Below are 216,531 nucleotides of genomic sequence, written 5' to 3' on the forward strand. Positions count from 1 at the left end.
ATCGCATGCCTCCTCGCCAACACACTAACCGCAGCATGCCGCGCAAACAAACTACCAGAACCCGAAGGACTAACGGCGTGAGTGCCGCTGCCGCCGCCCAATTCACTGGCGGCAGCATGTTTTCTCATCCTGCGGTATCACGGTATTGGCATATTGCAGGCCGCAACACACGCATGGTGATCGTTTCGATTGGGTCTTCAAAATCCAATGCTATCCGATCCCGCGCTTTGGTGCTGCGCGCAACGCGTCTGGGAATGCCTGTAGATCAGCAGGTTTGGGGGCAGGGCATGGCAATTGAGGACTGCTACGCCAACATGAAAGAGCTTGACGCTGCTGCCGATGTGTTTGCCGTTCTTTTGCTTCCGGACGCACCGGTGCATATAAATGTGCGGAGTATTCGGCGGCAGCTACAATCGTACAAGGATCTCATTCGTCCCGGAGCATGGCATGGTGTTGGACCAGTGCGTCCGGGTGAGATTGAGTTCTTGTTAAACAGTGCGATTTCGGCCCACCAAACACATGGGAAAGTGATATGCAGATGCGATGCTCACATCGCGAGATAGCCAATTCCCGCAAAAGCAACGCCACACCCAAGCCATTGGCGTGGAGCCATGTTTTCCTTCAGAACCGCCCATGCAAGAACGACGGTAAGTAAGCCAAAAACCGAGGCTGCGACAGAAGCGTACTGGGCATTTGGCAATCCACCGGCAGCTACAACACTGAGAATGGCGACCGCGTCTAACAGGCCCATCAAACATAGCAGAGGCAACGCCTGCACCCCGGGCCAGATCGACTTGCCTGAGATGAGCGCGATCGTGGTCAGAACGAAGATTGCCGTCAGCCGCCCGATCAGTGAAACGGTATATTCATCGCTGATCTCTGTTGCATATTGACCCAAGGCAAAAGCCGCAGCGAACCCGACTGCTGCAAGCAATGACAGGGCAATCGTAGGGCCGGGCGCAGGGTAGGTCGTGTCTGTGTCGTCGGACTGCGCGGCGACGATGGACACACCGACACCGATCGCAATCACGGCTAGCCAATGCCAGACACTGACCGTCGATCCGCGCCATATTGCAAGCGTGACCGACAAGACCGGGTAGCTTGCAACAAGCGGAGCTACCAAACGTACCGGTCCACGCTGAAACGCGGCATACATGCTGAGGCCGGCCAGAAGATAAAACCCACCCGTTGCGATCGCAAAAGAGACCGCAACGCCGGACATTGGGCCGAAGTCACCCCAAGCTGCTACCAGAGCGAACTGCAGAATCGCACCGAAAACCAAAACGGCCATGAGCGATGCAATGACGCTGACGGACTGGCTGATATATCGGACCGACAGATCGTGAATCCCCCAGCACAATGCTGCCAGCAACCCAAGTAAAAGAGCGCTCATGCGGTCATCGCACGTGGTAGTTTCGAACCGATCAACCTGTTGCCGATCAATGATATCAGTCGCGCCAACATGTCACTGTTGATAAACTTATTTTCCTGTTATGCAACATAATTGACGGTAAAGACTTGGAGAAGCTGGATATGTCATCAGCTTTGGAACAACTGGGCGGCGAAGGCCAACTGCGGGTTCTTGTCGAGCGATTTTATGATCGGATGGAGACTGACCCGGCGGTGCAGTCTTTGCATAGGCTTCACTTTCGCGGTCACGGGCTAAATCATACCAGACCGGCACAGTTTGAATTTCTCAGCGGGTTTCTGGGCGGCCGCGCCTATTACCGCGAACGGTTCGGCCACATGGACCTGCGCGAGATTCATGCGCATGTGCCCATTCGGGAAGCGGATGCAGAGCTTTGGCTTGAAACCTTTGATGCTGCCTTAGCGGATTGTGGTTTGGACGGGCCAGTTGTCGAGAGAATACGCGCCACGCTGCGTCGTGCTGCATTAATGTTGATCAACGATGTACCTGATTGGCGGGTTGAGGTCGACGAAGGACAAAGGTCCGGGATTCTCTGATTAAGATAGGTCGAAAGAAAAATCGCCTTTGCGAAGCCAAGAGGGCTTGGTCAGATCTGTCGCAAAACTTAGAAGTGATCTTTGGTGGCATCGTCGTTTGCTAATGCTTTTGTCAGCACAGCGACTGCAGACCCCACTCAACTGACAAATCTGGTCTCGGGGTGCCTAAGGTGCGCAATTGCATTGCGCATCGGAGAAATCCAAACTCCACTAATATCGAGATATGACGCTCGACAGTCCGAACGCTGATGTTGTTTCGCTTGGAAACCGCTGCATAGGAGGCGAAGCAGATGTGGGGACTATACTGGCTGGTGCGCATCCACTACCTAGTTTGTACCTTCGTAGTGTAGATCCGCCAGCCACAAAGAAGCACCTCTTCTGACAGTGAACTTGAAGTCCGTCTGACCGTCACGCGATCCTGCTCGCAAAAGATCGGCAATCGTGTCTTGTCCATCGATACTTTCATCTGTTGGAAAATAGGCTGTCAGCTGATCATCTGGTTTCAGAGTTGTGCCCGGGCCGACATCATCTGGGACGTGAACCACGCTTGTAACCCACTTACCGTTTTCAGCATATTGGGATTGAAACATAACACCATTCGACAAGATCGTGTCTTGTACGACACCCAGGATAACTTCCCGCACTTCGACACCGTCTCGAGGATTAGAAAGCCCCAAGGTAACACCCAAGGTGCCTTCCTGCGAAGGGGTAGCCCCTGATTGAAGCAGAATGTCACTAATGGAATTTAGATCATTGATTTTGGTCCCATTGACCGCGTCAACACGTAGCCCCGCGTAAACCCATGCCGGGGCCTCGGCGGTTACGTATTCCACGGTATTGGGATTATCCGCTGATGCCACGAAAGGCAGAAGAACCTTCCATTCCGATTCTATCGAGGTTGGTTCTAAATCCTGAAGGGGTTGTGTGGTTGTATCAACTTCGGCTTCGACATTCGCCTGAGCTATGTTTTCGGCTTCCACTTTGGCGGCCGCTTCGAGCTCGGCTTGTAGGCGGGCTTCAGCCTCAGCCTCTGCCGCTGCCTTTGCGGCCGCTTCGACCTCTGCCTGCGCTCGGGCTTGCGCCTCTGCCGCCGCTTTAGACGCGGCCTCCACTTCGGCCTGCGCACGGGCTTGTGCTTCGACCGCCGCTTTGGCGCGGGCTTCTGCTTCGGCTTGGGCCGCCGCCTGAGCGGCCGCTTCGGCCTCTGCCTGCGCACGGGCTTCGGCTTCGGTTGCTGCTTTGGCGCGGGCTTCTGCTTCGGCTTGGGCCGCCGCCTGGGCGGCCGCTTCGGCCTGCGCGCGTGCCGTGGTCTCTGCCTGCGCGCGCGCTTCTGCTTGGGCCAGACGCGCTTCGGCTTCTGCGGCGCGCGCAGTGGCATCTGCTATTGCTTCTGCCGCTGCCGCTGCTTCGACCTCAGCTTGGGCCCGGGCTTCGGCTTCAGCAGCCAATATGTCCTCTTGTGTGATCTGTGGTTCGGGGGCTGACGAAAACACTCCGCTGGCCAGAACCCCGACTACGGCGCCGACAACTCCAAGAGCAAGCAGTCCGCCGCCTATCGCAACGCGCTTGTTTCCCCCGGATGAAGAGACCGCAACCTTAACATCTTGCTCTACCGCTGGGGGTTCAGCCAAGTGGTCTATCGCCTCAAGCCATTCATCAGCGGTTTGAAAGCGATCCTTTGGCATGGCCGACATGGCCTTGTCGAGCGCCTCGAGAAAAACGTCATCATATTTGTCAAAGCGCCCCTGAAGGAGTTTGCAGGGATCGGGCTTCCGCTCGGCAATCGCAGAGACCCGGGTCTGGCTATCTGGTGCTCGCTCTCCGGTGATCACATGATAGAATGATGCCGCCAAGGCATAGAGGTCGCTAAACGGTCCCTGAACGCCGTCAGTTACGTAAAATTCCTGTGGTGAATAGCCGTCCTTGACTGCGCGCAGGGCGGACAGAACACGGTTTGTTTTTCTGGCCTGCTCACGTGCGGCACCGAAATCAATCAAGACAGGTATCTTGTCCGGTCCGATCAGGATGTTGTCTGGCGAGATGTCCCGATGCAGCATCCCCTGCTTGTGCATATATGCTACCGCATCCAGAATTTGCCGTAGGATTGACATAACGTCGGCTTCGTCCAGCCGTGTGCCGGTGTCTTCGATTGCGTCTAGAAGATCCGGGCCTTCGATGAAATCTAGTGCCATATAGGCAGTGTCGTTGTCTTCAAAGACCTGGTGTACGCCAACGATATTGGGATGATCCATACTTGCAAGGCGCTGCGCCTCTTGGATGAAATGTCGTACAATCTGGCGAAGATCTTCCTTGTGCTTTTGAACACGTGCCTGCACCAACACGTTTTGCCGGCGGGCGAACATGGCCGGAAAGCACTCTTTGATCACCACCTTGCGGTTGAGACTGTCAGAGGCCAGATAAGTGATACCGAAGCCGCCGCTGTTCAGATAGTGATCAATCTTATACTGGCCATGCAACAGCTCGGTACCTGCAGGGAGATCATCTGCGGGAGAGGCTCCGGTCATCTGACCGGTATCTTCATGACCAGTGGTTACAAGTTTCATTACGTTGCCCATGCCTCGTCCCGTCCGTTTTTCATCCTTTATCGCATCAGGAATTACTCAAATTCCGATCACAAGAAAGCTTCTCTGTTAAACACAATCTTTAAGCGAATCTGTTCAAACCATGATTTCCAGAAGACACTTTGTTGGATCCAAGTTGGTCAGCGTAGAGATGTCAGGACATACAAACGTTTAACTCCTAATTTACCGGATCCGGAACCATTGCACGGATGAGTTGATCAGGCAAAGGTTCCCGGTGTCTGCGAACATATGATGACCCGAACAAGCCTTGTCGTTTCAGCAGCCTGCTACAGTTTGGCTTTTAGATTGGCGGCGATACAGGATGACCGAATGTCGCGAGAGTAATAGCGGCGCATATTGTTCACCAACTGCGAGAAGATTTCGACCGGGCGTTTAGAATTCATGAATGTGGCCTGATCAATCGAGGTCTCAACAGGGGTGCGGATCGACATCAAAGTCTTATAGCCTCCTGCAATTTCCAAAGCCTGCACCACGCAATCGTAGTCAACGGTGTCCCCTTCACAGGACTCACAGTAGCGCTTGACGATATTCAGGTAACTATCGGTTTCACTGATGCGGGAAATGTTTTCGTTCAAGCGAACCAAATTGACACTTTCCGGCAAATCCGAGCCGCGGCCAAGCATAACCGTCGTGAACTGGTTTGCTTCGTCGGAAAAATGCTGATTGAGATTCAGCAGCCGCGCCAGCCGTTTCAGACCCAACAACCCTGAGACCCGCTTGGGATTGGCCTCTTCCACAAAGGCGCGCATCGTGATTGCCTTGTTTTCCCGCGCCATATACGCTTCGATCCACTTGAGAAAACCAGCTTCGGACAGGCCGTAGTTTTCTGCAGGCATGGAATTGATCAAGTCAAAACGGCCGTTGTTCAGTGTATTCCACAATACATACTCAGCACCTTCAACCTCACCATGAGATTGCAACGCTATCGCGTTGCTTATCGGCTGGCGACCAACCCGATACCCAAAGACGGCCTCACCGTTTGCTTTCAGGGCAGGGTCGCTCAGAGCAAGCAACCAGTTTACGGTTCCCTTGTCGGGATCCGGCGCGCGCAGAAGTTGGTCGCGTCCCGGATGGTCAATCAAATAGTCGGAAAACCCACCCGGTACCGTGTCGCGATCAATCTGACCGAGGATCATCTGCGCCGAACTGTTACCCTGACTGGCCGCTTCCGACAAACCCTGCAGGCCTTCGGCCTCGCTGCCGTTTAACCAACTTTCTACAGCGGTATTATACGGCTCTTCCTGTGCGACAGCCGTCCCTGACAGGTGCAGTAGGAAAACATTGGCCAAAATTGCGAGCATTCTCATACTACGTTACTCCATTGAATTATCGTCTTGGTCACTGACCGTTCTATCCCGGTGCCGAAGCTGAGTTGGCGCCTCGCTACTGGGATGTCGCGACGATGTCCCGTAGCCAAACTTCCACACGGCGATTGATACGGCGGCCATTCTCGGTGTCATTGCAGCTTAGCGGCGAGATCTCGCCATAACCCAGAGTGCGGATCGTTAGCCCATCCAGGCTGTTGGCAGGCGCTGCTTGCAACAAGGCGTCGTTGACCTGTTTGGCACGCTGCTGGCTGAGCGAACGGTTGGATTTACCCGCTCCGACAGAGTCCGTGTACCCGATCAGCAGAAGCTCCTTGTTTGTGGTTTCTTCCTTGGCAAGCAAAGAAGCAAGACGCGTTATGTCGTCCTGTGCACGGGAATCCAGACGGGAAGATCCGAATGCAAAACGAAAGGTGATTGAGCTACGATCGGCACCGGACAGCTCAGCCGACATTTCCCGCAACTGCTTCAGAGTGACCTCTGCATCAGTTGGCATAACTGCGCCAAGATACCGTAACCCCTGTTCATTCGGGCCTTGCAGGGATTCACCAAGCGACACAAACCCTGAAGCATCAATTGTCTCTTGCGCTTTTTCGCTTTCGAGGAATTGCATGAAACGGCTCAGCTGTGCTGGCACCGTGTCGCCGGTATAAGCATACAAGCGCCGGCTTAGAGGGTATTCTTCTGTTTTGATGGTGAATGGGGTCGCAGGAACCTGGATGCCACAAACACCGCGAATTGCGAGAACCTTGGCTTCATCGGCACTTGCTAGGCTGGTAATCCCTATGCCAAGTGGATCAGCGGCAACCGCCGCTGCCAATTCTGTGTCTGTTTCAAAGAGGCTCATCTCGTTCGAGTAGGTTGCCCCGGCGGGATTCATGATCAGGTCACTGAAAACCAACCCAGTTCCGCTGTCAGGCGCGCGCATGTATAGCTGGATCGGGGCATCGGGCCCACCAATCTGCTTCCAATTTGAAATGGCTCCGGAGAATATCCGCGCTAAATCCTGCTCGGCGATTGCCCGCAAAGGGTTACTTTGTGATGTAATGACAACCAAGCCATCCAGCGCAAAAATCTTCTGGTTTTCAGTTGTGGTCATATCCCCAAGCCCGGCCTGCGATGCGCTCGCAAGCTCGTCGGGTTGAGCAGGGCGTGTGGCCACAGCCAGTGCTGAGTTTCCATCGACCAGCTGCTTAATACCGTCGGTGGAATCACCACCCATCAAGGAGACTTCGGCCAAAAACTCGCCTAGTTCGTTGCGAAGCAGAAGTTTATCGACGCCTTCTTCCTGAGAACGCAAAGCCGCGCCGCCGATTTCCTCTCCGAATTGCACGGTGAGATCGGCAAAAAGAACGTCCACCAAGCGAGAAGAGCCAGAAATACCATATTCCACCGGACCTTCGTTCCGGTCGGGGCAAGCCTCGCCGATGCATTCGACTTTGAAGGCGTCGACTGAAATTGTACCTACCACTGTTCGGAGCTCGTAGTTGGCACCATCGAAGTCAATAAGCTCTCCGGTTAGCGTCATTCCACCATCCAAACTGTTCAACTGAACAGTTTCAGCATTTGCCATGGTCGCAACGGAAAACATCAACGCACCAGAAGCATTTTTCAGGACCTGATTAAACATTTTCCTACCCTCAAACTCTAGATTATTGTTCTTCATTTCACTGAGAGGAATTTCAAAAAACTGAAGCAACCCTCATGATTTGTTAATCACGTAGCTGTTTACTGGAAGTTCAGTCAAGGCCGCTGGGGAAGTACTTAAAATTGCCTTATTTCCCCCCATTTATGGACATGTTTGAGGCGGATTCTGACCACAGTTGCCGCTCTTTCTTAACTTGTGCTTGGGGGTGACGCGATTCAACGTCAGATTGCATCTTGCTTTTGTGCTTAGTTCTTTCCGTTGGATCGCCCGGAACGTATCTCATGCCAGTGTCGCCAAGCATTAGCAGCCTTTGAATCAGGTGATTCTCATCTCAATCGGATGCCTGAAAAGCCAAGCTGGGCCTATTGGTCAGGTGTATCGCAAACTTCACGCTTGGGCTAACCTGAGTCCTGCGTGCGTGTTGACCGCGCCGATCCGTTTTGAGTCGCGTTAGAATTCTGAATTCCTCACCAGCTGATCCTGATTGGCGACATCGCCCAAACCATTGTCGCCTCCTTCTTGGTACGGTTTCGAAACCGATGCGCGATCATGGAAGGGTAGGAAAAGCTGTCGCCTTCGCGCAGGACTATGATCTCTTCGCCAAGGCGCAGTTCGACTTCTCCGGTCAAAACAATTGCATGTTGCTCGCCCTCGAATGTGTAGCCCTCCAGGGGGTCAGGTGGTGTGCCTGCGCCTGGGCGAAAACGAGACAGGATCAGATAGCATTGACCTGACAATGTGCTTGAAAGCAGTTCATCTTCGAAGCCGAGTTCTTCGGCGGTCCGTGTATACATCCCCGACAATGCCCGACGGTTTTCGGCGCGGACGACGTGCTTTCGCTCGAGTGGACCGTTTCCCGATTGTTTGGGAAAGAACCAGTTGGGGTCAACCGAAAGGGCCGCACTGATTTCTTGCAAAAGATCTGATGATACCTTCGCAGAGCCAAGCTCGATCCGACTGAGGTAGGCCGTGGAACATGACACAGCGGCCGAAAGATCATTCAGTGTAAGCCCGCGTGCTTTGCGCACTTCCCGGATTTCGCTGCCAAGCTGCCCGGCATCCGTCTGTGAAAGGTCTGTATCCATATTGTCGGTATAGAAGATTCAGGTTGATTTTTCGAGCAAAATTCAATCTAGTTTAAAACTGAGAAAATATTCAACCGATCGCGACTGTTTGGGAGGACGTCATGCGCTTTGATTTGATCGCGAATTTCAGCCCCGGAGAGACGATTCCTTGGACTCGCACACTGGAAATGATCATCGAACAATGCGCACTGGCCGAGCAGGCCGGGTTTACGACCGCATGGTTCACCGAACATCACTTTGCCCACAACGGCTATATGAATGCCCCGCCCAATCCGATCCAGATGTGCACCCATGTTGCGGCGCATTGCAAAAAACTGCGGGTGGGGACGGCTCCGATTGTTTTACCCGACTGGCATCCGCTGCGCGTGGCGGAAGATGTGGCGATGCTGGACAACATGACCCTCGGCCGCGTGGATTTTGGCGTGGCGAAGGGCATAAACGAACGCGCGACCCTGCAGTTCAACAAGGATGCGGATCGCCGGGACAATGACAAGGTGATGCGTCTGTATCAGGAAAGCCTTGAGGTTATTCTGAAGGCCTGGACGAATGAAGCGTTTACTCACAAGGGCGAATTCTATCAGTTTCCGGTCCCCGGCTGGACAGAGACCAACCGCTTTTTTGAACCGCTTGATCCGCGCTATCACACGGACGATGGCGAATACAAAGCGATGTATTTGCATCCGCGACCCTATCAGAACGGCCACCCGCCAGTTTGGCTGATGTCCAACGCGCCACCCACCTTCAAACTTGCCGGAGAGAAAGGCTGGGGCGTGATTTCCATGTCCTCTGGGCCCAAACGCACACTCGCTTGCTGGGAGCCTTACCGCGAAGCCTTGTCACAGCGCGAAGGGCGCGACGTGAAACTGGGTGAGGGTGTGGGCGTATGCACAGCATTCTATGTGGGAGAGAGCAGGGACGAAGCAGTTGAAACGATCCGTCCCGCTATAAATGCCTATTATGAATTCCTCGGTGGCTCGCGCCCGGCAGGAGAATGGACCAAACATGGCTATCTTGATGTCGGTGAAGAGATGACACCCGAGGATGAGGCGATGGACTGGTTCGACTTCCTTAACAAGCGTGGGATCATCGTTGTTGGCGATGCAGCCTATGTGGCAGAGCGTTTTGCCGAGAAGCAGGAGACCATCGGCCTTGATCATCTGATGTTGATGCAGCAGTACACCGGCGTGCCCTACGAGAAGATCCTCGCAAGCTGGGACCGTCTGTTCGAGCATGTCGTGCCGAAGTTCGGCACACAGTCGATCGCAGAAAAACGGGTGCTGCAACATGCTTGAAATCTGGGGACGCCCGTATTCGTCCAACGTGATCCCGGTGATCTGGACCGCAAACGAACTGGGGTTGGACTACACCCTTCAATTGGCCGGCGGGAGCTTTGGCAAACTAGATACCGAGGCCTATGCGAAACTCAATCCCAATCGCATGATCCCCGCGATCCGCGATGGCGACTTTCCTTTGTGGGAGAGCCTCTCGATCGTGCGCTACCTGTGTGACCGTTACGGTGCTGGCACGCTCAGCCCGTCCGACCTCCGGACCCGTGCGCTTGCTGATCAATGGATGGAGTGGTCGGCGAGCCGTGCGTTCTCGCCCGTGATTTACCTCTTCTTTGCCACTGTGCGCACGCAACCCGATCAGCGAGACATCGCAAAAATCGCCGAACTGCGTGATCAGGCGCACGAGGCTCTGACCATTCTGGACGGGCATCTGGCCAACCAGCCGTTTGTGTGTGGTGACGCATTTACCATGGGCGACATCCCTCTTGGCTGCATTGCTTATCGCTACTTCAACGTGGACGTTGAACGCCCTGCGCTACCAAACGTGTATGCGTGGTACCAGCGATTGGCGGAACGCCCTTCTTATCAGGATCATGTAATGCGCCGTTTTGGAACGAATCCGGATGAGTGGGCGGCTTTGGAAAAAGCCTGCGCAAGTGAAGGAGTGGTCTAATGGATATCCGCGACTATCGACGCGCGCTTGGGTCTTTTCCGACGGGTGTCACCATTGTGACAGCCTTTGATGCCGATGATCAGCCCTGGGGCCTGACCGCCAATTCCTTTACGTCGGTGTCACTCGAGCCACCGGTGATTTCAGTCTGTATTGCGAAATCCGGTCGCGTGTTCCCAACCCTGTCAGGGTCCAACCACTTTGCAGTGAACATCTTATCCGCGGAACAACAGATTCTGGCACTGCATTTCGCCAGCGATGTGGAGAATCGGTTTACCGACACCGACTGGACCACGGGTCATGCGGCCCCGATCCTGCCGGGCGCTTCGGCGCATCTGGATTGTGAGGTGCACGGCCGCATGGATGCGGGTGATCACGAAATCCTTTTGGGCCGCGTCACAAGCTACACACATACGCCTGTTCCACCTCTTGTCTATTGCCGCGGCAGCTTTTTCGGTGCGTCACAACCGGAGGCTTTGGGATGAGCGATCATCTGACTTATCACACCCGGTTCACGCCTGCTGAGTTCGATGAGCAATACAACCTGCGCGCCGGTCGGCCGGATTATGAAGAGACGGTCATTCCGGGGTGGAGTGCCGATAGTGAAGCCGCGCGCAACATGCTCGATTGCAGCCTGGACATCCACTACGGCGATGGTGCCAACCAGAAACTGGATGTGTTCCGTTGTGGCAACGCGTCGGCCCCGACACTGGTCTATTTTCATGGCGGGTATTGGCAACGCGGCGACAAATCCATCTACAGCTTCATTGCAACGCCATTCGTCGCCGCCGATGTCAATGTCGTGATCGTGGGCTATGATCTGTGTCCTTCCGTCACAATCACACGGATCTCGCAAGAAGCACGTGAGGCGATGGCGTTTATCTGGCAGAACGCAAGCGACCTGGGGATCAACCGCCACCGCATAACCGTGATGGGGCATTCTGCGGGGGGCCATATCACCCAGATGATGATGGCGACCGATTGGCCTGCCTTTGGGGCGAATTTGCCAAGCGACCTGATCAAGGCGGGCATCCCTGTCTCACCCCTCAGTTACCTGGAACCTGTGCGCCTGACCGAAGCCCTGAATGCGGGCATTCGGATGGACCCGGCCGAGGCTGAGGCTGAGAGCCCGATGGTCAACCATCCACCGGTCACCAACGCACCACAGCTGGTTGTGGTCGGCGGCGCCGAGACGGATGAATTTCACCGTCAGGCATGTATGTATGTGCAGGCCTATGGGGGCGCGAAGCGATCCGTTGGCCTTTATACGGTGCCCGATGTCGATCATTTCGACGAATTGAACGTGCTCGTCGATCCGACAAGCCCGTTCTTTAGTTATGCCTGTCACATGCTTCAGGGAAAAGGACCAAACCTATGACTGCTCTGACCCGAGACCTCGTTGACTCCGTGGGCGACGCTTTCAACGCAAATGACATCGACGCTGTAATGAAGCATTTCGCCGATGATGCGACTTTCGATCACGCGGTCGGCACAGAACCGCACGGTGTGCGATTTGAGGGCGCCGAGACAATCCGCAGCGTGTTCGCGGGACTTTTTGAGAAAGTCGAGAATGTGCATTGGGAGACGCTGGATTGCGCTCTGGCGGGCAACAAGGCGTACTGCGAGTATCGGCGCACGGCCACGCATAAAGATGGATCCAAGGAAGAGTTTTTGAGTGTAGATATCCTGACCTACCGCGACGGGCTGATCGTTCACAAAGACACCTATTATAAACAGCGAACGGGTTGAGCCGGTCGGTTTGACGACGTCAGGCTACAAGACCGGCAACCGAGCTGATCAAGCCTATGCCGACTGTGTCGTGTCTCTCTCGTTTGTTGCAGTCAGCAACTTGAAGACCACGGTCAGCTAGCTAGCCGACAGCCAGGAATCCAAGCTCCGATAATTTGTCTGTCAGCATGATTATTTTACTATCAGGAAAAACTGGTGCTAAGATAAATCGAATTGGCAAGGGGAATGCCTTGCACCTGCTTGCAGAACCAGTTCGGACACGTGTAGCAATGCATTGGACCTATGAAATTGAAAAAACGCGATACAGAAGTGGTGGCAAATCTGACGCAGGACCCTCATTCCGTTCGGACAGGCGAACGTGAAAAAGTACTCGAAGTTGCCATCGGTCGCGAAGTACGTGCCTTTCGTAAGCAGCAAAACATCACCGTCGCGGATTTGGCCCAACTGACCGGATTGTCGATTGGTATGCTGTCAAAGATCGAAAACGGCAATACGTCGCCGTCGTTAACCACACTGCAATTGCTAGCCGATGCCTTGTCGGTGCCGCTGACAAGCTTTTTTCGGCAGTTCGAAGAACGCAGGGAAGCCGTTCACACAAAAGCCGGTGAGGGTGTGGAACTGGAACGTGAAGGCACGCGTGCCAACCACCAATACAACCTGTTGGGCCATATTGGCGCCAATGGATCTGGAGTGATCGTCGAACCCTACTTGATCACGTTGACAGCCGAGTCCGACGTTTTCCCGACGTTCCAACATGGCGGTATCGAAACGATCTATATGTTGGAAGGCGAGGTTGATTATCGCCACGGGGATCAGATTTATCCACTTAGGCCTGGCGATACGCTGTTTTTTGACGCCGACGCACCGCACGGGCCGGAACGTTTGGTTAGTTTGCCCGCGCGCTACATCTCCGTGATCAGTTATCCGCAGGCAAACTGATAGGCTTGCGTAAAACAAACTCCGTGGGTTGATCAAATCCGGCGTGCGTACCCGTAGCTACGATCGTAAACCCAAACCTTGAAAATACCCGGTGGTTCTCGGTCAGCTCCACGCGTGTTTCCAACTCCAATGCTGGAAGCCCAAGAGAAAGCGCCCGACGTTCTGCATGATCGACCAGGGCCCGGCCAACGCCTTGTCCACGCATCCCGTCTTGCACTGCAAGCTTGCTCAAATACAGGCTCTCGCCTCTGGGTTTCAGGAACATGCACCCAAATAACGGTCGGCCGACAGCCCAAATTTCCCCACCATCCCGGCAATGCTCTTGCATCCCTTCCACCGTCAGATGGTGGATTGATGATGGTGGGTTGATGCGCGCGTTCATATAGTGAAAAGACGCCCGCACCAGAGCAAGCGCGTCATACATAGCAGAGTCGTCCTCTGCTACGCTCCAGAGGGCCTTATCCAGAGTTTCAACACTAGCCATGACACCCGCTACTTCGCCAGTGGCGGTTCTGTTTCCAGATCCGGCCAGATTCCGGGTGAGGTCGAAAGCCCGTCGTCAAACCGGCTGAGGTAATCCAGCATCATCGGTCTGTTATCAATGAACCCTTTGTAGGTTGCCAGTTCTTCGGGCAGGTCACGAATAACCCGGTGCAGGCGGCGACCCCATTTCGGCACCGTCATCAGATCCTGAAAACTGCACAGATAGCAGCGGATCGGGAACACCAGCGCATTGGAGCGCGGCAGACGGAAGAACGTCTGCAACTCAACCCGCAGATGCTGCTTGTGGGCGATGTTTTCGGGCGTCAGCGTGGTCTTTTGGATGCCCCACTTGTGGTAGTTTTCAGGGCTGGTATCCAGCAGCGGGTTCACCGTCATGGTCCAATTCAGACGCCGCGCGGGGGCGCCCTGCTGGATGTTCAGCAGGAACTTCAGGGCCCGCTGGAAAATACCCATTTCATGGGCTTTCGGAACTGGCGCATGCCATTCGAAAAAGTTCATTCCAATGTCGAAATCCAGGCTCCAGTCGGCCTGTGTGGTTACCATGCCGGCGTCCATCCACAGCATCTCGTCGCGCTGATCCAGCACGGCGAAATCACCTTGCGCCTGCCGGGTGATGTACTCCATCGGGCCATAAGGCAGCGTGGTTTCATCCATGAAGGTAAAACTGTGATCAATACCCATTGGCTTATTGATCCAGCGCCACTGGTTGCCGTTGCGATGCAGCTCGAACAAATCCGGGTAATCCTCGGATTTGCTGACCATGATCAGTTCCAGTAGGTCCCAGCCCGCCAAGGTCATATGCGGCAGCGACTGACAACGCAGCGGGTCCTGATCCAGAACCATAGCGCGGTCTTTCATTTCCGCGACGTAGTGCTCGTCCACATCGAACCGCTTCTCATAGACTGATCCCTCGGGACCGCCCCGATGCTGCTCCATGTTGACAGAATACATGTAGCTGTCTTCGTGAAACGGGAACGGAAACCGTTTGATCGCCCAGTCCGAGTTGTGGAACGTATAATCGTCGCGGAAGGATTCGTCGTTGAATTGAATGGTCATGTCGGGCTTCCTCTCAGCGGTCCAGCTCGAGGGACTTGCCCTCGAAACGCGATACGCAGGGCATGATTTTCTTGCCCGAAGCTTTTTCTTCAGCGGTCAACCAGTGGTCACGATGCACGAAGTTGCCATCGTGATCCAACACCATGGTTTCGCATTGGCCACAGGCGCCGCCGCGGCACAGATAAGGTGCGTCGACGCCTTCGCGTTCAATGGCTTCCAGCAGGCTTTCATTCTCACCTACATGGACAACCTTATCCGACTTCGCCAACCGAACCTCGAAAGGTTTGCCAGGTTGCGGTGCCAGAAATTCTTCGTAGTGGATGCAGTCAACAGGCCACCCCTCAGCGGCAGCGGTATTGCGCACCCAATCGATCATGCCTTTGGGACCACAGACGTAGACATGAGTGCCCAGAGGCTGGCCGCTTAAAAGGTTTTTAAGATCAATCGCCTGGCTCTGGTCGTCGTAATAAAGTCGCGTCTCGTTTGGGTATCTGTCTGTAAGTTGGTCGGCATATGAAGCGAGCGCATGGTTACGGCAGGCATAGTGCAATTCCCAATGGCCATGCAGCACGTCCAGCTGTTTGATTTGTGCCAGAAAAGGCGTGATCCCAATGCCACCGGCCAGAAACAGATGTTTGCGCGCCCGCAAGTCCAGCGAGAACAGGTTGACTGGGTAGCTAATGGTCATTTCATCGCCCAGCTTGACCTGACGATGCATGAACAGCGATCCGCCCCGACCCTCATCATCGCGTCGCACCGAGATGGTGTAGGACGACTGATCGAACGGATCCGACATAAGCGAATACGGATTTAGCCGCGTGATGCCACCATCCTGCATTTCGACCACTGTATGCGCCCCGCCCGAAAAAGTTGGCAATTGCCCTCCGTCGACGCGTTCAAACCGGAACCGCGTCACCAGCTCGTTTAGCGGGGTGATTTCGGTCACTTTGACCTGAATTTTCTCGGCACCGCTCATTCGTAAATCCCCTTCGGCTCGGGCACGTTACCATGATCTTCGGCGTCGACACGAACCCCTTGATAGGCGGCAAGGCGGCGGGAATAGTGGTCGCGCACGAACAGGTTCAATCCGCAATGCGCGCAGACATAGGGGTCAATCTCGACGTCTTCGGTAATGCCCTTGCAGTGCACGCATTGCATGCGGCGCGCGACTGAACCGCGGTGTTCGGTCTGGATTGCGGCGTGCGGCAGGCCAACAGCCATCACTTCGTTCATGGCCTGCCCCATCATACCTTCGGTGCCGGTCAGATAAACCTGCAATCCCATATGCGCGTCTTCCAACACACGGCGAATGCGCTGCAGCGAGGCCTCGTAGGACGGACCTTCGTAGAACTGCGCGGGATTCAGTGCTTGCAGTCGCTCAACGTAATCCGTTCCCTTGGGAATGTAGATCAGATGGGTTTTGGCCATCAGGTCGGGTGTTGCGATGGCAAGAATGGCTTCGGCCCCTTCGGCCTCGGCGATCATGAGATGATGTTCGCCCTGGCGAACCTCTAGCGTGCCCCAGACCGGGCGGCTTGCGATTGACTTGGGAAATTCGAACTTTGACATTGTGCCCTCAAATAGGAGAAGGGCGCCACGGTATGTCCGTCGCGCCCCCTGAAACTCAGCCCTTTGCGGTTCTGATCGATTTGTCCTGATCGTAGAACGGCATCTCTTCCGCAGTCGCTGCTATTTCTGTCCCATCACCGTTGCGCACTGTCAGCTTGGTGCCGGGTGAAGCACAGGCGACCGGCATCCGCGCGATGCCGACATTGTGCCCGTTGATTTCGGAATACATGCCGAAGGTCACGACGCCGACCTTTTCGCCGTTTTGAAGCAGGTCCGCGCCTTCATCCGCCGGCGTAGTGCCGTCAAGCTTGACGCCGTAGATCTTGAACCGCTCCTTGCCTTGCGAGGCATAGTGGTTCTCGGCCCCGATAAAGCCGGTTTTCCCGGGTGAAACGGTGAATTCCAGGCCCAGCTCCCACAGCGTATCACCGCAGGTTTCGCCGTCGAACGGGTAGGTTTCCGAATTGTCGCCCGGATAGAACAGCAGGTAGCTTTCGGTGCGCAGCAGATCGAGCGTCGAAAACTGGACCGGGACGATGCCCATATCCTTACCCTCGGCCAGAATGCTATCCCACAGATGCACCGCGTGTTTAGCTTGGCAGAAGATCTCATACCCGCGCTCACCGGTGTAACCGGTCCGCGATATCATAACCGGGCAGCCATAGAGTTTGGTCTGCATGATTCCGAAATACGCCAGATCGCGAATACCGGGAATGTGTTTGGCCAGGAAATCAACGGCCACTGGTCCCTGCAGCGACATGTCATGCATGTCGTCGTCAAAAATGATCGAGCAGTTCTTGCCTGCCGCCACCGATGTCAACTGCTCCATGCCCGTTCCTGTGCCGTGCACCACAAGCCACGTGTTCACCGACAGGCGATAAATGATGCAGTCATCAACAAACTTGCCTTCGGCATTCAGGATTGACGCATAGGTCGACCGACCCGGCATGATCTTTTCCACATTACGCGTGGTGACTCGGTCAATGACATAGGCCGCATCTTCGCCCACGACATGAACCTTTTTCAGGCCCGAGACATCCATCAGACCGGCTTTGGTGCGGATGGCTTCGTAATCGGCTTTGGCACGTTCCGGGCTGTCGTCGTAGAACCATGCGGTCCCCATTCCATTCCAGTCTTCAAGCTCACCGCCGATTTCGGCGTGGCGCTGCGCAAGGGCCGACGTCCTCCAAAGAATGGCCATGGTTCAGGTCTCCCGTTGGTTGCTTTTGTTGGCCATATTGAGGCCGATGTCAGATCGAAAATCAACACCTCAGTGCAGATTTTTTTCCTGATGGGAATATTTGCCTTCAAATTTTGTACCCTGATAAGGGAGTGTCGCGAACTTGAAATCTGTTACTTAGCAAGGGGTTACGGCTAAATTCAACCCTCTGGAACACCGATGCGACACCACTCTAAAAGATGTTTGCCCCACATATCTATTGACAGGTGATCAATGAAATTGTCCCCTGAGTGGATAATATTTCCCAGCAGGAAAGTGTCCGCAGAGATGCCTTCTGCTGCAACAATAGGGAGACTGAGAAGTGGATGGTAATCTAAACGCGCTCACGACCGTGTTTACCGAGTTCTATTACTGGGTAACGGTCGTTTTCATGTTCCTCATCCATGTGGGCTTTTGCATGTACGAAGTCGGCGCCAGCCGTGCTCGTAACCATATGCACACATTGATGAAAAACATCATGATCATTCCGTTGGTGACGGTCACGTTCTTCTTGTTCGGATGGTGGATCTACTGGGCCTTTCCGAACTTTCCGTTCTGGGGCGGTTTGGACGCTGAAGCAGGTGCTGCGAATTTGCCTTGGGCCGATACGATGGCCACAAATCTGGGTGATAGAATCACGGGCGTTTTCTGGGCCGCATTCCTGCTGTTCTCGTGGACCGCTGCCTCGATTGTTTCGGGGTCTGTGATCGAGCGGATCAGATCTTCGGCCCTTTGGGTGCACGCAGTTCTGATTGGATCGGTTTTTTGGATCATCGATGCGGCTTGGGGTTGGCATTATGGCGGCTGGATGGTGCGCGTACTGGGATATCACGATGCTTATGCATCGGGAGTTATTCACGCGATTGCAGGTGGTTACGCGTTGGGCGTCATAATGGTGCTTGGTCCACGCCTGGGCAAATTCGCCAAGGATGGCACGCCCCGTGATATCCCCCCCCACAATCCATGGCTGCTGACCATCGGAATTTTTCTGATTTACACCGGGTTCTGGGGCTTCTACGCCGCATGTAACGTCCCTGTAATTTCGCCCGAAGTAATCGACGGTCAAATTACCGGAGCGACCTGGACTGCGACCAACATCTATCTAGCACCCACGACGCTTTCGGCGATCACTTTCAATTTCCTGATGTCGCTGTCTGGCGGGTTGATGGCGGCTTATGTGATCTCGAAAGGTGATGCGTTCTGGACCTTCTCTGGTGGACTTGCTGGCATTATCACCGCTTCGGCAGGAAATGATCTGTACCACCCGATTCAGGCGATGATCATTGCCGCAATTGGTGTCGTGATTGTGTACAAACTGCACTATTGGGTCGAACGCCGGTTCAAACTGGACGACGCGGTTGGAGCTGTTGCGGTGCATGGTTATGCAGGGGTAGTCGGATTGGTGATTTCTGGCTTTGTCCTGTGGGGCGTGCCGTCTTCGCCGTATGAAGGCTATGCAGCAATCAATCCGATCGGCCAGATCACGGGCGCAATCATCATGTTCTTCGTTCTGGGCTTCCTGCCTGGTTGGATCGTGGCAAAGATGCAGGCCGCAGCAGGCGTTCTGCGCATCCCTGAAGAAGTCGAACTGCAGGGCCTCGATTATGCTGAACATCATGCCTACGAGGACGCCAAAGCAGCAATTATCGAGGCTGACAAACAAGAGCTTGCAGCCCGTGGCGTGGCGGCGAAGTAAGGGAGAACACTATGTCTACGAATGGATACTCAGACTGGGCCGTTGACCTGGCCGAAGTTGGACCAATCTATCCCTTTCAGGGTTACGAGGTTCTGATGGTCATCATCGGTGTGATCTTTTGGATCGGCTGGCATCGCATCCAGTTTGTCCGGGAAGCCGAGCACCTCGAAAAGGCGCGCCACACTGGCGATGAAGAGAAGGTGAAGGCGCAGTTAGAGCGATACTGACCTCGATTTGAAAACCAGCAATGGGCGGAAAATCGACAGTCCGCCCATTGCCTCTCAGGAAAATTATTTTCCTATGATTATTGATGTCCCCCGATTTTGTTGGTAGCGTCGAATCATAACGAAACACACAAGGAGATCTGCCAGCCATGTGCGGAATTGTTGGATTATTCCTCAAAGACCAGTCTCTTGCGCCCCAACTGGGCAATATGCTTACAGACATGCTGATCACGATGACAGATCGGGGGCCAGACAGCGCCGGAATTGCCATCTATGGTGAAGATTCCATTGGAAAAACCAAGATCACCGTCCAATCCCCCAATGCCGATAGTGACTTTGTCGGGTTAGCCGAAGAGCTGGGCAAAGGCTTGGGCGTGGCAGTGACGCAGACGGATAACGACACGCATACGGTGTTGGACATCCCCGCCGGGCAATTTGAAGCCGCACGCTCCATCCTGGCCGAAATTCGGCCTTCTGTGCGCATTATGAGCCGGGGCGAGAATCTCGAGATCTACAAAGAGGTAGGCCTGCCCAAAGATGTTGCAGACCGCTTCAACCTGAGCGGCATGACCGGAACTCATGGGATCGGGCACACTCGCATGGCGACAGAGTCCGCCGTGACAACAATGGGTGCGCATCCGTTCAACACAGGATCAGACCAGTGTTTGGTTCATAACGGGTCGCTGTCCAACCATAACTCTTTGCGTCGCAAGTTGCGCCGCGAGGGTGTGACCATCCAGACCGAGAACGACACCGAGGTCGGTGCTGCCTATCTGACATGGAAAATGATGAACGGCGCCACTTTGGGTGAAGCACTGCAATCGAGCCTGGATGATCTGGACGGTTTTTTCACCTTTGTTGTGGGCACCAAAGATGGCTTTGGCGTTGTTCGCGATCCGATTGCCTGCAAGCCGGCCGTTATGGCTGAGACAGATCAATATGTAGCCTTTGGCAGCGAGTATCGCGCGTTGGTGAATTTGCCCGGTATCGAAGATGCACGTGTTTGGGAACCCGAACCGGCGACGGTCTATTTCTGGTCCCATAATGACAGCCCTACATCCCAAGAGAAGGCGGCCTGAAATGCAGACCTATGACCTTGAAGCAGAAGGGCTGCGGGGCCTGAACTCGACCCTGCAAAAGCAGAGCGGCGAGACAAACCAGACAAATTGGCAAGTGATAAACCCCAAGGGAAGCCACGCCATTGCAGTCGGGCTGGACGCGCCGATTGAGGTGACTGTCAAAGGTTCCACTGGATACTATTGTGCAGGCATGAACCAACAGGCGACCATAAAGGTCGAAGGATCAGTAGGGCCCGGCGTCGCCGAAAACATGATGTCCGGTCAGGTGATCATTGATGGCGATGCCAGCCAATATGCCGGGGCTACGGGCCACGGTGGGTTGCTGGTGATTAAGGGGAATGCAAGCTCGCGCTGCGGTATTTCGATGAAGGGCATCGACATCGTCGTTCACGGCGATATCGGGCACATGTCTGCCTTCATGGCGCAGGCCGGAAATCTGGTTGTGTGCGGCGATGCAGGCGACGCGTTGGGAGATTCACTGTACGAAGCCCGCCTGTTTGTCAGGGGTTCGGTCAAAAGTCTGGGCGCGGATTGCATCGAAAAGGAATTGCGGCCCGAGCATTATGAGATTTTGAAGGACCTGTTGGATCGCGCAGGCTCTGATGCCAAACCTGAAGAGTTCAAACGCTATGGCTCAGCTCGTCAGCTTTATAATTTTGATGTCGACAAATCAGCCGCCTACTGAGGAAGAAGGGTATGAAAGATATGGACGATCAAATCCCCCGCACCCTGCCGATCCAGTCGGCGACATTTTCAAACCCGATCAATGCAGAAATCCGTCGTGCTGCGGCTACGGGCATCTATGACATCCGCGGTGGTGGGGCGAAACGGAAGGTGCCGCATTTTGACGACCTGCTATTTCTGGGCGCGTCAGTCTCCCGCTACCCGTTAGAGGGGTATCGAGAGCGCTGCGATACATCCGTCACTTTGGGCACGCGTTTTGCCAAAAAACCGATCGTGCTGGATATTCCTGTCACGATTGCCGGTATGAGCTTTGGTGCCTTGTCCGGCCCCGCTAAAGAAGCGCTTGGTCGGGGCGCCTCGGCCGCTGGTACCTCAACCACAACCGGCGACGGCGGCATGACTCCAGAAGAGCGCGGCCATTCCAACAAACTGGTCTATCAGTATCTCCCCTCGCGGTATGGCATGAACCCAAATGACCTGCGCAAGGCGGATGCGATCGAAATTGTCGTCGGTCAAGGTGCCAAGCCAGGTGGCGGCGGCATGCTGCTGGGTCAGAAAATCTCTGACCGTGTCGCCGACATGCGGACCCTGCCCAAGGGCATTGACCAGCGCTCGGCCTGTCGCCACCCGGATTGGACTGGTCCGGACGATCTGGAGATTAAGATCCTCGAACTGCGGGAAATCACCGATTGGCAGGTGCCAATCTACGTCAAGGTTGGCGCCACGCGGCCGTATTACGACACCGCTTTGGCGGTGAAGGCAGGGGCTGATGTGGTGGTGATGGACGGGATGCAGGGCGGTACCGCTGCTACACAGGATGTTTTCATCGAACATGTCGGATTGCCTACGCTCTCTTGCATCCGCCCCGCCGTTCAGGCCTTACAGGATCTGGGGGTGCATCGTGAAGTGCAGTTGGTGATTTCGGGCGGTATTCGTACCGGGGCCGATGTAGCCAAAGCGTTAGCCTTGGGTGCAGATGCAGTGGCCATCGGGACCGCCGCATTGGTGGCCCTTGGCGACAACGACCCGAAGTGGGAAACAGAATATCAAAAACTGGGCACAACCACCGGTGCTTATGACGATTGGCACGAAGGTCAGGATCCGGCTGGCATCACCACACAGGATCCAGATCTGGCAGCGCGTCTGGACCCGGTTGAGGCCGGGCGGAGGCTGCGCAACTACCTGAAGGTGATGACACTGGAGGCACAAACCATCGCGCGTGCCTGCGGACATAATCACTTGCACAACCTCGAACCGGAAGACCTGTGCGCGTTGACAATGGAGGCGGCCGCGATGGCGCGCGTGCCACTTGCGGGAACCAGTTGGTACCCCGGCAAGGAAGGGTTCTGAATTGATGCTGCGCGGCTCCCTCATGGGGGCCGCGTTTTGCTTTGAAAATCGAAAAACAACAGGGAAAGGAAAGCAATCGTGACGACAGATCTCGCAGCTTTCGCAAAAGAAAAAGGCGTCAAATACTTCATGATTTCGTTCACCGACCTGTTCGGTGGGCAGAGGGCTAAACTGGTTCCTGCGCAGGCGATTGCTGACATGCAGGAAGACGGCGCTGGGTTTGCCGGGTTCGCCACCTGGCTGGATATGACCCCGGCCCATCCCGACATGCTGGCGGTGCCGGATCCATCTTCGGTCATTCAACTGCCTTGGAAACCCGAGGTGGCCTGGGTTGCGGGCAACTGCGTCATGGAAGACAAGGACGTCGCTCAGGCGCCGCGTAACGTGTTGCGCCGACTGATCGACGAAGCGGCAAGCGAAGGCCTGCATGTCAAAACCGGGATCGAGGCAGAATTCTTTTTGCTGACCCCGGATGGAGAGCAGATCAGCGATCCGTTCGATACCGCCGAGAAACCCTGCTATGATCAACAGGCGGTGATGCGCCGTTATGATGTTGTGCGCGAGATCTGCGACTACATGCTGGAACTGGGCTGGGGCCCGTATCAAAACGACCACGAAGACGCCAATGGCCAGTTCGAGATGAACTGGGAGTTTGACGATGTCTTGCGTACCGCTGACAAGCACTCGTTCTTCAAGTTCATGACCAAATCCGTGGCTGAAAAGCACGGTTTGCGCGCCACGTTTATGCCAAAACCGGTCGAAGGTCTGACCGGCAACGGCTGTCATGCCCATATCTCGGTCTGGGATGCGCCGGGTGATGCCGCAAAAATCAATGTCTTTGCGGGTGACGGCGATGGCCCAACTGGTGAAGTTGGCCTGGGCGAACAGGGCAAGCACTTTTTGGGTGGGATCATGAAGCACGCCAGCGCATTGGCGGCCATCACCAACCCGACCGTGAACTCTTACAAGCGCATCAATGCTCCGCGTACCATGTCGGGCGCGACTTGGGCTCCGAACACGGTGACCTGGACAGGCAATAACCGTACCCACATGGTCCGGGTGCCAGGGCCTGGCCGTTTCGAGTTGCGCCTGCCTGATGGGGCAACCAACCCCTATTTGCTGCAGGCGGTCATTATTGCCGCTGGCTTGTCCGGCATTCGCAGCAAGGCAGACCCGGGGCGGCGGTATGATATCGACATGTATGCTGAGGGCCACACCGTGACCGACGCGCCGAAGCTGCCGCTTAATATGCTCGACGCCCTGCGTGACTATGACAAGGACACCGAGCTGAAGGCGATGATGGGTCAGGAGTTCTCGAGCGCATTCCTGAAGATGAAGCATCAGGAGTGGAACTCGTTCGTGTCACATTTTTCACGTTGGGAAAAAGAACACACGCTGGATATCTGATCAAATGCAGGTGGCGGAATTGGGGCCGCGGGTTGAGCTGCGGCCCTGTTCTCTGCGATCAATCCACATCGGTTGCTCGATGAGTGTTTTGAATTTCCGGCATATGCCGGGTGAAACGCCGTTGCGCTTCTTCAGTGTATTCCAACGCGTGGCGACATTACCTGCATCGTGTATCGTTACCCGTCGTGAAATTGAACGACGCGTTTATTTTTTGGAAACGTAAAACAGTAGATCTTTGCTAGGTCCAATTGGGCAAAGCCAAATGACACAAGAAACTGCGCGCTTTCTACGGTTGCCAGACTACCTTCTGCAACAATCCAGCCGCCCAAATTCGGCCCGACCGTAGTCAATGTCGTAGTGACCAATGCGCCGTCCAGGCTGTCGTACAGCCCCTCTTTGAGCAACTCGTCGCGCAGGTTGCTGTAGAAGCTCTCGATTCAGGCGTATGTCGCGGTTAGCCCGGATCGGTATAGAGCCATTCAACATCACGCCGCCGCGCATCGCTGAGACGTCCGCGCTTGTGGGTCCAAATCTGGAGATGCAGCCGTTCATGGCTCGGGTGATCTCGAGTTAGCGTCGGATCAGTGGCTTAGACTAGCGGCTATGAAAACTGCTACGCGCCAGCTGTCGGCTTCAAGACCGTGCTGCCAGGAATGAGCCTAAACCCGACGTCTTTGGCGGATTTCACGGGCTCTCCGTTTATCTGCGCTAAAACCATCTCGGCGGCGATTTGACCGATTTTCAGATGTGGCACAGCGATAGATGTCAACCGGTATGGCTGAATTGCCGAGATAGGCAAGTCGCCCCATCCTGCAATACCGATGTCATCCGGCACGCGAAGACCAATCTTCTGGGTGTATTGCAGGCCGCCAATGGCCATGTTGTCGTTCTGATAGAAAATGGCTTCGATGTCGCGATGGGCCGCCAAAAGCTGCTCGGTCCCATAAAAACCAGTGTAGAAGCCAGGGGTATCCTTGAGCAAAAGTTGTTTTTCAAGCCGCCCATTTGCGTCTTCAATTGCCTTGGAGAACCCGTTCAGCCGCGCTGTCGCGGCATTGGCGACGTCATGCGACGTGCCAACATATCCAAACTTTCGGTACTCCATCCCGGCAAGGTAGCGCCCCATGCTGTAACCGCTATCAAAGTGATTCAGGCCAACGCACATATCCAATGGGCTGGAATTGAAGTCCCAGATTTCCACCAAGGGAATGCCTGCACCGCGCAGCATTTGAATGGCTTTGGGGCTGTGTGAGCGTCCGGTGACGATCAACCCGGCAGGTTGCCAGGACAGAACGGTTTCGATCCACTTTTCCTCGTGGTCGATTTCGTGCTCGGTCAGGCCCAGAACCGTCTGATGGCCAAATGCCCCCAGTTTGCGGTCAATGCCCTCGAGCACCTGAGCGAAGATTTCATTGCCCAATTCCGGGATGCTGACGCCGACAAACGTCGATTTCTTGCCACCCGCAAACACGGTCGCCAAGCGATTCGGCAGGTATCCCAAGCGATCGACTTCTACCATGACCTTGGCACGTGTCTTTTCCGAAAAACCTCCTTCGTCCCGCAAGACTCGACTTGCAGTCATCTTGGAGACGCCTGCTGCCTTGGCCACTTCGGCCAGACTTATTTTATTGTTTTTATTTGATTTATCCGGATCGTCGCTCATTTACGTTACGGGTAACTCTTTTTTGTTGACAACCAAGTGGGCTGCGAGAATGCTAACGTAACGTTACGGGTAACTCAACACGTTGTTGAGGAGCAACAGGGTTACCGCGATCTGGGAGGAGGCCACAGTGCCCGGCACTGCACAAAGCAATCTGTTCTTTGATGGGATAAAGAAGCATTTCGGAGGCACCTATGCCTTGCGCGATGTATCCCTGAACATTGAACGCGGCGAGATCGTTGCTTTGTTGGGTGAAAACGGGGCCGGGAAATCCACTCTCATCAAGATCCTTGGTGGCATTCACAAAGCTGACGAAGGTCGGGTTCTGATCGATGGTCACCCATACGAACACAGCCCTGGCGATTTTGGAGAGCGTCAGTCAGTTGCGTTCATTCACCAAGATTTGGGGATGATCGAATGGATGACGGTCGCCGAGAACATTGCATTGGCGCTCGGCTACTCTCGGAAGAACGGTCTTATCAACTGGAAGACAGTGAATGAGTTTGCCCAACAAGCGCTGGATAAGGTTGGATGCGAATTTGATCCAACAACTCGTGTTCAGGATCTTTCGCGCACCGAGAAATCGCTTGTCGCCATTGCCCGCGCCTTGGCGGTGGATTGCGACTATCTTGTACTGGACGAACCCACCGCGTCGCTGCCCGCAGACGAGGTTGAGCGCTTGTTCGAAGCTCTGCGCCCACTGAAAGAGCAGGGCGTGGGCATGATCTATGTATCGCACAGGCTGGACGAGATTTTTCAGATCGCCGACCGCGTGGCGGTTTTGCGCGATGGTGAGTTGGTTGGGTTGCGCAGCATTGATCATACAACGCCGGAAGAGCTTGTTTACATGATCGTCGGGCGAAAGACACGCCAGGTGATCAAGCCCGACAACCCGCCGGGCGAGACCATCCTGGAGGTCAGCGGCCTGAATATGGACGCGGCTCACAATGTAAGTTTCCAGCTGCAATCGAATGAGATCGTGGGGCTGGTCGGCCTGCGCGGGGCAGGGCACGAAAACGTCTCGCGTGCATTGTTTGGTGCTGAAATGTTCGATGGGCAGATCACCCTGCGTGGCGAAGCGCCTAATCTATCCTCTCCCCAAGCAGCTATGGCGTCTGGGATCGGGCTGGTTGCCCGGGACAGGACCGAGGAGTCCGTGGCGATGTCGCTGACCATCCGGGAGAACACATTCCTGAACCCCGCGGCCTTCGGGCGAACGCTGCTATCGTTCATGAGCCACCGTACAGAAACCGAAAACGCCGCCCGCGTGGGCGCGGATGTCGCGTTGTCGCCAAATGATCAAACCATGGCCATCGAAAGCCTTTCCGGTGGAAACCAGCAAAAGGTTGTGATCGGCAGATGGTTGGAAACAAAACGCAATTTGTTGATCTGCGAGGATCCTACTGCTGGCGTCGATGTCGGCGCCAAGGCGGAAATCTATGCGTTATTGAATCGGGCAATGGAAGATGGCGTCGGCATCATCGTGGTCTCGACCGATTTTGAAGAAGTTGCAGCCATCTGTCACCGCGCCATTGTCTTCAGCCAAGGTCAGATCGTGCGTGAATTGATGGGTACTGAGCTGACCACAGAAAATCTCATACAAGCCGCCTCGGCCTCGAACGCCGTTGCGAGTTAAGGACTACGAATATGCAATCGCTTGAATCCAATGCGCTGGAACCTACCAAGGCCGAGTTGAAGAACGCTTCGCTCAGAACACGGATACTGCGCTTTCTTCCGGTCTATGGGCTGGTGCTGCTGACCGGATTCCTGATCATTCTGTTTTCGGTCCTATTGCCCAATACCTTTCCCACACTCCTGAATTTGCGGGCAATCATTTCGGACAAGGCCATTATTGCGCTGTTGTCGCTTGGGGCCATGATCCCGATGGCGGCCGGACGTATCGACCTGACGGTGGGGTATGGGATCGTACTGTGGCACATTTTGGCGATCTCATTGCAGACGACGTTTGGTATCCCTTGGCCAATTGCAGTTGCGATCGTTCTCTCATTGGGTTTGTTCACCGGTTTCCTGAACGGTTTGCTTGTCGAAGTCGCAAAGATCGACAGCTTTATTGCCACGCTTGGCACGGGCACTGTGCTGTACGCGCTGGCGCTGTGGCATACGGGCGGTCGTCAGATGGTCGGTGCGTTGCCGGATAGTTTCTACGCCATCAACGGCACCTTTGTGTTCGGCCTGCCGATCACCGGCTTTTATGTGCTGGGCATCACCGTCGCGATGTGGCTGATTCTGGAATACACGCCCATCGGCCGATATCTGTATGCAATCGGTGCCAACCAGCGCGCTGCACAGCTGAACGGTATTCCAACGCGAAAGTTTGTCATTGGCGCGTTTATGTCATCGGGCCTGATCACCGCATTCGCCGGGGTGTTGCTGGCATCGAAACTACGGATCGGGCAAGCCTCGGTCGGTCTTGAATTCCTGTTACCTGCTTTGGTCGGGGCCTTCTTGGGGTCCACCACCATCAAGCCGGGACGCGTGAATGTTTGGGGAACAGTTGTGGGTGTCGCGATCCTGGCTGTCGGTATCTCGGGTATTCAGCAATTCGGTGGATCCTTCTGGGTCGAGCCGATGTTCAACGGTGTCACGCTGCTGATTGCGATCGGGATTGCCGGTTACGCTCAGCGCCGCAAAGGCGCCAACAAATAAAAAGCATAAGGGAGGAGATTATGCTGAAACGGACTTTTATGGCGGTATCCGCCGCCGCCCTGCTGACGGGGCTGGGTGTACCGGTCATGGCCGAGACCGCCTTTGACGGACCTACAAGCGGCCCCAAAGCTGCCGAGGGCAAGTCGATTGTCGTCGTTGCAGGGGATCTGAAAAACGGCGGTATTCTGGGCGTCACCAATGGTGTCGAGGAAGCGGTCGGAGCCATCGGCTGGGAAGTCCGCGTGCTGGACGGCGCCGGTTCCATTCAGGGCCGCACAGGTGCCATCGGTCAGGCAATGGCCTTGCAACCGGACGGGATCATCATCAATGGCTTCGACGCCGTCGAACAGCAGGCTGCGCTTGAAGGCGTTGTGAATGCGAACATTCCGATGGTCGCATGGCACTCAGGCCCCAAGATCGGCTGCGACGCACCGGGCGGTATCTTTGCCAATGTCTCAACCGATGCGATGACCGTGTCCGAAGTTGCTGCGGAATGGGCGATGAATGATGGTGGGGATGCGGTCGGGGCCATCATCTTTACGGACTCCACCTATCAGATTGCCATCGACAAGGCCGATCGCATCAAAGAAACCATCGAGGCCGCAGGTGGCACGGTATTGGAATATGTCGACACGCCCATTGCTGATACGTCAGCCCGGATGGGGCCGCTGACCACCAGCCTTCTGCAGAAATACGGAGATCAGTGGACGCACGCTTTGGCGATCAATGACCTGTATTTCGACTTCATGGGGCCTGCACTGGCGGCCGCAGGAATTTCGTCGGATGACGGCCCACAGGCCGGCTCGGCCGGCGATGGGTCCGAGGCTGCGTTCCAGCGTATTCGCAGTGGCAGTTATCAGACCATCACCGTGGCCGAACCGCTAAACCTGCAGGGCTGGCAGCTTGTGGATGAGCTGAACCGCGCCATTCAGGGCGAGCCGTGCTCGGGCTATGTGACGTCGCCCGCGCTGGTGACCGAGGAAGGTCTGGCCAAGCTGGGTGATAGCAACCAGTTCGACCCCGACAGCCCATATCGCGACGCTTACGTGACGATCTGGGGCAAGTAACCACTTTGGCAGCCTCTGCCTTTCACGGGCGGGGCTGCCTTCCAAAGAGATGACACAGCGCAAAGCCATCAAACCGGTCTTTTGACCGCCATGGTGAAGCTTTGCGCAAAGGAGGAAGCCATGAGCGATCAGCCATTGGTTCAAATGCAGGGAATAACCAAACGCTTTGGCGGCGTCACGGCGCTGCAGGATGTTGATCTGACCGCGTATGCCGGTGAAGTTTTGGCCATCGTTGGTGACAACGGGGCGGGAAAATCGACGTTGATCAAGATCCTGACCGGTGTTCACCAGCCGACCGAAGGGCGGATCTTGATGGACGGTCAGCCGTTGGAGATGTCCAGCCACTCGGACGCAATCGCTAACGGGATTGACGCGGTTTACCAGACACTTGCGCTGGCGGATCATCTGTCGCCTGCCGCCAATATGTTCCTGGGAAACGAACTGACCAAGAACGTCCTGGGCATGGCGTTTCTGGACAATAAACGCATGAAGACCGAGGCTGCCCGGGTTCTGGAAGAACGTTTAGGCGTGCGTTTGAGGTCAATGGACGTGATGACGGAAAGCCTGTCTGGCGGACAACGTCAGGCCGTCGCGATTTCGCGCGCGGTGTACCACGAAGACCTGCGCCTGCTGGTGATGGATGAGCCCACTGCCGCGTTGGGTCCGCAGGAAACAGCCCGAACCCTGAAGCTGATCAAGTCGCTTCGAGAACAGGGGCTGGCGGTTATCCTGATTTCGCACTCGCTGGATGATGTCTTCGAAGTATCCGACCGCATTCACGTGCAACGCCGGGGCCGCGCTGTTGGCGTTGTCAAAACCGCGGATAGTTCCGTTCAAGACGTCCTGGGCCTGATCGTCGGCGCTCAGGATGCGGCCGCGTGAAGGAGAGCAAGATGTCCGCGACCACCACCACCCCCGAACATAAAACCATCATGGACCGGCTCGAGCCGTATCTGGCCTTCATCGGTCCAATGGTGATGATCCTGGCAATCCTTATCTTCATGGGTATCGCCGAACCTGCACGGTATTTCCGCGCCACAAACCTGAACCTGATCCTACTGGACGCGGCGCTGTATATGCCAATGGCTATGGCGATGACCTTTGTTATCACCCAGCGCGGGATTGATCTCTCGATTGGATCCATTGCAGCGTTCTCAGCCATTCTTATGGCCTTTTTGATCAAGCAGTACGGCTTTCCCGCATGGGTGGCAGTGCCATTGGCTATCGTCATGGGGGCGATCATGGGTCTGATCAACGGCCTCGTGATTACTCGGTTCAAGGTACCGGACCTGATCGGCACCTTGGCTATGGACCTGGTGTATCGTGGCCTCGCGCTCGTCATCGCAAAAGGTCTGGTGCTTGCTCGGTTCCCCGACTTGATTACGGATATTGGGCGTGGACAAATCCCCGGATTTATCCCGATCCCAGTGATTTTGGGCTTACTCACCATGGCTGTCGGCTATGTGGTTTTGACCCGCACCTATTTCGGGCGTTACACCATCGCCATTGGTTCAAACCCCGAAGCCAGTGAAATGACTGGTGTCGCGGTCGATCGCCACAAAATCTATGCATATGTGCTGATGGGTGCGGCGGCGGCGATGGCGGGTGTGATGCTGACCGGAAAACTGAACGCCATCCAGGCAACTTCAGCGCCGTATTTCAACCTACACGTCATCGCAGCGGTTGTTGTGGGCGGCACCTCTCTGTTCGGCGGACGGGCGTCAATGCTGGGTTCGCTAGCCGGTGTGCTTCTGCTGTCGATGATGATCAACGCATTGGTAACGCTGCGGATCGAGTTCTTCTGGCAATCCGTCGCTTCGGGTGTGGTCATCGTCAGCTCGGTCGCTCTGTACACGTGGATGCAAAAGAAAGACCGGGACGGTGCACATGGCTTGATGGCCGCACTGCGCAGCAAAGAGGCGCAGAAGCTGCTGCGGTTCTCGGCTGCGCTGATCGGTGCACTGATCCTGTTGTTGGCCCTTGGGGCGGGCCTGGCAACCGAGCCTGCGCCAAGCGGCTAAGGCAGACAAAAGTGGTGCGCCGGGAGGTAGGAGTCCCGACGCACCTGCAAGACCCCACAATGTTCGCGAAAGGGAGGACTTACCGTGAAACAATTGAACAAAGCCTTACTGACGACAAGCGCATTTTGCCTGTGTGCTGCTGCTGCCTTGGCGGAAGGCAACCTGCCATTGAAAGAGCTGCCCGGTATCGCAGATCGGGACTACTGGGTTCCGGGCGAGGTAAATGCCGACGGCAAGCTGGAAGCGCTGCAAGCCACGACCGGGGCTGAAGCAGTAAAGTATTCAGGCACGCAGGACGGGCCGTTGCAGATCGCCTTGATCTACCCTTCGGCGGATACATCAGATTTCTGGGCGCGCAACTATCTCGCGATGATCAAACGCCTGGACGAGTTGGGGATCGAATACGAGACCACAGAATTTGCCAGCCGTCAGATCGAACACAGCCTGCAGTCAACTTATGCCAATCAGGTGGTTCAAGATGCGGATCTATATGATTTCGTCATTTTTGGCCCATCGGAATTGGCCATTCAGGCAGACAACATCGACAAGATGTCGGCTAGCGACGGCTTTGCCACCTTCGTCTGGGCCTTTCACACGCCGCCCAAGGATCTGGAAAACCAGCCGGATGCATGGTTCGATTTCAGCTCGGCCGCGGGTGCGCTGACCATGTGCGACTACATGCTGGAACGCTTGGGCAATGACGTGACCATGGCGATGAACCGGGGTATTCCGGGGATCACTGACGATCAGCGCTCGGGTGATTTCAAGGCCTGTGTTGAGGATAAGGGCAACTGGACTACCGTTTATGAACACTATGGTGAGTACCAGCGCGAAGGTGGTTTTGAGGGCACTAGCCTGATCCTGCAGGCGTATCCTGAGGCCACGATCATCCACAACGCAAACACGGCGATGGCGATGGGTTCGGTCGAGGCACAGGTTGCAGCTGGCAAAGAGAAAGAAGTCTTCTCGACCGGTTGGGGCGGTACAGGTCTTGAGCTGGACGCCATCCGTCGCGGCGAACTGGATGCAACCCCGATGCGCATGGGCGACGATGTTGGTGCCGCCACGGCTGAGGCCATCAAGGCGCATATGGAAGGCCGTCAGGACGAGCTGCCTTTTGTTTTTCTGGGCCGGATTACGGTCGCACATGACCAGATGAACCCAGACGAATTGGATGCGCTGGAACAGGAAGCGTTTCGGTTCTCAGGCGTGGGCGCTCTGGAGCGTTGACCTAGGGCTGGGCGGGGACATCCCCGCCCAAACTGAATTTGGGATTGACGATGTACGGCGCGACACATAACGATGTGACCGGTCACATAGAATAGATTTGATGACTCGGAAAGGGGTTCAAAATGGCGCAATCCATGATGCTGATTGAAAAGTGCAGCCATTGCGTAAGCTGGTATGACATTCAAACGGGTGCCCGTCAGGGTCGTTTGGACCTGCCACATTTCCCCCATGAGTTCGTGGTCGACGATGATTACCAGTACGCTTATGTCGGTCACTACGGGGTGCAGAATTCCGGTATCGAGGGTACCGAGGGTCGGTCGGTCATCGTGATTGATATCCGCAAACAGGAAATCGTGCACAGCTACGATTTGGGCGAACATGCCCGCCCACATGGGATCGGACTGGACGGGCAGGGGCGGTTATACGTGCTGTCGGAATGGACAGGTCATCTGTTAGTCAAGGAAAACCCGCGCGCCTTCGATCAGGGATGGGATCATGTCACGCCGACGGGCGGCACCAAGTGTCATCTGTTTGCCCTCACCAAAGATGGGCACACGGCTTATTCCATGAATTTGACCTCTGGCGATGTGACTGTTTTCAACCCCTACGATGTGTCAGTATCGCCGATCTCAATCAAGACCGGGCAGAAACCTGAGGGGAGATGTCTGCGGGAAGAAGCACACACGCTTTATACCTCGCAACGGATTTCCAACACCGTAGCCGTCATCAACACCGAAACGCTGGAAGTCGAGCGTACGTTCCCAACACCGGATGACCCCTGCCGAATTTACTATGACGAAAAGCGCAATCGCCTTGTGACGATGAACCATTTTGGCGGCTCGTTTTCCGTTTTTGACGAAGCGACGGGTGAGATGCTGCACGAACAGAAAACGCCTGCAAATCCGCTGGCCCTGTGTATCGATGACGAGGCTGGCTTCGCCTATATCGCGATTGATTGCGAGCAGGTGCAGCGGTTCAACCTTGATACATTCGAGGTGGTGCAGACCTTTGACACGGGCAAGGAGCCAGACGTGATGGTCATCCTGCCCGACGGATTTTCAAAATACTGGGAGGGTGTGGCATGATCAAACCTCGCATCGCAATTGTTCCTGGCGATCCGTCCGGGATCGGGCCAGAACTCATCGCCAAGCTGCTAAGTCAGGATGGCGTTCAGGATGCTGCCGATATCGTGCTGGTCGGCGACAGCCATTTGTGGCAACGCGGCGCAGAACAAGCTGATCTTGACGTCCCTTTGAACACGGTGTGTGAGGTGACGGATCAACATGGGCTTTCCCATCTGGAGCTGGACACAATTGCACCCGAGGACGTGAAAATCGCCAAGGTGACGGTTGAAAGCGGCACCACATCCCTGCGCTGTCTCGACAAGGCGATGGATCTGGCGATGGCGGGACAGGTGGACGGCATCCTTTTTGGCCCGTTCAACAAGGCGGCGATGACGGGCGCCGGGCTGAACGCCGAGGATGAGCATCGCTATATGGCGCGGTATCTGGGTCATGAGGGGTATCACTCGGAACTTAATGTTCTGGATGAGCTGATGACCACGCGCGTGACCTCTCATATCGGGCTAAAAGACGTCGCGGCCAATATCACCGAAGACGGGATACTAAAGGCCGTCAATCTGGCCGATGACACCCTGCGCAAGGCGGGCAAGGTTCGTCCCAACATCGCGGTAGCGGCGTTGAATCCGCACGCAGGCGATAACGGCAAATTTGGTCGGGAAGAGATCGACATTCTTGAACCTGCCGTCCGCAAGGCGCAGCAAAAACAGATGAACGTGACGGGGCCATGGCCGTCGGACACGGTGTTTTTAAAGGCCCAGCGGGGTGAGGTCGATGCGGTCGTGACCATGTATCACGACCAGGGCCAGATCGCGATCAAGCTGATGGGGTTTGAACGTGGTGTGACCGTTGCAGGCGGGCTTCCCATTCCGGTGGCCACGCCAGCGCATGGCACTGCATTCGATATCGCCGGTCAGAACAAGGCCAACCCGGGAGCGACCCGGCAAGCATTTGATCTGCTGGTGCGGATGGCCAAGACACATCGCGCTGAACGCAGCGCGGATTGAGGAGAGCAAGATGACAAAGATCAAATCCGTGCGCACCCGCGTCTGGAACTGGTCCGGGCCCACCGTTCCGCCCACCGGCAATTTCTGTACCAATGCGTCGGATACGCTTTGGGACAAGGGCGATGCAATGTCCTCCTTCCGGTTTCACCAATGGCTGACCTGCGAAATTGAAACCGAGGACGGCACTGTGGGCATCGGCAATGCAGCACTTGCTCCGACCGTGGTCAAGACGGCCATCGATGATTGGTTTGCACCCATGGTGATTGGGGAAGATCCGTTCGATTATGCTTATCTGTGGGAAAAAATGTACCGCCGCAGCCACGCCTGGGGGCGCAAGGGCATCGGGATGACAGCGATCTCGGCGGTGGATTTGGCGATTTGGGATCTGATGGGCAAGCTTGTGGGCAAGCCTGTTTTCAAATTGCTTGGCGGGCGGACCAAGGAAAAGATCCCGGTCTATTACTCCAAGCTTTATTCCGGCCCGGTCGAGTCCATGCAGGCTGAGGCTGAAGAGGCTAAAAAGCACGGCTATTCCGCCTACAAAATGCGCTTTGGATGGGGGCCCAAGGATGGAATGCCTGGCATGCGCGAAAACCTGAAGCGGGTAGAGGCGGTGCGCGAAGTCATTGGATATGACGCGGATCTGATGCTGGAATGTTATCAGGGTTGGAACCTCGACTACACCAAACGTATGCTTCCGAAGCTGACCAAATACGAACCTCGGTGGCTGGAAGAACCGGTGATTGCAGACGATGTCGAAGGTTACCGCGATCTGAACGCAATGAATATCGTGCCTATCTCGGGCGGGGAGCATGAGTTTTCGGTTATCGGTTGCAAGGATCTGATCGAGAAAAAAGCCGTCTCGGTCCTGCAATACGACACCAACCGCGTAGGGGGCATCACAGCAGCGCAAAAGATCAACGCTATCGCCGAGGCGTTCCAAGTGCCGGTCATCCCTCATGCCGGACAGATGCACAATTACCACCTGACCATGGCAAATGCGAATTGTATGATCAGCGAATACTTCCCCGTCTTTGATGTCGAGGTTGGGAATGAGCTGTTCTATTACATCTTCGAAGGTGATCCAGATGCGGTCGAAGGGTTCATTGATCTGGATGACGACAAGCCAGGCCTAGGGATTGAGATCACCGATAAGCATCTGAAACATTTCGAGATAACGGAGTAGCTCATGACATACACTGGCATCTGGCCCGTCGCTCCAACGCCGTTCAATGATGACGGTACACTTGATCTTGATGGGATGAAGCGTGTTTTGGATTGCCTGATCGATCAGGGCGCAGACGGGATCTGTGTTTTGGCGAATTTTTCGGAACAGTTTCTGATCTCAGACGAAGAACGTGCAACCTTAACCCGGCTAAGCTTGGAACATGTCGCCGGGCGCGTGCCGATGATTGTGACGATCAGTCATTTTGCCACGCAGATCGCTGTCGAACGCGCTAAGTTTGCGAAAGACCTTGGCGCGGACATTGTCATGATGATGCCGCCTTATCACGGGGCGCTTTTGAAAGGGAACGCGCAGCAGACCTTTGATCAGTTCGCGGCTGTGGGTGAAGTCGGTATCCCAATTATGGTACAGGATGCGCCGCTCTCAGGTGTTGATCTACCCGTGTCGTTGTTGGTGCAGATGGCCCGGGAAATTGACATGGTGAAGCTGTTCAAGATCGAGTGTCCTCGCGCGGCCAATAAGCTACGGGCATTGATTGCCTCAGGTGGTGATGTAATTGAAGCGCCGTTTGACGGCGAAGAGGGCATCACTTTGCTGGCTGATCTGGATGCCGGTGCAACCGGTTCCATGACATCCGGAATGATCGTTGATCAGATCAAACCCGTGATTATCCATCACCACGCTGGCCGCATTGATGAGGCGACTGACGCTTATGGGCGCGTGGCGATGGTGATCAACCACGAAAACCGGCAATGCGGTTGGCAGTCCTGCAAGGCCGCGATGGTCGAAGGTGGCGTGATCCGATCCGAATTTTGTCGCCACCCGATTGATCCGCTGCAACCGGCCATTCGTGACCGGCTGATAGACCTTCTGAAACCGCTGGACCCACTGGTCCTGAAATGGGGAAAATAAGATGATCCTTGGAAAAAACCTGATCGACGGCACATGGGTCGGGTCCGACAATCTGCGCGCGTCTGATGATCTGGGCGGGCAAAGCTTTGCACAGGCGACCGCAGCGCAGGTCGACGAAGCTTGCCAGGCCGCCCGCCGTGGCTTTCGTGCCTATTCCGGAAAATCACGTACCGAACGCGCCACATTCCTGCGCGCAATAGCGGATCAAATGGATGCTCTCGGCGATGAGATCACCGAGACCGGTATGGCAGAAACCGGCCTGCCCGAGGCGCGGCTCATCGGCGAGCGCGGCCGTACGACCGGCCAGTTGCGTATGTTTGCCGATCTGATTGAAGAGACAGGATATCTTGATATCCGCAAAGACGGCGCACTTCCTGATCGGACGCCACTCCCCCGTCCTGATCTGCGCCTGACGCACAAAGCAATCGGCCCCGTGGCCGTGTTTGGTGCGTCGAATTTTCCGCTCGCCTTTTCGACAGCAGGTGGCGACACCGCATCGGCACTGGCCGCTGGTTGTCCCGTTATCGTCAAGGGTCACAGCGCACATGCTGGCACCGCCGAACTGGTGGCGCAAGCTATCGCGAAGGCAGGCGAACTATGTGATATGCCTGCGGGCACGTTTCAAATCGTTCAAGGCTCTGGCCGTGAAGTTGGTTCGGCACTTGTTCAGCATCCTGAAATCCGGGCGGTCGGCTTTACCGGATCCTTGGCCGGGGGGCGGGCACTTTATGATCTGTGCCATGCCCGAGCCCAGCCCATCCCGTTTTATGGCGAGCTGGGTTCGGTCAATCCGATGTTCTGCCTGCCCGAGGCGATGGCCGCACGTGCAGCAGAGATTGGCGCGGGCTGGGCGGCGTCGCTGACGATGGGGGCAGGGCAATTCTGCACCAATCCAGGTGTAGCGGTTATGCTAAAGGGATCAGATGCAGATGCTCTGGAATCGGCTTGTGTCAACGCGCTGAACGAAACCGCCGAGCAGAAGATGCTGACAGACGGCATTCACGATGCTTATGAAAAGGGTGTCCGTGAATTTCGCGAGCTTATGGTCGAGGTCACCTCTTGCGGCGCTGTAACTGACAGTCGCTCGGCTGTTCCGGCCTTGTTCAAGGTCAACGCCAAGGAGTGGATGGCAAACCCTAAGCTGCAACACGAGGTATTTGGCGCAGCGGGCATTATCGTTCGGTGCGAGACCCCTGATGAAATGCGGGCGCTTGCCGAGTGCCTGGAGGGACAACTGACCCTGACCTTGCACATGGATGAAGCTGATGAAGCGTTGGCCCGTGAATTGATGCCGGTGCTGGAAGAGAAGGCGGGCCGTTTGCTGGCCAACGGTTTCCCGACAGGTGTCGAAGTGTGTTCATCCATGATGCATGGCGGGCCGTACCCGGCCAGCACCGATGTCCGCGCGACCTCGGTCGGCACTTTGGGCATCGCGCGCTGGTTGCGGCCAGTAAGCTATCAGAACATGCCAGCGGCTCTATTACCCAACGAGTTGCAGGGCTGAAGTTCTGAGATTGTGACCGGGAACAAGGTGGTCTAGTTTCTGCCCAAAGGTGGTGGTTGCATGACGAACAAGAATCCCGGTCGCACACATGTCACGATGCGAGACGTTGCAAAAGCGGCAGGTGTATCGCGGATGACTGTCAGCCGCGCGCTGAAGAAAAACAGCCCAATTTCCAAGGAAACACGCGACCACATCCTGCAAGTCGTCAAGCAAATGAACTATGTCCCAGACCAAATGGCAGGTTCTTTGACGACCAAGAAGTCCGGCTTTGTCGCAGTGCTTTTGCCCTCGCTGAACAATTTACACTTTGCGTTGACCGTCCAAAGCTTGACCGAAGAGCTGGAAAAAGTTGGGCTGCAATTGCTGCTTGGACACACGGACTATTCTGCCGAGCGGGAAGAACAGCTCGTGGAAACTATGCTGCGCCGCCGTCCAGAGGCTATAGTCTTATCTTATGACGGTCACACACAGCGCACTCTTGACCTGTTGGCTGACGTATCCGTGCCCATCGTTGAAATTTGGGAGAAACCGCAAAATCCAATTGCGCATACGGTTGGGTTCTCGAATTCAAAAGCTGCTTATGACATGACACAGGCGTTGATCGAACGTGGCTTTGAGAACATCGTTTTTCTTGGTGAAGGTCAGGATGATTGGACCCGAGGCGCGGCGCGGCGCGAAGGTTTTGAGCAGGCTATGAGCAGCGCCGGGCTAGATGCCAAGGCGCAGATCATGCTGGGCACTCCACCGCTGACCATCGAGAATGGTGCCGCCGCCGTCGCTCACATTCTGGACAGGTATCCCAATGTCGATTGCGTGTTTTGCGTGTCAGACATGGCGGCCTTTGGCGTTCAGAGTCGTCTTTTGCAAATCGGCAAGGCTGTTCCAGACGAAATCTCTGTCGTCGGTTTCGGTAACTTTGAGGTCTCGAGGTTCAGCTCCCCCTCGATTTCCACCGTTGTTGTTGACCCGACTGAGATTGGGCGGCAAACCGGGAAGCTTATTTCACAACTTCTTGCTGACGAGGAAACTCGCACAGATTCGCCCTGTCATGTGACGCTTACACCGCGCATCGAGTTTCGCGAAAGCTGCAGATTCCCCTAGGCTGATTAACCTCCTGATTTAAATCGTAATATTTTACTATGTGACCGGTCACATAGATGTTATTGTGACCGGTAACAAGGGGTGGAGGGATAATGCCCAGAATACGATTAGAGGGCCTCGTCAAACGTTACGGGGACTTTGAAGTCCTGCACGGAATCGACCTCGAGATGGAAGAGAACGAGTTCACCGTGTTTGTTGGCCCGTCTGGATGTGGCAAGTCGACGACGTTGCGTATGATTGCCGGGCTTGAGACGGTATCGGAAGGTGAGATTTTCATTGATGATCGCCCGGTCAGTCATCTTGAACCCAAGGCTCGCGATCTGGCGATGGTGTTTCAGGATTATGCGCTCTATCCGCATCTTGATGTGGCGCGAAACATGTCTTTCGCACTGAGACTGCAAAAGGTCCCCAAAGCTGAGATCGACAAAAAGGTAGGCGACGTCGCCCGGATGCTGGGCTTAACCGATTACCTGCATCGCAAACCGGCAGAATTATCGGGGGGACAGCGTCAGCGGGTTGCCATGGGCCGGGCGCTGACGCGCGACAGCAGTACGTTTCTGTTTGACGAACCCCTGTCCAACCTTGACGCCAAATTGCGTGGTCAGATGCGTGCCGAGTTGGCTCTGATGCGTCAGCAGGTACAGAAAAACATGATCTACGTCACTCACGACCAGATCGAAGCCATGACACTGGCGGATCGGATCGTTGTTATGCATGGCGGGTACATTCAGCAACAAGGCACACCGGAAGAACTGTACAAAAATCCGGCTAACAAGTTTGTCGCTGGCTTTCTTGGTTCGCCACCGATGAACTTTCTGGACGCAAGTGTTGAAGATCGTGGTGGTGAGCTGTTTGTGACGGGCGCCGGATTTTCTATCAGCTTAACTCAGAAGCGTCAGCAAAATATACAGAAAGCCGACCTGCGCAATGTCACGCTTGGCATTCGACCGTCTGATCTGCGCTTTAATCCTAACGCCCCCGAGGATGCCAGTCTGGACCTGAAGGTCGTGGTCTCGGAATACATCGGCGCACAGTCCGTACTGATCTGCGATTGCGCAGGTCAGAAAATCGAGGTCGAACTGAAGTCGGATACGCCCATCGCCTTGGGTGAGACCCTTCGGTTTGAGGTCAACGCCGACGCAATTCATCTATTTGATCGCGAAAGGGAGGTCGCCCTCTAAGAGCGGCCCAAAACAGCATGGGAGGAGCAAATGCTGAACTTACTCAAACAGACCGGTGCGGGCGTCGCGGCCCTAACACTGACTGCAGGGTTGGCAACCGCCAATCCGTATGAGCCCTATGAGGGCTCAACACTTGTCGTGAATTTCCCGGCACATCCTCACTTTGACGCGGTGATGCAGGTGCTACCACAATTCACCGAAGAAACCGGCATTCGGGTTGAGGTCGACCAACTTCAATACCTGAAGATGCGTGAAAAACAGACACTGGAACTGACAAAGAACAAAGGCGACTACGATCTGATCGCCTATGTGGTGTTTTCCAAAGCCGATTACGTCTATGCGGATCAGCTGGAAAACCTGGCCAAGTACTTCATGAATCCCGCGCTGGCAGACCCGAACTACGACGCAGAGGATCTGATCGACGGATATGTTGGTAACATTGGCGTTTCTGGTGGCGCTAAGGGATACCTGCCCGGACCTACCGGATCGTTGTTCGGCATTCCTTTCGGGTCCGAGACTTCGATCTTGGGATATCGCAAGGATATCTTTGACAAGCACGGCCTTGAGGTGCCGAAAACCTATGACGACCTATTGGAATTGGCGTGTAGAATTCCCGAGCTGGAACCCGGCATGGGTGGTCTGGCATCGCGCGCCGCTTCAGGACATCATGCGTCGCACGCATACCTTCTGCACCTCGCGCCGTTGGGTGGTCGCATTTTCGATGACAACTGGAACCCGATTATGAACAACGAAGAGGGGGTCAAAGCCGCCGAAGCGTTGAAAACAATTGTTGAGTGCGGTGCCGAGGGCGCGGAAACTTTCGGCTTTGCCGAGGCGGGTGCATCGTTTCTGCAAGGCAATTCAGCGATGTTCCTCGACTCCACCGTCTTTGCTGGCCAGGTCAATAACCCGGAGAAATCCAAGGTCGTAGGCAAAATCGGTTGGGCACCACACCCAGAAGGCACACGCCGAGGGAGTCAGACCGGTGGGTTTGGTATTGGCATTCCGACAAATGCCCAAAATAAGGATGCCGCCTTCCTGCTGATGCAATGGCTGACTTCGAAAGAGGCGGACAAAGCTATAGCGGTTGCCGGCGGTAACCCCTCGCGCTTCTCGACCCATAGCGATCCTGATGTTTTGGCTGAACAGCCGCATCTTGAAGTTTTTGGTGAGGCACTAAAACATGCCGATCCCGATTGGCGCCCTATCATCCCGGTCTGGGGTAAAATCAATGCCGACCTGGGTACAACGCTCAGTCAGGTTCTGACCGAAGACCTGGACATTCAGACTGCGCTGGACGGTGTTGCGGAACGTAGCAAGGCGATTATGGACGACGCTGGCTACTACACCTGGCAGCAATAAGTTCACTCCCCGAGGTGGCGCCTGGAATAATGTTCGGGCGCCGCCTCTCAAGACGAAATTCAAAAATCAAAGGGCCGCTGTTATGAGTGCTGTAGCACGGGCCAATCGGCTCACCCCATATCTGTTCTTGGCGCCCGCAGCGGTTGTTCTGATCTTTGCGCTGCTCTACCCGATCGGGTACATGATCTATGCCAGTTTTCTTGATTGGAGCCCCAGCCAGCGCATCGGTCAGGCCGAGTTTGTTGGTCTAAAGAACTACGCCAATCTGCTGCATGACAGAGCGTTCCACGAAAGCTTCTGGGTCACGATCAAATTTGCGTTCGTTGTAGTGACTTTGGAGATGGTTCTGGGTGTAGGTCTGGCTTTACTGTTGGATCGGAACATTCGCGGCATGTCCGTCTTGCGGACGGTGTTCATCCTGCCGATGATGATTGCCCCGATCGTAGTCGGCCTGATGTGGCGCTACATGTACCATCCGACCGTCGGCATTTTTAACCGTACAATCAAAAGTTGGGGTTTTGATGAGGGCATTCCTTGGCTGTCGGATAGTACCTGGTCTTTTGTTGCCGTTGTGATCGCCGACGTCTGGCAGTGGACACCGTTCATTTTCATCCTTGCCTTGGCTGCCATGCAGTCTTTGCCGCGTTCAGCGTTGGAAGCAGCCGAGATTGATGGCGCCAGCGAGTGGCAGAAAATCACTCTGATCAAGATACCCCTCATGATGCCGGTTTTGGTCGTGACTTTGCTTTTGCGGCTTATCGATGCGTTCAAAGTGCTTGAGGTCATTTTGGTCCTGACGAATGGCGGCCCTGGCTTGTCCACCGAGATAATTGCCTTGCGAATTTTCCGAACGGCCCAGGAGTTTCAGGAGCTGGGCGAGGCGGCCGCGATGTCCAACGTCCTATTGCTGATGCTGATGGCACTGACCATCGGGATGTTCATGTACACCAAGATTCAAGAAGCCCGGGCCGCCAGGATGCGAGCAGCTGCCGAGCAAACAGAAAGCTGAAAATCATGGCAACGCAAATCGAAAAACAAAACCCGGCCTTCTATGCTTTGCTCGCTGCATTGGTCGTCATGTCAGTGGGGCCGATCCTTTTGATGCTGGCGACGTCGTTCAAAATGAACGTCGACATCTATGATGAAAGCGTTTCAGCCTTTTTCTTCACGCCGACGATCAGAAATTATGAAACGGTTTTGTGCGACGTGCTGTGGTACGATCCTGACCATGTGCAATACTGCGATCCAACTTTCGGGCGGGCTCTTCGCAACTCGTTGATCGTGGCGACAATCTCGACGGGGATCACCTTACTGATTGGTTGCATGGCCGCTTATGCTTTGGTTCGGTTTCGCTTCATGGGTCGCGGAGCGGTGTCCATCACAACGCTGATGATGCGCATGGTGCCGCCGGCTGTGCTGTTGGTTCCGGTTTTTGGCATCTGGACGTTTCAGTACCATCTTGATCAATCCTACACAGGGATCATTCTGGTCTATACGGCCATGAACCTGCCGTTTGTCATCTGGATCTTGCAGAGCTTTATCGTGCAGGTTCCAATCCAGCTGGAAGAGGCGGCGCGAATGGATGGTGCCAACCCGCTTCAGGTATTCTTTCTGGTTGTTTTGCCGATCATCAAACCCGGGCTTGCGGCTGCGGCGATATTTACATTCCGTATTGCCTGGAACGAGTTCCTCCTGGCCAACGCGCTGCTGGGAAGGTCGACGCGAACGGTACCTGTGACAATCGTTAACTCGATCACCGAATATGACATCGACTGGGGCGTGATCATGGCCACAGGAATGTTGCTGGCAGTACCGCCCATTATTTTCACATTTGTTGCATCGCGACAGATCATTACTGGAATGACAGCGGGGGCCGTGAAAGGCTGATGATCGAGTGGTTGCTTTCACCGATTGATCCAACGCGAGGGCATGATGTCGGTTTCTTTTTGTCCTGGCATGCTCGGTGCATGGTGATTGCCTGGGGCGTGATATGCCCGGCAGCAATCTTAGCAGCACGCTATTTTAAGATACTCCCGGGTCAGAACTGGCCTCAGGAACTGGACAACCGGGTGTGGTGGTTGTGTCACTGGAAAGGCCAGACACTCGCGTATGCGCTGTCACTTGTTGGGCTTGGACTTGTGCTTAGTAGCTCCGGTGGGCGACCCGACGCATGGTTGCATCGTATCTTGGGGTATATCGTGCTTGCTCTGGGCACGTTGCAAGTTGTATTGGGCGTTTTCCGGGGCACCAAAGGTGGCCCGACCGCGCCGGCAGAGGACGGCAGCCTTTCTGGCGATCACTATGATATGACGCCTTGGCGAGTGGCGTTCGAGCACATTCATAGAACTTTGGGTTATCTAGCGCTGGTTCTCGGGGCAATAACGATCCTAAGCGGGTTATGGTCGTCGAATGCGCCACGCTGGATGTGGGTCATGATCAATGGTTATTGGTTGGGCTTGATCGCGATTGCCGTTTTTTTGCAACTTTCTGGCAGGGCGCATGATACATATCAAGCCATTTGGGGGCCGGGTCCCGACCTGCCGGGCAATCGAAGGCACAAAATGGGTTGGGGCACCGTAAGGCCCGGAGATCAAATGATTTCCCCCTCAGAGGAAGGAACAGAGTGATGTTTGGTGTTTTGGAAGGCACTGGCTTTGAGGTCATCGAAAAAGAGTTCGAGGCATGTTTCATCGGGCATGCCCGCGTCGAGCGGTTATGGACCGGGGCACGTTGGACCGAAGGACCTGCTTGGTTTGCGGCTGGTCGCTATCTGATCTGGTCCGACATACCCAACAACCGGATGATGCGTTGGGATGAGACGGATGGTTCGGTTTCAGTATTTCGCGAACCGGCCAACAACACCAACGGTCACACGGTTGACGGCGAAGGACGTCTCGTCTCGTGCGAGCATCTGACCCGTAGGGTCACCCGCACGGAGCATGATGGCTCGATGACAGTTCTGGCTGACGCTTGGCAGGGCAAACGGCTCAACTCTCCAAACGATGTTGTCGTTAGATCTGATGGCTCAATCTGGTTCACAGATCCGTCCTACGGGATCATGATGGACTATGAAGGCGAGCGCGCCGAAAGCGAGATTGGGGCTTGCCACGTCTATCGGATCGACTCTGATACGGGCGAGGTGACTGCGGTCGCAACAGATTTTGTCAAACCAAACGGATTGGCTTTTTCGCAGGACGGAAATACGCTCTTTGTGTCGGATACTGGTGGTACACACATGCCAGATGGACCATCACACATCCGCAAATTCTCGGTCCGTGGCGATGGGAAGTCTTTGTCTGGCGGCGGTGTTATCGCGGAATGCACCAATGGTTTCTTTGATGGTTTTCGGTTGGACCACGGCGGCAGAATCTGGAGCTCGGCCGCTGATGGCGTGCATTGCCTGAACGCCGAAGGGGATTTGATCGGGAAAATCCACATACCTGAAATCGTTTCAAATGTCTGTTTCGGTGGCGCCAAGCTGAACAGATTGTTTGTTACCGCGACCAGTTCGCTTTACTCGATTTACTTGAATGTGAACGGGATCAGGCACTACTAGGCTCAGGACTCATACCCAATAGGTGACGAGAGCGGTAAGCGCGATTGCTGACAGGAAGACCTTCGGGCATCAGTGGTAGCGGGTCGCAACCCTCCGCCAATCCTTGGGCCTGCCGAACATTATCTTGATCCTGTCGCGTTTTTAATAGCTCCGCTTGTCGTATCGGATAGTCGATTTGCGTTGCTTCCGGCTGGGGATACAGGCACGTATCCCTTTGTCTTTCAACGCTTCTCTGAACAAGTCGGCGTCGTAACCGCGGTCCCCAATAAGCGATCCGACCTTCTGCAGGCTGCCAACCAGAAAAACAGACACGTTCACCGCCTGTTTTTGCGGCGGTGAACCATGCAGAACAACGGAAATCAATCGATCACGAGCCTAATACAAGGGCTTCTGGTGTCAGTCTCTGCGCTTCAGTGGCAGTCAGTCCCGAAATAACGTTGCGGTTTCATTGCGCACGTTCCTGGCTTCAATCTGAACAAACACGATCCAAAAGGTGCCGCGTCTCCGGCATACGCCCCAACGTGGCGTCTATCCGCGCTCGCCACTTAGGCCCGCGGGACCGGGCATCTTCATAGGCTTCACGCAATTCGTCCGGACGATCCTCGGCCAGCACCTCAATCAGAAAGGCGGCTTGGCGCCGGTCTTTTTCCGACTTTAGTGCATTCTCCCCGCCGCGCCGGCGATCCGCGACGATCAGCTTGTGGATGGCATAGCGCTCGGGTTGCGGGATCTGCACCATGACGCCGCTGCGATAGGTCACAGCCGCCTTGATCGGGTCGGCGATGAGGTAGTTCAGATGGTGCAGACCTTGCGCATCTACGCCGAGCGCGGGCAATTCGCGCACGCCTTCTTTTTCGCCAAAGGACGGTGTCAGGAACTCGACCAGGGTATCGCTGCGTGTTTGTTTCCAGCGCCAAGTCTTGTCAGCCTGCAGGCTGGGCTGAGGCACAAATGAAAAGTCCCGGAAGACCTGTTCGAGCGGCGGTGTGGCGGCGTCCTCAAGGGCGAGGGAGAGGCGGGAGAAGCTAGCGATGTCGATGTCATCGGTATGCGCCATCAGATCTAGGCCGTATCGGACACCCAATTCTCCCTCGTAGAGACGAAAGGCATGGGTGCCTACGATGGTGCCTCCAAGGCGAAATACGCCAGACGCTGCCATCGCCGACATGAGGCTGCCTGTTGCAGCGTCCAGGTTTAGGAAGCCTTCTGCCCGGAGAAGGCGCACAAGCCGGGTTCGGTTCTTCCTGCGCTCATCGGCTTCGGCTTTGAGTTGCTGATGTTGCTCAAGCCTGGCCCGGAGTTCCTCGCTGTCCTCGCCGATATAGCGCTTCTTGACGTCAGAGCCGACCCGGTATGTGTCATACCAGTAGACTTTCCCATTGCGTGAGACATGTGTTGGTGTGCCTCGGATATCCGAAACAGCGTCGTCTTTAAGCGATCGCAGCAGGTCGTGATAAGCGGCTTGGGCGATGGATGAATGTCGCTTGAACGTCATGTTGGCGTCGTGTTCTACAAAAGGTTACTTTGTTGAACATACTACGTGTTCAACAAAAAAGAAAGGTGTTGAACATATCAGGCGTTTCCCGCCACATTCCCAAACGGACCATCGCTATAACTAAGATATTCAGCGTGTGTTGCGTCATTTCCGAGAGGATAGAGATGACCAAGAAGCCGGATGAAAACAACCGATTGTGCCTTTTCCCCCAAAACTGGGCCACTACTTTGGCTTAGAAAGGGGAAGAGGAGGTGGCTCGAAAGCAATACTCGGACGAAGATATTCTGAAGCTGCAGCGTGAGATTGAACGGAAGCTGGCCGATGGCGACGATGTTCGCATGGCTTGCCGCGGTGTCGGCGTCAGTGATGCGACTTAGTACAACTGGCAGCGACGGTTCGGAGGTATGGGTAGATCGCAGCTTTCGGAGTTGCGTAGTCTGGAGAAGGGAACGCCCGGCTCAAGAAGATCGTGGCCCAGCTTGAACTGGACAAGCCGATCCTCAAGGAAAGCCTGAACTACCTTAAACCGAGGGCCTGACGACGAGCCAACTTTGTCAGGCCGTCATTCATGCTCGCCAGAAGCTCGTCACATCAGAGCGGCGCACCCACAAGGTGGTCGGCCTTGCGCTCATTTCCATGCAATGCCAGACCGTCGAGAAGGACGATGATGCTCTTCGACTGGCGGATGTTTCACCGCGCGTTATGCGGCACATCGCGGCAGTTCATATGGCATAGGCAGGTATCTCGATCGAGGAGATTGGACAGTTTCTCGGCCATTCAGATTCGTGGATCACCGCGTCCATTAATGCGCGCTACAGCCCGGAGCACCTGCGTAAGGCTGCTAGCGTCCTAGAGTTCGACTGATGCTCAGGTTTAACAACCTCGGATCACTGTCCTGAAAACACTAAAGGCGCGATCGGGCAACTTGAAAACTTGGTCGGAGTGAGAGGATTCGAACCTCCGACCCCTGCCTCCCGAAGACAGTGCTCTACCAGGCTGAGCTACACTCCGACCGTGGCGGGTGATCTATACCCGGCAATTGGGATGCGCAAGTCGATTTCCGGGCCTGAGATTTTGCAAACCTCCGCCAGAGTTCATTTGTCAGTTCGGCCTATGACAGTGCGCAATCACGGCAACGCGCTGGTTCTGTGCAGTTTTATTTTTGTGCCTCCGTGATCAACAACCGGCCCGGTTGGGAGTAACGGAAGGCGCGTCGATCGGGCGAGGGACGGGTTGCTGGTTACGATGCCGACGCGCCAACCGGAAAACCGTGACATAAGGACTTTGCCCAGACTGCCATACAAAGACCGCAGGCGCTTTTCATCCCCGATCCGTGCGCCATAGGGTGGGTTAACGATCACCAGACCGGCCTTGCCTTCCGGGGGTTTAATGTCGCTGATGGCGCGTTGGGCAAATTGTGTCACATGGGAGACCCCCGCCTGAGCGGCATTAGCGCTGGCGGCTTCGATGGCGCCTGAGTTTCGGTCCGAGCCGTAGAAACGAAGGGTCATCTCAGGGGGCGGGGTGTCCTGACGCAATGATTGCCAGACTTGTGCGTCAAAGCTGGCCAGATCCTCGAATGCGAACTGGCGCGAGCGTCCGGGTCGCAGACCCAACGCGATTTCGGCCGCTTCAATCACAAATGTGCCCGAGCCGCACATAGGGTCCACCACCGGTTCAGTGCCGTCAAACCCGCATTCTCGTAGGAACATGGCAGCCATGGTCTCACGCATAGGGGCCTTGGCTATGGCCGGTTTGTGGCCCCGTTTGTGCAGCGGTTCACCTGAGGTATCGATGGAAAAGGTGCACAGGTCTTTCTCGATACGTAGCAGGACGCGTAGCTTGGCGTCAGAAGAAATTGGGGCACTAAGGGTCTCGGATATAGCGTTTTCAATTCGCTGCCGGGCCGCGCCTGCATGATAAATGCGGGATTTGCGGCTCGTGGCCTCGACTTTGATCGGTATGTCAGGGCGTAGAAAGTCTGACCATGGAAATTTGCGCGCCCGTTTGTCCAACTGCGCTAGGTGCACGGCCGGAAAACTTCCTATGCGTACCAATACCTTATTCGCTCCGCGAAGGCACAGGTTGGCACGCCAGGCTTCGGGCCAATCCCCGCGGCAACTGACGCCTCCGGCGACCTTATGGGCCTCGGCGAATCCGTTTTGGCTAGCCTCTTCACACAAAGGCGCTTCGAGACCGGGTGTGGCCACCAAAAAGATTTCAAAACTGTCTGAAGTGTTCATCCCCGTTGCTTACACCGGAAGTAAATCAGGCGCGACACGCTTTTTTTGTGCTATTTTGGTCGCGTCGCTGCGAGTTCAGGATAAAGTGACTTTGTTGTGCTGATTTGCGCGGTAACAGGTTTGCGTTTTAGGACGTCCGCGCGTAAAGGGTCCGTGATTGGAACAACGCGAGCGGATATCGGCAGGTTTGTGACGCTTTCACGGACCGGATGGCGAGACAATTCGCACTATTTGATGCCCAAGACTGAAAGGCGACAAATAGCGGACGCAGGAACGAGGCTTGGAAGACCGTAGCGACATGCAAACTTTCAAACTGAAAAAAGGGTTGGAGCTGCCGATTCAGGGTGCCCCTGAGCAGACTATCCGGCCGGGGCCGGAGTTTTCCAGCATCGCTGCGCTTGGGTCGGATTATTTGGGCCTGAAGCCGCGCATGCTGGTACAGGAAGGTGATGAGGTTCGGCGGGGAACACCATTGTTCTGCCACAAGGACGCACCACAGGCGATGATGGTCGCGCCGCTGAGCGGCAAGGTCGTTGCAATAAACCGTGGCGCACGCCGGGTTCTTCAAAGCGTCGTTGTTGAGGTCTCTGACCCGAATGATGCGGGTGTCGATTTTTCTGACGTAGGCGATGCAGGCACAGCCGAGGGCGTGACCAAAAAACTCTGTGCGGCCGGGTTGTGGACCGCTTTCCGCACACGGCCGTATTCCAAGATGCCTGAACCGGGGACAAAACCAACCGCGATTTTTGTGACTGCAATGGACAGCGAACCTTTGTCCGCTGATGCCGCAGTCATCATCGCGGATGCCGGGGATGACTTTGCCGCCGGGCTTGGTGCAATTGCCAAACTGACCGAGGGCACGACCTATTTGTGTCACAAGGACGGCGATACCATTCCGGGGGCCGACGTTGCGGGTGTCGAAGCCGCAGCTTTCTCGGGCCCGCATCCGGCAGGGCTGGCCGGGACGCATATCCATTTCCTCCGGCCACTGGCCGGTAACACCCAGGTCTGGACCATTGGGTATCAGGATGTAATTGCAGTTGGTCGTCTGGTTCAGACAGGTCATCTGGATCCGAATATCGTGATCGCATTGACGGGGTCGGGGGCACGTCAGCCACGTTTGATCCGCACTGTTCTGGGCGCCTCGACCGAGGATCTGACCCGTGATGAGATCGATGTTGACGGATCGGCGCGCATCATCTCGGGCTCGATCTTGTCCGGACGCCATGCGGATGGACCAACCGCCTATCTGGGACGGTTTGCGCGTCAGATTACCATTATCCGCGAAGATCACGATCAGATCCCAATGGGCTGGATTCGTCCCATGCCGTCGAAGTTTGCCGTGCAGCCTGTTTTGGGCTCGGCTTTTGCCAAGAAACTGTATGCGCTCACCTCGAACCTGAATGGTGGGCGTCGTGCGATGGTGCCAACGGGGACGTTTGAGCAGTTGATGCCGCAGGACTACCTGCCGACGCAATTGCTGCGTGCGATGCTGGTGATGGACACCGATAGTGCTCAGGCCCTGGGCGCGTTGGAGCTGGACGAAGAGGATCTGGGCCTCGTGGGCTTTGCCTGTCCGGCAAAATATGAATACGGGTTGGCGCTGCGCGACTGCCTGACCAAGATTGAAAAGGAGGGCTGATCCAAATGGGTTTGCGCAGCTTCTTTGACCGGATCGAGCCGAACTTTACCAAGGGCGGCAAGTACGAGAAGTATTTCCCCATCTACGAGATGGTCGAAAGTTTCATCTACACTCCGAAAACAGTAACCACCGTCGCGCCACATGCGCGGTCATACATCGATATGAAGCGGATCATGACCTATGTCGTGATCGCGACGATCCCATGTATCCTGTGGGGGATGTACAATACGGGTTACCAGGCGAACTCGGCTATTGCAGCGCTGGGGCCTGACGCGGCAACCGGTTGGCGAATTGCGATCCTGCAGGCCTTTGGTGTGTCATTGGACCCGGGCAGCATCATTGCCAATGTGTTGCACGGAATGATGTATTTCCTGCCGATCTACATCGTCACACTGGTCGCTGGTGGTATTTTCGAGGTGATTTTTGCCACCGTGCGCGGCCACGAGGTGAACGAAGGGTTTCTTGTCACTTCGATGCTTTACACGCTGATCATGCCGGCAACTGCACCCCTGTGGCAGGTGGCGCTGGGGATCATCTTTGGCGTTGTGATTGGTAAGGAAGTCTTTGGCGGCACCGGCAAGAATTTCCTCAACCCCGCGCTTGTGGGTCGGGCGTTCCTGTATTTCGCTTATCCGGCCAACATGTCCGGCGATGCTGTTTGGACACCGGTTGACGGGTTCTCGGGCGCGACGGCTTTGGCTATGTCCGCAGCCGATGGCGTGCAGGCCCTGGCCGCAGATGGGATCACCTGGTCGAGTGCTTTCTTCGGGCAGATACAAGGCAGCTTTGGTGAGACATCGACATTGGCTTGTATGGTTGGGCTGGCCTTCCTGCTGATGACGAGGATCGCCAACTTTCGTCTGATCGTGGGCTGTTTGGCCGGAACCATCGGCTTCACCTTGCTGCTGAACCTGATCGGATCTGACACTAATCCGATGTTCGCGATGCCGTGGTACTGGCACGTGGTTCTGGGTGGGTATGCTTTTGGGCTGGCCTTCATGGTGACCGAGCCGGTTTCGGCGAGCCATACCAATCTGGGACGCTATATCTATGGTGGGTTGATTGGTGTCATGGTGGTAATGATCCGGGTGATCAACCCGGCCTTCCCGGAAGGCATGATGCTGGCAATCCTGTTCGGCAACGTCTTTGCGCCGCTGATCGACTATTTCGTTGTGCAGGCAAACATCAAACGGAGGGCGCGTCGCCATGTCTGATACGCAATCCCCTGAACCAAGGGGCGCGATCGCCCGGTTTCTGGCGGCCTCGCCGGATTCTGTTGGCAAGACGATCTTTGTTGCCGTTGCAGTCTGCCTTGTTGCGTCGATGGTCGTATCGGCTGCCGCCGTTAGCTTGCGCCCGGTGCAAGAGGCCAACCGGCTGAAAGACAAACAAGTCAACGTCCTGCAAGTCGCGGGCGTCTATGAACCCGGGATTGATGTGACCGAAGCCTTTGCCGCCTTCGAACCACATGTTCTGGAACTGTCGACCGGCGATTTCGTCGATGACCAATTTGACCCGGCTACATTTGACGATATTGCTGCCGCAAGCGATCCTGAACTGAGCGTCGCTCTGGATGACGATCCGGCGGGGATTGGGCGCAAGGCCAAATACCGCGTGGTCTATCTGCTGCGTGACGACGCTGGCGGTTTGGATAAGGTGATCCTGCCGATACAAGGATATGGTCTTTGGTCAACGCTTTATGGTTTTATTGCGTTGGAAAACAACGGCAACGACATATATGGCCTTCAGTTCTATCAGCACGGTGAAACGCCCGGCCTTGGGGCCGAGGTCGATAATCCGCGTTGGAAAGCGTTGTGGAACGGCAAAAAGCTGCGGGATGACGCGGGCGACTTGCAGATCACTGTCGCCAAGTCACAACCCGCCGCCGGCCCCGATTTCTACATCGACGCGCTGGCCGGGGCGACGCTGACCTCGGTCGGTGTCGACAACCTTGTGAAATTCTGGATGGGCGATGCCGGTTACGGCCCCTTCCTTGGCAAATTGCAAGCAGGAGAGTTCTGATGTCCCAGACAAGGAAAGAGCTTCTGGTCGACCCGCTTGTCGACAACAACCCGATCACCTTGCAGGTGCTGGGCATTTGTTCGGCATTGGCGGTCACCTCGTCATTGCAGGTGTCGGCAGTGATGGCACTGGCGGTGATCTTCGTGACATCCTTCTCGTCTTTCTTCATCTCATGCCTGCGCAATCAGATCCCCGGATCAATCCGGATCATCGTTCAGATGGTGATTATCGCCTCTCTGGTGATCCTGGTTGACCAGATCCTTAAGGCCTATGCGTTTGAGATCTCAAAAACCCTGTCCGTCTTTGTAGGCCTGATCATCACCAACTGCATCGTGATGGGCCGTGCCGAGGCGTTTGCGATGAAGAACCCGCCCGTCGCATCCTTCATCGACGGGGCGGGCAACGGAATGGGCTATGGTCTGATCCTGCTGCTTGTGGGTTTCATCCGCGAGCTGTTCGGAGCCGGGTCGCTGTTCGGTGTGACCATTCTTGAGACCGTGAACAATGGTGGCTGGTACGTGCCAAACGGCATGCTTCTGCTGCCACCCTCGGCATTCTTCATCATCGGGCTGATCATCTGGGCCTTCCGCACATGGAAACCAAACCAGGTCGAAGAACGTGAATACAAAATCCAGCAGGTAGAGGCGCACTGATGGAAGGTCTACTGTCCCTGGCCGTAAAGGCCATCTTTGTTGAAAACCTTGCGCTCAGCTTCTTTCTTGGCATGTGTACCTTCATCGCCGTGTCCAAGAAGATTTCCACGGCGCTTGGTCTGGGCATTTCGGTGATGGTGGTGCAGGCAATCACCGTCCCTGCGAACAATCTTCTGTTGAATTACCTGTTGAAACCGGGTGCGCTGTCCTGGGCTGGGTTCCCGGATGTGGATCTGACATTTCTTGGCTTGATCTCGTATATCGGTGTGATCGCAGCGATGGTTCAGATCCTCGAGATGATCCTCGATAAATACTTCCCACCTCTCTACAACGCACTGGGGATCTTTCTGCCGTTGATCACGGTGAATTGCGCCATCCTGGGCGGCTCGCTGTTCATGGTCGAACGTGACTACAACTTTGCCGAAGCGACGACCTATGGTCTGTCCTCGGGCTTTGGTTGGGCGCTTGCGATCACCGCGATGGCGGGGGTTCGAGAAAAGCTGAAGTACTCTGACATTCCGGATGGCTTGCAGGGTCTGGGCATTACTTTCATCACGGCGGGATTGATGGCGATGGCCTTCATGTCCTTCTCGGGCGTGAAACTGTAAGGAGGGGCCAATGGAAACTTTTAGCTTAGGCGTCATCCTTTTCACTCTTATCGTTCTGGGGCTGGTGACCATCATCATGGCCGCGCGCTCGCGGTTGGTGTCGACGGGTAATGTCAATATCACTATCAATGGCGAGAAGACGGTTTCGGTTCCCGCTGGCGGCAAACTTCTGCAGACACTGGCGGCCGAAAAGCTGTTCGTTCCGTCCGCCTGCGGCGGCGGTGGCACCTGCGCGCAGTGCCGCGTGCGCATCCACTCTGGCGGTGGGTCTATCCTGCCAACCGAGGAGGGCCATATCACCAAGCGCGAGGCCGCCTGCGGCGACCGCTTGTCCTGTCAGGTCGCCGTCAAGCAGGACATGGACATCGAAGTTCCTGAAGAGGTTTTTGGCGTCAAGAAGTGGGAATGCACGGTTCGGTCGAACGAGAATGTGGCGACCTTCATCAAGGCGCTGACTTTGGACCTGCCCGAAGGCGAAGACGTTAATTTTCGCGCGGGTGGCTATATCCAGATCGAAGCACCCGTACACCAGTTGAAATACACCGATTTCGACGTCGAAGAGGAATACCGCGAAGACTGGGATCGGTTCAATCTGTGGCAGTATGACTCGGTCGTGTCAGAGCCAATTGAACGCGCTTATTCGATGGCCAATTACCCGGATGAAAAAGGCATGATCATGCTGAACGTCCGGGTGGCGTCGCCGCCTCCGGGGTCAGAAGGTATTCCGGCGGGTCAGATGTCGTCCTACATCTTCAACCTTAAACCGGGTGACAAGGTCACCATCTCGGGGCCGTTTGGCGAGTTCTTTGCCCGCGAAACGGAAAAGGAAATGGTGTTCATTGGTGGTGGTGCCGGTATGGCCCCCATGCGCAGCCATATCTTTGATCAGCTCAAGCGCCTGAAGAACAAAGATCGCAAGATCACATTCTGGTACGGCGCTAGATCGAAGAAAGAGATGTTCTTTGTCGAGGATTTCGACCAGCTTGCTGCGGAATTCCCGAATTTTGAGTGGCATGTAGCCTTGTCTGATGCGCAGCCCGAGGATGACTGGAAAGGTTATACTGGCTTCATCCACAATGTTCTGTTCGATGAATACCTCAAAAACCATCCAGCGCCCGAGGATTGCGAGTATTACATGTGTGGCCCGCCGATCATGAACCAATCGGTCATCAACATGCTTCTTGATATGGGCGTTGACCGCGAAGATATCATGCTCGACGATTTCGGCGGGTAAACGAAAAAACCGGCGCATTTAGCGCCGGTTTTATTGCTTTGGGGCCTGTGCCCTACAATCTCAGGTCGCTGGCATCGCGCGGCAGGCAAGATTTGATGTCGAAAACCACACTGACTGGTTTGCCATAAGATCGAAACTGCTCTGGGTCGAGTGCTTGGTATTCCTGATGTGCCACCGCAAGAACTACGCCGTCATAGGCCCCTTCATGAGGTTGGTCTAACAGAGATAAGCCGTATTCAGCTTCCGCCGCTTTCGGATCGGCATGCGGGTCGTGCACATCCACCGAGACGCCGTAGCTTTGTAGTTCCTCGATGATATCGATCACCCGAGTGTTGCGAAGGTCGGGACAGTTTTCCTTGAAGGTCAGGCCCATGACCAGAACCCGCGCCGCGCCGACATTAATCCCGTTGCGCGCCATTTGTTTGACCAGTTGCGAAACGACGTAGCTGCCCATTCTGTCATTCAGACGCCGTCCGGCCAGAATGATCTGAGGGTGATGCCCGACAGCCTCGGCCTTGTATGTCAGGTAGTAGGGGTCAACGCCGATGCAGTGCCCGCCAACCAGACCAGGCCGGAAAGGCAGAAAGTTCCATTTGGTACCCGCCGCCCGCAACACTGCATCGGTGTCTATGTCCATACGACCAAAAATCATCGCCAGCTCATTGACCAAAGCGATATTCAGATCGCGCTGGGTGTTTTCGATGACTTTTGCGGCCTCGGCCACGCGGATGCTTTCGGCCTTGTGGGTTCCGGCAGAAATGATCTGCGCATACAGCGCGTCCACCAGATCGGCTACTTCTGGTGTTGAGCCAGAGGTCACTTTGCAGATATCCGAAATCCGGTGTGTCTTGTCGCCGGGGTTGATCCGTTCCGGGCTGTAGCCCGCGAAGAAATCCCTATTGAACATTAAATCAGAGACCTGCTCCAGCACCGGGACACAATCCTCTTCGGTCGCTCCGGGATAGACGGTGGATTCGTAGATCACCAAATCGCCGGGCTTCAACACGCGGCCCACCGTGTCCGACGCGCTGAGCAATGGTGTGAGGTCAGGCTGTTTGCCAGCAGTGATCGGGGTTGGGACCGTGACAATATAGGTGTCACACTCGGCCAGATCGGTGGCTTTGGTCGAAAACGTCAAGCCTGTAGCTGCGGTCAAGTCCTCTGGCTCGACCTCCAGCGTCGCGTCTTCGCCCGCGCGCAGGGCGTCGATCCTAGAGGCGTTGACGTCGAACCCCACTACAGGACCGATCTTGCCAAAAGCCACGGCCAAGGGCAGACCAACATAGCCCAGCCCTATGACTGCGATCTTCCGCGACTTGGGGTTTGTGTCCAGCATTCAGCTCTCTTTGGTCATTTATCGTGATAGTCGCGGAACCATTCGACGAACCGCGCGATCCCGTCTTTGAAATCGGTCTGCGGACGATAGCCAGTCAGGCGTTGCAGCAGGTCTGTATTCGCCCAAGTTGCCGGAACATCGCCCATTTGCATCGGCATGTAGTTTCGGATTGCTTCCTTGCCGACCGCTTCTTCGATGGCTTCGACAAAGTCCATCAAGCGCACCTTGTCACCATTGCCGATGTTGACGACGCGATACGGCGCGACCGGGGACAGGCTGTCGCCTTCTTCGATCTGATCGGCGCTTGCGGGCCGAACCGGCGGTGTATCGATCAACAATCTGATCCCGCGAACCAGATCTTCCACGTTGGTGAAGTCACGATACATGTCGCCATGGTTGTAAATGTCGATTGGGCGGCCATCCAGAATCGCATCAACAAACTTGTAGAGCGCCAGATCAGGTCGGCCCCAGGTACCGTAAACGGTAAAGAACCGGAACATGGTTGTTGGTAAATCCCAGAGATGCGCATAGGAGTGGCCCATCGATTCATTCGCCTTTTTTGTGGCGGAATAGATGGTCAGTTGCGTGTCGGCTTTTTCAACCTCGGTAAAGGGCATGTCCTCATTCGCGCCGTAAACGGATGAGGTCGAGGCCATCAGCAGGTGGTCGACCTTGTGCGTTCGGGCAACCTCCATCACGTTGAATGTGCCCACGATATTTGAATCGATATAGCTACGAGGTTCTTCCAGGCTGTAGCGCACGCCAGCCTGCCCGGCTAGGTGAACGATGATCTCTGGTTCAAACTCATCACCGATCTGTATCAGGCGTTCATGGTTTTCCAGAAGGTCTTCAGTCGCGGAAAAATTTGGTGTCTGCAGCAGCATCTGATGGCGCCTTTGCTTCAGTGCGACATCGTAATAATCTGTCATTCCATCATAGCCATGCAAGCGGAAGCCTTCTGCCAGCAGCAGTTTTGCCAGATGGAACCCGATAAAGCCGGCAGTGCCTGTAACCAATACTCGTTTCATAAAACCCTCAAACCCAAATCAAACCATATGCACATCAGGGATACTTTCCCCAAGACAAGGTCAAGAGTATTTTCCCTTCTGCCTTGCCATATCAGACGCGTGTATGCTTTGGTCAACCGGTTTACGCGATCGAAAATTTGCCGATTGTGGCCCGGGATTGGGCCGGGTAGGGATGAAGCCGCATGGTTAAGAATTGGATCAATGGGCTGTTTGGGCAGAACACGTCGCATGGCGTGGACGCGGTAGTGTCTGAAATCGCGCCAGACGAACGGTTTGTCGTCATTGGTGACATCCATGGTCGGCTTGATCTGTTGCAATCCCTGTTGCCCAGGCTGGATGACGATATCCCTCTGATATTTGTCGGCGATTACATCGATCGTGGCGATTACAGCGCGCAGGTCTTACGCCAATTGCATCACCTGAGCAAATCCTCGCATGGGCGGGTTATCTGTCTGCTTGGTAATCACGAAGAGATGTTGCTGCGGTTTGTCGAAGACCCCAAGCGCGTCGGCGGACTTTGGTTGCAAAACGGGGGCGTAAAGACACTGGCTTCTTTCGGCATTACGGGTATCGCCGAAGCCACGGTCGGAGATCGGGCTATTGTGGTCGCTGATCAGCTGCGGCAGGCGATGGGCCAGGATCTACTAAGTTGGCTTGCCGACCGCCCGCTGACCTGGACCAGTGGAAATGTGACCGTTGTACATGCAGCGCTGGATCCGTTGCAGCCGGTTACAAACCAACCGCGCCAGATTTGTTTGTGGGGCCATTCCCTGTTTCCAAACCAACCCCGACAGGATGGGCAGTGGGTGGTGCATGGGCATACGATTGTCGATCATGCCCGCGCCCGCAACGGGATCGTGTCTGTGGATACCGGCGCATTTGTGACGGGCCGCTTGACGGCGGCCGAGATTTTCAAAGGCGGCGTGCGGTTCACCTCAACCGGGTGATGCAGATTTAGGAGGCTGCGTACATAGGCGGAAGGTTGGCTTTAACCGACAATCATCTGCTTCATGCGAAGGGCTTCGTATTCCAGTTCCTTCAAACGGAAATGCACGACGTCGCCAATCGTGATGACACCGCACAGATTGCCATCGCGTAGAACCGGCATATGGCGAAAACGGCCTTCGGTCATAGTCTTCAGCACATCATTCAGCAGATCGTCTGGCGTGCAGGACCGAACGTCCTTTGTCATCAGGTCTTCCACGGATTGCGGCAAGGTTTGCCCCGGGGTGTCCGCCATGCGTCGCACGATGTCACGCTCTGACAGGATGCCTTGCAGGGTCCCGTTCTGATCGGTCACAACAACCGCGCCGATCCGTCTTTCCTTAAGGGTGTTGACCACCGAGTGAATTGTCTCATTGGGGCGCACGGAAAACACCGCATCCCCTTTGCCTTCCAGTAGCTTGGACACGGTTGTCTGGGTGTGCGACAGGTTGGAATCAGTGGATTGGCTGTAAGTGCCAGCACCCGCCTTGTCGCCTCGGGTCGGGGGCCGATAAGAGCTTGGGGCCATGGGCAATCTCCTCCTGTACGTGCAATGTCTTTCCCTTGTACCTTAGCGCAGCTAAATGACCTGTATAGGGTGGAATTACCCTGATCGGCGAAATCCGTTGCTAAAAAAGGAAACGTAAGTCTTTGACCGACCTGTATCTTACGCCCGCGCTGGCCGTGGTGATTTTCTTTGCGGTGGTGGTTTGCGGCCACAACTTCCGGATGGCGTGGAAACAGCAACCACCCGGGTGGCAAAAGCGGGCATGGCTGTTTGGAATACCGGCGGGGATTGGTTTACTGGTGCTTGGCTTCGTGCCGCTCAAGCTCTGATCGCAGTTTGACTCCGACGGGGGGCGCTGGCATACGCCGAGCACGGATTTTCCAGGAGACCGCCAAATGCGTCTGATGCCTGTGCTGGCCCTTGTAACACTTGTGTCGGGTTGCCTGTTCGACAAGGAACCCGACGCGGTGCGCCTGTCCGGTGAAACCATGGGCACCACGTTCAATGTGACAGCAATCGGCGAAGACCTGGACGAAACCGCGCTGGCCATTGCCGTCGAGGAGACGCTGGCAGAGGTTAATGCCAAGATGTCCAACTGGGACCCAAATTCCGAGGTTTCGACCTTTTCAGCCTCGGACAGCACGGACCCGATGCCAATCTCATTGGAATTTGCTCTGGTGATGGCTGCCGCCAATGACGTGCATCAGAAAACCGATGGCACTTTCGATGTAACGCTGGGGCCATTGATCGAGCTTTGGGGTTTTGGCCCCCGCACGCCGGAAGATCCGGTGCCATTGGATGCCGATATTCAGACCGCGCTAAGCGGTGTCGGTCAGGGCAAACTGCTTACGTTGGATCCAGAGGCGAAGACCCTGGCAAAATCCGACGCCAGCGTCGGGATCAATCTGTCTGCCATCGCAAAGGGTTATGGCATCGACGCAGTCGCCGAAACGCTACGTGACGCTGGTATCGATGACTACCTTGTTGAGATTGGTGGTGATCTTGTCGCCAAGGGTCAGAATGACAAGGGTGAAGACTGGCGGATCGGCATTGAAAAGCCCGAGGCGGGAGCGCAGAGCCTGCAACTGATTGTCTCTCTGGATGATCAAGGCATGGCAAGTTCGGGCGATTACAAGAATTTCTTCGAAGAGGACGGTGTGCGCTATTCGCATATTCTCGACCCGAAAACCGGGCGCCCGATCACCCATCATACGACATCGGTCACCGTTTTGGCCGACAATGCGATGATGGCCGATGCCTGGGCTACGGCAATGCTTGCCCTGGGGCAGGAAAAAGGGCTGGAACTTGCCGAACAGCATAAACTTGCTGTGTATTTCATCTCGCGGGATGTGACAGGCGGCAAAGATGCCTATATCACAGTACACAGCACCGCGTTCAAAGACGCTTTGGGAACCAACTGACAGGTAGGAACCGAGATGAGCACCTTTATTCTGGCCTTTGTCCTGTTGATGATCATCATGGTCGGCATGTCATTGGGCGTCTTGTTGATGGGCAAAACCATCAAAGGCAGCTGCGGTGGATTGAACGCGATCTCGGGCGCTGACAAATGCGTCGTATGCCAAAAGGATGTCGACCCTGACAGCCCGCTGCGGGATCAGCTGCAATGCAAGCGCGCCAAGAAGATGCTGCAACAGATGGAACGGCAGGCCTGAGATCAGTTTGCGCTTCGTTCTGAGAGCGAAACTGGCTAAGTAAGTCCCTGACACTATTCAGGGGGACGCAGAATTGGCCGAAGCCAAAAACATCCTGTTCATCATGTTCGACCAGCTGCGCTGGGACTACCTGAGTTGTTACGGCCATCCTCATCTGCAGACCCCCAACATTGACCGCTTGGCGGCTAAAGGCGTTCGGTTCAATCGCGCCTACATCCAGTCGCCGATCTGCGGTAGCTCGCGCATGTCCACATATACCGGGCGCTATGTGCATTCACATGGCGCGTCATGGAATGGTATCCCGCTGAAAGTGGGCGAGATAACAATGGGCGATCACCTGCGTCAGGCCGGTATGGATTGCTGGCTGGTCGGCAAGACCCATATGCGCGCTGACGCCGAAGGCATGGCGCGGCTGGGCCTGGAACCGGACAGTCTGATCGGCGCGCGGGTTGCTGAATGTGGGTTTGATGTTTTCGAACGGGATGACGGTATGCTGCCTGAGGGGCCGGATGGCTACTACGACCCGGATGGTGCGAAGGAATACAACAAATTCCTCAAGTCCAAGGGGTATCAAAGCGACAACCCCTGGCACGACTTTGCAAATTCAGGATTGGATGCTGACGGGAATGTTCTGTCCGGGTGGTTTCTGAAAAATTCAGCCGAGCCCGCCAATATCGCCGAAGAAGACAGTGAAACGCCCTATCTGACCGGCCGTGGCATGGAGTTTATGGAAACTCACAAAGGCCCATGGTGTTGCCACCTGAGCTTTATCAAGCCGCATTGGCCTTATGTGGTGCCAGAGCCCTATGCCTCGATGTACGGGGCAGGGGATGTCCTGCCGGTGGTTCGATCTGAGGGTGAACGCCAGAACGCCCATCCGGTTCTCAAGGCTTTCATGGACACCAAAGTGGGGCAGGCTTTCTCTCGGCAGGACGTGCGCGATGCGGTGATCCCAGCCTATATGGGTCTGATCAAACAGGCCGATGACCAAATGGGCCGCTTGTTTGACTGGATGGAACAAACCGGGCGGATGGACGACACAATGATCGTGCTTACGTCGGACCATGGCGATTTCCTGGGTGATCACTGGATGGGGGAAAAGACCTTCTTCCATGACGCATCCACCAAGATGCCCTTGATCATCTATGACCCGTCGTCCGAGGCGGATGCGACACGCGGCTCGGTCAGCGATGCGCTGGTCGAATCCATCGATCTGGCGCCCACTTTCGTCGATGTCGCTGGGGGCGAGGTTGCTGGGCACATCCTGGAAGGGCACTCTTTGACACCCATCTTGCGAGGGCGGGCGACTGAGACCCCTCGGGATGTCGTGATCTGCGAATACGACTATTCGGCCTCGCCGGTTGCGGATTTGCTGAATGCCTCGGTCCGGGATGCGGTGATGTTCATGGTTGCTAGCAAGAAATGGAAGTTGATCCATTGTGAAGGCGGCCACCGTCCGATCCTGTTTGATCTGGAAAATGACCCCGATGAATTGAATGATCTGGGCGATAGCTCGGATCATGCCGAGGTGATTTCAGAGATGTACGATCACCTGTTTACCTGGACGCGCAGGGCGTCACAGCGCACCACTCGATCCGAGCAGCAACTGATCGAGATGCGGACGAAAAGCCGGGGCAGGGGCGTGATCGTTGGGATTTACGACGAAAACGACGCGCCGTTGGATCTGACAGTCAAATACCGCAACCGGACAGCGCACCCCTACAGAACCTACCTCAAGGATTAACTGCGCCGGGCCTTCCATTGCACGTAACGGGCCATGCCGCGTTCCAACAGGTTTGGGGATTTACTGTTGTCCAGTCGCAAGGAACCACCGCCGGCCCGATACATCTCTGCAAATACATCCAGTACCTTGGATTTGACCATCCCGCGCAGCGGGACATGTGCCATCATGCCATAGGTCGCGGCACCACCGGTCTTTGCCAGCTCGGGATGTGCCCGAACCGTGGTGACGGCCTGTGCCAGATCTGCCAGATACGCGTCGGCGACGTGTAGGTGTTTTGCGGTCACCATACAGTGAATGCCGTCGGGGTTTTGCACCCTGTTGATGCTCCAACCGGCTTGTTCCAACTGATCCGCTACGGCGTAGATGTTCAGCTTTGGATCGGTCGAGCCGTAGGCCAGCAAAGGGCCCTGAGGCTGGCCCAGAATGCGAAGCCCGTCGATCGCGGTAATGCCCGCCTTCAGATTTTCAACGGCCTTGGACGTGTCCTGCGCCAAGCGGCGGTATCCATCAACCCCTAGCTTTTGCATGACGGCCCATGCCGCCGCATAGGCGCCGCCGGGGCGTGTGCCCAGCAATGCCGGTGAGGCAAAAACGCCGCCGGGCCAGTCCTGACAGACAAACATCTGGTGCTTTAGTAACTCGAGGTTGCGGTACAGGATCGTCGAAGCCCCTTTGGCCGCATAGCCGTACTTGTGCAGATCAGCTGAAATCGATGTGACACCCGGCACACTGAAATCCCAATCGGGCAGGTCAATGCCGTTGCGCTCCATGAATGGTAGGATCAGTCCCCCGACGCAGGCATCAACATGCAGCGGAATGCCCTTGGACTGCGCAAATGCGCCCATGTCGGCAATTGGATCGATTGTGCCATGCGGATACTCCGGAGCGGATCCAAGGATCATCACCGTACCCGCGTTGATCATGCGTTTTAGCTTTGAGATATCGGTCGCATAGTCTGACGTCATCGGCAGCAGCCGCGCTTTGACCCCGAAATACTCTGCCGCTTTGAACCAAGCGACATGTGCGGTTTTGGGCAGGATCATGTTGGGTCGGGTCACCTTGCGCTGCTTGCGCGCCATGTCGCGGTACGTTTTCACTGCCATCAGGCAGCTTTCGGTGCCGCCTGCGGTGACGACGCCGCATGTGTCCGGGCCGCCATGCAGCAGACCGGCCATTGTCGAAATGATTTCGCTTTCCATTCGCTTCAGACTCTGGAAAGCAGCCGGGTTGAGGCCGTTGGCCGAGGAAAACGCACTGTAGGCTTTGGCCGTGAAGGCGTCATGGTCATCATCCAGATGGTAAACAAGGCTCCATGTGCGTCCGTCACGGTAATTCGGGTCGTTCTCAGCGAAGGATTTGAGTTGGTCTAAGACTTCATCTTCGGACCGGCCTGTTTCGGGCAGTGTCAGATGATCCATGTTCTATCCTTTCCCAGCCAGTAGCAGAGCCAGCGAAATGCCCAGATAGTTCCCTATGGCAAAGCCCAGAATGCCGGTCGCCATTCCGGACATCAAGATCGCAGGGTTGCGCAGGCTGCGCGATACCATCGGCACAAAAGCGGGTGACATGACCGCGGCCACTGATGTGATCAGGAATGTGTCGCGGTCGATGCCCGCCAGCCGCGCCAATACCGCATGCAGCGTGAAGCTGCCGAAGGTCGCGATCAGCACAAAGCCCAGCACTGACAGGTTCACGGTGCTCACGGTGGCCAGATCCATCGAGGCGGCAACGCTGAACGAAAACACATACAGCAGATACATTCCGATATGCGGTGCAGCTGCGTTTTGGCGCAATGTAGGCGTCAGGGATCCTAGAATGCCAAATGAGGTCAACAGCACGATGATCATAATCTGAGGTTCAGCGAATGGCATCATCGGAGCGAGCGCTGATGACGCGCCAACACAAAGCGCGGCACCGGCGATGGCGATCAGACCCTGAGCGCCCCAATTTCGTTTTGCCGGGTTGGCAGTTTCTGACGCAACGGGCTCTCCTTCGCGCGACCCATTAAAGGGCAACAGAAAACGGCTCATGACGACAGGTGCGAGTGTCAAAACAAACAGCAGATACCCGGCGCCAACAACCGTATCCATTGTGGCAAACAGCAGGTATCGACCCTCAGGGATATCCAGGGCCAGTTTGATCGCCCCCATATTCGCCAGACCGCCGGTATACATGCCCACCGCCATACCAGACAGCTGTTCAGTTTCTTCCGTGCCGCCAGCACTGAAGAGGAGAAACAGGACCGTCGCAATCACACCCACAGAAACGATGGCCAACCCCATGGACAGCAATGCGGATCCGGCGATGCGTCCCCAAGCGCGCAAATCTACGGCAAATAGCAATAGAGGTAAGGCCAGTCCAAGGCTGGCCTCGATGATCGTGTCCCGGATCGGTGAAACGCTTTCGGGCTGAGCTCCGGACAATCCCAACAGCAGCCCGGCGATGTAACACAGGACAATGGGTCCCAATCGCGCGGCGAAACCCGACCGATGTGCCAGCCACATCAACGCCGCTGGTGTTAACAAATAGATCAGCGCAAAGCCCATGGCATCTGATTGCATTAATTCGATCTCCCTTACGCCGAGACTAGGCAGCAGTTATGGGCTGGCACAAGCCGGTCTGACGTAAGGTTCACACGGTATCCGGGCAAAACCGCGGCATTCCTGTGAGGGCGTCGAGGACGTGTTCTTTGTGGTTTTGATTAAATCTGCATCAATCTCTGCAAAGATGGTTCACCCTCCGGCAGCCAGACGCTAGAAGATGACGCAAGAGCAGTTACCGGAGAATTTCAATGGCCGCCCAAAAACCCGTTGTCCTGTGCATTCTTGATGGCTGGGGGTTGTCCGAAGAAACCGAGGCCAATGCGCCCCTCCTTGCCAACACACCGACCTTCGACGCGATCATGGACAAGTGTCCCAACGCAACACTGATCACCCATGGGCCGGATGTTGGCCTGCCTAGCGGCCAGATGGGAAACTCGGAAGTTGGGCATACAAACATTGGTGCGGGCCGGATTGTCGCCATGGATCTTGGGCAGATTGATCTGGCGATTGAAGATGGTTCGTTCTTTGAAAACGCATCTCTGCAAGAGTTTATTGCCAAGGTCAAAGCCGCGGGCGGGACAGCGCATCTGATGGGGTTGATCTCGGATGGCGGGGTGCATGGGCATCTGAACCACATTGTTGCGGCCGCCAAAGCGATTACCATCGCCGGTGTACCGGTGGCGCTTCACGCGGTTACGGACGGGCGCGACGTGGCACCGAAATCGGCCTTCACCTATATAGCTGAGCTTGAAGACCGCCTGCCTGATGGCGCGCGCATTGTTACAGTTTGTGGCCGTTACTACGCAATGGACCGCGACAACCGTTGGGAGCGTGTCGCCGAGGCTTACAAGGCGATGATCAAAGGCGAGGGGTGCGTGGCCAGCTCCGCGCATTCTGCCGTGGATCAGGCCTATAACCGGTCCGAAACAGATGAATTTGTCACTTCAACGGTGCTGGACGGGTTTGAAGGCGTCCAAGATGGGGATGGATTTTTCTGTCTGAATTTCCGCGCGGACCGCGCGCGTGAGATTTTGCGTGCCATTGGTGAGCCGGGGTTCTCTCACTTCGACACAGGACCAAGGCCAAAGCTGTCGGCGCTTTTGGGGATGGTGGAGTATTCTGATGGTCACAACGCCTATATGGAAACGGTTTTCCCCAAGCGGGCGCTTGTGAACACCCTAGGCGAATGGGTCGCCAATCAGGGTCTGCGTCAGTTCCGGTTGGCCGAGACCGAAAAGTACCCGCACGTGACCTTCTTCCTCAATGGCGGCAAGGAAACCCCCGAAATCGGCGAAGATCGGTTCATGCCGAAATCGCCCAAAGTAGCTACGTATGATCTGCAACCCGAAATGTCTGCCGCCGAGGTCACTGCGAAATTCGTTGAGGCCATTGAAGAAGGCTATGATCTGATCGCCACCAACTATGCCAACCCTGATATGGTTGGACATACCGGCGACCTGCAAGCGGCGATGAAAGCCTGCGAGGCGGTTGATCAGGGGTTGGGTCAGGTCGTGTCTGCTTTGGAAAAAGCAGGTGGCGCTATGATTGTCACGGCTGATCATGGCAATTGCGAAATGATGGTCGACCCGGAAACAGGTGGCCCCCATACGGCGCATACACTCAACCCGGTGCCGGTTGCTCTGGTTGGTGGTCCCGAAGGCGCGAAACTGCGCTGCGGGCGTTTGTCGGATCTGGCTCCAACACTGCTGGAGTTGATGGGTCTGCCCAAACCGCCCGAGATGACCGGGAAGAGCCTGCTTTCATGAGGCTTGCCGCAATTGTCATATGTCTGCTTGTTGCAGCGCAGGGGCATGCTCAGACCGGGCCATCACAAGCAGCGTTAGAGGCGGCGCAAATGCTGGAGCAGGCGTCGATATCTCTGACCCAAGCCGATAGCGCCCGTGACCGGGTGCGCGCCCTAACTGAGACGATACAAGCCTACGAAGCCGGGCTTGCTGCGATGCGGGATGGGTTGCGCAAGGCGGCAACCCGAGAGGCGCAATTGACAGCCGAGCTTCGCGCGCGGGAAAAGGATGTGGCGCAATTGCTGGGTGTGTTGCAAACGATCGAGACCACGGCACCGCCGGTTTTAATGTTGCATCCGTCCGGGCCATTGGGAGCCGCACGCACCGGTATGATGCTGTCTGAGGTTACTCCGGGGTTGAACGCAAAGGCCGAAGTTTTGGCAAAGGACCTTCGAGAGGTTCAGACATTACGGGCTCTGCAGCAGAACGCCTCTGAAACCCTGACAGATGGTTTAAGCGGCGTACAGGACGCCCGCACACGGTTGAGCGAGGCCATCGCTGATCGTACTGATCTGCCGCGCCGGTTTGTCGAAGATCCCGTTCGTACAGCCATTCTGATCTCGTCGACCGAGACATTGGACGGATTTGCAAGCGGGCTTTCTGAGATATCCGAGGGCGAAATTGCCCAGACTGATGCCAGCATCTCGGACAGAAAGGGTAATGTGCCACTGCCGGTTCAGGGTATCCTGCTGCACGGTGCAGGTGAAACTGACGCAGCCGGGGTAACGCGACCGGGCTTGGTGCTGGGCACGCGCCCGCGCGCTTTGGTCACTTCACCGACCGCCGCCACAATCCGCTATCGCGGACCCCTGTTGGATTTGGGGAATCTGGTGATCCTTGAACCTCAGCCTGGGCTTTTATTCGTGTTTTCGGGCTTGCAAGAGGTCTATGGCGCGCCGGGTCAGGTTATCCCCGAAGGCACTCCAGTGGGCTTAATGCCCGGTGAAATGCCTGAAATCGGCGCAATATTGTCAACAAGCAGTGATGGCACTGGAACTGACCGTTCAGAAACGCTCTATATAGAGGTAAGACAAGAAAACAGCCCCGTGGACCCGGAATCATGGTTTCGGACCGACAAGGATGGATAAACGAGTATGAAGAAATTTGTGATGGCCGGAGTGGCCGGAACCGTTGCAGGCATTATTGCAACCACTCAGATCGCAGGACCCCTGTTGGCGCAGGAAGCCGAGAACAAAGCCAGCGTCTATCAGCAACTGGACCTGTTCGGTGATATTTTTGAACGTATCCGCGCCCAATACGTGGAAGAGGTTGAGCCCGAGGAACTGATCGAAGCGGCCATTGATGGCATGCTGACGTCTCTGGATCCACATTCCAGCTATCTGTCGCCGGATGATGCGGAACAGATGCGCGTGCAAACCCGTGGTGAGTTTGGCGGTCTGGGCATCGAGGTGACGCAGGAGGAAGGCTTTGTCAAAGTTGTCTCTCCGATTGATGATACACCAGCGGCCGCAGCCGGGATCGAAGCCGGTGATTTCATCACACATGTGGATGGGGAAAGCATTTTGGGTCTGACCCTGGACAAGGCGGTTGATTTGATGCGCGGTCCGGTCGGGTCCGAGATCGCCATCACCGTTGTGCGCGAAGGTGAGTCCGAACCGTTTGACGTCACGATCATTCGCGACACGATCAAACTGACTGCGGTTCGTGCGCGTACCGAGGGCACAAGTGTCATCCTGCGCGTGACTACATTTAACGATCAGACCTACCCAAACCTGCAGGAAGGCCTTCAAGAGCAAATTACCGAAGCCGGTGGTATCGACAAGGTCAATGGGGTCGTGCTGGATTTGCGTAACAATCCTGGCGGCTTGCTGACACAGGCTATCAAAGTGTCGGATGCGTTTCTGGACGAAGGTGAAATCGTGTCGACCCGAGGCCGTGACCCGGAAGAAGGCGAGCGATTCAACGCAACCATTGGTGACCTCGCCGAAGGGAAGCCAATCGTCGTTCTGATCAACGGCGGGTCAGCTTCTGCATCCGAGATTGTGGCAGGTGCGCTGCAGGATCATCGCCGCGCCATCGTTGTTGGCACGAAAAGCTTTGGTAAAGGGTCGGTCCAGACGGTCATGCCGCTTCGAGGTGATGGGGCGATGCGTTTGACCACCTCGCGATACTACACGCCATCGGGACGCTCGATCCAGGCCCTGGGCGTCAGCCCCGACATTATTGTTGAACAACCGCGTTCGGAACCTGAGGTGGAGGAGGAGGAAGACAATCCCTTTACCCGCTCAGAGGCCGACCTGCGCGGCAGTCTCAACAATGACAGCCTGAGCGAGGATGAAATCCGCCAGATCGAGGAAGATCGGGCCAAGGCCGAAGCTACGGCTGAGTTGCGCGAAGAGGATTATCAACTGGCCTACGCCATCGATATCCTCAAAGGGTTGTCCGCCTTCAATCCAAGCGGACCATCCCAGTAAGGTAGACAGGGCCGCGAATTTCGCGGCCCTTTTTCTTTGACGGAGTGCACAGTGTCAGCTTTCGATTTTGTGCAGCTTTTTCTCGTCCAGCATCAAGGCAAGTAGGATTCCGATCGAAACGGAAACCGTCGAAAAGATGAACGCCGAGCTCATGCCACTGTCAAAGGCGGCTGCAAGTGCATTCTGAACTTTTTCGATCTCACCTTGGCCAAGTTTTTGCATGACGGCCTTGGCTGAGTCGGTGTTGAGAGTTCCTCCATTGATCGCCCTCTGATCAGCCTCTGACAGGTTGACGCCCAAAGAAGCCAGACGATCGCGTAGGCTGGATAGGGAAACCATGTACATGATCGCCGTTGCACAAGCGACGGATACCGCCCCATAGACCAGATGGGTCATAAAGCTCAGCCCGCCCACCAGCCCGGCGCGTTCAGGTTTCACCGCACAGACCGCCGCCGTACCTGACGGACCAACCGTCAGCGTTGCACCCAGCCCGATCATCGCCATTCCCGGTAAGATCCGGAAATAGCCCAACCCGCTGGGCAGCAAAACAATGCTCGCCGAACCGATCGTGGCAATCAGATAGCCCCAAAACAACAGACGCTTGGGACCAAAATCGTTGTAAAGCGTCCCGGACAAGACCGAACCCACTGCAAGCAGAACTGTCAAAGGAGCCAATCCCAGCGCAGACTCAAATGCAGACCAACCCAACACCTTTTGCATGTATTGCGGGAAATACATCAAAGCGACGAAGGCGGCGGACACGTTGAACATGTTAAGGCCGAGGGTGATGCGAAACTCCCGGTTTTGCATCATTTGTGGCAAAAGCAGCGGTTCTTTCACCCGTTTTTCAACTTTTGGGAACAGCAGGAACAGAAATGCGCTCACAAAAAACAGCAGCAATAGAGGTGCTGAAGTCCACCCCCAATCAGCGCCGACATCCAGTCCGTAAAGCAACAAGAGCACCGCAAACGACAAAAGGCCCATTCCGGCAAAATCGATATGCTCACCAGTCTTGTGCTCGGTTTCGCGTTCCATCAGTATTAGCGCCGTAGCCATCGAGATGCAGGAAAACACGACGTTGGCCAGGAAGAAATAACGCCACTCTCCGATGTTCACTACAAACCCACTGATCATTGGACCAAAGACGTTGCCGCTGGTGACGCCTGCCAGGATCAAACCCATCACTAGCGCCCGATGTTCGGGTTTGGACACTTTGGTTGCACCAAAAGCCAAGGTGCAGGGCCAGACGCAACCGGCGCCGATACCTTGCAACGCGCGCGCGCCAATCAGATAGTCCAGACTGGGCGCGAAAAAGCACATGACCGACGAAAACAGAAAGATCGTCAGACCGATGATCATTATCCTGCGATGCCCGTACATATCGCCAAGACGGCCTCCGGCGACCATGGTCATGGCAAAAAACAGCGCGTAGATATTCAGGACCCATTGGGTGCTGGTGATATCTGTGTCGAAACTGTTTTCAATGGCTGGAATCAGCATCAGGGCACCGGTAAAATCGATTCCGATACCAAAAGCCGTCACCATCAGAGCGATGACTTTAATAATGCTGCTGCGATCCATTGAGGCACCCAAATTGCTTCGAATGCCTCATTGATGCATGAAAATGCGCTAGATGACAGAAAAACCTAAACTTTCAGGTCAATTGGCGTCGTGGCAAATCCGCCTGAACGCCCGCTTCAACATGTCAAGCTCGGCGCGCAGCAACTCAACTTCTGCCCGTAGATCATCCGCGGCGGGTGATCCGGCGATTATTGTGAAGTCAGCCAGTTTTTGCGTGGTATCAATGTCCACAATGACAAAGCTATGCACCCCTTCGGACAGGGCGGTCACGGGTACGGGTACGTTCAGGTTCCAGCCGCCTTCGGCGGGGGACATTTCGACCCCACTTAGCGCAGCGCCTAAGTAACGAACCTCGATGCCTGGTTCGCTTTCGGCCTGAATGTGCCCTTGCCAGATGCCGTTTTCGAACTTGATGAGTGTCAATGTTGGCTGCGTCATGTTTGGGCGTCTCACAAATCGGCGCGATGATGGCGACAGAAGGTCAGGTCGCGCAGAACGATCCGGTTCATACGCGGGTTTTTGAAGATCAGGTCCATCCAGATTTTCTCGATCCGCCGTTCGTTCAAAGGCAGATGTGCCAGATCAAAATCAATTGCGATGGACCGGCCGGACAGGTCCAGCTGCCTCAGTACCTGTTCAGAATTCGGCCCATGTTGGATATTGAGACGGGCGAAGACTTCGATGGCCTTTTCGCTGTCGATCAAAGAATCGACGCGCATCAGATGCTGACGGGTCAGGTCTTGGGCGGCGTCGGCCGGCAACTCGACTGACAGAGACAGGAACGAGCCTTCAAAGCTGAAGACCTCGAGTGCCAGGCTGAAAGGTGCGAGATCGCTTTCGTGCCTGTTTCTGATCTGTCGTGCGGAAATCTCTGAATGACGGCAATCGTGAAACAGCGTGACCTGCGGATCAATCATCGATTTTCGCGGCGCTGATGCAACCCCGGGGCGGGCCAAGGGGCCGCGCCAAAGATCGGGTCGCCAGCTCCAGTCTGTTCCGATAGGCTTGGGAAACCGCTCGGACCCGATCTGCGGTCTGGCCAGCCGCCCATCTGCAATATGGATTATCCGGTCCAGATGCGTGCGTAGACTGCGCGCCTGATCGCGTTGGTGGCGCAGAAGTGATTGCGGTGCATCCGACGATTGTTGCGCAGCCTTGCGCCAGCGCCCCAAAACCTTGCGATGAATATAGAGATCCAGAATCCTGCCCATGGCCCCAACGTCCAAAGTTGCACCTCTTTAGTCAAAGACTTGGTGAGGGACAAACCCGGAATACCACTATCAGCAATCAATATTCATGACTAATGAATCGCGGTCACATAAGTTGTGCCCCGCATCGCAAGAAAGAGTTTGTCCATTCTTGCAATAGGCAGGGCCAGTGCGTACCGTCTGTCACCTGACTAAAGTGGGTCACCCCCGGTACCGCCGCGTAGCAATTTCAATCAAGACAAGGTCAGGGTATGGAATCCACTCTGTTCGCGTTCATCTGGAAGCATTCAAAGAAACAACAGCTTGTCCTGCTGTTTCTGACGATTTTGTCGTTCCCGTTTCTGTATGCCTCGCTCGAATTGCCAAAGCAGATCATCAACGATGCAATCGGTGCGCCCGGTGACACCGTGGCGATCTGGGGCTTTACGGTGACCCAGGTGCAGTACCTGTTGATACTGTGCGTTGCGTTTTTGGCGACGGTGATCGTCAGCGGCTTAATGAAGATGCGCATCAACACGATGAAAGGTGTTTTGGCCGAGCGCATGCTACGCCGGTTGCGATTCACATTGATCCACCGTGCAATGCGCTTTCCAAGATCCTATTTCGCGACTACCAGTCAGGGTGAGTTGGTATCAATGATCACGTCCGAGGCCGAACCGATGGGCGGTCTGATGGGCGATGCCATTGCTCAACCGGTGTTCCAGTTCGGGCAGATGATGACAATCGTCACATTTCTGTTCATGCAAAGTGTGTGGTTCGGTCTTGCCAGTATTGCCCTCATCCCGTTGCAGGCCTGGTTGATCCCGAAACTACAGCGCCAGATCAACCTGTTGAACAAGGATCGTATACAAGAGGTCCGGCATCTGAGTTCTGAGATCGGCGAAAGCGCGGCGGGGATCAGCGACCTGCGCACCAATGGCGGCTGGCGCTATCGTCTGGCGCAGTTCAGCCATCGCCTTGGAACCTTGTTCGAGATCCGGTTCAAAATCTACAACAAGAAATTCTTCATGAAGTTTCTTAACAACCTGATCACTCAGATGACACCGTTCCTGTTCTATTCGGTCGGCGGCTATCTGGCGATCACGGGTGAGGTAACCGTCGGGGCTCTGGTTGCCGCATTGGGCGCATACAAAGACCTGAGCGGCCCGTGGAAGGATTTGTTGACCTATTACAACCAGGTACAGGATATGTCGCTGCGTTGGGAAATCGTCACCGAACGCTTTGACCCGGAAAACATGGTTCCCAAGGAGCTTTTTGATGGCGAGCCTGAAACAATCCCACATCTGAATGGTGACATCGAACTCAGGAACGTGACGGTGCGTGACAGTGATGGCAAAACCATATTGGAAGATCTGGACTTGGTCATTCCCAAGGGCGCGCGGGTGGCGATCCAGTCGACGCACGCCTCGGAACGCAACGCTTTAGGTCAATTGCTGACGCGAGAGGTTCTGCCGGTTCAGGGAGAGGTGATCATGGCCGGTCATAATTTGCGAGGGTTACATCAATCGGTGATCGCCGCGCGGATCGGGTACGCCTATTCACGGCCCTATCTGTTCGATGGGACATTGGGTGACAATCTGATGATGCCGCTGCGCACCCATCCTCAGCACGAAGCGGACGCGGCAAAGGCCCCCACGCGCAGGCAGATTGAGGCAGTACGGGCTGGCAACCCGCCGGATTCGTTGTCAGATGAATGGATTGATCCCGGATTGGCCGGGTTGGACGATATCGATGGGATTCGGGACTGGTGGTTCCAGCTGGTCGAAGCGATGGGCATTGATGAATTCATGTTCCGTCGCACGTTGCGGTCCCAGTTCGACCCCGAGTTGCATCCCATTCTTGCGCGTGAAATCATTGCACTGCGCGAGATTGTGGCGGAACGATTGCGTGAAAAAGAACTGGATCGATATGTTTATCGCTTTGATCCGGAGCGCTTTAACCCAGCCGTGCCGTTGGGTGGCAATCTTCTGTTTGCGTCGCCGTCGCGAGATATCTCACCGGATATTCTGGCGGGCGATGGTCGGTTTCTTTCGATGCTCAGCGCGCATGATCTGGCCGACGAAGCCATGAGCATCTCAAACGCGGTGCTCGAGACACTGAACCAGACATTTGGTCGGGACGGCACCGACCATCCTTTGTTTTTGCGTCTCGGCATGTCGAAGGACATGTATCACCGATTGCTGGACATCGAAGAGCGGCGCAAATCCAAAGGTCATGCGGACTTAACTGACGAAGAGCGGGCTCTGCTGTTGACAGTGCCCTTCCTGCTGACGGCCGAGCAGATCGGCTCTGATTTTCCGGACGAGTACAAGGACAAGATCTTATCGATCCGAAAGGGGCAGGCCAAACGGTTGCGCGGCGCGATGAACGGTATGTTTATCCCGGTGTCCCCGGACATCTATATCCCCCGCCTTTCGGTGATAGAAAACGCGATCTACGGGCGGATTTCGTTGATGGCCGGGGCCCACGCGGATGATATCGAAGATGTTGTCGCCCAAGCCATGAATGAGGCTGGCTTGCGCCGTCGGGCCGCGGCAATCATCTATGACCTGCCGTCGGGCTTGGGCGGAAACAACCTGCCAACAGTGTTTCAGGAACGCGTTGCATTTTCGCGCGCCGGGATAAAACGCCCGGATATCCTGATCCTCGACAAGGCTTTGGCCAGCCACGATTCCGAAAGCCGGTTGCGCACGCGACTGAAACTGCGAGAGTTGTTGCCCGACTCGATCATGATCTTCATGGAAGATCATTTTGCGCACCCCGAAGCCTATGATTTGTTTGTCGAAATCAAAGACGGTCGCATCGATGGCGTGTCGAGAACCAAGCTTGTGCACGAAGAAGGCGCATCCGCCGATCTTAGTCGAAAGCTGGAGGTCATTTCCGCGAACGAGCTGTTCTCGGGTCTTGATGGCCGAAATCAACGTTTGTTGGCCTTCTCCGCGCAATGGTACGAAGCCGCTGCGGGACAGGTCATATTCTCGCGCGGTCAAGGGCCGGACGCTGCCTATTTGTGCATCTCCGGTCAGGCGAGATTGGACTGGTCCGACGATGATGGCCAAAAAAGACCTATTTCCATCATTGAGCCGGGAAGGCTGATCGGTGACCTGTCCATCATTACCGGTGAAGCCCGACAGTTAGATCTGGTAGCCGTCAATCAGTGTTTGTTCTTGCGGATTGGCGCAGAAGAATTACGCGCAGTGATCGAAAGCGATGCTTCGGTCGCCATGCAGTTGCTGCAGACTGTGGCCGGATATCTGACCACATTGTCCGACAGGATCAACGCGGCCCAAACTCCATCGGATGTTTTCCCGGAAGTTTCACAAGCGATTGCGGGAGAAGGCAAGGGTGGACATGCTGAGTAACCCACCCTTGGCATACTCTGCCCATGAACATCTGGTAAAGGATGCGCGTTCTCGGCCTGAATTGTGGCGCCTGATTTTAGGCCTGGGGTTGATTGGTGTTTTGGTCACGGCGCTGAACCTGGGATTGTTCGCGGTGGTCGCGGGGATGGCCCCGCATGATTGGACCCTAGAGCTTTTACAAGGTGCCTCGCCATTAGCCATGCTTATTCTGCTAGGCAGTTTCGGGTTTATCACCTTCGGCGTCGCCGTTGTAGCCAAACGGCTTCAGCACAGGTCTCTGCATTCGATATTAGGCCAGTATCAACTGGGTTTGCGTCAGTTCTGGCGGGTTTTGGGCGCGCTGACGGTTCTGGGCGTGATTGTGGCTGTACTTCCGCCGTATGGCGTAGGAGAGCCATTGGTTCGGAACTTGGATGTTTCCACATGGCTGGTTCTGTTGCCGTTTTCGGTGGTGGCTGTGCTGATTCAAACCAGTGCCGAAGAAGTTTTGTTTCGCGGCTATATCCAGCAATCCCTGGCCGCCAGATTTCGGTCACCGATCATCTGGATGGGACTGCCAGCTGTTTTGTTCGCCGCCGGTCACTATGCGCCCGCTGTGGCCGGAGACAACGCCATGCTGATTGCGGTGTGGTCTTGTATTTTTGGTCTTCTGGCCTCGGACCTGACAGCCAGATCTGGAACGCTTGGTCCAGCAATTGCACTGCATTTCTTCAACAACATCATCGCACTTGTGCTTATTTCATTGCCTGACAACCTCAGTGGTTTGTCACTGTTCCTGTTGCCCTATGATATGTCGGACACAGGAATGCTGCGACAGTGGCTATACGTGGATTTCGTGATGATGTTTGTTTGCTGGCTGGCAGCGAGACTTGCCATCATGCGTTGATTGCAATTCCTGCCGTAGCGTCTTATTTGACGTCAACGCCGCATCAGCAAGGTTCCGACATGAACTGGATCACAAACTACGTCCGCCCCCGGATCAACTCGATCTTCTCGCGCCGCGAAGTGCCCGAAAATCTTTGGCAAAAGTGCGATGAATGCGGAACAATGCTGTTTCATCGCGAGTTGGCAGATAATCAGAATGTCTGCACACAGTGCGATCATCACATGGCAATCACGCCGCGCGACCGGTTCAGCCATCTGTTTGACGGCGGTATTTTTACCGATGTCGAGGTTCCCGCGCCCAAAGACGACCCGCTGCAGTTCCGCGATCAGAAGAAATATCCTGATCGTATGAAAGCGGCCCAGAAGAAAACTGGCGAGAAAGAGGCGATGCTGGTCGCCAAGGGTGAGATCGGGCGCACGCCAATCGTGGCCGCCGCGCAGGATTTTTCCTTTATGGGCGGCTCAATGGGCATGTATGTCGGAAACGCCATCATTGCCGCTGCGCAAGAGGCGGTGAAACTGCGTCGCCCGTTGATCCTGTTTTCTGCGGCGGGTGGTGCACGTATGCAGGAAGGTATCCTCAGCCTGATGCAGATGCCGCGTACAACCGTGGCGGTTGAGATGCTGAAAGAGGCAAACCTGCCTTACATCGTTGTGCTGACTCATCCGACCACGGGCGGCGTCACAGCCTCTTACGCAATGCTGGGGGATGTTCATATCTCGGAACCAAACGCCTTGATCTGCTTTGCCGGACCGCGCGTGATCGAGCAGACCATTCGGGAAAAGCTTCCCGAAGGGTTCCAGCGGGCTGAGTATCTGTTGGATCATGGGATGCTGGACCGGGTAACCAAACGGACCGAGATGCGGGACGAGCTGATCACCATCATCCGCATGTTGATGGACCTTCCGCCTGCGGTCAAAGGTGATCTTCCAGCGCCGGAACCCGAAGAACCGGCTGAGGAAACCCCGGCCGAGGACGCAGACAAGGAATGACAGCGCCCAAGTCCGACCTGATCCTTGACCGGATGATGGCGCTGCACCCCAAGATTATCGACCTGACTCTGGATCGAGTATGGCGCCTGCTGGCTGCGCTGGGTAATCCGCAAACCAAGCTGCCGCCGGTGATCCACATCGCGGGAACCAATGGCAAAGGCTCGACGCAGGCAATGATCCGGGCTGGTCTGGAGGGCGCTGGCCTGAGCGCCCATGCTTATACCTCGCCACATCTCGCCCGCTTTCACGAGCGCATTCGTTTGGCCGGAGATCTGATTTCCGAAGACGACCTGACCGCGGTTCTGGATGAATGCTATGCGGCCAATGGTGGTGAAAACATCACCTACTTTGAGATCACGACCTGTGCTGCTTTGCTGGCCTTTGCCCGGTCACAAGCGGACTACACGCTGCTTGAAGTTGGGCTTGGTGGTCGTCTGGACGCGACCAATGTCATCGAACGGCCCGCAGTGACAGTCATCACACCGGTTTCGATCGATCATGAGCAATTTCTTGGTGATACCTTGGGCAAAATCGCGGCAGAAAAGGCCGGCATCATCAAGCCGGGCGTGCCTTGCATCGTTGGCCCGCAACAGGACGAAGCGCTGGAAGTGATTGAATACACGGCGGCCCGACTTGGCGCTCATCTGTTCGTTCATGGTCAGCATTGGCACGTGCACGAAGAAAACGGGCGTTTGGTTTATCAGGATGAGACTGGGTTGCGGGATGTGCCCCTGCCCAACTTATTGGGCGCTCATCAGATTCAAAACGCAGGTGCGGCGCTGGCTGTGTTGCGGCATCTGAAAATGGGCGATGCTGCCTACGAAGCGGCTGTAACCAAGGCCGAATGGCCCGCCCGCATGCAGCGCCTAAAAGCCGGGCCGCTGGTGGAATTGGCTCCAGAGGCTGAGCTGTGGCTAGATGGTGGTCACAACGCCGCCGCTGGGATCGCTGTGGCGGATGTGCTGGCCAAACTGCCCGAACGCCCAACCCATATGATTTGTGGGATGCTCAAAACCAAGGATGTGACCGGTTATCTCGCCCCGTTGGCCGAACAGGCCCAAAGCCTGACCGCCGTTTCAATCCCGGGCGAGACGAATACCCTAAGTGCCGATGCTACGGCGGCGGCCGCCGCCAAGGTCAACCTTCCAGCGTCCACTGCGGACAGCGTGGCTGACGCGCTGAAAGCAATTGTCGCGCGGGATTCGCAGGCGCGCGTATTGATTTGTGGGTCGCTCTATCTTGCCGGCAATGTCTTGCGTGAAAACGGCTAAACTTCATCTTGCGACAAATATCTGCGGGCCCACCTATGGCGGTGAGGGCAGAGTCCCTATTTCCCCCAGCCCTGATCCTGCATTTCCCGCAAGCGCGAGGCGGTTCTTTCAAATTCAAACGTTCCTTCGCCTTCGACATAGAGCATTTCTGGCTCGGCGGCGGCGGAACAGATCAGGCGAACTTTCCCTTCGTAAAGCGCATCAATCAGTGTGACGAACCGTTTGGCCTCGTTAAAATTGTTGCGGGACAGTCGTGGGATATCCTCGAGGACCAGAACCTTCACCTCTTCAGCGATGGCGAGGTAATCGGCTGGCCCCAGCATACGTCCGCACAGATCATAGAACGAGGCGCGTGCCACTCCGTTGCGGAACTGGGGCAATTCAACGGCACGCCCCTTGACCTGCAGCACCAGCGGATCAGCTGGACCACCCGCAAGATCCGTCCACACACTACGAATACTCTGACGCGCCTCTGGGCCGATCGGAGTAAAATAGACCGGTGCGCCTTCCAGCCGATTCTGTCGATAATCGGTGGGTGACACCAGTTCCCAAACCTGAAGTTGTTCCTTGATATGAGCAATGAATGGCAGGAACAGTTGTCGGTTCAGGCCGTCCTTGTACAAGCCGTCCGGATGGCGGTTGGACGTTGTGACTATCACCACGCCGCCCTTGTGCAACATATCGAACAAGCGCCCGACAATCATCGCATCAGTGATATCGGTGATTTGCATTTCATCAAAAGCGAGCAAACGCACGGATTTCACGACATCCTGCGCCACGGGTCCCAAAGCGTCCTCGACCCCGTCCTGTCGCGCCTTGTGCATTCCGGCGTGGATTTCCTGCATAAACGCATGGAAATGAACGCGTCTTGCCGGAATGTCTGTCAAATTGTCGACGAACATATCCATCAACATGGATTTCCCACGCCCAACACCGCCCCACAGATACAATCCTTCGGGTGCAGGCGGAGCCTTGCGAAAGAGACTGCGTTTGACCGGTTCGGCCAATGCTTTTCGAATGCGCTCGAAATGCGGCAGAACGGCCTCCTGTGCATCATCTCGGGTCAATGATCCGTCGGCGATGCGGGCCTCATAAAGCGAAATCAGATCCGTCATAGGTCTGAGCCTTAGCGTTGGACTTTCCACTTGAAAAGCAGCCAAATCTCCCAAGGCATCAAATTTACTTATCCGTGACCGCAAATCTGCTGATTTGACGCCTTCACCAAAACCAGTAACTTCCGTCATACGAATGCCCCGAGGGTCAAATGCCGCAATCCGTTCGCCTGCTGAATCCAATCCTGATTGTTGCCTGCATCATCATCACGGTGAACTTTGCTGTGCGTGGCTCATTCGGCGTGTTCCAGATCCCGATCGCGGAGGAATTCGGCTGGCTGCGTACCGATTTCTCGATGGCCATCGCGATTCAGAATCTGGCTTGGGGGATTGGACAGCCGATCTTTGCGGCAATCGCTGAAAAGGTGGGCGATCGCCGCGCGATCGTTCTGGGCGCGTTGGTCTATGCCGCAGGGATGGTGCTTTCGGCGTGGTCCGTTACGCCGTTTGAACACCACATGTACGCCTGGCTCGTCGGATTTGGTATCGCCGGGACCGGGTTTGGTGTGGTTCTGGCTGTGGTGGGCCGAGCATCGTCTGACGAAAACCGGTCCATGTCGCTTGCCATTGTCACCGCAGCCGGCAGCTTTGGTCAGGTTCTCGGTGCTCCGATTGCGGAATGGTTGCTGACATTCCTGCCTTGGCAACAAGTCTTCATTGTCTTTGCAATTGCGGTTTTGGCACTCGTCCTGACACTGCCGTTCATGCGTGCACCGCAGCCTGTCAGCAAGGCCGAGCTGGAACAAAGCATGGCCCAGATTTTGGGCAAAGCAATTCGTGATCCGTCCTATGCGTTGATCTTCGTGGGGTTTTTCAGTTGCGGGTATCAGCTAGGCTTTATCACCGCGCATTTTCCTGCTTTCGTGACCGAGATGTGTGGTCCGATCCAACCGGGGGGCGTTCTGCATTCGATCGGTATAACCTCGACATCCGCTTTGGGTGCCGTCTCGATTTCATTGATTGGATTGGCCAATATTGGCGGCACTTTACTGGCAGGTTGGGCAGGAAATCATTTCCCAAAGAAGTACCTGCTGGCGGCCGTCTACACCGGGCGCACAATTGCGGCGGCGTTGTTCATCGTGTTTCCGATTACACCACTTTCGGTGATTGCTTTCTCGCTGGTCATGGGGTCGCTTTGGTTGGCAACCGTTCCTCTGACATCTGGTCTGGTCGCGCATCTCTACGGTCTGCGTTACATGGGAACACTGTACGGCATTATCTTCTTCAGCCATCAGGTTGGCAGTTTTTTGGGCGTCTGGTTGGGTGGCCGCATGTATGACCAATATGGCGACTACACCACGGTGTGGTGGATCGGTGTTGCCATCGGTGCGTTCAGTGCGATCGTTCACCTGCCAATCCGCGAGAACCGCGGCGCAACGGTGCCGGCCTAAACCGTCAGCGTTGGTTAACCCGCCCGGTCGGGAAACAGCGCGGACAGTCCCTCTGCCGAGGCGTCGCACACGCCGCGTTCGGTAATTAGGCCCGTAACAAGCCGGTTCGGGGTGACATCAAAGGCAGGATTGCCGCCCTCGGTCCTGTCTGGCGCAACGCGCACATCTTCGACAGTTCCCTGATCGTCAACGCCCATCACATGAGTCACCTCGCGCTGATCGCGTTCCTCGATCGGGATTTCGGCCACGCCGTCCCGTACGGTCCAGTCGATTGTTGGCGATGGTAGGGCGACGTAAAACGGTACCCCGTTGTCGTGGGCCGCAAGTGCTTTCAGATATGTGCCGATTTTGTTGCACACATCCCCTTGCGCTGTGGTTCTGTCGGTGCCGGTGATTACTGCATCGACTTGCCCGTGCTGCATCAGATGCCCGCCCGCATTGTCCACGATATATCGATGCGGAATGCCGTGCTCGCCCAGTTCCCATGAGGTCAGCGCCCCCTGATTGCGGGGCCGAGTTTCATCGACCCAGATATGGACCGGAATACCTGCCTCATGCGCGTGATACATAGGGCTGGTTGCTGTACCCCAGTCCACCGTTGCTAGCCAGCCCGCGTTGCAGTGGGTCAGCAGGCGGACTGGTTCGCCCCTGGGTTTGCGCGCTGCAATCTCCTTGATCAGCTCTAAACCGTGCCGGCCAATCGATGCATTGATCTCGACATCTTCATCAGCGATGTGCTGTGCTAGGGTCCAGGCCTGATCGACACGGTCACTGACGGCCAGAGGCATCAGTGCCGCGCGGCACCTGTCCAGCGCCCATCGGAGGTTGATGGCTGTGGGTCGCGTGGCGTGCAGGACGTCGTAAGCGGCTTCAAACGCGGCGTCCGAGCTGTCTCGCGACATTTGTTCGGCAATTCCGAAGGCAGCGGTCGCACCGATCAACGGCGCGCCCCTGACCCACATGTCGCGGATTGCCGTCGCGAATTCGTCGAGGGATTTCAGGGTCACAATTCGAAACTGATGCGGTAGCCATCGCTGGTCGATAATCCGAACCTCACCAGCCGTTTTGTCCCACCAGATCGACCGATAGTGATCGTTTTTCACCTTCATAGTCTACGCTCCGTGCTCAAACCCGCTGTGTTGTCCCGGGCGAGTGTTGAGGTTGCTGCGATCAGACGCAAGCGAAAGCCGCCAGCAATTCCGGTATTTGGCGATTTTGCAGGGTCGCTACTGGCGCTGCGAGGCTCGCAATTCCCTTTCCAATGCGTCTAGAAAGCGGGACCGGTCAGCCTTGCCAAAGGGTTTGCCGCCGCCGCCAGCGCCCAGCGGATTGGCTGCGCGCAGGTCGGCCATAAGGTCCCGCATCGCCAGCTGCTGGCCAATATTCGCCTGTGTGAACGCCTCACCATTCGGGCGCAGGACACGCGCGCCGGATTCAACACATTTTGCCGCCAGAGGGATGTCTGATGTGACCACTACATCACCTGTGCCGCAGCGGTCCGCGATCCATTTATCTGCCTCATCTGCGCCTTCCGCGACAATTACGACTTGTACCAACGGATTGGCCGAAGGCCGCAGCCCACCGTTTGAGACCAGCGCAATTGGCACTTTGTGCCTTGTGGCCACCCGCTCGGCCTCGGCCTTTACGGGACAGGCATCTCCGTCGATGTAGAGCGTGGTCACGCTTTCTTGGCCTCTTTCTTGGCGGGTTCGTCGGCTTTCTTGCGCACCTTGAATTCTTCGGGGATCGGCATGCGATTGAACGCGTCTAGGCCGGCGATCTTATAGGCTTCTGCGAGGGTCGGATAGTTGAACGTGTTCTGCACGAAGTAATCCACAGTGCCTTTCAGGTTCAACACCGCCTGCGCAATATGGATCAGCTCGGTCGCGCCCTCACCCACGATCTGCACACCCAGAACCCGTCGGGTTTTCAACGAGAACAGCATTTTCAACATGCCATGTTCCAACCCCATGATATGCCCGCGCGAGGTTTCGCGAAATCGTGCCACGCCGACTTCGTAGGGGATGCCACGTTCCTGTAGTTCTTCTTCGGACATACCGCAGGTGGAAATTTCAGGCACCGAATAAATCCCATAGGGGTACCATGGGCTTTCCGGCAATGTCGGGGTGTCCAGCGCATGGCAAGCTGCCACACGACCTTGCTGCAATGATGTTGACGCAAGCGACGGGTGCCCGATCACATCACCGGTTGCATAGATATGCGGCACCGTTGTCTGATAGGTTTTGCGGTTCACACTGATGCGGTTGCGGTGATCGGTTTCCAGCTCAACGGAATCCAGATTGAGAGCTGACGTAGCCCCCATGCGCCCGGCTGCAAACAGCAGCATTTCGCCCCGAACGTGCCGCCCATTGTCCAATGTGACTTCAACATGGCTGCCAGCGTCTTCAATCTTTTCGACGGCCGATCCCAATCGCAGATCTACGCCGTTTTCGCGGATTTGGTGGGTGAAATCATGGATCAACCGGCTATCGATAAAATCGAGGAAGGTATCACGTGGTTCGATCAACGTGACCCGCACATCCAAGGCAGAGAACATGGTAGCATATTCAACGCCGATCACCCCGGCTCCGATCACCACGAGAGAGCGGGGGATTTCTGCCATTTCCAGAAAAGTGTCGCCGTCAACAATGGTCTTGCCGTTGAAGGGCACGTAATCCGGCCGATAGGTCTTTGTGCCGGTCGCGATCAGAAACTTGGCCGCTGTCAGGCGCGTTGATTCACCGGCGTCTGTTGCCACCTCGACCTCGTGCGGTCCAATGAATTTAGCAAAGCCATTCAGGGTTTCGACATGGTTTCGATTGAATTGATGTTCTAACACGTCGACCTCGTGGTCGAGTGTCATATGCAGCCTGGCCTTCAGGTCTTCGGCGCGGATTTGATCTTTGACCCGGTAAGAACGGCCATAAAAACTGCGCTCGCGCCAACCCGACAGGTTCAGGACAGTTTCGCGAAGTGTTTTGGACGGGATCGTGCCCGTGTGGACGGAAACGCCCCCCAACCGATCCTGACGATCAATGACCAGAACACGCCGTTGCAGCTTGCCGGCCTGAATTGCCGCGGCTCGCCCCGAAGGGCCGGAGCCGATGATGATCAGGTCATAGTCATACTCGCTCATCTCTTAGTCTCCGTATAGCGCCTCGGCATGGAAGGTGACGTGGTCTTCCATGAACGTGGACACAAAGAAATACGAGTGATCGTAGCCGGGTTGCAGACGATAGATCGCTTGCTGGCGACGTTCGGCAATGGCGTTGGCGAGCGCTTCGGGACGCAACAGATCGATAAACTGGTCATTGGCCCCTGTGTCGATCAGGACCGGGCCGTCAAAACCGGTCTGTTTCATCATCACCGACGCGTCGTGTTTGGCCCAAAGTGCTTCATCCCCACCCAGGTAGGCGTTTAGCTGCTTGCGCCCCCAATCAGCGCCGGTGGGGTTGGAAATCGGCGCAAAGGCCGAGACCGAGCGGAACCGTCCCGGCAGATTCATCGCCAGCGTAAGCGCCCCGTGGCCGCCCATGGAGTGCCCGGTAATGGCCTGACGGTCCGCGTCGATGGCAAAGTTTTCGGTCAGCAATGCGGGCAGTTCCTCGGCCACGTAAGCCCACATCCGGAAATGCGGTGCCCAGGGGCCTTGTGTGGCGTTGACATAGAATCCAGCGCCCTGACCCAGATCGTAATCCTCGTGATCCGCAACGCCTTCGCCGCGCGGCGATGTGTCTGGAAAGACAACGGCGATACCTTGCTCGGCCGCCCAGGCCTGCGCCCCGGCTTTGGTCATGGCGTTTTCATGGGTGCAAGTTAGGCCCGACAGATACCAAAGGATTGGAACCGGCCCATCCTTGGCCTCGACTGGCAGAAACAGACCAAAGGTCATGTCGCACTGGCAGGCAGCTGAGGCATGGCGGTATACGCCTTGCACGCCACCGAAACAGGCATTTTCCGATAGGGTTTCCATCAGGCATCGTCCTTACATTAGTGTCGCGATATGGCTAACGATCCAACGTCCTCGCGTAAAGTCCGCGCGTCTTGGGCGGCGGGCTTTTTTCGCAATGACGTCGATCAGGGTGTTCCAACCCAAGCGATAACCAGCGGAATTGTCAAAATACTGGCGATGGTCGACAACAATATCGCTGCTGATGCACGGTGTGGTGCGATCCCGTAATGCGCCGCCAGCATGTAGACATTGCCTGCAACAGGCAATGCAGCCGCTGCGATGGCAACCGCTGCCGGGAAGGGATCGATAGGGATCAACCAGATCAAAACAACAGCAACGCAGGCCGGATGGATGACCAGTTTGCAAAAGCTAAGCCAGGCAGCGACTTGGACCCGTTCCGCTGACTTGCCGGCAAGCGAGGCACCGATCGCGAACAATGCGCCGGGCGTCGCAGCGCCACCAAGGATAGTCAGGAAGTTATTCAGATGTCCCGGAACGGGCACCTGAAATGCAGACCAGATGAGGCCTGCGGAAATAGATACTATCATCGGGTTTTTTAGCAGGCCCAACCCGATCAGTCGAAACGTGGCAGGTGTCAGCTTTCCATCTCGACCTCCATTGATCAGGATGACGATAAGCGATGAAAAGACCACCAGATCCACTGTTAACACCAGCATGACGGGCCCTATCGCAGCCTCGGTAAACAGCAGCGCCAGCATGGGTAGGCCTAGAAAGCCGACATTTCCAATCGCCGCACATTGGGCCTCGACCGCAGTGGTGGGTATGTCGAGACCCCGCATCCAGGCCACGAAGGTTGCCAAGGCGTAAACCGCAGCGGTCCCGATCAGGTACCCCAGCATCAATCGGCCATTGAATATCTCGGCAAATGGTAGCGTGGAAGCAAAGCGAAACAGCATCGCCGAGAGAGCAAAATAGAAAACGAATTTTGTGAGATATGCTGTGGCTTCTGCGGTAAAAAACCGGGTTCGCCCGGCCCAATATCCCAGGCCGATGATCGCAAAGAAAGGAAGTGTGCGTAAAAAGATATCGACCATGCGAAACGTCCTAACACGGATTGTGCTTGGCGCAACCGCCGCGGATCGGATGTGCCATATATTTGGTGGGCTTAGTGCAAAGGTGCAATTGGGCCACCAAAATAATGAACTCTACGTGAGCCGCCCGAATTTCGCTGAGAATCCTTGTGTCTGAACTGATCGGTTTATAAACTCAATCCATTCGAAATCTGAGGAGATGACATGACCCAGACCGCCGCCATCCTGCGCACCGGCCGAAAATTCGACCAGGTTCTGCGCGGGGCCCGAGAGGTTTTCATGGCGGATGGGTTTGAAGGCGCAAGCGTGGATGACATCGCGCGTGCGGCGGGAGTCTCCAAAGCGACGCTCTACAGTTATTTCCCCGACAAACGCTTGTTGTTCATGGAAGTAGCGCAAACCGAATGCAGCCGCATGGCGGATCGGGTCATCTCGATGATCGACGAAACCAAACCCGCGCGTGAGGTTTTGTCGATCGCTGCGACGCAATTAACCAGTTTTCTTGTGTCCGATTTTGCCCAGCAGGTGTTTCGTATCTGCGTCGCCGAGCGCGACAGATTCCCGGAATTGGGACGAGCGTTTTATGAGGCGGGTCCTCAGAACGGCCAGCGCCAGATGGCAGAGTATCTGGAAAAGGCCGTGGCCAAGGGCGAATTGGCGGTCGAGGATGTTCATATTGCGGCGGAACAATTCTCGGAGCTTTGCAAAGTGCGGATTTGGACACGCGCGGCCTTTGGAATCCAGAACAGCTTTACCGAAGCTGAGATAGGTGAGGTCGCGTTGCAGGCGGTCGACATGTTCATGGCGCGCTACGGGGTTTGACTATAGTGGGTAACGCGCATTGGCTCGGGTAGCAATTTTCTTGTTGAAAAGCACGGCCATCTGATCATTTTTGTCCCGGCACACAAAGCCAATAAACGCTTTCGATCTCGAACAGCCGTTGGTTTTATAGGTAAGGACATACGCGCAATGACGGCCGAAATTCGTAACGAAGGTATGCGCATTGGCGGGAAGGTTGTTTTCACCGAAGACACCATTCCTGTTCACTATCCCTATACCAACGAAGTGATTGGCACAGTTCCCGCGGGCAAGGCTGAACATGCACAACAGGCGTTTGAAATTGCTGCCAACTACACCTCTGGTCTGAGCCGGTTCGAACGCAGCCAGATATTGCAGCGGACAGCCGAACTGATCGGAGAGAGGCGCGCGTATCTGGCCAAGTGGCTGACGTTAGAGCTGGGCATCTGCCACCAACATGCCGTCTATGAGACAAAGCGCGCGGAAGATGTTTTTCAGTTTGCCGCGTCGCAAGCGCTTGTTGACGATGGCCAGGTTTATTCCTGCGACCTGACCCAAAACGGCAAGACCCGAAAGATCTTTACCAAACGCGAACCGGTTAAGGCCATCAGCGCCATTACCCCCTTCAATCACCCATTGAACATGGTTAGCCATAAGATTGCGCCGTCGATTGCCACGAACAATTGTATGGTCTGCAAGCCCACCGAGTTGACGCCTCTGACGGCGCTGGCACTGGCCGATATCCTATACGAGGCGGGCTTACCGCCCGAGATGTTCCAGGTGGTTACTGGTTGGCCAGATGACATTGGTGACGAGATGACTGCAAATGATTACATCGATATCATCACTTTCACTGGCGGTGTTCCTGTCGGTAAACTGATCGCTTCAAAAGCTGGCTACAAGCGGCAGGCCCTGGAATTGGGCGGAAACGATCCATTGATCGTGCTGAATGATCTTGATGATGCAGACTTGGAACGGGCTGCTGCCATCGCAGTGGCGGGGGCAACCGGCAACTCAGGTCAACGCTGTACCGCGATCAAACGTATTTTGGTTCAGGAAAGTGTCGCTGACAGGTTTGCGCCGATGGTTTTGGAGAAAGCCAAAGCCATCCGTTTTGGCGATCCACAAGACCCCGAAACTCAGCTGGGATGTGTGATCCACGCCGAAGCTGCCGCGTTGTTCGACAAGCGCGTGACTGATGCGGCTGCGCGGGGGGCTGAAATCCTGTACCATCCGGGTCGTCAGGGCGCGCTGTTGCCCCCGGTTGTTGTCGATAAAGTTCCTCATGACAGTGAGTTAGTGATGGAAGAGACATTTGGTCCGGTAATTCCGATTGTCCGCGTCCCCGACAATGATCAGGAGGTGATGGCGATTTCAAACGGGACGGCATTTGGCTTGTCATCCGGCGTTTGTACCAACGACCTGAACCGCGCGATCGCTTTTATCAATGGTCTCGACGTTGGCACCTGCAACATCTGGGAACAACCCGGATACCGCACCGAGATGTCTCCGTTCGGCGGCATCAAGGACAGCGGCAATGGTGTCAAGGAAGGCGTCGTCGAGGCGATGAAGTTCTTCACCAACGTTAAATGCTACTCACTTCCCTGGCCAGAGTAAGGTTACGGGTCCGGCCAGATCAAATGCCGTGAGGTTGATGCCGCTTCGACAAAATCAATACGTTGTCCGCATCCGATATCCCTGGTGAAAGGTCATGCGCACAAATGTCACGGGATCGTTTCGGAACCATGTTGTGCGTTCCAACTGAAACAAAGGCGTTCCTGATGGGACCGACAAAAAATCTTGCAGCTGCCCTTCGGCGGGAACAGCGGAAAATGAGATTTCCGCGTTTGAAAAGGGCACTTCGGCCAACAACCATTCATTTGGACCAACGGTCAGAAAATCCTCAGCCACCACATGTGGAACCGCGCTGACGTTGATCCAGCGTTCTTCGAACTGAAAAGGGCGGTTGTCGGCGTGATGCATGCATTGCAGACGCAGCACCTTTGCCCCTTCGGGGATTCCAAGCTTTGCCTGCAACCAGGCCGGGCAGTCAATCAGCGTCCGGCTCACAAGAGCGTAACGGTATTGCGCGTTCATGTCTTCGATGGTTTGACGCACAACAGTGATGGGCAACTTGGCCTGTTTCACCGGCGTCGTAACAACCCGTGTCCCGCCTTTGCGTTTGCGGGTCACGATACCTTGTTCAGCCAGTTCGCGTAGCGCCCGGTTTACGGTTGCCCTGGCACAACCAAACTCGGCGGCCAGTTCTAACTCGGTCGGAAGCAGGCTGCCTTGCGGCCACACCCGTGTCTGGATGCGCTCGATGACTTCGTCACGGATACCCTGGAATCCGATACTCTTTGGCTCTGTCACGTGTGGCTCTTGCTTATAATAGTAGACATATTATTAATATGTCGGGAAATAGGGCGTATGCAAAGGATTGATTGCACCATTTAGAGGCAAGCCATCAGATGGGTCATCACCGTCCTGTATCGGGCAACGATCCTGTCTCGGTCAACATGCCGGCCCTCTTTGACACGATGACGGCCGGCCGACCACAGGTCCGTTACCACGTGATCCCTTGCGGCAAAGACAAAACCATCCAGAAGCTGTTCGGGTTTTAGGCAACACAAGGATTGATCCCGACTGTCGATAGCAACCAGATCAGCCAGCATGCCTTCTGCGATCTGTCCTGCGGACCGACCCAAAGCCTGCGCGCCTCCAATAGCTGCCCCGCAATAGAGCGAGTGCCCGACAGATCCTTCGCCACGAACCATTACGTTTCGCGACAGATCCCGCAGCCGCTGCGAATATTCAAGCATGCGCAGTTCTTCGGTCAATGAGATCAGAACATTAGAATCAGACCCGATGCCAAACGCCCCGCCTGACATAAGATAGTTTGCACCGTTAAAGGGACCGTCGCCAAGATTTGCCTCGGTGATCGGGCACAACCCGGCGACCGCACCGCTGGCAGCCATGTTTTGAGTTTCACGGTCGGTCATGTGGGTAGCGTGGATCAGGCACCACTTAGAATTGACGGGGGCATTGCTCAGCAGCCATTCGACGGGTCGCGCACCCAGCTCTGCTTCAATTTCCGCAACTTCTTTAGGTTGCTCAGCAATATGGATATGAATGGGCCCCGCCGAATGGGTCTTTAAGACGGCAGCCAGGTCGTGCGGCGAGGTGGCTCGCAAGGAATGGGGTGCAATCCCAAGCCGACAATCCTTGGGCAGGGATGAGAGAGCATCTTTGGCCTGGTCGACCAGCACACAAAAACGGGTGACGTTGTTGCCAAAGCGTTTCTGAGCAGCTTCCAGTGGTTTTTCGTGCGCGCCCGAATAGGTGTAGAGAACGGGCAAATGAGTCAGGCCAATCCCGGTCTCGGCTGCGGCGGCCATGATCCGGTCCGACAACTCGCCCAACCGATCATAAGGTGTGCCGTCGGGTTGGTGATGGAGGTAGTGAAACTCGCCGACCGATGCAAACCCAGCCTCCTGCATTTCCATGTAGACCAGCGCCGCAATCGTCTGGATCTGATCGGGGTTCAGGTGAGCGGTAAAGCGATACATCAGCTCTCGCCAGGTCCAGAAACTGTCGCGCCCGACCATGCGGTGTTCCGTCATCCCGGCCATTGCCCGTTGAAACGCGTGGCTATGAAGATTGGCCATTGCCGGTAACAACGTGTCCGCCGTGATATCGCCGGGTTGCGCCACGCTGTCTTTTTGCAGGGACGAAATGTGCCCAGCATCGATTTCTAACCGCAGGTTGGTCACCCAGCCCGTATCCAGCAGGGCGTGCTTTGCGAAGATGGCAGACATTTTTACCTCATTTTATGCATAGACATATTACATAATGATTTGTACTAGAAAAGAGAGAATTGCAGAGGGGCTCTGAGTCGAATGCAGACGCAAGTTCGCGTATTTTCAGATCTGAACGCCGCGACGATGATCGGCGGGTCGGTGCCCTACGGGCTGATTGAGCGTGCGGCGATAGCGGTTGAGAATGAGCGTATCGTCTGGGTTGGGCCCCAAGAAGACCTACCGGACAAATATGCGGATCGACCCCGAACCGCGCTGGAAGGGCGTTTGGTGACGCCTGCGCTGATCGACTGTCACACACACGTGGTCCACGGCGGCCACCGCGCCGTTGAGTTCGAGATGCGCCTGAACGGGGCCAGTTACGAAGAGGTGGCGCGCGCTGGCGGTGGTATCATCTCGACCGTGAAAGCCACGCGCGCAGCCAGTGTAGACGACCTGATCGCGCAGGCCCTGCCGCGCGTCGATGCGATGCTGGCCGAAGGTGTGTCGGTCATAGAGGTCAAATCCGGCTATGGTTTGGACCGGGATACCGAGTTGAACACGCTTCGCGCCGCACGGGCCTTGCCGAGCCATCGTCCCATCCGTGTCGTGACCAGCTTTCTTGGCGCGCATGCTGTGCCCGACGAATTCAATGGCAGGGCAGAGGCGTATATCGCTGAGGTGTGCATCCCGACACTGAAAGAGGCTCATGCGCAGGGGTTAGTGGATGCCGTGGACGCGTTCTGCGAAGGCATCGCGTTCTTGCCCGAGCAATTGGTGCCGCTGTTCGAGGTTGCCAAAGAACTGGAACTACCTGTCAAACTGCACGCCGAGCAACTATCGAACCTGGGTGGGGCGAAACTGGCAGCGAACTACGGCGCATTGTCAGCGGATCACATCGAATACCTCGATCAGGACGGCGTTGACGCCATGGCCAAAGCAGGCACCGTTGCCGTGATCCTTCCGGGTGCTTTCTACACGTTGCGCGAAACACAGGCACCGCCAATTGATCTGCTGCGAGCAGCAGGCGTGCCCATGGCGTTGGCCACGGATTGCAACCCGGGATCGGCTCCGATGACCTCATTGCTTTTGGCTATGAATATGGGATGCACGCTGTTTCGTATGACGCCCGAAGAAGCCCTGCAAGGAGTCACGGCCCACGCGGCTCGCGCCTTGGGTCTGTCAGATTGCGGTCAGATCGCCCCGGGTTTGCGCGCCGATCTGGCGGTTTGGAACGTAACCCACCCGGCCGAACTGTCGTATCGCATTAGCTTTAATCCGTTGCATACCCGAATTACCGGAGGTGATCTGTGAAAAGGCTGACGCTGACCCCCGGCACTGTTTCTTTACAGCAACTTGAACAGGTGTTCCGCAAAGAATGCGCCGTGCGTTTGGATGCGACTTGCCGCCCTGCGATTGAGGCTGCGCACCAAAGCATCGCCGCCGCCGCAGCTGGCGATGCGGCGGTCTACGGTGTCAATACTGGCTTTGGCAAACTGGCCAGCGTCAAGATCGCACCCGAGGATACTGCGACCCTGCAGCGCAACCTGATCCTCAGCCATTGCTGTGGTGTTGGGCCAGCGATCCCGCGTGCACATGCGCGATTGATGATGGTGTTAAAGCTGCTCAGCCTTGGGCGTGGTGCATCAGGTGTACGGTTGGAATTGATTGACCTTCTAGAGGCAATGCTAGCCAAAGGCGTTACGCCCGTGATCCCGGCGCAGGGCTCGGTTGGGGCTTCGGGTGATCTCGCGCCCCTTTCGCATATGGCTGCTGTCATGATGGGTGCTGGAGAGGCCGAATTCAAAGGTAACGTGATGCCCGGCGACGCGGCCCTGGCGGCAGCTGGTTTGAACCCGGTTGAACTGGGCCCCAAGGAAGGGCTGGCGCTGATCAATGGTACGCAGTTCTCCACTGCTTTTGCGTTGGCCGGTCTGTTTGGAGCCTGGCAGGCGGCGCAAAGCGCTCTGGTCACCTCGGCCCTGACCACCGATGCGATTATGGGCTCAACTGCTCCGCTGCAGCCCGAAATTCACAGCTTGCGCGGTCATCGCGGTCAGATCGAAGCCGGGGCAACCATGCGTGCCCTCCTGGCCGGATCTGTTATCCGTGAAAGCCATCGGGACGGCGATACACGCGTGCAGGATCCCTATTGCATTCGCTGCCAGCCTCAGGTCGTCGGTGCAGCGATGGATGTTTTGCGTCAAGCGGCGACAACGCTTGAGATTGAAGCCAATGCGGCCACGGACAATCCTCTGGTCTTGTCCAAAGCGGGGCTGATCGTATCGGGCGGGAACTTCCACGCCGAGCCGGTGGGTTTTGCCGCCGATATGATCGCGCTGGCCCTGGCAGAAATCGGAGCTATTGCGCAGCGGCGCATTGCCCTGATCGTTGATCCGGTGCTGAGCTTTGATCTGCCGCCTTTCCTGACCCCCAACCCCGGGTTGAATTCAGGCTATATGATCGCCGAGGTGACCACTGCCGCGCTGATGAGCGAGAACAAGCATCTGGCCAATCCCTGCGTCACTGACAGTACGCCAACCTCGGCCAATCAAGAGGACCATGTTTCCATGGCTGCCCATGGTGCCCGCCGGTTGGGGCAGATGGTGACCAATTTAGAACGCATTCTGGGGGTCGAGCTGCTTTGCGCCACACAAGGTGTCGAATTTCGCTCACCTTTGCCAACCAGCGACGCGCTGCAGGGCGTTATGGCTCGCCTGCGCGCGGTTGTTCCAGTTCTGGAAGATGACCGTTATGTCGCCCCGGATATCGAGGCCGCCGCGACCCTGATTGGCAGCGGCGAGATTGCCCAAGGCACGGGGATCACCATGCCGGATCTTGGCGCATGACGAACCCCGTCGAAATCACACGGGGCACCGGCCCAGTGGTTCTTGGCCTGCCGCACACCGGTACATATGTGCCGTCTGTGATCGAGGCTAGGATGAACGCCCGTGGTAAGGAGCTGACGGATACGGATTGGCATATTCACAGCCTTTACGATGGGCTTTTGCCGGATATGACGACGGTCAGGGCGACGTTCCACCGCTATGTGATCGACGCGAACCGTGACCCCTTGGGTGTGTCGCTTTATCCGGGACAGAACACGACGACGCTGGTGCCCTTGACCGATTTTGACGGGCGGGACATCTGGGATGTTCCTCCTTCGGAGCAGGATATCTCGGACCGGCGCGATACGTTCCACAGCCCGTATCACACAGCACTTGAAGCAGAGCTCGCGCGTGTGAGAGCGATCCATGGGATTGCGGTGCTTTATGACTGTCATTCAATCCGCAGCCGCATTCCCTTCCTGTTCGACGGTAAACTGCCAGATATGAATATTGGCACAGACGGCGGTGCCACTTGCGGGCCGGACATCGAGACCATTGCCCATGAATTTGCTGCCTCATCGCCCTACAGCACGGTCTTGAACGGGCGTTTTCGAGGGGGCTGGACCACGCGACACTATGGTCGCCCATCCGAGGGTATCCACGCTATTCAGATGGAGCTGGCCCAATCCACTTATCTGACCGCAGAGGTCCCGCCATGGACTTATGATCCCGAAAAAGCCACCCGCCTGCGCCGCTGGCTCACCGACATTCTGGACGCCATCCAAGATACAGCATTGGAGCTTGCCCCATGACCGATCCTCGCAAAAACACCCGTGACGTTTATCCACCCACTGGACCGGAACTGAATGCCAAAAGCTGGATGACCGAAGCGCCGATGCGGATGCTGATGAACAACCTTCATCCTGATGTGGCCGAGAACCCGCATGAGCTGGTGGTCTATGGTGGCATTGGTCGCGCTGCGCGGACGTGGAAGGATTTTGATACGATTGTCGCCAGTTTGAAAGAGTTGGAAGACGACGAAACGCTGGTGGTTCAGTCCGGCAAGCCCGTCGCCATTGTCCGAACCCACACAGACGCGCCCCGGGTGCTGATTGCGAATTCCAACCTTGTGCCGCATTGGGCCAACTGGGACCACTTCAATGAGCTCGATAAGAAGGGCCTGATGATGTACGGCCAGATGACGGCGGGTTCTTGGATCTATATCGGAACGCAAGGCATCGTGCAGGGCACTTATGAGACTTTTGCCGAAGCCGGACGACAGCATTATGACGGTGACCTGACTGGGAAATGGATCCTGACCGGCGGCCTGGGCGGCATGGGTGGCGCGCAACCGCTGGCCGCCGTATTCGCCGGGGCCTGCTGTCTGGCTGTTGAGTGCAACCCCGACAGCATCGATTTCCGGCTGCGCACCAAGTACCTTGATGAAAAAGCCGAAACGCTGGACGAAGCCCTTGAGTTGATCGACCGTTGGACCAAGGCGGGCGAGGCAAAGTCGGTGGGTCTGCTGGGCAACGCGGCTGAAATTTTCCCGGAAATCTATAACCGGATGCAGGCGGGCGGGATGCGGCCCGATATCGTTACCGACCAAACCTCGGCCCATGATCCGGTGAACGGGTATCTTCCGTTGGGTTGGACCATGGCGCAATGGAAAGACAAGCGCGAAAGCGATCCGAAATCGGTTGAAAAAGCCGCGCGCGCCTCGATGAAACAGCATGTTTCTGCGATGGTGGACTTCTGGAACGCGGGTGTGCCGACGTTGGATTATGGCAACAATATCCGACAGGTGGCGCAGGATGAGGGACTGGAGAATGCCTTTGCCTTCCCCGGCTTTGTGCCCGCCTATATCCGCCCGCTGTTTTGTAGAGGTGTTGGCCCGTTCCGCTGGTGCGCCCTTTCAGGCGACCCAGAAGATATCTACAAGACCGACGCCAAAATGAAGGTGTTATTCCCCGAGAACGCTCACCTGCATAACTGGTTGGACATGGCGCGGGACCGCATCGCGTTTCAGGGTCTGCCCGCGCGGATCTGCTGGATCGGGTTGGGTGACCGCCACAAAGCGGGGTTGGCGTTCAATGAAATGGTGCGCACTGGCGAGTTGAAAGCCCCCGTTGTCATCGGGCGGGATCATCTGGACAGTGGCTCGGTCGCCTCGCCCAATCGCGAGACCGAAGCGATGAAAGATGGCTCGGATGCTGTTTCCGACTGGCCGCTGTTAAACGCCTTGGTCAATACAGCCTCTGGCGCAACCTGGGTGTCGCTGCATCATGGCGGTGGCGTTGGCATGGGGTTCAGCCAACATGCGGGCGTGGTGATCTGTGCAGACGGATCCGACGCCGCCGCCAAACGGTTGGAGCGGGTCTTGTGGAACGATCCCGCCTCAGGTGTTTGGCGCCATGCGGACGCAGGTTACGACATCGCCAAAGACTGCGCCCGGGAACACGGTTTGCGCCTGCCGGGCATCCTTGGGTGACCAAATCGCCTGGAATGTCTGATGCACCCCGGGCGTTTCCTGCCAGCTATGGATTTGCCAGCTTAACTTAGCGCTAACGTCGAAATTTCCGGTTTCGGATTTAAACTCTATCGGATACGCCTATGTTTTTATGTAGCCCGCCAGGCACACGACAACTAAAAGGTGGTTCGTCCGTTGCTCGATATTACACATGTTCGGTCCGTTCTGACGGACGTCTATGATCTTGCCCCTTCGGCCACGCTAGCCGCAGAGATGCAGGATATCTATACGCGCATGGACCGGGTGATCAGCCCGCCGGATTGGGCAGTCTATGCGCCCTATGTCCGTGCAATCAATACGCTAAAGAAAGAGCGTAACGCAGTGATCCTTGGGCATAATTACATGACACCCGAGATCTTCCACGGCGTGTCCGACTTTGTTGGCGATAGCCTGCAGCTGGCCATGAAAGCCAGCGACGTCAAAGAGGACGTGATCGTTCAGGCCGGTGTGCATTTCATGGCTGAGACGTCGAAGATCCTGAGCCCGCAAAAGACCGTGCTGATGCCAGACATGGCCGCCGGTTGCTCGCTAGCAGAATCGATCACGGCCGATGGGGTTGAAGAGATGCGCGCCAAATACCCAGGCGCACCCGTTGTTTCTTATGTAAACACTACGGCCGAGGTCAAAGCCGCCTCGGACATCTGTTGCACGTCGTCCAACGCAGTTCAGATCGTGAATGCGATGGACAGCGATACGGTCATCATGACGCCTGACCAGTATCTGGCGCAAAACGTCGCCAATGAAAGCCACAAGAACGTTGTATATTGGCCCGGCTCTTGCATTGTGCACGAGCAATACACGGCAAAAGATCTGCGCGATTTCAGAGAGTGGAACCCCGGCACGCAATTGATTGCCCACCCGGAATGTACGCCGGATGTTGTGGCCGAGGCCGATTTTTCGGGATCCACCAGCGGTATTATCAAGTACGTTCACGACAAAAAGCCCGAGCGCGCGATGCTGATCACAGAATGTTCGATGGCGTCGAACATTGCCGATGAGTTGCCAGAGGTCGAATTTGTCGGACCCTGCAACATGTGCCCCTACATGAAGAAGATCACGCTGGAAAAGATTCTCTACGTTTTGCACACGATGGAAGGTCAGGTCGAGGTCGATGAAGATGTCGCTGACAAGGCACGTAAGTCGGTGCAAGCGATGATTGATCTGTCACGCAAGCTTGGTCTCTGATCGAAAATGACCGAAATCACGACGGACCGGGTTGTTATCGTAGGGGCCGGGCTTGGTGCGCTCTATGCCGCGCTGAAACTGGCGCCGCGACCCGTTGCTGTGATCTCACCTGATCCGTTGGGCGAAGGGGCCAGTTCCGCATGGGCCCAAGGTGGCGTGGCCGCAGCTATGGACAGTGCGGACAGTCCGGAAAGCCACGCAGAAGACACTGTAAAAGCCGGGGCAGGAACCGTCGTGCCCGATGTTGCAGATCTGGTGACCCGCGAAGCACGCGACTACATTCTCGACTTGACGACGATGGGCACACCTTTCGATCGCTCGGAAGATGGCGGCTATGTTCTGTCCCGTGAAGCCGCCCATAGTTTCGCCCGTGTTGCGCGGGTCAAGGGCGATCAAGCTGGCAGTGAGATCATGGCTGCCTTGATTGATCGTGTCCGGGAAACGCCGTCTATTCAGGTTCTCGAGGGCACAATTGCCGTTGGATTGGCCGTGTCGGACGGGCATGTGACGGGCGTCGCTGTTCAGGACGCTTCTGAGGATGGTTCGCAGACCGTGACATTGCGGGCCCCGGCGGTGTTGTTGGCCGGCGGCGGATCCGGTGGTCTTTATGCACTAACAACCAATCCCCCACGTATTCGCGGGCAGGTTATTGGCATGGCCGCGCGGGCCGGTGCGTTGATTGCCGACGCCGAATTTGTCCAATTCCACCCCACCGCGATGGACGTGGGCGAAGATCCTGCACCCTTGGCGACCGAAGCTCTGCGCGGGGAAGGCGCTGTTCTTATCAACAAACACGGCGCGCGTTTTATGCAGGCCATGCACCCAGACGCAGAACTTGCCCCACGGGACGTTGTTGCCCGCGCCATCTTTGCGGAGGTTCAGGCCGGGAACCGGCCCATGCTTGACACGCGCGCAGCCTTGGGCGAGCGGGTCAAAGACCTGTTTCCGTCTGTTGCTAGCTACTGTGCTCGCAATAACATCGACCCCGCAACAGACCCAATCCCTGTAGCGCCGGCCGCGCATTACCACATGGGCGGGATTGCGACCGACACTGAAGGTCGGGCCAGTCTTAGTGGCTTGTGGGTGTGTGGCGAGGCCTCATCAACGGGATTGCACGGGGCAAACAGATTAGCGTCGAATGGCCTGTTAGAAGCGTTGGTCTACGCCCGCATCTGTGCTGACGGCATAGCGGACACTTTGCCACCCGTTGCAGATGCGGATTTAATCGAAATTCAATTTGCCGACGGTAAGTCGCCCAACAAGGCCAAAGCGGTTGAAGACCTGCGCAAGACCATGACGCAAGATGTCGGGGTGGTCCGAGACCGCGCAGGGTTGACGCGGGCGTTGCAAGTAATCGAAGCGCTTGAGGCGGAACATGGCGATTGCCAGCAATTCCGCAATATGTGCGCCACCGCGACCTTGATTGCCGCAGGTGCCTTGGTCCGCGAAGAAAGCCGCGGCGCCCACGAGCGATCCGATTTTCCGGAAACGACCCAAGGGCCCGGCAAACGGTCTCGGATGTACCTGTCCGATGCACTCACCATTCGGGCCCAGGCCTGCAAGGAGCTAACATGAGTTTCTCAAACCTGCCTGATCTTGTCCTCGAACCGATGATCAAGGCTGCGTTGATGGAAGACCTCGGCAGCTATGGCGATGTGACGACACGCGCTGTTATTCCCGATGGCGTAACCTACCAAGCACGGCTGAACGCACGCGAGGATGCGGTTGTTTCCGGTATGCAAGTGGCGGAGATTGCCTTTCGGTTGGTTGATCCTTCGCTTGAAGTAAGTGCACATGCTCAGGATGGGGCTGCATGCCGTAAAGGCGATAACCTTATGACTATCTCGGGATCTGCCGCGTCCATCCTGTCGGGTGAGCGGGTCGCCTTGAACTTCGCCGGTCGGCTGACCGGAATTGCAACGCAGACGGCAGCATTCGTTGAACAAACCAAAGGTACTTCGGCCCGCGTGACTTGCACCCGCAAGACAACGCCGGGGCTTCGGATGGTTGAAAAGCTGGCAGTGCTGCATGGCGGTGGCTTCAATCATCGCTACTCGCTATCCGATGCAATTTTGATAAAGGACAACCACATCGCCGCAGCGGGTGGCATCCGCCAAGTATTGGATGCCGCGAAGGCGCAAGCCAGTCACATGATGGCTGTGGAGATCGAGGTGGACCGGCTGGACCAACTGGCAGAAGTGCTTGAAGTAGGTGGTGCCTCGGTGGTGTTGCTGGACAATATGGACAATGACACGCTGCGCGAGGCGGTTTCCATGGTGGACGGACGTATCAGGACCGAGGCCAGCGGCAATGTGACACTCGACCGAATCGCATCCATTGCTGCGACCGGGGTGGACTATATCTCATCCGGTGCGCTGACGCATTCTGTGCGGACAGTCGATCTGGGCCTGGATTTCTAAAAGGCATTGTTCTGACTTTTTCGCGCTCCGCTGTGTGAAGTTGGCCCGGGGACGCGTCGGGACCAACCAACTGGCACAACTATTCTGCGGCTATAGTTTGATGTTCCTCAGCACTGCTTGTCATCGGGACCCATTCCAGGTCGCGATGATAGCGCCATGCCAGATCGCCGTTCTCATCCATTGCAATCAAGTGTAGCCAGCGATTATCAAACAGAGCCTTAACACCCGAATGCCGTTCCAGGATGCCATTCATAGCTTCAATCGGGGCTTCGATGATAACGGACAGGCGCAGCGGCTCATGCTGCAGGTTTTCGCCATCATGAACCGACTGCCATGGCAGCCCGGGCCGCAATGACCCGCCATTTCCTTCAACCACGCCGATACCACCGACAACGTTGTGCAACAGCTTGTTGCCGCCACCAGACAGTTTGGGTGCGACGGTCGAACCGTAATATTGCAAGCTGATCCAGCTGGCGACCACGACTGGCGCGGTCATAATCAGTTCCAAAACTCCAAAACCTTCGTCTGCGCGCCAGTCGTAACTATGAAGGAATGATTGCCCAGCGAGGCCGACCCCGTCGGTCCGATTGCGCGGGGCCGCGATGAAGGCCCGGCATCCGGCCAATCCCCATTCCGGCCGCAACTCGGCCCAATCCACGGCGCGGCGCGCGATGTCGTCCGATTTGGTCGCACGCGGCAGTCGGTCGGCGCGTTCGGCCCGCGCCAAACGTCCGGCTGACTGTAACCAACCTTTCAGATTTTGAATTTCCTCTGCCTGCGCACCCTTACCGATATCCTGATCGAATAGAGTCACCTCATCGGTTGTCGTATGATGCAACGCTGGCAGGAACAGCGTATCCGTCGGAATATCGATGCCTGCCGCACGCAACCCGTCACGCACCGCGCCGTCATTTAACAAGCCAGCCAAAAGGCGCGCACTGACATCCCCTGCATGCCCTCCGCAGGCGCCGCATTGCAACGCACTTTCGTGCGGGTTGTTTGTGACATCCGCACCATGGCCAGTCAGCATGACAATTGGCGCGAAATTATCGGTCAGTGACATCGCTGTCAGTATGGATTTGGCCATATCAACACGCGTTGCCAGATCAATTGACGGGTCCAATTGCGGGGCGGGATCGATCCGGCCAGTCCCATTCTTCGGACCCATCGCATCGCGCAATAGTTTTCCAGCATAAACGGGGCCGGTGGCTTCGACAAAGGCGAACGATGATACTGCTGCCAGTTTGAACCGACCCCAAGCACGCTTGGCCCGCGCAGTGTACCGACGTTTGAGATCAGCGTGCTGATCCTCCGCCGCAGTTGAGGTGACATTTGGGTTCAACAGGACCGGTCCGCGCAGCTCGGTCACATCTGATCCGGCGGCCTTATGAGCACTGGCCAGCCCAAAAAATCCGGCAAAGCCAATTGTCTCAATACCGGCGCCCTGTGCTTCAAGCGCACGGCGGAACACTTCAGACCGTACGTCGATACAAAACACAGCCTGAACCAATGGGCGTCCTTCAGTTTTGCGAGGGTGATGCGCCGTCAGAGCTTCGCTAAGCTTCCTTTGCTGCGCCCGTTCTGTAGCGTCTTGCCAGATCGCGTCGACAGCCAAGTCTCGGGTCGGGGTAATAGGTGCTTCGTGCTGAGCGATTGTTTCGACCCAACGGGCCGAGATTTGATCCCGATATTGATTGAACAACGCCTCTTCAAACACCAGCCGAATGGCCAGTAGTTCCGTCGTTGTCGTTTCGGTCTGCCCTGCAAGCTCGGCTTGCCACAAGAGGTGGCGCGCATACTGCGCCCAACCGCCCAGCGTGATGAGCCAGCGATGAAAGGCTGTGCCTGCCGAGCCCGGCGTCACACCAAGGGTTTCACAGGCCCGGCCAATGGCGCGCCATTGTGATCTGTTGGTCCCGGCCACGAAGGCGCCGAATCCTTTTAGCCCATGAATTTCAAGTGTCAGATCACGCGAGGCAAAGTCACGCCACGCACTGAACGCCCAGCCTGTCCGGGCGGGCTGCCACAGCGCTTGCCCTTGATCAAAGTGACTGGCCGCCCAAGCGCCAATCCGTTCCTCAATCAATCCCGACCAATCGACGCCCGATACTTCGGTGGCAAGTTCAGCAACTGTAGGCAACGCTGCCATAGGTGCAGGTTCTGCGCCCAATGCAGCCTTCAGGTCCTCAAGGCTGGGAATATCAAACGGAGTGTCGATGGCCGTGCGCGCCTCGACCAGATCAGCATCCAACAGTTCACCTGTCCTGAGCTTTTGTGCCCAAACTGACCGATCTGGCGTGATACGTGTGCCAGCGACCCGCTCAAGGCGGGCCGCGGTCACGGCGAAACTCTCGTCTTGGTGTCCAAGGAACGGGTTCACGGCAACGCTTGACGCAAGTGGGAACAGTGGCGGTACCTGCCGGACAGCATCATTGGCAATTGCGACCAGTTCCAAAAGAGCGGCGGGATAGCTTTCGTGTTTCATATGCATCTCAAGTGGTCCTTTCACGCGGCCCGGTGCCTGGACCATCCGTCCAGCAGCCGATCAAAAATTGCGTTTGCGTACAGCCCGTTCGAAAGATGGACCCGTAAACCGGCGGCAGCCGGATGCGATGCCCAAAGCGGGAAGGTGGATTGTGCTAGCGCAACAGCGCCAAAGCTGACCAAGGCGAGAATGATCAGGGCCCATTCCAAGGGACCGGGGGCAGGGGTTGTTGGCAGAGTTCCTGCAGTCAGGTGTTGCGCGGCCATTTGGAGCACGAAGTAACTAACCGAGGTGACACTTGCATAGATCACAGTGCGGCGCGTCAGTGCGCCAGGTGCGGCATCGGCAAAGCCCTGCGCCAGCAAATACGCGACGCCAAAGATCAAGATCACACCCAGAGCGATCGCCTGAATTGACTTTCCGTCGATGCCAAAGATCGCGGCAACCACGCCGTATATGAGAATTCCAATCACAAATGCCTGCAGGACATTTCTTGGGCTTGGCACTGCAACCGGGCCGGGTTTGCGCGTTGCGGCCACATTGCGCACAGCCTCACCAGCGCTGAGGAAGGCGTGCGCCTTGTAGAGGGAATGTGCCACGATATGCAGCAGCGCCAGTGGAAACAGGGCCAACCCGCATTGCATGATCATGAACGCCATCTGCGCAATGGTGGACCAGGCTAGTGATGTTTTGACGGCAGGTTGTGTCAGCATCACGAGACCGCCGAACAGCGCGGTGAACCCGCCTAACATAACCAATAACGCCATGATCCCCGGCGCCACCAGCATGACATCGGCAAACCGGATCAACAGGAACCCGCCAGCATTGATGACGCCAGCGTGTAACAGGGCGGAAACCGGCGTAGGGGCCTCCATAACTTCCGTTAACCAGCCATGACTTGGGAATTGCGCTGACGCCAGGACAGCCGCGACGGCAATCAGCAGCGCGGCGGCTATGGTCAGTGCCGTGGGCTGCGCCGAGGACAAGATCGTGGTGATGTCCGAGGTGCCATAGACCAAAACCAGCAGTAGTACAGCACCCGCCAATGAGAGTTCACTGATCCGGGCGACGACTGCCTTTTTGCGGGCGGCGCGTTGCGCCGTGGTGCGGTCTGGATAGAACAGCAAGAGCTTGTGCAACGTCAGGCTTGTCACAACCCAGGTCGCTAGCAATTGGCTTAGATTGCCCGACATCACCAGCAGCAAAACCGCTGCCAGCGTGGCCGACATCCAGCCCATAAAGGCGCCCTGACGGGATTCTCCGTCCATGTAGGTTGCGGAATACCGAAGGACAATCCAGCCGATGAAACTGACTAGAACCAGCATTATGGCGCTGACCGCGTCCAGACGTACAGACAGGCCGATTCCCCACAATCCGATCAAGCTGGATGTCCCTGCGCCTTGGGTGATCAACAACAAAGCCGCCAAGGCCGACACTGCAAACGCTGCCAAGGCCGACCATTCTGACAGCTTTGGGACTATGCCGGGGCGCAAACCCGGATGTTTGCTGGCATACCAGGCTGAGGCCAGTAAGAACAAAGGGCTCAGCAATGGAAGAAACAAGTGGCTCATGATGTAGGTCCCTCAAGGTTTCGGGCTGCATCAGCCCGCCTAGCAGGACATATTTCGTAAGTATGATTATTAAAAATTCATTGTTTGGTTGATATCATTCTATTAGATGGAACGATATGCCACTGAATTATCATCACCTGAGGTATTTTTGGGCCGTCGCACATGACGGGAACCTGACCCGTACAGCACAACGTTTGAACCTGTCGCAATCTGCTTTGTCAGTTCAGATCAAGGATCTTGAAGAACGTCTGGGGCACCCTCTGTTCGAACGCCGGGGTCGCAAGCTGCACCTGACCGAAGCGGGCCGCATTGCGCTGGACCATGCGGACGCAATTTTCGCAACCGGCCAAGAACTTGTGGCCACTTTGCAAGACGCAGGAAACACAAGGCAAGCGCTGCGTGTCGGGGCTCAGGCGACCTTGTCACGGAACTTTCAGATCGGGTTTCTGCGGCCTATTTTAGGGCGAACCGATGTTGAGGTCATCTTGCGGTCAGGCAGCCCAAGCGAATTGCTCGAAGGGTTGGAAACGCTGAATTTCGATCTGGTTTTGATGAATCATGAACCCGCAAGCGACAGCTTGACCAAATTCGAAACCCATCATCTAGCAGAACAACCCGTAAGTATTGTGGGTACTCCGGCCCGGCTGGACCCGAAGCGGGCGATCAAAGATTTGCTGGCGGAACACCCTTTCATTCTGCCGACCACCAACAACAGTGTCCGCACGGCATTTGACGCAATGGCCAGCCGTCTTGCGGTTCGCCCGCAGATCGCGGCCGAGGTTGATGACATGGCGATGATGCGTCTTTTGGCCCGAGAAGATATCGGGCTGGCCCTGGTCGCGCCGATTGTGGTTCAGGATGAGCTGTCCTCGGGCCGGCTGGTTGAGGCGCAAGAGCATCCGCGCATCAAAGAAAACTTTCATGCGGTGACATTTCGGCGGCGTTTTCCAAACCCGTTGATCCAGCTGTTGTTGGCCAACAATTTGTCCTGATCGAGTTGTTTCTGGCCGGGTTCGAACCGAGATCTTCAATCGGTACGTGCTGATTTGAACAAGTACAAAAACACAAACAGCGATCCGATGGATGTCGTCACGATCCCCACGGGCAGTTCCTGTGGAGCCAGCAAAAGGCGCGACAGAATATCGGAGAGGGTAAGCAAGATCGCCCCAACAATTGCGGATGCAATCAGAAGGTTACTGTGCAGGGTTCCGGCGATCCCACGTGCGATATGAGGCACCATGAGGCCAACGAACCCGATTACCCCGGCAACCGAAACGAAACTTGCCGTTGCCAAAGCCGCCACGAAGAACATGCGAAAGCGCAAACCCTGAACCGGAATGCCCAGTGTGGCGGCCGTGAAATCTCCGGTCAGCAGCGCATCCAGCCAGCGGCTGCGGTACAATGCGTAGCCAAGGATCAGCCCAAGCCCGATGAGTACCAGCGGAAACGTCTCCCACCGGGCCAACCCCAGTCCGCCAAGCATCCAGAAGATCACCGAATGTGCAGCGCGGCTGTCGCCCGCAAAGATCAGGTAGTTTGTGATTGCCGAAAACAGGAACGAAACGGCCAGGCCAGCTAGGATCAGCTTTTCTGGCGCGCTGGTGCGCAGCCCCTGAACCAGTGCAAGCACGATAGCGGATGCAATCAAACCGCCGCAAAATGCAGCAAGGGGCAAGGTCCAGATGCCCAGTACATCACCAGTGACGGTGATGACCAAAACAGCCCCAGCCGCCGCGCCCGAAGACAGTCCAAAAAGGAACGGGTCCGCCAGATCATTGCGTGTCGTGGTTTGCAACACCACGCCGACAACGCCCAAACCTGCGCCAATCACGGCCGCAAACAAGGCGCGCGGCAAGCGCAGGTCGAAGACTATTCGGTGCAGGGGCGACATTTCACCTTCGGTCAGGCCGGTTCCCAATCCAATAGCTGCCAACACGTCCGAAACTGGGATCGGTGTGGTGCCATAGATAGTGGACAACAGCAAAAGGGCGGTCAGAACGACCGCCCCCAGCCCTACTATCCGGCCTGTATGGCCCATGTCAGTTGATTTCCGGGTGCATCGCCCGCACCATTTTCTCGATGGCTTCGATATTCGCCGGCCCGGGCGTCAGTTCTTCGTATCGCAACCCGATCCAGCGCTCGTTCTTGACCGCATCGGTTTGCGACATCACTGGATGGTCCTGAAGAAATTTGAACGTATCCGCCGCCCCATTGCCGGTTTGGTAGTCCAACAACACCAGAAACTCGGGGTTTGATGCGGCAACAGCTTCCCACGAGGTGCGGCCCCAGCTGGTGTCCAGATCGTGGGTGACGTTTTCGCCACCGGCGGCAGCGATCATCGCGTCAGGTATGGCAAACTTGCCTGCCGTAAAGGGCGCGTCCGCCGGACCGTCCAACAGGAAGACGCGAGGCTTTGCCAGATCAGCGGTCCGTGTTTCGATGTCCGATAGCTGATCTTTCCATTCGGTGACCAGCGCTTCGGCCTTGTCTTCAACATGCATGACCTTGCCCAGGCGCAATACATCGTCAAACAGAAGGTTCATGCTGGCGTCGGGGCGATCCTTGTCCAGATGCACGCAGCTTTCTGTCAGGATCATGGTTTTGATGCCAAAGGGCGCCAACGTGTCGGGCGTCACGTCGCCACCTGGCTTCATGCCATAGTACCAACCGGCGAAGAACAGATCCGGCTCGACAGCCACCAAATTCTCGATCGTGGGGTATTTTGGGGCAAGTTCAGGGATTTCGCCACGCAGCGCATCAAAATCTGGGCTGGTTTTGTACCAACCCGTGATCCCGGTCAGACCAACAATCTTGTCTTGCAGACCCAACGCAAAGGCCATGTCGGTCATATTCATATCGTGCACAACCAACCGCTCGGGCATTGTGTCAAACACCAATGGCTCACCGCAGTTGTCCACGGACATTTCGTGCGCCGCTGCACCGTTGGCCAGGCCGGTGATCAACGCCACAGGCCAGAGTTTCTGCATCATGATAAACTCCTGTTATGATGTCAGTTTTCGTTTTCGGATGTCGAGTGCCGGGATCAAGCGGCCTTCATGCTGGAAGCACAAATAGTCCACTCCAAAGGTGTCCCGGACGCGATCCGGGGTCAGCACTTCAGTCACAGGCCCGAACCCTGTCAGACGGGTGGTTTTCATCAACGCAACATGGGTGGCAAACTCGGGGATCATGACCAGATCGTGGACAATCATGACCACTGTCACACCCAAATTTGCGACCAATGAGAGCATATGCCCCTTGGCGTCCGGATCCAGGTGATTGGTTGGTTCGTCCAGGAACAGCAGCGACGGGTTTTGCGCCAGGGCACGCGCAATATGCGCGCGCTGCCGTTCGCCGCCTGACAGCATCCGCATTGATTTACCGGCCAAATGGGTCAGCTCGGTTATCGCAAGAACCCGGTCCAGATCTGCTTTGTGGTCAGCCGCTGACCGGTCAGCCTGAATGGGTATTTGGCCCAGTGCAACGTAGTCCCGCAGCCTCAAGCGGCCGTCCGGCAATTCCTGTTGGCCGACCACGGCAATGGTCCGCGCCCTTTGCTGCGCTGACAAGCTACGTAGGCTTTGGTTGCGGATACGCACATCGCCCAGGGCAAGCCGTTCAACACCGCATAACAGGTTCAAGAGGGTGGTTTTCCCGGCACCGTTTGGTCCGGCGATGGCCAGAACCGCGCCCTCGTCGAGATTGAAGGACACGTCCTTAAGCAGGACGTCGCCATTCAATGCATAATATCCAAGGCCTTCGGCGGTCAAAAAGCTCATGACCCGTTCTCGGCAGGCAAACATGGCAACCGCGAGAGTGTTTTGGTGAGCAGGGCAGGCGGGCGCTCGGACGCGCTGGTCCAACCGTCCTCACTGTCGAGATACTGATGGGCAAACTCGGCCACTGCGGTCAGATCCTTTAGGCTTGTGATTTCACCGAAAAGATACTGCGCTTTCTGCTTCGCCTGTAGGCCAACAGTCATGGGCCGTTCACACCCTGCCATGCATGCGATCAGTCGCGTCGCAAATCCGGTTGGCAGCTGCTCATCCAGCAGTTTTTGCGCTGTTTCAGCCGCCACTGGTCCCTGGCAGGTTGAGCAGATTAGTACAAAGTGGTCAGGAGTATCGGACATAGCAGTCCCCGCCACTCAAAAAATGCGGACAGAAAGTGCAAGTCTTGTGAACACGCAGACGCGCCATCATAGCCTCCTTCCAGGACGCCCCGCCCCGGGTTGGTTGAACATCTGATGGCAGGTCTCCTGACTTGCGGGTCGTCGCTTGGCCAACCTTCCCGACCCTCTGGGCCAGTGGTGATTTGGCGTCGCTCACCGCCTACAGTTGCGGGGGCAGTCACGGAATTGGCCCGATTGTCGTGGGCCGCACCGCATTCCCATTTTCATCCCCAAGGAAAACCTAAGGGAACCATCCCGGCCAGCTAGTCTGGTGTCGCATCGATTGTCAAGCGTCAGGTCATGGCCAGCGCGGCGTCACTGAACCACACGTAGAGAAGGGCGTCGTGTCGATTGCCTTTGGTGATCGCCGCTGATGGGAAACCGGCTGGCCAATGTCAGCCCGGCTTGAAGCAGATGTGCATCGGGATACCCACCGGTAACCTGACCAACGGCGTCTCGCGCAGCGGGTGTTTCATCGCGTCGCATGTGATGTAGCATTTTCAGCAACGCTCTCTCATCACAAGTGACTTCCCGCCGGTCTTCCAGGCTCAGAGGATCTTTGAAAGCCAGCCCGTCAGTTCGGCAATGCAAGGCGGCCTTGATGACTTTGAAAACAAGGTGCGCAAGATTGAGGCCCTGATCGTGCCCCCACTTTTCGATTGCGACCGAGTATGCATGTTGCCAGGCTTGGGTTGTGGGCTCCGAAAAGCTGAGGATGAAATGCCGCATGACGGGAAGAAGGCCCCGTTCGAAATCATCGAAATCCCGCGATGCATTGGGTGCGCGCGCTTCGCTTTGTCCGGAGGTGGAGAAACTCATGCGCGCCGCCTTTCCGTTTTTACTGAATGGTTGGACAGGCTTTGAACGTTTTCGGGCAGATCGCATTCGGCGATTGGGGTTTCCCGCCGCGGTGATGCTGCGTGGGCTGGGAATCTGAGGGCGGCCTCAATTGCCTGCGGCAACTTTGGCTTCAGCGCACATCCGTGGCGGCTGGCGATAGTATCCATGGCCAATAGGTCGGTGAGTGTTTTTGTCATTATCGTCTCTCGGTCTCTGGTCCTTGACCGGGCGTGATTCCGAGGGATCTGACTGGGTCACACGTTATCTGACAAAAAGAGTCGGAAATGACAAGAGGAGTTGCGTCGCAAATTTACCCAGCTTCAGGCTTGGGTCAGTAGTCGGCGACCAGCAGGAAATCGGGATCAGTATCTTCCTCGATCGTCGCAAAGCGGGGGATTGGCTCTTCGAAAACGTTGTCCGTGCGATCATCGTTAACGGTAGAAACCTCTCCGATGAGGCAATCGCCGTGTTCCGCCCAGAAAGCATGCCAAATGCCGGGCATCAGCGTCACGCTTGCGCCGGGTTTCAAACGCAGGAGTTCGCCCGGCTGAATTGTCACCGGGCAGCCATCGCTTGGGACGGTCACGGGGTTGTCACGATCGACACCCCCATCTGGGTTCGATGGATAGACTTCCATGACCAGATCACCGCCACCGCGATTGATAATATCCTCGGCCTTGATGACATGACGGTGCATCGGTGACAGCTGTTTATCACGTGAAATCAAAAGCTTTTCAGCGTATAGCATACCACGACCTTGGTTCAGGTCGCCAACGTCTCCGTTGCGCAGGGTGAACAGGAATAGACCGAGGTCATCAAATTTTCCCTGACCATAGTCGGTGATGTCCCAGCCCAACCCGCGTTCGCGGATATTTTCCGCCTTGGGGCCGCGCATTTGTTTCGGAGACCAGTCCGCGAACGGTGGTAGAGCAAAACCAAAAGACTGGATGAAGCTATGGGCCTCAGCTTTGATGCGGTTGATGTCGGATCTTTTCATTGTGCTTGCCTCACCAGATCAAAGCTCATGAGCCCACGGTGGGTTTGCCCCGGCACGGGATACGGTTACCCCGGCAATTTTGGTGCCCAACGCAAGGGCTGCGCGCAAACTGTCGGCGGTCAGACCAAGTAAGCCGGATTTGCTCAGGTGGCCCGATCGGTGTAGTTCTGCAACAACCCCAGCATTGAACGTATCGCCTGCGCCAACTGTGTCCACGACCTGCACGGGTTTGACTGGAACAGAGGTCTCAGTGCCATCCGCCAGATAACCCGTTGCCCCGTCGCCGCCCCGTGTGACAATGACCACCGAAGGCCCAGCCTGAAGCAACAGTGGTACCTTTTCAGCGTGGCTTTCGGGGCCTGGGATAATCCAGTCCAAATCCTCGTCAGATACTTTGATCATGTCGGCCTGCGCCACCATGCGGTTCAGGCGCGTGCGATACCGGGTCTGGTCCTTGATGAACCCAGGCCGAATATTCGGGTCCAGCATAACCGCACTTTCTGATCCATGGCGATGCAACAGGGCAGCATAGGCGTCGGCGCAAGGCTCGCAAGCCAGGCTGATTCCGCCGAAATATAGCGCGGACACAGACGAAAGCTGGGTCGGCATATCTTCGGCTTGCAGCATCCGACCTGCGGTGTTTTCGTCAACAAAATTGTACGAGGCTTGCCCGTCCTGCAGTTGGACAAAGGCCAGGGTTGTGGGGCGGTCTGAGGTGATGACATGCGATGCATCCACGTGGCTGGCCTGTAACGAATCTGCCAATTGTTGTCCGAACATGTCCGAAGACAGCCCCGTCAGCATTCCCACCGGCGCACCCAACCGTCCCAACGCAATGGCCGTATTGAAGATCGCCCCACCGGAATGCGGAACAAAACCGTTTGCGCCCGAAACCGTTGGTTCGGCGATCATGTCGATCAGGGCTTCACCGCAGCACAGGATCATCCCGGGGTCCTCTTCTGAAATATGTATGAGGCGGCAAGCTTACCGCATAAGCGCATTTTTGCAGAAGTTGTTAGCGCCAACAATGCCAAATTCAGGTTGCTCTGAAACATAAAGGTTCATTGACTGACGCAGCTCACTAAAACGGCCACCGCCGTTAAACGCCTCGCGAAACTCACGGCCAAACAACCAGCGGTTTTTTTCCGCGACGCCACCGACCAGAAATACGCCCCCTGTAGGCATCAGAGTGACAGCCATGTCACCCATCAAAGCACCAAGATGCGTCGTGAAGATCTGGGCCGCTTGCACCGCCACTGCATCAGCCCCGCTGCGCGCATCTTGCAAGATTTCTTTTGCGGACCTGAGCGGTGTATCGCATTGACCGGCCGCCATACCTGTGGCCTGGTATAAGATCGGCAACCCAGTGCCACTTAGAAACATCTCGGCTTCCAGCGCCAGACTGTCACCAAAAAAGCTATTTGGCGCGATGCAACGGGCTGCATCAAAAATTTCAACTTCTTCGCGATGACGAGGCGACAGACCGACATGCCCGCCTTCGCCGGACACGGTATGATAATGACCTTCTGAATAGAGCAGCGCCCCAACGCCAAGCCCGGTCCCGGGCCCGACAACCAGTCGTGTGCCAGCCGGGGGGGTGGCTTCCCCTTGCAAAACGGCGACCTCTGCGCTGGTCACTTCGGCGACCGACCATGCGGCCGCCGTGAAATCGTTGATCACATAGGTATGTTTGGCGCCGGTCGCTTCGTGCAGTTCTGCTTCGGACAGATCCAGATTCGCGTTGGTCAGGCGAATAGTTCCGCTCCTGACCGGGCCTGCTCCGGCGGCGACAACGGCCTGAGGATCGGTCCCAATCTCGTCGCGCAAACTGTGCAGGGCATCCAGGAGATCCGGCAATGTGCCGGTGGGGTGTCTGCGAAGATCGGTCAATAGACCGTTTGAGACAACACCTAGGCGGGTGTTCGTGCCACCAACATCCGCCACCAGATTCCAGTGTTCATGAACCGAACCAGCAGGTTGTGCCAGAGCCAACGCGACGCGATCCGTTGTTTTGAGTGCGGACTTCAGCGCTTGGAAAGACGCTTTGGGTGTTCTTTCAAGAGTTTCAAAATCCACATCCACCAACCCAAAACGCTTTTCGTACCCGTAGGCCCATTCGTAGTTGTCGAGCAATGACCAGATAAAATAACCGTCGATCGGGACACCCTGGTCCAATGCGTCCTGAACGGCCGAAAAGTGCTGGTTTAGATAGTCGATACGGTCATCATCCTGCCGACGTTCCGGGCTGGCCATACCGTTTTCGGTAACGTAAATTGGCAGGTCGCCCGTGTATTCCTTCTGCGTCCGCGTCAGGAACCTGGTCAGAGCGGCTGGGTCGATTTCCCATCCCATTTGCGTTTTAGGCAGCGGACCCGGGACCTCTTTCAAGTTTGGCCAGGCCGTGTTTGCAGGGGCAATGAGTTTGCGGGTGTAGTAGTTCAACCCACACCAGTCGACGGGCGCACCAATGGTTTCAAAATCATTTTGCCAGCCAGAGGGCAGGTAAGGCGCCAGACCTTCCAGAACATTTTCGGGATAGGCTTTGTTGAACACGCCACCAAGGAAGAATCGATTGTAAATGCCGTCGTAGAGGTCTGCGGCGCGTCGTGCCTCAGCGCTGTTGTCCGCAGGTTCGGACCATTCAAGATTGAACACGGCGCCCAGATTTCCCATCCCAAGACCACGCATTGCCTGAATAGCGCTGCCATGGGCGAGCAATACATGGTGCATCGCGCGGGCTGCGGCCCGGATATCGCGCAGGCCGGGGGCGTGGTGCCCTTCAAAATGGCTCAGCCAGCTGACGCACCACGGCTCGTTGATCGGGGCAACGCTGTACATGCGATCGCCGATACGGCCCATTATGACTTCGGTGAAATCGGCAAACCAACCTGCAATATCCCGATTGCGCCAACCGCCAAGATCGGCGAGCGGAGAGGGGAGTTCCCAGTGGTAGAGGGTCGCACAGGGGCGGATGCCGCGCTCTAACAGCGCGTCAGCCAGGCGATCATAATAGTCCAGACCGGCCTGATTGACTTGACCGCGCCCCTCGGGCAGCACCCGCGCCCAACTTGTCGAAAACCGATAACAATCGAACCCGGCCTCGCGCACCAGATCAAAGTCTTCGGCAAACCGGTTCAGGTGGTCGCAGGCCAGATCGCCGTTTTCCCCTCGCACCACGTTGCCGGGCGATGCTGCAAACGTGTCCCAATGGGTCTGTCCGGCACCGCCTTGGGCATGCCCTTCAATCTGGTACGCAGAAGTTGCCACGCCAAAGAGGAAATCTTTGGGAAAGTCAGCGCGTGAGTATTTCATGTTCAGATCCTGTTGGGCGCGGGGCCAGTTGATCTGCCAACTACCAGTTCGGCTTCCAGCAATCTAGTTTTCGTAGGGTCGTCCGGAGATTGGATGCGCTCTATCAACATTTCGGCGGCCATTTCACCTGCATTGCGCACGGATGAGCGCGTTGCTGTAAAGATCGGAACATCCTGTCCATTCTTGAGATAAGACAGGTCATCGTCATGGGCGATCACCGACACATCCTTACCCATTTCCAGCCCACTTTCATCTAGTGCCCTCCGGACGCCGATGGCTGAAATCATTGAAGAACACAAAATAGCCGTGGGCGGGTTATCCAGCCCAAGCATGTCCCGGGTTTCATGGTGGCCATAAACCTCTGTCATCTCGGCGCTGCGCATCAGTTCAGGGTTGGGCGACAATCCGGCCTGACGCAAAGCTTCGAGAAACCCATCGCGGCGACGTTGTGCAAAATCCATGTCTTCAAGCCCGTTGATCAGAGCAATCCGGCGATGGCCAAGATCGATCAGGAACCGGGTCGCACGCAAAAACGAGCTTTTGTTGTTCACATCGATCCAGTCATACTGGCCGACTACTCCGGTCGAGCGGCCATGGACAATGAAGGGCACTGCCATACGCGTCAGAACCTCGATCCGGGGTTCATCTACCTTTGGGCCCTGCAGAACAACGCCGTCTACCGCGCCGCGCTGGAACAGGCTGCGATACGCTTCTTCAATCGACGTATCATCGGCATTGGTAAACATCATGTCATACCCATGCTCTGAGTATTTTTTTACGGCGCCGGCGACAAAATCTCCGAAGATCGGGTTAACCATTTCGTGCCTGGACGAGCTGGGAATCACATGACCGATCACCATGGATCGGCCAGTCGCCAAACCCTTGGCGCGGCTGTTTGGGCGATAACCGTGTTTTTGCGCTGCAGCCTGAACCCGCACCCGGGTATCCTCACTAACCTCAGGGTACCCGTTCAGCGCGCGGCTGACCGTTGTCTGCGAGAGGCCAAGAATTTCAGACAGCTGCTTTAGGTTCATCTTAGTATTCAAAGCGCCTTCAAATAGGGTTCAATTCTGTTTTGTGAGCAATTCTGTCGTGCGTCAACCTGTTTTGCCACCTTATCCTGAATTATTAATAGTTATGAGTTTTTCAAACAGATTGTTGACAGGAGCAAAATGTTAGCGGATAAAATCGCCAATCCAAAGCGCTTTGAATATTGAGTCTCATCAAGCGCAGGGTAACGTTGGGAGGAAGATTTATGAAACACGCGCTTTACGCAGGTGCGGCGACGCTCGCCTTGATGGCTGGGGCGGCTCAGGCAGAAGGCGAACTGCTTCATGCCGTCGGCGAAGGCAACTTTGATTGGGATGGATACAGTGCGTTTGCCGAGGCAAATGATCTGTCCGGCGAAAGTCTGACCATTTTCGGGCCATGGCTGGCGGGTGAAGGCAAGTCCTTTGAGAACCTGGTGGCCTATTTCGACGAAGCGACCGGCTCGAACTCCAGCTATGTCGGCTCGGACTCACTGGAGCAGCAGATCCTGATTGATGCTGCTGCCGGTTCCGCGCCGAACCTCACGGTGTTTCCACAGCCTGGTCTGGCTGCGAACATGGCGAGGAACGGTTATCTGACGCCACTGGCGGATGGTTCGGCTGATTGGATCAAAGACAATTTTGCTGCCGGCCAATCCTGGGTCGACCTGGGTACTTTTGAAAATGCCGAAGGAGCGGATGGCTTCTATGGGTTTTTCTTCAATGTGAACGTCAAATCTCTGGTCTGGTACAGCCCCGAGAATTTTGAAGATTTTGGGTATGAAGTGCCCGAAACGATGGAAGAATTCAAAGCGCTGATGGATCAGATGGTTGCGGACGGCGAAACGCCTTTGTGTGTTGGTCTTGCTTCGGGCGGCGCGACTGGGTGGCCAGCAACTGACTGGGTCGAGGACCTGATGCTGCGCACACAGCCACCAGAAGTTTACGACGATTGGGTGTCGAATGAGATGAAGTTCGACGATCCGCGTGTGATCGCTGTGATCGAGGAATATGGCACCTTCACACGCAACGATGATTACGTTGTTGGCGATGCGGATGATACTGCGGCCATCGACTTCCGTGACAGCCCCAAAGGTCTGTTCGACAGCCCGCCGGCATGTATGATGCACCGTCAGGCATCGTTCATTCCGGCATACTTCCCAGAAGGGACGGAATTGGGTGCGGATGCCGATTTCTTCTATTTCCCGGCATTTGCCGAAAAGGATCTGGGAACACCGGTTCTGGGGGCGGGGACGTTGTTTACGGTCACAAACCCCAATCCAGCGGCCGAGGCGTTCATGGAATTCCTGAAAACCCCCTTCGCGCATGAAATCATGATGGCGCAGGATGGTTTCCTGACACCACATCTCGGTGCAAATCCAGATAACTATTCGAACGACACGCAGCGCGGGCAGGGGGAAATCCTGACCAACGCGACGACGTTCCGGTTTGACGGCTCTGACCTGATGCCGGGCGCCGTGGGTGCAGGTACGTTCTGGACAGGAATGGTCGACTACTCCTCGGGTGCCAAAGATGCGGCAACCGTAGCCGGCGAAATCCAGTCTTCCTGGGACGCGGCGAAGTAAGCGCAGTTTGGGGGCAGCCGTTGGGCTGCCCTTCACCTCAAAACGGATGAGAGCGTCATGACACCGGCACTTCAGGGCCTGCTGACCATCGCCATTGGCGTGTCGGGTTGCGTGGGCTACTTCTACCTATCCAATCAGTTCATAGACAAAGTCTTGTTTCCGCCACACGGTCCTAACGCAGGTCGCAATATCAATCGCGCGAACATTATCCGCCCCTGGCTGTTCCTGTTCCCCGCGATGGCGGCCCTTGGCCTCTATCTGGCCTACCCGGTGGTCGAGACATTGCGCTTGTCCCTGACCGAGCGTGTTCCGGGTGGCAGCTATCGCTGGGTCGGCCTGGACAACTATGTTCAAATGGCAGCTGAGCCGAAGTTTTGGGAAGCGATGCGCAACAATATGTTGTGGCTGATCGTGGTGCCCGCGATGTCGACAGCATTCGGATTGCTGGTGGCGCAGCTGACCGACCGGATCAGGTGGGGCAATTTTGCAAAATCGCTGATCTTTATGCCGATGGCGATCTCTTTTGTCGGAGCATCAGTAATCTGGAAACTGGTTTATGACTCGCGACCTGCTGAGCAGGACCAGATTGGGATTTTGAACGCGCTCTACATCTTTTTCGGTGGAACCGACCCGCAGACGTGGTTGACCGTACCGTTCTGGAACAGCTTGTTTCTGATGGTTGTTTTGATCTGGATTCAAACCGGGTTTGCCATGGTTATCCTGTCGGCGGCATTGCGCGGTATCCCTGAGGAAACGATTGAAGCCGCGATCCTGGATGGCGCCAACCCGTTTCAGATCTTCTTCAAGATCAAGGTGCCGCAGATCAAGACGACCATTCTGGTGGTCTGGACGACGATCACGATCACCGTTCTCAAGGTTTTCGACATCGTCTTTGCCATGACCAATGGTCAGTGGGAGACGCAGGTGCTGGCCAACTACATGTATGACAAATTGTTCCGGGCCAACGATTGGGGTGTGGGTTCGGCCTCGGCCATGGTGATCATGTTGCTGGTGGCCCCAATCCTTGTCTGGAACGTGCGCAATGCGCGCAAGGAAATGGAGTAGGGGCATGAGCGATATTGCAGGAACCAAACCGGCGCTCAGGTGGGTTGTCCACGTCTCGGTCATCTTTTTGGTGGTGCTGTGGGTCGTGCCAACATTGGGGCTGTTGATCTCATCCTTCCGAACAGCGGATCAGATCGCAACCAGTGGTTGGTGGCGCTCGCTATTTCCGTCCGAGCAAAACCTGACCCTACGCAGTGCCGCGCCGGAAACGCAGGTGCTGGAAAACGGGGTTTATTTGATTGAAGGCCAGCTGTTTGGAGACGACCAGCAGGCCACAATCTCGAAATGGGGTATCAGCTCGCGCGATGTTGGCGCTTTTGAGCCGGGCCAAACGGCCGAGCTGCGCCGGGGTGGGACCATCACCGTGTCTGCCGACGGTGAATACCGCATGGAAAACACTGAGGAGTTCACGGGCAATCGCGGTCCGCGGATTTTCGTTACCGCTGAACTGCCACCCGAATTTACCTTCGATAACTACCAAAAGGTTCTTCTGGATCAGAGCAGTACGGACAGTATGGGCAAGGCGTTCTTCAATACGCTGACGGTGACGATCCCGGCGACGATTATCCCAATCCTCGTCGCGGCGTTTGCCGCCTATGCGCTTGCCTGGATGGATTTCCCTGGTCGGGCCTTGCTGATCGCAGCGGTCGTCGGATTGTTGGTCGTCCCACTTCAACTGGCGCTTATCCCTTTGCTGAAATTCCACCTGAATATCGGCATTGGCAAAGGCTATCTTGGTGTCTGGCTTGCCCATACCGGGTTTGGAATGCCCTTGGCGATCTATCTGTTACGCAATTACATGGCTGGATTGCCGCGTGATCTGATCGAAAACGCCCGCGTCGACGGTGCAACCGAGTTTCAGATTTTCACCAAACTCATCCTGCCCCTTAGCTTTCCAGCGCTCGCTTCATTCGCGATCTTCCAGTTCCTGTGGACTTGGAATGACCTGCTGGTGGCCAAAGTGTTCCTGATCGATGCGACGGGCCAGACCACAGTTATGACGAACCGCATTGTCGAGCTGTTGGGCACACGAGGCGGGAATTGGGAAATTCTGGCGACGGCGGCCTTTGTGTCGATCTTTGTGCCGCTGGTGGTCTTTTTCGCAATGCAAAAATACCTGGTCCGAGGCCTGTTGGCCGGATCTGTAAAGTAGAGGCGTCTGATGAACGTGCAGAACAACCTGAGTCAAACCAAAGCGACCAAACTGTCCTCTGATTGGTGGCATGGCGGGGTGATCTATCAGATCTATCCGCGCAGCTTTCAGGACAGTAATGGCGACGGGATTGGAGACCTGAAAGGCATCACTGAAAGGCTAGGCTACATCGCGTCACTGGGCGTCGATGCGATCTGGATTTCACCCTTTTTCAAGTCTCCGATGAAGGATTTCGGATACGATGTCAGCGATTACCGCGATGTTGACCCGATGTTCGGAACCCTTGATGATTTTCGCGATCTTCTGGACAAGGCGCACGCGCAGGGTTTGAAGGTTATGACCGATCTGGTGCTGTCACACACGTCGGATCAACACCCTTGGTTTAGCGAAAGCCGCAGCAGTCGAGAAAATCCAAAATCTGACTGGTTTGTCTGGGCTGATCCCAAACCAGATGGTACGCCGCCGAACAACTGGCTGTCCATCTTTGGCGGTTCGGCCTGGCAATGGGATTCCCGCAGACTGCAGTATTACCTTCACAACTTTCTGGCCTCGCAGCCTGATTTGAATTTTCACTGCACAGACGTGCAGGATGCATTGCTGGATGTCGCTCGGTTTTGGCTTGATATGGGTGTGGATGGGTTCCGACTGGATACCATCAATTTCTATTTTCACGACAAGTCGTTGCGCGACAATCCAGCGCTGCCTTTGGATCAGCGCAATGCGTCGATTGCCCCCGCCGTGAACCCATACAACCATCAGGATCACTTGTTCTCAAAGAGCCAACCTGAGAATATTGCCTTTCTCGAGCGGTTGCGCGCATTGACGGATGAATACGAAGGCCGGGCCTGTCTGGGTGAGGTCGGGGACGCACAGCGTGGTCTTGAGATCATGGGGGAATACACCACCGGCGACAAGCGCATGCATATGTGCTATGCCTTTGAATTTCTTGAAAAACGGGCACTAACCGCAAGCTACGCAAAGCAGGTTTTTGATCAGCTTGAGGCCAAAGCTGGTGATGCATGGCCATGCTGGGCCTTCTCTAACCACGATGTGCAGCGCCACGCCTCGCGGTGGAACCTGGATGATGCAGCCACCCGTCAATACCCAGTTTTGATGATGTGCCTGCGCGGGTCCGCATGCCTCTATCAAGGTGAGGAGCTTGGGTTGGGCGAAGCAGACGTTCCCTTCGAAAAACTGCAGGATCCCTACGGAATAGAATTCTGGCCCGAGTATAAAGGCCGCGATGGTTGTCGTACTCCTATGGTTTGGGCTGCGCAAGACGAGCAATCCGGGTTCAGCGTCGCAGAGCCCTGGCTGCCAGTCAGCGCTGTACAAGCCGAGAATGCGGTGGATCGGTTGGAAACAAATCCACACTCGATGTTGCACCACTATCGGCGCGCGATTGCACTGCGCCACGCGCATTCTGCGTTGGCGTCCGGAGCGCAGAAGGAAATGGCCCAGAACGGGCCTGTTCTAACCTTCTTGCGCGAGGACGCATTCGAGCAGATCTTTTGCGCATTCAACCTGGGCGGTGATCTAACAAACGTGGAGCTGCCCGATGGCAAATGGCGCGCCATAGGCCGGGATTTGGGTTCCGTCGAGGGCGCCAGCAACGTGATGCTGAATGCATCGCAGTTTTGCCTGATGGTCAGGGATAAGGGGTAAAGAATGTCTGAACTCAAACTCACAGATGTCGCCAAGTCCTATGGCCCGGTCGATGTTCTGAAACACATCAACCTCGATATTGATCAGGGCGAATTGATCGTCTTTGTGGGACCATCCGGCTGTGGCAAGTCCACATTGTTGCGGATGATCGCAGGATTGGAAAAGATTACCGGCGGATCGCTGGAAATCGAAGGTCAGGTCATGAACGATGTCCCGCCCGCACAGCGGGGCATCGCGATGGTGTTTCAAAGCTATGCCTTGTACCCGCACATGACCGTCCGGGAAAACATGGCGTTTGCACTGAAGATAGCCAACATGCCTACGTCCGAAATTGATGCAGGCGTTGATCGCGCCGCCCGCATTTTGCAACTTGAACCGTTTCTGGATCGCCTGCCCAAAGCACTGTCGGGCGGACAGCGGCAACGCGTTGCCATCGGACGCGCTATCGTGAGGGACCCGAAAGTTTATCTTTTTGACGAGCCGCTATCAAACCTCGACGCAGCCTTGCGCGTGGCAACGCGGATCGAGATTGCGCGCCTGAAGGAAGCAATGCCTGACAGCACCATGATCTACGTGACCCACGATCAGGTCGAGGCGATGACGCTGGCCAGCCGCATTGTCGTGCTCGCCAACAAGGGCATCGCTCAGGTGGGTACGCCGTTGGAACTGTACGAGACGCCAGACAACGAATTTGTTGCGCAGTTCATCGGGTCGCCTTCCATGAACCTGTTGCCGGGTCAGATCACTGAGACAGGGCAATTGACAACGGTGGCGCTGGAGAGCGGTGGGGTTGCGGTTTCCGCGGTCCCGACTGAGGCGAATGATCAAGGCAAACATGTCAATATCGGTGTCCGGCCCGAAGATCTCGTTATGACAGACAACAGTGCGATTCTTTCTGGGATGGTAGATTTTACCGAAGCCCTGGGAGAGGTCACCTTGTTGTATTTCGACAAAACCGAAGGTGCAGAATCTGTCATCGCCAAGTTGCCAGGGGTGCAAAGGGACCTGCGCGGGCAGACTGTTTCGGTCACGGCTGCGCCAGAAAAAGTCCATCTGTTTCACGATGGCTTGTCGATGCGGAAGTAGGAATTCGCAGATTTCACGTGGTGCTTGACAGCGCCGCCCTTGGTGTTTCACCATATTTGAAACGTTTCAATGGTGAATAATGCGAGTTTCAGCGCAGCTTTATACAGTTCGGCAATGCGGTGATCTTGCGCAGCAGTTGAAAATGGTAGCCGATGCCGGGTTTACCGATGTCGAAACCACGGGACTGCATCGTTTGTCGCCACCTCATATGGCTGACATTGTCCAAAAGTCTGGTCTTCGCGTCCGTTCCGCGCATTTTGATTGGGAAGAATTAGAAGACCGTTTCGACGATATCATCGAGGTAATGAACCTTCTGAATTGCGAGGTTGCCGTAATGCCCTGGCTTGCGCCTGAGGCGCGGCCCAGCACCGTCGAAGGATGGAGCGCGGTGTCCGGCCAGTTGTCCGAATGGGCGGATCAGTTGGCGGTTCACGACGTCAAGTTGGCCTACCACAATCACGATTTCGATCTGGTCGGGTGCCCCGGCCATTCTCCATTGGATCTGATTTTGGCGCAGGGAAACATTTATTTGCAGCCCGACATAGGCTGGCTTGTGGCGGCCGGGTTCGACCCTGTCAGTTTCATTCAATGCTATTCCGACCTTATTTTGTCGGTCCACGCCAAGGATGTTGATCCGACTCGTGTGGGTGATGAACGATGGCGTGACCTAGGCGATGGTGTGGTGGAATGGGCCGAGGTTCTGGCGGCGTTGGACGAGACAAATTGTTCCGATTTATTCGTGGAACATGACGAAACACCCGATCACCGGCGAACGCTGGAAACAGGCAAGTGGTTTCTGGAATCTCAATTGGTTAGAGCCGCTTGATGGCGCGGGCGACAATCAAATCGATTGCCGCCCGTACGGGTTATTCTGTTGGTACCGTTTCCAGCGCGCTGCGCGGGGCCAAATCCGTCAGGCGAGAGACTCGTGAGAAAATACAGAAAGTCGCTAACGAACTTGGATACCGGGTTAATCTGGACGGGTTGAAGCTCCGCACCAATAAATCTTATCACATCGCTGTTCTGGTTGGCGTTTCGATGGATGCGTCCGAAGAATGGGAAGGCGTGGAGTTTACCCGAATTCTATCCGGGATCTCCATCGCACTGCAAGGGTCACGATACCAGCTAAGCGTGTTTTCTGTGTCGGATATAGAAAGCGCGATTGTGACCCTACAGAGCATTGTTCACGAAGGGTTGGCGGATGGTGTCATTTTTTCAGGCACCCGGCGAAACGATCCTCGGATCGCGTATCTGCAGAAGCATGGTTTCCCCTTTGTTACTTACGGGATGAGCGATAGCCCCAAACCCCATCCCTTTGTGGATTTTGACAGTCAGGCAGCGGCATATGATGCCACCACACGACTGATCGATCTGGGGCACCGTCGTATTGCACTGATCAACCCGCCGGGCGATCTGATTTATGCAGCGCAACGAGAGAAAGGCTATTTAGATGCGCTGGCCGTAGGTGGCGTCAGCTTTGATTCTGAATTGATCTGCAATGGCCCGACCACTGCGCTTTTCGGGCGACAGGCTTTTCAAGCGCTGATGCAGGCACCAAACCGTGCAAGTGCCATCATTTGTGCAAACGAAGCAATGACATTGGGCGTGCTTTCAGCTGCAGCTGAAACAGGTGTTCAGGTCGGGCGTGATGTCGTTGTTATCTCGACTGACGACCTGCACCTCAGTCAGTATTTTGTGCCTCCGCCCAGCACGTACTACCTGCCGATTGTCGAAACCAGTCGTTTGCTGGGAGAGTTTATGTTGAAATCCTTGGACGGGGCGGATCCGTCCGAGACCCAGAAAAAGATCAGGGCCACCTTTATCGAGCGTCAACCTGACACGCCTGCGCCGCAAATGGCGCGAGCCAACTGATCCAACAAAGGAGAAACCGAATATGTTCAAGAAACTGCTAGCCGCCGCAACACTGGCCGCGATGACGGCTCCCGTGGCATATGCCGCCGATCTGGAAGGGCGCGTGCTGAAGATTGGCACAGATGCGACTTATCCCCCGATGGAAACTGTCGATGAAACCACTGGAGAGATCGTGGGCTTCGACGTGGATGTGATGAACGCCATCTGCGAGAAGGTGAATTGCGTTCCGAACTTCGTAAACACCGCCTGGGATGGGATATTTGCAGCCCTTCAGCAGGGCGAGTTTGATCTGGTGATCTCGGGCGTGTCGATCACGTCGGAACGCGAAGAGACCATGGATTTCTCGGAACCCTATATCATCGTCAGCCAGGCGATCCTACTGCAGGTCGATAACGGCGACATGACGCTGGATGACTTCAAAGCTGGTGGCCAAAAGCTGGCTGCCCAAACTGGCACCACCAACGCGCAGCTGGCAGAGGAAGTGGTCGGTCGCGAGAACGTAAGCCTGTACGACAACTTCTCGGCGGCCATTCTGGCGCTTCAGAACGCGGACGTACAGGGTGTGATCATCGATGGTACGTCCGCCGCTGCCTATGAACAGGAATTCGCAGGGGAGTTGACGGTCGGGATCACTGGCCTTCAATCCGATCCGCTTGGCATCGTTTTTCAGGAAGGTGACGCGACCGTTGATGCTATCAACGCTGGCCTGGCGGCGATCCAGGAAGACGGCACTCTGGATGCGCTGAAAGCCAAATACTGGGGCACCAACTGATCCTTTGATGCACTTACTGGCCTCGGCGGTAGATACTGCCGGGGTCTTGTCCCAGCGGAGATCCCCATGTCGCGCCTAAGCTCGATCCGCCCGAGCAACCTTGTGTTGCTCGCTGCTGCCCCGTTCATCATTTACCTGTTTGCCACGTCGTCCAAATATTTGCGGTCTCTGATTGCCATACTCGGTATCGGCAACAACGCTGGGCCTATCTTTATCGGTTTCTTGTTGATTCTGGCAGCCGCTATCCTGGGCTATCTCTGTGCCCGGTACGCGCGGTTTCAAACACATGCGCCTGCTTGGTTACGCCTGTCTGCGCTGGCCGCATTTCCTGCAGCGGTCGCATTGTCGATATTGGGTTTTGTCCAACCGCAGGTGCTGATGCCCTTTGCTGAGTCAGTGTTTTTCCATTCACTCAGCGAGAACACGTCAACCTTGATTGATCGGTCCAATCAGACCTGGGTTCTGTTGCCTGACGTGGTCGCACAGGTGCAAACCGGTTTGCAGATTCTATTGGCGGCGTATGCAGTGGTCATTGCACTTTGTCTGGTTTCAGCGCGCCTGATGGTCCCGTTTCGCGGATACATACGGCTAGGGTTCGAAGTTTTGACCGGCGGGCTTTTATTCTATTTAATGTTCATGGCCCATTGGCAATTTGCCACTGGCGTCGCAATCACATTCCGCGCGGCGATTTTCGCCTACATCTTTGCGGCCATCCTTGGTCTGATCTGGGTCGGGCTACAATCCTTCAAGCCTAAGGCGCGGACGACAGTCACTTATGGCTCGATTAGTCTGGCTTTGTTGGCGATCTCAGCGTTTTTTTTCATGCAGCCTCAGGTTAACTACGCGCTGGTCGGCAGCACTGAAGCGCGTATTGCCATTGTGCGGGGCACTCCGCAAGCGCAAGCGGATTTGATCCGCTTCGGCGAATTCGACGGCGGCGGTGAACGACAATACAAAATCCGCAGCGCGACCGATGCGGCAAGCGCTCTAGAACAGATCGAGACCGTTGACAGCGTGTCGGGTGCCTTTGTCCCGGTCGAAGCCAATACCCAGGGGTATCCGGTTCTGTGGCAAACAAGCTTTCTGCCGGACAAGTATCGCAATCCTGCTTTAGCATTTGCTGTCTTTGGATTTCTCCTGCTCACTTTGACCATCGGGGGTGCTCAGCACAAATTGCACCCCTTGGCCGTTGGGGCCGAGTTTTTCGTGGACACGATACGCGGCATTCCGATGCTGGTGATTATCCTCTATATCGGTTTGCCGCTGGCGGGTGCGGTCAAGGATGCGACCGGTGGCGGCATCGACATGACCAACATGACCCGTGGGATCATCGCCATCTCCGTGGGCTATTCGGCTTATATGGCCGAGATCTTTCGATCCGGTATCGAGGCCATCCCAAAAGGCCAGCTTGAGGCGGGCAGTTCGCTGGGTCTATCCCGCTGGCAAACTGCGCGTCTGATTGTGCTGCCGCAAGCGCTGCGGATTGTTACGCCACCCTTGGGCAATGAATTCATTGCGATGATCAAAGACACCTCGCTGTTGTCCATCCTGTCGGTGCGCGACATGACCCAACGAATGCGCGAATTTCAGGCCGCTAGCTTTCTGCCTTTCGCGCCCTTCAATACCGCGGCGATCTTGTATGTCGTGATCACACTCGCCTGTGCCAGCTTTCTGAAATGGATCGAACGGCGCGCGGCAAAGGACGACCGATGAGCAAGCTTGAGCTGGGGGTTTGCTACTACCCCGAACAATGGGACCCATCGCGGTGGAGGGACGACGCTGCGCGGATGGTGGACATGGGTCTGGATTGGGTACGGATTGCCGAATTCACCTGGGGTCTGATCGAACCTGAACGCGGGCGTTTTGAATGGGGATGGCTGGATAAGGTGATCGGGATCCTGGGTGAGGCTGGTCTGCGGGTCATGATGTCGACCCCAACGGCCGCGCCGCCCAAATGGCTGGTCGATGAACATCCCGAAATTCTGCCCGTTGGTCCGGACGGGCAGGTGCGGGGGTTTGGCTCTCGCCGGCATTATTGTTTTTCAAGTGACGTCTATCTGGCCGAGGCGTGCCGGATAGCTACTGAATATGCCCGTCGCTACGGTCAAAACCCATATGTGAAAGCTTGGCAGATCGACAACGAATACAACGATCACGAAACGGTGCTCAGTTATTCCGATGTGGCAAGGCAGGGTTTTCGCCGCTGGCTGGCTGATCGCTACCGCTCGATCGATGTTCTGAACGAGACGTGGGGAACAGTGTTCTGGGGCTCGAGCTATTCAGGCTTCGATCAAATTGAGTTGCCCAATGGATTGGTTGCGTCGCCGAACCCGACCCAATCGCTCGATTTCAGGCGATATTCTTCGGACCGGGTCCGACTGTTCAGTAAAGCGCAGGCTGATATCCTGCGTGACCACTCGCCGGGTCGCGATATCACTCATAACTTCATGGCGGGCAGTTTCGAGTTTGATCACCATGATGTCGCCACCGATCTGGATGTTGTGGGGTTTGATAGCTACCCGTTGGGAAATCTGCTGGGCTCTGGGTTGAGTGATCAGAAAAAACACCGCTATCTGCGAACAGGCGCACCGGATTATCAGGGGTTTCACTGTGATCTTTATCGGTCACAAGGGCGCGGGCGTATGTGGGTTCTGGAACAGCAGCCGGGGCCGGTGGATTGGGCCGAGAAAAACCCATCACCGGCAGAAGGTATGGTGCGGCTTTGGACCTGGGCGGCCTATGCGCATGGCGCAGAGGCGGTGATGTTCTTCCGCTGGCGGCAGGCAAAATCTGCGCAAGAGCAATTTCACACCGCATTGTTCCGCTCAGACGATAGCCCGGATCAGGCGGCCACAGAACTGAAGCAGATTGTGCTAGACCGGGCTGCTTTGCCGCCGACCAAGCGGGGCAAAGCGGCAGTCGCAATGCTGCTGGACTATGCTTCTATCTGGGCGGCGGACGTCCTGCCGCATGATGACAGTTTTCCAAATGCTCAGATCGTTCGTGACTGGTATGCGGCGCTGCGCGAGATGGGTGTCGATCTGGATTTTGTTGGTCCCGAGGATGACTTGAGCGGGTATGCTCTGATCGTTCTACCTCAAAGCATGATTGTCACGCAGCAACTCGCTTCTCGTTTGACTGCGACGCAGGCGAAACTTCTGATTGGTGCGCGATCCGGCAGTATGACATCCGACATGCACACGCCTCCCAATCTGGCACCGGGCACGTTAGCGGATCTGACCGGAGTTCGCGTGTTACGGGTCGAATCACTGCCCGAACTGGCGAATGAAACTGTGCTTTTTTTGGGGAACACGCCACTTGGGTTCACAGGCTGGCGCGAAGTTGTAGACACGGATCAGGACGTAATCGGCCGTTTCATCAGTGATTATTGCGATGGCAGCCCTGCTGTGATCCGTTCCAAAAAGGCAACGTATCTGGCCATGGTGCCGGGGCAGGACCTGTTGCGACAGGTGCTACGAAACGCATTGGAATGGGCGGGTATCAGCCCTGCGGACCATGGGCCCGATCTGCGTATTACGCGGCGTGGTGGCTTAGGTTTCGCCTTCAATTTTGGGACAAGTGCCCTGCTCCTTCCGAGCAATGGCGGGCGCAAGATATTGGTTGGATCAGACCCTGTTATGCCCCGGGATGTAACGGTCTGGAAAGAAGATGTAAGGCCGGATCAAACCGCTGCAAAATAAACGCAAAACAAAAACTGGACCTAAGAATTCTACAATCTGTCACTTTCGGGCTGACGAACTCGTGCAGAAAGTCCTACAATCAAAACATAACAAAAAACTTCAGTCCAATATCGGGAGAAAACAAATGGCTGACAGAAAAACACTTTCCAGACGATCTGTCCTAAAAAGTGCAGGTGCCGCCGCCTTGGCAGCACCGCTCTACAGCAAGAGCGCTTTGGCATCGTCGGGTGAAATCAACATCTTGATGTGGTCGGATTATCTTCCGCCCGCGTTCATCCAAGAGTTTGAAACCCTGACCGGAATCAAGGTGAACTACACCGGTATCGGTTCGAACGAAGAAATCATCAACAAGATGAAGGCCACCAAGGGCCAGGGCTTTGACATTGTCTCGCCCACCAACAACCGCTCGCTTCAGTGGGGGCCGTTGGAGCTGCTCCAGCCATTCGACATGAACAAGGTTCCGATCGATCTGGTGAACCCGGCGATGGCCAAAATCGGTACGGATGCTTGGAACTTTGGCGATAGCGGCGCACATTGGTTGCCGCATATCTGGGGAACCGAAGGCATCGCATACCGCACCGACCTGTGGCTGCCGGAAGGCGACGCGCCGTCTTATGGCGACGTTTGGGCCGAAGCGAACGCAGGAAAAACCATGGGTCGCGCGCATTCGATGATGCTGGGCGCGGGTCTGTACATGGAAAGCGCGGGCGAGATGGAGCCTGGTTCTGTCTGGGCGGCCTACGGTGACGAAGACACCATGCGTAAGGTCTGGGGTCAGATCACTGACTGGTGTGTTGAGCGCAAAAACCGGATCAAGTTGATCTGGAATGATGCTGACACACAGAAAAACGGCTTGCTGAACGAGGGCGTGATTGTCGGCCAGACATGGGATGGCCCACCGCTGGCTCTGAAATCTGCTGGTGAGCCGGTGCACTATCAGGCCCCGGTCGAAGGTGCGATGGCTTGGGTTGACGGTATTTCGATGCCCACCGGCGCGACCAATATCGATCAGGTCTATGCCTTTATCGACTTTGCCTATCAGGCCAAACCGGCCGGTGTCGCGATCGACAGCCACGGCTACAACTCACCTGTTCTGGGTGCCGATCAGTATTCCGGCGATACCTACAAGAAGAACTTTGCCGAAGCCTATCCGGGCGACTCGCTGGCGAACCTGAACCCATGGCCCGCCGAGGCGCCTTGGTACGCTGAAACCCGGACCGAGTTCGTCAACAAGTTCAAAAGCGCCTGATCGCTTAGAACCTAAGCCCCTCGCCATGGCGCGAGGGGCAATTCACCCGCACGCCGCCCAGGCGTGACGGCAAATGTTATGGTGCGGCCTAGAACCGTGCCTCAGGGGGATGCCAAAATGAGTGCAGGGGTCGGCGTAGATCTGGAAAACCTTTGGATCCGTTTCGGTGACTTTGTCGCTGTGCGCGATGCAAATGTGAACGTAAACGGTGGCGAGTTCTTTTCGTTCCTTGGTCCTTCGGGCTGCGGTAAGACAACGATCCTGCGCGCAGTGTCCGGCTTTCTTGATCCCAGTGAGGGCAACGTCCTGATCGGCGGCAAGAACATGAAAGGGATTGGACCAAACAAACGTCCGACAGCGCTGATCTTCCAGAACCTTGCTTTGTTCCCGCTGATGAAAATCTGGGAAAACATTACCTTCTCGATGGAAATCAACGGGGCCAGCGCCGCGCAACGTCGAAAACGTGCGGATGAGTTGTTGGATATGATTGCGCTGCCGGGGCAGGGTGACAAGTTGCCCAGCGAATTGTCAGGCGGTCAACGTCAGCGGGTCGCAATTGCGCGTGCGCTTTGCGCCGAACCTGATGTTTTGCTGCTGGATGAGCCGCTGTCGGCACTGGATCTGAAGCTGCGTCAGCATATGCGGACCGAACTGCGCGAAATCCAACAGCGGGTCGGCATTACGTTCATTTACATCACGCACGATCAGGGTGAGGCCCTGACCATGTCCGACAGTATTGCGGTCATGCGGGCGGGGGTGATCGACCAGATCGCCGACGGAAAAACGATATACAACGACCCCAACACTGCATTTGCGGCTTCATTTGTGGGCGAAAACAACGTCTTCCGAGGTAAGGTCAAAAAGGTCATGGACAACGAGGTCCTGATTTCGACCAACCGCTCTGGCGATTTGGTGGCTCGGGTGTCCACCGCCAATCAGGGCAAGATGAGCGAAGGCGACGCCGCCATGATGTTTATCCGCCCCGAGGCGTTCACAATCGCGCCGACCGGAGCAGCCGGCGACCATTTCGTCACCGCCCGCGTCAACCATGAAGAATTCGAAGGCAACGCCTTCAATATTTTCACCGAAGGTGAAGGCGGCAAAGAGATCAAGGTCTCGATCCCGAACCACGGTCAATCCTTTGAAGATCACACCGGTCAGAACATCACGCTGGAATACGAAACCCGCAATGCGGTGGCCGTTCCTGCGGGTGAGCTGGCAGCAGAATAGGGAGGCCAAAGATATGCCCGGCTTCCTAAAGGAGTTTTTCAACCGCAACGGCATTGGTATGGGGGCGGCGATCCTGGGTTTCGTCCTGTTCTGGACGATTGGCCTGATCATCCTGCCACAGCTGTCGATGCTCGACTTTTCTTTCCGCCCAAACTTGCCGCCCCCTGAGATTGGCGGGCCGAAGGACGTCTATACGCTCGAAAACTACAAGTATCTGGTCTTTGGCCCTGAAGGCGGTAGTCAGGACTACAACACCGTCGATCTTCGAGTGTTTTTCCGTACATTGGTTGCTGCGGTCTGCGTCACGATCTTCAACCTGATCATCTGTTATCCGATCGCCTATTATCTTGGTCAGACCGAAGGCAGCCATATCCGCATTTTTGCGATCATGCTGATCATCCCGTATTGGATCAACGAGATCCTGCGTGCCTTTGCCTTGCGGATCATCTTTGGCGAAACGGGTGTTCTCAACACGCTGTTTGTGGGGCTTGGGGTCTGGGATGTGCCGTTTGATTTCATCCGCAACGACATCGCGCTATATGCGGGGTTGGGCTATGCCTACATCCTGCTGATGATTTTCCCGATGTATAACGTGATTGAAAGTCTGGATAGAAACCAGATCGAAGCCGCACGGGATTTGGGTGCACCATGGTGGCGGATCCATTGGCGCGTGGTCATTCCTTATGCCAAACCGGGCATCAGTTCGGGCTGTACGATGGTCTTCATGCTCAGCGCGGGTGCGCTTGCTGCCCCCCAAATTCTGGGCGGGCCCTCAAGTCTGTGGTTCACACAACTGATCTATCAACAGTTCAACGACAACAATGATTGGCCACAAGGCGCCGCCTACGCCATCGTGCTGCTGGTGACCTGTATCCTGTTCGTGCTGGCCGTCATGCGCCTGTTCAAGGTGAACATGGGGGATATCGGGAAATGAATAATTCCTTCCTCCGTATAAGCATATGGGTCTATCTGGCGATCTTCTTCGCCTACCTGCTGGGCCCGCTGGTCATCATGTCGGTCACGGCCTTCAACTCTTCGGGCTTCCCAAGGATGAGCCCCTGGGAATGTCTGACCTTCCAGTGGTTCGGAGAGTTGTTTCAGGATCAGCGTATTTTGAACGGCATCAAGAACTCGCTGATTATTGGGGCTGGTACGGTGGTTCTGTCCGTCGCGATGGGCCTGGCCGGGGCTCTGATGCTGACGCAGATATGGCCGAAGCTGCGTGCCACGTACTACACAATCATCATCGCGCCGATCCTGATCCCGGGTGTTGTTCTGGGTATCTCGACCCTGGTCTTTTGGGATCGGATCAATCGGATGCTCGGGCTGGGTGCTGACAGTTTCCTGTCAAACGGCATCTTTCTGACGGTGATTGGCCAGTCCACCTTTATCGCCAGCTATTGCATGCTGGTGTTGGTGGCCCGTTTGCAGCGGTATGACATGGCGCTGACCGAGGCCGCATTGGACCTTGGCGCGACCCATGCGCAAGCGTTCCGCAAGATCATGCTGCCGTTTATGCGCCCTGCCATCGCGTCAGCCGCAGTGCTGGCATTTCTCGCATCGTTTGAGAACTACAACACCACCACCTTCACCTTTGGGGAATACCCGACGCTGACGATCGAACTGGCGCAGAAGGTTCGCTATGGCATCACGCCTGCGATTTCAGCGCTGGCTTTCATCATTGTGGCATTGACGGTATTCTTTGCCTTGCTGAACGAAGCCAAGTTGAAACGTCAGGAACTGGTCGCCGCGGCGCGCAAAGAGGCTACGGTCGAAGAACTCGCTGGAAAGATCAGACTGCCCAGCTTTTTCGCGGGGAACATGGCCGCAGTTCTGTTGGTTGTGTTTGCTGTGGCGACGATCACAGTGGTTGGTACGGCAACCGCATACAACCCGGCGCAGTGTATCGCAGATGTGCGCGAGCAAAAGCAGCTTGAAGCTGAACAGCGCATTCAGGAGCTGCGCAAGCAGCGCGAAGAACGGCGCAAGCAGCAAGAGGCCCAGGAAGCTGAACAGGGCGAGGCGCAATCTGCTCCGAAACCATCCAACAATAGCGGCTTTGGCAACGTGTTTGCACCGAATTCGTTGGGTGGTGATGGCGACGACGGTGCATCCGATAGTGAAAGCGAACCCTCTAACAACGGCGGTTTCGGAGGGGTCTTTGACCCCAACAGCCTGCAAAGTGATCAGTAGCTTTTAGCTACTCAAGCTTCTGCGTCTGCCCGGTAAGAACTCAGGTTTTACCGGGCAGATTGCGCTGTAAGATAGCGACATCACAGCCTTGGATCACGCGCCCGTTCCAATCGACGGGATGCGCATTGTAATTGATCAGAAAGTCATGGTCCGCAGTTTCGCGTCGACGCAGACCCGCTGGCATCGCATTAACGGTCAATTCGGTTGCCTTTGCGGCCATGGCAATAATACGATCCCAAAGCGCCTCGTTCGGGGACCCCGCCAGATACCAGATACCATCCGTGCCTTTCAGTGCGGCGGTTGAATCTGCGAAGGACAGCAGGTTTGGGGCATCGCCTGACAGCCGGTCAATCCAGTGCTCGGCCGCACCACCGCCATCGACCGGGCGCGTTACATTTGGCGGTAGAGTTTCTACCAGATCAACATGGCAATCCAACCCCGACAGGCCGGGGCGTCCCGGTTCGGGAATTTGAAAGTCATGGGTTATTGCTCCGGCTCTTGGCCCGAGAATTGCCAGGTCGCAGCCTTCCATCAGCCTCTGCTCGAAATCGCGGTCCACCGTCGCCAGGCCGGGTGCAAAGATCACGGCGTAACCGCTTTTGGGAATGTCCGTGGTCGAAAGGAAGTCCACTGAGAACCCAGCGCGCCGCAGCGCTCGGTAGGTCGAGAGAACCAGTTCGAAATAGTCGAAGCCGGCCCCTTGCGGTTGGGTTGCCCAGGCCCAGTCCGAGGCATAGTCGAACACGATTGCCACCTTTGCCCGTGCCTGCTCGACGGTGCCAAGTTTCGCCAAGTCATCAGCGGTCTGGCGTGCTTCGGCCAGCGCTGGGGCAGGGCGGTTGTCTGGCGCCAACAGTCCCGCATGCATCTGCTCTTGTGCAAATGGCGCCTGCCGCCAGCGAAAATAGCTGACCACTTCAGCCCCGTGCGCAACCGCTTCAAGTGACCAAAGGCGTACTATCCCAGGCAGGGGCGCAGGGTTGTAAGGGGCCCAGTTAACCGGCCCGGGTTGCTGTTCCATCACCCACCAACGGCCACGCCCGACAGCGCGGTACAGATCATGGTGAAACGCCTGCATGTCCGGGTCACCCTGTTGTAGAAACGCTGTTTTATGCGCCTCATCTGCCTGCAGTCGATCAGACAGGAACCCAATCGGATAGCTGTCCCATGTGGCGATATCCAGATCGGCGCCAACCTCGAAATGGTCGAATTCCAGCGTACGACCCATGTAGTTGTGTAGTAGCGGGGCATCTGTCAAAGGGCGCAGAACATCCACCTGCGCCTTGTTAAACGCCACCACCTGATCCGAGCTAAAGCGGCGGAAGGCCAGCACATGTGCCGGGTTGGGATCGGTCACAGTGAAGTTGGGAAGATCAATCTGATCGAAACTGTTGTACTCCATCGACCAGAAGACATTGCCCCATGCTTCGTTCAGGGCTGCAATGGTTTGGTATTGAGTTGCCAACCAGCTTTGAAACGCCTGCAGGGCTGAGGGGCTGTAACTGATGGTGGTGTCGTGGCAGCCATATTCGTTGTCAATCTGCCAGGCGGCAACATGCGGATTTCGCCCATAGCGTTCGCCCATGATCCGCGCAATCCGCGCGCATTCATCGATGTAACCCTGATGGCTAAAGCAATAGTGGCGTCGCGATCCAAATTTACGCGCGTTCCCCTGTTCATCCACCGCCAACATATCCGGATGCTTGTCCAGAACCCATCTGGGTGGCGTCGCCGTGGGTGTGCCCAGCACAACCTTCAATCCAGCTGCGCCAAGCGTTTCGATGGCGCGGTCCAGCCAGTCAAATTGCAGATCGCCGGGGCGCGGTTCCATCCGGCTCCAGCTGAATTCACCAATCCGGACCCATGACAGGCCGGTTTCGACCATGCGTGCGGCATCTTCCGACCACATCGCCTCTGGCCAATGTTCGGGGTAGTAGCAAACGCCAAGTTCTGGCTTCATAAGATGACTCTGTGTTCTGCCCGACCCCGCCCTGCATTTTCGTGGGCAAAGGTCATTCCGTTGGTAGGTTGTGTTTCAATCTCATTTGCACTTAGCCCTTCACGCGCGGTCGTACAAAAGAGTGTTGTCAAATCTGCGCCGCCAAATGCCGGGCACGAAGTATGGGATGCTTCAAAGGTAACAGCGCGAAGGAAGTACCCTTCGGGGCTGTAGATCGCAACCCGCCCCACGCCCCATTGCGCGATCCAGATGTTGCCCTGTGCGTCGATCACAGCGCCATCGGGATTCAGGCCTTCATCACGTAAGTCGAGAAAGACGGTGCTGTCCCCGTCAGGCCATCCTGTTTCCGCGTTCAAATCCCAGCGCATGACTAACCGGGTGCGCGTATCACAGAAATAGGCGCAAGAACGATCCGGCGCGAAGCAAATTGCATTTGAGATAGTCACATCGGGTACCAGACGACGCAACTCACCCCGCCAGTACCGATAAATTGAGCCAGCGCCGGGTTCTGCCTGTTTGCCCATGGTTCCAATCCAGAACCCCCCCCACGGATCAGCGCGCCCGTCATTGGACCGGGTCACCGGGTTATCAGCCTCAAGCGGGGTAACCGATACCTTCTTTCCCGTTGGCAGTTCAAACTGCCAAAGCCCGGTTTCCGAGGCGACCAGAAGCGTGTCGCGATCAATCCAACCTGCGGCTGAGACATGTTCAGGAAAGTCCCAGCTTTGTTGCTCGTCGCTCGTGCGGGTCATCAGGCGCTTGCCAACAATGTCGAACCAGAACAGCTGCTGCCTTTCGGGGTGCCATAGCGGCCCTTCGCCCAACTGACAGGGGCGGTCGTCAAAGACCGTGCTCATTTTGCGGCCTCATCATAGGCCGCTACAATCTTTGCAGCCCGGTCTGCGATCTCAGCGACCTGCATGCCTGGTTTATAAAGCGCGGATCCAATACCAAAGCCATCGGCACCAGCCTTGATCCATTGACCAAAGTTCTCTGGTCCGGCGCCACCCACGGCAAACACAAGCGCACCAGTCGGCAATACCGGGCGCAGCGCCGCCAAGCCCGAAGGGCCAGCCATAACACCAGGGAACAGTTTCAATCCTGTGGCACCAGCTTTCAGCGCGGCAAGCGCTTCGGTGGGTGTGTAGATACCCGGCCAACTTTGCATGTTCAGCGCGACGGTACGGCCGATCACATCCGCATCATAGTTTGGTGAGACGATCAGCTTGCCGCCAACACTCGAAACGGCCTCGACCTGTTCGGGTATCAGCACAGTGCCCGCGCCGATCAGTGAACGATCTCCAAACGCCTCTGCCAGCAAACCAATACTTGTCAGCGGGTCGGGTGAGTTCAAGGGTACTTCGATCCGGTCGATTCCGGCGTCAATCACGGCGCGTCCAACAGCTTCGGCTTCGGATGGTTGCAATCCGCGCAGGATGGCGATGATAGGACGGCTCATGCGGTTTGCCTCGTCAGGTTCCGGGCCAGTGAGAGGCCTGCCAGAGTGGTTTGTGTGGCGTTCGCGGTTTCGACAACAGCGCCTTGTTGTTGCAGGGCCTTCGCATAGATGTGTGACACCTCGTCCGCGCCAATTGTGGCCAGTTGCTGTCCCAGCCAATAGGGTCGGGTGGCGGCCAGCTCCGCACCGATCAACAGGCCAGACAGCTTTGCGCGTGCGACGCCTGCGTCCTGACCCTGCAACAGATCGGCGGCGCGTAAGCCAAATAACCGGGCAGCCAGTTGTTCGGGCTTGGATAAGGTGTTCGCAACTGCATCTGCAAAAGCGTCCTCGTCCCAGCCGTCTGCGACCGAATGCTTCAGGACGGACTGACCGCGCAACAGTTCGAACAATTCACCTGTCATGAAGGTGCGGAAACTTATGACTTCTCCAGCGCTGATCTGCACCCATTTGGTATGCGTTCCCGGCAGGCAGAGAACGCCATCCCAGTTCGGCCGCGTGGCCAAAAAACCCGCAATCTGGGTTTCTTCACCACGCATGACATCGGGCGGGTTGTTCTGTTTGAGGCCGGGCACAACAAACGCACGAATGCGCGAGTCCGTATTGGGAACGCGGATGGGGACTGTTGGAACCGGGGTCGAAGGAACGGCAGAGTAGGGTGCTTCGACCCATCCCTGCCGCGCGCCAACCATCCCGCATGCCATCACGTCAACGGGGCCAGAACCCAACCAGCCACCTATGAGGTCCAACAGGGCCGTTTGGAAATCCCCTCCGGCCAATCGTGCCATACCGCGGTCTGATTTCGCCTGATCCAATACGGCTTCGCCCTGCATGGCCCAGACCCGTAGGTGCGACGTTCCCCAATCGGCGGCGATCCATTCTGTGTTCATGACATCATCCAGACACTACCACGCCGCCGTCAACCGCCATGCATTGACCTGTCATCGCGCGGCTAGCCTCGGAGGCCAAGAACAAGGTCGGGGCTATCATGTCCTCGGGCGTCAGGTGCTCTTTCAAGCATTGACGATCCAAATGTGCCGCCAGATCCTTAGGCGTGGCCCACATATCCAATTGTTTCTGCGTCAACACCCATCCGGGTGCCAAGGCATTCACGCGGATTTTGTGTGGACCCAATTCCCGCGCCAACGATCGGGTCATGCCGGTGATCCCGGCGTTCGAGGTCGTGTAGATAGGATAGCCGGAATTGCCCATCATATAACTGATCGAGCTGAAATTGATGATCGATCCGCCCTTGTCCTGCATCTGACGTGCGGCCTCCTGGCAAGCGAAGTAGTAGGCCTTGAGATTGACCTCGATCATCCAGTCCCAAAACTCAGGCGTGGTTTCGTCGAGCGAATGACGTTTGTCATTTGCGGCGTTGTTCACCAAAACACTCAGCGGCCCATGTGCCTCGGAAGCCTTGGTCATCGTTGCGTGTAACAACTCGGTATCCGTCATGTCGCCCTGCATGAACAAGGGCGCACGGCCGTGCTTGTCGCGCATTTCATCCACAAAGGCAGTCGCATCCGAGCGACCAATAAAGGCGACGTTTGCACCCTGCGCAAGGAACCCATCCGTCAACGCGGCACCAACACCGGATCCGCCCCCGGTGATGTATACGGATGCACCATTGAGGTCGTGGAATGTGGTTGATTGATCCATTAGTGGCTCTCTCTCGTCACGAGACGGGTATCTTTGCCGACAAGGAAATCAAGGTCCGCGCCCTGATCGGCTTGTAGGACGTGATCTACATACAGTTTCGCATAGCCGCGTGTGTAATGCGGCGCGTCCGGTTGCCATGAGGCCCGTCGGGCGTCCAGCTCTTTTTCATCTACAAGCAACTCTAACTCGCCTTTGCTGGCAGAAACGCGAATGCGGTCGCCGGTTTTGACCAGCGCCAAAGGACCTCCGGCCTGCGCTTCGGGGCTGACATGCAGGATCACGGTACCGAATGCGGTGCCGGACATGCGCGCATCCGAGATGCGGATCATGTCGCGTACACCCTCCTTCACCAGCTTGGCGGGGATCGGCATATTGCCGACCTCGGGCATGCCCGGATAGCCCTTGGGGCCGCAGCCTTTGAGAACCAGAATAGTCTCGGGTGTGACCGGCAGGTCGTCGCGGTCAATGTTGGTTTTCAGGTCTTCGATGCTTTCAAAAACATAGGCCTCGGCCTCGGTTTCGAGCAGTTCATCCGTTGCGGCCGAAGGTTTCACAATTGCTCCATTTGGCGCCAGATTGCCACGCAGAACACGCAAGCCCGCGGCGGGTTTCACCGGATCATCAAAGGTTTGGATCACATCGCGGTTAAAGCATTCCGCGCCTTCGTAATGGGCAGAAATATCTTTATTCAGAACCGTCCTGGCTGGGCGTAGAAAGGGTTTGAGTTCTGACAGAACCACCGGCACACCGCCAGCATAGCAGAAATCTTCCATAAGATACTTGCCCGAAGGCATGCAATTGACCAACAAGGGAATTTCGGACCCGAGTTCGAAGTCTTTCAGGGTCAGATCAATACCAACACGACCGGCCAAAGCAAGCAGGTGCACAACCGCATTTGTTGAGCCACCAACAGCGGCATTGGCCAGAATGGCGTTTTCAAACGCCTCTTTGGTCAGGATGTCGGATGGCTTCAGATCTTCGTCCACCATCTCGACTATCCGCTTGCCGGTCAGATGTGCCAGCGCCATTCGACGGGCGTCAACGGCGGGCAGTGCGGCGTTGGTGGGTAGGCTCATGCCCATTGCCTCGACCAGCGACGCCATGGTTGAGGCAGTACCCATGGTCATGCAGACCCCGGCGCTGCGCGACATACCGGATTCGGCGTTCATGAAGTCTTTCAGGGTCATTTCTCCGGCGCGTACGGCCTCGGAGAATTTCCAGACATCTGTACCGGATCCAATGTCCTGCCCGCGATACTTACCATTCAGCATCGGTCCGGAGCTGACAACGATGGAGGGGAGATCTACAGACGCCGCGCCCATCAACTGACCGGGTGTGGTCTTGTCACATCCGCCCAGCAGGACAACGCCGTCGATGCCATAGGCGCGGATCGATTCCTCGACATCCATCGCCAGCAGGTTGCGGAACAGCATGGCCGTCGGCTTCATCTGGGTCTCGCCAAGCGACATCACCGGAAACTCGACCGGAAAACCACCGGCTTCCCATACGCCGCGTTTTACGCCTTCGGCCAGATCGCGCAGACCTGAGTTGCACGGGGTCAGTTCGGACCATGTGTTACAGATGCCGATGATAGGCCGCCCATCAAAGGCATGATCGGGAAAGCCTTGGTTCTTCATCCACGACCGGTGGATGAATCCATCCTTGTCCAGCTTGCCATACCAGTGCTGTGAACGGCGTTTTTTTGTCATTGTTTTTCAGCCTTGCGAAAATAGGGTCAGGCAGCCTTGGCGGGTTTGCACCACTCTGGCAGCCAATCGGCGTGCGCAGCGAGAAGATCACTCACCAGATTGCGAATCTGGCGCAAGTCCAGCTCAGCTGCGGTATGTGGGTCCAGCATGGCCGCGTGATAGATGTGTTCGGGGTTCTGCTCAACCAATGCCCGCACGGTCAGTTCCTGCACATTGATCTGCGTGCGCATCAGAGCAACCAACTGCGGTGGGATATCCGTGACGACTGAGGGCTGAACGCCATTTGCATCCACGAGGCACGGCGTTTCAACGACTGCACCCAAGGGCAGTTGCGGGATCTGGCCGGTATTGGGCAGGTTGCCATACGTGGCGTAAGCGGTGTTAGTGACGATTGCGTTCATCAGGTCTGCCGCAAATTCGTGACTGCGGGTGACTTCAATGTCGCGGCCATCCGTCAAGGTCTTGGCTTGTTCCTTCCAGTTGGCGACCTGCTCGACACAGCGCGTCGGGTACTCATCGAGTGGAATGCCGAACTGTTCGATCAGGTCCTTGCGACCATTTTTGATGAACCACGGAACATATTCCGCGAAATGCTCAGAGCTTTCGGTACAGAAATAGCCCAGATGATTCATCACCTCGTACCGTACCTTGTTCGGGCAGCGGGGCATCAACAGCGGCGGCTTCGGCAGGCGACCGCTTTGATAGCCCTGACGCAAGGTCGGGTAGAGATCGCGACCGTCATGTTCCAATTTCAAGAAAAAGGCGACGTGATTGATACCGGCAACCTTGTAACGAAACTCGTCCTTGGGCAGATCCAGATCGTGGGCCAGTTCTTCAACTGTGTTTTGCACCGAATGGCACAGGCCCACATGATTCAAGCTAGGGAAACGCTCGGCCAGCGCCCATGTGTTGATTGCCATCGGGTTTACGTATTGCAGCAACGTGGCATTCGGACAGAGCTGCATCATGTCCTGCGCGACGTCCCACAGAACGGGAACCGTGCGCAGACCCCGCATGATCCCGCCTACGCCCATCGTGTCGGCAATCGTCTGACGCAGGCCATACTGCTTGGGGATCTCGAAATCCGTCACCGTGCAGGGCTGGTATCCGCCGATCTGAAACGCGGTGATGACGAAATCCGCGCCGTCGAGCGCAGCACGTCGGTCGGCGTGCGTTGAGACGGTCGCGCCGGTCCCAACCGAGCGGATCATGGCCTGGGCCACGGTCTCGCTTTCGGCGAGGCGCACCGGATCAATATCCATCAGTGCAAAATGACTGTCAGCTAGCGCAGGGGTCAGCAGTGCGTCGCCCACGATGTTTTGCATGAAAATCGTGGAACCCGCACCAATAAAGGTGATTCTGGTCATGTAGCGAACTCCGGTTCGAAGTTATTTTACGGCACCGAGGGTCAAACCCGCGATGAAGTGTTTCTGCATCAGGAAGAACATGGCCACCGGCGGCAATGCCGCAACGATGGAACCGGCACTCATTAATTGATAAGCCGCCCTGAATTGCGCGTTAAAGCTGGTAATCCCTGCCGTCACCGGCTGACTTTCAGCGCCTTGGGTCAAAACAACGGCCCAGAAATAGTCGTTCCAGATGAAGGTAAAAATCAGCACACTAAGTGCGGCAATCGCGGGCTTCATCAGCGGCAGGACCACGTACCAGAAGATACGCCATTCGCTAATCCCTTCGACCCGGGCGGCCTCGATCAGTTCAAATGGAAGTGCGCGGATGAAGTTTCGCATGAACAGCGTGCAGAACCCGGTTTGGAAGGCGATATGAAACAGGACCAGGCCGGTTTTGGTATTGTAAAGGCCCAGCTCCAGCGTCAAATCGCGCACGGGCACCATCAGGATCTGGAAGGGCACGAAGTTACCCGCCACAAACATGAAAAAGATCCACAGGTTCGATTTGAACTTGTAAATACCCAACGCGAACCCGGTCATGCTGCTGAGTGCGACACATCCGATGACGGTGGGGACCGTGATCAGAAACGAGTTCATCAAATAGCGCGGCATGTCCGAGTTGAAGAACACCTGGCCGTAGTTGAACGCGCCCTCAAAGCTGGACGGCATGCCCCAATAGTTGGCGTTGGTGAAATCCGCCTCGGGTTTGACCGAGAACAGGGCGACGGCCAACAGGGGTCCAAGCCAAAGCAGCAACGCCAGCGGCAACATTGCCTGATAGGTAATCTGCGTCGCGCGGGGTTGTTTTTCGATAGGTTTCGGAAACATCTCAGTACCCCTTTTCTTCGCGGTACATCGACCAAAGGAAATAGGCGATGAAACACAGCATGATAAGGAACAGGATCACCGCGATGGCGGCACCGTATCCCATACGGAATCCATATTCAGACAGGGCGACTTCGAACATGTAGTAGGCCAGCACGCGGGACGACCCAAACGGCCCGCCCTGCGTCATGATCGAGATCAGGTCAAAGGATCGCAGCGCGCCGATGATGGTGACGACAAAGGCGATGAACGTGGCAGGGCGCAGCTGTGGCAGAATGATGTGCCACAACATCCGCCCACCTTTTGCTCCGTCCAGACGTCCGGCTTCGATCTGTTCCGGGTCCACAGCGTTCAGGCCAGTTAGATAAAGGATCATGCAATAGGCCGTCTGCGGCCAGAGACCCGCAAAGATGATGCCATACGTCACGAACCGTTCGTCGCCCAGCACGTTCAACGGACCCATACCAAACATGCCGAGGAATTCGTTTAGCAGGCCGAATGTCGGGTCGTAAAACCATGTGAAAACAAGGCCCACCACCACCTGAGAGATAACGAATGGAAAGAAAAACAGCGATTTATACAGGCGTATGCCCCAGACCGTCTGGTTAAGGAACAGTGCGATGAACAGTCCTGCGGGAATTGCCAGAAGATACAGTAGAAGCCAGATCAGGTTGTTCTTGAGCGAGATGTAGAAGGCATCTCGGTCGGACCACTCCCAATACAGATCTTCATAGTTGCGAAACCCGACATATTCAGCAGCCCCGAGCCCGTCCCATTCATACAGTGACAGGTTGAATGACTGGAACACCGGGATGATCACATAGACCATAAAAAACAGCAGGCCCGGGGCCAAAAAAAGCCAGGGCGCGATACGCTGTTGATTCCTGTGGAACCAGCTTTCTTGTTCAGGGACGTCGGCTGCAGTGGTCATGGCGATTTTCCCGATTGTGGCGGTGGGCTGAAACCCACCCTAAATCTGGTGTCGGCATAGGCCGGGCCTGAGCCCGGCCTATCCAATTTCTTAGTTGTCGTAGATCCGCTGGCGTGCGCGTTCCAGCTTGGACAGGATCTTGTCTGCGTTGTCAGGCTTGACCATGAATTCCTGGAAACCTTCCATCGACGCTTTGGCCATTTCAGCCGGCGCATCACGGTCCCAGAACTGGGCTACGCCACCGGGGCTGTTCGCCGACAACATCTGGAATCCTTGCTGCAGGAACTTGTCCTCATCAACTGACGATTGTGCATTGACCGGAAGCTGGCCGAGGTTTGCGCCATTGTTAATCTCGGTCTGTTCGTCAGGAGATACGGCAAAGCGCAGGAACTCGCGCGCGGCTTCCTTGTTGGCAGCGTTGGCCGGGATGTGGAACGTATCGGTTGGCGCGTCTTCGGCCAGTTCAACATCCGGATTGATGGCAACGAACTGATAGAAGTCCAGTTGATCATCGGTCAGACCCGCTTCGCGCAGCGGTGCCACAGCAAAGTTGCCCATCAGGTATGCGGTCGCATCGCCTTTGACCATGAAGGGCAGGGCTTCCTGCCAGCTGTAGGTCTGGTGGTTGTCGATGAACGCACCCATGTCGATCAGCTGTTTCCAGTTGGCAAAGGTCTGCTTGACCCGGTCGTCTTCCCAGCTGATTTCGCCATTGGCCAATTGCTGGTGGAAGTCGAACCCGTTGGTACGCATGTTCAGATAGTCGAACCAGCCCCCGGCGGTCCAAAGGAACTTGGTGCCGATTGTGTAACAGGCGCGGCCCGACTCCACGATTTTCTGACAGTTGGCCAGTTCTTCTTCCCAAGTGGTCGGTTCGCTCAGCCCCAGCTCATCAAAGATGTCTTTGCGATAGTAAACACCCCACTGGTAGTAGGTATAGGGCACGCCCCATTGCTTGCCATCAATGGTCATCGCGCCTTTGGTCGACGCCAGGTTGTCGGCAATTGCAGGTTCGGCCCACAAGTCCGACACGTCTTCAAAAAGTCCGGCCTCAACATAAGGCTTCATCCGGTTCGCCGCGTACCATGTGGCAACGTCCGGCGTGTCCGCCGTCAGGAAGTTGCGGATCTGAGTTTTATACGCCTCACGGTCGATGACCGTGGTTTCGATCTCCAGCCCGGGGTGTTGCGCCGCGAATCGCTCGATCATCGCTTCCATCGTCGCGCGGGGCGCGGGGTTCGATGTGTCCAAGAAGATTCGCAGCTCGCCTGTCAGTTCAGCTGATGCCGGAGCGGCTATTGCCACACTGGTCGCCAACGCCGCGGCCGTGCGCTTGAAAATGGAATGCATGGTTTCCTCCCTTAGCTTCCATCATGTTCCATATAGTGGAACTTAGTTTTATATATTGAAAACTACACATCAAATCGGTTAGTCTTGTCAAGACCCTCGTGCCAGTGGCCCGCGGGTAAGTGGAGGAGATAAGGCACCCGTGGCTGGTGACGGAACAATAGGTAAAGCATGTGATGTGCTTGATCAGGTGGCGGCTTTTGAACGGCCGGTCCGATTCGCTGAATTGCTGGACAATAGTGATTTCCCAAAGGCGACTCTGTATCGGTTCCTGCAATCGCTAACCAATCAGGGCATGTTGTCTTACGATCCGGACCGTCAGACTTACACGCCGGGGATGCGGTTGGTCAGGCTGGCACACGCGGCGTGGACCCAAAGCTCACTGGCGCCAATCGCTCGGCCATTTCTGGATGCCCTCAGCCGGGAAACCGGCGAAACGGTGCATCTGGCGCAGCTCGATTCCAGCCAAGTTCTGTATGTCGATAAACGCAACGCGGCGAAGCCGGTTGAGATGTTTTCGCAGGCAGGTAAGGTGGGGCCAGCCTATTGCACGGGCGTCGGCAAGGCGATGATGGCATATCTTGACGATGATGCGCTGAACAAAGCGGTATCTCAGCAAAGCTACCACCGGTTCACCGACAAGACCCTGACCTCAGAACAAGCGCTTCGGGCCGATCTCATCCGGATTCGACAACGCGGTTACGCGATTGATGATGAAGAGCATGAGCCCGGCATCATCTGCATCGCCTGCCCAATTCTGACCTCGGGTGGCCGATTGCTGGGTGCAATCTCGGTAACGGGTTCAACAAACCGGATGGATTTCAATCAACTCGAGGCCTGGGTTCCCCGTGTTCGCCGTGTGGCCGACCAAATCGGAACCGAAGCTCAGGCGTGGCGGTTTCCCGACACGCGCCAGAACGTAAGCAATGACAGGATGCAAGCAACATGACCGGAGTAACTCTGAACGGAGCGATCAAGCGCTATGGCCAGACACAGGTCATTCACGGAATTGATCTGCAGATCGAAGACGGAGAGTTTTGCGTCTTTGTTGGCCCTTCGGGCTGTGGCAAGTCCACTCTTCTCAGGATGATTGCGGGGCTCGAAGAGACCTCGGAGGGGGAAATTCACATCGGCGCGCGCGAGGTTACCCATGTCGACCCCGCCAAACGCGGGGTAGCGATGGTTTTTCAGACCTACGCGCTTTATCCGCACATGACGGTTGCCGAGAATATGGGGTTTGGCCTGCGTATGAACGGCGTCGACAAAGCCCAGATCGAACAGAAAGTTCAGGAAGCCTCGGGCATTCTGAAGTTGGATCAATATCTTAAACGCAAGCCCAAGGCACTGTCCGGCGGACAGAGGCAGCGTGTTGCCATCGGTCGGGCCATTGTCCGCGGTCCCGAAGTGTTTTTGTTCGACGAACCGCTTTCCAATCTGGACGCAGAACTGCGGGTCGAGATGCGTGTTGAAATCGCGCGCCTGCATCAGGAAATCGGGGCGACCATGATCTATGTGACCCATGATCAGGTCGAGGCGATGACCATGGCTGACAAGATCGTTGTGCTGCGCGATGGTCGCATTGAACAGGTGGGTGCGCCCATGGATCTGTATCGTGATCCGGACAATCGGTTTGTCGCCGGTTTCATCGGCTCCCCCGCGATGAACTTCCTGGAATGCGACTTTGCAGATGGCCAGGTGACTCACCCTGCGCTCAGCCAACCGCTGCCCATTTCGGCAAACGTGCCCGTGGGCCTGAACAAAGTGACGCTGGGCATGCGGCCTGAACATATCCACATCGACCGCTCGGCTGATTCCTGCACGGTGGATCTGACCGAAGCGCTCGGCGGCGTGTCTTATACATACCTGCTGACGCCGAGTGGCGATAAGCTGATCATTGAGGAACGTGACGACCAACGCAGCGCAACCGGTGAGCGTATCGGCATTTTGGTCCAACCCGAACGCGCAATGGTGTTCGATCCTGAAACAGGGCAGCGTTTTAGGTAGGTTGCAGGCAAGGCAGCTGGCTAGCCAGCAGGTCGCAACTACATTCTGCTACCTGCAAACGTTCAATTTCATACCGGTGGTCTTTTTTAGCCAACCCGTGGCAAAACGCGCGCCCAGTTGCGATTGATTCCAAGACAAACGTGATTTAAGGGAGGCCCTGTCAAAACAGAGTCACCCAGGGGCAGTACCAACAACGCGCCCCTCCCGCGCCGCGCAGATGTGGCACAAACTCTTGGATCGCACGCCCCTGAAGGCTAAAAAAGGTAAAAGAATATGGCAGATAACTCACACTTCGACATATTGTATACCATTGTAGACGAAGCGCCCGAACTGGCCAGCGCCTCGTTCCTGCCCATCATTCGCAAGTTCGCATCGGCCGCGGGTGTCAGTGTTGGGACCAAGGACATTTCACTGGCCGGGCGCATCCTGGCCACGTTCCCGGAGAACCTGAGCGAACACCAGCGCATCACCGATGATCTGGCCGCCTTGGGCGAGCTGGTGAAAACGCCTGATGCCAACGTCATCAAACTGCCCAACATTTCGGCCTCGGTCCCGCAACTGGTTGCGGCTGTTGAAGAGCTGCAGGCGCAGGGCTACGACATCCCGACCTACCCTGAAGAGCCGTCGACCAACGAAGAAAAGGCAATTCGCGCGCTTTATGACGCCATCAAGGGGTCGGCTGTGAACCCGGTACTGCGTGAGGGCAACAGTGATCGTCGCGCGGCACGTGCGGTCAAGAATTATGCGCAGAAAAACCCGCATTCGATGGGGGAATGGGCGTCCGACAGCAAAACCAAAGTGTCTTCGATGCCCGGCAACGACTTCTATGCGAATGAAAAGTCGGCCACTATCACCGCCGCTCAGGCTGGTGATGCAAAGATTGAATTTGTTGGGAATGACGGCGGCGTAACCGTGCTTAAGGACGGCTGGCCGCTGGCAGAAGGTACCGTTGCCGATGCGACCTTCATGTCGGTCAAAGCCTTGTCAGCATTTCTGGCAGGTGCCATCGAGGACACCAAGAAAGACGGCACCATGTTCTCACTGCACATGAAGGCCACGATGATGAAGGTCAGTGACCCGATCATCTTTGGCTATGCCGTTAAAGCGTGGCTGGCCCCGGTGTTCGACAAATTCAGCGCGGAACTGGACGCGCTGGGTGTGAATCCGAACTCGGGTCTGGGAGATTTATTGGAGCGGGTTCAAGGCAATGCCGACATCATGGCCGCCATCGACGCGATCAAGACTGACCGGCCGTCCATGTATATGGTGGACAGTGACAAAGGCATTACCAACCTGCACGTGCCGTCAGACGTAATCATCGACGCCTCGATGCCCGCTGTAATTCGCGCTGGCGGCAAAGGCTGGGATGAGGCAGGCGCAAAGGGCGACACCAATTGTGTGATCCCCGACCGCTGCTATGCCACCGTTTATGACGAGTCGATCAACTTCTTCAAAGCCAATGGCGCGTTGAACCCTGCCACTGCAGGTGCGGTCGCCAACGTGGGGTTGATGGCGCAGAAGGCAGAGGAATACGGTTCGCATCCAACAACGTTTGAAGCGCCTGCAAACGGTATCATTCGTATCGTTCTGGCCAGTGGCGAAACGCTGTATTCGCACAATGTGGAGAAGGGCGACATCTGGCGCGCCTGCACCGTTAAGAAAGCGCCGATTGAAAACTGGATCCAGCTGGCCCTAGACCGTCAGCGCCTGACCGGGTCCGAAGCGATCTTCTGGCTGGACGCAAACCGCGCCCACGACGCCGAGTTAATCAAGTACGTTAAGCCTGCACTTGAAGCTGCTGGCGTTGCTGACAAATTCATGATTATGGCGCCGCGTGAAGCAACGCGGCAATCGTTGGAGACGATAACCGCGGGCAAAGACTCGATTGCCATTACCGGCAACGTTCTGCGGGACTACCTGACTGATCTATTCCCAATCCTTGAATTGGGCACCTCGGCCAAGATGTTGTCCATCGTCAAACTGATGAATGGCGGGGGCCTGTTCGAAACAGGTGCGGGTGGTTCGGCACCGAAACACGTGCAGCAATTGGTCGAGGAAAACCACCTGCGTTGGGATTCGATGGGTGAGTTCTGTGCGCTCGGGGAATCGTTGAATTTCCTCGCTGACAGCAAAGGTAACGCCAAGGCGGGTGTTCTTGGGGCCGCAGCCGAAACGGCCACGCAGGGCATTCTGGACAACAACAAGTCACCAAGCCGTAAAGTTGGTCAGCCCGATAACCGTGACAGCCACTATTGGTTTGCACGGTACTGGGCCGATGCGTTGGCAGCCCAGTCTGATGATGCTGATATGGCAGCCGAATTCGCACCTGTCGCGAAACAGTTGGCCGACCATGAAGACCAAATCTTGTCGGAGATGGCTGCAGCACAAGGCGCCGCCGCTGATCTGGGCGGGTACTATCATACCGATCCTTCCAAAGCAGCGGCCGTGATGCGCCCCAGCTCTACGCTAAACTCGATCATCGACTAAGTCCTCAGGGCCTGCGTTAAGGCGCAGGTCCTTTATGCCCCGATGGAAACGCTAGAGCACAAATTTCTTGTGTGCCATAGTCTGTTGAATGCGCTTTAATCCTAAGTGCATGCACCGATGATTTGAACGAGTGATCTTGATGACAAATGGCATTGATCCGGCGAAACAGGAAGACCGTCCGACCGTACTATTTTTTGGTCGGGAAAACTGTGATGGAACGCAAAAGGCGCTACAGTTTCTGAATTTTGCGGGCTTTGATGTCAGTTACGTCGAATCTCAGGGGCTGGGCCAGGCGCTGCCGGATTGGGTGCGCAACTGGCGCGGGGACTACATTTTTTGTTTTCGCAGCTACTTCATTTTGGATCAGGGCTTGATCGATGCGGCATCCATTGCGGCGATCAATTTTCACCCGGGCCCGCCAGAGTATCCAGGCAGCGGGTGCATTAACTTTGCGCTCTATGAAGGGGCCGAAACCTACGGCGTGACCGCGCATATCATAAATGCCAAGGTCGACAATGGCACCATCATCAAGGCGCTCCGCTTTCCAATCCTAAAACACGATGGTCTACGCTCGGTGCTCGCGCGAACGCATCTGTACTTGTTTCATCTGCTTCAGGAGGTTGTTGGCGGCATCGCAACCGGTGGCGAGAACTATCTGAACCATCAGGTTGCGACCTCATCCGCCGAAGCCTGGCGCGGCGAAGCACGCCGGATGAAAGAGCTGTCCACCTTGCAGAAACTGCCGTTGGATATCGATGTAACCGAGTTCCACAAGCGCCTGCATTCGATGCATCTGCCAGAGTATCCGCTGCATATCTCATTGCATGGGCGCAAATTTGTTCTTTTGGGTGAAGCAGACGAGGACTGATTGCCAACCTTAGGGGCAGGCGACATTAGAGGGATCGAACCGCGTCCGATCAACAAATTCAACGTCCGGGTCGAAAACGGAAACACCTTCGTCTTGCAACAGCTGAGCGACTGTAGACGCCACAGCGAAGTTGCCAAGCTCCTGCAGGTGATGGTCGGGGCTGCCGAAAAGACTGCTGGTGGGAATACCCAAATCCTCTGAGAACTGTACGAGAACGGGCTTCAGGTTCACGTAGGTGTAGCCGTACTCGTCGGCCCCTTGCGCGATGAGGGCACGCGTCGCATCGGCGTAGCCAATCGGGTCGTCCCGAAATGTCACTGTATCTTCCCCAATGAATTCGGAGATATCAGGCAGGGACAACACAATCAGACGGGCACCCTGATCTTTGATCGATTGCGTCAGGTCGCGAAGCGATTCAAAGAACAGTGCCTGTTCTGTTTCCGTGGGAACCGACGGATAGAGTTCTCGATCAAACAGCGCTTGTTTGAACTGCAGAATCAGCTTGCCAACATACAGTTTTCCGACCGCGCGCTTGACCCGTTGAACGAAGGTTGGGTTTTGTGATCGTGTGCTGGGGTTGTCCTGCCATTTGCGAAACCTGACATTGTCGACCAGATCGTTTCGGTTGAAGACGAACATCAGAACTATGTCGTGTGGAATCTGATCTTTGAATTCTTCATAGGTAAGGGCGTGCTGCAGCGTCCCATGACCGCCGGTTCCCAGATTCACAAAATGGGAATCGTCAGACCACATGGACAAAAGGGCTGGAATGGTTTCGGTCTCATCCGCAAGCGTTCCGCGGGTGAACGAGTCGCCCAGAACGATAATCTGGGCTTTGTCGTCATCTGACGAAAAATCCCCACGGAATCCATGTTCGTTGATTTCAATAAATGTGACGGTCGCGTTGCGAAACTCGAAATAGGATTGGTTGGGGGTTTCCCGTGAATACACGATGTCATGGGGGGAGCGTCGGTTTGGTCCACCCACGCAGAAGAAATTTTCACTGTTAACCAAAGGCACATTTGCTTGTTTTCGGCTGATATGTGGCTCGAAATTCAGAGGGTCAAACAATCGTAGTCCAATCTCTACGACCCCCAAACTGACTAGTGCACTGATGGCTATCAAAAAAAAGTTCTTAAACACGAAAGGGTTTTCCCCAACTAGTTAACATCGTCTTAAATCGAACAATGCCCTCAGAGTACTTACAGCACTTCTTTGAAGCAATAATTGAGTTTCGCTTAATAAGTATTCCTATTTCTTTAATATCCGTCGCGAAACCATAAAGTTGATGACCATCCCGGCAAGCGTTGCGATCGCCAAGGCGATAACAGGATAGGCTTTGGCAATATCTGATAGATAAAGCACAACAAAGAACGTGCTGAAATTGGTCAGCAATCCGATCTGCATGCCACCCACGTAGCTGAGAAACTCAACGAAGCTCGCCGGTTTGGTGGTTCGAAAGGTGAAGGTGCGGTTCAGGTACCAAGTGAATGTGAACGAAGCCAAAATCGAAACGCACCGTGATGCCAACGTTCCCGCACCAAGTGTGTTCAACGTTGTAAAAACCCCGGCGTCCACGAAGAATGCTAGTGATCCGACGACAGCGAATGCCAGCACGTTCCGATATGTTTCATTTGAAAGCACTCAAAGGCTCCTGCGTTTTCACGATTGCACCATGCAACGATCCCTCTCCGAAGGGGAAGCCCGGATATCGGCAAACGCGCTGTTGGAAGCGTGTTTGTGATCTGACAAAGGTCACCGGCGCCCAACTTTATGTGCGCAATCAAAACTTTGCCAGATTTTGACTCTGCTTATCGTTTGGGGTGTCAAACCTGATTGCATCAGCTAGGCTCTGTTCCGGGGATTGAGACAATCTCCGGAGTTTCGTTTTTTGGTTTCGGCAACACTTGGTTCCAACATGCGCTTTTCAAGTTCTCTTTGTCTGACTCTTATTCAATCCGCTGCATTGACGTTTTCGCTTGCAACAGGTGGTCTCACTGATGGCGCGAATAGCGCGAATGTCGCTTTTCCGGGCGCGGAGGGGTACGGCAAACACGCGACCGGGTGGCGTGGCGGCAGTGTGTTTTACGTTACCACCCTTGCGGACTCTGGACGTGGCAGCTTGCGCGAATGCCTGCAGCACCCGGGTGTCGGTCGGGTGTGCCTGTTTGCTGTTTCGGGCACGATTGTCGTCGACAAGCAACTTCGCGTATCTCCCAACACCTATATTGCGGGGCAAACCGCGCCGGGGCAGGGCATTCAGTTGCGGGTTGGGAATGTTCAGAAATCGCCGCTGATGATCTACGAATCTAGTGACATTCTGTTGCGCTATCTCAAGTTCCGACCCGGCCCCAGCAAGGAAAAATCCCCGAGCGTCGATGGGTTGATTATCGAAAGCAGCTCGAACATTTATATTGACCATGTTTCAATTGCATTTGGTGTCGACGAAAATCTCAGCATCGGTACCGAACGAAAAGCCAGCCACGACATCACCATCGCCAACACCATTGCGGCTTATGGTTTGGACAAATCTTCGCACAACGAACGACGCCACTCGAAAGGCGCGTTGATCTGCGCCAAGGATGGGGCAGTTTCCGATTGTGGGCGGATCACGCTGTTTGGCAATCTGTTCGCGCATAATCGGGACAGAAACCCGGATATCTCATCATCCCCTTTGGGGCCGGTCGATATCGTCAATAACGTGTTCTACGACGCAACTTCGCAATTTGGTGAGTTCCGAAACCTCTATGGTGACACCTGGATCAACTATGTGGGCAATGTGATTCTGCCCGGACCTAGCACGCGGGACCGCAATCGCCCTGCAGCGATCGAGGTTTTCCCAGTCGAGCCCGACAACAAGCTGGAAGTGTTTGAGGAAGACAACCTGTACATGGACAACCGGCTGGATGTTTTATGTGACCGATCGAAACAGGGTCGGATCGTAGATGAGGCGGCTGTTCCAAATGTCGTGGAACAGCCCGCGTTCCCACTCTCGGTCACGCCGCAACCGGTTGGCGGCGTCTTGGATCATGTCGCGGCGCATGTTGGCGCACGGTTCGGGCCCGATCGACAATTGGACAGTCTGGACGCGTCTATCGTCGAAAACATGCTTGGATGTGATGGGCATAGGATCGATCACCCGGACGAAGTGGGTGGTTGGCCGGATTTGCCCGAGGTCAATGTGTTGGACGACAGGGACCTGGACGGCTTGCCCGATGAATGGGAAGAAACGCATGAGGGGCTTGACCCGAATGATCGCGAAGACACCTGGAAAGACCGCGATGGCGACGGATGGTCGAACCTTGAGGAGTATCTGAGTTTTCTGGCAGGCGATCCAGGACCTTAAGTGGGGTTGGAGAGTTACCTGCTTCAGCGAAGCCACTCTTCCTGCCAGAAGTGGTACATCAGAACGACCCAAAGATGTGGGCCCCAGTTGCGGGCGCCTGACAAATGCTCGGTCCAGCGCTTGTTCAGTTGTGTCCGATCAAATACGTCTCCGACCAGGTTGTCGGAGGCAAAAACCTCATTGGCGATGGATTTGAGTGGCCCTCGTAGCCAATCGTTCAAAGGAATGCCAAAGCCTTGCTTGGGGCGATCATACAGTGATTTGGGCACGCGCTTGTCCAGCAGCCGACGCAAGGCAACCTTGCCGGACTTCCCGTCGTAGCGCAGTGAATCCGGCGACCGCCACGCGGCCTCAACAACGCGGTAGTCCAGCAGCGGCGCGCGAATTTCCAACCCAGTAGACATCGACGCTCGATCCGCTTTGACCAGAATACTCTCTGGCAGGTACAATTCGGAATCCAGCAGCATCATCTTATCTACGGAACTCAGCCCGTCCGGTATCTGGTGCGAATGAAACACACCCTGACAGCTGGCAGCAGGCGGGTTCCATAACGTGAACAGCGCGTCATATCGGCTGCGGAAATCAGGGTGACGTGCGATCGAGGCCACTTTGGACAGTCGATCCGGGGTAATCTGATCACGCATCGATGCTGGGGCGAGCGGTCGTAATACTTTTGCGGCAGCGCTTGTGACAAAAGCTGGGGACGCCGCCAGTGCAGAAACAGCAGGACCGGGTAACTTCGCCCCAATGCGCTCCATCGCCATCATGCGAACATAGCGTTCATAGCCCCCAAAAGACTCGTCCCCACCATCACCAGACATGACGACCTTAAGCTGTGCGCGTGCCAATTCTGACACCAGCAATGTCGGAAAGGCTGACGGGTCGGCAAATGGTTCATCGTAGACCTGCGGAAGCTTTTGCAGCAAATCAAATGCCATTTCAGGCGTCGCCGTAACCTCGTGGTGATCTGTCCCCAAATGCTTGGCGATCGCGGCCGCGTGATCGGCCTCGTTTGTCGCATCGTGATCGAACCGGACGGTAAAGCTGATGACTTTTCCAGCAGCTTGTTCCTGCATCATCGCGGTGATCAGGCTGGAATCGATCCCGCCCGACAAAAAGGTGCCAACAGGGACATCCGCTACCATGCGCTCGCCAACTGCGGCGTGCAAAGCGTCTTCGATCCCACCAAGTGCCTGCGTTTCATCGCCGTAAGGATCAGCCCGGCACGCCTCAACCCTGTCACGCAAATCCCAAAACGTTCGCAAGCTATCGACCAGATCATCTGACGACACAGGCGGGGCGTCCAACTGCACCTCAACCATCGTCCCCGCCGGGAGCTTCATCACACCCTGATAGATGGTCAGTGGTGCCGGGATAAACGCATAGCGCGCGTACTGCGCTTGCGCGCGCCTATCGACCTCGGGTGTGCCAAACGCGGGGTGGGCGCGCAGGGCTTTCAACTCCGATCCAAATAGCAGGTGACCGCCTTTGATGCCCAGATACAAAGGTTTTTTGCCTAGCCGGTCCCGGGCAAATACAACTCTGTTGCTTTGCCGATCGAATACTGCAAAGGCAAACATTCCATGCACTAGGTCCAGGGTCTTGCGAATACCCCACAGATCCATCGACGCCAACAGAACCTCGGTATCGGATGTCCCGCGGAATGTGACCCCATGGTCAATCAGCTGTTGGCGCAGCTCCAGAAAACCATAGATTTCGCCGTTGTAGACAATGCAATAGCGGCCACTGGGCGATGTCATCGGTTGTTCGCCAGTTTCCGTTAAATCCACAATCGCCAACCGTCGTTGCCCCAACGCAATGCCAGTGTCCTGATCGACAAACATGCCGTCAGCGTCCGGCCCGCGATGCTGGATACTGTCGCACATCGCCTTGAGGCTCGTGGTCCCGTTTTCAAGGCCGACGGGTTTGAATGCAAGATATCCGGCTATTCCGCACATGACCTCGTCTTCCTATCCGGCATGCGGGGCGGTGGATGCCCGCGCCTGCGTTCCAACACCGCGCAGCACTGAATCATAGGCTTCGGCGATCGCGGCCAATGAATAGCTGTCCGCAATGCAATCACGGGCGGCTTGGCTGCGCCCGCCATATTCCTCGGACGACCAATTTGCTGCGTCAGTCAGAGATTGCCCAAGCGCCTGTGCATCGCGCGCGGGTACAACATACCCGCTTTCGCCAACGATTTTGGCCGCATCACCAACGTCGGTTGTAACAACAGGTCGACCATAGCTCATGGCTTCTGCAATGACATTTGGAAAACCTTCTGTGCGCGAGGACAAAACCAACATATCGATACTGTCGTAGAAGTTCGACATGTCATGCAAGTCGCCACACAGCACCACGCTGTCCTCCGAAAGGTTGTTTTCGGTCAGCAAATCGCGCAGCGCGGCGTTGTCGGCGGTAACACCGTCCCCTGCCAGTCGGGCCGTCAGGTCGGGTACCGAACGCCGCGCGATGGCAAAGGCTCGAAAGAAGGTCTCAAAGTCCTTTTGCGGATGAAACCGTGCGGCCAGCCCAAAAACCCGTGCCGGGCCTTTTCGCGATTGTACATTTTTGGGCAGCAGAAACCCGTTCGGCACGACGCTCGCGTTGGCTTCTGAAAACCCGTATTTGGCGTGCTGTTGCAATGCCCGGGTCGAGTTGTAGATGATCCCATCACTGAACCGCGAGAGTTTCTGCGACAGACCAACCGCAACCCGGGTGCTGCGGGTAAAGGCGGCCGGATCATCCAATGCCTGACGTACGGTCCAGATCACAGGTACCCGTCGCATCGATATCAGCTTTGCAATCAATCCGACGACCATCGCGTGATACATCCAGCACAAGACGACGTCAGGTTTGTGAACCCGGATCAGCCGTGCGATCCGCCATATGGCGTGCGGAAAAGACAGTGGGGATCTGGCATGGAGAGAGATGTATTCAACGTTATCATTCCCGGCCATTGCACGGCAGCGGTCAGACACTTCCGTCAGGGCCACAACGACTGCACGCTCACCCGAGTGCGCAAGTAAGCGCGCCAACATGGCCTGCGCTCCGCCCTGTGTCGAGAAATCTGTGACCACGTGAAGGATCATCTAGCCAGCCTTCTGCACAGCCAATGCGCGATTGCCGATGTCTACAATGCACTGAGCAAGGCGTGCGGCGTCGTCCTGAGACCAGGTCGGATCGACAAGGAAGGCCAAGCTTGTTTCGCCCAGCTCCCGCGCGACGGGCAGATAATCGGCTGGACCTAATCCATTCTTAGTGAACGTTTCTTCCAGATAAATCTCGGAACAACTGCCCGAGAATGCAGGGAACCCGGCATCGGTAATCTCGGCAATTATCCGGTCGCGGGACCAACCTGTTGCCAATGCTTCCGGACGTACAAACGCATAGAAACGATAGTAAGCGTGGGTTAGCCCTTGGGGCGGAACTGGCACGCGGAATGCCGGGCAAGAGGCCAATGCGTCGGCCAACAGTTCAGCGTTTGCAGTCCGGTGGGCGCGCCAATCATTGAGCCGCTTCAACTGCACGCGACCCAGCGCTGCGGAGGGGCCGGTCATGCGCAGGTTTGTACCCGGACCTGAATCGTGCAACCAGCGAAAACCCGGCGGATGTGATGTGTTGAATACGGTGTCATATCCTTTTCCGTGGTCCTTGTAGCTCCAGACCTTCGACCAGAGAGCGTCGTTATTGGTCAGCAGCAAGCCACCCTCACCACCCGTTGTCATGATCTTGTCCTGACAGAACGAGTACGATCCAAAGGTTCCGATGGTACCAACATGCCGGTCATCAATCATCGCACCATGGGCCTGTGCACAATCCTCGATCACCCATAAATCATGAGCGCGCGCCAGATCCATGATTGCGTCCATGTCACATGGCCAACCGCCCAGATGCACTGGAATGATCCCGCGCGTGCGCGGTGTGATCAGCGGGGCAATCGTTTCAACTGTCAGGTTTTGTGTGACCGGGTCGACATCGGCAAAAACGGGCGTGCCTCCGGCCAGCATTACGGAACTGGCGGATGCGATGAAACTGCGCGGCGTCACAATCACCTCATCCCCGGGGTTCAGATTCAACACATGCATCGCGGCGTCCAGTGTCAGGGTGCCGTTGGCCATGGCGATTGCATGAGAGGACCCGGTATAGGCGCGGTATTCTTCTTCGAACGCGCGCACATCAGGACCGGTCCACGCATTGACCTTACCCGAGGCCAGAACCTGGCTGACCGCGTCTATCTGTTCCTGATCGTAGATGGGCCATGAAGGCATGTTCAATCCTCCTGTTAGACGACGGTCCGCACCAGCACGAACCCTTCGGCTGCATGTCGATGCACGGTCGCGCCGCGCAAGGTTGCCAGCGCCCTTATGCTTTCGACCGAGCGTTCATGCGGTGGAAGCTTCGCCTGGCTTTCAAACATGGCAAACGCCTTTAGCTTGCGTTCCAGCGTATCCGAGATGTCGACAAAGACATTGGGTATGAAAGGCGGCGTCAGATATGGGGCGTTCCAGTTTGTTTCCGATAATGTTTCGTAGGCGGCAATGGTCGCTGGATAATCATCCTGGTGTGGACGACTGGCCACAAGGCTGGACAGGAATGTCAGCTGGTGATCCATATGAATATCGCCAGGGTGCGGAGCCAGGATCAGATCGGCGCCAAGGTCGCGCACCAATGTGCCAAGGGCTGCGTTCAGGTCGGAATGTGGCTGCTCGGACAGCTCGGCGGCCGTGAAATCCAACCAATGCGTTTTGGTCACGCCCAGAAACTCATGCGACCGGCGTGCTTCAGCCCGTGTGATTTCGGTCTGAGCGTCCTCAAATTTTGGTGGTTTTGCGCGGGTGACGACAACCACGTGTACCTCACGGCCCGCATCGACCAGCCGCGCTATCGTGCCACCTGCGCCAAGTACCTCATCATCTGGATGAGGGGCGATGACCAGCGCGGGGCCGGCTCCAGCACTGAGTAAGTCAGTGGTAATCATGTTGTCTTTCCCAATTTCGAATGTATGGCTGGCGGAATATCAGCCCCAGACCATTCCAGAATGTCCAGACACCGGCCGTCGCCGCAGGCTACGGTAAAGCCTTGGCCATTGATGGCCTGCACCTGACCAGGCAGCCCGATGTAGTAGCCATCGGGTTCGGTAGGTGCGGATTGCGTTATCACCAGTTGGCGGCCATCAGGCCCATGAGTGAAGGCACCTGGGTAAGGTGGGCCAGACGCACGGATCAACCGGTCAATTTCGGTCGCGGGGCGAGACCAGTCGATCAGCCCATCTTCGGGGCGGCGGCGCGCGCATACGCTGATGCCAGTCTGTGGCTGTGGCTCTCGTGGGATATCGCCGACGGCGATCTGTTCCAGCAAGGGTGGCAATAGGCCGGAGATCGCGCGCAGCGACCGATCATACAAATCTCGGGCGGTGACTTTGTCAGGATCAACCGCATAGCGGGCCTGGGCCGCGATTGGCCCGTCATCTGCCCCTTCGCCCAGCCAGAACAGCGATGATCCGACATTGCGTTCCTGCATAAGAACGGTCCAGGGGATCACACCGCGACCCCTCAGGCGCGGCAAGGCCGAAGGGTGAAAGCCAATGCAACCTATCCGAGGAATGGCGCGAAAGGCTGCATCGCAAATTTGCGACCATCCAATGACCAGAACCAGGTCAGGCTGCACCGTCTCGATTTTTTCAAGCGTTTCAGGGGCGTTGGTTTTCTCGATGTATTCAATCGGCACCCCATAACGATTGGCCACACCGCTTAGATCTACAAAATCGGAATGACGATGCGAAAGATGAGGGGGCAGCGTCATAACCAGATCCGGCGCATGGCCCGCGGCGCAGATCGACACCAGAGCGGCATGCGACGTTTCAACGGCACCAACTAGAATGGTTTTCATGCCGGTGACCCCTGTAGACTGGTCTTTGGGGGGGGGTGGTCCTGCAGCCATCGGGCGGCTGCCTCAATACGATCGATCCGTCGGTGTTCGCCCCAAATGGCAACACCAATGGTTTCAGCCATGATCCGCAGATCCAACATGGTTGATCGATGCGCCACATACCAAAGATCCAAACCCAGTTTTTCTGTATTGCTGAGGTTGGTGTTTCCACTGACCTGTGCCCATCCTGTCAAGCCGGGCCGAACGGAGCAGCGATACTGGCCTTCGGTTCCAAAGCTTTCGATGGTTTCGGGCAATAAGGGGCGGGGTCCGACCAGAGCCATATGACCACGTAAAATCAGCAGCAGCTGTGGGATTTCGTCCAGCCGTAGCCGCCGGATAAGCGCTGTCGCCTTGGTTTGACGCTGATCATCGGGCAGCAATGCGCCGTCGGACCCACGGGCCGCGGACATACTGCGCAGTTTGAACAACCGGAAGATTTGTCCTCCGCGCCCGCAGCGCGGCTGGGAAAACATCAGCGGCGTGCCTACAGAAACAACCACGATCAGGCAAGCGATCAGGAAAAAGGGCAGGGCCACCACACCCAAGACTACGCACAGCAGAATTTCGGGCACTCTATTCACACTTCAATCCAACTCAGTACCACGCGGCGGGCCACAACACATCAAAATCAAAAAAAATTCGTCAAGCTTTGCTGACGATAAAACTGCACGCAGGGGTGAAGAAAAAGATACGCGCACCCCACTGTGTTCGAATTGGATATGATTTGCAAGAAGTGCTGAACCGGGTCCGGCGAATCAAGTGATACAGGGCGTCGTTCCCCGAGAGAGACGCTTTGACCTGCAAGAAATCATAAACGATTCGACTGGTTTTAATGAAATTGTTTCCGACATCAGCTTCTGAGGGTAAGAGAGTGGAAACCGGGACCAAATTGCCCAGTTTTGTGCGAATGCCCTCTGTTTTCTAGGATTGTCCCGACAAATACACTAAGAGCACCAACAGTGTCTTGCGATTGTCACCAGATACCGGTTCAATCGCAAGAGGCGAGGTGGGTTAACTCCCGGATGACACGAAACCGATTCTTTGGGCCAAGGTCGCGTAAATGTGCCGCCCAGATCAAGGTCGGAACAACGTTTTACTAACTGGAAAGAGCAGTGCCAGATAATCTTGAACGACCCTATCAGGCCAATCAATTCGAACGATTTGCGCGGCCGATGATCTGGACCGTGTTGCGGCGGCATGCGGTGCTCATGATCGGGATTTGCATCCTGTTTTTTGTGGTGGCTTATTACGTGCTTAAACGGTTGGAGCCGAGCTATAGCGCTCAATCCACTGTTGTGATGGCTCAGCTGGATACCCGCGTTCGCACAACCGACGTTCAGCTGGAAACGTTCGAGTTGTCGCGCGTGGCGATCGAAACCCAACTTGATATCCTCAGATCCCGCGAGTTTGCCGCAGATGTAGCGCAGAACATGGATCTATACACCAATACCGAGTTCATGCCGGCCCCGCCGCCGGATCAACCGGTGCCGCCAGAATTGCGGCGCGAGCAGGTCGTGGACAAGTTGTTGGGGTCCTACAGTATCGCACGGCAGGGAGAGAGCTTGGCGATCAAGATCGATGCGGAATCCCATGATGCACGACTGGCCGCGGATATCGCCAACACTGTCGCCGAAACCTACATTGCCGAAAGCGACCGGGATCGTCAGGCTGGCATCACCCGGTCCATCGACTTCCTGCGCACCCGTGTCACACAGCTGAATGAAGAGCTATCCGCTGACGAAATTGCGTTGGCGGCGTTTGTTCGGGAAAACAGTCTTGATGACGAGACACTGCCCAACCGCCAACGCGCTGATATTGAAAGGCTACAGGCGATATATGATGTGGTGTCAGGTGACGATCCCACATCGACCGAAGCAGAAGAGTTAAAGGGCGAACTGGATCTTGCACGTTCGGATCTTCTGATCCGTTCCCGGGCCGAGCTGCGACTGATCGGCATGGAACGATCGCTCGAGCTTCTGCGGTCGCGGTACCAAAGTTCAATTGAACGATTGAATGAACTTGAAACCCAGCTGCAGTTTGTTTCGGAAGGCGCGCGTCAAGTCACAATTGCCCGTATCCCGTCCCGACCTTTCTGGCCTAACCCGGTCGTGATTTTGGGCGGCGGCATTTTTGCCGGTGCATTTTTGTCCGTGCTTCTTGTCGCTCTGCTTGAAGCGATGAACACCCGGATCTGGAGCGACGGGCAAATCAGTGCGTCTGTGGGCGCTGTGAATTACGGCTTTTTGCCTAAAATCAAGAGACGCAAACTATGGGATAAAAAACAGGAACTTGTCCCGTTTTTTGTGGATAACCCGCGCTCACCGTATGCCGAAGCATTGCGAAACTTTTTGACGCTTTGGTTCAATCGCGAAGGTCTGGGGCGGGTTGTCTTGGTGACGTCTGGCCTTCCGAGCGAAGGAAAATCAACCGTCGCCGTCTCTATTGCGTTGGCGGCTGCCCGTGAAGGTTTGAAAGTTCTGGTTCTCGATCTGGATTCCTACAGGTTAGGCGCCAGCCGCACGCTCGGCGCCGTGCATTCGATAAATTCGCTAGAGGACGCGGCGTCTGGGAAAGTAAGACCAAAGGCGTTGGAAATAGAAGGACTGCCAAAAGACTCTATTTCGCTTCTCAACGTTGCCGTCCGCTCGGACGCATCAGTCAAAGACGAAAGCGCGCTCCTGAGTGAGCTTAAGTCACGCATTGACCCCAGCTATGATCTGGTTCTGGTGGATACGCCGCCAATCCTTGTGGTCAACGATGCCTGCAGGGTCGGGTCGCTGATCGATGGGACACTGTTTGTCGTTCGTTGGGGGCGTACGCGGCTTGAAGAATTGCAGGACGCATTCGAAAAGCTGGATATGCACGGGATCGAGGCCACGGCGACGCTTATCAATGATGTGGATTTAGACAAGCAGCGCAAATACGGCTACGGGACTTATTCGTATTATAGTGACTACAGCAAGGCGGGTTACTCGTGACGAGAAAGCTTGTTGCCCTTGTCAGTCAGGTCGGCAGACACTAGCTTTCTTGACATAGGCGATGACCCAGAGTTTTTTCAGCGCGTGATTGGTCGATCGGTTTTGATCATTGTGTAAGAATTGGTACCGCAGAGTTTTGTCTGATCATCTGGAAATGGTCGCACGCCCTGCAGCGTTAGTGAGTTGGGAGACAAGATTTTGAACAGCTGTTTCAGAATATTCCTTTTGATTTTTGCGATGGCGGCCAGCTCGGTCTTGGCCGAAGGCTATCGCTTGTTGCCGCAGGACCGGGTGTCTCTCAAGGCGATGCGCTGGGATTCAGCCTCTACGACATATGTGACTTGGGATGGTGTGACTGGCGAGTACTCGATCACCGGAGACGGGACTTTGATGGTCCCGCTTGTGGGTCAGGTTGAAGCCGAAGGGCACACCCCGGCGGAACTGGCCGCGCTGCTGGAACTGAAGTTCCGCCGTCAGATCGGCATGGCAGAGCCGCCCAGGATCGCGTTGGAAGTTGTGGGCCACCTGCCCATTTACGTACTTGGCGACGTAAACTCGCCGGGCGCGTATGACTTTCATTTCGGGATTACCGCGCAGCAGGTGCTGGCCTTGGCAGGCGGCACTATCCGGCCACCGATTGAATTTTCGTCAAGCAATGATTTCCAGATTCTGCGCATGGGTGGCGAAATTCGCTTGCTGTCGACGCAGATCGGAGAGCTGGAGCAGGAAAAGCAACGGTTGGTTGCGGATCTGGCAATTTTGGAAAGCGACGAGAATAGTGGAGAGCTGCCTGAACCTCCGACGGGGCTTGAAGGCGAGATACTGAAGGCAACCATGTCCGCACGCGAAGGTGTAGGCGAACGCATACAAGATCTACAAAACCTTCTGAAAGAGCAGATTTCCAGCCTGACGACCCAGCTGGAACTACGCAACATCCAAATCGCAAATGTCAGCAAAGAACTCGAAAACCTGAACTCGCTTAAGGAAAAGGGTCTGACAGTTTCAAACAGGGTCACAACCATGACCAATCAGCTGAATGATCTTGAATCAAAAAGACTGGATCAGGAAGTTGCGCTGTTGGTCGCTCGGCAGGATTTGAACCGTGCGGAACGAGACGCGCTGGAGCTGGACGATAACGCGCGCTCGGACACGCTGGTTCAGTTGAACAGCGTGGAAAGCGAACTGGCGTCACTGAAGACAAGGTTAGAGACAGCAACAACCCTGCACGGTGAGCTGGCGGCGGCGGGCTTGCTAAGTGAAGATGATGTAGCAAGCGAAACGATCATAGAATTTGTTGTGACACGTGGCGTTGATGGTCAAACACAGCGCGTCACGGGCACTGATCTTGTCCGGCCAGGTGATACAATCGAAGTTGTCAGACGAACTGTTCTGACCTCAAATTGATGATTTTAGTTTGCCGGGGGATGGCCCCCAAAGTTCTAGTTTACGAGTTTTTATCATGACGTTGCCCGATGACCGCCCTGTCGATTTTCTGATTATTGGTGCCGCAAAATGCGCCACGACGTGGTTGCAGCAGTCGCTGATGCAAACGCCGGCCATTTACATGCCGGGTCCTGAGTTGCACTTTTTTTCCCGCGAATATGATAGGGGGGTCGGCTGGTATCGGAAGCAGTTTGAAGGGTGTGATACTTCGGGCTTGATCGGCGAGAAATCAAACTCCTACCTGACTGTGCCCGAGGCCGCTCAGCGCATCCGTGATTTTGCCCCCAATGCCCGATTGGTCCTGCAGATGCGTGACCCGGTGCAAAGGGCCTATTCCGACTATTGCATGCTGTTTCGTCGTGGCGAAGTCACCGGCCGAATTGAAGACTACCTTGATCCGGCCCGGGCTGCGAATGGTCGGTTTCTATCGGACGGTCGCTATGCCCATCACCTCGACCGTTTCTATGATCTGTTCCCGGCCGATCAGGTTTTGTTGCTGGCGTTCGAAGACGTCCGCGCAAACCCAACGGGTAACCTAGAGAAAGTCAGGGCGCACCTAAACCTCAAGGACATGTTGGAGCCGCCTGTAAAAAAGAAGGTGAAAGACAAGAACGAAGCAATGGTTCCGCTGCCTCTGCGCAAAGCGTTAGCGCCTGTTCGCTTCGTGTTGGACCCTGTGCGCAACACTTGGCCGGTTCGATCCTTGCGCAACGCTGTCGCTCGGCAAGTGGAATATCCTGCTCTGACTGACGATTTAGCTAAGCGCATGGGCGACTTTTATGCCGACGACATTGCCCGGATCGAAAAGCATGATCCGGGTGTCAGCCATGCGTGGGCCGGGGCTCAAAACCACCAGCCGGAGCGAATCAACTGAGTGCTTCTCATGATCATGTGTCCGCTAAGTTTCCGAAGTGGAAACAAAGGCCCAGTGTTGGCACTCTCGTATCTGACTAGCGAGCTTTGGTTCCGGTGTTCATAAACAGAGTGAACAGCAAGCGAACACTGGGAAATTGGACATTTCTTTGGTCAAATGATGTCCAGAATGTTAAAAAAGCGTTTTGATCCGGCTATCGCTGTGATACGCTAACGCTATATTTAGACGATATTGGCCGATGTATTCGGTTGGTTTGAATATTAGTTTGGTTTGTATGAGTGAGAAGGGGGTCTTGGTTTCGGGTACTGTTATTTCTTGTACTTGGACCGTTGTGGGGGACTTTTACCGAAATAAGTCAAACTTGCTGGCGCCATGTGGGTGTTGGCGAATGAGTGCGGCTTTGAGGCGGAACGGCTGTTTATCGGTCCGTCAATTTGAGTCGATTGGTAGTTGGGCAATTTGTACGCCGGAGTTCAGAGTATGTATGAGCGTGAGTTGGTTAAGCTCAAAAATGGATCCGCTAGTGATAGCGCGGCCGAGGCCGAGCTGAAGCTGGGTGACCTGGGGTCCATAATAAAGCAAAAACTTAATGAGCTGAGAGCGAACCGCCGTCTGGTGATTGGCGATGTGCTTGCTTCGGCGATTTCCGTTGTCGTGGCGGTGGTGCTCGCAAATGGCGGCGTGCTGCCTGCCCAGCCAGCGGCCGTATTGGTGCCCTTGGTGCTTATGTCGTGCCTTGTCGCGTTGGCGATTTTGCCACTGTCCGGGATTTACAAGCGCCACACACGCTCGACGTCTTTGCGCGATGTTTCCTTGATTGTTCGTGCATCCGCACTGTGTGTTGGGACGCTGGCCTTGCTGGGTCTGGCGGTTCAGATTACGGCTCAGGTGCCACTGGCTGTGTATGTCATCCAATTTTTCTTGATCGTTCCGGCCTTGGGAAGCCTGCGCATTCTGGCGCGTAGCACCGAGTTCAAGCGCAAAGTGCAAGGGTGTTCGACACGTGCAGATGGCAAAATCCCGGTGATCCTTGTGGGTACCGGTGCCAGCTGCGATCTGTTTGTTCGCTCGCTGAGCAATACGGACTCGAAGTACGAACCTGTTGGCATCATCGATGACGCCCGCAACACCCAGGGCCTTTACTTCCATGATGTGAAGATCATCGGTTCGTTGCTGGATGCGGATGTCGTTATCGAGCGTCTAAAGTTCAGCGAAACATTGCCCCAGCGCCTGCTGCTGACGGAGCCCGTGACTCACTTTGAGAGTGATGGCATCCGCAAGCTGACCCGCTGGGCCGAAGCCAACAGCATCACTGTGTCTCGTCTGACCGGTTTGGAAGAGTTGGGTACCGAAAGCTCGGGCATCCGTACCGTAAACCCCGAAGATATTCTGGATCGCCCGCAAAAGGCGGTTGAACGCTCGATGCTGCGTGAGATGTTCGAGGGACGTCGGGTTCTGATCACCGGTGCAGGTGGCTCGATTGGAAGCGAGCTGACCCGTCAGATCGCCTCATTTGAACCGGCTGAAATCGTCATGATCGAGAATTGCGAATACAATGCCTACTCGATCGATATGGATCTGGGCCAGAACTTCCCTGAAGTGAAGCGCCGTATCTATGTTGCCGATATTCGCAGCGCCGACCGTGTAAACTCGATCTTTGGACGTCATCGTCCCGAGCTGGTGTTTAACGCCGCTGCTCTGAAGCATGTGCCGATGGTGGAACTGAACCCGTGTGAGGGTGTTTTGACCAATGTGATTGGCACACGGAATGTCGCCGATGCCGCCCGCAACGTGGGCGCAATTGCGATGGTTCAGGTTTCGACCGACAAGGCCGTGAACAGCACCAGTGTTATGGGCGCAACCAAGCGTGTTGCCGAGTTCTACTCGCAAGCACAGGACCGCGTGACCAACGAGACTGACGAAGAAACCCGCTTCTTCTCGGTTCGGTTTGGTAACGTACTGGGTTCTTCTGGTTCGCTTATCCCGTTGTTCCAGCGTCAGATCTCCGAAGGTGGTCCGCTGACAGTTACCGATCCGAAGATGGAACGGTACTTCATGACGATCCGTGAAGCGGTCCAGTTGACCCTGGTTGCTGCAGCCAAAGGTCTAAATCTTGAAGACAGCCATGGTGAGATCTTTGTTCTGGATATGGGACGCCCTGTGAAGATTGTCGATCTGGCAGAGCGTATGATACGCCTTGCCGGTCTGGTCCCGTACAAAGATGTCGACATCAAGTTCATCGGCATCCGTAAGGGTGAAAAGCTTTATGAAGAGTTGTTCGACGTCACCGAAGAACACCGTGACAGTGGTATTCCAGGCGTGTCTTCGGCAATTCCCGAAGGTGTGTCAGCTGCGCGCCTGCGCGCCATGATCCTCAAGTTGGAACAGGCCGCGCATGAAGGAAACGACCTCGCCGTCAAGAAATTGCTGAAAGAGCTGGTGCCGGGTTATGGTGCCAACGGACTGCGCCCAATCGAAGCGAAGGATCTGACGAACCGTCGGGCAAAGCCTGCAGTTCCAGCGATCTCGTCCAAGAATGTGGTGAACGGCTTTCAAACCCGAGAGTCGTTGGAAACCGTCGGCAATTGCTAAAATTATAGTCTAATGTTTTTTTTCTGGCGGCCCGACCCCGCCGCTGTGTGTAGTACGAGTGAATAAGGGCTCTTTTGAGCGAGTTATTGGAATGTCAGGACTAAGTCACTCTGGCGCATATCGCCCCACCCAGCAGAGGTGGCACCAAATCCTGCGATTCTTGGGTGCCGGTGTCGTAAACACGATGTTTGGCTACACCGTATTTGCGGGCCTTGTATGGTCTGGTGCGCACCCTCAGTTGGCATTGGTGATACAGTTTGTTGTTGGCGTGCTTTGGAATTTTCAGGTGCATGGTCGCTATGTGTTCTATGTGCAAGGCTATGGTCGTCTGCCACATTATGCCGTGTCTTATGTTGTGATTTACGCCTTTAACGCCTTTCTTTTATGGGCTCTGTTGCAAGTGGGTCTTGATCCCTATCTGGCTCAGGCCATTGCCTTGGGGCCAACGGTTGTCTTGTCATACATACTAATCTCCCGCGCTCTGCGCCCAAGCCTGCAGGAGATAACGCAATGACGCAGTCCGCAGATTCCATGCTGGATGCCGATCACCACAACGACACATCAGGCACTTCAGCCCGAGCGGTTTTTGGCAGCGTATTCACGCGCGTTCTGATTGCGGGTGTTCTGGTCATTTTGTTTGCAGCACTTTACGGGCGCATCATGGGGTATGGCTTGCGCCGGGACGAGTTGATGTTTGTGCCGCCAGCGGAATTACTGGGGTACGCAAGCCTTTACGGAGACTTCTTCTATAATCACGTCCCAAACTCAGCTTGGTTCTATCGGGGTTTTTATCTGATATTCGGAGGTGAGGGCCTTTTGGCATCCGCGCGCTTTGGCCAGTTCTGCGCCTGGCTTTTGCTGGCCTCGGGCGTCGGCTGGGCAACGTGGCGGATATCAGGTTCAGCGCTGTTGTCAGTGTTCTTTGTTGTGGTTTTGGTCGTTAACGAAACACTTCAAACCCAGGCCGGTATGGCCGCCAGTAACAACCTGTTGCCTTTGCCATTTGCGGCATGGGGCCTAGGGCTGTTTATTGTCGAAACACTACGGGACCGACCCCGCTTTGCTCAGTTGCTGATATCTGGTCTGCTTTTGTCTATTGCAGCAGGCCTGAAAGTCAGCGCGGTGATTTTCATCCCACCCGTCGCGGTCGCCGCTTTCCTGCTGCCGTGGCATCTGCCTTTTTCTGAACGGTTGCGTTCCGTCGTTCTGCCGGTGCTGGTCGGTGGTTTGGTCGGCGCTTTGCCATTGTTTTGGTATCTTGCCGCGGACCCTTCCGGGTTTTTGGCACATGTTTTGAAGTTTCATACCGGGCCACATATTGCTTATTGGCAGGCCAATGCAGCCTTAGAACCCGGTCTGGCCATGGGCTTGGGCAAAAAGATCCAGCTTGCGTATGCGACATGGTTCAGCGGTGCAGCCCTGATCGGCCTGATGATCTTGTTCTTTCTTGGCGTGCTCAGCGCAGCCAAATCGACACAAAAGCGTAACGGACTGGGTCAGATCCTTGTGGTTTTGGCGGTGCTTGGCATGACCGCACTGTTCAGCTTTGTGCCGACACCGGGCTTCCCACAGTATTACATCCAGCCTTTGATCGCGGTGCCTTTGCTTGCCGCTTTGATCTATCGCCTCTTGCCTCACGAAAAACGAGCGCAAGTGGTTCCGCTTTGTTTTGCAGGATTTGCATTGTTGTTCCTGCTGGGTGCCCCCCGGCTTGCCCCCGGGCTCCTTAGTCTGGCGAAGCCGGATAGCTTTACGTCGGCTCGGATCGCAAAAGGCGGGGCCGCCCTGCGCGACGCTGTCGCCGAAAGCGCAACTCCTGACGGGCCGGTCGCAACATTTATGCCGCTTTACCCGCTGGAAGCACACCTGCCTGTCTACGCTGAATTGGCGACCGGGCCATTTGCCTATCGCATCGCGCCTTACACCGACCCTGAATTGGCTCAGCAATACGTTATGGCCGGTGAAAAAGACCTGCCGGCACTGTTTGATTCCAATCCACCTTCAGCATTCCTATTAGGATATGATTCTGATCTTGAGGCCCCATTGTTGCGATATGCGAACGAAAATGGCTACGCTGCAGTGCAAAAAGACGGGTTAAACAACCGCTATGGCGAAGGTGTGATATACTTAAGACGCGCAGATGCGGCAGAATGACGACGGAGCAGCACCAAACCCGCTCATGACTCGTTGGCGGAAACACCCCGAGCTCCAACGTGAAAGTGTAGATTTTTGAAAAGGTTTATTTGAGGGAGTAGCACGAATGAAAACAATTCTTCTGGCAGGAGGGCTGGGTTCACGGCTCGCCGAAGAAACAGTCGCGATTCCAAAACCAATGGTCGAGGTTGGCGGCAGACCCATCATCGCGCGCGTTATGGATATTTACAGCCATTTCGGGCATCGCGACTTCGTCGTGGCCGCCGGATACAAGGCGCTGCTGCTGAAGCAGTTCTTTGCCAATTACCACCTGATTGCGAACAACATCTCAGTGGCTCTCGATACCGGAGAGTTGAAGCTGGTGCCATCTGCACCGGGTGGCTGGAATGTGTCCGTGGTCGACACCGGGGCCCATACCATGACCAGCGGGCGCATCAGACGTTTGAAAGAGTGGATGAACCCGGGCGAGACTTTCATGTGCACCTATTCTGACGGTTTGGGTAACATCGACATCAACGCGCTGCTCGATTTCCACAAATCCCACGGCAAACTGGCAACGGTGACCGCCGTACAACCGCCTGCTCGGTTCGGGAATATCGAATTGAAGGGCGATCGTGTGGATGCGTTTACTGAAAAAGTACGCCGGCGCGAGACCTGGATTAACGGCGGGTACTTCGTGTTTGAACCGGGCGTCATGGACTACATGGTTGATGATACAGAACCATTGGAACAGTCGCCGCTGTCTCAGATGGCCCGCGACGGAGAGCTGATGGCATACCGCCATGACGGGTTCTGGCATCCGATGGACACAATCCGTGACCGCAACGCCCTGAACGCACTGAGCGAGGAAGAAACGCCTCCCTGGATGCAATTTGGTGAGCAAGCCTCGGCTGAATACCCGGTTGCAATTTGAGGGCAAAATGACGGCTCATGAGACTCAGATGTTCGGCGGCCAGTTTAATGGCCGCCGCGTCCTTGTGACGGGGCATAGTGGCTTTAAAGGCGGCTGGATGTCGCTTTGGCTGCAGCGCCTAGGGGCCAGTGTTACCGGTCTGTCGCTGCCGCCAGAGCCGGGACCGTCCTTGTACGAAGCCTGCGACATCGGCGCAGCGACCGATAGTCGTTTCGCCGATATCCGGGACCCAGCCCAACTATCGGAAACACTAGCAGCGGTGGATGCCGAAATCCTGTTTCACATGGCGGCCCAACCGCTTGTTCGGAAATCGTATCGCGAACCGGCTGAAACATTTGCAACGAATGTTCAAGGTACGGCCAACGTCCTGGAAATCGGCCGTAAGATGCCGTCGCTAAAGGCAGTGATCGTGATCACCAGCGACAAATGTTATGACAATCGCGAGTGGGTTTGGGGCTATCGCGAAAGCGATCCGTTGGGTGGCAAAGACCCCTATAGCGCCTCGAAAGCTGCAACCGAACTTGTTGCACAGTCGTATGCGCATTCGTTCTTTTCCGACCCCAACGGCCCCAGGCTGGCAACTGTGCGTGCCGGGAACGTGTTTGGCGGCGGTGATTGGGGTGAAGACCGTTTGGTTCCGGATATCATTCGGGCATGGTCTAAGGGCGACCCGGTTGTGATCCGCAACCCGGCCAGCGTTCGACCTTGGCAACATGTGCTGGAGCCGGTCTCTGGCTATCTGCAGGTTGCCGAGAAAATGCTGACGGGTGGGGAAAACTATGCCGGGGCTTGGAATTTTGGCCCCGATGTCTCCAGCACCGTTGATGTTAGGCAGTTGGCCGACATGATCCAGCGCGCCTGGGGGGCAGGCGCGCCGGTGTTCGACTTCGCAGACCAGATCTCCGACGCGCCACACGAGGCCGGCATTCTTCGGCTGGACAGCACAAAGGCGCAGACCCGGTTGGGCTGGCGCCCGCGCTTGACATTACAGGACGCAATCAATCTGACCGCAGATTGGTACAAGGCACATGCCACAGGTGGGAACATGGCGCAGATCACAAATGCGCAGATCGACCATTTTGAACACCTGATATCATCAGTAGAACCAGACCGCCCGACGGTCGCAGCGCAGTAAACGGTATTTTTAGGAGTAAGATTAATGAGAGTGAATTACGGGCAGACTGTACACGGCCAGGAAGAGATTGATGCCGTTGTTGAGGTTTTGAAGACATCTACCCAGATGGGCCCCAAAGTGCGCGAAATGCAGGAGAAAGTATCTACTCTATTCGCCAAATCGCACGGAATTATGACCAATTCGGGTTCATCAGCGAACTATTTGGCGGTCGAAATTCTGGACCTGCCCAAAGGCAGTGAGGTTATCACGCCCGCGCTGACCTTTGCCACAACCGTTGCGCCTTTGGTGCGTCAGGGTCTGGTGCCCGCTTTTGTGGATGCCGCAGAAGGCACCTACAACATCGACGTGGATCAAATCGAACGGATGATCACGTCGAATACGTCTGCCGTTATGATCCCATCGCTGATCGGTAACCTGCCTGATTGGCGCAAGATACGCGAGTTGGCGGATGCACATGGATTGAAAGTGATCGAGGACAGCGCCGATACGCTGGGCGCCACGATGGAAGGCGTCAGTACCGGTAAATACTCTGACATTTCGACCACTAGCTTTTATGGCAGCCACGTCATCAACGGCGCAGGCAACGGCGGTATGCTGTGTGTGAATGATGACGAGCTTGCTCGCAAAGCGCTGCTAATGCGGTCCTGGGGGCGCAGCTCATCGCTGTTTGTGGAATCCGAGGCTATTGAAAACCGCTTTAACGTACAGTTGGATGGCATTGAATATGATGCGAAATTCCTGTTCGAAGCGCTAGGATATAACCTGGAACCCTCGGAAGTGAGTGCGGCGTTCGGGTTGGTGCAGCTGGGCAAGCTGGACAACAACATCAAGGTTCGCGAAGAGGCATATGATGCCCACCGTGCGTTCTTTGCGCAGTACGAAGAGTGGTTCATTCTGCCGGAACAACTACCGGGCTCTCGTACAGGTTGGTTGGCCTTCCCGCTGACCATCCGCGAGAACGCACCATTCACCCGGCGCCAGTTGCAGATTTTCCTGGAAACATCCGACATCCAGACCCGCCCGGTCTTTACCGGCAACATTCTGCGCCAACCAGCTATGAAAGGTTTGGAGTATCGCAGCGATCCAGCGGGCTACCCGGTATCGGATTCGGTTATGCGAGGCGGTATCCTGTTGGCGTGTCACCATGGCCTGACCCAGCCTCAGATCGACTATATGCATGAAAAGGTGACTGAATTCCTGACACCTCATGCTGCCGGACTCTCGCGGGAGGCATCCTGATGCCACTGGCCCCGACCGAGGCGATCAAGGATCTGATCCGGGACGACTTCAAGCAGGGGTCTGGCCCTTGCGCCGTCAACGGCGGGGTGCCGGTTTTTGTACGCTATGAAGACTCGGTCATTGAGCCGCCTAAACCAACGGATATCGAGGTTGAATCGCAGATCCACCGACCAGCGTATCGTGGCCCGATTAAATTCCTGAAACGATTGGCTTCGCCGATCAAGCAGGTCACTTTGCGTAACGTGGATCGGTTTGTGTCCGAGATGAAGGCACTAAACCCAAACCCTCGTGTTTTGATCGTGGGCGGCGGCAGCGTTGGGCAGGGGATGGGAAAACTGTATGACGATCCCAACGTCCAGATCTTTGCCTTTGACATCTATCAGTCGCCGAATATTCAGTTCGTGGCGGATGCTCATGACATTCCGATGCAGGATGATGTCTTTGACGGTGTGGTCGTTCAGGCTGTGCTGGAACATGTGCTTGACCCGCGCCAGGTGGCGTCCGAGATTCACCGGGTGCTGAAACCAGGTGGTCTGATCTATGCGGAAACGCCTTTTCTCCAGCAGGTACACGAAGGCCCTTATGATTTCACGCGGTTCACCGAAAGCGGGCACCGCTATCTGTTCCGCGCGTTCGAACGCATCGACTCGGGGGCCAGTGCCGGGCCGGGCGTGCAATTCATGTGGTCCGTGGACTATCTGTTTCGGGGGTTGTTCCGGTCGCGCACGGCAGGAAAAGTGGCTAAGCTTTGCGTTTTCTGGGCGCAGTACCTCGACCGTCTGATCCCGGAACCTTATCGGGTTGATGGCGCTAGTGGGGTGTTTTTCCTGGGCCGGAAGTCCGACATTGTGTTGAAACCAAAAGAGGCCGTTACGCACTATCAAGGCGCACAATAGGATTGCGACGACGTGCAGGCAGAGATGGGTATGTTTAGACATTTGGGGCATTATTGGCGCCCGGACAAGACGTTATGATGCGTGTTCTGGTTACTGGCGCAAACGGTTTCATCGGCTCTCATCTGGTTCGCGCATGCGCTGCCCGTGGGGATCATGTGACAGCACTTGTGCGGCCGACAGCGTCTACGGACCGACTGGGTGAAATGTCGTCAGCCGTTGATTTGCGTCGAGTAGACCTGACCACCAGTACAGACATCCGGAACGTGTTCGATGATTGTCGGCCCGATTTGGTGTTTCACGCTGCAGCCAGAACCCGCATTCCGGCTGTCGCAGATCTGTCTGACGCTGCCGAAAGCTTACATGAAAACGTCCAGAGCCTTTTGAACGTTTTGCACGCGTCGGCGAGTTGCGCAGCACCTCCGGGTGCGTTTGTCCGGCTGGGAACGATTGCGGAATACGGTGAAAACCCTGTTCCATACGTCGAAACGCAGTGTGAAAAGCCGCGAGACAGCTACGGTACGTCAATGCTGACTGGCACCAAGTACCTCGAGATGCTCCAACCTCGGTTGCCGTTCCCGGCAGTCACCGCGCGCCTGTCCTTGACCTATGGGCCGGGACAGACGGGGCAGCAGCTTGTTCCCTATCTCATCGACAACCTGCTGAACCATCGTACCGCGCAAATTGACAGACCGGAAGATGCACGGGATCTGATCCATGTGGATGACGTTGTGCGTGGTTTGCTTCTGCTGGGTTCTGACCCATTGGCAGCAGGACCAGTCGTAAACATCAGCACTGGCATCCCAACCAAGGTCCGCGAAGTTGCATTGATCTTGCAGCGATTGACCGAAACACCCGCAGCACTGCTGCAATTTGGCGCGGCAAGCGGCCCGGCAATCGACTTGATAAACCATCCGGGATTGATGAAATCCTGCTATGACTGGGCGCCAATAGTGGCCTTAGAAGAAGGTTTGAAGACCACGGTAGATTGGGCCAAGCGGCATACTCCCGGCGTCAAAGTCACAGGACAGGTAACATGACACTCGTTTCAATCCTCATTCCTGCCTACAACGAAGAAGAAAACGTGCAGATGGCCTATGACCGGGTCATCGCGGTGTTCGACGGTTTGGACGGGTACGAGCCCGAGATCATCTTTACCGACAATCATTCCGAAGACCGAACCTATGAGATTCTATCCGAAATGGCGGCAGCCGATCCGCGCGTCCGGGTCATCCGGTTTGCCCGGAACATGGGATATCAGGCCTCGGTCTTGACAGCATATCGCTCGGCCAATGGAGCCTGTGCTGTTCAATTGGATTGCGACATGCAGGATCCGCCCGAGCTGATCCCTCAGATGCTGGACCTGTGGAGACAGGGGAACCACGTTGTGTATGGCATCCGCCGCAGCCTGCCAGACGGACCGGTTGTGGCGGCCGCGCGGCGTGGTTTCTATGCGCTGATTGACATGATCAGCGACGATGATTTGCCGCGAAACGCGGGTGAGTTTCGTCTGACGGATCGACGCATCCTGGATGAGCTGCGCCGCGTCGATGACCGATCACCCTATGTTCGTGGTCTGATCAGCGGTATGGGGTTCAATCAGGTTGGGTTTGAATATGACCGTGCCGCGCGCACTGCGGGGGAATCAAAATTCCCTTTCCGCGCGATGCTGTCACTGGCTGTAGATGGGCTGATCAACCATTCGCTTTTGCCTCTGCGTCTGGCATCGATGATCAGTTTGACGGTTGGGCTTTCAATGTTCCTGCTGATGGTCGGTTATCTGATCGCCAAGGTTGTCTTTGGCCATGACTGGCCTGCTGGTTTTGCGACAACGACCATCCTTTTGCTGCTATCGATGACGCTGAACGCCATGTTTCTGGGCATTCTCGGCGAATATATCGGGCGCATCTTCCTGCAGTCCAAAGATCTGAACCGGCCAATCATTGAACATGAGCTTAATCGACCCGGTCCGAATGACCAGACGGCTGCGCCGCTGCGCGAGGCCGAAGAGCCGCGCAAGAAGATGTCAGGATAGTCCCGCGTGAAGCTGTTGATCATTCAGGGCGGGTTCGGGGCAGGGGGAGCTGAGAAGATTGTCTCGATATTGGCTGCGCACCGATTGGAGCGTGGAGACGAGGTACACGTCGCGGGCCTGACCATGCCCGAGGGTGGATCGTATTTCCCTTATCCAGACAACGTGACCTTGCATGTGGCCGACGCGAATGGCGGGCAGTTGGATCGGTTTCGCCATATTCGCAAAGTGGTTCAGGACGTCTCGCCGGATGTGGTTGTCACCTTTCTGACGAAGATCAATGTTCTGACGCTTCTGGCGACATTGGATCGGCCTACGCCGGTGATTATTTCCGAGCGCAACAACCCGCGTGCGCAATCTGCCCATCCGTTGTGGCGCCACGCCCAAAACTTGCTGGCCCGGCGTGCACGCACGGTGGTCATGCAAACGCAAAGAGCCAGCGAAGACCTGCCACGAGCGATCCAGCGCAAGGCCCGGATCATTTCCAATCCCTGCTCCTTGCCGGCCGGCGCCCGCGAGCATTTGGGCACTGGGACAAGTAACCTGGTTGCGGTGGGGCGACTGGACCGGCAAAAAGGGTTCGATTTGCTGCTTGCGGCGATGCCTAAGATTCTGAAAGGCAATCCGCAGGCGCGGCTGACCATTTATGGTGAGGGGCCAGAGCGAAAAGCGCTGGAAGCTCAGCGAGATCGTCTGGATTTGACGGATGTTGTTTCACTGCCGGGTCCAAGCCCGGCGCCGGGGGAATGGATGGATGGCGCGGATATACTGGTGTTTCCATCCCGCTACGAAGGGTTTCCAAATGTGCTGGCCGAAGCAAGCGTTACGGGCTTGCCCATCGTCTCATTTGACTGCCCCTATGGGCCGCGCGAATTGATCCGGCCAGAAGAGAATGGCCTTTTGGTCCCGTTGGAAGATGTCGACGCATTGGCGCAGGCGGTGCTTCGGTTGTCCAATTCTCCTGAGTTGCTACAACGAATGCGGGATGCGGATATGGAAAGCCGGGTCTGGCTGGCACCAGACAACATTCTTGCAGAGTGGGACGAAACAATCGACGATGCGGTCTAAGGCCCTGAAAGCGCCGAGAGACAGAGAAGGTCAGACCGGGTGAATATCTCGAACACTATACCGGACAGAACCAGCGAAATGCAGCTGGATGAGGATCAGGTCGAACGTCTTGGTCTGGTCGGCGTTCGTGCAATCGTGCGACGCAATCTGGTCCTGTTTCTGTCGGTGTTTGCGGCGATCATGTTGGTTGCTGTTTTGGTCGTCATGTTCAAGGACAGGCTATATGTGACCGGATCCGTCATTGTTCTGGATGACCGCAGGGTCACGATCCGGGCGGACCTTAGGCCGATCGCGAACCTCGAGGTCGCGCTGTCGGAAATGCAGACCGAGGTGGAAATTATCCGCTCTCGGGATTTTGCTGAGAAAGTCGTTAAGCGATTGGGGCTTGATGAAGACCCAACCTATAATCCGCTTTTGATGCGGGGCCTTGCTGACGCATATTCGCCCATTGAAAACTTGACAGAAACAACGTCCAAACTGCTGGAAAGCTATGTTGTTTCGCCTTACCGGAACACGCTGGGGATCGGGATTCAGGTTCACGACACGAACCCAACCCGAGCCGCCCAGATCGCCAACGAGATCGCACGGACTTACATTGATCTGACGCTAGAGATTCAGCAAAGCAGCGCGCATGAGAAAATCGACTTGCTTGTTGATCGAATGGGCGAGTTAGAGGAAGAAATTTCCGGCATCGAAACTGAGTTGTCCTACCTCATCCTGTCCAATCAATTGGATGACACCGTTGAAGGCACCGCCCTGTCTGCCGAGCTTCGAAATGTTTTGGTCCGATTGCGGTTCTTATCCGAAAGCGACGCACCCCAATCCGAGATCGAGCAGCTTGAACAGCGCGCGGAACGCGTGCAAGCGCGGCTTGAGCAACGTTCGAAAGCGGCGCAAGAGCGTATAACGTTGGAACAACGGCTTGAAGATCTATTGGCCCGACGCCAGATTCTGTTTCAACGCAACCGTGATCTGGCGGTTCATGCCGGATTGATGGAACCTTTGGCGCGTCAGATTTCAGTCGCGCAGCCGCCGCTTGAACCTGCGCTTCCAAACCGAAATACGGTTCTGGCGGGCAGCTTTGCCAGCGCGCTGGTCATTGCGTTTATTTGCATCCTGCTGCGGGAAATGCTGAACAAGCGGCTGTTCGTCCGCCGGTCCGTTCACCCTGCGCTTGGGCTGCAAGGGGCATTGGCCTTTCCTCAGTTTCCCCGCGCGGCGCGCCATAGCATTTCCGAACTGATCGCATTGTTCGATCAACGCATGCCACCCGACCCTCGGGCCGAAGGCGCCCGGCATGTTTTGTCAGTTCTGATGGATCGGTTGTCGCAGGACGGCTCGGCACGGATGGTGATTACCTCGTCCTCACAAACCGACCAATCCGCCTTTGTCACGCTGTGCCTGTCGGTTTCTGCGGCCAAGGACGGCTTGCGTGTCTTGTTCATAGATATCGATCCGACGGATGACCCCTCGGTCGCGGACCTGTTACCCCGCGCCAGGTCCCAATACGGCCTGCCGCTGTTGTTGGGCAACGCATTGTTGATGACGCAAGAAACAGTCGAAATCGCAGACAAGGTCAAATACGTCAGACCGTCGGTTGATGACCAGGTGCCTGTCGATCTGTTCGATTCACACAACATGTGGTCCGGGACAGCGGCGTTGAGCGATTTGTATGACCAAATAGTTATTCTCGTTCCTCCCATCACCGAAAACGCAGTACTTGGCCGGTTGCTCTCCTTTACGGACAACGTGGTGTTTATCACCCGTGACCAGTCGTCCGGTGTCGAGGAAATTGTCCGCTCATTGGAAAAGCTACGGCAATTGAATCTAGAGCCGACAAAGCTTGTGAATTTCGGATAGGCACGGTCGGATCATGTTTAAATCTGTCAACGAACACGTCATCCGAACACACACAAAGCCGGAAACACGACTTGAATTTGTACTGGTTGCGATCGCGGTCTTTTTCTCGCCGCTGAACTATTTTCGACCGGGGTTCGTGTTCTTTACGCTTGGAGATTTCTTCATTCTCCTGGCCTTTTTCGTGGTTTTGTTCAAGGGGCGCCTGCCGCTTCGCCCGCTGGGATCGGCCTCTACCCTCTGGTTCGCATCAGTACTGACTTTTCTGGCGGGCTTTGCCGCGGCATCGATCATCAATGGTGATGCGATGGCGGGTGCGCTGGGGCTTATGCAGTACTGTTTTTCCTTTGTGCTTCTGCCCTGGATCATCCTGAGACGATCACGGAAAGAAACAGAGACGCTGATTTTCCTTTTTGTCCTTTCTATTGCGCTGGCGATGATCCATGGCGCTTACTACGTCAACTTCGTCCCTGGTCGAAACGATTTTGTAAGCGGAAATGGACGTCTCAGCGGCTTGTTCGAGAAGGAAAATGAATCAGGGGTTCTGGCAGCACTATCACTGGTGTTTCTTGTGTGGTTGCGGGGTGTGCATCGCGTGACAACTCTGGGTGCAATCTTACTTTTCTTACCAGTGACTTATGGGGTGCTACTGACAGGATCAAATACAGCTTTCTATTTGTGTATCGTAGGCGTCACGCTTTTTGTTTTGCTGACCGGATCGGTGAAAGCAACCGTTGGTCTGACAATCGGTGTCGTCCTCTTCTTCATCGCGGCTGTGCTGTTTGGTGAGTTTTTCCTGCCCGAAGTGTTTCAGGAGCGCGTGTTCTCGGCGGTTCGTAACGCCGACATCAGTGAGTCCGGCACCATTGATGACAGGTTGTTTCTGATACAGGAATCCATGAAGTTCGGAAATGAAACGCTTTGGTTGGGATATGGCATCGACCAGTACGAAGAAAAAAGTGCAATCGGCGCACCTGTACACAATGCTTATTTACTGACTTTGACAGAAGGCGGCGCCGTTTCTCTTGTGGGTTTGGCTGGATTGTTTGCTTCCGGAATCTACGTGATCTGGCGCTACAAGATGATGATGGGTGGGGCGAAAGACACGGCACTGGCTGTTACAATTCTGATGATGTTGATGATGGTTCTGAATACATCGCCCCATTTCTACGCCCGGTTCTGGCTGGTGCCTTGGATGCTTGGCTTGTCAGTTTGTCTGACTGGGCGGGAAATCAAGCTTCCCTTGGTTGGGCGGCCTTTGAGACGGGCTCAGTGACGTGTTGACATTGGTCATCAGCCAGCACAATTTCGGGCGTATTTTGTTTAAGATGTTGATTGATTTCCGACCGTGTGGATTGGATAGCAAGTGACTGGAGTGTGTTGTATTGCAATCACTTGAACCCCGAAAAACCGGACAAACTAAACCTGTTCGCAAGATTGCGGTTGTTGCCAATCTGACATCTTCGCTGGTCAATTTCCGCTATGATCTGTTGCGTGAAATGTCGATGCGGGCCGAGGTAATTGCCTGTGGTCCGGAACGCCACGCGCCCAGCGAGGCCGCGCTTCGAGACATCGGCGTCAAGTTTGTAGAATTTCCAATGTCCCGCACTGGTATGAACCCGATCGAAGACATTGGAACCGTGCGCGCGTTAAAGCGCATATTCCAAGACTTTGAGCCGGATACTGTTTTTGCCTACACAATGAAGCCAATCATCTATGGATGCCTGGCAGCACGACTGGCGCGTGTGCCGCGAAAATATGCGATGTGCACAGGCTTGGGCTATGTGTTCAATGCCCAGAATACCAGCCTGAAACGACGGCTGGTCCGCGTACTTTCATCTAACCTGTACCGGTTTTCACTGAGGGGCGTTGACGAACTGCTGGTCTACAACAAAGCCGATGAAGAAGAGTTTCAGGCCCGTGGGATGGTCAGTGCAGGCACAGAGTTGAGCATCGTGCCGGGGTCTGGGGTGAACCTGACGAAATACGCGCATTCAAGCCCACCCGATGGGCCACCTGTGTTCTTGATGATCTCGAGGCTTCTAAAAGAGAAGGGTGTTTTTGACTTTGTCGAAGCAGCGCGTCTGCTAAAGCGCAAACACCCTCAGGCCCGGTTTCAGCTGTTGGGGCCGATGGATGCCAATCCAGACTCGGTCGGTCAGCGTGAGATAGACACCTGGACGCGTGAAGGTGTCGTTGAATATCTGGGCGAGACAACAGATGTTCGCCCCTATTTGAAAGACTGCTCGGTCTTTGTTTTGCCCTCGGCCTATCGAGAAGGAATACCGCGGACAATCCTTGAGGCGATGTCGACCGGACGCGCTGTCGTAACCACGGACGCGCCGGGGTGCTCTGACCCGGTCATCGAAGGCGAAACGGGTTTCGTCGTACCGATGCGCAACCCGCAAGCGTTGAGCAAAGCAATGGCAAAATTTTTGGACCAACCCGATTTGGTTTCGCAGATGGGGCAAGCCGCGCGCATACGCGCAGAAGCTGTATTTGATGTGCGGCGCGTCAACACAATTCTGCTTAGGAAAATGGGGCTGCTGCGGCAGCAAGAGCAGCTGGCGCCAACTAAGATCAGCTGACATATCTTCAGATTTTTCCCACTCGTAGTGAGGTGTGCCGGGTACAGAGCGTTGCCCAGCTCGTATGAAATAATCTCTGTTTTTCAGTATTTTGGCAAAAAACTATAAAACCTACGGGATTCCCCTAATACCCGTCATGCAGATGCTTTGATAAGTTGGGTTCAACCACAGATAAATACCGGTGAAGCCTTAGGGCACTATCACTCACTCGGAAGAAATGACCAGCATTTGGGGTGCTGGTCATTTGCCTTTTTGGGGTACCGTTTTGAAGAGACGACTGGGTCTCAGCGTATACTGTCTGGCAATTGGTAGCCGTAGTCTTCAAGTGGCAGACCCGTAAGGTCTTTGAGGATTGCATTGGACTCCGCAAAGGCCCCTTCGAACTGCGCCGCAGCATGCCTTGCCATACGGGTTTCCAATGCCTGATCCAGTGCGTCCGGGAAAACGCGACTTAATGGCCCGCTCAACTTTCCAAACCGTCGTGTGGCGTAAGGAAAAGGGATCACTGCCCCGGTACTGAGCTGATTGTTACTGAAAACGCGGTTCACCCCGCGTTGCAACAGCTGGAAACTTTGCGAGCGTTTCGTGTTTGTCTTAACGAACTTCCGTTTCGGCGCTGCGACACCTAACGAGCTGCACAAGCTGGACACAAATGCATCTGAATCTCGAACGAACTGCTCGTAGGTGAGACCGTGTACGCGATCAGCGCCAAACAGGTTTTGGTAGTATCGGAAAAGCCTATCATATCTATAAAAGTCAGGGGTAAACATCGGGACCCGGCGCATCATGGGTTCGATCTGTGCGATGTAACCTTTGAAAGACTTGTGACCGCCGTCCGTAATGTACTGGCTGTACATAGACAGAATACTGGACAGCTGTTCCCGGAAGACAATGAGGACATGGGCTTCAGGGAAGGTTTGCTTCAGGCGTTGCGCGATCAACGGGCTGTCGAATCCACCCGAAGCTGGGTAGCCCGAGAACCGCTCGTGCGAGAAGACAGAGATTTTTTCCGATTTGTGCGAAGCGTCGAGAAAATCCGCGTATTGTTCGCGAACTGCAGATGAATCAAAGGTCAGCGGCTGCGGCAACACGAATCTGTTTGAAAGGACGAATTTTCGTTCCTCTGGCGGGCTTGCAAACGGACCATCAGACGTTGAGAACAACTGTTTCTGCAACGCGGATGTAGCGGTCTTGTGGTACCCAATGTGGAGGAGAACTTTTGCTTGTTCCATATAGCGTTAATTAATACCCAAACTCGATCGACCACCTAGTACCCGCACCCTAGTGGGATAAGCTACCGCGTTCTTCCACCCTGTTTTGGAAGGGCCCCAACTACAATTTCGCATGTTCAAAACCGGTTTCCCAAAACAGGACTGGATTTCCCTATCAAACTGCGCTTTCGTAAAACGATACAAGCGTAAAAAACAAAATGATAGAAGTAGGGGCGGATAGAATCGCCAAAAATTAGAGTTTGACGAGTTATGAAAGGTATTTGACCTGAGACGAGTACCAAGGTTTTTTTGCACCATGTTGTCTTTGGGTGCCCGGGTCAACGCCCGGAATTACCGCAGCCAAGAACTATGACCCAGTTTGATGCCAGATCTCTGATTGGGCGGCTTGCCAAGAACATGTCATGGCTGTTCTTGTCCCAGATACTGATCGCAGTGTTTGGCCTGGCGACCCTGATCATCACCGCGCGTGCGGTGGGTCCTGCTGCGGTGGGAATTTTGGCGTTAGTAGATGCCTATGTACAGGTCTTAGACCGGCTGTGCCGATTGGAGCCTTGGCAGGCGGTGATCAAATACGGCAGCGATGCCCTGACCGAGGATGATACCCATCGTTTTGGTCACCTGATCAAACTGTCGATCGTCATTGACATCATTGGCGGCATTTTGGCGGGAACAGTTGCGATCCTGCTGGCACCAACTGTGGCCCCGATGATTGGTCTGCCCGAGGATATCGGAGCGTCTTATATCGCATTGGTCGCGATTGGGCTAATTTTCTCTTTGCGCCCAACCGGGATCGCGGTGCTTAGAATTCATGACAGATTCGATTTGTTGGCGATCTCGGATATGGTCGTGGCGGGGCTGCGCCTTGTTGGAACAATCATCGTATTCCTGCTGGATCTCGGCCTTTGGGCGTTTCTGGCTTTAATGCTGATGCATCAGATCCTAACTGGCCTCGTCGCCTTTTTCATCGCCTTACGGGAACTGCAACGACGAGGCGTGCGCGCCTTTATGTCCTTAAAGCTAAGCACCGCCCTGAAGCAAAATCCCGGATTTCTGCGGTTCTTGTGGAACTCGAACTTCAACGTAGTCCTCAGGCAATCGACACAACGGTTGGACGTTTTGGTTGTGGGTGCGCTGCTCGACGTGACATCGGTGGGTTTTTACCAGGTTGGCAAACGGATAATGACCAACATCGTGCGCATTGGCGGCCCCATCCGACAGGTCCTTTACCCCGAAATGACGCGGCTTTGGTCAGCTCAGAAGCATGATCGCTTCTGGAAGCTGGTTCGCTACATCTCGATGCTGATGTTTGGGGTATCTTTGGCCATCTCGATCCCTCTGGCATGGAAGATGTCTGATCTGGCCGTCTTGTTGTTTGGTGCCGAGTTCCAGGGCGCCGCGCCTGTTATGACAATTTTGATGTTTGCGGCGGTGATCTACCTGGGCGGCTTGGCACTGAATCCGGCGCTGTTGAGCATGGGGTTGGATCGGGCACTGGTGCGCACAACCATGATGGCGACAGGTGTTTTTGCGCTTTCTTTCATACCGCTTTTGTTTGTTCTGGGAATCGAAGGCGTCGCCTTTGCCCATGTCATATTTAACATCGTTTGGACGACTGGATGCATTTTGGCGATCCGGTCCTATCCTGCCCCGAGATAGAGGTCTATAACCCACCCATAGTATCGCGACATAAAGCTCGAAATTTACCAGTGACTTACGATTAACGAGAAGAATAATGACCAAACGTATCCTTTTCCCTTTCGAGGGAGACACCGTAATCGGCGGAAGCCATGTCTCGGCCATGAAACTGGCCGCTGGTTTGGACAGATCAAAGTATGAACCCTACATTCTGGTTCACTACAAGGACGGGCTGGCCGGTGAATACGCGCGGTCTCTCGGGTTAGACTATGAGGTGTTGGAGAAACCCGCCCTAATGTCACCGGGACAAATCAGCTATGACGGAGATTGCGGGCCGACGAAGTACCTGCTGTCAAGTGTACCGCAGTTCATTTCGGTCCTGAACCGGATCAAGCCGGACATCGTCCACACCAACGAAGGGCGGATGCATTCGAATTGGGCTTTACCGACGAAACTGTCAGGGCGCAAACATATCTGGCATCATCGGCAGGACCCCACAGCCTTTGGGATCAACAAACTGGCCCCGGTCTTGTCGGACCACATCATCAGCGTCTCTCATTTCTCCAAACCCAGCAAGCCTGTACGGTCGGTGGACAAGAAGTTCACCGTTATCCGCAGCCCGTTTGACTTTAACCCCAATCCACCGGACCCCGCGGCGGCTCGAAAAGAGGTACTCGAAGAAATGGGGTTGCCGGATGATGCCTTGCTGCTGGGGTATTTTGGAAACTTCGTACCCCGCAAGCGCCCGGATCATTTTGTAAAGGCTGTAGCTGCGATCCAAAAGCGCATGCCAGATGTTCCGGTCCACGGCTTCCTTTTCGGTAGCGTTGTCGATCGTGGAAATGCCTTGGACCAAGTATGCAAGGACTTGGCCGCCGAGGCGTGGATGGACAAACAAATTCATATGATGGGATTTCGCCAACCGATTGATGGCTATATGGCAGCGATGGATGCAAATCTGGTGACCGCACTGGATGAACCGTTCGGGCGCACCCTGATCGAAACCATGTATCTGGGCACACCAGTTGTTGCGACACGACATGGCGGCAATATCGAAGCGATTGTTGATGGCGAAAACGGCTTTTTAGTCGATCCGTTTGATGCCGAAGGATTTGTAGAACCAGTCATGCGTTTGCATCAAGATGCGGATATCCGGGCCAAGATTATCAACGCCGGGCAACGCCACGCCCGTGAGAATTTTGGCATGGCGATCCATATCGATGGTGTCTGCAGGATCTACGACCAGCTACTAAACTGACTGTCAACGCAGCCTGACTAGGATTTGGGCGTGTTCGCCGCACCTGGAAACTGCAGATAGGATAGGCGCCTGATTTCACGGCGCCCCCGCGCCAACGAGTCGAGGATCAAAGCGCATACAACCGACAGCATTGACGCGACAAATCCCGAAACAGCAACCAGCAGTGACGGTATCCGGTTCACCAGACCGGTTTCCAGAAACTCGCCGAAAACTGAAAGAAAGACCCACAATGAGGGCAGAAAGAAGATGTATGCGAGCGACAGAAAGAAGGCAATTGGTTTTTCTTCTTTGATCAAAAAGCTGATCATCTTGAGGATACGCCACCCATCTCTGAATGTCGAAAGCTTGGAGCTAGAGTCCGGAAGGCGAGAGAAGTAGTTGGTCTCTACCTCTCCGATCGGCATACGCATTTGCATCGCGTGAACCGTCAACTCGGTTTCGATCTCAAACCCGTTGGAGAGTGCCGGAAAGCTCTTGACAAAGCGCCGGCTAAAAACACGATAGCCGGACAAAAGATCGTTGATCTTGTTGCTGAAAAAGAACTTCACCAACCCGCTGAACAAGGCATTGCCAAATTTATGGCCTCGACGATATGCCTCGCTTTCTTTGTTCACGCGTGCGCCGTTCACCATGTCTAAATTCTGAGAAACAAGCAGCTGCACCAACTCAGGCGCGGCGGCACTGTCATACGTCGCATCGCCGTCCGCCATGACGTAAACATCCGCGTCGATATCCGCGAACATCCGGCGTACAACGTTACCCTTGCCTTGCAACGCTTCGGTGCGCACCGTCGCCCCGGCTTGCTGTGCGACACGGATCGTGTCATCGGTCGAGTTGTTGTCGAAGACGTAGATAGTCGCATTCGGCAATGCCTGGCGAAACTGTGCAACCGTTTCTCCGATTGCAACAGCCTCGTTGTAGCAAGGCAGAATAACAGCGATTTCCAACCCTTGCAGGTCTGGCAACGCCGACGCGTTACCTTTGAAATCGACTGTGCTCTGGCTCATGAGCATAGCATGTCCTCGAGTCCTTCATTCAAGGCGATTGTAACTTGAGGACAAGCCCGCGAGCACGCAGTTAATTCATGTTGGAGCGTAAAAGAGTGCCATCTGTTGTCTGAACAACCTGTTTCAGGTTCAGTTCTTCGGTCAGTTCTTGTTGTGTGGGCAGGTAAAACCGCCAGGTCACTTCGTCGAAATAGGCGACTACTGCTTTACCTTGCGCAAGACCTTCACGCATCTCGGTTAAGGTTTTGTTGTAGGGGCGTCTGGGGTGTTCTTTACCAGTGCGGCGATCAAACTTCATTGGCAACCATGTCGTCCCTTTGCCCGTCAGCAGGTGCACGACGTCGGGTGCATTGGTGTAGACAAATACGCCGGGCTCCAAATTGTTGATCTCAGACACCAAAGGTGACTGAAACCATTGAGGGCCTGAGAAGAATATGCCTTCGCTGCGGAAGTTGGAAATCAACGTGCCGGTTCTGACAACGTTCGACGCCAGAACCAGCGCTCCAAAAACCAGCAACCCGGTTCCAAGCAGAGCCTGCGCGCGCGTCTTTCCGTCCTCGCGCAACATCACACTGTATTGTGCGCCAATCACGACGATCAACACATACACCGGCGCAAAGTATGAGGGCTTAAGTGGCAGGTTCGGCTCGATCAAGATCGACAGCAACAACAACGCGAAATGGCCAAAAATGTAGACCGCTGATATCAGAGGGAAAGCAACAAGTCTTGCGTTGGGCTGCGAAACATCCATTGCAAATACGTGTCGTTCAGCCCCGTACCAGACAACGGCTGCCAGCAGGCCAATCAAAGCAAGCGCGGCTGCGGCTTTCACAAACCCGGGCACTACGCTGGGGAAAAAGGAAACCCAGATCGAATTTGCGCCTTGCATCAAAATGCCAATGGTTGCGTTGCCAAGGAATCCAAATTCACGCCCCAGCCCTGTACCACCAGTTCTGGCTTCGATCACAGACCACAGAAGCAGTGGAGCAGCGACAACGGCAACAAAGGCGAGCGCGTGCAATACGCGGGTTTTCGTATTTCCGGGGCCGAGAAAAAACGCCGTCAAGACCCCCACAACCCAAACTGGTGCGCCATTAAAGCGTGTTAGGAAGACCAGAACCGAGACAAGTCCGGCCAAAAGCAGGAACCGAACCGAGCCTGTTCCCGCGTAGACACTAAGTAAGGTCAACGCGGCAACGAGAAGAAAAATGAACATCGCCTCGGACAGAACAGTGACATGCAGTTCAAACACTAGCGGCGATGTTAAAACCAGAACCGCCGACAAGACGGCGATGAGGCGAGTTGCACCAAACCCACGTACAAGACCATATACTGTGAGGGCGGTCAGGATTAAAAATGCAACGTTCAAAATTGTTGCGGCGGCGATGCTGTCCAGACCAAACGCAGAAACAATATCGATCGCCCAGACATACCCCGGCGAATTGCCCTGCAAAAAGTACGGGAAACTCAGGTAAAACGCGGAATCCGGACGGATACCAATGCCCCACGGGGTCGCTGCGACAAACATGAGTATGGAGACCGCTGCGATGCAGCCGCACCAAAGTACATCCGGTCGGGCCAGTCTGTTCGAACGGACGGTATTCACGACCGACCTCCTTCAATACTCGTCAACAAATAACGCGTTACACTTTTCATGATACTCTTTTTTGTCTAGGTGCCTCAAACAACAAAGCTGTTTGGCTTTAAATTTTACCAATCTCGTAGAATGTATTGCCCGCCACAAACCCGTCCAATCCTACTTGCTGGGAGTAGTGGGCCAAATCACTTGTTGAGTTTATAAAGCCTGAGTTTTTGAAGTTCAGTGAAGTGTTACACAATACGCCGACACCCGAGATTGCTTTAAACTCGGCCAGAAGGTCATAGAAAAAGGCGTTCTGATCGCGTCGCACAGTTTGAACGCGGGCGGAGCCGTCCACATGTGTGACCGCCGCGAGGCTAGGATCGATGACCTGGTGGAAGCTCAGCATATAGGGCGATGACCCTTCCAAATCGAAATGCAGATGCGCATCTTCTTCCAAACATGATGGTGCAACAGGGCTGTTTTCCGCGCGCCCTTTGATCCGGTTCAACCGCGCCCGCGTTTCCGCATTGAACGGTGCAGCCAATATCGAGCGGTTGCCAAGGGCGCGGGGTCCAATCTCACAGTTTCCGCGGGTCCACCCGATGATTTTTCCGTCATACAAAGCCTGGGCTACGTGCTTTAGGTTTAGTTCGGTCGCTGTAAGCCCTTCCAGATCGGCCTTGTCGTCACAGAAGGATTGGCCCGAATAGACGGACCAATTCAACTTGGCGCGCCCGGTGAAATGCCGCATGGCATCGACAGCGGTACCAATCGCGCAACCGGAATCTCCAGTGGTTGGTGGGACAAACACTTCCCGAAACAGGCCGCTTTTCTCCCACTTGGCGTTCCAGTTTCCATTCAACCCACAACCACCGGCAATGATCAGGGGATACCCCTTTTGCAGATGTGTTTCCGCGAAATCTTGGAACTGCTTGAAAATAGCGTCTGACAGTTTGGTGGCCAGGTTCTTCAACCTCTGGCTGTCGGTTCCGATGTTGAAATACGGCGAATTGACAAACGAGCTTTTGCGCAACGGGTCGGTCGTTGTGTCTATCGACAGAATTTGGTCTATCAACACCTGTTCTTCTTCCTCCGCTGGACCACCTTCGCCGAAAGCGCAGGCAGCCATCAAACGGCCTGGATCTGCTGGCCGTAACTCACCACCTGAGATTGGGAAATCCGGATCAGCCAAAGCATATAGAAACGCAAAGCGCGTGCCCGGAGAAGTCATAACCCGACCACGATGGTGAATGTTCAGGTCGCGGTCGATTTCATAAAAGTCGCCAAGTACACCCTCCCAAAGCAGCACGTAACAGGGCTCTCCTTGCGCAAATGGCGACAGGGCGTAACTGCACCAAATATGGGCACGCTCATGGGTCGAAGTATAGTAGTCCACCGTTTTGCCAAAAAATGTGCGCTTGCCGACCGTTTCTGACCCGGCGCCAATGCCGAAATATCCAGCTCCTGATGTCGTCACGTGATCAATGCTATTTCTCGACCAGCCACTTAGCGCAAGGACGTCTGGCAAATCTTTGAACCAAAGGCCTGCATCAATAAACGTGTCCGGCGTTACCGGTGTATATCGGGGGAAGCTGTTCTTTTCGGCCTCATAGGAAAACAACAGGCTGTCATCTGCGCTGTCGACGCCTGCAACGGTGCCGTCGTGGCCTGATTTAAAAGACAGAATCTTCATCCCAAACACCTCACCAAACTGATCGGTTTCAGAGTCAGCAGGTCATGCTACCGCTTGCAGCACAATCAGGGCCCAAGCCCTTCCTGAAGAACTGTCTTTGCAACATTCATGCCAATATCCCGCATGCTCTAGCGAGACCAATCTTTGGCGATATGGGAACATATGCAAACCTGAAAATCTTAAACCGAACCAAATGCCAAATTTATCGCCATCAACCTAACAGATGGGGCAGGGGTCTTGTAAACACTCTTTTGCTGCATTCGCTATAGGTCAAATGCAACCACTCTTTTTGTGGACGGATTCGCGACATCTGTACGATTGTTCGCAAATTAGCGCCAGTTCGGCCCATGTATTTGGCCACCAACTAACTGTCAAAGCTGGTATTTGTATTTGTTTTTCAATCGATCGGACGGTTCAGATCCAATGTGACAAATTTTTAGCCTGCTTTAGTGACCTACGACCTTGCGCCACCAATGCACTCACCGTTACTCTATGCCGGTTATCGGCAGTATATTTGGCCAAAGGTGTTTTAGGTTATGTCAGTGATATTGGGTTTAGCGACGATGAATAACAGCGCAGCGGCGTTGTTTGTAGACGGCAAATTGGTTGCTGCAGTCGAAGAGGAGCGGTTGACGCGGGTCAAGAATGACGGCGCTTTTCCGCATCACGCAATCACCGAAGTTCTGCGAATCGGCGGGTTGAAATTTTCAGATATCGAAGAGGTTGCCGTCTATTGGCAGCCATGGCGCATGGCTGGTCGTGGCGTCGGTACTGTGCGCAAGATCCTGCAAAGCCCCTCGGCGGCAAAAAGTGTGACAACGCGCATTGGCGCATTGTTTTCCTCGGATAGCGGTACTGAAGGCCCACAGGAGAGTGGCTGGATGGATCTGTTCCGCGTCCGTAAGATTCTGACAGCGGAACATGGCCCCTGCGATTTCAAGTTGCATTACATCAATCACCACCTGACCCATCAACTCTATGCCGAGGCAATGCGGGATTGGGACAGCTTTGTGTCACTTTCCTATGACGGTGGTGGCGAAGAAAGCTCGACCATCGTGACCACCGTCCGCAATGGCAAACGCGAGGGTATAGCGGATCACCGCTGGCCAAACTCTTTGGGACACTTTTATTCCGCGTTCACTGGCTTTCTTGGCTTCAAGATGCTGGAAGGCGAATACAAGATGATGGGTTTAGCGCCATATGGCAAACCCATTTATCGCGATGCAATCCTCAAGGAAATTCTGCTGCTCGAAGACAATGGCGGCTACCGTGTGAATACCACGCTGTGCGACTATCATTCTGCCTTGCGTGGCGTTTTCCATCCTCGCCTTGAGGAGCTGTTCGGAGAGGCGCGTGAGCCCGGAACCGCCCCGAATGAACGGCATATCGACCTTGCTGCGTCGGTTCAGGCGGCATTTGAGGACGCGCTTCATCACATTCTTGGACCGGTTCGCAAAGCAAATCCAGATCTGCGCAAGTTGGTCGTTTCCGGGGGCTGTGCGCTGAACGTGACAGCCAATGGAACCCTGATTTCCAAAGGTACGTTCGACGAAATCATTATCCCACCTGCGCCGCATGATGCGGGATGCGCGGTGGGCGCGGCGCTGGCCTGCGTTCCCCATGACCAAGTCGACCTGACCTCGGTCCGTAGCCCGTATCAAGGGGCCGAATGGGATACCAAATCCATCGCCACGGCCTTGGATAACTGCTGCGCACAGTCACAAACTGCGCTGGCTCAGTCAGACCTGCTAGATCAGGTGACCGATCTGCTGGCAGACGGTAAGATCATTGCGTGGTTTCAGGGCCGAGCGGAATTTGGACCACGCGCGCTTGGCACGCGATCCTTCCTCGCTGACCCGCGAAAGGACAGTATTCGCGACGACATCAATGCAAAGATCAAGAAACGCGAACACTTCCGCCCCTTCGCACCCAGTGTCGCTGAAGAGGCCGCTTCGGACTTTTTTGAGATTGATCAAACCAGCCCTTATATGAACATCGTTGCTCGCGTTCACGACGAACGCGCCGCAGATATCCCGGCGATCACCCATACAGACCAGACAGCCCGCGTGCATACCGTTTCACAGTCGGCGAACCCGCTATATCACGCGCTGCTGACCACATTCGGCGAAAAAACGGGTGTGCCGGTCTTGTTGAACACCTCATTCAATATTCAGGAACCCATCGTCTACTCTCCGGAACATGCCTGTGCGACCTTTGCAGCCTCGGGCGTTGATGCTTTGGTAATCGGTGACTTTGTCGTGCTTCGCGAGGCGCTGAAAGAGGAAAGCCCCAGCAAAGCCGTGGCATAATCGCGTGTTTCTAAGCATCGACTTCGAAGATTTCTCGCATGATCTGAAGCGAGAACTCGGGGTTTGGGACACAGGGCCGCTTCGGGTTGAGGCGCTTTGGCGCAGTTATGAGACTATTGCTGCGTTTCTTCAGGAACATGGTGGCCCAAGTGGACGCACGGCCACCTTTTTCTGCACGGGCGTCGTCGCCGAAAAAGCCCCGGAACTCGTGGCGCATATCGCAAAACAAGGTCATGAAATTGCTTGCCATTACCACTATCATGACAGCATAGATCGGCAATCGATCGCAACGATTGACCAGATGTTGGCGCGCGCAAAGGACTGTTTACAACAGGCCGCGAATAGTCCCGTTCGCGGGTTTCGCGCCCCAAAATTCCGGCTGAACCGTAATACGTCCGAGCACTACAAACTGATCGAGCGCTATTTTGACTATGACAGCTCATCATTCTTTGAGACCGCGGATGAATGCCAGCAGTTCTCCAATTCGATGACCTTGTCTGACTTACAGCTGATCCCATTGTTTTCCGGGCGGTACAAAGGCTCGGGTCCGCAAATACGGTTGGGAGGCACCTACCTGAAGCTTGCGCCTGATACGGTTGCGCGGGATTTGATCACCCAGGCCAAAAGTGCGGGAGTCGTTCCGCACGTTTACTTACACCCTTACGAAACGGTTGAGCACAGGGAGTTTTGGGTGTCCCAGCAGGACTTGAGAAAGCTGGGGACTGGCAAAGCCGCGTATTGGGCGGGGCGACAGAACCAGTGGTTGCGGTTTGGCGGCGCGCGCTTACTTCGAAAGTTGACGCGGCTGATCCCTCCCGAGGGGCTGTCCGGTCGTTTGGATCAGCTGATAACCGACAAATAAAAAGGGGGCCGGTCAAAGACCAGCCCCAGTTTATCAGCTGAACCGAGGGATCAGTTCGAAGCTGCGTTCAACTTTTCGTTTTGCTCGCGCAGGGTGTCCGAGATGATCGCGTACCATTCGCCGGATTCGCGCATTTCGATCAGGCCTTTGTTCATCATCGCAATATACTCGCGCGCAAAGGGGTTGGTGCGATGCGCAAGAAAGCTCATCGACGACAGTGTAGAAACGTATGGGTTTTCAACGATGTCAGCAGAAGTCAGACCCATGTCGTTCATCGTTGCTGCGAACAGATCAACTTCAAACGCTGCCACATCTGCGGTGCCAGTCAAAACCGCATCAAGGCATTCACGGGCCGAGCTGGGATGAACCAAAGTCAGGTTTTCGGAATTTAACCCGACTTCTTCAAGCACAACCATGCTCCAGCCATCCATACGGCAGAGCGTTGCGCCTTCAAGGTCTTCGAAGGCTGTTGCCTGTGCGAATTCGCTTTCCGGCAGAGTGAAAAAACCGCCAACGATGTCGTAGACCGGGACCGTAGCAACAAATTCGTTGCACCGGGATTCAGTAGCTGCGGACCACTCATAAGTGCGGTTCGTACAATCAGGCACTGTCCAGGCGATCGAGATATCGAATGCGCCCAGTGGCAAGAGAGTCTCTAGGTGTGAGGACCAGTCATCCACAAAGCTGACCGAAAAATCGCGGCTGTTGCCAGCACGCTGAAGGCTGGTTGTCGCCAGGCGGGTCATGATCCCACCTCCGTTCAGCTTTTCACTGGTGAATGGTTCCCATCCGTTGCCCGACACCATCTTGATTGGCGGAGCGTAGACATTCGAACGTTTGACGCTTGCCGCGCGCTGTTCTTCAGCCGCAATTAGTTCTTGGGCGCTTTGACCGTTGGGCAGGCTGCCGTCTTCACAGGGCAGGGCCAGAACCAAACCTGGCTCAAGCGCGCCTGGGTTGGTGATTACATTCCGGTTGGCGTTAAAGATCGGCTGATAGTTTGATGAGCCATAGGCCGCGATGGCGATGGTCGCCATCGTATCACCATCTGCGACTGTATAGTTCGTACAAGCTTCCTGAGCGGCGGCGGCACCGGCGCTTAGGGCAGTGACGGCGGTGGCCGACATCACAACTTTTTTCAGATTAAATTCAAACATGTCCACTTCCTCCAGACTTTTGGTTTGTCAGGCTTTTTGGAGCCCTATCCATTTTCCATTTGATAACGCAGGGCGGTCGACACGATGTCGCGCCATTCGCCGGATTGCTGCATGATTGCCAGACCCTGGTTCAGCGTCTCAAGGATCGCTTCCCCATCAGGATTGTCTTTATGGGTCATGACGTTAAGCGACTTGATCGCCGCGAGATTGGGGTTTTCGATAATGCGGTGTTCGTAACCCAGGCGCCCGATTGTCTCGACAGCAAGATGGGCCTCGATTGCGACGATATCGGCTGTTCCTTCCATCACTGCATGGAAGCAGTCATCCGGTGATACCGGGCGCATCAAAGTCACTGCAGGCTCATAAAGCCCGACCGCATCCATGTGGGACAAAGACCAGCCTTCAGGACGGCAGATCGTCGTACCAGCAAAGTCAGCATAAGTCAGCGTCTGCTCATAGCCTGAACCGTTTCGTGCAAAGAACGTATCCACAACCTCATAGAACGGGTTCGAGAAGTTGTAGGTCTCGCAACGCGAACGATCCGTTTCAGATAGCGCTTCGGCCGCTTCGCAGTTTGGGCGCGACCACGGGAACGTTCCGTCAAAAGCGAGCGTCGGCATCAGAAGATCCAGATGCGAGGACCAGTCATTGACGAACTGGATTTTATAAGACTGCTCGGGCGCGGCGCGCAGCATCGCCGTCTCTACCAATTGAGTGTACAGGCCGCGATGTGGTAGTGCCTCATCCGTGAAAGGCGCGTAGTTCCCACTTGTGATCAACAGTAGCTGACGGTCACCAAACTCGGGGCGTGTGCCTACACCGGCGTCACGGATCAGAGCAGCACCTTCGGCACGGGCCGCTTCAATCTCTTTTTTCGCTTCGGCTTTGGCAGCAGCAACGGCATCCTCACTGGCTTGTTGCGCTTCGGCTTCTGCCGCGGCTACACGGGCTTCGGCGTCTGCAATGGCCTTTTCGGCGCGCGCTTCTGCGGCTTTCACCAGTTCCGCTGCCATAGCAGAGGCAAGCCGTTCGGCCTCGGTATCAGCCAGAACCGGCGCGCGCCCAAAGTCTTCCAGACAGGGCATGGTCAGTACGTCACCGACCCGAATGACGTTCGGGTTTGATCCGATGACATCCCGATTGGCGTCATAGAGGATCCGGAAGTCTTCTGTCGCATAAACCTCTATCGATAGATCACGCAGGCTGTCACCGCGCTGAATCTCGTAGGTTGAACACGCCTCCTGGGCCGAGGCCGCGCCTGTAGCGGCGGCAAGGGCCAGACTGGATATGATCAGATGTTTTCTCATTTTTACTGTTGCTTTGCCTTTTTAGGTTCTCTTCAGTTTCACGACGGCAATTGATAGGTTGTCCTGATCTGGATCGTTTTTGACCTGCAGTGCCTTAAACAATGAGTCCGCGATATCCTGGGCCAATGCCTGTGAGTTGTTGCTCAGAATGGTCTGTATCTCGGCGTTACTCAGGTATTGCAGCCCGTCGCTGCTCAGAATGAGAATGTCCTCCGCCGTTAGTATCAGCGGCTCTTCCGGGCAATCGACCTGAGGGATTGCAGCCCCCATAACGACCGAAGTCAGCTGGTTGCGGTCAGGATGGACCTGAGCCTCGGCTTCTGTCAGAAGCCCCTGGGCCGCTTGCGCGTCAATCATCGGGGCCATCGAGTGATCTTCGTTGATCTGCTGCAGATCACCGTTTCGGAAAAGATAAAGTGGGCTATCCCCGATTGAAATCCAGAACACGCGCTGATCCAGCAGCAGGACACCCAGAAGGGTGGAACCCATGTTGAATCCGTCACCCTGTTCTTCGTTGTGAGTTGCAATCGACGCATTGGCCTGTATTGCCGCCAAAGGAAGCGTATCAACCAACGTCGCCTCGACCGGATTGTCTTTCTCAAGCTCGCTATCCAGCGAGTCGCGCCATGCGGCAATCACCATCTCTGAGGCAACCTCACCCGCCTCATGGCCACCCATACCATCAGCAACGACGACATAACCCGAACCCGCTGCGTCAAACACGCGCGAGGCAATCGCGTCTTCCTGAGAATCGCGCCGTCCCTGATCCAGGATCAGCGCAATGTCATATGCCGGGGTCGCCAACATCTATCAGGATTCCCGCCAATCAAAGCCGTCGTCACAGAAGGCGACAAAACGAACAGAGGTTTCGCTGATCCGGATCAGGTCCCCGCTGGCTAACGGAACAGTGCTCAGAACAGGTTTGCCGTTCAGACGCACAAGATTGGCTTTACCGCCATGGCCGAGATAACACTTACGATCTTCGGGATCATACGCAACCACAGCGTGGCTGGACCGCGAGATCCCGGTATCGCCGAAATCCAGCTGGATGGCCTGATCATCATTGCGGCCGATCTGCATCAGACCTTCCGTCAAGCCAATGCTGGCGCCCCGACCGGGACCACCCGTCACAACCAACCATCCCACAGGGAATGATTCTTGAGCAGTTTCCGTTTTCGCAACAGGCGTCGCCGTTTCAATCAGATCCTGAACATGAGTGTCCGCGCGTTCAAAGCCAAGGAAGGTTGTTTTGACACGGGACCTGCGATCTTCGGTGGGTGCAGGTTCCGGGGCCGCCCGCTCGGTCGCTGGCTGCTCGGCTGGTTCTAGCTCCGCCTCGGGCGACTGGGCTGAGATATCAACTACGACCTCTGCTGTATCCGTCGCGGTCTCTTCCGTGTTGAGCGAAACCGTTTCGTCGCCAACAATCGCATCGTCCTCAGTCAGATGGAGGGTCAGGATCTGATCGTTGTCATGCGACTCTTCTGCAGACTCGACGGCTGGAACTTCAGCCGCGGTTTCCACGTCTTCGACCGAGGTATCAGGTGCGACCGCTTCATCTGCGGGTTTTTCACCCTCAGCGACCTCAACTTTGGGCTCCTCAAAGTCGGGCATCTTTCCTTCGGGGATCAACTCGTCCGCTTCCTCATAAGCTTCGGAGGCCATGTTTCCGCCAGCCAGGGCTGCACGCAGGGCGTTGAAGTCCGCAATCGGCTCCTGTTTGTCTTCAGCAGGTGTTGTGCTTTCTACAACTTCGTCTTCCTGGGCTTTGCCGGCACCTTCGAGAAGCCGGCTGAGAGGGCTTTTATATTTGAACATGGTGTCGACACCTTTAAGTTAGTGGCACGTAACTTGTGCCTTTGGGCTTCTACCTACCCCTGCGCACGATGGCACAGCGGCAACTACAACATTGGAAACGAGAAAACTCTTAACTCTCTGTTGCGGGCCAGCTCCCGCCAGGGTGGCTAAGCTTGGGGTGCCACCCTCAACAAACAAACGCTGGTACATGTTATTGAACCGGACACATCACTCCTGAACCAATCGCATGGCCGCAGCGGCTTCGGTGCCGTTTCGCGAGACACTAAAGCGTGCCTCAGCCTGATTTGCAGAAACAAGCTGCGCCAACAATGCATCCAAACTTTCTGACCCATCGAAAGTCATTCCGGTCTGCGCTTCACTCAGCAACACATCACCTTTTTGAAGGGAGCCTGAATTCTCTGCTGGAACGTCCGAGACCACAGTCTGCCATTCGGCCTCGCCCGTTCCGCGAATGGTGAACGCATAGCCATTTTCAAGACCTACCGAGCGGATGGCAGGCAAAGCCAACAATCCATTGCTGGCCCTGGTCTTGCCCAGAGGACGGTACCGGGCGGCGACGCGGGTATAGCCATCTGGGTCCACCTGGAGGTTGTCCAACACTTGTGCTGCGAATGATGCGTCCGATTGAATTGGCTTGCCATTCAAGGTAAAGATCGCGGCCCCACGGGTCACCCAATCCCCGATCACTGTCATATCAATAGTGGGGTCAACTCCGGTGACTGCAATCACATTGCCGGTCGATGCGCGACGTCTAGAGACATCGAACGGGATTTCTACATCCCAATGCGCAAACGAGACCTGGGTTTCAGCCAGATTGACCGACCCTTCCGTGGCGGTCTTGTCTCCCGTCGCAACTGCCAGTGCGCCGGCCTGAGGTTCAGCCTCGGTTGCTTTTGGTTCTGCGGAGGCTGCTTCTATGGCAGCTATTTCCGCAGTCTCGGCCTGTTCCTGCTCGACAGGCTGCGCTACAAGTATTTCTGGCTCAGGCGCTGCGTCTTCGACGATCGCTGCCGGCTCTGGCGTTAAAGTCGCCGACGTCTCTGATTCCGGCTCGGAAGCCAGCGTTTCGGCTTCAGCCTGTGCAGATTGTGTGGCCGGGGCCATCCCTGCAGTCGTCGTCTGTGCGGCTGGCTCGGTATTGTCGCCGGACATCACGAAGAACCCACCCGCAGCCAGCACCACAGCCACAGCAGCAGCGCCAGCAATTAACTTGCCATTGCCGCCCGAACCGCTCTGAACCACTGTATCTACGGCAACTGCGTTGTCGTCTTTGGCAGAGAACCTGGCAGGCTCTTCGTCTTTCTTGTCTTCGTTGCCCAGGGCAATGTCTGCATTGCCTGCGAGTAAGGCCGTAACAACGGCTTCGGCGTTTTCGCTCTCGGCTTTGATCCGAGCCTGTTCTTCTTCCTTGTCCTTCCGATCCATGCCAACGATGACAGACACGGGGCGATAAGCAAACGTGTCAAACATTACGCCCGGACCGCGGAACATACGCAACCAATCCAGCGCTGACTGCAGGCGGTCCGTGGCATGCACCTCCATCGCCTTGTCGAGCGCTTCCAGAAACCCCTCTGGATACCCCTCGAAACGACCAGCAAGCGGCTCATAAGGGTCATCGTGACCGTTGTTGAACGCGTTCAGTCGGGTCTGCCCGTCAATTGGGCGTTCGCCACTTATGGCGTGATACAAGGTAGCTGCGAGTACATAAAGATCGCTGCTCGGGCCTTGCTCTGCACCGCGAACGTAGAACTCGTGGGGCGAATACCCGTCCTTGATAACGCGAAGGGTCATAAGTGCCGCTGATTTATTGGCTGCTTGCTCGCGCGCTGCACCAAAGTCGATCAGGACCGGGTCGCCATTCTCGTCTATCAAAATGTTGTCGGGCGATATGTCCCGATGCAACATACCGCTTTGGTGGATGAAAGAGACCGCAGATAGCATCTTTTCGGTGACCTGCACGATAAAGTCAGGTCCGCCGTCATTTTCTAGGTTCTCGACGTAATCCAGAAGATCGCACCCACGGATCAAGTCCATTGCGATGTACGCGGTGTCGTTGTCCTCAAAAACCTGATGCACGTCAACGATGTTGGGATGAACCAACCGTGCGTGGTTGCGGGCTTCAAGAATGAAAAGTTCGATGATTGCGCGAAGGTCGTCCTTGAAGGAGGAATCGGCTGGTTCGACCAAGTCGCCGTTTCGACGACACAAAGCGCCGGGGTAGCATTCTTTGATGACCACATTGCGTTCGAGGCTGTCGCGCGCCAGATAGGTTATTCCAAACCCGCCATTGCTGAGGAAGCTAAGAACTTCGTACTGTCCGCGCAGAAGCTTTGAGCCCGGTTGCAGTCCCTCGATTTTTGGTTCGTCGTGCGATGCACCGACAGCCTGATTGTGGCTCATTTCTTTACGCCCGTTCTACTCGTTTAGCGGCACTTCCAACTGCGCAAACAACCCACGAACTCACAACCAAAACAAACGCAGGACACTTGAGAACGGTTAGACGTTTCAAATTTGACTTTATTGGGGCCGCCTCATGGCTTCACTATGGATCGTTTTTGCCATGTTTCTATATGTTGTGTTACGAATGCTTTCTGACACAATATAGTGACACAAAGGGGGCAAAACACGAAAACTGATGTACCTAATTCGGACTCTTGGTCTACGAATTAGAAACAATCTCGACCCGATTCTAAGCGCCTTCGAATCGCCGCAGTTCGGCTCAATCTAAGCGCGAAAGCGTCAGGTTCCGGTTTTGGTCTGTGATTCTGGTAGGGTGCTGCCGGCCCATGCAAGGTTGTCGCTCAGCTGTGCCAGTATGCTGATTGCATCCTTTAACGGGGCATTGCCGCTTTCAAATTGCAGCAGCAGCAACAGATCTGTTGCTTTTTCGAACTCCGCCGGAATCCAGTCGGCTTCCGGGTCGATTTCACCACCTTGATCCAAACGCTCGGCGAAATCCTCGACAATTTCCTGACAACTTTGCAAGAAGGCCGCTGGTTCAATATCCGCAGATTCGCGAAGATCCTCATAGATGCTGGCGATGGCTGCCAACCAATCTTCGAGAATGGGGTTGTTTAGCGGTGGCAAAGCAGATCCAAGCGTGACTTTCATCGACGCGCCATCACTTTCGGTCTGCTCGGGTTCGGGCCCTTGTAGCGTTTCAAGAAATGGAAGGAAATCCTGCTTTAAGTCCTTACGCGCGGCGTCAAGGTCGCTTTGGCGTCGGTTCGACGCCACCTCGAGCACCTTTTCCGCCAGATTTTGCCCTCCGCAAGTTTCCCAAAGCTTGAAATCAGGCTCGGGCTCTTGTGCCATAGCGCGGACCGCAACTGGCGTACCGATTGGCACTACAGAGCGGAACATCGAACCCTTTTCCTTATTCAAACGAGCCAAAACACGATCCAGCGCGTCATGGACGGGCGGCAAGTCGGAATGGGTGACTGCCAACAGGCTGTTCTCGCGCAATTTTGATGGCACCTGAGCCCAGAGATGGCGTTCAGTCTCGCGCCAGGCATTGGTTCCATTGGTGCACCAGATGGCACAGTCGACGAATTTCAACAGATCCAGGGTCTGTTTATACGTATCATCCAACGCACCTGAGCCCGGCAAATCAAACAACGAGATTTCCTTCAGGGCAGGAGTGTTAAGACCTACGGAGATGAAATCAGGATTGTCCGCCGCCGCCTTTTCCAGCGCGATCCCAGAATAGGTCTTGGGTTCCTTTTCCCACCAACCCACGGTGGTTTCAGGTGTGTCAGCATAAGCAACAATTACCAGCGGTAATTTCAGGTGCTGAGGTCCGGTTGGTAAGATATCTGCCCCGGCCAACATGTTGGCGAGGCTTGATTTTCCAGCTCCAAACTCCCCGGCGAAACCGATATTTACCGCATTGGACAAACGTTCGGCATGGGCCAACGCCCGTGCTCGCATGTCGTCCAAAGTCGCGTCTGACGGTAGGTCTTCTGACGCGTTCAGAAAGCGCTCCAACTGACGCACTTCCTTTTCGGTTCCGGGAAATTCAATCATTCCGCAGCCTCTGCTTGTCGTTCTTCCGCAATGCTCGTTCCAAAGGCTGTCGCCAGCTTATCAGCAATGCGGCGCGCCCGGTCGAATGCGCCTTGCGCTTCGGCCCGTGCATTCGTTTCATCGGTCCCGGATCTGTGTTCAAGATGCCCGGCCAGCAAAGCCAGATAGTGATCAAGTACCGTATTCAGTCTTTCAGACAGGTCATCCCGCGCAGTGTCAATCAGATCGTCCCCGATCAACTCGAACTCCTGCACGATCATCTTTTCCGCGCGCGACACGACGCTGTTGCGCGAAATCAGACGCGACAACCAGTTTACACGCAATTCAACAGTAATTCCACGTGTCAGTGCCGTCGTATCCGGGCGGAACCATCGAACTGCGCTGGTGTTCATACGGTTGTCGGCCGGTTCTTGCCAGCCGGGCAGGGCGCGCAACGAAGCGTTGCTTTGCATGTCAATCGCGTAAAGCTCGCTCAGCATGCGCTGCCGAACGACTTGAGATGCGCCTTGAACCAACTCTCTCATCCGCTCGCGTAACGGTGTGAAATTCAATTCGGTCGCACCGCCTTTGGCCAGCAAGGGCGATTGCCCGTCAGGACCCCGAACGACAGCCGAAACAGCCTCGGCCACGGTGTCATCCATAACGCCACGAAGATTGGACAAAACATCATCCATGTCGCGGGTTATACCTTGTGTTTTACCCGCAACAAGACTGCGCAGTTCTGCTAGGGTCTTGTCGTTTTCGTCGGCGCTTGCCAAGTTAGCTGCGTTGTCGTCTTCGAGCGCACGCAGGTGGGCCTGAGACCGCTCCAGTTCCCCCCGTGCAAAACTATTGAGATGCTGCCACGCCATGCGCAATTGTTCATCGCGTGGACCATCGGTCAAAGCTTGCGTTACATGACGGCGCAGATCCGGAAGACCCGAGGCGATCATAGCAGCAAACCGCAAAACCGCTTCGCGACTTATCGGGCCGGGGCCTTGTTTGATCTCTTCGACACCGTCCAGATATTGCTTCATCTGTTCGGGATGCGCGCGCAACCAAGCCAGAACCTGATCATGGTTTATACCCGTCTCATCACCGGTCAGTGCAAAATGTGCCCACTGTGCACTGCCCATCAAAACATCGATATCCGCGTTCCCAAGCGCTTTTTCCAAGCCTTCCAGAACGTCAGCGCGCACTTTTGTGGCGTCTTCGGCCCCGTCGCCCAGCTCGTCGACTCGGTTGATGAACACGACAATCTGACCAAGTTCCAAGGCCTGCATCAACCTGAACAGTTTCAGGTCAGCGCGCGAAAGCGCCTGATGCGCCGAAAGGACCACAACAAAGAAGTCCGATTCTTTTAGATACTGTCGCGAAATCTCTTCGCGGATCAGCAGCGGGTCGTTTACGCCAGGCGTGTCGGTCACTGTCAATGGAAACGGAAAATGGCCGACGTCAAAATAGACCTCGGCCTTGCGAGTAATGTCGCTGTATAAACCCCGGTCGCTGCCCGGATCCAAGACGCTGTCTTCGGTCGGATCATCGCCTGCACAGACATAGCGCGCAAGATCGTCTGATGTCAGATGCTCCAGATCATGATGTTGGCCGAGCAATTGTTCGTAGCTGTCACCCAATCGCCGCCGCGCTCGGACTTGCATCGCCTCGACCTGTTCTTCGATCATCTCACGCTTGTAGCTGTCCTCGTCATCCGGGAACATGTTACGCAGTTCTTCACCCTCGACGATCAAAGACTGCCACTGGTGATTGTCGAAGAAGTGAAATTCTGCCCCTTCGGTCCGCCCGGATGGGTGTCCGAAATGCATATCCGTGATGACAGTCGTCCAAGGGTTGACGTCTGACGGCAGGTACTCTGCCTGACCCGTAAATCCGTTTATCAAACGGGATTTTCCGGCCTTGATTTGCCCAACAAATGCGATCGAAGGCTTAAGATTGGTAAGATCACCGACAATACGCGAGATAAACTGACGCGTTTCGTCGTTGCTGATCTTGTTCATATCTTCTGCAATGCGAATTAACTCGCGACGACTAGATTCACTCATAACTCTTTACCCTGATACTTGAAACAATGAACTAAATTACTCGAATTTTTGAATATTACAGACGGGGTCATTTTCCCGTCTCCAGAAGCGAACTCCAAAGATTGACAACCGCACCTAATTTGCGCGCTTCATGCAGAGCAACGGCAGTTTTCTCGCCGTCATGTACCACAGCCAGACCGGCACCTTTACCACCCGAAGGGCGCATCACTATCAGTTGGGGGTGGTCCAGTTCTGTCTCTGTATCGTTGTCCCAGCCCGCCAGATCTGCAGCGAAACGCGTCAGCAATTTTTGATCAGGATGCATTGTTCCGTCGAGCGCGCACTGCCCTTCGAAACGCAGCGCATCCCCATCCGCACTTTCCATCAAAACGCGGCCAGTCGAGAACCGGTGAACCCCATCAAAAAAGTTCTGAGCCAGGCTTTCCGCCTGCTCGACAACGTCTTCTTCAGATTGTTCGGTAGCGAGCGCTTCGTCGGTCTCCTGTACAACCGACACAATGGGTTCGGAAGGCAGCTCAATCTGCTCACACGCGCTTTCAATTTCGCTGAGCGTGATGCCGACATCATCGGCTTCAAGCGTTGTATCCGGTTTCAGCGACACCAATTCCATGGGGGTAGGGGCGCCGGAGATGTCAGAAACAAGCTGCGCCAATTTACCGACCAAGTCTTCTCGCGCCTCGGTGTTGAAATCGGGAATAGGCCCTGATCGAACCTGGAAGACATCGGTAACCCGCGAGCTGTTAACCTCGATCGCCAAGCAGTCGCCATTTGCTGCCGTGAACTCAAGACGACGCGGCAGAACAGTCCCACGAATGACACGCAGAATTTCGACACGACGTTCCGAAGCGGTGTCACCAGAAACCAAAACGGCCGGCGACAATCTTGCCACCGACGACCGCCCGATATCTTCGAGCATTTCCAGTATGTCAGTATCCATCATGCCGTGACCCCCTCTGGTCCCGCTCAAACTGCGGCCGCAACCGACCCCAAGCTGAGATGTGATTTTGTTAGTGCCAAACCGACATTCGCGCTGTTCCGACAAATGTAGCAAACCACGTGATCCGGATATTCCTGGGTTCGCAAAAAGATGTTCAATCGGTCTTGCGAAAACACCGCAATTTCACCAAACCCCGGGTTTCCCGCCTCTTCCGTTCCTGCCTGCCTTAACAAAGCTTCAAAAGCGGCAACACCGCGTCCCTGAAACAAATTCGCCACAGCAACTGCCAGCGCATCCAAGACATTCGCGCTGTCTGGATCGGTAAGACATGTTCCCAAAAGCATGCCCGTTTCCATGTCAACATACCCGCCTGCAATACAGTCGGGTATGGAGTCCATTGCGGATTGAAGTGCGGCTTGGATCGACATATAACTATCTGTTTTCCATTATTAATTATCCACTACCTCGATTCGAGTTCCATTACAACATATGCCATTCTGCGCTGCTGTTTTGGCTGGCGCTCGGGATTGGACGTAAGGACTCCTTTACTTGTCGCGCATTGTGTTCGACGGCGATCTGGTCAAATTCAGCCAGAAAGGCTTTGAAGACGTTCTTCAATCCATCCGCATCCTCAGGAAGGTCTTCTTTGCCGACGATTTCCTGCCACATGGACGAAGCGCTCAACATCGAATCGGCGGATACATCAATCATTTCACCAGCGACGGTTTCTTTGATCTCGCCGACATCCTTGGGCTGCGGCGCGCCTTCGATCTCGATCAACCCGTTGGATTCTGGTTCGGGCTCATAATCGTCAACGCTATCATTCGATTGTTCGGCCATCAGCGCGGTAATGGAAGACACCGAAACTTCAATGCCGTGGTCTTCCGCTGGCTCACCCGATTCAAGTTCTTCACTTTCGATTTCGGGCGTGTCCGCCAGGGATCCGTTGAGAGAAACCAAAAGATCTTCTGAGTTATCTGTCTCCTCAACCTGCAATTGGTCCATGTCAGTTTCGTTGTCGAAGAGGGTTTCTTCCTCGATGTCGTCATCAAAATCCGGGTCATCAAGCAGGTCAAGGTCGTCATCATCCCGGTTGGACTCGGGTATGTTGCTCAGATCAAGCGGACCGTTGGACGTATCCTTGAAGAAGGCACGCAACTCGTCATCGTTGGTGTCAGCAGGTTCCGCGGCCGGCTCTGCTTCGGGCACCATTTCCGCCCGCAGCCGCTCGGCCTCTTCCGAGTCAATTCGCGTCCGTTCCGCATCCTCAGAGCGCCGCTCCACGCGGGCAGGGCGCACCGGGAAGCTGGTCACAACTGAAGACTCTGCCGGATCAATGTCCGTGCCGTCTGTCAGAGGGTTCACCAGTTTCAATGGCGAGGCACCTTCTGTACCCGATCCCGGTTCGACGGACTTAGATGCTGGGCGCAAAGGTTGAACCTTGGGCGCGTCCGACATGCTTTTGTCGATCTGGTACCGCGCCAACTGATCTGCGCGATTCTCCATGATATGTTCGGTAATCTCAAGGAAACTATCGATCATTTTGCCGCCGCCACTTCGCGACCACATCTCGGCATCGCCGGTTTTGTCCCGTGCGGTGATCGCGTCCCGTGCAGAGAACAAGATAGAGCGGTTGAACAGATGGCCGGCTTCGCGATTGACGCGGCGCAGCACTTTTTGACGGTCTTTTTGACCCAGTGCATCTGCCCGAGTGACCAGCAACAGAGAGTTGTTTTGCAGCCGTTCGGGCAGCGAGACCCATGTCGCACGCTCCGTTTCTCGCCACGCTTGGGTGGAATGGGTGCACCACAAGACACCGTTGGCCTGACCAACCGCGCGCTGCCACACATCCGTCGAGATCTTCGGGTCGGAGATTCCGGGAGTATCGATCAGATCAACGGCCTCAAGGATATCAGCCTCAAGGAAGATACGGATGAATTGCGCGTCATTCACGCCGACCGCTTCAAGCTGATCAAGTTCAATGTCTTCTGTGCTGCCGTCCTGCCGCTTAACATAGGCTGATTGATTGCCCCAGCTGAACCACACTGGCGGCAGTTGCGTTGCGGTGACTTGCGTTGGCAACGTCTGCGTACGCAACAGAAAGTTCATAAGCGTCGATTTCCCGGCGCTGAACTCTCCCATCAATGCGAAGACCGGCTTGCGGCGGGACCACTGCTCGATGCGTTCCCACGCTTTGGGCGAAACGAAGCGGGTTTGTGAATCTTTTGCCATTTGTTCGCTCATGCCGCTTCGTTGCTCAGATCTTTAAGGATGTCGCCCAGAATATCGTCCCGAGATTTCTGTGGCTGTAATCCTGCCATCAGCGCCGGATTCTGGCCTCCGTCTTTTTCTGCAGAAGCCGAGATGCTCAACAGAGTTTCTTTCTGCTCGCGCATGAAATCAGCCAGAATTGCCCGGACGTTTTCCAACACGGCCGCGACCTGATTCTCCTCGATATCCTTGGTGATCGAATTAGCCTCTGAGGCAATCAGGCGTGTATAGTCGGCAGCATACGCCTCGAACCCTTTGCGCTTTTGCCACCAACGTCGCCACCATGTGCTCTGAAGATCAAGAGCGATTGTACGGCCAATGCCAAGTGGTGGCGGAACCCGAGGGACAATGGGCGCTTCGATGCTGAACTCGCCCAAGTGGTTTCCAAGAAGCTTATGATACAGCGTTTCCACATCCGCAGCAGCAGAGGAATACAGCGCACCTGCCTCTTTCCGCATGGATCGCGCAAAGCTAAAATACGCGGCTTTTTGCAGGGTTCGCAGCCCGGCCGGGTCATACTGCCAGGTTCCTTGCTCGCCATTCATCTCCAAATGCGAGATCAGGGAATCCGTCGCGCGTTTGACAAAATTGGCTTCAGCCGAGTTCAGCCGCTCCAGTACCTTGTCGCGCAATGCCGCTGTCAGGTCTGCGACCTTCTTTTCGTACTCGGCGGAAACGGTCGAGATTGCTTCCTCTGGCGAAACACCATCCAAATCACGAACGACACCCTCGCCACTGGACAGATTCTTGGCCACTGCTGTTGCTCGGATCTGACTCGCGATGTTGCGTGCGCGATGGCGGACCCGGTCCAGCAGACGCGTTCCGGCACCTTCGGCGATGCGTTCGCTCATCGCAAGCAATAGATCGGGAAGGCCGGATAGAGCCCAGATCTTGTCGAGCGAGGCCGCCTGATCGCCAAAACCGGCAGCCAGATAGAACGTGTTCAGGGCCGCGCGGGATTCCTCGGTCAGAATATCCGGATTGCCGGTCAAGGCAGCTTCGGCCCACAAAGCACTGCCAAATACAACGCTTGCATTCTTGTCGATATTGTTCTGTTTCAGCGTGTCCTGAATCCTGTCGCGGATTTCGGGCACCTGAGTCACCGGGTCCGACAATTCATCGATGCGGTTCACAAAGAGAATGATCTGACGGTTTTCGAATTGGGAGATGATGCGCATCAGCGCCATGTCCATCGTCGTCAGCGCCTGACTGGCCGCCAAAACAACAATACATACCTCAGATCCGCGGAGGCTACGTAGCGTGATCTGCTCGCGAACCATGAAGGTATCGTTCACACCGGGCGTGTCACACAGCTTCAATGCGACCGGGTATTGCGGAATGTCCATATACAGTTCCGCTGACTTGGTTACATCAGCAAAACGCCCCGTTTTCGGGTCGATATCAGGATCGTCCTCGTCACCTAAACAAACGTAGCGCTGGATTAGCTCTTCATCGAAATACTCATACTGATGGCTCTGGCCCAGAATCAGATCAAAGTGTTTGCCCAACCGTTCCTCGGATTTGGCCTTCATTTCCCCGATTTGACGGCGAATGTCATCCATTTCGTCGTCCGCACCAGCCCGATTGGCCAATTCACCCAAACGACCACCCCCGACCATCAGGTTGTCCCATTCTTCTTGCTCAAAAAATGTAAACTTAGACTTTGTGTCGCCATGCGTACGCGTGTTGATGTTCAAGGTTGTCACAACAGACGTCCATGGGTTCACATCCGATGGCAAAAGTCCGGGACGGCCCGCAAGAATGTTTACAATCGACGATTTGCCAGCCTTGACCTGACCAACCATCGTCACGCTGGCAGTGAAATTTTCCATCCGCGTCTTAAGCGTGGCCAGCCGCGCCGAGGACCGTGCATCGGCCACCTCAGTCAATTGGTCTATCTGTGCGGTCAGCGAGGACATTGCTGACGTCATCGGCGCCAGAGCTTCGTTGCCGACAGACAAAAGGTGGTCGTTGCGCGCCATTATTAGCCTCCGGTTCCCGTTGCTGCCGTCTGGGATTGTTGTGTAACACGACCGGCAGGGATGCTGGTCAGTGTGTCGATACGTGCAATCAGTTCTATCGCGTTCCCCAAAATCGCAGCTTCTGCCCGAGGCGAAATAGTTTCATAAGCTAGGGAATCAGCCATAACTTCTATCGAGCTAAAGCGATCTCCGTTTTCCAGGCACGCGACGCGGCGTCCAGTTGGAAACCCGTCAGATTTTGCCGCTGGTAGCGGCATGCTTGCATTGGCCAGCAAGTAGTGCTCGCCGGAATGGGTACGCAGCGAGATTCCAAAGCCCGTTTCCGGATAATCCCGGTTCAGGGTTTTGAGCTCTCCAAGAAAACTTTCGCGAGCAAAGAAAACGGCGTCTTGCTCGGAAGCGGTAGAGTGGTTCAAATCGGTCACAGCAAACACCTTGTTGTGGAGTTGGGCGGAAAACTCGTACGGGTACCAGAGCGGCGAAAGGACTCTTTAAGTCGTTACGACCAACAAGAACCTTCAAGGCGGTGTTATTTTGACGCCAATGAGATTTTTTGGCGTTTGAATTGTGGCGCAAATGTGGTGTCGTGGCTTGGGAGTGCCTCAACCCTTGCGGGTGTCAGTGTTAGCGGCCCGGCGGCAACCACTCCGAATGACAGCTGGTGGCAGGCAAGTTTGCTGAGGTCATGGCTGCCAAACGCGCCCTCGGCTCCTGACAACAATCTTAGACCGAGGCAATCTCTCGATCAAACGTTTTGAAGCCAACAGGCTCGTCCTTTGTACGTTATTTTGTTGGTGTTTAAAATGCTGCCAAACAGCAAGGCGCAATTGTGGCAGTGAATACAAACTGATCAATTTAACATATGTTTCTTGCTGATAGAGAGTGATCTTGAAGTGATAATACTGAGTAGCGCTGGAAAGATTTCCTTGAGCTCTCGTAAAAGGAGCATAAAGGTGATCTCGGCAAAGACACTCAACGTAAACGAGATTTTCCAGGTAGCTAGTATCATGCTGGCAAAACCCGATCTCTGAACAGCATCGAAAAAAGGCAAATCGCTGCGTTTTCAAGGCCTCAGTATGAGAGATTCGGACGACGTGGCAAAACTCGATCAACCAAAAAAACCGAATGGATTATTCGCAACGTGTGCTTTTTTCAGTCCAGCACCCATTTGATCCGCAGTTATACATCGATCCCAGCTTCAACAATCTTAACGACGGTCTAATTTTACCTCTCGCACTTGGATGCAAGCTTTGCTATTGAGCGCCTCATTCTGGCACTTCGGTGCCAGGTTGCGGGTGTGGCGAAATTGGTAGACGCACCAGATTTAGGTTCTGGCGCCGCAAGGCGTGGGGGTTCAAGTCCCTCCACCCGCACCAAAAATATATTTACCATAATCATTATTCTCCGAATCAGCGCCGTACTCAGGGTACATTGTCGGAGTACGTAGATAATGAGACCGAGTTATTGAGACTCAACGTCCACAGGTCTCAATCACTTAGGTTTTTTGCGTACCTACAGAGCTCGAAGACAACCGATTGCTTGGCAACGCTTGAGCCCTACAGATCAGAGCAGCCTTGAGATCGTCGTGTGCGCAACACCGAGATCCAATGCGATGGCCCGGCAGGTATCACCGTTGGCCATGCGCTCGCGGGCAAGTTTCTGCTGATGTTCAGTTAACTTAGGTTTCCGGCCAAATTTGACGCCCTGTCGCGCAGCGATGGCTCGGCCCTCGTTCGCGCGCCGAGTGATACGCTCCCGTTCGTCTTCGGCCAAAGCGGAAAGGAAAGCGAGGATGCCTTTGCCCATCGGAGTGGTCAGATCGAGCCAGGGTTTATCAAGCACCTTCACATAGGCCCCACGATCTGCGATCCGTTGAATAATATTGATGCCGTCGATCATGGATCGTGTGGCTCTGTCCCACTCTGCGATCACAAACACATCCCCTGCCCCGAGCCCTGCCCCGAGTGCGTCTATCGCACGTTCGAGCTGAGGCCGTCCCTTCACGGTTTGCCCGGAAATTTTCTCTCGGAAAATCTTATCAACGATGGCGGCGTTTTTGTGCACCGATCTGTCGATCAAGGGATTGTCCGTGACTGGACACTCGGGCGTAACCAATAAGTATGACCGGTTCTGTCGCAAATTCCTTTCAAGGCTGAGTAGATGGCGCAGGCGGGTCGATTATCCTGCCAGTTGAGCGAACTGCTGATACGGCGAGAGTCCAGGCGTGAATTGACCTTTGCGGATCATGTTGACCAGTTCGATACCTGCCAGGGCTGATGCAGCTGAAGCGAAAGACTTGAAACCCAACATCGGCCTGATCCGACGTTTGATGAACCGATGATCCTGTTCAATGATGTTATTGAGATATTTCTGCCTCACCATCTCGATCGGTATTGGACAACCAAAGCTTTTGAGCATCTTGTTAATAGCCTTGATCCCGGCTGTGTTCGCACCGCTTTTGTCGATGACGATCTTACGTGGCAGCCCGTTGACTTCGAGCGTGCGGGCAAAAAACTTCGTTGCCGCGGCTTTGTTTCTGCGCTTGGACAGCATGAAATCAAGCGTTTTTCCAAACTTGTCGATCGCGCGATAGAGGTACACCCAATCGCCTTTCACTTTCACATAGGTCTCATCCATGCGCCATGAACGATCTGTAGCGCGTTTTCTATATCTCGCGGCTTCAGCCACGAGCCCGGCATATTTACCTACCCATCGATTCAGCGTCGCATGATCCAGGTCAACACCACGTTCGGCCATGATTTCTTCCAGATCCCGGTATGAAACACCGTAGCGCAAGTAGAAGAAAACCGCGTGCAAGATCACGTCTTTTGGAAAATGTGCGCCCTTGAATGAGATCATCACCGGTTGCTCCTGTCATTTTGAGTGCGCGCTATCAGAACCGCAGTTGGAACAACAGTCAGGTTTAGAGTTTGCGACAGAACCCAAGGCCATGCTCGACATTTCTGAACTTTCTCGCACAAGCGGATTTTCACCGTCAAAACTCCGCTATTATGAAGAGGTTGGCCTGATCCGGTCGGTGGGTCGACGGGGATTGAAACGTCTCTATGAGGGCGAGGTGAAGACAAGAATTTCCCTCATTTCGCTGGCGCAAACCGCCGGGTTTTCACTCGGCGAGATCAAAGAGACGATGGGTTCAGAAGGCAGGCCCGATCTGGATCGTACTGTTCTGGCAGCAAAGGCCGATGCAATCGACGTGAGGATCAAGGAACTGACGGCCTTACGGGACGGCCTTCGCCATGTCATGAATTGCACCGCCGAAAACCATCTGGATTGCCCGCGATTTCAGCGCATCATCCGTGTTGCACTGACGAAGAAGCAGGTCGAGGCGAAGCGTTCCAAAAAGAATCCCGACAAAGGGTGAAGGGATTGAGCGCGGACCTGACCCAACATTTTGGGGCCGTTGACGGGTCAAGATACTGGGACCCCTGCCGACCGGACGTCACGCGTTTTCTGTTCAGCGTGGTAATTCGCTGAAAGGACAGACATCGTCCTCGAACGGAATATGCCGTCTCCGGAATGATGTTCCCTCGACAACCTCGGGGCGGCTGATCCGATCCATGCGAAAATGCCGGAAATCCTCACGGCTGGGATCCCAGGCTACGAGATACCAGAGCGGCGGCAGGATGAGCATAGCTTGCGGTTCGACTTCGCGGCTTGATTCCCCGCCCTTGGCGTCCCGGTAGCCGAAGCGCAGGTTTTGCCGTTGCAGAAACGCGGTTTCGAAGGCAGGCAAAAGCGCGAGGTCAATCGTGCCCATGTCCGAGATGTCTTGTTTGGGCGACAGCTGACCGACATGTAGACAGTCAAGGAACCTGCGCAGATCCCGCACCTTGTCCGACGGTAGGGCCTTCTCGATCTTAGCAAGCCCCGCGTCGGCGAGACCGGAGAAGGGAAGGCTTCGCGCAGCACGCATGGCCGCGACACTGACGAGAAGCGCAAACACCTCTGTGACCGAGAGACGAGCGGTGGTCTGCACGGATCGCGGATCAAGTCGAACGCCCCCGCCGCGCCCACATTCGGAATGGATGACAAAGCCCTGGTCACGCAACGCCCCGATATCGCGCAGTACCGTTCGTCTGGACGCACCGACCTGACTGGCCAGCTCGTCGACCGTTGCGGTTCCGTTACGGCGAAGGGTGCGCACGATGGCATCATGTCGGAGGCGGATGTTCATTTATTCACTATAGCATTTTCAGTGACAAATTTTGTCACCGTAGGGTTCTAAGTCGATCCCGGTCCACTCAGCAAGGAGAATGAACATGACGTCTCGAGACCAGAATACATCCAACGGCGCATTGCCGAGCATCGTCAATCCACCGCACCTGCATGATCCCACGCTAAACGGCTATAGCACGGCAGTCGTGTCTCCCGCTGCGGGACGGCTTGCTTTTATGTCAAGACAGGGCGGACAGGACAAAAACGGTTACCTATCGCCGGAGTTCGGCAACCAGGTTGAGCAGGCCTACTCCAATCTGGCTGCCGTCCTCGACGCGCTCGGCGCTCTCCCCAAACAGATCGTGAAGCTGACCGTGTTCGTGGTCGACCACGATATGTCGAAGCTCGGCGTGCCGACCGAAAACCTGAAGCGGATGTTCGGCGAGACACTGCCCGCGCAAACGCTGACCCCCGTTCCGAAGCTTGCCATCGACCCGATGCTCTTCGAGGTCGAGGCTGTTTTGCTTTTGGATTGAGCGCTCGATTGCGGCGGCGACTTGCCGACGCAATCACAAACGCTACCTGGGTTACGAAGCGGAAGCTGACGTCCGCAAACTGCGCAGCATCGGTTACTGTTGGGCTCGATGCTGACTTCGGAGCTATCGTGGCATCTTTTTGACTGCCCGACCTCGCTCAGGTTTGAGCGGCCCTTTCCTGCCGGTGGCCCTGTCTTTAGGATGCTGCGGTCGCAGCCCACATTGCCGCCATTCGCGGCACCGCCAAAACATGAACTAGAATTGATCCTAGGATCGGTGACAAAATGGACCTGGCTGGAACTTGTTCGAAAGCACCCTGCCCGCCTCAACCCAACTTCCTCTGACAAGACCCTCGCAGAAACTGTCATCTACTGGTTATGAATCCTAACCTTAGTTGGCAGGCTTTGGAATGAGACCCGTAAACTCGTTCAACGGAGCGCTGATGGGGTTGGTCTGGAATACCTCACGGTTCTCCAACAAGCGTGAAAACAGTTGCTGAAGATGGGTTTGCCTGGCAGCAGGGTCTGCAAGCTGTTCCTGAGTACGGGCCAGGAAACCACGGACTCTGGTGTCCAGTTCGGTCACCGGATCTGGGTTTTTCAGCAACGTCAAAAAGTCATCTTCCGCCGCAGAACGATTTGCTTCTGCTTCAAGGCTGACGATCACCACTGCACGAAGCGTATCCGGCAATTGCGACAGTGATGGAGACCTCACTTCCTGTGGAACATGTCGCAATAGGGAAGCCCGCTCTTGGGAGAAGAGCGGTGTTTCGACATCAACGGCAAGCACGGCGGCAATGAAAGCATCATCCACAACCCCGCGTCTGTTGAGGCGTTCAACCATTCGGCGGTCGAATTCCGAAGGTTCTGGACCAAACCAAGGGAACAGAGTATCGCGACCCGGCATACACTCTGTGCCGATACTGTTGTCGGAAAGCAGTTCCTCATACTCTTCGAGCGAAAGGCCGAGGTTGCCGGGGGTGAATACGTTGGTGACAAGACCCAACCCGCCAAACACCGGCAGATCAATGTCGCGCATCTGAAAGATGTTCACGAAGAAACTGTCGGGAATGTTTAGTGCGCCCGTTGCACGATCGGTGAGGCCACCTTCGTCCAGCCCGGATGTTTTGTTGGAGCTTCCCAGATTTAATTCGGTAGGCTGAAACAGGCTATCGATCAAGTTTGGCAGGTCAGAGACGCGCACGCTTCCGTCTGAGGCGGTGTCAATGTGATCGCGTATATCCGCGTCCGCGAACCGTTGCAGCGAAGATTGTATGGAGACCTCGAGAATTTGAGCGCCGTTCAAGCGGTTGCCCAAAAAGTTGGTATTGGCAATCGGCCAGCTTTGCACACCGGGAAACAGGTAGAGAGCTTCAAAGGTGTTGGGCAGGCTGTGCCAGTGGTTCCATGGGAAAGTGAACTCTTTCATCACTGGTCCACCGTTCACGTGGCAGGATAGGCAGCCCTGCGAAAGGTGACTTGAAGAGGCCGTGTCAAGCTCGCTGGAACTGTTGCGGAAACGCCAGGTTCCTCCCTCAAGTTTGTAGTAGTTATAGGTGCCATGCGTAGCATCCCAGGCGACGACTTCGATATCTCCTACCGGGTTGTTGGGGGTCATGAAGACCGAAAAGAACACATTGTTGTCCAGAACGATGCCGCTCGGTGCGTGGGTGCCGTTAAATGAAATCACCATTCGCCGATTAGATGGACCGCATTCGGTCGACAAGGCACTGCGGCCAATCTGTTCTCCCACCACAAAACTCTGGAAGTCTGATCTGCCACCCTCCAGCAATGTGTTTATGACTGCAGTAAGTGACCGAGGTTGAGGTGCGGACTGAATGGCGATTTTAAAAAACGGGTCGTCAATCTCGTTAAGCAGCGGTGCTGGAATTGTTGTGGGAGGGCTGGCGTCAGTTGGCTGATGCAACAGTTGTTGGGCCTGCAACGGTGCTGCAATGGCAATGATGAGCGCTGTCAATTTGAGTTTCATCTTCACCTCCATCAACCAATACGCGCATCGGGGCGCTGAAGGGTTTCTTTGCCCTTGCGTGCCCATTCCGGAAGGTTTGCGTCATCCGCAATTGCAACCGTTGCCGCCACGAACAGCTTGTCCGCTACCTGAGAGCCGCTTGTGATCGGATCTCCGTCCAGCTCTAGCTCACCCGCTCCGCTGACCAGCAGGGTCCCTCGCCGCCCGTTTCGGCTCACAACCCAGCGGGGATCTAAGGCTGATTGATCGTTTATGTCGATCTGGGTACCATCAATCGTCCAGTTGCCTTCGAGGCGCTGGATAAAGATGCCAATCGGATCGACCAAAGAAAAAGATCGGGATGCGCGAACTTGCTGCTGGCAAGCAGTACAAATCTGGGGATCGGATTGTCGCCCCGGTACACATGCTCCACCAACATTCGCGCAAACTTCGGACGCTGGAAGCCCCGTTCGCTCGATACCGCAGAAAGCAGCGAGGCCAAAAAGCGCAGGTATGGAATTCACCGGAGTGGTAAGCGCAAGAATACCCTTCTGCCCGTTATTCCATGGGTTATTGCGCAGATGGTTTAGAAACAGAATCTCGCGTTGTCGGACCGTTGTTCCTGCCAGGTTGCTGCGGCCGTACAGCTCCGAGTTGGTCGGGGTTGCGCCTTGATTCATGGACTCAACCGCAGTCTTGATTCCGGTCGGTGACACCCCTGCCAACACGCCAAAGTACTCACGAAACTCAGTTGTAAAGGATATGCGATCTATGTTTCCGCCCGGAGTACGGAAAACGGACCACTCAACGTACTCCTCCTGCAAGTTGCGGTCGGCATCGATCTGAGTAGCTGTTCCTCCGACACGAATTGGAAAAGCTTTCCATGGAATTGTAGCCTCTGCGCGATCAGCTGTGTCGACGTCAAGAATAGCGTCAATCCAGGTAAACGCGCTGTCAGGTTGCTTGGCCGCGCTTCGATACTCCGCTTCGACAAGACCTCGCCATTCGCTGATTGCGCGAAAACGAGACAGGTGATCTGATCCAGACGGATCTGAATAATTGAACATGGGAAACCCCTAAAATAGAATACCTGAAACAAACCCAGTGTAGCATAGCTGTGACTTCGCTCAAAATGACCGTAGGCGCACAATTCAGATTGCACTGTGAAACTATTTTACTTGGCCAGACCCATGGCAGCCCCTTCGTGGACAAGCAGTATCGGGTGGTTTGTTTATTAACTCGGCGTTAGCCTCGTTTCCCTAGTCAAGCTGGCACCATGGTCAAAGTTTCCGCCGTCGTTAGGGTGCTTTGTCCATTCTTTATATCATTCTTGGGCACATATTTCTGAGAGCGGCGCGTTGCGCCGAGTGGAACGTTTGGGTTCGGAAATAACCGCGGAGTTCACTTTCGTCATGCCCAACGCGCTCTTTTCAGGCCTCGAAGCATTTGGTGCGGCCATGATTGCGGACTTTCGCCGTGGCCGTGAAATCGGGAGATGATCGAACTCACAATCTGCGGACGAAAGCACACATTGATGAAGCTGGTTTGAGTGACCGCTATGGCGCTTCGCCGCGCGCAGGCTGCCGCCTCCCCCACTGCGTGACTCTTTCCAGCGCGTAGGCGAGTTCTTTCCTATCGATTTGCTGCTTTTTACTCGGCGTCCGGACATGTCCTAGTTGTTGCACCAGCACCAGTGGGTCGCGCAGGATGGTGCCATCGCTGATTGGCACTTCCCATAACCGCAAAGGCATCTCCTGGATAACCTGTTGTCGCCATCAGACTACTCAGGATCTGGCGTTGCAGAATGCCAGCGAGCGCTTCCAGATAGGCGGCAGCTCCTCGCTTTGATGCCATGCCCAGGCTCAACACGGTCTCTTTCTCGACAAAGGCTTCCATGGCCCGGCAAACGCCTTCTAGGGCCTGCATCACTAAGGTATCCGGCCATCGGAGGAAGCGCTTTTGCCCGGATGCGACCTGATGCGAACACACAAGCCTTTCGGTGAATTTGCCGATCAGGCAAATCACATTGTAGAAATGGGTGACAGCGTCGGGCGTGGGGCTGTCCGACATCAGATCGAAGACAGCCGCATTCGACACATGGATCAGGATTTCCGCCGTCCGCCCCCTTGCTGCCCGATCGGTGGGTCGGAGCCATCTGTCTGCCGGTCTTTCTTTGCCAGCCACTCGCCCAGTACCGGAAGGTGCTGGGACAAGGCGTGCCATTTGGGAAGGATGATCGGGCCATCGCTCGGCTCGAAGCGGCAACGCAGGATGAGCGCGACAGCGTCCGACGTCAGTCGGTGCACCTGAGTTGCACTTTCTGAATCGCGGGTTGCGAGATCATGCGCCTCGTTCAGCATGCACCGCGCAGCGCGCGTGCCGAGACTGTCCAGCGCAAGGTCGGTCAAAATGGCTTCTTCGTCGGGCCGCCGCGCTTTCTGGCCCAACTGTGCAGAGAAGATCGGCCAGCCCGAGACTCGAGTATCCGGACACCCTCGCGATAGATCTCCACGTCATCGCGCGCATCATCCGGCCAGGTCCCGTCGCTGATCGCATCGGAGCCCCATCAGTTCACTCAGTCGAGACCGATGATCGTTGTACAAAAGCCGATCGCCGCTTCCCCGTTGCCGCGCTTGAAACGGCCGAAACCGCAGTCGTCCAGATACACAACGATCCAGCTTTCGCAACTGACAAAGCTGAACTTTTCATCCTCGTACGAAAAATTTTCGCGATAGTTGAGATACGCCTGACCGATAGCCTCCAGTCGTTTTGGCGATGCTTGAGTCGCGAGATAACAGCGTCGATGGTTCCGTAGAGCGAGCCGAGACACATGTTGCGAATGGGACGCTCGAATCTTCCGACCAATCCTTGACGAGGCTCTGGACCTCACGAATGTCGCCTCGGTCCAGCCGTGCGAGCGCCCCGCAATGAAGGACCCGATTGAACCGCTCCCATTGGAAACTTCGTCTGAGGTAACGCTTCAGATTCTCGGAGACGGTTTTGAAACTGTTCGCATCCTCTGACGCCATCCGGACGTGCGTTCTGAAAATGCTCGCCAAGCACCGCAGCAAATTCTACCACCAAGCACGCATGATGGATTTGGTGGTGATTGCGTCCATGCCTTGCAAAGTCATGTCATTT

The 216,531-nt window shown here is 55.5% G+C and carries 185 protein-coding genes, 2 tRNA genes, 2 pseudogenes and 1 riboswitch; of the genes and pseudogenes, 104 read left to right on the forward strand and 85 right to left on the reverse strand.

Annotated features, from left to right (window positions below):
* Nucleotides 1-77 precede the first annotated feature (77 nt).
* Nucleotides 78-563, forward strand: a complete 486-nt coding sequence (locus tag Q1B13_RS11415) for a hypothetical protein (protein WP_299080541.1) — start codon at nt 78-80, stop codon at nt 561-563.
* On the opposite strand, the gene Q1B13_RS11420 is transcribed toward Q1B13_RS11415, so the two are convergent.
* Nucleotides 548-1,393 (reverse strand): DMT family transporter, encoded by an 846-nt coding sequence (locus Q1B13_RS11420; RefSeq protein WP_299080538.1) that lies wholly within the window; start codon nt 1,391-1,393, stop codon nt 548-550. The two genes, Q1B13_RS11415 and Q1B13_RS11420, sit on opposite strands and share 16 nt — an antisense overlap.
* A gap of 140 nt (nt 1,394-1,533) precedes the next feature.
* Between Q1B13_RS11420 and Q1B13_RS11425 the strand changes: the two genes are divergently transcribed.
* Nucleotides 1,534-1,965 (forward strand): group II truncated hemoglobin, encoded by a 432-nt coding sequence (locus tag Q1B13_RS11425; RefSeq protein WP_299080535.1) that lies wholly within the window; start codon nt 1,534-1,536, stop codon nt 1,963-1,965.
* Between the two features lie 326 nt (nt 1,966-2,291).
* Here Q1B13_RS11425 and Q1B13_RS11430 read toward each other — a convergent pair whose 3' ends face one another.
* From Q1B13_RS11430 to Q1B13_RS11445, 4 genes are all read right to left on the reverse strand, one after another.
* Nucleotides 2,292-4,529: a serine/threonine-protein kinase gene (locus Q1B13_RS11430; RefSeq protein ID WP_299080532.1), complete on the reverse strand. Its 2,238-nt coding sequence runs from the start codon at nt 4,527-4,529 to the stop codon at nt 2,292-2,294.
* A 305-nt stretch (nt 4,530-4,834) separates the two neighbouring features.
* Nucleotides 4,835-5,875: a hypothetical protein gene (locus tag Q1B13_RS11435; protein WP_298935182.1), complete on the reverse strand. Its 1,041-nt coding sequence runs from the start codon at nt 5,873-5,875 to the stop codon at nt 4,835-4,837.
* 76 nt (nt 5,876-5,951) lie between these two features.
* Complete coding sequence (locus Q1B13_RS11440) at nt 5,952-7,523, reverse strand: phosphate ABC transporter substrate-binding/OmpA family protein (RefSeq protein WP_299080530.1); 1,572 nt, start codon at nt 7,521-7,523, stop codon at nt 5,952-5,954.
* Between the two features lie 485 nt (nt 7,524-8,008).
* Entirely contained in the window at nt 8,009-8,626 is a 618-nt protein-coding gene (locus Q1B13_RS11445; protein ID WP_299080527.1) for an XRE family transcriptional regulator, read from the reverse strand.
* Nucleotides 8,627-8,727: 101 nt separating this feature from the next.
* On the opposite strand from Q1B13_RS11445, the gene Q1B13_RS11450 reads away from it, so the two are divergent.
* The 6 genes from Q1B13_RS11450 (at nt 8,728) to Q1B13_RS11475 (ending at nt 13,273) form a co-directional block, all read left to right on the forward strand.
* Nucleotides 8,728-9,918: an LLM class flavin-dependent oxidoreductase gene (locus Q1B13_RS11450; protein ID WP_299080524.1), complete on the forward strand. Its 1,191-nt coding sequence runs from the start codon at nt 8,728-8,730 to the stop codon at nt 9,916-9,918.
* Nucleotides 9,911-10,588 (forward strand): glutathione S-transferase family protein, encoded by a 678-nt coding sequence (locus tag Q1B13_RS11455; protein ID WP_299080521.1) that lies wholly within the window; start codon nt 9,911-9,913, stop codon nt 10,586-10,588. Before Q1B13_RS11450 ends, Q1B13_RS11455 begins: the two co-directional genes overlap by 8 nt.
* Complete coding sequence (locus Q1B13_RS11460) at nt 10,588-11,070, forward strand: flavin reductase family protein (protein WP_299080518.1); 483 nt, start codon at nt 10,588-10,590, stop codon at nt 11,068-11,070. Before Q1B13_RS11455 ends, Q1B13_RS11460 begins: the two co-directional genes overlap by 1 nt.
* On the forward strand, nt 11,067-11,963 hold the full coding sequence (locus Q1B13_RS11465; RefSeq protein WP_299080515.1) for an alpha/beta hydrolase: 897 nt from the start codon (nt 11,067-11,069) through the stop codon (nt 11,961-11,963). The genes Q1B13_RS11460 and Q1B13_RS11465 overlap by 4 nt, the downstream gene beginning before the upstream one ends.
* Nucleotides 11,960-12,334 carry a nuclear transport factor 2 family protein gene (locus Q1B13_RS11470; RefSeq protein ID WP_299080513.1) on the forward strand — a complete coding sequence of 125 codons (375 nt, stop codon included), beginning with the start codon at nt 11,960-11,962 and terminating at the stop codon, nt 12,332-12,334. Before Q1B13_RS11465 ends, Q1B13_RS11470 begins: the two co-directional genes overlap by 4 nt.
* A 282-nt stretch (nt 12,335-12,616) precedes the next feature.
* Complete coding sequence (locus tag Q1B13_RS11475; protein ID WP_299080511.1) at nt 12,617-13,273, forward strand: XRE family transcriptional regulator; 657 nt, start codon at nt 12,617-12,619, stop codon at nt 13,271-13,273.
* Here the strand turns inward: Q1B13_RS11475 and Q1B13_RS11480 are convergent.
* From Q1B13_RS11480 to Q1B13_RS11500, 5 genes are read right to left on the reverse strand one after another with little or no spacing between them, the layout of a single operon-like run.
* Entirely contained in the window at nt 13,251-13,757 is a 507-nt protein-coding gene (locus Q1B13_RS11480) for an N-acetyltransferase (RefSeq protein WP_298935173.1), read from the reverse strand. The genes Q1B13_RS11475 and Q1B13_RS11480 overlap by 23 nt on opposite strands.
* 8 nt (nt 13,758-13,765) lie before the next feature.
* Complete coding sequence (locus tag Q1B13_RS11485) at nt 13,766-14,833, reverse strand: DUF3445 domain-containing protein (protein ID WP_299080508.1); 1,068 nt, start codon at nt 14,831-14,833, stop codon at nt 13,766-13,768.
* Nucleotides 14,834-14,846: 13 nt separating this feature from the next.
* Nucleotides 14,847-15,809, reverse strand: a complete 963-nt coding sequence (locus Q1B13_RS11490) for a PDR/VanB family oxidoreductase (RefSeq protein WP_299080505.1) — start codon at nt 15,807-15,809, stop codon at nt 14,847-14,849.
* Complete coding sequence (locus Q1B13_RS11495; protein WP_299080502.1) at nt 15,806-16,402, reverse strand: dimethylamine monooxygenase subunit DmmA family protein; 597 nt, start codon at nt 16,400-16,402, stop codon at nt 15,806-15,808. The genes Q1B13_RS11490 and Q1B13_RS11495 overlap by 4 nt, the downstream gene beginning before the upstream one ends.
* A 55-nt stretch (nt 16,403-16,457) precedes the next feature.
* Nucleotides 16,458-17,603, reverse strand: coding sequence for an aminomethyltransferase family protein (locus Q1B13_RS11500; protein ID WP_299080499.1), 1,146 nt, complete (start codon nt 17,601-17,603; stop codon nt 16,458-16,460).
* 340 nt (nt 17,604-17,943) lie between these two features.
* On the opposite strand from Q1B13_RS11500, the gene Q1B13_RS11505 reads away from it, so the two are divergent.
* The 6 genes from Q1B13_RS11505 (at nt 17,944) to glnT (ending at nt 24,061) form a co-directional block, all read left to right on the forward strand.
* On the forward strand, nt 17,944-19,317 hold the full coding sequence (locus tag Q1B13_RS11505; RefSeq protein ID WP_299080496.1) for an ammonium transporter: 1,374 nt from the start codon (nt 17,944-17,946) through the stop codon (nt 19,315-19,317).
* A gap of 11 nt (nt 19,318-19,328) precedes the next feature.
* A complete protein-coding gene (locus Q1B13_RS11510; RefSeq protein WP_298935167.1) occupies nt 19,329-19,544 on the forward strand; it encodes a hypothetical protein in 216 nt (71 codons plus the stop codon).
* Nucleotides 19,545-19,690: 146 nt separating this feature from the next.
* Nucleotides 19,691-20,620: a glutamine amidotransferase family protein gene (locus Q1B13_RS11515; RefSeq protein WP_298935166.1), complete on the forward strand. Its 930-nt coding sequence runs from the start codon at nt 19,691-19,693 to the stop codon at nt 20,618-20,620.
* Nucleotide 20,621: 1 nt separating this feature from the next.
* Nucleotides 20,622-21,305 carry a protein GlxC gene (locus Q1B13_RS11520; protein WP_299080493.1) on the forward strand — a complete coding sequence of 228 codons (684 nt, stop codon included), beginning with the start codon at nt 20,622-20,624 and terminating at the stop codon, nt 21,303-21,305.
* Between the two features lie 20 nt (nt 21,306-21,325).
* Nucleotides 21,326-22,654, forward strand: a complete 1,329-nt coding sequence (locus Q1B13_RS11525) for an FMN-binding glutamate synthase family protein (RefSeq protein ID WP_299080552.1) — start codon at nt 21,326-21,328, stop codon at nt 22,652-22,654.
* Between the two features lie 78 nt (nt 22,655-22,732).
* Complete coding sequence (gene glnT / locus Q1B13_RS11530; RefSeq protein ID WP_299080491.1) at nt 22,733-24,061, forward strand: type III glutamate--ammonia ligase; 1,329 nt, start codon at nt 22,733-22,735, stop codon at nt 24,059-24,061.
* Between the two features lie 613 nt (nt 24,062-24,674).
* On the opposite strand, the gene Q1B13_RS11535 is transcribed toward glnT, so the two are convergent.
* Nucleotides 24,675-25,724 (reverse strand): LacI family DNA-binding transcriptional regulator, encoded by a 1,050-nt coding sequence (locus tag Q1B13_RS11535; RefSeq protein WP_299080488.1) that lies wholly within the window; start codon nt 25,722-25,724, stop codon nt 24,675-24,677.
* Between the two features lie 127 nt (nt 25,725-25,851).
* Here Q1B13_RS11535 and Q1B13_RS11540 point away from each other — a divergent pair, with 127 nt between their 5' ends.
* The 18 genes from Q1B13_RS11540 to Q1B13_RS11625 all read left to right on the forward strand — a co-directional run bounded on the left by Q1B13_RS11540 (nt 25,852) and on the right by Q1B13_RS11625 (nt 45,594).
* A complete protein-coding gene (locus Q1B13_RS11540) occupies nt 25,852-27,357 on the forward strand; it encodes a sugar ABC transporter ATP-binding protein (protein WP_299080485.1) in 1,506 nt (501 codons plus the stop codon).
* An 11-nt stretch (nt 27,358-27,368) separates the two neighbouring features.
* Entirely contained in the window at nt 27,369-28,388 is a 1,020-nt protein-coding gene (locus Q1B13_RS11545) for an ABC transporter permease (protein WP_299080482.1), read from the forward strand.
* Between the two features lie 20 nt (nt 28,389-28,408).
* Nucleotides 28,409-29,455 carry a substrate-binding domain-containing protein gene (locus Q1B13_RS11550; RefSeq protein ID WP_298935160.1) on the forward strand — a complete coding sequence of 349 codons (1,047 nt, stop codon included), beginning with the start codon at nt 28,409-28,411 and terminating at the stop codon, nt 29,453-29,455.
* Nucleotides 29,456-29,575: 120 nt separating this feature from the next.
* A complete protein-coding gene (locus Q1B13_RS11555; RefSeq protein WP_299080479.1) occupies nt 29,576-30,337 on the forward strand; it encodes an ATP-binding cassette domain-containing protein in 762 nt (253 codons plus the stop codon).
* Nucleotides 30,338-30,348: 11 nt separating this feature from the next.
* Nucleotides 30,349-31,476: an ABC transporter permease gene (locus Q1B13_RS11560; RefSeq protein ID WP_298935158.1), complete on the forward strand. Its 1,128-nt coding sequence runs from the start codon at nt 30,349-30,351 to the stop codon at nt 31,474-31,476.
* Nucleotides 31,477-31,560: 84 nt separating this feature from the next.
* Nucleotides 31,561-32,706, forward strand: a complete 1,146-nt coding sequence (locus Q1B13_RS11565; protein WP_299080477.1) for a substrate-binding domain-containing protein — start codon at nt 31,561-31,563, stop codon at nt 32,704-32,706.
* Between the two features lie 122 nt (nt 32,707-32,828).
* Nucleotides 32,829-33,791 carry a YncE family protein gene (locus Q1B13_RS11570; protein ID WP_298935156.1) on the forward strand — a complete coding sequence of 321 codons (963 nt, stop codon included), beginning with the start codon at nt 32,829-32,831 and terminating at the stop codon, nt 33,789-33,791.
* On the forward strand, nt 33,788-34,792 hold the full coding sequence (locus tag Q1B13_RS11575; RefSeq protein WP_299080475.1) for a 4-hydroxythreonine-4-phosphate dehydrogenase PdxA: 1,005 nt from the start codon (nt 33,788-33,790) through the stop codon (nt 34,790-34,792). Before Q1B13_RS11570 ends, Q1B13_RS11575 begins: the two co-directional genes overlap by 4 nt.
* A gap of 10 nt (nt 34,793-34,802) precedes the next feature.
* Entirely contained in the window at nt 34,803-35,978 is a 1,176-nt protein-coding gene (locus Q1B13_RS11580) for an L-rhamnonate dehydratase (protein ID WP_299080472.1), read from the forward strand.
* 3 nt (nt 35,979-35,981) lie between these two features.
* A complete protein-coding gene (locus tag Q1B13_RS11585) occupies nt 35,982-36,890 on the forward strand; it encodes a dihydrodipicolinate synthase family protein (protein ID WP_299080470.1) in 909 nt (302 codons plus the stop codon).
* 1 nt (nt 36,891) lies between these two features.
* Nucleotides 36,892-38,394 (forward strand): aldehyde dehydrogenase (NADP(+)), encoded by a 1,503-nt coding sequence (locus tag Q1B13_RS11590; protein ID WP_299080467.1) that lies wholly within the window; start codon nt 36,892-36,894, stop codon nt 38,392-38,394.
* Nucleotides 38,395-38,454: 60 nt separating this feature from the next.
* Nucleotides 38,455-39,495 (forward strand): LacI family DNA-binding transcriptional regulator, encoded by a 1,041-nt coding sequence (locus Q1B13_RS11595; protein WP_299080466.1) that lies wholly within the window; start codon nt 38,455-38,457, stop codon nt 39,493-39,495.
* Between the two features lie 92 nt (nt 39,496-39,587).
* A complete protein-coding gene (locus tag Q1B13_RS11600) occupies nt 39,588-40,676 on the forward strand; it encodes an ABC transporter ATP-binding protein (protein WP_299080464.1) in 1,089 nt (362 codons plus the stop codon).
* A 30-nt stretch (nt 40,677-40,706) separates the two neighbouring features.
* Nucleotides 40,707-42,038 carry an extracellular solute-binding protein gene (locus tag Q1B13_RS11605; RefSeq protein WP_299080462.1) on the forward strand — a complete coding sequence of 444 codons (1,332 nt, stop codon included), beginning with the start codon at nt 40,707-40,709 and terminating at the stop codon, nt 42,036-42,038.
* Nucleotides 42,039-42,120: 82 nt separating this feature from the next.
* Nucleotides 42,121-43,047 (forward strand): carbohydrate ABC transporter permease, encoded by a 927-nt coding sequence (locus tag Q1B13_RS11610; protein ID WP_299080460.1) that lies wholly within the window; start codon nt 42,121-42,123, stop codon nt 43,045-43,047.
* A gap of 5 nt (nt 43,048-43,052) precedes the next feature.
* Nucleotides 43,053-43,925 carry a carbohydrate ABC transporter permease gene (locus Q1B13_RS11615; protein WP_299080458.1) on the forward strand — a complete coding sequence of 291 codons (873 nt, stop codon included), beginning with the start codon at nt 43,053-43,055 and terminating at the stop codon, nt 43,923-43,925.
* Nucleotides 43,925-44,665, forward strand: coding sequence for a cytochrome b561 domain-containing protein (locus Q1B13_RS11620; RefSeq protein ID WP_299080455.1), 741 nt, complete (start codon nt 43,925-43,927; stop codon nt 44,663-44,665). Before Q1B13_RS11615 ends, Q1B13_RS11620 begins: the two co-directional genes overlap by 1 nt.
* A complete protein-coding gene (locus tag Q1B13_RS11625; RefSeq protein ID WP_298935145.1) occupies nt 44,665-45,594 on the forward strand; it encodes an SMP-30/gluconolactonase/LRE family protein in 930 nt (309 codons plus the stop codon). Before Q1B13_RS11620 ends, Q1B13_RS11625 begins: the two co-directional genes overlap by 1 nt.
* A 69-nt stretch (nt 45,595-45,663) precedes the next feature.
* Here the strand turns inward: Q1B13_RS11625 and Q1B13_RS11630 are convergent.
* A pseudogene (locus Q1B13_RS11630) lies at nt 45,664-45,864 on the reverse strand (transposase); the annotation flags it as partial.
* A gap of 196 nt (nt 45,865-46,060) precedes the next feature.
* A complete protein-coding gene (locus Q1B13_RS11635) occupies nt 46,061-47,089 on the reverse strand; it encodes a GSU2403 family nucleotidyltransferase fold protein (protein WP_299080452.1) in 1,029 nt (342 codons plus the stop codon).
* A 251-nt stretch (nt 47,090-47,340) separates the two neighbouring features.
* On the opposite strand from Q1B13_RS11635, the gene Q1B13_RS11640 reads away from it, so the two are divergent.
* Entirely contained in the window at nt 47,341-47,466 is a 126-nt protein-coding gene (locus tag Q1B13_RS11640) for a hypothetical protein (RefSeq protein WP_299080449.1), read from the forward strand.
* Nucleotides 47,467-48,023: 557 nt separating this feature from the next.
* On the opposite strand, the gene Q1B13_RS11645 is transcribed toward Q1B13_RS11640, so the two are convergent.
* Nucleotides 48,024-48,100: transfer RNA gene (locus Q1B13_RS11645), tRNA-Pro, on the reverse strand.
* Between the two features lie 116 nt (nt 48,101-48,216).
* The gene (locus Q1B13_RS11650) at nt 48,217-49,332 is read right to left on the reverse strand and encodes a class I SAM-dependent RNA methyltransferase (protein WP_299080446.1); all 1,116 of its coding nucleotides are present in this window, start codon (nt 49,330-49,332) and stop codon (nt 48,217-48,219) included.
* A gap of 298 nt (nt 49,333-49,630) precedes the next feature.
* Between Q1B13_RS11650 and Q1B13_RS11655 the strand changes: the two genes are divergently transcribed.
* From Q1B13_RS11655 to nqrF, 6 genes are read left to right on the forward strand one after another with little or no spacing between them, the layout of a single operon-like run.
* The gene (locus tag Q1B13_RS11655; protein WP_299080549.1) at nt 49,631-50,974 is read left to right on the forward strand and encodes a Na(+)-translocating NADH-quinone reductase subunit A; all 1,344 of its coding nucleotides are present in this window, start codon (nt 49,631-49,633) and stop codon (nt 50,972-50,974) included.
* A gap of 5 nt (nt 50,975-50,979) precedes the next feature.
* Complete coding sequence (locus tag Q1B13_RS11660) at nt 50,980-52,188, forward strand: NADH:ubiquinone reductase (Na(+)-transporting) subunit B (RefSeq protein WP_299080443.1); 1,209 nt, start codon at nt 50,980-50,982, stop codon at nt 52,186-52,188.
* Nucleotides 52,181-52,996 (forward strand): Na(+)-translocating NADH-quinone reductase subunit C, encoded by an 816-nt coding sequence (locus tag Q1B13_RS11665; protein ID WP_299080437.1) that lies wholly within the window; start codon nt 52,181-52,183, stop codon nt 52,994-52,996. The genes Q1B13_RS11660 and Q1B13_RS11665 overlap by 8 nt, the downstream gene beginning before the upstream one ends.
* Nucleotides 52,996-53,649 carry an NADH:ubiquinone reductase (Na(+)-transporting) subunit D gene (locus Q1B13_RS11670; protein WP_120631336.1) on the forward strand — a complete coding sequence of 218 codons (654 nt, stop codon included), beginning with the start codon at nt 52,996-52,998 and terminating at the stop codon, nt 53,647-53,649. The genes Q1B13_RS11665 and Q1B13_RS11670 overlap by 1 nt, the downstream gene beginning before the upstream one ends.
* Nucleotides 53,649-54,257: an NADH:ubiquinone reductase (Na(+)-transporting) subunit E gene (nqrE, locus tag Q1B13_RS11675; protein ID WP_120631335.1), complete on the forward strand. Its 609-nt coding sequence runs from the start codon at nt 53,649-53,651 to the stop codon at nt 54,255-54,257. The genes Q1B13_RS11670 and nqrE overlap by 1 nt, the downstream gene beginning before the upstream one ends.
* Nucleotides 54,258-54,267: 10 nt before the next feature.
* Nucleotides 54,268-55,491, forward strand: coding sequence for an NADH:ubiquinone reductase (Na(+)-transporting) subunit F (nqrF, locus tag Q1B13_RS11680; RefSeq protein ID WP_298935139.1), 1,224 nt, complete (start codon nt 54,268-54,270; stop codon nt 55,489-55,491).
* A 52-nt stretch (nt 55,492-55,543) separates the two neighbouring features.
* Here nqrF and tviB read toward each other — a convergent pair whose 3' ends face one another.
* Both tviB and Q1B13_RS11690 read right to left on the reverse strand, forming a co-directional pair.
* Nucleotides 55,544-56,827, reverse strand: a complete 1,284-nt coding sequence (gene tviB, locus Q1B13_RS11685; protein WP_299080435.1) for a Vi polysaccharide biosynthesis UDP-N-acetylglucosamine C-6 dehydrogenase TviB — start codon at nt 56,825-56,827, stop codon at nt 55,544-55,546.
* Between the two features lie 14 nt (nt 56,828-56,841).
* Nucleotides 56,842-57,855 carry a GDP-mannose 4,6-dehydratase gene (locus Q1B13_RS11690; RefSeq protein ID WP_299080432.1) on the reverse strand — a complete coding sequence of 338 codons (1,014 nt, stop codon included), beginning with the start codon at nt 57,853-57,855 and terminating at the stop codon, nt 56,842-56,844.
* 182 nt (nt 57,856-58,037) lie between these two features.
* On the opposite strand from Q1B13_RS11690, the gene Q1B13_RS11695 reads away from it, so the two are divergent.
* Nucleotides 58,038-58,802, forward strand: a complete 765-nt coding sequence (locus Q1B13_RS11695) for a metallophosphoesterase (RefSeq protein WP_299080429.1) — start codon at nt 58,038-58,040, stop codon at nt 58,800-58,802.
* A 41-nt stretch (nt 58,803-58,843) separates the two neighbouring features.
* On the opposite strand, the gene Q1B13_RS11700 is transcribed toward Q1B13_RS11695, so the two are convergent.
* A complete protein-coding gene (locus tag Q1B13_RS11700; protein WP_299080426.1) occupies nt 58,844-59,368 on the reverse strand; it encodes a CBS domain-containing protein in 525 nt (174 codons plus the stop codon).
* Between the two features lie 122 nt (nt 59,369-59,490).
* Between Q1B13_RS11700 and Q1B13_RS11705 the strand changes: the two genes are divergently transcribed.
* From Q1B13_RS11705 to Q1B13_RS11720, 4 genes are all read left to right on the forward strand, one after another.
* Nucleotides 59,491-59,676 carry a hypothetical protein gene (locus tag Q1B13_RS11705; protein ID WP_299080424.1) on the forward strand — a complete coding sequence of 62 codons (186 nt, stop codon included), beginning with the start codon at nt 59,491-59,493 and terminating at the stop codon, nt 59,674-59,676.
* Nucleotides 59,677-59,742: 66 nt separating this feature from the next.
* The gene (locus Q1B13_RS11710) at nt 59,743-60,768 is read left to right on the forward strand and encodes an FAD:protein FMN transferase (protein ID WP_299080421.1); all 1,026 of its coding nucleotides are present in this window, start codon (nt 59,743-59,745) and stop codon (nt 60,766-60,768) included.
* A gap of 15 nt (nt 60,769-60,783) precedes the next feature.
* On the forward strand, nt 60,784-61,020 hold the full coding sequence (gene nqrM, locus Q1B13_RS11715) for a (Na+)-NQR maturation NqrM (RefSeq protein ID WP_120631329.1): 237 nt from the start codon (nt 60,784-60,786) through the stop codon (nt 61,018-61,020).
* 73 nt (nt 61,021-61,093) lie between these two features.
* A complete protein-coding gene (locus tag Q1B13_RS11720; protein WP_299080412.1) occupies nt 61,094-62,764 on the forward strand; it encodes a sulfatase-like hydrolase/transferase in 1,671 nt (556 codons plus the stop codon).
* Here Q1B13_RS11720 and Q1B13_RS11725 read toward each other — a convergent pair.
* The gene (locus tag Q1B13_RS11725; protein WP_299080409.1) at nt 62,761-64,182 is read right to left on the reverse strand and encodes an aspartate aminotransferase family protein; all 1,422 of its coding nucleotides are present in this window, start codon (nt 64,180-64,182) and stop codon (nt 62,761-62,763) included. The genes Q1B13_RS11720 and Q1B13_RS11725 overlap by 4 nt on opposite strands.
* A gap of 3 nt (nt 64,183-64,185) precedes the next feature.
* Nucleotides 64,186-65,325, reverse strand: a complete 1,140-nt coding sequence (locus tag Q1B13_RS11730; RefSeq protein ID WP_299080406.1) for a DUF819 family protein — start codon at nt 65,323-65,325, stop codon at nt 64,186-64,188.
* Between the two features lie 230 nt (nt 65,326-65,555).
* Between Q1B13_RS11730 and gpmI the strand changes: the two genes are divergently transcribed.
* From gpmI to Q1B13_RS11745, 3 genes are read left to right on the forward strand one after another with little or no spacing between them, the layout of a single operon-like run.
* The gene (gene gpmI / locus Q1B13_RS11735; protein WP_299080403.1) at nt 65,556-67,073 is read left to right on the forward strand and encodes a 2,3-bisphosphoglycerate-independent phosphoglycerate mutase; all 1,518 of its coding nucleotides are present in this window, start codon (nt 65,556-65,558) and stop codon (nt 67,071-67,073) included.
* On the forward strand, nt 67,070-68,200 hold the full coding sequence (locus tag Q1B13_RS11740; protein WP_299080400.1) for a peptidase M23: 1,131 nt from the start codon (nt 67,070-67,072) through the stop codon (nt 68,198-68,200). The genes gpmI and Q1B13_RS11740 overlap by 4 nt, the downstream gene beginning before the upstream one ends.
* 6 nt (nt 68,201-68,206) lie before the next feature.
* Nucleotides 68,207-69,547, forward strand: coding sequence for a S41 family peptidase (locus tag Q1B13_RS11745; RefSeq protein ID WP_298935126.1), 1,341 nt, complete (start codon nt 68,207-68,209; stop codon nt 69,545-69,547).
* 54 nt (nt 69,548-69,601) lie between these two features.
* Here Q1B13_RS11745 and Q1B13_RS11750 read toward each other — a convergent pair whose 3' ends face one another.
* The 3 genes from Q1B13_RS11750 to Q1B13_RS11760 all read right to left on the reverse strand — a co-directional run bounded on the left by Q1B13_RS11750 (nt 69,602) and on the right by Q1B13_RS11760 (nt 72,339).
* Entirely contained in the window at nt 69,602-71,128 is a 1,527-nt protein-coding gene (locus Q1B13_RS11750) for an MFS transporter (RefSeq protein ID WP_299080397.1), read from the reverse strand.
* Nucleotides 71,129-71,206: 78 nt separating this feature from the next.
* Nucleotides 71,207-71,566 (reverse strand): hypothetical protein, encoded by a 360-nt coding sequence (locus Q1B13_RS11755; RefSeq protein ID WP_298935124.1) that lies wholly within the window; start codon nt 71,564-71,566, stop codon nt 71,207-71,209.
* 11 nt (nt 71,567-71,577) lie between these two features.
* On the reverse strand, nt 71,578-72,339 hold the full coding sequence (locus Q1B13_RS11760) for a DUF6478 family protein (protein ID WP_299080394.1): 762 nt from the start codon (nt 72,337-72,339) through the stop codon (nt 71,578-71,580).
* A gap of 248 nt (nt 72,340-72,587) precedes the next feature.
* Between Q1B13_RS11760 and Q1B13_RS11765 the strand changes: the two genes are divergently transcribed.
* From Q1B13_RS11765 to Q1B13_RS11780, 4 genes are read left to right on the forward strand one after another with little or no spacing between them, the layout of a single operon-like run.
* Nucleotides 72,588-75,698 carry an ABC transporter transmembrane domain-containing protein gene (locus tag Q1B13_RS11765; protein ID WP_299080392.1) on the forward strand — a complete coding sequence of 1,037 codons (3,111 nt, stop codon included), beginning with the start codon at nt 72,588-72,590 and terminating at the stop codon, nt 75,696-75,698.
* Nucleotides 75,688-76,584: a type II CAAX endopeptidase family protein gene (locus Q1B13_RS11770; RefSeq protein WP_299080546.1), complete on the forward strand. Its 897-nt coding sequence runs from the start codon at nt 75,688-75,690 to the stop codon at nt 76,582-76,584. Before Q1B13_RS11765 ends, Q1B13_RS11770 begins: the two co-directional genes overlap by 11 nt.
* A 59-nt stretch (nt 76,585-76,643) precedes the next feature.
* Nucleotides 76,644-77,576 (forward strand): acetyl-CoA carboxylase, carboxyltransferase subunit beta, encoded by a 933-nt coding sequence (accD, locus tag Q1B13_RS11775; RefSeq protein WP_299080389.1) that lies wholly within the window; start codon nt 76,644-76,646, stop codon nt 77,574-77,576.
* On the forward strand, nt 77,573-78,847 hold the full coding sequence (locus tag Q1B13_RS11780) for a folylpolyglutamate synthase/dihydrofolate synthase family protein (RefSeq protein ID WP_299080386.1): 1,275 nt from the start codon (nt 77,573-77,575) through the stop codon (nt 78,845-78,847). The genes accD and Q1B13_RS11780 overlap by 4 nt, the downstream gene beginning before the upstream one ends.
* A gap of 56 nt (nt 78,848-78,903) precedes the next feature.
* Here the strand turns inward: Q1B13_RS11780 and zapE are convergent, their stop codons facing one another.
* The gene (gene zapE / locus Q1B13_RS11785) at nt 78,904-79,962 is read right to left on the reverse strand and encodes a cell division protein ZapE (protein WP_299080384.1); all 1,059 of its coding nucleotides are present in this window, start codon (nt 79,960-79,962) and stop codon (nt 78,904-78,906) included.
* Nucleotides 79,963-80,111: 149 nt separating this feature from the next.
* Between zapE and Q1B13_RS11790 the strand changes: the two genes are divergently transcribed.
* Nucleotides 80,112-81,350: an MFS transporter gene (locus tag Q1B13_RS11790; RefSeq protein WP_299080381.1), complete on the forward strand. Its 1,239-nt coding sequence runs from the start codon at nt 80,112-80,114 to the stop codon at nt 81,348-81,350.
* A 14-nt stretch (nt 81,351-81,364) separates the two neighbouring features.
* Here Q1B13_RS11790 and mtnA read toward each other — a convergent pair whose 3' ends face one another.
* From mtnA to Q1B13_RS11815, 5 genes are all read right to left on the reverse strand, one after another.
* Nucleotides 81,365-82,459, reverse strand: coding sequence for an S-methyl-5-thioribose-1-phosphate isomerase (mtnA, locus tag Q1B13_RS11795; RefSeq protein WP_299080378.1), 1,095 nt, complete (start codon nt 82,457-82,459; stop codon nt 81,365-81,367).
* Nucleotides 82,460-82,576: 117 nt separating this feature from the next.
* Nucleotides 82,577-83,032, reverse strand: a complete 456-nt coding sequence (locus tag Q1B13_RS11800) for a YaiI/YqxD family protein (RefSeq protein ID WP_299080375.1) — start codon at nt 83,030-83,032, stop codon at nt 82,577-82,579.
* Nucleotides 83,029-84,486, reverse strand: coding sequence for a Si-specific NAD(P)(+) transhydrogenase (gene sthA / locus Q1B13_RS11805; protein ID WP_299080372.1), 1,458 nt, complete (start codon nt 84,484-84,486; stop codon nt 83,029-83,031). Before sthA ends, Q1B13_RS11800 begins: the two co-directional genes overlap by 4 nt.
* A gap of 3 nt (nt 84,487-84,489) precedes the next feature.
* Nucleotides 84,490-85,323 (reverse strand): S-formylglutathione hydrolase, encoded by an 834-nt coding sequence (gene fghA, locus Q1B13_RS11810; RefSeq protein ID WP_299080369.1) that lies wholly within the window; start codon nt 85,321-85,323, stop codon nt 84,490-84,492.
* Between the two features lie 104 nt (nt 85,324-85,427).
* Nucleotides 85,428-86,357, reverse strand: coding sequence for an AEC family transporter (locus Q1B13_RS11815; protein WP_299080366.1), 930 nt, complete (start codon nt 86,355-86,357; stop codon nt 85,428-85,430).
* Nucleotides 86,358-86,558: 201 nt separating this feature from the next.
* Between Q1B13_RS11815 and Q1B13_RS11820 the strand changes: the two genes are divergently transcribed.
* Both Q1B13_RS11820 and phnY read left to right on the forward strand, forming a co-directional pair.
* Entirely contained in the window at nt 86,559-87,176 is a 618-nt protein-coding gene (locus tag Q1B13_RS11820; protein ID WP_299080364.1) for a TetR/AcrR family transcriptional regulator, read from the forward strand.
* A gap of 147 nt (nt 87,177-87,323) precedes the next feature.
* Nucleotides 87,324-88,769, forward strand: a complete 1,446-nt coding sequence (gene phnY, locus Q1B13_RS11825; RefSeq protein WP_299080362.1) for a phosphonoacetaldehyde dehydrogenase — start codon at nt 87,324-87,326, stop codon at nt 88,767-88,769.
* 54 nt (nt 88,770-88,823) lie between these two features.
* Here phnY and Q1B13_RS11830 read toward each other — a convergent pair whose 3' ends face one another.
* Nucleotides 88,824-89,525, reverse strand: coding sequence for a GntR family transcriptional regulator (locus Q1B13_RS11830; RefSeq protein WP_299080359.1), 702 nt, complete (start codon nt 89,523-89,525; stop codon nt 88,824-88,826).
* A gap of 80 nt (nt 89,526-89,605) precedes the next feature.
* A complete protein-coding gene (locus tag Q1B13_RS11835) occupies nt 89,606-90,970 on the reverse strand; it encodes a formimidoylglutamate deiminase (protein WP_299080356.1) in 1,365 nt (454 codons plus the stop codon).
* A gap of 81 nt (nt 90,971-91,051) precedes the next feature.
* Between Q1B13_RS11835 and hutI the strand changes: the two genes are divergently transcribed.
* From hutI to nadC, 7 genes are all read left to right on the forward strand, one after another.
* On the forward strand, nt 91,052-92,263 hold the full coding sequence (gene hutI / locus Q1B13_RS11840) for an imidazolonepropionase (protein WP_299080353.1): 1,212 nt from the start codon (nt 91,052-91,054) through the stop codon (nt 92,261-92,263).
* On the forward strand, nt 92,260-93,798 hold the full coding sequence (gene hutH / locus Q1B13_RS11845) for a histidine ammonia-lyase (RefSeq protein WP_299080350.1): 1,539 nt from the start codon (nt 92,260-92,262) through the stop codon (nt 93,796-93,798). Before hutI ends, hutH begins: the two co-directional genes overlap by 4 nt.
* Nucleotides 93,795-94,589, forward strand: a complete 795-nt coding sequence (gene hutG / locus Q1B13_RS11850) for an N-formylglutamate deformylase (RefSeq protein WP_299080348.1) — start codon at nt 93,795-93,797, stop codon at nt 94,587-94,589. Before hutH ends, hutG begins: the two co-directional genes overlap by 4 nt.
* Nucleotides 94,586-96,268 carry a urocanate hydratase gene (gene hutU / locus Q1B13_RS11855; protein WP_299080346.1) on the forward strand — a complete coding sequence of 561 codons (1,683 nt, stop codon included), beginning with the start codon at nt 94,586-94,588 and terminating at the stop codon, nt 96,266-96,268. The genes hutG and hutU overlap by 4 nt, the downstream gene beginning before the upstream one ends.
* A gap of 174 nt (nt 96,269-96,442) precedes the next feature.
* Complete coding sequence (gene nadA, locus Q1B13_RS11860) at nt 96,443-97,492, forward strand: quinolinate synthase NadA (protein WP_299080344.1); 1,050 nt, start codon at nt 96,443-96,445, stop codon at nt 97,490-97,492.
* A 6-nt stretch (nt 97,493-97,498) separates the two neighbouring features.
* A complete protein-coding gene (locus Q1B13_RS11865; protein ID WP_299080342.1) occupies nt 97,499-99,067 on the forward strand; it encodes an L-aspartate oxidase in 1,569 nt (522 codons plus the stop codon).
* On the forward strand, nt 99,064-99,912 hold the full coding sequence (gene nadC / locus Q1B13_RS11870) for a carboxylating nicotinate-nucleotide diphosphorylase (RefSeq protein WP_298935099.1): 849 nt from the start codon (nt 99,064-99,066) through the stop codon (nt 99,910-99,912). Before Q1B13_RS11865 ends, nadC begins: the two co-directional genes overlap by 4 nt.
* Before the next feature lie 79 nt (nt 99,913-99,991).
* Here nadC and Q1B13_RS11875 read toward each other — a convergent pair whose 3' ends face one another.
* Both Q1B13_RS11875 and Q1B13_RS11880 read right to left on the reverse strand, forming a co-directional pair.
* A complete protein-coding gene (locus tag Q1B13_RS11875; RefSeq protein WP_299080340.1) occupies nt 99,992-102,403 on the reverse strand; it encodes a YbcC family protein in 2,412 nt (803 codons plus the stop codon).
* Between the two features lie 14 nt (nt 102,404-102,417).
* Complete coding sequence (locus Q1B13_RS11880; protein ID WP_299080338.1) at nt 102,418-103,968, reverse strand: proton-conducting transporter membrane subunit; 1,551 nt, start codon at nt 103,966-103,968, stop codon at nt 102,418-102,420.
* Between the two features lie 116 nt (nt 103,969-104,084).
* Between Q1B13_RS11880 and Q1B13_RS11885 the strand changes: the two genes are divergently transcribed.
* A complete protein-coding gene (locus tag Q1B13_RS11885; RefSeq protein ID WP_299080334.1) occupies nt 104,085-104,960 on the forward strand; it encodes a LysR family transcriptional regulator in 876 nt (291 codons plus the stop codon).
* A gap of 35 nt (nt 104,961-104,995) precedes the next feature.
* Here the strand turns inward: Q1B13_RS11885 and Q1B13_RS11890 are convergent, their stop codons facing one another.
* The 11 genes and pseudogenes from Q1B13_RS11890 to Q1B13_RS11940 form a co-directional block, all read right to left on the reverse strand.
* Entirely contained in the window at nt 104,996-106,006 is a 1,011-nt protein-coding gene (locus tag Q1B13_RS11890; protein ID WP_299080333.1) for an iron ABC transporter permease, read from the reverse strand.
* 1 nt (nt 106,007) lies between these two features.
* On the reverse strand, nt 106,008-106,958 hold the full coding sequence (locus tag Q1B13_RS11895; protein WP_299080330.1) for an ABC transporter substrate-binding protein: 951 nt from the start codon (nt 106,956-106,958) through the stop codon (nt 106,008-106,010).
* 12 nt (nt 106,959-106,970) lie between these two features.
* Nucleotides 106,971-107,747: an ABC transporter ATP-binding protein gene (locus Q1B13_RS11900; protein WP_299080327.1), complete on the reverse strand. Its 777-nt coding sequence runs from the start codon at nt 107,745-107,747 to the stop codon at nt 106,971-106,973.
* The gene (locus Q1B13_RS11905) at nt 107,744-108,100 is read right to left on the reverse strand and encodes a DUF1636 domain-containing protein (RefSeq protein ID WP_299080324.1); all 357 of its coding nucleotides are present in this window, start codon (nt 108,098-108,100) and stop codon (nt 107,744-107,746) included. Before Q1B13_RS11905 ends, Q1B13_RS11900 begins: the two co-directional genes overlap by 4 nt.
* 98 nt (nt 108,101-108,198) lie before the next feature.
* Nucleotides 108,199-108,409, reverse strand: a riboswitch (cobalamin riboswitch).
* A gap of 45 nt (nt 108,410-108,454) precedes the next feature.
* Entirely contained in the window at nt 108,455-108,958 is a 504-nt protein-coding gene (locus tag Q1B13_RS11910; RefSeq protein WP_299080321.1) for a hypothetical protein, read from the reverse strand.
* Complete coding sequence (locus Q1B13_RS11915) at nt 108,955-109,176, reverse strand: hypothetical protein (protein ID WP_299080317.1); 222 nt, start codon at nt 109,174-109,176, stop codon at nt 108,955-108,957. Before Q1B13_RS11915 ends, Q1B13_RS11910 begins: the two co-directional genes overlap by 4 nt.
* A 134-nt stretch (nt 109,177-109,310) precedes the next feature.
* Entirely contained in the window at nt 109,311-109,976 is a 666-nt protein-coding gene (locus Q1B13_RS11920) for a D-lyxose/D-mannose family sugar isomerase (protein WP_299080312.1), read from the reverse strand.
* An 18-nt stretch (nt 109,977-109,994) separates the two neighbouring features.
* Entirely contained in the window at nt 109,995-110,921 is a 927-nt protein-coding gene (locus Q1B13_RS11925; protein ID WP_299080309.1) for a carbohydrate kinase, read from the reverse strand.
* A gap of 39 nt (nt 110,922-110,960) precedes the next feature.
* Nucleotides 110,961-111,920, reverse strand: a complete 960-nt coding sequence (locus Q1B13_RS11930) for an ROK family protein (protein WP_299080543.1) — start codon at nt 111,918-111,920, stop codon at nt 110,961-110,963.
* A gap of 69 nt (nt 111,921-111,989) precedes the next feature.
* Nucleotides 111,990-113,288: pseudogene (locus Q1B13_RS11935) on the reverse strand (GH1 family beta-glucosidase); the annotation flags it as partial.
* A 2-nt stretch (nt 113,289-113,290) separates the two neighbouring features.
* Complete coding sequence (locus Q1B13_RS11940) at nt 113,291-114,322, reverse strand: LacI family DNA-binding transcriptional regulator (RefSeq protein WP_299080306.1); 1,032 nt, start codon at nt 114,320-114,322, stop codon at nt 113,291-113,293.
* A gap of 221 nt (nt 114,323-114,543) precedes the next feature.
* Here Q1B13_RS11940 and Q1B13_RS11945 point away from each other — a divergent pair, with 221 nt between their 5' ends.
* The 14 genes from Q1B13_RS11945 to Q1B13_RS12010 all read left to right on the forward strand — a co-directional run bounded on the left by Q1B13_RS11945 (nt 114,544) and on the right by Q1B13_RS12010 (nt 131,888).
* On the forward strand, nt 114,544-115,902 hold the full coding sequence (locus Q1B13_RS11945) for an ABC transporter substrate-binding protein (RefSeq protein ID WP_299080301.1): 1,359 nt from the start codon (nt 114,544-114,546) through the stop codon (nt 115,900-115,902).
* 57 nt (nt 115,903-115,959) lie between these two features.
* Nucleotides 115,960-116,967, forward strand: coding sequence for a carbohydrate ABC transporter permease (locus Q1B13_RS11950; protein WP_299080298.1), 1,008 nt, complete (start codon nt 115,960-115,962; stop codon nt 116,965-116,967).
* Nucleotides 116,968-116,971: 4 nt separating this feature from the next.
* Nucleotides 116,972-118,120, forward strand: a complete 1,149-nt coding sequence (locus Q1B13_RS11955) for a carbohydrate ABC transporter permease (RefSeq protein WP_299080295.1) — start codon at nt 116,972-116,974, stop codon at nt 118,118-118,120.
* A gap of 9 nt (nt 118,121-118,129) precedes the next feature.
* Entirely contained in the window at nt 118,130-119,785 is a 1,656-nt protein-coding gene (locus Q1B13_RS11960) for an alpha-amylase family glycosyl hydrolase (RefSeq protein ID WP_299080293.1), read from the forward strand.
* A gap of 3 nt (nt 119,786-119,788) precedes the next feature.
* Nucleotides 119,789-120,871, forward strand: a complete 1,083-nt coding sequence (locus Q1B13_RS11965; protein ID WP_299080290.1) for an ABC transporter ATP-binding protein — start codon at nt 119,789-119,791, stop codon at nt 120,869-120,871.
* A gap of 79 nt (nt 120,872-120,950) precedes the next feature.
* Nucleotides 120,951-121,697: a sugar phosphate isomerase/epimerase gene (locus tag Q1B13_RS11970; protein WP_299799811.1), complete on the forward strand. Its 747-nt coding sequence runs from the start codon at nt 120,951-120,953 to the stop codon at nt 121,695-121,697.
* Nucleotides 121,697-122,743, forward strand: coding sequence for a LacI family transcriptional regulator (locus Q1B13_RS11975; protein WP_298935081.1), 1,047 nt, complete (start codon nt 121,697-121,699; stop codon nt 122,741-122,743). The genes Q1B13_RS11970 and Q1B13_RS11975 overlap by 1 nt, the downstream gene beginning before the upstream one ends.
* 22 nt (nt 122,744-122,765) lie before the next feature.
* Nucleotides 122,766-123,515, forward strand: a complete 750-nt coding sequence (locus Q1B13_RS11980) for a basic amino acid ABC transporter substrate-binding protein (RefSeq protein ID WP_299080282.1) — start codon at nt 122,766-122,768, stop codon at nt 123,513-123,515.
* A gap of 66 nt (nt 123,516-123,581) precedes the next feature.
* Nucleotides 123,582-125,228, forward strand: coding sequence for an amino acid ABC transporter permease (locus tag Q1B13_RS11985; protein ID WP_299080279.1), 1,647 nt, complete (start codon nt 123,582-123,584; stop codon nt 125,226-125,228).
* Nucleotides 125,225-127,216 (forward strand): beta-galactosidase, encoded by a 1,992-nt coding sequence (locus Q1B13_RS11990; protein ID WP_299080274.1) that lies wholly within the window; start codon nt 125,225-125,227, stop codon nt 127,214-127,216. The genes Q1B13_RS11985 and Q1B13_RS11990 overlap by 4 nt, the downstream gene beginning before the upstream one ends.
* A gap of 124 nt (nt 127,217-127,340) precedes the next feature.
* The gene (locus Q1B13_RS11995; protein WP_298935077.1) at nt 127,341-128,465 is read left to right on the forward strand and encodes an extracellular solute-binding protein; all 1,125 of its coding nucleotides are present in this window, start codon (nt 127,341-127,343) and stop codon (nt 128,463-128,465) included.
* A gap of 117 nt (nt 128,466-128,582) precedes the next feature.
* Nucleotides 128,583-129,695 (forward strand): ABC transporter ATP-binding protein, encoded by a 1,113-nt coding sequence (locus tag Q1B13_RS12000; RefSeq protein WP_299080271.1) that lies wholly within the window; start codon nt 128,583-128,585, stop codon nt 129,693-129,695.
* 13 nt (nt 129,696-129,708) lie between these two features.
* On the forward strand, nt 129,709-130,629 hold the full coding sequence (locus Q1B13_RS12005; protein WP_298935075.1) for an ABC transporter permease: 921 nt from the start codon (nt 129,709-129,711) through the stop codon (nt 130,627-130,629).
* On the forward strand, nt 130,626-131,888 hold the full coding sequence (locus Q1B13_RS12010) for an ABC transporter permease (protein ID WP_299080268.1): 1,263 nt from the start codon (nt 130,626-130,628) through the stop codon (nt 131,886-131,888). Before Q1B13_RS12005 ends, Q1B13_RS12010 begins: the two co-directional genes overlap by 4 nt.
* Before the next feature lie 40 nt (nt 131,889-131,928).
* On the opposite strand, the gene Q1B13_RS12015 is transcribed toward Q1B13_RS12010, so the two are convergent.
* The 10 genes from Q1B13_RS12015 to Q1B13_RS12060 all read right to left on the reverse strand — a co-directional run bounded on the left by Q1B13_RS12015 (nt 131,929) and on the right by Q1B13_RS12060 (nt 143,193).
* Nucleotides 131,929-133,848: a beta-galactosidase gene (locus Q1B13_RS12015; RefSeq protein ID WP_299080265.1), complete on the reverse strand. Its 1,920-nt coding sequence runs from the start codon at nt 133,846-133,848 to the stop codon at nt 131,929-131,931.
* Nucleotides 133,845-134,705: an SMP-30/gluconolactonase/LRE family protein gene (locus Q1B13_RS12020; RefSeq protein ID WP_299080263.1), complete on the reverse strand. Its 861-nt coding sequence runs from the start codon at nt 134,703-134,705 to the stop codon at nt 133,845-133,847. Before Q1B13_RS12020 ends, Q1B13_RS12015 begins: the two co-directional genes overlap by 4 nt.
* Nucleotides 134,702-135,307 (reverse strand): 2-dehydro-3-deoxy-6-phosphogalactonate aldolase, encoded by a 606-nt coding sequence (locus Q1B13_RS12025; RefSeq protein ID WP_299080261.1) that lies wholly within the window; start codon nt 135,305-135,307, stop codon nt 134,702-134,704. The genes Q1B13_RS12020 and Q1B13_RS12025 overlap by 4 nt, the downstream gene beginning before the upstream one ends.
* Entirely contained in the window at nt 135,304-136,197 is an 894-nt protein-coding gene (locus Q1B13_RS12030; RefSeq protein WP_299080258.1) for a 2-dehydro-3-deoxygalactonokinase, read from the reverse strand. The genes Q1B13_RS12025 and Q1B13_RS12030 overlap by 4 nt, the downstream gene beginning before the upstream one ends.
* A gap of 4 nt (nt 136,198-136,201) precedes the next feature.
* On the reverse strand, nt 136,202-136,969 hold the full coding sequence (locus Q1B13_RS12035; protein ID WP_298935067.1) for an SDR family NAD(P)-dependent oxidoreductase: 768 nt from the start codon (nt 136,967-136,969) through the stop codon (nt 136,202-136,204).
* Nucleotides 136,969-138,678 carry an IlvD/Edd family dehydratase gene (locus tag Q1B13_RS12040; protein ID WP_299080255.1) on the reverse strand — a complete coding sequence of 570 codons (1,710 nt, stop codon included), beginning with the start codon at nt 138,676-138,678 and terminating at the stop codon, nt 136,969-136,971. Before Q1B13_RS12040 ends, Q1B13_RS12035 begins: the two co-directional genes overlap by 1 nt.
* A gap of 26 nt (nt 138,679-138,704) precedes the next feature.
* Nucleotides 138,705-140,045, reverse strand: a complete 1,341-nt coding sequence (locus Q1B13_RS12045) for an alpha-glucosidase/alpha-galactosidase (RefSeq protein ID WP_299080252.1) — start codon at nt 140,043-140,045, stop codon at nt 138,705-138,707.
* 21 nt (nt 140,046-140,066) lie between these two features.
* Complete coding sequence (locus tag Q1B13_RS12050) at nt 140,067-140,915, reverse strand: carbohydrate ABC transporter permease (protein ID WP_298935060.1); 849 nt, start codon at nt 140,913-140,915, stop codon at nt 140,067-140,069.
* Between the two features lies 1 nt (nt 140,916).
* Nucleotides 140,917-141,843 carry a carbohydrate ABC transporter permease gene (locus tag Q1B13_RS12055; RefSeq protein WP_299080249.1) on the reverse strand — a complete coding sequence of 309 codons (927 nt, stop codon included), beginning with the start codon at nt 141,841-141,843 and terminating at the stop codon, nt 140,917-140,919.
* A 90-nt stretch (nt 141,844-141,933) separates the two neighbouring features.
* Nucleotides 141,934-143,193, reverse strand: coding sequence for an ABC transporter substrate-binding protein (locus Q1B13_RS12060; RefSeq protein ID WP_298935056.1), 1,260 nt, complete (start codon nt 143,191-143,193; stop codon nt 141,934-141,936).
* 139 nt (nt 143,194-143,332) lie between these two features.
* Here Q1B13_RS12060 and Q1B13_RS12065 point away from each other — a divergent pair, with 139 nt between their 5' ends.
* The 4 genes from Q1B13_RS12065 to Q1B13_RS12080 all read left to right on the forward strand — a co-directional run bounded on the left by Q1B13_RS12065 (nt 143,333) and on the right by Q1B13_RS12080 (nt 148,549).
* Nucleotides 143,333-144,139, forward strand: coding sequence for an IclR family transcriptional regulator (locus Q1B13_RS12065; RefSeq protein ID WP_298935054.1), 807 nt, complete (start codon nt 143,333-143,335; stop codon nt 144,137-144,139).
* Nucleotides 144,136-145,194, forward strand: coding sequence for an ABC transporter ATP-binding protein (locus Q1B13_RS12070; RefSeq protein ID WP_299080246.1), 1,059 nt, complete (start codon nt 144,136-144,138; stop codon nt 145,192-145,194). The genes Q1B13_RS12065 and Q1B13_RS12070 overlap by 4 nt, the downstream gene beginning before the upstream one ends.
* Nucleotides 145,195-145,467: 273 nt before the next feature.
* Nucleotides 145,468-147,681, forward strand: coding sequence for an NADP-dependent isocitrate dehydrogenase (locus Q1B13_RS12075; protein ID WP_299080243.1), 2,214 nt, complete (start codon nt 145,468-145,470; stop codon nt 147,679-147,681).
* Nucleotides 147,682-147,820: 139 nt separating this feature from the next.
* Nucleotides 147,821-148,549, forward strand: a complete 729-nt coding sequence (locus Q1B13_RS12080) for a formyltransferase family protein (protein WP_299080240.1) — start codon at nt 147,821-147,823, stop codon at nt 148,547-148,549.
* A 9-nt stretch (nt 148,550-148,558) separates the two neighbouring features.
* Here Q1B13_RS12080 and Q1B13_RS12085 read toward each other — a convergent pair whose 3' ends face one another.
* Nucleotides 148,559-149,500 carry an SGNH/GDSL hydrolase family protein gene (locus tag Q1B13_RS12085; protein WP_299799813.1) on the reverse strand — a complete coding sequence of 314 codons (942 nt, stop codon included), beginning with the start codon at nt 149,498-149,500 and terminating at the stop codon, nt 148,559-148,561.
* A gap of 300 nt (nt 149,501-149,800) precedes the next feature.
* Nucleotides 149,801-150,193: a GtrA family protein gene (locus Q1B13_RS12090; RefSeq protein ID WP_298935046.1), complete on the reverse strand. Its 393-nt coding sequence runs from the start codon at nt 150,191-150,193 to the stop codon at nt 149,801-149,803.
* A 322-nt stretch (nt 150,194-150,515) separates the two neighbouring features.
* Here Q1B13_RS12090 and Q1B13_RS12095 point away from each other — a divergent pair, with 322 nt between their 5' ends.
* Nucleotides 150,516-151,895 carry a hypothetical protein gene (locus Q1B13_RS12095; RefSeq protein WP_299799815.1) on the forward strand — a complete coding sequence of 460 codons (1,380 nt, stop codon included), beginning with the start codon at nt 150,516-150,518 and terminating at the stop codon, nt 151,893-151,895.
* Between the two features lie 23 nt (nt 151,896-151,918).
* Here Q1B13_RS12095 and asnB read toward each other — a convergent pair whose 3' ends face one another.
* Genes asnB through Q1B13_RS12125 form a run of 6 tightly spaced genes read right to left on the reverse strand, consistent with a single transcriptional unit; the run spans nt 151,919 to nt 158,401 of the window.
* On the reverse strand, nt 151,919-153,853 hold the full coding sequence (asnB, locus tag Q1B13_RS12100) for an asparagine synthase (glutamine-hydrolyzing) (protein WP_299080230.1): 1,935 nt from the start codon (nt 153,851-153,853) through the stop codon (nt 151,919-151,921).
* Between the two features lie 12 nt (nt 153,854-153,865).
* Entirely contained in the window at nt 153,866-154,987 is a 1,122-nt protein-coding gene (locus Q1B13_RS12105) for a glycosyltransferase (RefSeq protein WP_299080227.1), read from the reverse strand.
* Complete coding sequence (locus Q1B13_RS12110) at nt 154,988-156,166, reverse strand: DegT/DnrJ/EryC1/StrS aminotransferase family protein (RefSeq protein ID WP_299080224.1); 1,179 nt, start codon at nt 156,164-156,166, stop codon at nt 154,988-154,990.
* 14 nt (nt 156,167-156,180) lie between these two features.
* Entirely contained in the window at nt 156,181-156,876 is a 696-nt protein-coding gene (locus Q1B13_RS12115) for a PIG-L deacetylase family protein (RefSeq protein ID WP_298935041.1), read from the reverse strand.
* On the reverse strand, nt 156,873-157,787 hold the full coding sequence (locus tag Q1B13_RS12120) for a formyltransferase family protein (RefSeq protein ID WP_299080221.1): 915 nt from the start codon (nt 157,785-157,787) through the stop codon (nt 156,873-156,875). The genes Q1B13_RS12115 and Q1B13_RS12120 overlap by 4 nt, the downstream gene beginning before the upstream one ends.
* Nucleotides 157,784-158,401, reverse strand: coding sequence for a sugar transferase (locus tag Q1B13_RS12125; RefSeq protein ID WP_299799816.1), 618 nt, complete (start codon nt 158,399-158,401; stop codon nt 157,784-157,786). The genes Q1B13_RS12120 and Q1B13_RS12125 overlap by 4 nt, the downstream gene beginning before the upstream one ends.
* Before the next feature lie 540 nt (nt 158,402-158,941).
* Here Q1B13_RS12125 and Q1B13_RS12130 point away from each other — a divergent pair.
* From Q1B13_RS12130 to Q1B13_RS12205, 16 genes are all read left to right on the forward strand, one after another.
* Entirely contained in the window at nt 158,942-160,807 is a 1,866-nt protein-coding gene (locus tag Q1B13_RS12130; RefSeq protein ID WP_299080215.1) for an AAA family ATPase, read from the forward strand.
* A 198-nt stretch (nt 160,808-161,005) separates the two neighbouring features.
* Nucleotides 161,006-162,211, forward strand: coding sequence for a polysaccharide biosynthesis/export family protein (locus Q1B13_RS12135; RefSeq protein ID WP_299080212.1), 1,206 nt, complete (start codon nt 161,006-161,008; stop codon nt 162,209-162,211).
* Between the two features lie 55 nt (nt 162,212-162,266).
* Complete coding sequence (locus tag Q1B13_RS12140; protein ID WP_299080209.1) at nt 162,267-163,124, forward strand: sulfotransferase; 858 nt, start codon at nt 162,267-162,269, stop codon at nt 163,122-163,124.
* A gap of 480 nt (nt 163,125-163,604) precedes the next feature.
* Nucleotides 163,605-165,716 carry a nucleoside-diphosphate sugar epimerase/dehydratase gene (locus Q1B13_RS12145; protein ID WP_299080206.1) on the forward strand — a complete coding sequence of 704 codons (2,112 nt, stop codon included), beginning with the start codon at nt 163,605-163,607 and terminating at the stop codon, nt 165,714-165,716.
* 91 nt (nt 165,717-165,807) lie between these two features.
* Entirely contained in the window at nt 165,808-166,230 is a 423-nt protein-coding gene (locus Q1B13_RS12150) for a GtrA family protein (RefSeq protein ID WP_298935032.1), read from the forward strand.
* Nucleotides 166,227-167,870, forward strand: coding sequence for a hypothetical protein (locus tag Q1B13_RS12155; protein WP_299080203.1), 1,644 nt, complete (start codon nt 166,227-166,229; stop codon nt 167,868-167,870). The genes Q1B13_RS12150 and Q1B13_RS12155 overlap by 4 nt, the downstream gene beginning before the upstream one ends.
* 106 nt (nt 167,871-167,976) lie before the next feature.
* Complete coding sequence (rfbF, locus tag Q1B13_RS12160) at nt 167,977-168,783, forward strand: glucose-1-phosphate cytidylyltransferase (RefSeq protein ID WP_298935030.1); 807 nt, start codon at nt 167,977-167,979, stop codon at nt 168,781-168,783.
* Nucleotides 168,784-168,790: 7 nt separating this feature from the next.
* Nucleotides 168,791-169,918 (forward strand): CDP-glucose 4,6-dehydratase, encoded by a 1,128-nt coding sequence (gene rfbG, locus Q1B13_RS12165; RefSeq protein ID WP_299080200.1) that lies wholly within the window; start codon nt 168,791-168,793, stop codon nt 169,916-169,918.
* A gap of 24 nt (nt 169,919-169,942) precedes the next feature.
* On the forward strand, nt 169,943-171,157 hold the full coding sequence (locus tag Q1B13_RS12170) for an aminotransferase class I/II-fold pyridoxal phosphate-dependent enzyme (protein ID WP_299080197.1): 1,215 nt from the start codon (nt 169,943-169,945) through the stop codon (nt 171,155-171,157).
* Nucleotides 171,157-172,053: a class I SAM-dependent methyltransferase gene (locus tag Q1B13_RS12175; protein ID WP_299080195.1), complete on the forward strand. Its 897-nt coding sequence runs from the start codon at nt 171,157-171,159 to the stop codon at nt 172,051-172,053. Before Q1B13_RS12170 ends, Q1B13_RS12175 begins: the two co-directional genes overlap by 1 nt.
* A 74-nt stretch (nt 172,054-172,127) precedes the next feature.
* Complete coding sequence (locus Q1B13_RS12180) at nt 172,128-173,090, forward strand: NAD(P)-dependent oxidoreductase (protein ID WP_299080192.1); 963 nt, start codon at nt 172,128-172,130, stop codon at nt 173,088-173,090.
* Nucleotides 173,087-174,085, forward strand: a complete 999-nt coding sequence (locus tag Q1B13_RS12185) for a glycosyltransferase family 2 protein (protein ID WP_299080189.1) — start codon at nt 173,087-173,089, stop codon at nt 174,083-174,085. Before Q1B13_RS12180 ends, Q1B13_RS12185 begins: the two co-directional genes overlap by 4 nt.
* A gap of 6 nt (nt 174,086-174,091) precedes the next feature.
* On the forward strand, nt 174,092-175,150 hold the full coding sequence (locus Q1B13_RS12190; RefSeq protein WP_299080186.1) for a glycosyltransferase family 4 protein: 1,059 nt from the start codon (nt 174,092-174,094) through the stop codon (nt 175,148-175,150).
* A gap of 39 nt (nt 175,151-175,189) precedes the next feature.
* Nucleotides 175,190-177,010: a hypothetical protein gene (locus Q1B13_RS12195; RefSeq protein ID WP_299080183.1), complete on the forward strand. Its 1,821-nt coding sequence runs from the start codon at nt 175,190-175,192 to the stop codon at nt 177,008-177,010.
* A gap of 13 nt (nt 177,011-177,023) precedes the next feature.
* The gene (locus tag Q1B13_RS12200; RefSeq protein ID WP_299080181.1) at nt 177,024-178,283 is read left to right on the forward strand and encodes an O-antigen ligase; all 1,260 of its coding nucleotides are present in this window, start codon (nt 177,024-177,026) and stop codon (nt 178,281-178,283) included.
* 109 nt (nt 178,284-178,392) lie between these two features.
* Nucleotides 178,393-179,595: a glycosyltransferase family 4 protein gene (locus Q1B13_RS12205; RefSeq protein ID WP_299080178.1), complete on the forward strand. Its 1,203-nt coding sequence runs from the start codon at nt 178,393-178,395 to the stop codon at nt 179,593-179,595.
* Between the two features lie 284 nt (nt 179,596-179,879).
* On the opposite strand, the gene Q1B13_RS12210 is transcribed toward Q1B13_RS12205, so the two are convergent.
* Complete coding sequence (locus Q1B13_RS12210; protein ID WP_299799817.1) at nt 179,880-180,827, reverse strand: sulfotransferase; 948 nt, start codon at nt 180,825-180,827, stop codon at nt 179,880-179,882.
* 396 nt (nt 180,828-181,223) lie between these two features.
* Between Q1B13_RS12210 and Q1B13_RS12215 the strand changes: the two genes are divergently transcribed.
* Nucleotides 181,224-182,483, forward strand: coding sequence for an oligosaccharide flippase family protein (locus Q1B13_RS12215; protein ID WP_299799818.1), 1,260 nt, complete (start codon nt 181,224-181,226; stop codon nt 182,481-182,483).
* Nucleotides 182,484-182,559: 76 nt separating this feature from the next.
* On the forward strand, nt 182,560-183,720 hold the full coding sequence (locus tag Q1B13_RS12220; protein ID WP_299080172.1) for a glycosyltransferase family 4 protein: 1,161 nt from the start codon (nt 182,560-182,562) through the stop codon (nt 183,718-183,720).
* 17 nt (nt 183,721-183,737) lie between these two features.
* Here the strand turns inward: Q1B13_RS12220 and Q1B13_RS12225 are convergent, their stop codons facing one another.
* The 3 genes from Q1B13_RS12225 to Q1B13_RS12235 form a co-directional block, all read right to left on the reverse strand.
* Entirely contained in the window at nt 183,738-184,727 is a 990-nt protein-coding gene (locus tag Q1B13_RS12225; protein ID WP_299080169.1) for a glycosyltransferase family 2 protein, read from the reverse strand.
* 70 nt (nt 184,728-184,797) lie between these two features.
* Entirely contained in the window at nt 184,798-186,333 is a 1,536-nt protein-coding gene (locus Q1B13_RS12230; protein ID WP_299080167.1) for a glycosyltransferase family 39 protein, read from the reverse strand.
* Between the two features lie 97 nt (nt 186,334-186,430).
* Nucleotides 186,431-188,002 (reverse strand): carbamoyltransferase C-terminal domain-containing protein, encoded by a 1,572-nt coding sequence (locus tag Q1B13_RS12235; protein ID WP_299080164.1) that lies wholly within the window; start codon nt 188,000-188,002, stop codon nt 186,431-186,433.
* Between the two features lie 536 nt (nt 188,003-188,538).
* Between Q1B13_RS12235 and Q1B13_RS12240 the strand changes: the two genes are divergently transcribed.
* Both Q1B13_RS12240 and Q1B13_RS12245 read left to right on the forward strand, forming a co-directional pair.
* The gene (locus Q1B13_RS12240; RefSeq protein WP_299080161.1) at nt 188,539-190,311 is read left to right on the forward strand and encodes a carbamoyltransferase C-terminal domain-containing protein; all 1,773 of its coding nucleotides are present in this window, start codon (nt 188,539-188,541) and stop codon (nt 190,309-190,311) included.
* A gap of 4 nt (nt 190,312-190,315) precedes the next feature.
* On the forward strand, nt 190,316-191,173 hold the full coding sequence (locus tag Q1B13_RS12245; RefSeq protein WP_299080158.1) for a polysaccharide deacetylase family protein: 858 nt from the start codon (nt 190,316-190,318) through the stop codon (nt 191,171-191,173).
* Between the two features lie 50 nt (nt 191,174-191,223).
* Here the strand turns inward: Q1B13_RS12245 and Q1B13_RS12250 are convergent, their stop codons facing one another.
* The 12 genes from Q1B13_RS12250 to Q1B13_RS12305 all read right to left on the reverse strand — a co-directional run bounded on the left by Q1B13_RS12250 (nt 191,224) and on the right by Q1B13_RS12305 (nt 207,135).
* The gene (locus Q1B13_RS12250) at nt 191,224-192,330 is read right to left on the reverse strand and encodes a transporter substrate-binding domain-containing protein (RefSeq protein ID WP_299080155.1); all 1,107 of its coding nucleotides are present in this window, start codon (nt 192,328-192,330) and stop codon (nt 191,224-191,226) included.
* Between the two features lie 44 nt (nt 192,331-192,374).
* The gene (locus Q1B13_RS12255) at nt 192,375-193,637 is read right to left on the reverse strand and encodes a transporter substrate-binding domain-containing protein (protein ID WP_299080152.1); all 1,263 of its coding nucleotides are present in this window, start codon (nt 193,635-193,637) and stop codon (nt 192,375-192,377) included.
* Between the two features lie 21 nt (nt 193,638-193,658).
* Nucleotides 193,659-194,444, reverse strand: coding sequence for a protein phosphatase 2C domain-containing protein (locus tag Q1B13_RS12260; RefSeq protein WP_299080149.1), 786 nt, complete (start codon nt 194,442-194,444; stop codon nt 193,659-193,661).
* A 3-nt stretch (nt 194,445-194,447) separates the two neighbouring features.
* Entirely contained in the window at nt 194,448-195,455 is a 1,008-nt protein-coding gene (locus Q1B13_RS12265) for an FHA domain-containing protein (protein WP_299080146.1), read from the reverse strand.
* A gap of 207 nt (nt 195,456-195,662) precedes the next feature.
* The gene (locus Q1B13_RS12270) at nt 195,663-197,855 is read right to left on the reverse strand and encodes a serine/threonine-protein kinase (RefSeq protein WP_299080143.1); all 2,193 of its coding nucleotides are present in this window, start codon (nt 197,853-197,855) and stop codon (nt 195,663-195,665) included.
* A 339-nt stretch (nt 197,856-198,194) separates the two neighbouring features.
* Nucleotides 198,195-199,481 carry a dynamin family protein gene (locus Q1B13_RS12275; protein ID WP_299080140.1) on the reverse strand — a complete coding sequence of 429 codons (1,287 nt, stop codon included), beginning with the start codon at nt 199,479-199,481 and terminating at the stop codon, nt 198,195-198,197.
* The gene (locus Q1B13_RS12280; RefSeq protein ID WP_299799819.1) at nt 199,478-201,475 is read right to left on the reverse strand and encodes a dynamin family protein; all 1,998 of its coding nucleotides are present in this window, start codon (nt 201,473-201,475) and stop codon (nt 199,478-199,480) included. The genes Q1B13_RS12275 and Q1B13_RS12280 overlap by 4 nt, the downstream gene beginning before the upstream one ends.
* A gap of 112 nt (nt 201,476-201,587) precedes the next feature.
* Entirely contained in the window at nt 201,588-202,460 is an 873-nt protein-coding gene (locus tag Q1B13_RS12285) for a hypothetical protein (RefSeq protein ID WP_299080134.1), read from the reverse strand.
* 23 nt (nt 202,461-202,483) lie between these two features.
* Nucleotides 202,484-202,813: a hypothetical protein gene (locus Q1B13_RS12290; RefSeq protein ID WP_299799820.1), complete on the reverse strand. Its 330-nt coding sequence runs from the start codon at nt 202,811-202,813 to the stop codon at nt 202,484-202,486.
* A gap of 124 nt (nt 202,814-202,937) precedes the next feature.
* A complete protein-coding gene (locus Q1B13_RS12295) occupies nt 202,938-204,689 on the reverse strand; it encodes a dynamin family protein (protein WP_299080128.1) in 1,752 nt (583 codons plus the stop codon).
* Nucleotides 204,690-204,697: 8 nt separating this feature from the next.
* Nucleotides 204,698-206,710 carry a dynamin family protein gene (locus Q1B13_RS12300; protein ID WP_298934999.1) on the reverse strand — a complete coding sequence of 671 codons (2,013 nt, stop codon included), beginning with the start codon at nt 206,708-206,710 and terminating at the stop codon, nt 204,698-204,700.
* Nucleotides 206,711-206,712: 2 nt separating this feature from the next.
* Nucleotides 206,713-207,135 carry a hypothetical protein gene (locus tag Q1B13_RS12305; protein ID WP_298934998.1) on the reverse strand — a complete coding sequence of 141 codons (423 nt, stop codon included), beginning with the start codon at nt 207,133-207,135 and terminating at the stop codon, nt 206,713-206,715.
* Between the two features lie 866 nt (nt 207,136-208,001).
* Between Q1B13_RS12305 and Q1B13_RS12310 the strand changes: the two genes are divergently transcribed.
* Nucleotides 208,002-208,086: transfer RNA gene (locus tag Q1B13_RS12310), tRNA-Leu, on the forward strand.
* 187 nt (nt 208,087-208,273) lie between these two features.
* On the opposite strand, the gene Q1B13_RS12315 is transcribed toward Q1B13_RS12310, so the two are convergent.
* Both Q1B13_RS12315 and Q1B13_RS12320 read right to left on the reverse strand, forming a co-directional pair.
* Nucleotides 208,274-208,774, reverse strand: a complete 501-nt coding sequence (locus tag Q1B13_RS12315; RefSeq protein ID WP_367180704.1) for a recombinase family protein — start codon at nt 208,772-208,774, stop codon at nt 208,274-208,276.
* Nucleotides 208,775-208,888: 114 nt separating this feature from the next.
* The gene (locus tag Q1B13_RS12320) at nt 208,889-209,569 is read right to left on the reverse strand and encodes an IS6 family transposase (protein WP_299080122.1); all 681 of its coding nucleotides are present in this window, start codon (nt 209,567-209,569) and stop codon (nt 208,889-208,891) included.
* Between the two features lie 91 nt (nt 209,570-209,660).
* Here Q1B13_RS12320 and Q1B13_RS12325 point away from each other — a divergent pair, with 91 nt between their 5' ends.
* The gene (locus tag Q1B13_RS12325; protein WP_299080119.1) at nt 209,661-210,092 is read left to right on the forward strand and encodes a helix-turn-helix domain-containing protein; all 432 of its coding nucleotides are present in this window, start codon (nt 209,661-209,663) and stop codon (nt 210,090-210,092) included.
* Nucleotides 210,093-210,185: 93 nt separating this feature from the next.
* On the opposite strand, the gene Q1B13_RS12330 is transcribed toward Q1B13_RS12325, so the two are convergent.
* Nucleotides 210,186-210,905, reverse strand: a complete 720-nt coding sequence (locus Q1B13_RS12330; protein WP_298938220.1) for a YafY family protein — start codon at nt 210,903-210,905, stop codon at nt 210,186-210,188.
* An 85-nt stretch (nt 210,906-210,990) separates the two neighbouring features.
* Here Q1B13_RS12330 and Q1B13_RS12335 point away from each other — a divergent pair, with 85 nt between their 5' ends.
* On the forward strand, nt 210,991-211,422 hold the full coding sequence (locus Q1B13_RS12335; RefSeq protein WP_299080116.1) for a RidA family protein: 432 nt from the start codon (nt 210,991-210,993) through the stop codon (nt 211,420-211,422).
* 390 nt (nt 211,423-211,812) lie between these two features.
* Here the strand turns inward: Q1B13_RS12335 and Q1B13_RS12340 are convergent, their stop codons facing one another.
* The 4 genes from Q1B13_RS12340 to Q1B13_RS12355 all read right to left on the reverse strand — a co-directional run bounded on the left by Q1B13_RS12340 (nt 211,813) and on the right by Q1B13_RS12355 (nt 215,837).
* A complete protein-coding gene (locus Q1B13_RS12340; protein WP_299080113.1) occupies nt 211,813-213,411 on the reverse strand; it encodes a hypothetical protein in 1,599 nt (532 codons plus the stop codon).
* An 11-nt stretch (nt 213,412-213,422) separates the two neighbouring features.
* Nucleotides 213,423-214,457, reverse strand: a complete 1,035-nt coding sequence (locus Q1B13_RS12345) for a hypothetical protein (protein ID WP_299080110.1) — start codon at nt 214,455-214,457, stop codon at nt 213,423-213,425.
* 583 nt (nt 214,458-215,040) lie between these two features.
* Nucleotides 215,041-215,460, reverse strand: coding sequence for a hypothetical protein (locus tag Q1B13_RS12350; protein WP_299799821.1), 420 nt, complete (start codon nt 215,458-215,460; stop codon nt 215,041-215,043).
* Between the two features lie 32 nt (nt 215,461-215,492).
* Nucleotides 215,493-215,837, reverse strand: coding sequence for a hypothetical protein (locus tag Q1B13_RS12355; protein ID WP_299799822.1), 345 nt, complete (start codon nt 215,835-215,837; stop codon nt 215,493-215,495).
* Nucleotides 215,838-216,531 lie beyond the last annotated feature (694 nt).

Source organism: uncultured Ruegeria sp. (genome assembly GCF_947489545.1).
Lineage (GTDB): Bacteria > Pseudomonadota > Alphaproteobacteria > Rhodobacterales > Rhodobacteraceae > Ruegeria.

Excerpts from the sequence above, each read along its gene's own strand:
- Q1B13_RS11790 (WP_299080381.1), top strand. The coding sequence starts at position 80,112 with ATGCCGCAATCCGTTCGCCTGCTGAATCCAATCCTGATTGTTGCCTGC.
- asnB (WP_299080230.1), bottom strand. The coding sequence starts at position 153,853 with ATGTGCGGAATAGCCGGATATCTTGCATTCAAACCCGTCGGCCTTGAA.
- Q1B13_RS11470 (WP_299080513.1), top strand. The coding sequence starts at position 11,960 with ATGACTGCTCTGACCCGAGACCTCGTTGACTCCGTGGGCGACGCTTTC.
- Q1B13_RS12285 (WP_299080134.1), bottom strand. The coding sequence starts at position 202,460 with ATGATGGATACTGACATACTGGAAATGCTCGAAGATATCGGGCGGTCG.
- Q1B13_RS11555 (WP_299080479.1), top strand. The coding sequence starts at position 29,576 with ATGAGCGATCAGCCATTGGTTCAAATGCAGGGAATAACCAAACGCTTT.
- Q1B13_RS11525 (WP_299080552.1), top strand. The coding sequence starts at position 21,326 with ATGGACGATCAAATCCCCCGCACCCTGCCGATCCAGTCGGCGACATTT.
- Q1B13_RS12110 (WP_299080224.1), bottom strand. The coding sequence starts at position 156,166 with ATGCCTTCATGGCCCATCTACGATCAGGAACAGATAGACGCGGTCAGC.
- Q1B13_RS11590 (WP_299080467.1), top strand. The coding sequence starts at position 36,892 with ATGATCCTTGGAAAAAACCTGATCGACGGCACATGGGTCGGGTCCGAC.
- Q1B13_RS11950 (WP_299080298.1), top strand. The coding sequence starts at position 115,960 with ATGACACCGGCACTTCAGGGCCTGCTGACCATCGCCATTGGCGTGTCG.
- Q1B13_RS12075 (WP_299080243.1), top strand. The coding sequence starts at position 145,468 with ATGGCAGATAACTCACACTTCGACATATTGTATACCATTGTAGACGAA.
- Q1B13_RS11445 (WP_299080527.1), bottom strand. The coding sequence starts at position 8,626 with ATGGATACAGACCTTTCACAGACGGATGCCGGGCAGCTTGGCAGCGAA.
- Q1B13_RS12350 (WP_299799821.1), bottom strand. The coding sequence starts at position 215,460 with ATGTCGGACAGCCCCACGCCCGACGCTGTCACCCATTTCTACAATGTG.
- Q1B13_RS12325 (WP_299080119.1), top strand. The coding sequence starts at position 209,661 with ATGCTCGACATTTCTGAACTTTCTCGCACAAGCGGATTTTCACCGTCA.
- Q1B13_RS11880 (WP_299080338.1), bottom strand. The coding sequence starts at position 103,968 with ATGAGCCACTTGTTTCTTCCATTGCTGAGCCCTTTGTTCTTACTGGCC.
- Q1B13_RS12060 (WP_298935056.1), bottom strand. The coding sequence starts at position 143,193 with ATGCATTCCATTTTCAAGCGCACGGCCGCGGCGTTGGCGACCAGTGTG.
- Q1B13_RS11495 (WP_299080502.1), bottom strand. The coding sequence starts at position 16,402 with ATGTCAAAGTTCGAATTTCCCAAGTCAATCGCAAGCCGCCCGGTCTGG.
- Q1B13_RS12200 (WP_299080181.1), top strand. The coding sequence starts at position 177,024 with ATGTTTAAATCTGTCAACGAACACGTCATCCGAACACACACAAAGCCG.
- Q1B13_RS12215 (WP_299799818.1), top strand. The coding sequence starts at position 181,224 with ATGTCATGGCTGTTCTTGTCCCAGATACTGATCGCAGTGTTTGGCCTG.
- Q1B13_RS12050 (WP_298935060.1), bottom strand. The coding sequence starts at position 140,915 with ATGTTTCCGAAACCTATCGAAAAACAACCCCGCGCGACGCAGATTACC.
- Q1B13_RS12025 (WP_299080261.1), bottom strand. The coding sequence starts at position 135,307 with ATGAGCCGTCCTATCATCGCCATCCTGCGCGGATTGCAACCATCCGAA.
- Q1B13_RS12005 (WP_298935075.1), top strand. The coding sequence starts at position 129,709 with ATGCCCGGCTTCCTAAAGGAGTTTTTCAACCGCAACGGCATTGGTATG.
- Q1B13_RS11730 (WP_299080406.1), bottom strand. The coding sequence starts at position 65,325 with ATGCAATCAGATGCCATGGGCTTTGCGCTGATCTATTTGTTAACACCA.
- tviB (WP_299080435.1), bottom strand. The coding sequence starts at position 56,827 with ATGCTGGACACAAACCCCAAGTCGCGGAAGATCGCAGTCATAGGGCTG.
- Q1B13_RS11885 (WP_299080334.1), top strand. The coding sequence starts at position 104,085 with ATGCCACTGAATTATCATCACCTGAGGTATTTTTGGGCCGTCGCACAT.
- rfbG (WP_299080200.1), top strand. The coding sequence starts at position 168,791 with ATGACGGCTCATGAGACTCAGATGTTCGGCGGCCAGTTTAATGGCCGC.
- Q1B13_RS11455 (WP_299080521.1), top strand. The coding sequence starts at position 9,911 with ATGCTTGAAATCTGGGGACGCCCGTATTCGTCCAACGTGATCCCGGTG.
- Q1B13_RS11995 (WP_298935077.1), top strand. The coding sequence starts at position 127,341 with ATGGCTGACAGAAAAACACTTTCCAGACGATCTGTCCTAAAAAGTGCA.
- Q1B13_RS11650 (WP_299080446.1), bottom strand. The coding sequence starts at position 49,332 with ATGAACACTTCAGACAGTTTTGAAATCTTTTTGGTGGCCACACCCGGT.
- Q1B13_RS12290 (WP_299799820.1), bottom strand. The coding sequence starts at position 202,813 with ATGGAAACGGGCATGCTTTTGGGAACATGTCTTACCGATCCAGACAGC.
- rfbF (WP_298935030.1), top strand. The coding sequence starts at position 167,977 with ATGAAAACAATTCTTCTGGCAGGAGGGCTGGGTTCACGGCTCGCCGAA.
- Q1B13_RS11945 (WP_299080301.1), top strand. The coding sequence starts at position 114,544 with ATGAAACACGCGCTTTACGCAGGTGCGGCGACGCTCGCCTTGATGGCT.
- Q1B13_RS12335 (WP_299080116.1), top strand. The coding sequence starts at position 210,991 with ATGACGTCTCGAGACCAGAATACATCCAACGGCGCATTGCCGAGCATC.
- Q1B13_RS12105 (WP_299080227.1), bottom strand. The coding sequence starts at position 154,987 with ATGATCCTTCACGTGGTCACAGATTTCTCGACACAGGGCGGAGCGCAG.
- Q1B13_RS11460 (WP_299080518.1), top strand. The coding sequence starts at position 10,588 with ATGGATATCCGCGACTATCGACGCGCGCTTGGGTCTTTTCCGACGGGT.
- Q1B13_RS12270 (WP_299080143.1), bottom strand. The coding sequence starts at position 197,855 with ATGAGCCACAATCAGGCTGTCGGTGCATCGCACGACGAACCAAAAATC.
- Q1B13_RS11745 (WP_298935126.1), top strand. The coding sequence starts at position 68,207 with ATGAAGAAATTTGTGATGGCCGGAGTGGCCGGAACCGTTGCAGGCATT.
- Q1B13_RS12225 (WP_299080169.1), bottom strand. The coding sequence starts at position 184,727 with ATGAGCCAGAGCACAGTCGATTTCAAAGGTAACGCGTCGGCGTTGCCA.
- Q1B13_RS11615 (WP_299080458.1), top strand. The coding sequence starts at position 43,053 with ATGGCAACGCAAATCGAAAAACAAAACCCGGCCTTCTATGCTTTGCTC.
- Q1B13_RS11915 (WP_299080317.1), bottom strand. The coding sequence starts at position 109,176 with ATGACAAAAACACTCACCGACCTATTGGCCATGGATACTATCGCCAGC.
- Q1B13_RS12235 (WP_299080164.1), bottom strand. The coding sequence starts at position 188,002 with ATGAAGATTCTGTCTTTTAAATCAGGCCACGACGGCACCGTTGCAGGC.
- Q1B13_RS12255 (WP_299080152.1), bottom strand. The coding sequence starts at position 193,637 with ATGAGAAAACATCTGATCATATCCAGTCTGGCCCTTGCCGCCGCTACA.
- Q1B13_RS11865 (WP_299080342.1), top strand. The coding sequence starts at position 97,499 with ATGACCGAAATCACGACGGACCGGGTTGTTATCGTAGGGGCCGGGCTT.
- Q1B13_RS11770 (WP_299080546.1), top strand. The coding sequence starts at position 75,688 with ATGCTGAGTAACCCACCCTTGGCATACTCTGCCCATGAACATCTGGTA.
- Q1B13_RS11480 (WP_298935173.1), bottom strand. The coding sequence starts at position 13,757 with ATGGCTAGTGTTGAAACTCTGGATAAGGCCCTCTGGAGCGTAGCAGAG.
- Q1B13_RS11780 (WP_299080386.1), top strand. The coding sequence starts at position 77,573 with ATGACAGCGCCCAAGTCCGACCTGATCCTTGACCGGATGATGGCGCTG.
- Q1B13_RS12035 (WP_298935067.1), bottom strand. The coding sequence starts at position 136,969 with ATGGATCAATCAACCACATTCCACGACCTCAATGGTGCATCCGTATAC.
- Q1B13_RS11940 (WP_299080306.1), bottom strand. The coding sequence starts at position 114,322 with ATGAACCTAAAGCAGCTGTCTGAAATTCTTGGCCTCTCGCAGACAACG.
- Q1B13_RS12045 (WP_299080252.1), bottom strand. The coding sequence starts at position 140,045 with ATGACCAGAATCACCTTTATTGGTGCGGGTTCCACGATTTTCATGCAA.
- Q1B13_RS11510 (WP_298935167.1), top strand. The coding sequence starts at position 19,329 with ATGTCTACGAATGGATACTCAGACTGGGCCGTTGACCTGGCCGAAGTT.
- mtnA (WP_299080378.1), bottom strand. The coding sequence starts at position 82,459 with ATGAAGGTGAAAAACGATCACTATCGGTCGATCTGGTGGGACAAAACG.
- Q1B13_RS11820 (WP_299080364.1), top strand. The coding sequence starts at position 86,559 with ATGACCCAGACCGCCGCCATCCTGCGCACCGGCCGAAAATTCGACCAG.
- Q1B13_RS11955 (WP_299080295.1), top strand. The coding sequence starts at position 116,972 with ATGAGCGATATTGCAGGAACCAAACCGGCGCTCAGGTGGGTTGTCCAC.
- Q1B13_RS12170 (WP_299080197.1), top strand. The coding sequence starts at position 169,943 with ATGAGAGTGAATTACGGGCAGACTGTACACGGCCAGGAAGAGATTGAT.
- Q1B13_RS12330 (WP_298938220.1), bottom strand. The coding sequence starts at position 210,905 with ATGAACATCCGCCTCCGACATGATGCCATCGTGCGCACCCTTCGCCGT.
- Q1B13_RS11700 (WP_299080426.1), bottom strand. The coding sequence starts at position 59,368 with ATGGCCCCAAGCTCTTATCGGCCCCCGACCCGAGGCGACAAGGCGGGT.
- Q1B13_RS11425 (WP_299080535.1), top strand. The coding sequence starts at position 1,534 with ATGTCATCAGCTTTGGAACAACTGGGCGGCGAAGGCCAACTGCGGGTT.
- Q1B13_RS11665 (WP_299080437.1), top strand. The coding sequence starts at position 52,181 with ATGTCTGATACGCAATCCCCTGAACCAAGGGGCGCGATCGCCCGGTTT.
- Q1B13_RS12020 (WP_299080263.1), bottom strand. The coding sequence starts at position 134,705 with ATGAGCACGGTCTTTGACGACCGCCCCTGTCAGTTGGGCGAAGGGCCG.
- Q1B13_RS11965 (WP_299080290.1), top strand. The coding sequence starts at position 119,789 with ATGTCTGAACTCAAACTCACAGATGTCGCCAAGTCCTATGGCCCGGTC.
- Q1B13_RS11910 (WP_299080321.1), bottom strand. The coding sequence starts at position 108,958 with ATGAGTTTCTCCACCTCCGGACAAAGCGAAGCGCGCGCACCCAATGCA.
- Q1B13_RS11535 (WP_299080488.1), bottom strand. The coding sequence starts at position 25,724 with ATGAGCGACGATCCGGATAAATCAAATAAAAACAATAAAATAAGTCTG.
- Q1B13_RS12150 (WP_298935032.1), top strand. The coding sequence starts at position 165,808 with ATGTCAGGACTAAGTCACTCTGGCGCATATCGCCCCACCCAGCAGAGG.
- Q1B13_RS12080 (WP_299080240.1), top strand. The coding sequence starts at position 147,821 with ATGACAAATGGCATTGATCCGGCGAAACAGGAAGACCGTCCGACCGTA.
- Q1B13_RS12250 (WP_299080155.1), bottom strand. The coding sequence starts at position 192,330 with ATGTTTGAATTTAATCTGAAAAAAGTTGTGATGTCGGCCACCGCCGTC.
- Q1B13_RS11485 (WP_299080508.1), bottom strand. The coding sequence starts at position 14,833 with ATGACCATTCAATTCAACGACGAATCCTTCCGCGACGATTATACGTTC.
- Q1B13_RS11990 (WP_299080274.1), top strand. The coding sequence starts at position 125,225 with ATGAGCAAGCTTGAGCTGGGGGTTTGCTACTACCCCGAACAATGGGAC.
- Q1B13_RS11625 (WP_298935145.1), top strand. The coding sequence starts at position 44,665 with ATGTTTGGTGTTTTGGAAGGCACTGGCTTTGAGGTCATCGAAAAAGAG.
- hutI (WP_299080353.1), top strand. The coding sequence starts at position 91,052 with ATGCAGACGCAAGTTCGCGTATTTTCAGATCTGAACGCCGCGACGATG.
- Q1B13_RS11430 (WP_299080532.1), bottom strand. The coding sequence starts at position 4,529 with ATGAAACTTGTAACCACTGGTCATGAAGATACCGGTCAGATGACCGGA.
- Q1B13_RS11920 (WP_299080312.1), bottom strand. The coding sequence starts at position 109,976 with ATGAAAAGATCCGACATCAACCGCATCAAAGCTGAGGCCCATAGCTTC.
- Q1B13_RS12345 (WP_299080110.1), bottom strand. The coding sequence starts at position 214,457 with ATGTTCAATTATTCAGATCCGTCTGGATCAGATCACCTGTCTCGTTTT.
- Q1B13_RS11975 (WP_298935081.1), top strand. The coding sequence starts at position 121,697 with ATGGCGCGGGCGACAATCAAATCGATTGCCGCCCGTACGGGTTATTCT.
- Q1B13_RS11465 (WP_299080515.1), top strand. The coding sequence starts at position 11,067 with ATGAGCGATCATCTGACTTATCACACCCGGTTCACGCCTGCTGAGTTC.
- Q1B13_RS11905 (WP_299080324.1), bottom strand. The coding sequence starts at position 108,100 with ATGTCCGATACTCCTGACCACTTTGTACTAATCTGCTCAACCTGCCAG.
- Q1B13_RS11620 (WP_299080455.1), top strand. The coding sequence starts at position 43,925 with ATGATCGAGTGGTTGCTTTCACCGATTGATCCAACGCGAGGGCATGAT.
- Q1B13_RS11575 (WP_299080475.1), top strand. The coding sequence starts at position 33,788 with ATGATCAAACCTCGCATCGCAATTGTTCCTGGCGATCCGTCCGGGATC.
- Q1B13_RS11835 (WP_299080356.1), bottom strand. The coding sequence starts at position 90,970 with ATGTCTGCCATCTTCGCAAAGCACGCCCTGCTGGATACGGGCTGGGTG.
- Q1B13_RS11980 (WP_299080282.1), top strand. The coding sequence starts at position 122,766 with ATGTTCAAGAAACTGCTAGCCGCCGCAACACTGGCCGCGATGACGGCT.
- Q1B13_RS12220 (WP_299080172.1), top strand. The coding sequence starts at position 182,560 with ATGACCAAACGTATCCTTTTCCCTTTCGAGGGAGACACCGTAATCGGC.
- Q1B13_RS11560 (WP_298935158.1), top strand. The coding sequence starts at position 30,349 with ATGTCCGCGACCACCACCACCCCCGAACATAAAACCATCATGGACCGG.
- Q1B13_RS11605 (WP_299080462.1), top strand. The coding sequence starts at position 40,707 with ATGCTGAACTTACTCAAACAGACCGGTGCGGGCGTCGCGGCCCTAACA.
- Q1B13_RS12260 (WP_299080149.1), bottom strand. The coding sequence starts at position 194,444 with ATGTTGGCGACCCCGGCATATGACATTGCGCTGATCCTGGATCAGGGA.
- Q1B13_RS12000 (WP_299080271.1), top strand. The coding sequence starts at position 128,583 with ATGAGTGCAGGGGTCGGCGTAGATCTGGAAAACCTTTGGATCCGTTTC.
- Q1B13_RS12070 (WP_299080246.1), top strand. The coding sequence starts at position 144,136 with ATGACCGGAGTAACTCTGAACGGAGCGATCAAGCGCTATGGCCAGACA.
- Q1B13_RS11750 (WP_299080397.1), bottom strand. The coding sequence starts at position 71,128 with ATGGATCGCAGCAGCATTATTAAAGTCATCGCTCTGATGGTGACGGCT.
- Q1B13_RS12115 (WP_298935041.1), bottom strand. The coding sequence starts at position 156,876 with ATGATTACCACTGACTTACTCAGTGCTGGAGCCGGCCCCGCGCTGGTC.
- Q1B13_RS12240 (WP_299080161.1), top strand. The coding sequence starts at position 188,539 with ATGTCAGTGATATTGGGTTTAGCGACGATGAATAACAGCGCAGCGGCG.
- nqrF (WP_298935139.1), top strand. The coding sequence starts at position 54,268 with ATGGAAACTTTTAGCTTAGGCGTCATCCTTTTCACTCTTATCGTTCTG.
- Q1B13_RS11875 (WP_299080340.1), bottom strand. The coding sequence starts at position 102,403 with ATGCATATGAAACACGAAAGCTATCCCGCCGCTCTTTTGGAACTGGTC.
- Q1B13_RS11740 (WP_299080400.1), top strand. The coding sequence starts at position 67,070 with ATGAGGCTTGCCGCAATTGTCATATGTCTGCTTGTTGCAGCGCAGGGG.
- Q1B13_RS11490 (WP_299080505.1), bottom strand. The coding sequence starts at position 15,809 with ATGAGCGGTGCCGAGAAAATTCAGGTCAAAGTGACCGAAATCACCCCG.
- Q1B13_RS11610 (WP_299080460.1), top strand. The coding sequence starts at position 42,121 with ATGAGTGCTGTAGCACGGGCCAATCGGCTCACCCCATATCTGTTCTTG.
- Q1B13_RS11765 (WP_299080392.1), top strand. The coding sequence starts at position 72,588 with ATGGAATCCACTCTGTTCGCGTTCATCTGGAAGCATTCAAAGAAACAA.
- Q1B13_RS11520 (WP_299080493.1), top strand. The coding sequence starts at position 20,622 with ATGCAGACCTATGACCTTGAAGCAGAAGGGCTGCGGGGCCTGAACTCG.
- Q1B13_RS11670 (WP_120631336.1), top strand. The coding sequence starts at position 52,996 with ATGTCCCAGACAAGGAAAGAGCTTCTGGTCGACCCGCTTGTCGACAAC.
- nadC (WP_298935099.1), top strand. The coding sequence starts at position 99,064 with ATGAGTTTCTCAAACCTGCCTGATCTTGTCCTCGAACCGATGATCAAG.
- Q1B13_RS11545 (WP_299080482.1), top strand. The coding sequence starts at position 27,369 with ATGCAATCGCTTGAATCCAATGCGCTGGAACCTACCAAGGCCGAGTTG.
- Q1B13_RS11420 (WP_299080538.1), bottom strand. The coding sequence starts at position 1,393 with ATGAGCGCTCTTTTACTTGGGTTGCTGGCAGCATTGTGCTGGGGGATT.
- sthA (WP_299080372.1), bottom strand. The coding sequence starts at position 84,486 with ATGAGCGAGTATGACTATGACCTGATCATCATCGGCTCCGGCCCTTCG.
- phnY (WP_299080362.1), top strand. The coding sequence starts at position 87,324 with ATGACGGCCGAAATTCGTAACGAAGGTATGCGCATTGGCGGGAAGGTT.
- Q1B13_RS11580 (WP_299080472.1), top strand. The coding sequence starts at position 34,803 with ATGACAAAGATCAAATCCGTGCGCACCCGCGTCTGGAACTGGTCCGGG.
- hutG (WP_299080348.1), top strand. The coding sequence starts at position 93,795 with ATGACGAACCCCGTCGAAATCACACGGGGCACCGGCCCAGTGGTTCTT.
- Q1B13_RS12140 (WP_299080209.1), top strand. The coding sequence starts at position 162,267 with ATGACGTTGCCCGATGACCGCCCTGTCGATTTTCTGATTATTGGTGCC.
- accD (WP_299080389.1), top strand. The coding sequence starts at position 76,644 with ATGAACTGGATCACAAACTACGTCCGCCCCCGGATCAACTCGATCTTC.
- Q1B13_RS12175 (WP_299080195.1), top strand. The coding sequence starts at position 171,157 with ATGCCACTGGCCCCGACCGAGGCGATCAAGGATCTGATCCGGGACGAC.
- Q1B13_RS11595 (WP_299080466.1), top strand. The coding sequence starts at position 38,455 with ATGACGAACAAGAATCCCGGTCGCACACATGTCACGATGCGAGACGTT.
- Q1B13_RS12145 (WP_299080206.1), top strand. The coding sequence starts at position 163,605 with ATGTATGAGCGTGAGTTGGTTAAGCTCAAAAATGGATCCGCTAGTGAT.
- Q1B13_RS11660 (WP_299080443.1), top strand. The coding sequence starts at position 50,980 with ATGGGTTTGCGCAGCTTCTTTGACCGGATCGAGCCGAACTTTACCAAG.
- Q1B13_RS11600 (WP_299080464.1), top strand. The coding sequence starts at position 39,588 with ATGCCCAGAATACGATTAGAGGGCCTCGTCAAACGTTACGGGGACTTT.
- Q1B13_RS11815 (WP_299080366.1), bottom strand. The coding sequence starts at position 86,357 with ATGGTCGATATCTTTTTACGCACACTTCCTTTCTTTGCGATCATCGGC.
- Q1B13_RS12055 (WP_299080249.1), bottom strand. The coding sequence starts at position 141,843 with ATGACCACTGCAGCCGACGTCCCTGAACAAGAAAGCTGGTTCCACAGG.
- Q1B13_RS12210 (WP_299799817.1), bottom strand. The coding sequence starts at position 180,827 with ATGGAACAAGCAAAAGTTCTCCTCCACATTGGGTACCACAAGACCGCT.
- Q1B13_RS12015 (WP_299080265.1), bottom strand. The coding sequence starts at position 133,848 with ATGAAGCCAGAACTTGGCGTTTGCTACTACCCCGAACATTGGCCAGAG.
- Q1B13_RS11760 (WP_299080394.1), bottom strand. The coding sequence starts at position 72,339 with ATGGGCAGGATTCTGGATCTCTATATTCATCGCAAGGTTTTGGGGCGC.
- Q1B13_RS11985 (WP_299080279.1), top strand. The coding sequence starts at position 123,582 with ATGTCGCGCCTAAGCTCGATCCGCCCGAGCAACCTTGTGTTGCTCGCT.
- Q1B13_RS12265 (WP_299080146.1), bottom strand. The coding sequence starts at position 195,455 with ATGTTCAAATATAAAAGCCCTCTCAGCCGGCTTCTCGAAGGTGCCGGC.
- nqrE (WP_120631335.1), top strand. The coding sequence starts at position 53,649 with ATGGAAGGTCTACTGTCCCTGGCCGTAAAGGCCATCTTTGTTGAAAAC.
- Q1B13_RS11585 (WP_299080470.1), top strand. The coding sequence starts at position 35,982 with ATGACATACACTGGCATCTGGCCCGTCGCTCCAACGCCGTTCAATGAT.
- gpmI (WP_299080403.1), top strand. The coding sequence starts at position 65,556 with ATGGCCGCCCAAAAACCCGTTGTCCTGTGCATTCTTGATGGCTGGGGG.
- Q1B13_RS11515 (WP_298935166.1), top strand. The coding sequence starts at position 19,691 with ATGTGCGGAATTGTTGGATTATTCCTCAAAGACCAGTCTCTTGCGCCC.
- Q1B13_RS11475 (WP_299080511.1), top strand. The coding sequence starts at position 12,617 with ATGAAATTGAAAAAACGCGATACAGAAGTGGTGGCAAATCTGACGCAG.
- nqrM (WP_120631329.1), top strand. The coding sequence starts at position 60,784 with ATGAGCACCTTTATTCTGGCCTTTGTCCTGTTGATGATCATCATGGTC.
- hutU (WP_299080346.1), top strand. The coding sequence starts at position 94,586 with ATGACCGATCCTCGCAAAAACACCCGTGACGTTTATCCACCCACTGGA.
- Q1B13_RS11635 (WP_299080452.1), bottom strand. The coding sequence starts at position 47,089 with ATGACGTTCAAGCGACATTCATCCATCGCCCAAGCCGCTTATCACGAC.
- Q1B13_RS11900 (WP_299080327.1), bottom strand. The coding sequence starts at position 107,747 with ATGAGCTTTTTGACCGCCGAAGGCCTTGGATATTATGCATTGAATGGC.
- Q1B13_RS12155 (WP_299080203.1), top strand. The coding sequence starts at position 166,227 with ATGACGCAGTCCGCAGATTCCATGCTGGATGCCGATCACCACAACGAC.
- Q1B13_RS11725 (WP_299080409.1), bottom strand. The coding sequence starts at position 64,182 with ATGGATCATCTGACACTGCCCGAAACAGGCCGGTCCGAAGATGAAGTC.
- zapE (WP_299080384.1), bottom strand. The coding sequence starts at position 79,962 with ATGACGGATCTGATTTCGCTTTATGAGGCCCGCATCGCCGACGGATCA.
- Q1B13_RS12295 (WP_299080128.1), bottom strand. The coding sequence starts at position 204,689 with ATGGCAAAAGATTCACAAACCCGCTTCGTTTCGCCCAAAGCGTGGGAA.
- Q1B13_RS11655 (WP_299080549.1), top strand. The coding sequence starts at position 49,631 with ATGCAAACTTTCAAACTGAAAAAAGGGTTGGAGCTGCCGATTCAGGGT.
- Q1B13_RS11435 (WP_298935182.1), bottom strand. The coding sequence starts at position 5,875 with ATGAGAATGCTCGCAATTTTGGCCAATGTTTTCCTACTGCACCTGTCA.
- Q1B13_RS12340 (WP_299080113.1), bottom strand. The coding sequence starts at position 213,411 with ATGAAACTCAAATTGACAGCGCTCATCATTGCCATTGCAGCACCGTTG.
- Q1B13_RS11440 (WP_299080530.1), bottom strand. The coding sequence starts at position 7,523 with ATGTTTAATCAGGTCCTGAAAAATGCTTCTGGTGCGTTGATGTTTTCC.
- Q1B13_RS11970 (WP_299799811.1), top strand. The coding sequence starts at position 120,951 with ATGCGAGTTTCAGCGCAGCTTTATACAGTTCGGCAATGCGGTGATCTT.
- Q1B13_RS11570 (WP_298935156.1), top strand. The coding sequence starts at position 32,829 with ATGGCGCAATCCATGATGCTGATTGAAAAGTGCAGCCATTGCGTAAGC.
- Q1B13_RS11450 (WP_299080524.1), top strand. The coding sequence starts at position 8,728 with ATGCGCTTTGATTTGATCGCGAATTTCAGCCCCGGAGAGACGATTCCT.
- Q1B13_RS11690 (WP_299080432.1), bottom strand. The coding sequence starts at position 57,855 with ATGAAACGAGTATTGGTTACAGGCACTGCCGGCTTTATCGGGTTCCAT.
- Q1B13_RS11710 (WP_299080421.1), top strand. The coding sequence starts at position 59,743 with ATGCGTCTGATGCCTGTGCTGGCCCTTGTAACACTTGTGTCGGGTTGC.
- Q1B13_RS12040 (WP_299080255.1), bottom strand. The coding sequence starts at position 138,678 with ATGACAAAAAAACGCCGTTCACAGCACTGGTATGGCAAGCTGGACAAG.
- Q1B13_RS12180 (WP_299080192.1), top strand. The coding sequence starts at position 172,128 with ATGATGCGTGTTCTGGTTACTGGCGCAAACGGTTTCATCGGCTCTCAT.
- Q1B13_RS12320 (WP_299080122.1), bottom strand. The coding sequence starts at position 209,569 with ATGATCTCATTCAAGGGCGCACATTTTCCAAAAGACGTGATCTTGCAC.
- Q1B13_RS12275 (WP_299080140.1), bottom strand. The coding sequence starts at position 199,481 with ATGATTGAATTTCCCGGAACCGAAAAGGAAGTGCGTCAGTTGGAGCGC.
- Q1B13_RS11755 (WP_298935124.1), bottom strand. The coding sequence starts at position 71,566 with ATGACGCAGCCAACATTGACACTCATCAAGTTCGAAAACGGCATCTGG.
- Q1B13_RS11890 (WP_299080333.1), bottom strand. The coding sequence starts at position 106,006 with ATGGGCCATACAGGCCGGATAGTAGGGCTGGGGGCGGTCGTTCTGACC.
- Q1B13_RS11500 (WP_299080499.1), bottom strand. The coding sequence starts at position 17,603 with ATGGCCATTCTTTGGAGGACGTCGGCCCTTGCGCAGCGCCACGCCGAA.
- Q1B13_RS11960 (WP_299080293.1), top strand. The coding sequence starts at position 118,130 with ATGAACGTGCAGAACAACCTGAGTCAAACCAAAGCGACCAAACTGTCC.
- Q1B13_RS12185 (WP_299080189.1), top strand. The coding sequence starts at position 173,087 with ATGACACTCGTTTCAATCCTCATTCCTGCCTACAACGAAGAAGAAAAC.
- Q1B13_RS12120 (WP_299080221.1), bottom strand. The coding sequence starts at position 157,787 with ATGAAAACCATTCTAGTTGGTGCCGTTGAAACGTCGCATGCCGCTCTG.
- Q1B13_RS11695 (WP_299080429.1), top strand. The coding sequence starts at position 58,038 with ATGGTTAAGAATTGGATCAATGGGCTGTTTGGGCAGAACACGTCGCAT.
- Q1B13_RS12010 (WP_299080268.1), top strand. The coding sequence starts at position 130,626 with ATGAATAATTCCTTCCTCCGTATAAGCATATGGGTCTATCTGGCGATC.
- Q1B13_RS12300 (WP_298934999.1), bottom strand. The coding sequence starts at position 206,710 with ATGGCGCGCAACGACCACCTTTTGTCTGTCGGCAACGAAGCTCTGGCG.
- Q1B13_RS11925 (WP_299080309.1), bottom strand. The coding sequence starts at position 110,921 with ATGATCCTGTGCTGCGGTGAAGCCCTGATCGACATGATCGCCGAACCA.
- Q1B13_RS11550 (WP_298935160.1), top strand. The coding sequence starts at position 28,409 with ATGCTGAAACGGACTTTTATGGCGGTATCCGCCGCCGCCCTGCTGACG.
- fghA (WP_299080369.1), bottom strand. The coding sequence starts at position 85,323 with ATGGAAACCCTATCGGAAAATGCCTGTTTCGGTGGCGTGCAAGGCGTA.
- Q1B13_RS11895 (WP_299080330.1), bottom strand. The coding sequence starts at position 106,958 with ATGATGCAGAAACTCTGGCCTGTGGCGTTGATCACCGGCCTGGCCAAC.
- Q1B13_RS12280 (WP_299799819.1), bottom strand. The coding sequence starts at position 201,475 with ATGAACAAGATCAGCAACGACGAAACGCGTCAGTTTATCTCGCGTATT.
- Q1B13_RS12030 (WP_299080258.1), bottom strand. The coding sequence starts at position 136,197 with ATGAACACAGAATGGATCGCCGCCGATTGGGGAACGTCGCACCTACGG.